At 34.8% G+C, this 230686-nt stretch carries 214 protein-coding genes, 1 rRNA gene, 1 other RNA gene, 6 pseudogenes and 1 other annotated feature (2 of these 223 only partly in view); of the genes and pseudogenes, 179 read left to right on the forward strand and 43 right to left on the reverse strand.

Translation table 11 applies throughout. The features are described from left to right. Positions 1–434: the 5' portion of a relaxase/mobilization nuclease domain-containing protein gene (locus BN3004_RS03935; protein WP_058259946.1), read on the reverse strand. Its footprint begins 937 nt before the window's first position; 434 of the gene's 1371 nt are visible here — the first part of the coding sequence; it begins with the start codon at positions 432–434; its stop codon lies beyond the left edge, outside the window. Further along, positions 434–802, reverse strand: a complete 369-nt coding sequence (locus BN3004_RS03940) for a plasmid mobilization protein (RefSeq protein ID WP_002838925.1) — start codon at positions 800–802, stop codon at positions 434–436. The genes BN3004_RS03935 and BN3004_RS03940 overlap by 1 nt, the downstream gene beginning before the upstream one ends. A gap of 799 nt (positions 803–1601) precedes the next feature. On the opposite strand from BN3004_RS03940, the gene BN3004_RS03945 reads away from it, so the two are divergent. From BN3004_RS03945 to BN3004_RS04065, 25 genes and pseudogenes are all read left to right on the forward strand, one after another. Beyond that, positions 1602–1973 carry a metal-dependent transcriptional regulator gene (locus BN3004_RS03945; protein ID WP_082244075.1) on the forward strand — a complete coding sequence of 124 codons (372 nt, stop codon included), beginning with the start codon at positions 1602–1604 and terminating at the stop codon, positions 1971–1973. Between the two features lie 162 nt (positions 1974–2135). Next, positions 2136–2888: a thioesterase II family protein gene (locus tag BN3004_RS03950; RefSeq protein ID WP_058259948.1), complete on the forward strand. Its 753-nt coding sequence runs from the start codon at positions 2136–2138 to the stop codon at positions 2886–2888. Then, positions 2878–3570, forward strand: coding sequence for a 4'-phosphopantetheinyl transferase family protein (locus tag BN3004_RS03955; protein WP_058259949.1), 693 nt, complete (start codon positions 2878–2880; stop codon positions 3568–3570). Before BN3004_RS03950 ends, BN3004_RS03955 begins: the two co-directional genes overlap by 11 nt. Then, positions 3570–5162 carry an AMP-binding protein gene (locus tag BN3004_RS03960; RefSeq protein WP_019117152.1) on the forward strand — a complete coding sequence of 531 codons (1593 nt, stop codon included), beginning with the start codon at positions 3570–3572 and terminating at the stop codon, positions 5160–5162. Before BN3004_RS03955 ends, BN3004_RS03960 begins: the two co-directional genes overlap by 1 nt. A gap of 23 nt (positions 5163–5185) precedes the next feature. After that, positions 5186–8626: a non-ribosomal peptide synthetase gene (locus tag BN3004_RS03965; protein ID WP_058259950.1), complete on the forward strand. Its 3441-nt coding sequence runs from the start codon at positions 5186–5188 to the stop codon at positions 8624–8626. A 19-nt stretch (positions 8627–8645) separates the two neighbouring features. Next, a complete protein-coding gene (locus tag BN3004_RS03970; protein ID WP_058259951.1) occupies positions 8646–14156 on the forward strand; it encodes a non-ribosomal peptide synthetase in 5511 nt (1836 codons plus the stop codon). 48 nt (positions 14157–14204) lie between these two features. Next, positions 14205–15284, forward strand: coding sequence for an NAD-dependent epimerase/dehydratase family protein (locus tag BN3004_RS03975; RefSeq protein ID WP_019117149.1), 1080 nt, complete (start codon positions 14205–14207; stop codon positions 15282–15284). Then, positions 15268–16029 carry an alpha/beta fold hydrolase gene (locus tag BN3004_RS03980; RefSeq protein ID WP_019117148.1) on the forward strand — a complete coding sequence of 254 codons (762 nt, stop codon included), beginning with the start codon at positions 15268–15270 and terminating at the stop codon, positions 16027–16029. Before BN3004_RS03975 ends, BN3004_RS03980 begins: the two co-directional genes overlap by 17 nt. Positions 16030–16043: 14 nt before the next feature. Further along, positions 16044–17030, forward strand: coding sequence for a helix-turn-helix domain-containing protein (locus BN3004_RS03985; protein WP_432416305.1), 987 nt, complete (start codon positions 16044–16046; stop codon positions 17028–17030). Between the two features lie 141 nt (positions 17031–17171). Further along, entirely contained in the window at positions 17172–17774 is a 603-nt protein-coding gene (locus BN3004_RS03990; RefSeq protein WP_058259952.1) for an MptD family putative ECF transporter S component, read from the forward strand. 17 nt (positions 17775–17791) lie between these two features. Further along, positions 17792–18466, forward strand: coding sequence for an energy-coupling factor transporter transmembrane component T family protein (locus tag BN3004_RS03995; RefSeq protein ID WP_000687642.1), 675 nt, complete (start codon positions 17792–17794; stop codon positions 18464–18466). Continuing rightward, positions 18463–19962, forward strand: a complete 1500-nt coding sequence (locus BN3004_RS04000; protein WP_432416306.1) for an ABC transporter ATP-binding protein — start codon at positions 18463–18465, stop codon at positions 19960–19962. Before BN3004_RS03995 ends, BN3004_RS04000 begins: the two co-directional genes overlap by 4 nt. A 15-nt stretch (positions 19963–19977) precedes the next feature. Continuing rightward, entirely contained in the window at positions 19978–21690 is a 1713-nt protein-coding gene (locus tag BN3004_RS04005) for an ABC transporter ATP-binding protein (RefSeq protein WP_019117373.1), read from the forward strand. Further along, positions 21691–23436: an ABC transporter ATP-binding protein gene (locus tag BN3004_RS04010; RefSeq protein WP_006701969.1), complete on the forward strand. Its 1746-nt coding sequence runs from the start codon at positions 21691–21693 to the stop codon at positions 23434–23436. Between the two features lie 21 nt (positions 23437–23457). Further along, a complete protein-coding gene (locus BN3004_RS04015; RefSeq protein WP_058259954.1) occupies positions 23458–24822 on the forward strand; it encodes an MATE family efflux transporter in 1365 nt (454 codons plus the stop codon). A 353-nt stretch (positions 24823–25175) separates the two neighbouring features. Continuing rightward, the gene (locus tag BN3004_RS04020; RefSeq protein WP_058259955.1) at positions 25176–26351 is read left to right on the forward strand and encodes an ISL3 family transposase; all 1176 of its coding nucleotides are present in this window, start codon (positions 25176–25178) and stop codon (positions 26349–26351) included. A 202-nt stretch (positions 26352–26553) separates the two neighbouring features. Next, positions 26554–26964: an RNA polymerase sigma factor gene (locus tag BN3004_RS04025; protein WP_005956601.1), complete on the forward strand. Its 411-nt coding sequence runs from the start codon at positions 26554–26556 to the stop codon at positions 26962–26964. 414 nt (positions 26965–27378) lie between these two features. Continuing rightward, positions 27379–27546 carry a hypothetical protein gene (locus tag BN3004_RS04030; protein ID WP_000332792.1) on the forward strand — a complete coding sequence of 56 codons (168 nt, stop codon included), beginning with the start codon at positions 27379–27381 and terminating at the stop codon, positions 27544–27546. Between the two features lie 98 nt (positions 27547–27644). Then, positions 27645–29363 carry a recombinase family protein gene (locus BN3004_RS04035; protein ID WP_058259956.1) on the forward strand — a complete coding sequence of 573 codons (1719 nt, stop codon included), beginning with the start codon at positions 27645–27647 and terminating at the stop codon, positions 29361–29363. Then, positions 29356–30858, forward strand: a complete 1503-nt coding sequence (locus BN3004_RS04040) for a recombinase family protein (RefSeq protein ID WP_196792479.1) — start codon at positions 29356–29358, stop codon at positions 30856–30858. Before BN3004_RS04035 ends, BN3004_RS04040 begins: the two co-directional genes overlap by 8 nt. A gap of 82 nt (positions 30859–30940) precedes the next feature. Further along, positions 30941–32020 carry an IS30 family transposase gene (locus tag BN3004_RS04045; protein WP_058259272.1) on the forward strand — a complete coding sequence of 360 codons (1080 nt, stop codon included), beginning with the start codon at positions 30941–30943 and terminating at the stop codon, positions 32018–32020. 348 nt (positions 32021–32368) lie between these two features. Beyond that, positions 32369–33889 (forward strand): recombinase family protein, encoded by a 1521-nt coding sequence (locus tag BN3004_RS04050; RefSeq protein ID WP_058259957.1) that lies wholly within the window; start codon positions 32369–32371, stop codon positions 33887–33889. 189 nt (positions 33890–34078) lie between these two features. Beyond that, positions 34079–34882, forward strand: coding sequence for a KilA-N domain-containing protein (locus tag BN3004_RS04055; protein WP_058259958.1), 804 nt, complete (start codon positions 34079–34081; stop codon positions 34880–34882). Positions 34883–34963: 81 nt separating this feature from the next. Beyond that, positions 34964–35473, forward strand: a pseudogene (locus tag BN3004_RS04060) (ATP-binding cassette domain-containing protein); the annotation flags it as partial. Between the two features lie 172 nt (positions 35474–35645). After that, the gene (locus BN3004_RS04065) at positions 35646–37418 is read left to right on the forward strand and encodes an ABC transporter ATP-binding protein (RefSeq protein ID WP_148344903.1); all 1773 of its coding nucleotides are present in this window, start codon (positions 35646–35648) and stop codon (positions 37416–37418) included. Between the two features lie 35 nt (positions 37419–37453). Here BN3004_RS04065 and BN3004_RS04070 read toward each other — a convergent pair whose 3' ends face one another. Further along, positions 37454–38923, reverse strand: coding sequence for an IS1182 family transposase (locus BN3004_RS04070; protein ID WP_058259270.1), 1470 nt, complete (start codon positions 38921–38923; stop codon positions 37454–37456). Between the two features lie 394 nt (positions 38924–39317). Between BN3004_RS04070 and BN3004_RS04075 the strand changes: the two genes are divergently transcribed. The 11 genes from BN3004_RS04075 (at position 39318) to BN3004_RS04120 (ending at position 49475) form a co-directional block, all read left to right on the forward strand. After that, positions 39318–40634: a radical SAM protein gene (locus BN3004_RS04075; protein WP_058259960.1), complete on the forward strand. Its 1317-nt coding sequence runs from the start codon at positions 39318–39320 to the stop codon at positions 40632–40634. Further along, positions 40606–42201 carry an ATP-binding cassette domain-containing protein gene (locus tag BN3004_RS04080; protein WP_058259961.1) on the forward strand — a complete coding sequence of 532 codons (1596 nt, stop codon included), beginning with the start codon at positions 40606–40608 and terminating at the stop codon, positions 42199–42201. Before BN3004_RS04075 ends, BN3004_RS04080 begins: the two co-directional genes overlap by 29 nt. A gap of 421 nt (positions 42202–42622) precedes the next feature. Then, on the forward strand, positions 42623–42937 hold the full coding sequence (locus BN3004_RS04085; protein WP_242854168.1) for a helix-turn-helix domain-containing protein: 315 nt from the start codon (positions 42623–42625) through the stop codon (positions 42935–42937). Between the two features lie 37 nt (positions 42938–42974). After that, on the forward strand, positions 42975–43172 hold the full coding sequence (locus tag BN3004_RS08525) for a hypothetical protein (RefSeq protein WP_242854169.1): 198 nt from the start codon (positions 42975–42977) through the stop codon (positions 43170–43172). Further along, entirely contained in the window at positions 43160–44011 is an 852-nt protein-coding gene (locus BN3004_RS04090) for an IS3 family transposase (protein ID WP_242854170.1), read from the forward strand. Before BN3004_RS08525 ends, BN3004_RS04090 begins: the two co-directional genes overlap by 13 nt. 157 nt (positions 44012–44168) lie before the next feature. Then, positions 44169–44624: an IS200/IS605 family transposase gene (tnpA, locus tag BN3004_RS04095; RefSeq protein ID WP_058259962.1), complete on the forward strand. Its 456-nt coding sequence runs from the start codon at positions 44169–44171 to the stop codon at positions 44622–44624. Positions 44625–44886: 262 nt separating this feature from the next. Continuing rightward, positions 44887–45168 (forward strand): ATP-binding cassette domain-containing protein, encoded by a 282-nt coding sequence (locus BN3004_RS08530; protein ID WP_058259963.1) that lies wholly within the window; start codon positions 44887–44889, stop codon positions 45166–45168. Between the two features lie 77 nt (positions 45169–45245). Further along, complete coding sequence (locus tag BN3004_RS04105) at positions 45246–46142, forward strand: DUF7916 family protein (protein ID WP_058259964.1); 897 nt, start codon at positions 45246–45248, stop codon at positions 46140–46142. Beyond that, positions 46142–47251 carry a M20 metallopeptidase family protein gene (locus tag BN3004_RS04110; protein ID WP_058259965.1) on the forward strand — a complete coding sequence of 370 codons (1110 nt, stop codon included), beginning with the start codon at positions 46142–46144 and terminating at the stop codon, positions 47249–47251. Before BN3004_RS04105 ends, BN3004_RS04110 begins: the two co-directional genes overlap by 1 nt. 10 nt (positions 47252–47261) lie before the next feature. Then, positions 47262–48065: an Mrp/NBP35 family ATP-binding protein gene (locus BN3004_RS04115; RefSeq protein WP_058259966.1), complete on the forward strand. Its 804-nt coding sequence runs from the start codon at positions 47262–47264 to the stop codon at positions 48063–48065. Between the two features lie 243 nt (positions 48066–48308). Further along, positions 48309–49475: a Fic family protein gene (locus tag BN3004_RS04120; RefSeq protein ID WP_148344905.1), complete on the forward strand. Its 1167-nt coding sequence runs from the start codon at positions 48309–48311 to the stop codon at positions 49473–49475. Between the two features lie 167 nt (positions 49476–49642). Here BN3004_RS04120 and BN3004_RS04125 read toward each other — a convergent pair whose 3' ends face one another. The 6 genes from BN3004_RS04125 to BN3004_RS04150 all read right to left on the reverse strand — a co-directional run bounded on the left by BN3004_RS04125 (position 49643) and on the right by BN3004_RS04150 (position 56970). Beyond that, positions 49643–50854, reverse strand: a complete 1212-nt coding sequence (locus BN3004_RS04125; protein ID WP_058259968.1) for a glycosyltransferase family 4 protein — start codon at positions 50852–50854, stop codon at positions 49643–49645. Next, positions 50817–51779, reverse strand: coding sequence for an ABC transporter ATP-binding protein (locus BN3004_RS04130; protein ID WP_058259969.1), 963 nt, complete (start codon positions 51777–51779; stop codon positions 50817–50819). The genes BN3004_RS04125 and BN3004_RS04130 overlap by 38 nt, the downstream gene beginning before the upstream one ends. Continuing rightward, a complete protein-coding gene (locus tag BN3004_RS04135; RefSeq protein WP_082244077.1) occupies positions 51780–53444 on the reverse strand; it encodes an ABC transporter permease in 1665 nt (554 codons plus the stop codon). A 95-nt stretch (positions 53445–53539) separates the two neighbouring features. Continuing rightward, entirely contained in the window at positions 53540–54655 is a 1116-nt protein-coding gene (locus BN3004_RS04140) for an ABC transporter substrate-binding protein (protein WP_058259970.1), read from the reverse strand. Between the two features lie 108 nt (positions 54656–54763). Further along, complete coding sequence (locus BN3004_RS04145) at positions 54764–55261, reverse strand: GAF domain-containing protein (RefSeq protein ID WP_058259971.1); 498 nt, start codon at positions 55259–55261, stop codon at positions 54764–54766. 131 nt (positions 55262–55392) lie between these two features. Next, on the reverse strand, positions 55393–56970 hold the full coding sequence (locus BN3004_RS04150) for an ATP-binding cassette domain-containing protein (RefSeq protein ID WP_058259972.1): 1578 nt from the start codon (positions 56968–56970) through the stop codon (positions 55393–55395). A gap of 115 nt (positions 56971–57085) precedes the next feature. On the opposite strand from BN3004_RS04150, the gene BN3004_RS04155 reads away from it, so the two are divergent. Together BN3004_RS04155 and BN3004_RS04160 are read left to right on the forward strand one after the other, a co-directional pair. Continuing rightward, positions 57086–57331: a GlsB/YeaQ/YmgE family stress response membrane protein gene (locus tag BN3004_RS04155; protein WP_082244078.1), complete on the forward strand. Its 246-nt coding sequence runs from the start codon at positions 57086–57088 to the stop codon at positions 57329–57331. Between the two features lie 188 nt (positions 57332–57519). Beyond that, complete coding sequence (locus BN3004_RS04160) at positions 57520–59079, forward strand: ABC transporter transmembrane domain-containing protein (protein WP_058259974.1); 1560 nt, start codon at positions 57520–57522, stop codon at positions 59077–59079. A 118-nt stretch (positions 59080–59197) separates the two neighbouring features. Here the strand turns inward: BN3004_RS04160 and BN3004_RS04165 are convergent, their stop codons facing one another. The 3 genes from BN3004_RS04165 to BN3004_RS04175 form a co-directional block, all read right to left on the reverse strand. Next, entirely contained in the window at positions 59198–59770 is a 573-nt protein-coding gene (locus BN3004_RS04165) for a YdcF family protein (protein WP_058259975.1), read from the reverse strand. Continuing rightward, positions 59767–60600 (reverse strand): G5 and 3D domain-containing protein, encoded by an 834-nt coding sequence (locus tag BN3004_RS08605; RefSeq protein WP_058259976.1) that lies wholly within the window; start codon positions 60598–60600, stop codon positions 59767–59769. The genes BN3004_RS04165 and BN3004_RS08605 overlap by 4 nt, the downstream gene beginning before the upstream one ends. Before the next feature lie 69 nt (positions 60601–60669). After that, a complete protein-coding gene (locus tag BN3004_RS04175) occupies positions 60670–61425 on the reverse strand; it encodes an exodeoxyribonuclease III (protein ID WP_058259977.1) in 756 nt (251 codons plus the stop codon). A gap of 96 nt (positions 61426–61521) precedes the next feature. On the opposite strand from BN3004_RS04175, the gene BN3004_RS04180 reads away from it, so the two are divergent. From BN3004_RS04180 to BN3004_RS04250, 16 genes are all read left to right on the forward strand, one after another. Next, positions 61522–63045: a S1C family serine protease gene (locus BN3004_RS04180; protein WP_058259978.1), complete on the forward strand. Its 1524-nt coding sequence runs from the start codon at positions 61522–61524 to the stop codon at positions 63043–63045. Between the two features lie 111 nt (positions 63046–63156). Next, complete coding sequence (locus tag BN3004_RS04185) at positions 63157–63387, forward strand: Veg family protein (RefSeq protein WP_058259979.1); 231 nt, start codon at positions 63157–63159, stop codon at positions 63385–63387. A 97-nt stretch (positions 63388–63484) separates the two neighbouring features. Further along, positions 63485–63610 carry a hypothetical protein gene (locus BN3004_RS08610; protein WP_278315522.1) on the forward strand — a complete coding sequence of 42 codons (126 nt, stop codon included), beginning with the start codon at positions 63485–63487 and terminating at the stop codon, positions 63608–63610. A 115-nt stretch (positions 63611–63725) separates the two neighbouring features. Further along, positions 63726–64535 carry a 4-(cytidine 5'-diphospho)-2-C-methyl-D-erythritol kinase gene (ispE, locus tag BN3004_RS04190; RefSeq protein ID WP_242854204.1) on the forward strand — a complete coding sequence of 270 codons (810 nt, stop codon included), beginning with the start codon at positions 63726–63728 and terminating at the stop codon, positions 64533–64535. 9 nt (positions 64536–64544) lie between these two features. After that, positions 64545–65222, forward strand: coding sequence for a hypothetical protein (locus BN3004_RS04195; protein WP_058259981.1), 678 nt, complete (start codon positions 64545–64547; stop codon positions 65220–65222). An 11-nt stretch (positions 65223–65233) separates the two neighbouring features. Next, entirely contained in the window at positions 65234–66646 is a 1413-nt protein-coding gene (locus BN3004_RS04200; RefSeq protein WP_058259982.1) for an aminotransferase class I/II-fold pyridoxal phosphate-dependent enzyme, read from the forward strand. Then, the gene (tmk, locus tag BN3004_RS04205) at positions 66646–67272 is read left to right on the forward strand and encodes a dTMP kinase (protein WP_058259983.1); all 627 of its coding nucleotides are present in this window, start codon (positions 66646–66648) and stop codon (positions 67270–67272) included. The genes BN3004_RS04200 and tmk overlap by 1 nt, the downstream gene beginning before the upstream one ends. A gap of 1 nt (position 67273) precedes the next feature. Further along, positions 67274–67600 (forward strand): cyclic di-AMP receptor DarA, encoded by a 327-nt coding sequence (gene darA, locus BN3004_RS04210; protein WP_058259984.1) that lies wholly within the window; start codon positions 67274–67276, stop codon positions 67598–67600. Between the two features lie 10 nt (positions 67601–67610). Further along, on the forward strand, positions 67611–68528 hold the full coding sequence (locus BN3004_RS04215; protein ID WP_058259985.1) for a hypothetical protein: 918 nt from the start codon (positions 67611–67613) through the stop codon (positions 68526–68528). Between the two features lie 4 nt (positions 68529–68532). Beyond that, positions 68533–69423 (forward strand): PSP1 domain-containing protein, encoded by an 891-nt coding sequence (locus BN3004_RS04220; RefSeq protein ID WP_058259986.1) that lies wholly within the window; start codon positions 68533–68535, stop codon positions 69421–69423. Then, positions 69424–70062 carry a class II aldolase/adducin family protein gene (locus BN3004_RS04225; protein WP_058259987.1) on the forward strand — a complete coding sequence of 213 codons (639 nt, stop codon included), beginning with the start codon at positions 69424–69426 and terminating at the stop codon, positions 70060–70062. Next, entirely contained in the window at positions 70052–71110 is a 1059-nt protein-coding gene (locus tag BN3004_RS04230; RefSeq protein ID WP_058259988.1) for an S-methyl-5-thioribose-1-phosphate isomerase, read from the forward strand. The genes BN3004_RS04225 and BN3004_RS04230 overlap by 11 nt, the downstream gene beginning before the upstream one ends. Further along, the gene (locus tag BN3004_RS04235; RefSeq protein ID WP_058259989.1) at positions 71079–72197 is read left to right on the forward strand and encodes a hypothetical protein; all 1119 of its coding nucleotides are present in this window, start codon (positions 71079–71081) and stop codon (positions 72195–72197) included. The genes BN3004_RS04230 and BN3004_RS04235 overlap by 32 nt, the downstream gene beginning before the upstream one ends. 83 nt (positions 72198–72280) lie before the next feature. Further along, complete coding sequence (gene yedF / locus BN3004_RS04240; protein ID WP_058259990.1) at positions 72281–72856, forward strand: sulfurtransferase-like selenium metabolism protein YedF; 576 nt, start codon at positions 72281–72283, stop codon at positions 72854–72856. Beyond that, complete coding sequence (locus tag BN3004_RS04245; RefSeq protein ID WP_058259991.1) at positions 72856–73071, forward strand: putative Se/S carrier protein; 216 nt, start codon at positions 72856–72858, stop codon at positions 73069–73071. Before yedF ends, BN3004_RS04245 begins: the two co-directional genes overlap by 1 nt. Then, the gene (locus BN3004_RS04250; protein WP_058259992.1) at positions 73071–73274 is read left to right on the forward strand and encodes a DUF951 domain-containing protein; all 204 of its coding nucleotides are present in this window, start codon (positions 73071–73073) and stop codon (positions 73272–73274) included. Before BN3004_RS04245 ends, BN3004_RS04250 begins: the two co-directional genes overlap by 1 nt. Before the next feature lie 271 nt (positions 73275–73545). On the opposite strand, the gene BN3004_RS04255 is transcribed toward BN3004_RS04250, so the two are convergent. Both BN3004_RS04255 and BN3004_RS04260 read right to left on the reverse strand, forming a co-directional pair. Continuing rightward, positions 73546–74721 carry an ISL3 family transposase gene (locus BN3004_RS04255; RefSeq protein WP_058259271.1) on the reverse strand — a complete coding sequence of 392 codons (1176 nt, stop codon included), beginning with the start codon at positions 74719–74721 and terminating at the stop codon, positions 73546–73548. 135 nt (positions 74722–74856) lie between these two features. Beyond that, complete coding sequence (locus BN3004_RS04260; protein WP_058259993.1) at positions 74857–76503, reverse strand: tryptophanase; 1647 nt, start codon at positions 76501–76503, stop codon at positions 74857–74859. Positions 76504–76684: 181 nt separating this feature from the next. Between BN3004_RS04260 and BN3004_RS04265 the strand changes: the two genes are divergently transcribed. From BN3004_RS04265 to BN3004_RS04310, 10 genes are all read left to right on the forward strand, one after another. After that, positions 76685–77968 (forward strand): L-cysteine desulfidase family protein, encoded by a 1284-nt coding sequence (locus BN3004_RS04265; protein WP_058259994.1) that lies wholly within the window; start codon positions 76685–76687, stop codon positions 77966–77968. Positions 77969–77987: 19 nt separating this feature from the next. Continuing rightward, on the forward strand, positions 77988–79133 hold the full coding sequence (locus BN3004_RS04270; protein WP_058259995.1) for a CD0519/CD1768 family membrane protein: 1146 nt from the start codon (positions 77988–77990) through the stop codon (positions 79131–79133). 12 nt (positions 79134–79145) lie between these two features. After that, the gene (locus BN3004_RS04275) at positions 79146–83312 is read left to right on the forward strand and encodes an AAA domain-containing protein (RefSeq protein WP_058259996.1); all 4167 of its coding nucleotides are present in this window, start codon (positions 79146–79148) and stop codon (positions 83310–83312) included. 11 nt (positions 83313–83323) lie between these two features. Then, positions 83324–84760, forward strand: a complete 1437-nt coding sequence (locus BN3004_RS04280) for a 4-alpha-glucanotransferase (RefSeq protein ID WP_058259997.1) — start codon at positions 83324–83326, stop codon at positions 84758–84760. Positions 84761–84930: 170 nt separating this feature from the next. Beyond that, entirely contained in the window at positions 84931–86730 is a 1800-nt protein-coding gene (locus BN3004_RS04285; protein ID WP_058259998.1) for a peptide ABC transporter substrate-binding protein, read from the forward strand. A gap of 79 nt (positions 86731–86809) precedes the next feature. Next, positions 86810–87739 (forward strand): ABC transporter permease, encoded by a 930-nt coding sequence (locus BN3004_RS04290; protein WP_058259999.1) that lies wholly within the window; start codon positions 86810–86812, stop codon positions 87737–87739. Between the two features lie 13 nt (positions 87740–87752). After that, positions 87753–88685: an ABC transporter permease gene (locus BN3004_RS04295; protein ID WP_058260000.1), complete on the forward strand. Its 933-nt coding sequence runs from the start codon at positions 87753–87755 to the stop codon at positions 88683–88685. 10 nt (positions 88686–88695) lie between these two features. Continuing rightward, a complete protein-coding gene (locus BN3004_RS04300) occupies positions 88696–89724 on the forward strand; it encodes an ABC transporter ATP-binding protein (protein ID WP_058260001.1) in 1029 nt (342 codons plus the stop codon). Beyond that, positions 89724–90743: an ABC transporter ATP-binding protein gene (locus BN3004_RS04305; protein WP_058260002.1), complete on the forward strand. Its 1020-nt coding sequence runs from the start codon at positions 89724–89726 to the stop codon at positions 90741–90743. Before BN3004_RS04300 ends, BN3004_RS04305 begins: the two co-directional genes overlap by 1 nt. Before the next feature lie 85 nt (positions 90744–90828). Beyond that, positions 90829–91275 carry a VanZ family protein gene (locus tag BN3004_RS04310; protein WP_058260003.1) on the forward strand — a complete coding sequence of 149 codons (447 nt, stop codon included), beginning with the start codon at positions 90829–90831 and terminating at the stop codon, positions 91273–91275. 42 nt (positions 91276–91317) lie between these two features. Here BN3004_RS04310 and BN3004_RS04315 read toward each other — a convergent pair whose 3' ends face one another. Genes BN3004_RS04315 through BN3004_RS04325 form a run of 3 tightly spaced genes read right to left on the reverse strand, consistent with a single transcriptional unit; the run spans position 91318 to position 94655 of the window. Continuing rightward, a complete protein-coding gene (locus BN3004_RS04315) occupies positions 91318–92514 on the reverse strand; it encodes a D-alanyl-D-alanine carboxypeptidase family protein (protein ID WP_058260004.1) in 1197 nt (398 codons plus the stop codon). Next, a complete protein-coding gene (locus tag BN3004_RS04320) occupies positions 92507–93946 on the reverse strand; it encodes a UDP-N-acetylmuramoyl-L-alanyl-D-glutamate--2,6-diaminopimelate ligase (RefSeq protein ID WP_058260005.1) in 1440 nt (479 codons plus the stop codon). Before BN3004_RS04320 ends, BN3004_RS04315 begins: the two co-directional genes overlap by 8 nt. 1 nt (position 93947) lies before the next feature. Beyond that, positions 93948–94655 carry an aspartate/glutamate racemase family protein gene (locus BN3004_RS04325; RefSeq protein WP_058260006.1) on the reverse strand — a complete coding sequence of 236 codons (708 nt, stop codon included), beginning with the start codon at positions 94653–94655 and terminating at the stop codon, positions 93948–93950. A gap of 130 nt (positions 94656–94785) precedes the next feature. Between BN3004_RS04325 and BN3004_RS04330 the strand changes: the two genes are divergently transcribed. From BN3004_RS04330 to BN3004_RS04375, 10 genes are read left to right on the forward strand one after another with little or no spacing between them, the layout of a single operon-like run. Continuing rightward, positions 94786–95982: an FprA family A-type flavoprotein gene (locus BN3004_RS04330; protein ID WP_058260007.1), complete on the forward strand. Its 1197-nt coding sequence runs from the start codon at positions 94786–94788 to the stop codon at positions 95980–95982. A 46-nt stretch (positions 95983–96028) separates the two neighbouring features. Further along, complete coding sequence (locus BN3004_RS04335) at positions 96029–96214, forward strand: DUF1858 domain-containing protein (RefSeq protein WP_058260008.1); 186 nt, start codon at positions 96029–96031, stop codon at positions 96212–96214. Positions 96215–96254: 40 nt separating this feature from the next. Continuing rightward, entirely contained in the window at positions 96255–96623 is a 369-nt protein-coding gene (locus BN3004_RS04340) for a hypothetical protein (RefSeq protein ID WP_058260009.1), read from the forward strand. Positions 96624–96662: 39 nt separating this feature from the next. Further along, positions 96663–96905, forward strand: coding sequence for an acyl-ACP thioesterase domain-containing protein (locus BN3004_RS04345; protein WP_278315532.1), 243 nt, complete (start codon positions 96663–96665; stop codon positions 96903–96905). Between the two features lie 9 nt (positions 96906–96914). Continuing rightward, entirely contained in the window at positions 96915–97796 is an 882-nt protein-coding gene (gene ftcD / locus BN3004_RS04350; protein WP_058260011.1) for a glutamate formimidoyltransferase, read from the forward strand. 34 nt (positions 97797–97830) lie between these two features. Then, positions 97831–99204: a magnesium transporter gene (gene mgtE, locus BN3004_RS04355; protein WP_058260012.1), complete on the forward strand. Its 1374-nt coding sequence runs from the start codon at positions 97831–97833 to the stop codon at positions 99202–99204. A 15-nt stretch (positions 99205–99219) separates the two neighbouring features. Further along, entirely contained in the window at positions 99220–100335 is a 1116-nt protein-coding gene (locus BN3004_RS04360; RefSeq protein WP_058260013.1) for an MGDG synthase family glycosyltransferase, read from the forward strand. After that, on the forward strand, positions 100325–101674 hold the full coding sequence (gene rlmD, locus BN3004_RS04365; protein WP_082244081.1) for a 23S rRNA (uracil(1939)-C(5))-methyltransferase RlmD: 1350 nt from the start codon (positions 100325–100327) through the stop codon (positions 101672–101674). The genes BN3004_RS04360 and rlmD overlap by 11 nt, the downstream gene beginning before the upstream one ends. Before the next feature lie 21 nt (positions 101675–101695). After that, positions 101696–102613 (forward strand): alpha/beta hydrolase, encoded by a 918-nt coding sequence (locus tag BN3004_RS04370; protein WP_058260014.1) that lies wholly within the window; start codon positions 101696–101698, stop codon positions 102611–102613. Positions 102614–102649: 36 nt separating this feature from the next. Continuing rightward, positions 102650–103414, forward strand: a complete 765-nt coding sequence (locus BN3004_RS04375) for an EFR1 family ferrodoxin (RefSeq protein WP_058260015.1) — start codon at positions 102650–102652, stop codon at positions 103412–103414. Between the two features lie 214 nt (positions 103415–103628). Here the strand turns inward: BN3004_RS04375 and BN3004_RS04380 are convergent, their stop codons facing one another. From BN3004_RS04380 to BN3004_RS04390, 3 genes are all read right to left on the reverse strand, one after another. Further along, positions 103629–104804, reverse strand: coding sequence for an ISL3 family transposase (locus tag BN3004_RS04380; RefSeq protein ID WP_058259271.1), 1176 nt, complete (start codon positions 104802–104804; stop codon positions 103629–103631). Between the two features lie 166 nt (positions 104805–104970). Further along, complete coding sequence (locus tag BN3004_RS04385) at positions 104971–106767, reverse strand: oleate hydratase (RefSeq protein WP_058260016.1); 1797 nt, start codon at positions 106765–106767, stop codon at positions 104971–104973. A 199-nt stretch (positions 106768–106966) separates the two neighbouring features. Further along, a complete protein-coding gene (locus BN3004_RS04390; RefSeq protein WP_058260017.1) occupies positions 106967–107539 on the reverse strand; it encodes a TetR/AcrR family transcriptional regulator in 573 nt (190 codons plus the stop codon). A gap of 169 nt (positions 107540–107708) precedes the next feature. Between BN3004_RS04390 and cysS the strand changes: the two genes are divergently transcribed. From cysS to BN3004_RS04450, 12 genes are all read left to right on the forward strand, one after another. Then, complete coding sequence (cysS, locus tag BN3004_RS04395) at positions 107709–109121, forward strand: cysteine--tRNA ligase (protein ID WP_489884270.1); 1413 nt, start codon at positions 107709–107711, stop codon at positions 109119–109121. Next, a complete protein-coding gene (locus BN3004_RS04400; RefSeq protein WP_058260018.1) occupies positions 109106–109522 on the forward strand; it encodes a Mini-ribonuclease 3 in 417 nt (138 codons plus the stop codon). The genes cysS and BN3004_RS04400 overlap by 16 nt, the downstream gene beginning before the upstream one ends. Before the next feature lies 1 nt (position 109523). Next, a complete protein-coding gene (gene rlmB / locus BN3004_RS04405) occupies positions 109524–110270 on the forward strand; it encodes a 23S rRNA (guanosine(2251)-2'-O)-methyltransferase RlmB (RefSeq protein WP_082244082.1) in 747 nt (248 codons plus the stop codon). Further along, positions 110251–110769: an NYN domain-containing protein gene (locus BN3004_RS04410; RefSeq protein ID WP_058260019.1), complete on the forward strand. Its 519-nt coding sequence runs from the start codon at positions 110251–110253 to the stop codon at positions 110767–110769. Before rlmB ends, BN3004_RS04410 begins: the two co-directional genes overlap by 20 nt. 179 nt (positions 110770–110948) lie before the next feature. Then, positions 110949–111098, forward strand: coding sequence for a 50S ribosomal protein L33 (gene rpmG / locus BN3004_RS04415; protein ID WP_019213927.1), 150 nt, complete (start codon positions 110949–110951; stop codon positions 111096–111098). A gap of 18 nt (positions 111099–111116) precedes the next feature. After that, the gene (gene secE, locus BN3004_RS04420) at positions 111117–111317 is read left to right on the forward strand and encodes a preprotein translocase subunit SecE (protein ID WP_058260020.1); all 201 of its coding nucleotides are present in this window, start codon (positions 111117–111119) and stop codon (positions 111315–111317) included. Between the two features lie 2 nt (positions 111318–111319). Further along, a complete protein-coding gene (gene nusG, locus BN3004_RS04425) occupies positions 111320–111916 on the forward strand; it encodes a transcription termination/antitermination protein NusG (RefSeq protein ID WP_242854189.1) in 597 nt (198 codons plus the stop codon). A 61-nt stretch (positions 111917–111977) separates the two neighbouring features. Further along, entirely contained in the window at positions 111978–112403 is a 426-nt protein-coding gene (rplK, locus tag BN3004_RS04430) for a 50S ribosomal protein L11 (RefSeq protein WP_019213924.1), read from the forward strand. A 52-nt stretch (positions 112404–112455) separates the two neighbouring features. Next, the gene (rplA, locus tag BN3004_RS04435) at positions 112456–113154 is read left to right on the forward strand and encodes a 50S ribosomal protein L1 (protein ID WP_058260021.1); all 699 of its coding nucleotides are present in this window, start codon (positions 112456–112458) and stop codon (positions 113152–113154) included. Between the two features lie 54 nt (positions 113155–113208). After that, positions 113209–113325: a sequence feature (ribosomal protein L10 leader region), on the forward strand. A gap of 58 nt (positions 113326–113383) precedes the next feature. Further along, on the forward strand, positions 113384–113917 hold the full coding sequence (gene rplJ, locus BN3004_RS04440) for a 50S ribosomal protein L10 (protein ID WP_058260022.1): 534 nt from the start codon (positions 113384–113386) through the stop codon (positions 113915–113917). 26 nt (positions 113918–113943) lie between these two features. Next, positions 113944–114324 (forward strand): 50S ribosomal protein L7/L12, encoded by a 381-nt coding sequence (gene rplL, locus BN3004_RS04445; RefSeq protein ID WP_082244083.1) that lies wholly within the window; start codon positions 113944–113946, stop codon positions 114322–114324. A gap of 62 nt (positions 114325–114386) precedes the next feature. Further along, positions 114387–114869 (forward strand): GNAT family N-acetyltransferase, encoded by a 483-nt coding sequence (locus BN3004_RS04450; protein WP_058260023.1) that lies wholly within the window; start codon positions 114387–114389, stop codon positions 114867–114869. 42 nt (positions 114870–114911) lie between these two features. Here BN3004_RS04450 and BN3004_RS04455 read toward each other — a convergent pair whose 3' ends face one another. The 5 genes from BN3004_RS04455 to BN3004_RS04475 all read right to left on the reverse strand — a co-directional run bounded on the left by BN3004_RS04455 (position 114912) and on the right by BN3004_RS04475 (position 120972). After that, positions 114912–115721 carry a C39 family peptidase gene (locus tag BN3004_RS04455; protein ID WP_058260024.1) on the reverse strand — a complete coding sequence of 270 codons (810 nt, stop codon included), beginning with the start codon at positions 115719–115721 and terminating at the stop codon, positions 114912–114914. A 144-nt stretch (positions 115722–115865) separates the two neighbouring features. Then, positions 115866–116753 carry a protease complex subunit PrcB family protein gene (locus BN3004_RS04460; RefSeq protein WP_058260025.1) on the reverse strand — a complete coding sequence of 296 codons (888 nt, stop codon included), beginning with the start codon at positions 116751–116753 and terminating at the stop codon, positions 115866–115868. A gap of 77 nt (positions 116754–116830) precedes the next feature. Next, on the reverse strand, positions 116831–118579 hold the full coding sequence (locus tag BN3004_RS04465; protein ID WP_058260026.1) for an ABC transporter ATP-binding protein: 1749 nt from the start codon (positions 118577–118579) through the stop codon (positions 116831–116833). Then, entirely contained in the window at positions 118569–120119 is a 1551-nt protein-coding gene (gene murJ, locus BN3004_RS04470; protein WP_058260027.1) for a murein biosynthesis integral membrane protein MurJ, read from the reverse strand. The genes BN3004_RS04465 and murJ overlap by 11 nt, the downstream gene beginning before the upstream one ends. 64 nt (positions 120120–120183) lie before the next feature. Then, a complete protein-coding gene (locus BN3004_RS04475) occupies positions 120184–120972 on the reverse strand; it encodes a Cof-type HAD-IIB family hydrolase (protein WP_058260028.1) in 789 nt (262 codons plus the stop codon). A gap of 217 nt (positions 120973–121189) precedes the next feature. On the opposite strand from BN3004_RS04475, the gene BN3004_RS04480 reads away from it, so the two are divergent. From BN3004_RS04480 to BN3004_RS04540, 13 genes are all read left to right on the forward strand, one after another. Continuing rightward, positions 121190–122644, forward strand: a complete 1455-nt coding sequence (locus BN3004_RS04480) for a YfcC family protein (protein ID WP_242854190.1) — start codon at positions 121190–121192, stop codon at positions 122642–122644. Positions 122645–122744: 100 nt separating this feature from the next. After that, the gene (gene murB / locus BN3004_RS04485; RefSeq protein ID WP_058260030.1) at positions 122745–123647 is read left to right on the forward strand and encodes a UDP-N-acetylmuramate dehydrogenase; all 903 of its coding nucleotides are present in this window, start codon (positions 122745–122747) and stop codon (positions 123645–123647) included. Then, the gene (locus tag BN3004_RS04490; RefSeq protein WP_058260031.1) at positions 123640–124416 is read left to right on the forward strand and encodes a PHP domain-containing protein; all 777 of its coding nucleotides are present in this window, start codon (positions 123640–123642) and stop codon (positions 124414–124416) included. The genes murB and BN3004_RS04490 overlap by 8 nt, the downstream gene beginning before the upstream one ends. A 9-nt stretch (positions 124417–124425) precedes the next feature. Further along, a complete protein-coding gene (rapZ, locus tag BN3004_RS04495) occupies positions 124426–125295 on the forward strand; it encodes an RNase adapter RapZ (protein ID WP_058260032.1) in 870 nt (289 codons plus the stop codon). Next, positions 125288–126295 (forward strand): gluconeogenesis factor YvcK family protein, encoded by a 1008-nt coding sequence (locus BN3004_RS04500; RefSeq protein ID WP_058260033.1) that lies wholly within the window; start codon positions 125288–125290, stop codon positions 126293–126295. The genes rapZ and BN3004_RS04500 overlap by 8 nt, the downstream gene beginning before the upstream one ends. Continuing rightward, positions 126285–127067, forward strand: a complete 783-nt coding sequence (locus BN3004_RS04505) for a shikimate dehydrogenase family protein (RefSeq protein WP_058260034.1) — start codon at positions 126285–126287, stop codon at positions 127065–127067. Before BN3004_RS04500 ends, BN3004_RS04505 begins: the two co-directional genes overlap by 11 nt. Continuing rightward, positions 127057–127875: a 3-deoxy-7-phosphoheptulonate synthase gene (gene aroF, locus BN3004_RS04510; protein WP_058260035.1), complete on the forward strand. Its 819-nt coding sequence runs from the start codon at positions 127057–127059 to the stop codon at positions 127873–127875. The genes BN3004_RS04505 and aroF overlap by 11 nt, the downstream gene beginning before the upstream one ends. Next, a complete protein-coding gene (locus BN3004_RS04515) occupies positions 127868–128875 on the forward strand; it encodes a 3-dehydroquinate synthase (protein ID WP_058260036.1) in 1008 nt (335 codons plus the stop codon). Before aroF ends, BN3004_RS04515 begins: the two co-directional genes overlap by 8 nt. Beyond that, positions 128847–130082 carry a 3-phosphoshikimate 1-carboxyvinyltransferase gene (locus BN3004_RS04520; RefSeq protein ID WP_058260037.1) on the forward strand — a complete coding sequence of 412 codons (1236 nt, stop codon included), beginning with the start codon at positions 128847–128849 and terminating at the stop codon, positions 130080–130082. Before BN3004_RS04515 ends, BN3004_RS04520 begins: the two co-directional genes overlap by 29 nt. Further along, positions 130060–131106 carry a chorismate synthase gene (aroC, locus tag BN3004_RS04525; protein WP_058260038.1) on the forward strand — a complete coding sequence of 349 codons (1047 nt, stop codon included), beginning with the start codon at positions 130060–130062 and terminating at the stop codon, positions 131104–131106. The genes BN3004_RS04520 and aroC overlap by 23 nt, the downstream gene beginning before the upstream one ends. Then, complete coding sequence (locus tag BN3004_RS04530; RefSeq protein WP_058260039.1) at positions 131103–131609, forward strand: shikimate kinase; 507 nt, start codon at positions 131103–131105, stop codon at positions 131607–131609. The genes aroC and BN3004_RS04530 overlap by 4 nt, the downstream gene beginning before the upstream one ends. Then, a complete protein-coding gene (gene aroQ, locus BN3004_RS04535; RefSeq protein WP_058260040.1) occupies positions 131606–132040 on the forward strand; it encodes a type II 3-dehydroquinate dehydratase in 435 nt (144 codons plus the stop codon). Before BN3004_RS04530 ends, aroQ begins: the two co-directional genes overlap by 4 nt. A 2-nt stretch (positions 132041–132042) precedes the next feature. Continuing rightward, positions 132043–133089 (forward strand): M42 family metallopeptidase, encoded by a 1047-nt coding sequence (locus BN3004_RS04540; protein WP_058260041.1) that lies wholly within the window; start codon positions 132043–132045, stop codon positions 133087–133089. 58 nt (positions 133090–133147) lie between these two features. Here the strand turns inward: BN3004_RS04540 and BN3004_RS04545 are convergent, their stop codons facing one another. Next, positions 133148–135208, reverse strand: a complete 2061-nt coding sequence (locus BN3004_RS04545) for a YcdB/YcdC domain-containing protein (protein ID WP_058260042.1) — start codon at positions 135206–135208, stop codon at positions 133148–133150. Between the two features lie 144 nt (positions 135209–135352). Between BN3004_RS04545 and guaA the strand changes: the two genes are divergently transcribed. The 8 genes and pseudogenes from guaA to BN3004_RS04585 all read left to right on the forward strand — a co-directional run bounded on the left by guaA (position 135353) and on the right by BN3004_RS04585 (position 143729). Beyond that, the gene (gene guaA, locus BN3004_RS04550) at positions 135353–136888 is read left to right on the forward strand and encodes a glutamine-hydrolyzing GMP synthase (RefSeq protein WP_058260043.1); all 1536 of its coding nucleotides are present in this window, start codon (positions 135353–135355) and stop codon (positions 136886–136888) included. A 792-nt stretch (positions 136889–137680) separates the two neighbouring features. Continuing rightward, on the forward strand, positions 137681–137893 hold the full coding sequence (locus BN3004_RS04555; protein ID WP_058260044.1) for a hypothetical protein: 213 nt from the start codon (positions 137681–137683) through the stop codon (positions 137891–137893). Continuing rightward, a complete protein-coding gene (locus tag BN3004_RS04560; RefSeq protein ID WP_058260045.1) occupies positions 137890–138870 on the forward strand; it encodes a HipA domain-containing protein in 981 nt (326 codons plus the stop codon). Before BN3004_RS04555 ends, BN3004_RS04560 begins: the two co-directional genes overlap by 4 nt. Before the next feature lie 643 nt (positions 138871–139513). Further along, entirely contained in the window at positions 139514–140041 is a 528-nt protein-coding gene (locus BN3004_RS08370) for a hypothetical protein (protein WP_196792480.1), read from the forward strand. 325 nt (positions 140042–140366) lie between these two features. Continuing rightward, a pseudogene (gene tnpA, locus BN3004_RS04570) lies at positions 140367–140725 on the forward strand (IS200/IS605 family transposase). Between the two features lie 297 nt (positions 140726–141022). Further along, complete coding sequence (locus tag BN3004_RS04575; RefSeq protein ID WP_058260047.1) at positions 141023–141238, forward strand: helix-turn-helix domain-containing protein; 216 nt, start codon at positions 141023–141025, stop codon at positions 141236–141238. 36 nt (positions 141239–141274) lie between these two features. Continuing rightward, the gene (locus tag BN3004_RS04580; RefSeq protein WP_082244085.1) at positions 141275–142834 is read left to right on the forward strand and encodes an AAA family ATPase; all 1560 of its coding nucleotides are present in this window, start codon (positions 141275–141277) and stop codon (positions 142832–142834) included. Further along, positions 142818–143729, forward strand: a complete 912-nt coding sequence (locus BN3004_RS04585; protein ID WP_058260048.1) for a DUF4435 domain-containing protein — start codon at positions 142818–142820, stop codon at positions 143727–143729. Before BN3004_RS04580 ends, BN3004_RS04585 begins: the two co-directional genes overlap by 17 nt. Before the next feature lie 143 nt (positions 143730–143872). On the opposite strand, the gene BN3004_RS04590 is transcribed toward BN3004_RS04585, so the two are convergent. From BN3004_RS04590 to BN3004_RS04605, 5 genes and pseudogenes are all read right to left on the reverse strand, one after another. Next, entirely contained in the window at positions 143873–144784 is a 912-nt protein-coding gene (locus BN3004_RS04590) for an IS3 family transposase (RefSeq protein WP_349267122.1), read from the reverse strand. Continuing rightward, positions 144712–144909 (reverse strand): hypothetical protein, encoded by a 198-nt coding sequence (locus BN3004_RS08545; protein ID WP_242854191.1) that lies wholly within the window; start codon positions 144907–144909, stop codon positions 144712–144714. Before BN3004_RS08545 ends, BN3004_RS04590 begins: the two co-directional genes overlap by 73 nt. 37 nt (positions 144910–144946) lie before the next feature. Next, complete coding sequence (locus tag BN3004_RS08550; protein ID WP_242854168.1) at positions 144947–145261, reverse strand: helix-turn-helix domain-containing protein; 315 nt, start codon at positions 145259–145261, stop codon at positions 144947–144949. A gap of 47 nt (positions 145262–145308) precedes the next feature. Further along, positions 145309–146547: pseudogene (locus BN3004_RS04600) on the reverse strand (relaxase/mobilization nuclease domain-containing protein); the annotation flags it as partial. 2 nt (positions 146548–146549) lie between these two features. After that, a pseudogene (locus tag BN3004_RS04605) lies at positions 146550–146912 on the reverse strand (plasmid mobilization protein); the annotation flags it as partial. 281 nt (positions 146913–147193) lie between these two features. On the opposite strand from BN3004_RS04605, the gene BN3004_RS04610 reads away from it, so the two are divergent. From BN3004_RS04610 to BN3004_RS04700, 23 genes and pseudogenes are all read left to right on the forward strand, one after another. Further along, positions 147194–147616, forward strand: coding sequence for a TetR/AcrR family transcriptional regulator (locus BN3004_RS04610; protein WP_058260051.1), 423 nt, complete (start codon positions 147194–147196; stop codon positions 147614–147616). Between the two features lie 9 nt (positions 147617–147625). Beyond that, entirely contained in the window at positions 147626–147979 is a 354-nt protein-coding gene (locus BN3004_RS08440) for a hypothetical protein (RefSeq protein ID WP_196792508.1), read from the forward strand. Beyond that, a pseudogene (locus tag BN3004_RS08255) lies at positions 147876–148103 on the forward strand (helix-turn-helix domain-containing protein); the annotation flags it as partial. The gene BN3004_RS08440 and the pseudogene BN3004_RS08255, both read left to right, overlap by 104 nt. A 121-nt stretch (positions 148104–148224) precedes the next feature. Beyond that, positions 148225–148677 (forward strand): SMI1/KNR4 family protein, encoded by a 453-nt coding sequence (locus tag BN3004_RS04620; protein ID WP_349267123.1) that lies wholly within the window; start codon positions 148225–148227, stop codon positions 148675–148677. Positions 148678–148704: 27 nt separating this feature from the next. Further along, a complete protein-coding gene (locus tag BN3004_RS04625; protein ID WP_058260052.1) occupies positions 148705–149148 on the forward strand; it encodes a hypothetical protein in 444 nt (147 codons plus the stop codon). 169 nt (positions 149149–149317) lie between these two features. Further along, positions 149318–149743 (forward strand): hypothetical protein, encoded by a 426-nt coding sequence (locus BN3004_RS04630; RefSeq protein ID WP_058260053.1) that lies wholly within the window; start codon positions 149318–149320, stop codon positions 149741–149743. Positions 149744–149768: 25 nt separating this feature from the next. Continuing rightward, positions 149769–150155, forward strand: a complete 387-nt coding sequence (locus tag BN3004_RS08375) for an alpha/beta hydrolase family protein (RefSeq protein WP_058260054.1) — start codon at positions 149769–149771, stop codon at positions 150153–150155. Between the two features lie 119 nt (positions 150156–150274). After that, complete coding sequence (locus BN3004_RS08445) at positions 150275–150457, forward strand: suppressor of fused domain protein (protein ID WP_196792481.1); 183 nt, start codon at positions 150275–150277, stop codon at positions 150455–150457. 122 nt (positions 150458–150579) lie between these two features. After that, complete coding sequence (locus tag BN3004_RS04640) at positions 150580–151086, forward strand: hypothetical protein (RefSeq protein ID WP_196792482.1); 507 nt, start codon at positions 150580–150582, stop codon at positions 151084–151086. 115 nt (positions 151087–151201) lie between these two features. Next, positions 151202–152038 (forward strand): DUF4261 domain-containing protein, encoded by an 837-nt coding sequence (locus BN3004_RS04645; protein ID WP_058260055.1) that lies wholly within the window; start codon positions 151202–151204, stop codon positions 152036–152038. Positions 152039–152047: 9 nt separating this feature from the next. Further along, positions 152048–152293: an immunity 17 family protein gene (locus BN3004_RS04650; RefSeq protein WP_058260056.1), complete on the forward strand. Its 246-nt coding sequence runs from the start codon at positions 152048–152050 to the stop codon at positions 152291–152293. 4 nt (positions 152294–152297) lie between these two features. Then, entirely contained in the window at positions 152298–152966 is a 669-nt protein-coding gene (locus BN3004_RS04655) for a DUF4304 domain-containing protein (RefSeq protein ID WP_242854193.1), read from the forward strand. Positions 152967–153104: 138 nt separating this feature from the next. Next, the gene (locus BN3004_RS04660; protein ID WP_058260057.1) at positions 153105–154343 is read left to right on the forward strand and encodes a DUF695 domain-containing protein; all 1239 of its coding nucleotides are present in this window, start codon (positions 153105–153107) and stop codon (positions 154341–154343) included. 28 nt (positions 154344–154371) lie between these two features. Next, the gene (locus tag BN3004_RS08385) at positions 154372–154539 is read left to right on the forward strand and encodes a hypothetical protein (RefSeq protein ID WP_155995277.1); all 168 of its coding nucleotides are present in this window, start codon (positions 154372–154374) and stop codon (positions 154537–154539) included. Positions 154540–154730: 191 nt separating this feature from the next. After that, the gene (locus BN3004_RS04665) at positions 154731–155006 is read left to right on the forward strand and encodes a DUF2695 domain-containing protein (protein WP_196792483.1); all 276 of its coding nucleotides are present in this window, start codon (positions 154731–154733) and stop codon (positions 155004–155006) included. Continuing rightward, entirely contained in the window at positions 154996–155529 is a 534-nt protein-coding gene (locus BN3004_RS04670) for an SMI1/KNR4 family protein (protein WP_242854194.1), read from the forward strand. The genes BN3004_RS04665 and BN3004_RS04670 overlap by 11 nt, the downstream gene beginning before the upstream one ends. Before the next feature lie 49 nt (positions 155530–155578). Further along, positions 155579–156010: an SMI1/KNR4 family protein gene (locus BN3004_RS04675; RefSeq protein ID WP_148344909.1), complete on the forward strand. Its 432-nt coding sequence runs from the start codon at positions 155579–155581 to the stop codon at positions 156008–156010. Positions 156011–156037: 27 nt separating this feature from the next. Further along, the gene (locus BN3004_RS08390) at positions 156038–156235 is read left to right on the forward strand and encodes a hypothetical protein (RefSeq protein WP_196792484.1); all 198 of its coding nucleotides are present in this window, start codon (positions 156038–156040) and stop codon (positions 156233–156235) included. Positions 156236–156356: 121 nt separating this feature from the next. Further along, a complete protein-coding gene (locus BN3004_RS04680; protein ID WP_242854195.1) occupies positions 156357–157082 on the forward strand; it encodes a hypothetical protein in 726 nt (241 codons plus the stop codon). Between the two features lie 232 nt (positions 157083–157314). Beyond that, positions 157315–157830 (forward strand): cation transporter dimerization domain-containing protein, encoded by a 516-nt coding sequence (locus BN3004_RS04685; protein WP_082244087.1) that lies wholly within the window; start codon positions 157315–157317, stop codon positions 157828–157830. Between the two features lie 267 nt (positions 157831–158097). Continuing rightward, positions 158098–158400 (forward strand): DUF3784 domain-containing protein, encoded by a 303-nt coding sequence (locus BN3004_RS04690; RefSeq protein ID WP_058260060.1) that lies wholly within the window; start codon positions 158098–158100, stop codon positions 158398–158400. 123 nt (positions 158401–158523) lie between these two features. Then, positions 158524–158958, forward strand: coding sequence for a GNAT family N-acetyltransferase (locus BN3004_RS04695; protein WP_058260061.1), 435 nt, complete (start codon positions 158524–158526; stop codon positions 158956–158958). A 260-nt stretch (positions 158959–159218) separates the two neighbouring features. Continuing rightward, the gene (locus BN3004_RS04700; RefSeq protein WP_058260062.1) at positions 159219–161750 is read left to right on the forward strand and encodes a stalk domain-containing protein; all 2532 of its coding nucleotides are present in this window, start codon (positions 159219–159221) and stop codon (positions 161748–161750) included. Between the two features lie 53 nt (positions 161751–161803). Here the strand turns inward: BN3004_RS04700 and BN3004_RS04705 are convergent, their stop codons facing one another. Next, a complete protein-coding gene (locus BN3004_RS04705) occupies positions 161804–163135 on the reverse strand; it encodes a DUF2254 domain-containing protein (protein ID WP_058260063.1) in 1332 nt (443 codons plus the stop codon). A 120-nt stretch (positions 163136–163255) separates the two neighbouring features. On the opposite strand from BN3004_RS04705, the gene BN3004_RS04710 reads away from it, so the two are divergent. The 5 genes from BN3004_RS04710 to BN3004_RS04730 all read left to right on the forward strand — a co-directional run bounded on the left by BN3004_RS04710 (position 163256) and on the right by BN3004_RS04730 (position 168639). After that, positions 163256–163753 carry a prolyl-tRNA synthetase associated domain-containing protein gene (locus BN3004_RS04710; protein WP_058260064.1) on the forward strand — a complete coding sequence of 166 codons (498 nt, stop codon included), beginning with the start codon at positions 163256–163258 and terminating at the stop codon, positions 163751–163753. Continuing rightward, positions 163753–164391 carry a hypothetical protein gene (locus BN3004_RS04715; RefSeq protein WP_058260065.1) on the forward strand — a complete coding sequence of 213 codons (639 nt, stop codon included), beginning with the start codon at positions 163753–163755 and terminating at the stop codon, positions 164389–164391. Before BN3004_RS04710 ends, BN3004_RS04715 begins: the two co-directional genes overlap by 1 nt. After that, entirely contained in the window at positions 164388–166592 is a 2205-nt protein-coding gene (locus tag BN3004_RS04720; RefSeq protein ID WP_058260066.1) for a DUF3160 domain-containing protein, read from the forward strand. The genes BN3004_RS04715 and BN3004_RS04720 overlap by 4 nt, the downstream gene beginning before the upstream one ends. 9 nt (positions 166593–166601) lie before the next feature. Further along, the gene (locus BN3004_RS04725) at positions 166602–167033 is read left to right on the forward strand and encodes a PPC domain-containing DNA-binding protein (RefSeq protein WP_058260067.1); all 432 of its coding nucleotides are present in this window, start codon (positions 166602–166604) and stop codon (positions 167031–167033) included. Positions 167034–167298: 265 nt separating this feature from the next. After that, on the forward strand, positions 167299–168639 hold the full coding sequence (locus BN3004_RS04730) for an MATE family efflux transporter (RefSeq protein ID WP_058260068.1): 1341 nt from the start codon (positions 167299–167301) through the stop codon (positions 168637–168639). Positions 168640–168799: 160 nt separating this feature from the next. On the opposite strand, the gene rbr is transcribed toward BN3004_RS04730, so the two are convergent. Next, positions 168800–169381, reverse strand: a complete 582-nt coding sequence (gene rbr, locus BN3004_RS04735) for a rubrerythrin (protein ID WP_058260069.1) — start codon at positions 169379–169381, stop codon at positions 168800–168802. Between the two features lie 217 nt (positions 169382–169598). Here rbr and BN3004_RS04740 point away from each other — a divergent pair, with 217 nt between their 5' ends. The 11 genes from BN3004_RS04740 to BN3004_RS04790 all read left to right on the forward strand — a co-directional run bounded on the left by BN3004_RS04740 (position 169599) and on the right by BN3004_RS04790 (position 180919). Next, entirely contained in the window at positions 169599–170492 is an 894-nt protein-coding gene (locus tag BN3004_RS04740; protein WP_082244089.1) for a YitT family protein, read from the forward strand. A 157-nt stretch (positions 170493–170649) separates the two neighbouring features. After that, entirely contained in the window at positions 170650–171174 is a 525-nt protein-coding gene (locus BN3004_RS04745) for a hypothetical protein (RefSeq protein ID WP_058260070.1), read from the forward strand. A 1-nt stretch (position 171175) separates the two neighbouring features. Beyond that, positions 171176–171736 carry a DUF5317 family protein gene (locus tag BN3004_RS04750; protein WP_058260071.1) on the forward strand — a complete coding sequence of 187 codons (561 nt, stop codon included), beginning with the start codon at positions 171176–171178 and terminating at the stop codon, positions 171734–171736. A gap of 1 nt (position 171737) precedes the next feature. Further along, the gene (locus tag BN3004_RS04755; RefSeq protein ID WP_058260072.1) at positions 171738–172931 is read left to right on the forward strand and encodes a CapA family protein; all 1194 of its coding nucleotides are present in this window, start codon (positions 171738–171740) and stop codon (positions 172929–172931) included. An 11-nt stretch (positions 172932–172942) separates the two neighbouring features. After that, complete coding sequence (locus BN3004_RS04760) at positions 172943–174010, forward strand: uroporphyrinogen decarboxylase family protein (protein WP_082244090.1); 1068 nt, start codon at positions 172943–172945, stop codon at positions 174008–174010. 167 nt (positions 174011–174177) lie between these two features. Continuing rightward, complete coding sequence (locus BN3004_RS04765; RefSeq protein WP_058260073.1) at positions 174178–174999, forward strand: hypothetical protein; 822 nt, start codon at positions 174178–174180, stop codon at positions 174997–174999. Then, on the forward strand, positions 174992–175993 hold the full coding sequence (locus BN3004_RS04770) for a uroporphyrinogen decarboxylase family protein (protein ID WP_058260074.1): 1002 nt from the start codon (positions 174992–174994) through the stop codon (positions 175991–175993). The genes BN3004_RS04765 and BN3004_RS04770 overlap by 8 nt, the downstream gene beginning before the upstream one ends. After that, positions 175986–177704: an ASKHA domain-containing protein gene (locus BN3004_RS04775; protein WP_058260075.1), complete on the forward strand. Its 1719-nt coding sequence runs from the start codon at positions 175986–175988 to the stop codon at positions 177702–177704. Before BN3004_RS04770 ends, BN3004_RS04775 begins: the two co-directional genes overlap by 8 nt. A gap of 9 nt (positions 177705–177713) precedes the next feature. Then, positions 177714–178361, forward strand: coding sequence for a corrinoid protein (locus tag BN3004_RS04780; RefSeq protein WP_058260076.1), 648 nt, complete (start codon positions 177714–177716; stop codon positions 178359–178361). 19 nt (positions 178362–178380) lie between these two features. Next, the gene (locus BN3004_RS04785) at positions 178381–179736 is read left to right on the forward strand and encodes a Na+/H+ antiporter NhaC family protein (protein ID WP_058260077.1); all 1356 of its coding nucleotides are present in this window, start codon (positions 178381–178383) and stop codon (positions 179734–179736) included. Between the two features lie 40 nt (positions 179737–179776). Continuing rightward, the gene (locus BN3004_RS04790; RefSeq protein WP_196792506.1) at positions 179777–180919 is read left to right on the forward strand and encodes a double-cubane-cluster-containing anaerobic reductase; all 1143 of its coding nucleotides are present in this window, start codon (positions 179777–179779) and stop codon (positions 180917–180919) included. A 108-nt stretch (positions 180920–181027) separates the two neighbouring features. Here BN3004_RS04790 and ssrS read toward each other — a convergent pair. Continuing rightward, positions 181028–181203: non-coding RNA, 6S RNA (gene ssrS, locus BN3004_RS08265), on the reverse strand. Positions 181204–181245: 42 nt separating this feature from the next. Next, the gene (locus BN3004_RS04795) at positions 181246–182142 is read right to left on the reverse strand and encodes an RluA family pseudouridine synthase (RefSeq protein WP_058260079.1); all 897 of its coding nucleotides are present in this window, start codon (positions 182140–182142) and stop codon (positions 181246–181248) included. A 114-nt stretch (positions 182143–182256) separates the two neighbouring features. Between BN3004_RS04795 and BN3004_RS04800 the strand changes: the two genes are divergently transcribed. From BN3004_RS04800 to BN3004_RS04835, 8 genes and pseudogenes are all read left to right on the forward strand, one after another. Further along, on the forward strand, positions 182257–183060 hold the full coding sequence (locus tag BN3004_RS04800; RefSeq protein ID WP_058260080.1) for an NAD(+)/NADH kinase: 804 nt from the start codon (positions 182257–182259) through the stop codon (positions 183058–183060). A gap of 9 nt (positions 183061–183069) precedes the next feature. Next, complete coding sequence (locus tag BN3004_RS04805; RefSeq protein WP_058260081.1) at positions 183070–183870, forward strand: histidinol-phosphatase HisJ family protein; 801 nt, start codon at positions 183070–183072, stop codon at positions 183868–183870. A 95-nt stretch (positions 183871–183965) separates the two neighbouring features. Next, the gene (locus BN3004_RS04810; RefSeq protein WP_058260082.1) at positions 183966–185726 is read left to right on the forward strand and encodes an ABC transporter ATP-binding protein; all 1761 of its coding nucleotides are present in this window, start codon (positions 183966–183968) and stop codon (positions 185724–185726) included. Further along, positions 185726–187750: an ABC transporter ATP-binding protein gene (locus BN3004_RS04815; protein WP_058260083.1), complete on the forward strand. Its 2025-nt coding sequence runs from the start codon at positions 185726–185728 to the stop codon at positions 187748–187750. The genes BN3004_RS04810 and BN3004_RS04815 overlap by 1 nt, the downstream gene beginning before the upstream one ends. Before the next feature lie 160 nt (positions 187751–187910). After that, positions 187911–189239 (forward strand): annotated as a pseudogene (locus BN3004_RS04820) (IS1182 family transposase); the annotation flags it as partial. A gap of 243 nt (positions 189240–189482) precedes the next feature. After that, on the forward strand, positions 189483–189932 hold the full coding sequence (locus BN3004_RS04825; protein WP_058260084.1) for a YtxH domain-containing protein: 450 nt from the start codon (positions 189483–189485) through the stop codon (positions 189930–189932). Positions 189933–189940: 8 nt separating this feature from the next. After that, on the forward strand, positions 189941–190159 hold the full coding sequence (locus BN3004_RS04830; protein WP_058260085.1) for a hypothetical protein: 219 nt from the start codon (positions 189941–189943) through the stop codon (positions 190157–190159). An 8-nt stretch (positions 190160–190167) separates the two neighbouring features. After that, positions 190168–190773, forward strand: coding sequence for a hypothetical protein (locus BN3004_RS04835; protein ID WP_058260086.1), 606 nt, complete (start codon positions 190168–190170; stop codon positions 190771–190773). Between the two features lie 189 nt (positions 190774–190962). Here BN3004_RS04835 and BN3004_RS04840 read toward each other — a convergent pair whose 3' ends face one another. Then, positions 190963–192138 carry an ISL3 family transposase gene (locus BN3004_RS04840; protein ID WP_058259271.1) on the reverse strand — a complete coding sequence of 392 codons (1176 nt, stop codon included), beginning with the start codon at positions 192136–192138 and terminating at the stop codon, positions 190963–190965. 323 nt (positions 192139–192461) lie between these two features. Between BN3004_RS04840 and BN3004_RS04845 the strand changes: the two genes are divergently transcribed. After that, complete coding sequence (locus BN3004_RS04845; protein WP_058260087.1) at positions 192462–193214, forward strand: YdjY domain-containing protein; 753 nt, start codon at positions 192462–192464, stop codon at positions 193212–193214. After that, positions 193215–193595: a hypothetical protein gene (locus tag BN3004_RS04850; protein WP_058260088.1), complete on the forward strand. Its 381-nt coding sequence runs from the start codon at positions 193215–193217 to the stop codon at positions 193593–193595. Between the two features lie 27 nt (positions 193596–193622). Here BN3004_RS04850 and yfcE read toward each other — a convergent pair whose 3' ends face one another. Together yfcE and BN3004_RS04860 are read right to left on the reverse strand one after the other, a co-directional pair. Then, positions 193623–194171 (reverse strand): phosphodiesterase, encoded by a 549-nt coding sequence (gene yfcE, locus BN3004_RS04855; RefSeq protein WP_058260089.1) that lies wholly within the window; start codon positions 194169–194171, stop codon positions 193623–193625. After that, positions 194171–194677, reverse strand: a complete 507-nt coding sequence (locus BN3004_RS04860) for a nitroreductase family protein (protein ID WP_058260090.1) — start codon at positions 194675–194677, stop codon at positions 194171–194173. Before BN3004_RS04860 ends, yfcE begins: the two co-directional genes overlap by 1 nt. 64 nt (positions 194678–194741) lie before the next feature. Here BN3004_RS04860 and BN3004_RS04865 point away from each other — a divergent pair, with 64 nt between their 5' ends. The 4 genes from BN3004_RS04865 to BN3004_RS04880 are packed head-to-tail and all read left to right on the forward strand — an operon-like array spanning position 194742 to position 199024. Continuing rightward, positions 194742–196889 carry a heavy metal translocating P-type ATPase gene (locus BN3004_RS04865; RefSeq protein ID WP_058260091.1) on the forward strand — a complete coding sequence of 716 codons (2148 nt, stop codon included), beginning with the start codon at positions 194742–194744 and terminating at the stop codon, positions 196887–196889. A 17-nt stretch (positions 196890–196906) separates the two neighbouring features. Then, the gene (locus BN3004_RS04870; RefSeq protein WP_058260092.1) at positions 196907–197794 is read left to right on the forward strand and encodes a fructose bisphosphate aldolase; all 888 of its coding nucleotides are present in this window, start codon (positions 196907–196909) and stop codon (positions 197792–197794) included. Next, a complete protein-coding gene (locus tag BN3004_RS04875) occupies positions 197794–198012 on the forward strand; it encodes a heavy-metal-associated domain-containing protein (protein ID WP_058260093.1) in 219 nt (72 codons plus the stop codon). The genes BN3004_RS04870 and BN3004_RS04875 overlap by 1 nt, the downstream gene beginning before the upstream one ends. Then, positions 197996–199024 carry a M42 family metallopeptidase gene (locus BN3004_RS04880; RefSeq protein WP_058260094.1) on the forward strand — a complete coding sequence of 343 codons (1029 nt, stop codon included), beginning with the start codon at positions 197996–197998 and terminating at the stop codon, positions 199022–199024. The genes BN3004_RS04875 and BN3004_RS04880 overlap by 17 nt, the downstream gene beginning before the upstream one ends. A 114-nt stretch (positions 199025–199138) precedes the next feature. Here BN3004_RS04880 and nagE read toward each other — a convergent pair whose 3' ends face one another. Next, entirely contained in the window at positions 199139–200614 is a 1476-nt protein-coding gene (gene nagE, locus BN3004_RS04885) for an N-acetylglucosamine-specific PTS transporter subunit IIBC (protein ID WP_058260095.1), read from the reverse strand. A 175-nt stretch (positions 200615–200789) separates the two neighbouring features. Here nagE and nagA point away from each other — a divergent pair, with 175 nt between their 5' ends. From nagA to BN3004_RS04905, 4 genes are read left to right on the forward strand one after another with little or no spacing between them, the layout of a single operon-like run. Continuing rightward, on the forward strand, positions 200790–201917 hold the full coding sequence (gene nagA, locus BN3004_RS04890) for an N-acetylglucosamine-6-phosphate deacetylase (RefSeq protein ID WP_058260096.1): 1128 nt from the start codon (positions 200790–200792) through the stop codon (positions 201915–201917). Next, entirely contained in the window at positions 201904–203526 is a 1623-nt protein-coding gene (ptsP, locus tag BN3004_RS04895) for a phosphoenolpyruvate--protein phosphotransferase (protein WP_058260097.1), read from the forward strand. The genes nagA and ptsP overlap by 14 nt, the downstream gene beginning before the upstream one ends. A 9-nt stretch (positions 203527–203535) precedes the next feature. Then, positions 203536–203793, forward strand: a complete 258-nt coding sequence (locus tag BN3004_RS04900) for an HPr family phosphocarrier protein (protein ID WP_058260098.1) — start codon at positions 203536–203538, stop codon at positions 203791–203793. Positions 203794–203844: 51 nt separating this feature from the next. Beyond that, positions 203845–204606, forward strand: a complete 762-nt coding sequence (locus BN3004_RS04905; RefSeq protein ID WP_058260099.1) for a formate/nitrite transporter family protein — start codon at positions 203845–203847, stop codon at positions 204604–204606. 107 nt (positions 204607–204713) lie between these two features. Here the strand turns inward: BN3004_RS04905 and BN3004_RS04910 are convergent, their stop codons facing one another. Beyond that, the gene (locus BN3004_RS04910; protein ID WP_058260100.1) at positions 204714–205316 is read right to left on the reverse strand and encodes an S-layer homology domain-containing protein; all 603 of its coding nucleotides are present in this window, start codon (positions 205314–205316) and stop codon (positions 204714–204716) included. A 203-nt stretch (positions 205317–205519) separates the two neighbouring features. On the opposite strand from BN3004_RS04910, the gene BN3004_RS04915 reads away from it, so the two are divergent. Together BN3004_RS04915 and BN3004_RS04920 are read left to right on the forward strand one after the other, a co-directional pair. After that, on the forward strand, positions 205520–207733 hold the full coding sequence (locus tag BN3004_RS04915) for an S-layer homology domain-containing protein (RefSeq protein WP_058260101.1): 2214 nt from the start codon (positions 205520–205522) through the stop codon (positions 207731–207733). A gap of 222 nt (positions 207734–207955) precedes the next feature. Further along, a complete protein-coding gene (locus tag BN3004_RS04920; protein WP_058260102.1) occupies positions 207956–209434 on the forward strand; it encodes a DUF1846 domain-containing protein in 1479 nt (492 codons plus the stop codon). A 36-nt stretch (positions 209435–209470) separates the two neighbouring features. Here the strand turns inward: BN3004_RS04920 and BN3004_RS04925 are convergent, their stop codons facing one another. Together BN3004_RS04925 and BN3004_RS04930 are read right to left on the reverse strand one after the other, a co-directional pair. Next, the gene (locus BN3004_RS04925; protein ID WP_058259270.1) at positions 209471–210940 is read right to left on the reverse strand and encodes an IS1182 family transposase; all 1470 of its coding nucleotides are present in this window, start codon (positions 210938–210940) and stop codon (positions 209471–209473) included. 189 nt (positions 210941–211129) lie between these two features. Then, the gene (locus tag BN3004_RS04930) at positions 211130–212002 is read right to left on the reverse strand and encodes a DegV family protein (protein ID WP_058260103.1); all 873 of its coding nucleotides are present in this window, start codon (positions 212000–212002) and stop codon (positions 211130–211132) included. Between the two features lie 162 nt (positions 212003–212164). On the opposite strand from BN3004_RS04930, the gene BN3004_RS04935 reads away from it, so the two are divergent. The 12 genes from BN3004_RS04935 (at position 212165) to tnpA (BN3004_RS04990) (ending at position 229047) form a co-directional block, all read left to right on the forward strand. Continuing rightward, the gene (locus tag BN3004_RS04935; protein ID WP_058260104.1) at positions 212165–213937 is read left to right on the forward strand and encodes an aminopeptidase P family protein; all 1773 of its coding nucleotides are present in this window, start codon (positions 212165–212167) and stop codon (positions 213935–213937) included. Next, positions 213937–215772 (forward strand): excinuclease ABC subunit UvrC, encoded by a 1836-nt coding sequence (gene uvrC, locus BN3004_RS04940; RefSeq protein WP_058260105.1) that lies wholly within the window; start codon positions 213937–213939, stop codon positions 215770–215772. The genes BN3004_RS04935 and uvrC overlap by 1 nt, the downstream gene beginning before the upstream one ends. A gap of 428 nt (positions 215773–216200) precedes the next feature. Next, positions 216201–219737, forward strand: coding sequence for a pyruvate:ferredoxin (flavodoxin) oxidoreductase (gene nifJ / locus BN3004_RS04945; RefSeq protein WP_058260106.1), 3537 nt, complete (start codon positions 216201–216203; stop codon positions 219735–219737). Positions 219738–219841: 104 nt separating this feature from the next. Continuing rightward, complete coding sequence (locus BN3004_RS04950; RefSeq protein ID WP_058260107.1) at positions 219842–220354, forward strand: GNAT family N-acetyltransferase; 513 nt, start codon at positions 219842–219844, stop codon at positions 220352–220354. Positions 220355–220385: 31 nt separating this feature from the next. Continuing rightward, positions 220386–220946 carry a hypothetical protein gene (locus tag BN3004_RS04955; RefSeq protein WP_058260108.1) on the forward strand — a complete coding sequence of 187 codons (561 nt, stop codon included), beginning with the start codon at positions 220386–220388 and terminating at the stop codon, positions 220944–220946. A 149-nt stretch (positions 220947–221095) separates the two neighbouring features. Then, complete coding sequence (gene greA, locus BN3004_RS04960; RefSeq protein WP_058260109.1) at positions 221096–221569, forward strand: transcription elongation factor GreA; 474 nt, start codon at positions 221096–221098, stop codon at positions 221567–221569. Positions 221570–221579: 10 nt separating this feature from the next. Continuing rightward, a complete protein-coding gene (gene lysS / locus BN3004_RS04965) occupies positions 221580–223478 on the forward strand; it encodes a lysine--tRNA ligase (protein WP_058260110.1) in 1899 nt (632 codons plus the stop codon). 228 nt (positions 223479–223706) lie between these two features. After that, the gene (locus tag BN3004_RS04970) at positions 223707–224357 is read left to right on the forward strand and encodes a response regulator transcription factor (protein WP_058260111.1); all 651 of its coding nucleotides are present in this window, start codon (positions 223707–223709) and stop codon (positions 224355–224357) included. Between the two features lies 1 nt (position 224358). Next, the gene (locus tag BN3004_RS04975; protein WP_058260112.1) at positions 224359–225219 is read left to right on the forward strand and encodes a sensor histidine kinase; all 861 of its coding nucleotides are present in this window, start codon (positions 224359–224361) and stop codon (positions 225217–225219) included. A gap of 46 nt (positions 225220–225265) precedes the next feature. Continuing rightward, positions 225266–225946 (forward strand): ABC transporter ATP-binding protein, encoded by a 681-nt coding sequence (locus BN3004_RS04980; RefSeq protein ID WP_058260113.1) that lies wholly within the window; start codon positions 225266–225268, stop codon positions 225944–225946. Beyond that, on the forward strand, positions 225939–228374 hold the full coding sequence (locus tag BN3004_RS04985) for an ABC transporter permease (protein ID WP_058260114.1): 2436 nt from the start codon (positions 225939–225941) through the stop codon (positions 228372–228374). Before BN3004_RS04980 ends, BN3004_RS04985 begins: the two co-directional genes overlap by 8 nt. Before the next feature lie 217 nt (positions 228375–228591). Further along, complete coding sequence (tnpA, locus tag BN3004_RS04990) at positions 228592–229047, forward strand: IS200/IS605 family transposase (RefSeq protein WP_058259962.1); 456 nt, start codon at positions 228592–228594, stop codon at positions 229045–229047. 128 nt (positions 229048–229175) lie between these two features. On the opposite strand, the gene BN3004_RS04995 is transcribed toward tnpA (BN3004_RS04990), so the two are convergent. Further along, the gene (locus tag BN3004_RS04995; RefSeq protein WP_058260115.1) at positions 229176–230039 is read right to left on the reverse strand and encodes a TrmH family RNA methyltransferase; all 864 of its coding nucleotides are present in this window, start codon (positions 230037–230039) and stop codon (positions 229176–229178) included. A gap of 342 nt (positions 230040–230381) precedes the next feature. Between BN3004_RS04995 and BN3004_RS05000 the strand changes: the two genes are divergently transcribed. After that, positions 230382–230686, forward strand: a 16S ribosomal RNA gene (locus BN3004_RS05000) (it continues 1231 nt past the right edge of the window).

The raw sequence follows: 230686 nt of genomic DNA on the forward strand, positions 1-230686 counted from the left end.
TACTTTCTACATAAATTATCACTATAATTTCTAATTTGGTGATAAGTTTTTTTGTTACTTTGATATGCTTTACCAGTCTCAAAAGAAACATTATTAAATAGTATATGGTTGTGAATATGTCCCTTATCTATATGGGTAGTAAGAACATATTCATACTTTCCTTTTAAGATTTTTTCGCATAGTTCTATTCCTATTTGATGAGCCTCTTCAGCAGTAGTTTCTCCGGGGAAAAAAGATTGAATTAAATGTCTTGCCAAAACTTTTGCTTTAGAATTACATTCTATTTTTGTTTGTTCAAATTCTAAATGAGCAGTTATAGGGTTACAGTTTAGGGAGGAAATTAGAATTTTTCCATCTGTTTTATCACTATTCATAATATAATCAAGTGCTATTTTTAAAGTGGATTTTATAGGATGAATTTTAGTAATTGCCATTATTTTTTCTCAGTATTTATGCTATTAGAATTAGTAAGAGAGTATATTTTTTTACGCATAGAGAAAATATCTTTCGCTTGATTTTCTAATAAGCTTTTTAAATCTTCTACATCATCTTTATATATAATTGATGTAGTATTTATCCTTTTAGCAATTTGATTTATATTATTTGAAGTACGACTTATATTTGTTGACATTTCACGAAAGACATCCATATCTAATACATAAATATCTTTTTCTAAAATACATTTCATAATAAATTGTCTAAGAGTTTTACACTTAGATGCTTTATATTTTTCATTTAGCAATTCTAACTCCTCATCAGATAACATTAAATAGATTCCGTTATTCCTAAATCTACTTGTCATAATTTAACCTCCTCGTATATTATAGTTGTAGTAATAAAATACTACATTTTGTTCTCAATCCCTCTTTCTTATGGGATAATAATTGTATATATAGAGCTCGTAGTAAACCTCATTGAAGTTCGTCTACCTAATAAATTTATTAATAGAAATAAAAAAGAAAAACCTGTAAATTCAAGTAGGATTACTTGACTTACAGGTTTAATTTATTCTATATATTTCGTCTGGAAATCTCCTGATTTAATTTTTATTGCTTATATTTTATCATTTTTTGAGACAATATTCAAGTTTACGTTGAAGCTATTATAAGCGTTTGTTGCTGAATTTAATTATTATAAATTTAGGGGTTTGGGGATATTCCCCAACAAGTAAAATGGAAAAAATAAGCGATATGATCGTAGTATTCTTATTTCATTTTTAGTAAGTGCATATGCACTTACTGTGCTTGCTCATATACTAATAGTATAAGAACAGCTTTAAGCATAGTTCTTAAAAATGAACCTAATCATCTATGATAAAATTATAGATATTAGGGATGAAATGGATTGTTTTATGTGCTTGGTCTATTAGAGTTATAAGCGTTAAGTGTTTATTAAATTTTATTAAGTTACCGCATATATTGAAGTTAATAAACAATATATGACAAATCTAGAGGAATATTCTAAAAATTACTTTTAAATAGGGATTTTTATAAGTATAATGAGATAGTATAAAAATTAAGGAAATCATTTTTTAAGTTCTTTAATTTCGTATTTACTAAATTTGGATGTAATTATTTTTATTTTTAAGGGAGGGGTAATCCATTCTACACAGAGAATTTGCAGAGGAAAATTATTTAGAAGCTATATATATTTTATCTTTGGGAAAAGATGAAGTAAGAAACATGGATCTTGCTAATTACTTAGAGTATAAAAGACCTACTGTTACAAGAATGTTAAAAAAACTTGAAAATAAAGGGCTGATTATTTATGGTGAAGATAAAATAATTCGTTTAACAGAGGAGTCAAAAACATTTTGCAAAAAAATGTATACAAGGCATAAATATTTGACGGATGTATTTATAAGACTTGGAATAGATGCAGAAAAAGCTGAAAATGAAGCTTGTCTTATAGAGCATGTTATTTCTGATGAAACTTTTGAAAAATTAAAAAAACATTTCGATTCCAATTTATAGTAAATAGCATAGATGGCTCGCATAATGAGATATCTATGCTATTTTTATCTTTAAAATTATTTTTTCAAAAGCATCTTAAAGCTATTGATAAAAGCTATCAAATAGTATATAATAATTTTGAGTTAGCCGATACTAACAGAAAACAAATAAAAAGGTGAATTTATGTCAAAAAACTTTGAAATACTAAATAAAGAAATTAATGAAAATAATATAATAGCAAATCTTTTTATATTTCCATTTGCAGGTGGTGGAGTGTCTGCCTTTAGAAAATGGAAAGATGAGTTTGAAGATATAAAATTATTTGTTGCCCAGTATCCAGGAAGAGAAAACAGGTTTTCTGAAAAGGCTATAAGTGACATTAACATCTTAGTGGATAGTTTATTTGAAGACATGAAAGAAAATTTTGATTTTAGAAAACCTTATCATTTATTTGGACACAGTATGGGAACAAAAATAGTCTATGAATTAGCATTAAGAATTAAAAATTCGGATTACATAAATCCAAGAGGAATAATTATATCAGGAGGGCGTGCTCCATTATATAAAGAACCTCATCCAATTTATCATCTTGACGATGACGGATTTATAGAAGGCTTAAGAAGATATGAAGGAACACCAAAAGAAATTTTAGACAATAAGGATTTAATTTCTATTTTCTTGCCAACACTTAGGGCAGATTTTGTAATAGATGAAGACTATCAAGACACAAAATTTGAGAAATTAGAATCACCTATACTAGGTCTTATGGGAGATAAAGATCAAGAAATGACTTTAGATGAACTTATAAAATGGCAAGATTATACCACAAAAGAATTCACTTATAGATATATCGATGGCAAGCATATGTTTGTCAATACATCTCCTGAAAGTGTCATTAAAGAGATAAAAGAGTTTATAAAAGTAAATGAAAATTGAAGAATATGAGATAAGAAATACTAAAGATTTTCTTACTTTAGAAAATTTAAAAGCTAAATTATCTAATAATGATTTAATACTAATTAAGGCTTATACAGACAAATTATTAGAAGAAAAATTACTTTCTTATTTAACTGAAGAGGAGATAATAAAATCAAAGGATTATAAATCAGAAATAGCAAAAATTAATTATCTAGTATCAAGGGCAATACTTAATTTATCCCTAAAAGGTTTACTAGAAAAAGGAATTAATGATTTAATAGTCAAACGAGATAAAAACAATAAGCCTTACCTAGAAAACACTATAGGATTAAAGTTTAACATCTCACACACTGAAGGATTAGTCTTGTTAGCTTTTTCTAAAAGAGAAGTAGGAATAGATGTTGAAAAAATAAATTTTAAATTTGAGTTTAAAGATATATTAGAAAACTGTTTTACTAGAGATGAAATTATAAATATAGATAACAATATAATAAGTTTCCATAGATATTGGACTGCAAAAGAAGCCTATCTTAAATGTGATGGTATTGGTCTTATAAGAAATTTAAAAGAGATTGAAATAATTTCTTTTGAAAATGAATTTATAAAAATTAATGATAGTAAAAGGAATACAATAAGCAGATTAAAGTCATTGAACCATGACGACAAATATGTCGGCGCAATATGCTTGGAGGAGAATTAATGAACATTGAATTAAAAGAAAAATTGGAAAAATTTTATGATGAACAAGTATGGCCGCATATGACTTTAGGAGAATTTATTGAAGATTGTGCTAAAAAATATAGGGATAAGATTGCCTTAGTAGATGGAGTCGTTGAACTTTCATATCAAGAATTAAATAGAAAAGCTTGCCATTATGCCAATGGTTTATTGAAAGCTGGATTTAAAAAGGGGGATAGAATCGTTCTTCAACTTCCTAATTGTCACGAATTTGTTATTATCCTTTTTGCCATGTTTAAGATTGGTGTGATTCCAGTATTATCACTTCCAGCTCATAGGAAAAATGAAATAAAGGGAATATTAGAAAAATCAGGGGCAAAAGCATATATAGCTAAGGATAAATATCTTGGCTTTTCATATGTTGATATGATAAGAGAAGTAAGAGAAGAATTAAATATAGATTTTGAAGTTTATATTCTTGGAGATAATCAAGGATATAAAAATTTTTACAAACTCAATGATAAAGATTATTCATCTCAGTATATAGATATTGATTATAAAGAGATGGCTCTACTCATGCTATCGAGTGGAACAACGGGAAGTCCTAAAATGATACCAATGAAACATTGCGAATTAATTTGTTCGGCTATAGCAATAGGAAGTGCCCTAAATTATTCAGATGCTACAATATACTTGATGGCATTATCTCTATCTCATAAATTTGTTTTATCTTATCCAGGGATAATAGGAGTATTTTATCATGGAGCTAAGTGTGTAATATCTATGACACCAAGTCCTGACGAAATAATTTACAATATAGAAGAGCATAATATTAGTACAATGGCTTTAGTTCCAGCTTTAGCAAGTTTATGTATGGATTTTTTAGAGTTCGAAAAAATTAATATTTCATCTTTAAAAATTATACAAGTAGGTGGATCAGTTTTAGAATATAACAAAGCATTTGAAATCGAAAAGAGTTTTGGGTGTATTATTTCACAATTATATGGAATGACTGAAGGACTAGTTATGTGTACGAGATTTGATGATAACATGGACACCAGGCTTAATACTCAGGGCAAACCTGTATCTATTGGTGATAGTGTAAAAATAGTAGATGAGTTTGGAGAAGAAGTAAATACTGGTGATTATGGTGAATTATTAATAAGGGGGCCGTATACAATGTATGAGTATTACGGTGGAATGAATGATGTTAATAACTCTATATTAGACAAAGAATTATACTTTAGAACTGGAGATAGAGCTAGAAAGTTATCAAACGAAAACTATCAAATAGCTGGTAGGGTTAAAGAAATGATAATTAAAGGCGGAGAAAAAATTATTCCTTCTGAATTAGAAAACCTATTGCTAAAGAATAAAAAGATATCAGAAGTTCAAGTAGTCGGAGTTCCTGATGAAATATTAGGAGAAAAAATTTGCGTATGTATACTAGAAAAAGACAAAAATTTGATGTTCTCTGAAATCATTCAAACACTTAAAGAAACTGGTATAGCAGAATTTAAGATTCCAGATTGTATGAAGATAATTGATAATTGGCCGCTAACTGCTACGGGAAAAATAGATAGAAAAAGGCTAATAGAGAATTATGGAAATTAGAATATTTGAGAGGAGAAGAAAGAATGCCTGATTTATACGATTTATTAAATGAAATTAAAATTCAAGTTAAAAGTTATATAAATAAAGATGATATAAAAAATCATGATAATTTAATAGAGTTGGGAATAACTTCAGTAAATGTTATGGGAATAATAAGTAAATTAAGAAGGCACAATATTAATGTATCGTTTTCTAAATTAATGGAAAAGCCATGTTTTGCTGAATGGGAAGTTGCAATAAAAAATGCTCGTAAATTAAATAATCCAAATAATTCTAATAAAAAAGTCATAGGAAACAAACTGTTTGAATTAACTGATATTCAGTATGCTTATCTTGTAGGTGGTCATGATAATCAAATACAAGGAGGAGTAGGTTGCCACGCCTATATTGAAATAGATGGAAAAGAAATAGATTGTAAAAGATTGAATGATGCATGGAATAAACTTCAATATAGACATCCAATGCTTAGAGCAAGGTTCACAGAGGATGGAAAACAAGAAATATTAGATAAACCTTTTGGCGAAGAAATTGAAGTTTTTGATTTATCTAATTTAGATGAAGAAGATACCAAAATTAGACTAGATGAAATACGAGAAAATTTATCTCATAGAAAACTCAGAGTAAAAATGGGAGAAGTCGCAGGATTAAAACTTGCAAATCTATCACAGAATAGAAATAAAATTTTCTTTGATTTAGATTTACTTGTTGCCGATGTCATGAGTATGAGTATTCTTTTGAAAGAATTAGGAGAATCGTATTTAGGAAAAGAATTAGACAATCTAAACAATTATACCTTTAAAGACTATATAAACAATCTTGAAGTAGACTCTGAAATCTATAAAAAAGACCAACAGTTTTGGAAAGAAAAAATAGACTCATTTGAGATAGAAAGACCTAATTTACCATTAAAGAAAGCTCCTGAACAAATTAAAGAAACGAGATTTACTAGAAGGAAACGAGTTATTGAAAAAGATAAATGGAGCAAAATAAAAGAGCTTGCAGCAAGCTATAAATCTACACCATCAATGGTTTTATTAACTGCGCATGCTTTAATTCTAGAAAGATGGACTAACCAAGATAAGTTTTTTATAAACTTACCATTATTTAATAGAGATCTTTCAAACGAAAACTTGAAAGATATGGTGGCAGACTTTACAAATATCTTATTAGTAGAGCATGAAAGAAAAAATGATGCTTCTTTCCTAGAAACTTTGAATAGAGTAAGCAAAACCTTTATAGACAATGTTAGTCATTCATCTTATAGTGGAGTACAAGTTCAAAGGGATATATCAAAATCACAGGGTACAAGCCTTAATGTAGCACCTGTAGTTTTTGCGTGCAACATAGACTATCCACTAGAAACTGAAATTTCAAGGAAAGCTTTGGGCAAAATTACATATATGGTATCACAAACTCCGGGAGTATGGTTAGATTTCCAATCATATATAAAAGATGGAGATTTAGTATTATGCTGGGATAGTGTAGATGAACTTTTCCCTGAAAAAATGTTAGATGATATGTTAAATTCTTTAGAAAAACAACTTTTAAGACTAGCAGAAAAAGAAAATTGGGAAAGCAAATTTGATGTGCTATCAGAAAATCAAAAACTAGCAAGAGAAAAAGAGCTTCAATCAATTCTTCCATTAAACTTTCCTGATGAGAGATTATATGATGGATTTTTAAAAAATGTAAAAGAAAATCCAGAAAAAATTGCAATTATAGATTCAGAAACTAAAGAAGAAATATCCTATATGGACTTATATGAAAAATCCTTAAATATAGCGGGATATTTAAAGGAAAATGGAATAAAAAAGGGAGAATATGTAGGCATTACTCTCCCGAGATCAAGCAAGCAAATTTATGCTATATTTGGAATACTCTTTGCTGGAGCAGCATATGTTGCTATTGGAATAAATCAACCTAGTGAAAGGCGAAGTAAAATATACGAACAAATAGGTATAAAGTTTGTAATCAGTGACAATAAAACAATAGAAGATTGCAAACTAGATACGAGAGAAGTTTCTTTAATTGATTTAGACAAGACTATAGATAAATTCTTAAGTCTTGATAAGCCTATAGAAGTAAGTTCTTTTGACTCAGCCTATATAATAATGACATCAGGTACTACAGGAGTGCCAAAGGGTGTTGAGATCATGCACACAAGTGCCATTAATACTATTAATGATTTAAATAAAAAATATTCTATTAATTCAAATGATACGTTACTTATGGTGTCAGCAATAGACTTTGACTTATCAGTATATGATATTTTTGGAATACTTGGCACAGGTGGAACTTTAATAACAACTAATGAAGATAATTATCGTAATCCTGATGAATGGATTAGAATTATTGAAAAATATAAGGTAAGTATATGGGACTCTGTACCTATACTTTTTGACATGCTCGTAACTATGGCAGAGGGTGAAAAGAAAAGCTTGCCACTTAGAATTGTTATGTTATCAGGAGATTGGATAGCAAAAGATCTACCAGGAAGATTTTACAAGTTAAGCGAAAAAGAAAATTCCATTGTTGTAGCTATGGGCGGGGCAACAGAAGCATCTATATGGTCAAATTATTTAAATGTGCCGAGACAAATACCTAAAGATTGGATTTCCATTCCTTATGGAAGACCACTTAAAAACCAAGTCTATAGAGTAGTAGATGAATTAGGTAGAATATGCCCTAATTATGTTAAGGGAGAACTTCTAATTGGTGGAGTTGGTGTTGCTAAATGCTACCATGGAGATGAAGAACTAACTAATAGAAAGTATTTTGAAGAAGATGGACTTAGATGGTATAGAACTGGAGATAATGGAAGATTTTGGAATGATGGTACTATTGAATTTCTTGGAAGAAAAGACACTCAAGTAAAAATTAAAGGACATAGAATTGAACTTGGTGAGGTTGAGTCTGTACTTAAAGGATTTCCTGATATCATTGATTGCTGTGCGAGCGTTATAAATTGTCATAATTCAATGAAAATTGGATTATATATTGTATGTAATAGCAATAACTTCAATATAAATAATTTAAAAGAAAGATTAGATAGAATTCTTCCAAGGTTTATGATTCCAGAGGAATATTATATTTGTAATAGCAGAAAAATTACAAAAAATGGCAAACTTGATCGAGAAGAGATTAAAAAAATAATAGTAAACGAATCGTTAAAAGTTGAAAAAGTTGTCCAAAACAACTTAAACCCCAAATTAACCGATACAGAAGTTTACTTAATAAATTTATTTAAAAATAAATTAAGTATAACAGATATAAGGGTAGAGGACAATTTTTTTAAATTGGGAGGGGATAGTTTAGCAGCAATATCTATTATTAGTGAAATAAATTCGGATTTTATGTTGAAGGAAAAGATTTCTATAAATAAGATTTTTAAATTTCCAACTATTAAACAATTATCAAAGGAAATTGACACCTTGATTCAAGATGTAGAAATCTACGAAATTTAATTATATATTGGAGGATAACATGAATATTGAAGAAAAACTGAAAAATTTAAAAATAAAAGGGATAACTGTGTGGAAAGATGGTGAAAAACTTAAGTTTAGTGCTCCTAAAGATAGTATGAATAACAAAATTTTATCTTGGCTTAAAAATAATAAGAAAGAAATTTTGGACTATTTAGACAATAAGGAAGTTTTATATTATGAAGATACAAAAAATAGATACGAAAGATTTGCATTGACAAATATACAATCATCTTATGTAATGGGTAGAAATGAGTACTTTGAGTTGGGTGGAATTGGTTGCCACGCATATATAGAAATAGAATATGATAGCATCTTAGATGTTGATAAAATAAACAAAGCATGGAATTTGGTAATAAAAAAACATGATATGCTTAGGGCTGTAGTTTTTGAAGATGGAACTCAAATTGTTCAGGAACATGTGCCAAATATTTTAGTTGAAAGTATAAAAATTGGTGATGGAGAGGTTAGTAAGTTTAGAAAAGACTTAGAATTTAAACAATATAAACTGGGGCAATGGCCGATGTGTGAAATTGCTATTACTCTAAAACCTAATGTATCAGTTATACATTTTTCATTGGATATGTTAATAGCAGATTATAATAGCATAAATATTATATTAAGTGATTTAGAATATTTTTATAAAAATCCTAACAGCTATGTCAATTTTCCAAGCAAGTATAGAGATGTATTTAAGTATCAAGAAAAAGCAATAACTAGTTCTAAAAATAAAAATCAAGATGAAGAATACTGGTCTAAAAAATTAGATGTTATTTATGAAGCTCCTAATTTACCCATACTTTCACAGAATAATGGTGTAAAAACTTTTAGCCAAAAATCAATACAACTAAATAATTTTGAATGGGATAAAATATGTGCAATTTCTAAGATAAATAATATTACCCCATCAGTTTTAATAATGTCAGTGCTAACTGAAACGATAGCATATTGGTCGACAAATAAAAAATTTAGTATAAATACTACTTTCTTTAACAGACCCCAAATAGTAGATGATATTGATTCTGTAGTAGGCGATTTTACGGATGTTAATATAACTTCTATAAATATGGATTATAGTAAGACATTTTTAGAAAGAACAAAGATTTTACAAGATGATTTATGGACTGATTTAGAACACAAAGAAGTTTCAGGTGTTGAAGTTTTGAGAAAATTGAGTAAAAAAAGAAAACAAAACATTATTATACCAGTAGTTTTTACTAGCACAATAGGGTTATCAAATAGCAACACAATACTTTCGAATAGAAAGATTATTTACAGAATAAGTCAAACTCCACAGGTATATTTAGATTGTCAAATTATGGAAGAAAATAATGGAGTTAAAATTAATTGGGATATTAGGGATGGTGTATTTAAAAAGAAAATTATTGATGATATGTTTGAATGCTTTACTAACATAATTGAAAATTTTAAATCAGATAAAAATATTTTAGATAACAAGATTGTTACTAAATTAAGTAAAAGCAGTTTAGATACAAGAAAAACAGTAAATGATACATTTGAAAGCTTTAATATAAAAAGATTAGAAGATTGTTATTTTGACTCATTGAAAGAGCATAAAAATAAAACGGCATTGATTTGCGACAACAAAGAATACACATACGAAGAGTTTAATAAATATGTATACTCAATTTTTAAAAATTTAGAAAAAAATGGAATAACTAAGGGAGATAGAGTCATTATTGATATCCCTAAAAGCGTTTGGCAAGTTGCATCTGTAATAGCAACTTTGGCTATTGGCGCTGTGTATATTCCTATTAACACTTCGCAACCAATAAAAAGAAAAGAAAGAATAATTGAAAATTCTGATGCTAAAATAATTTTATCGTTTAATAGCACAAATTTAAATGAATTTAATACAAAGATTATAGATTTGAGAGAATGCATAATTTATCAAAATGTAGAATATGAATATTGGAAAAACAAGAGAAAATCATATGATGATGAAGCTTATATAATTTTTACATCAGGGACAACTGGAGACCCAAAAGGAGTTGTGATTACACATAGAGCGGCTATTAACACTATAATTGATGTTAATAAAAAATATAAAATTAACGAAAATGATGTATTTTTAGGTCTAGCAAATCTTTCTTTTGATCTATCAGTATATGATATTTTTGGTTCATTTCTTGCGGGTGGGACTTTAGTATTACCAGACTCAAAAACATTAAAAGATCCAAATATTATATACAATCAAATGTTGTTATATAGAGTTAGCGTTTGGAATTCAGTACCAGCTCAAATGCAACTTATAACTAACTTCTTAGCTATGTCTAAGAATTTAAGGAGAAGTGAGTTTTTAAGAACTATAATACTATCAGGTGATTGGATTCCGATCGATCTTCCTGAAAAAATATATAGTGAGTTTCCTAATGCACAAGTAATAAGTATGGGAGGTGCTACTGAAGCTTCGATATGGTCTATCTATCATGTGGTTAGCAAACAAGAAACATTCCTAAATAGTGTTCCATATGGCACACCTTTAGCTAATCAAAAGTTTTATATATTAAACGAAGCAATGGAAGATTGTCCAGATTATGTTGTAGGAAGTTTGTATATATCAGGAACAGGGCTTTCTGTAGGTTACTTAAATGATGAGAAACTTAATGCTGAAAAATTCAAGACTTTAGGCAATGATGGAGAGCGAATTTATAGAACAGGAGACATTGGTTATTATTTGCCTAATGGTGACATTATTTTTTGTGGTAGAGAGGATGGAGATTCACAAATAAAAATACATGGTCATAGAATTGAGTTATCCGAAATTAAATCTGCTTTATTGGAAAACAAAGATATTGATTCAGCTGAAGTGTTTACAATTGATGTAGATAGTTTAGAAAAGAAAATTTGCGCAGCCATTTTACCAAAAAAGATAATAATCAATGATGATTTATTGGATAGAAATGAAGAGGTAAATAAATTAAAAGAGTTAGAAAATAGTATAAATGAAAATATTAAAGATGAACTTATTGAAAAATGGATTAAAGCATCTGAAAAAGTAGTTATAAGTGATATTTTGAATACATTTCAAAAATGTGGTTTCTTTATTAATAATGCAGAAAAGTACACTTTTGAAGAAATTATATATGGGATGGGAATACCTGAAAAACTACAAAAATTAACAAAAAGATGGCTTCAAGTATTAGAAAATGAAAAAATTATTAATAGAGAAAATGAACTTTATTATTTAGTAGGAGAAGTTAATTGTCTAAATTCAGACAAACAATGGGAAGAGTTCTATAAAATTGAAGAAGAATTTAATTATGGTAAAGATTTTGTTGACTATTTAAAGAAATCTAGCCAAAATTTGGTAGCGCTTATAAAAGGGGATGAAGATCCATTAAATTTATTATTTCCAAAAGGTGATATAAAGCCTGCACTAGCCTCATATAATACAAATAAAATAAATAAAATATGTAATTATTTTATAGCTAAAGAAATAGAATTTATTGTAAAAAGAAATAAAGATAAAAAAATCAAGATACTTGAAATCGGTGCGGGAGTTGGAGGGACAAGCTTAGAAGTAATACCTATACTAGATGGAGAACAAGTTGAATATTATTTTACAGACATATCTACGTTCTTTTTAAATAAAGCTAAAAGTAATTTTAAAGAATATAATTGGGTTAATTATGGTATTTTTGATATAAATCAAGTTTTTTACGAACAAAATTATGACATATCTTCATTTGACATAATATTGTGCGCTAATGTATTGCATAACTCAAAAAATATAGACTTTGTTATGAATAATATTAAAAATTTGTTAGCACCAAACGGTTCATTAATCATATTAGATGAAACTAGAATGAGTTATATGTTACTAACATCTATGGAATTTAAAGATGGATTGACAGGATTTTCGGATATTAGAAGTTTAAATGAACAAACTTTTTTTAATAGAAATCAATGGAAGGATAATTTTGAAAACCATAATGGTCAAATAATATATGAATTTCCTAAAGAAGATAGTCCACTAGATGATTTTGGACAAACTATATATGTAGTAAGATTTAAAGATTCATATAAACCAATAACAGAGAATGCAGTTATCAATGAACTTAAAAATAAATTGGTTTCTTATATGATACCTAATGATGTTAAAATAATATCTAAAATTCCTACAACAATTAATGGAAAAATTGATATTAAATCATTAAAAAAATTATTCGAAAATACCGTGAAAAATGAAAAACATGTTATAGAGGAGACAAAAACTGCAATTGAAGAAAAAATAGAAAAAATTTGGACAAGAGAACTTGGAATAACAAACTTAAGGCTAGATGATAACTTTTATTCTGTTGGTGGAGATTCTTTACTGATTGCACAAATAGTCACAAAGATATTAGAGGAAGTTCCAGAGGCTAAGGATTGGGAATGGAGTGCCTTGTTATCTGAAATGATGCAATTTCAAACGGTTAGAGAAATATCTAAAAGGATACAAGACAAGTTTGAAAAAGGGGAGGAATATCATGATTCATCACTGCTAACTATCAAGAAATCCACTATAGATAATAATAAATCGGTAGCTAAAGTTATTTTTCATGCTGGAACAGGAACTCTTTCTGCGTATACTGAAATAATTAATTATATAAAGGAAGATAGTAAAGCAAATGAAGCTGTGTTAGGATTTACTTTCGGTGATGAAGCCGAATATATTTCTATGAAAACAGAAGATACTTTTAAATTATTAGGATTAAAATACGGTAAAATCTTAAGAGATTTGAATTACTCAAAATATATATTAATAGGACATTGTGTTGGAGGTTTAATTGCATTAGAAACTGCTGAATTTTTAAATGCTAATAATAAAAAGGTTATTGATGTTACTTTGATAAGTACGACTATACCTAAAGCTCAGGAAAGAACACTATTTAGAGATATTTCACCAACAAAATATAAAAAAGCTTTGCACTCTAATTTAAAAAATGAAATTCTGTTAGAACGAACTTTTGCAAGACTAATAAATGCAGATATTTCTAACGCTGGGCATGAGATAAAGGATCATGAATTAAATGATTGCATTTATGATATGGTAATTAATGGTGATGGAGATTTGAATGTTAACTCCTTTATTCAATTGTCAAATGAATATAAATATATTGGACAACAGTTTAAAAAGTTAAAAGACACACCTTTATCTGAAAGGCTTAATAATTTATATTCAACAATAAAAAGGGAGTCTTTGAATCTTCAAGATTCAGAAATACGTATGCTTAATACGCTTTTTAACATATTCTCCCAAAATTTCGGTTGTATATCAACATATATACCTAAACAGTATTATGGAAATGTCAGAGTTTTTTATTGTGAGGAACAGGAAAAGAGTTTTTATGGAGAATTCTTTGCTGAGGATAGAGAAACTTGGGAAGAATATTTGAATGGAGAAATATTTTACGACGAAATAGTAGGGCAACATTTTGATTGCTTGAATGGAGAAAACTTAAAGAAAAACTTAAGCAGAATATTAGACTTTAATGCATATAAATAGTCTATTTAAATAATAATATAAAAATAAGCTTTAAGTTAGGAGGTTAAATTGGAAAAAATTATAGGTATTTTGGGTGGAAGTGGACAAATTGGTAAAAGATGCATTGATATATTGAAGCAAAAAAATTATTCAATTCTTGCCACCTATAATCAAAATTACGTCCCAGATGATAAAAATTGTAGATATATGAAATTAGAAGTTAGTGATATAGATGCTTTAAGGGAATTCATAAAAAAATGCGATATTATTTTAAATTGTGCGGGAGCTTCATTTATTAATGGAGAAAATATAGCAAGAATTGCTAGTGATTTTGGCGTTCCTTATATAGATCCATCAGGAGAATCTTTTTTAGAAGATAGACTGGAAGATATTAAAAATAAAAATCTATTTATTTTGTCTGCTGGGTATTTTCCTGGCTTAACGGGATTAATGTTAAAATATGTTGCAGAGCATTTCGAAGTTCCCTTAATGATTGAGGGATTTAATATAAGCAATGAAGTACCGAGTTATTCAGCGATTGAGGATTTCATATTAACTAATTTATCTGGTTTCGGAAAATCTTTAAGTAGTTATATTGATGGGGAAGTAATTAATAATAATTGTTATAAGATAGAAGAATATAAAAACAAAAAATATAAAATGTATAACTATTTAACCAATGAGATATTAAGAGTAGCTAAAAAATATAATTTAAAACAAGCTAATTGGTACAATTGTTCATTTTCAAGTGAAATTTTAAGTAAAATGCAAATGATTGTACAAAAAATGCAACAAAATATTTATATTGATAACAAGAAAGACATAGATGAAATTTTAAATTACTTTAAGAAAGAGGTCGGAATAGGTAAAACATACAGCTATTTAAATATTTGTGGAAGGGGGAGAATAAATGGGAGAACTTCATCAGTTGAAATAAGTATTGATAGCTCATCAAGTAGTGAAATGAGTGCTATTGTGTTGGGTTATACAGCAATGTCAATTTTAGAGAATACATTTAAAAACGGTATATATTATGCTATGGATATCATAAAAATTGATAGAATTATACAAGACATTGACAGTTTAAATATCAATTACAGTATAAATGAAAAATTTGAAGGGGAAAATTATTATGAAAGTGAATTATAATTTAAATATTGTTGGAGACAAAACAAACAAAAAGATTTTGCTTATTCATGGTGTGGGATTTAGTTATGCAAATTGTTTTAAGAGTATTATTGCTAAACTCAGTAAAACATATTGTATTATATCCCCAGAATTACCTGGACATGGAAACAATACACTTGGAAGGTTAAGTTCAGTAGAGGATGTTGCTGAAGATTTAGAAAAATCATTGATGCTTGAAGATATAGTAAATATAGAATGTGCATATGGGATTTCATTAGGAGCAAGTATTGCATTACAAATTTCTTTGAATAAGAAAATAAATGTTAATAACTTAATTATCGATGGTGGTCAGTATGAGAGCATGGGAGAAATGATTGAACCATTTTCAAAAGTTATGGCAGAACAATTTGATAATTTAAAAAACGGAATTCATTTAATAGAAGATGTGAGAAAAGGAATGGGTTATGGAGACAATGATGTTATAACTTTGAAACATATGATGTATCCTTTTATTACAAGAGATACATTATACCAAGCTTTTAAGATGGCATATAAATATGATATTAAAAATAAAGTTGAAAAGCTTACAATGCCTGTTTGTATAATGTTTGGCAAAAAAGAAACTTATGCAAGCAAATATGTCGATTTAATCAGGAGTAAATCCATAAGTGATGTAAGAGTTGTTAGTTTTGATAATGTAGGACATGCTGAAGTATTAGGATTAAATCCAGAGCTAATTATAAATGAAATTGAAAAAGTCTTATAGGATACATTAATATATTGGAGGGGATAATTCTGAGATTAAATAAAATTGATATAATAGAAAATGTCCTTGAAGGATATATGTTTTCTGAAAAAAAGGTTACTGATGAATGTAAAATTTATACAATTGAAAATTCTACTGGCTGTGGCGAAATGCGCTGCTACAATTTATTTGAAGGTATTCAATTATCTTATAATATCCTAAATATGGAGACAGCATATCAAAAAATAAATCCTAAAAGCGGGGTTTTAGAAATAGATCATTGTTTAGAGGGATGTTATGAGTTTAAACTTGAAAATAATGAACGCGCTCTGATAGGTAAAGGCGATCTAAGTGTAATCGAAATAGGTAAAGTTCCTTTTGAAGATTCATGCATACCAACAAAAAAATATGTGGGACTTTCAATATTTATTGATATTGAAAAGGCACAAAAATCTATTGATAAATACTTTCCGTACGCAAAAATTGATTTGTTAGAAATAAAAGACCGTTTATGTAAAAATGGTGCAGCTTTAATTATTCATTCACGTCATGAGATAGACCATGTTATTAGTGAACTTTATAGAGTAGATTCTAGAATAAGACTTTCTTATTCAATTATAAAAACAATAGAGTTGTTATTATTTTTAAATTTATTTGAAAGTTCAGATACATTTAAGTTAACGTCTTTTTCAGAACCAGTATATAAAGCAACTGTAGAATCATATAAGACGATTTTAAATAATCCTTTTGAAAGATATTCTATTTCTGATTTATCAAAAAAATATGCTATTTCAGAATCCAGTTTGAAGAGATGTTTTATATACATAACTGGAAGCTCAATAGGTAATTTTATTAGGGAAAATTGTTTAGAAGCCGCTGCTAAATTATTAATTCATAAACCCTTAATGTCGATAGGAGAGATTTCTGATTTGTCAGGATATTTGAATCCTAGTAAATTTTCTGAGTCATTCAAAAAACATTTTGGGCAAACTCCTCAAGAATATAGAAAAAAATCCATCTGACCTTTTTAGAGCAAATAAAGAGCTGTCAGGTTATAAAAAAAATATCCATCTTACTTTATAATAAAGTTGAGATGGATATTTTTTTGTAAATATTCTCTATACACATTCTATGTACATTTTATTAATTAACGGAGGTGTTTTATGAACAATAAAAAAATGACTACAAAAGATGTAGTAACAGTAGCTATTATGATTGCTTTATTTTATGCAATTTCTATTGTTATTGGAATGAGTATGGTTGCTGTTCCAGTTGTATATATTTATGGTACTGCTGGAATTGAAATGTTTATAGGAGCTATTTTCTACTTAGTAGCAGCTAACAGACTTAATAAACACGGGCTATTATTTATATGGATATTAATTTATGGTCTTATCACAGCAGCTATGGGTTATGTGTTTATGCTTCCATATTTTATTGGACTTGCTATTTTGTGTGAAATAGTAATGATAGGCAAAGATACTTATATAAATCCAATAAGAAATATGATTGGCTGGAGTGTTTATGGTGCTGGTATGTTCATGGGAATAGGAGTTCCATGTTGGATAGCTTGGGAATCTTATCAAAAGCAAGCTTTAGAGAGTGGGTTTGCAGATAAGACATTAACATTGCAATATAATTTGTTATCTTCACCAAAACTACTATTATTAGGTGTAACAATAACCGTTATATTATCTGCTTTAGGTGTTTTGTTTGCACAAAAAATTCTTAAAAAGCACTTTAAAAAGGCGGGTATTTTAGAGTAAATGGAGATATATGGGAAATGAAAATAGAAAAAATAAGTGGAATAACTTGTCTTTTTTTAACTATTATTTCCTGTATGGTGTCAATATTTACAAAAAGTTACTATATGCATGCTCTGTTTGTAGGATGGCTTTGTATGCTTTTAGCATATTTTGGTTTTATCAAACAGAGCATAATTTATTTTATGATATATAGTTTTACTACTTTTTGGTTATTAAAAATGATACCTAGTGGTGTAGTTATAATTTCACCAATGCTTTTGGGAATGTTGTATAAATTCATAGTTCCAATCATGGCAGGATTTTTAACTTTTAAGATACCATCAGGAAAATTAATTTCAATATTTCACAAATTAATGTTGCCACGAAATTTTGTACTTATATTAACGGTAATTATTCGATTTGTACCAACAATTGCTGGGGAATTTAGAACAATAAAAGAAGCTATGAAAGTAAGGGGATTTACAGGTAACTTTTTTCATATTTTATCAAATCCTTTGAGGACTCTTGAATATGCTATAGTTCCTTTAATTTTTCGTTCTATAAAAGTAGGAGATGAATTATCAGCAGCAGCGATTGTTAGAGGAATTGAAAACCCAATAAAAAGGGATTCATATTATAGTAACAAGTTGTGTAAATTAGACATAATTATAATAACTGCAAGCTTTGTTTTATTTATATTATGTCTTATATGAGAGGTGCATCATTGAATAATAAACTGGAAATTAGAAAATTATCTTTTTCATATAATAGCAATAAAGATGAACAGTTGAAAGATATAAATTTAGACATTAAAGATGGTGAATGTTGTGTAATTATAGGGGAGTCGGGGTGTGGCAAGTCTACTTTGACAAGGGCTATAAATGGATTAATTCCAAATTTTTACGAAGGAAATTTAGATGGAGAAGTATTTATTGATGGCAAATCTATCAGAAATTTAAAATCATGGGAGATAGCAAAGTTAGTCGGTAATGTATTTCAAGATCCTAGAAGCCAATTTTTTGCCAATGAAGTTAATGGAGAAATTGCATTTGGACCGGAAAATTTGGGATATAAGCGTGATGAAATAACAAGAAGAGTAAATGAATCAACTGAGAGAATGAATATTGATAAATTGCTAAATAATAGGATATACAATTTATCCTATGGAATTAGGCAAAAAGTAGCAATTTGTTCAGCAAGAGCCATTGAACCATCTATTTATGTATTTGATGAACCATCTGCAAATCTTGATTTACAATCAATATATAAATTTTCAAAACTTGTAATGGACTTAAAAAATGAAGGAAAAACTATAGTAATTGTTGAGCATAGGTTATTTTATTTAAAAGGAATAGCTGATAGGTATTTATTGATACAAAATGGATCTTTAATAAATAGTTATAAAGCAGAAGAATTTGAAAAAATTAGTTCAAAAGACTTAAATGCATTGGGCTTACGCTCAATAAATCTTAATGATATTGTTGTAGATGACCACAAAGTTAAAGAAAAAGAAATTAGTAGTGACAATTCTTTTGATTTTGAGGTGAAAAATATTAGTAAAAAATATAAAAATAATTTCGTACTAAAAGATGTGTCACTTAAATTTGATAGCAATGAGACTATTGCTTTAGTAGGAATAAATGGAACAGGTAAAAGTACACTCGGTAAAATTTATTCTGGGATTCAAAATCAGACTGATGGAGAAATAAAGATAAATGGACTCAAAGCTAATAAAAAGATGAGGTTAAGCAAAGTGTGGTATATTCCTCAAGATTTAGACTCTCAATTATTTGGGGAAGATTTGATGGATGAATTATTAACTGGGTTAAAAAATAGAGAAGATTATATCACGAAAGCAGAGGAACTTTTAAAAAAAGTTGGATTATTTGATATAAGAGATAAGCATCCAGCAACTTTATCAGGTGGTCAAAAACAGAGATTGGTTCTATGCGTAGCTATGTTGAGAGAAACACCTTTTATTATATTGGATGAGCCGACATCAGGGCTTGATTTCAGGAGTATGGATAAGGTGGGGAGATTAATCAAAGAGGAACAAAAAAAAGGAACAAAATTTTTGATAATTTCTCATGATATTGAATTTATAGCAAAGACGTGTGATAGACTTGTAAAACTAGAGAATGGGATAATAACAGAAGATTTTTATATTGATAATATAGGACAGCTGTTAAGAGCTATGGAGGCTAAATAATTTAGGAGGTGCGTAATGGAAGTTTTAAAAAAGCATATAGGACAAATTTTATCATCAGTTATTATTGCAGTAATTGGTGTTTTTTGTAGTGTTGTACCATATTTTGCTTTAGCTAAGATTACTCAAAATATAGCAATTAATAATACAGAATTAGAATTCTATATAAGACCAATTTTGCTTATTTTAGTTGGGTTAATAGGAAGTGTTATTTTTCATGAGATTTCAACTTTAATTTCTCACAACTTAGCATTTCGCATAATAGAGGATGAAAGAAAGAAACTTGTAAGAAAAATTAATAGATTATCAATGGGAGAAATTGAAAAACGATCTAGTGGAGAATGGACTCAGTTTATGGTAGAAACTTTGAATAAAATTGAGCAACCGATAGCTCATGTTATTCCTGAAGTAATAGCTAATCTTATCATTCCAATCGCTTTAGTAGTTATTATTTTTATAATGGATTGGAGGATTGGAATTGCAAATCTTATTACATTACCACTAGGGGTGTTATTTTCAATTCTAATGATGGGTGGATATGAAGAAAAATCACGAAATTATCAAGAAGCCGCAAAAAACATGAATACAACAGCTGTTGAATATATTAGAGGTATTCAAGTTATAAAGGCATTCAATAAATCTGCATCATCATATGGAAAATTTGTAGATGCTGTAAATAGTAATAGAGACAGTATGCTAAATTGGTATTTAAGTGTTTGCTTCTATATGACAGCAGCAATGGAAGTTTTACCATCAACTTTATTATTTGTTTTACCAACTTCTTTATACTTGTATATGAATGGAAGTATTGAAGTAGGCAATCTAATAATGTGTGTTTTATTATCTTATGCCTGCTACAAACCTTTGATTAAAGCTATGAGTCATATGGATACTATGGCGAATGTAAGAGTTGTAATAGATGAAATAAAAAATGTTATGGAGTTACCAGAGTTAGAACGAGGTAATGGAGAGGAAAAAATAAGATCATACGATATTAATTTTGAAAATGTATGTTTTGCCTATAATGATAAGAAAAAAGTTTTTGATAACTTATCCTTTAGTGCAAAAGAAAATAAACTTACAGCTATTGTTGGTTATTCTGGCGGTGGAAAATCCACTATTGCTAAGCTAATTGCGGGATATTGGAACATTAATAAAGGGAAAATATCCGTAGGAAATGTAAATCTTAAAGATGTTTCTCTTGAAAAGAACATGGAACTTGTAACCTATGTATCACAAGAAAATTATCTATTTAGAAAAAGTATTATAGATAATATGAGAATGGCAAATCAAAATGCTAGTATTGAAGAGATAAAAGACGCTTGTAAAAAAGCTTCTTGTCATGACTTTATTATGAGTCTTCCTAATGGATATGAAACCATAATTGGAGAATCTGGGAGCAACTTGTCTGGAGGAGAGAGACAAAGACTTACAATAGCAAGAGCTTTGCTTAAAGATAGCCCAATAGTTTTATTAGACGAAGCTACAGCATATTCTGATCCAGATAATGAAGCTGAAATTCAAAAATCTATAGATGCATTAGTTGAAAATAAAACGGTTATTATGATTGCTCATAGGCTTTCTACAATAATAGGAGCCGATAAGATCATAGTATTAAACAATGGGGAAATTGAAGCAGAAGGAACTCATAAAGAACTTCTTGGAAAAAGTGAAACATATGCAAAAATGTGGAAATCACACATAAGTTTATCAAACGATAGGGGTGAGTAAATGAAAGAATTAATTCACAAGTTATATTGGGTCGCTGGAAAAGAATCTTCCAAAATTAGCAAGATGTTTTTCTTTGAAGTATTAAAAAGTATATTTGAGGGAATATCCCTTGGAGCTACAATGTTGCTTTTACTTAAAATATTTCAAAATATATTTGAAGGAAGAAATATTACACAAGAAGACATCTATGTCGTATTTGCAATAGCTCTACTAAGTGTAGTAGGGAAAATATTATCTAGTTATATGGCTGATAGAAATAAATACATCGCAACTTACAATATGGGAGCAGAAAATAGGCTATATATAGGTGATCAGCTAAAAAAAGTGAATATGGGATATTTTAGCAGTAATCGCCTTGGAAACATTTCAGGCGGATTAACCACAGTTATAGGTGAACTTGAAACCGTAGGAGTTAATATAATAGAAACTTTATTTGTGGGAGTAATTCAAACTATAATAATGGCGATATTTATGATTCCGTTTGATATAGTTACAGGTTCTATAATTTTAGGAACTTTATTCTTAGGAATGTTATGCAATGTTATCTTTCAAAAGAAATCAGATGAGTTGACTAAAAAATTACAAGCGTTAAAAATAAATCTAAATGCATCTACTTTAGAGTATGTTAAAGGTATTAGCGTCATTAAGTCGTTTGGAAAAAGTGGTGAAATGACTAAAGAATTGGACAGAGAGATTTATAAAAATAGAAGAGGCTTTATAAATGTTGAAAAAACTGTAGCACCTGCTGCTTTGATATTTCTAATTATATTTAAATTAGGGATTTGTCTTATTATATTTTCAGCTATTTATAGATTTTGTATAGGAGAAATTGATCACTATAAAGCTGTAATGCTTGTAGTGTCAAGTTTTATTGTTTTTTCTGGTTTTGAAATGGCTGGAAGTATGCAAAACGTTAGAGGAATAGCTATACAAAACTTGGATTCAATTGCTAAACTTAGGAATTTACCAACAATTTCAGAAGGCACAAGAACAAGCTTTGAAAAAGGAGATATAAATCTAAAGGACGTTGACTTCTCATATGACGAACAGAACTTATTTAACCGTTTAAATTTAGATATTCCAAAAGGTAAGACTACAGCAATTGTAGGTGGTTCTGGAAGTGGAAAAACAACACTTTGCAATTTGATAGCTAGATTTTGGGATGTAGATTCTGGAGAAATATTGATTGATGATAATAACATAAAAGATTTTAGGTATGACAATCTGTTATCTAATTTCACTTTTGTTTTTCAAGACGTCTATTTATTTGATGACACTATAAAAAACAACATTAAGTTCGGAAATCCAGAAGCTAGTGATGAGGAAGTTATTAATGTTGCTAAGCAAGCACAGTGTCATGAATTTATTATGAAGTTGTCAGATGGTTATGACACAGTTTTACAAGAGGGTGGTTCAAATTTATCTGGAGGAGAGCGTCAGAGAATATCTATAGCAAGAGCTATGCTAAAACCAAGCAGAATTGTTATTCTTGACGAAGCTACTTCAAGTGTAGATCCAGAAAATGAACAACAACTTATAACTGCTTTAAACAATTTGTTAAAAGATAAAACTGTAATTGTGATTGCACATAAACTTGAAACTATTAAAAATGCTGATCAAATTGTTGTTATGGATAAAGGAAATATTGAAAGTATTGGTAAACATAAAGAGCTTATGGAAAAATCACACATATACAAGAGCTTTATTGAGAAAAGAGAAAAAGCTACTGGTTGGAAAATTGAATAAAATTTAATAGAGGATGATTTTATGAAACAAGATATGAAAGAACAATTATTAACAAAAAGACCTATAGATTTACTTTTTCAATTATCTATCCCTGCTGTAATAGGAATGATAGTAATAGGTCTTTATCCACTAATGGATGGAATTTTTGCAGGAAATATTATAGGACAAACTGCAATGACAGCTTGTGGTGTAGCTATGCCACTTACCTTTTTTAATAGTGGAGTATCTACACTCATAGGTGTAGGTTCAGCATCAGTTTTATCAAGAGCTATAGGAAAGGGTGACCAAAAAACAGTTGATAAAATTATGGGGAATTTAATCTTTTGGGTTATTCTATTCTCATCAATTATTACAATAGGCGGAATTTTACTTGCTCCACATTTTTTAGATATGGTTGGAGCAAGTGGAGAAATTAAAGAATATGGTATCAGATATTTACGAGTAATTTTCCTTGGTTCTTTATTTGTAAACTTTACTCAATCAGCAAACATGGTTATGCGTGGAGAAGGATTAATGAAAAAAGCAATGCTTATTATGGGGCTAGGGGCTTTTTTAAACATAATTCTTGATCCCATTCTAATGAAATTAATGGGAAAATATGCAATTGAAGGGGCTGCACTTGCAACTATTACAGCACAATTTGTTCAAGCGATTATAACACTCCATTACTTCAAATATAAAAGTAAAGCAGTAAAAATAAATAAAATCAAACCTGATCAGGAAATAAAAAAAGAAATGTTTGGCGTAGGTTCATCTGCTATGATGATGCAAATTTTATTTATGATTCAACAAACAATGCTATATAAAATGTCATTTAAATATGGCGGAGATACAAATGCTATCTTGATGGCAGCAACACTTAGAATATATGCCTTTTCATTCATTCCACTTTGGGGAATGAGTCAAGGTTTACAACCTGTAGTTGGTACAAATTTTGGAGCGAAAAAATATTACAGAGTAAAAGAAGCTATGAAAGTATTTTCTATCGGAGGATTAGTTCTTGCATCAATATTTTGGATACCAGCATTAGCATTTTCAAAGAATATACTTTCCTTATTTGGAGTAGAAGAAAGTATTATAACTCAAGGGATAGGGAACTTTAGATTATTTTATTCTATCTTTATCCTATATGGAGTAATGGTAATGACTATAACATTCTTCCAATCAATAGGAAGCGCTAAAAAAGCTGGCATAATAGTAATGCTAAGACAGTTATTTTTGTTCGTACCTGCCATGATTGTTTTACCAATGATATTTGGCGTTAAAGCAGTATGGTTTGCTGAACCCCTTGTAGATTTAATTATGATAATAGTTGGTGTAGTAATGATGTTTGGGGAACTAAATAGGATGGATAAAATTGGTTTGAAAAATTCAAGTAATGAATAATGAGTGGATTGATTTAAAAGAATGGAGGTAAAATATGCAAAAAAATATAATTAAAGTAAATTTACCTTTTTTCTTTGGTTTACGCTGTTTACAAGTTAGATAACTCAGTTAAAAAATTAAATACAATTACTATTAGAAAGAGTTTCTTTCATTCTAGAGGACTAACCATGCCCAAGAGCAGGAGTCCTCCTTTTTTTGTCTGAAAACATAAAGACAAAAAAAGGCTGTATAATATCTATTGGGGAGTAAAACCTCAATAGATATTTTTTTGATAAAATTACAAAAAAAAGTTGCACTTGCACACATTTTATCCTATACTTAAAATACCACTACAACATAGGAGGTGTGTACAAGTGCAAGAATATAATACCATAAATTTGTTAGCTTGTAAAGATGTTGTTGTTGATAAAATTAAAGACAGTGAAAGCTTAGTAGTCATAGAAGCAAGAACTAAAAGCTTAGAGAGCTGTCCATACTGTGGTTCTAAGCATATTTGTGTTCATGACCACAGGATTCAAAAGATAAAAGATACACAGATGCATGGTAAAAAATGCATAATTAAGCTAAGGAAAACTAGATACAACTGTAAGTGCTGCGGAAAGAGAATCAATAGCAAAACAGATCTTGTAGCAAAGAAAATGACAATGACAAAAAGACTAATAGCATCCATAACTAGAGAGTTTAAGGAGCTTTACTCAATAAAGTCAATATCAAGAAGATACTCAGTAAGCACATCAACAGTTACAAGAGTCCTATCTTACCTATCAGTAGAGAGAAAAAGTCTTCCAAAAGTACTTTTAATAGACGAGTTTAAAGGCGACAGCGGTTCATACAAGTATCAATGCTCACTTCTAGATGGCATAACACATGAAATCATAGACATAGTTAAAAGTAGGCAAGAAAATATTTTGTTTGAATACTTTAAAAACATACCAAAAGAAGAAAGAGAAAATGTAAAGATATTTGTTAGCGATATGTCAAAAACATTTAAAAACGTTAAAAACGCATACTTTAAAAACGCAGTACACATAGCAGACAAATATCACTTCGTAAGACAAGTCTCTTGGAGCTTAGAAAACGTAAGAAAGAGAATACAAAAAGATACATCAGCAGAAATGAGAATATACCTAAAAAGAAGTAAAAGCATACTTACAAAACCAATGCCAAAACTTAATGATGATCAAAAGCGAGAAGCAGCTCTAATGCTAGAGATAAGCGAAGAGCTAAGACTAGCATATGGCTTAAAAGAATCCTTCTATCAAGAAGTTCTAGTGCAGAAAAACAAAGAACAAGCACAATACAAGGTAAACGCATGGATAGACATATGTAAAAAATCAAAACTTAAAGAGTTTAAATCATGTATAACAGCCTTTACAAACTGGTCTGATGAAATTACAAACTCATTTGACTACAAACATTCAAATGGAGCACTAGAAGGAAAACATACAAAGATAAAGACACTAAAAAGAAACAGCTTTGGTATGAGAAACTTCGAGAGGTTCAGAAAAAGAATAATGCTTTTAGACTAAAATATATATATAAAACATCATAAAAACCTAATAAGCCTATATAGGTTTATTAGTCATGCAAAAATTACATAAATTTGTGTTATTTTAAGTATATAAATTAAAAACGTGCAAATGTTAGTTTTAACATAAAAAGAGAGACTTAAATCAATAAGTCTCCCCAATATTTGACATAGAGCCCAAAAAAAGAATGGAGGAAATATAAATGACAAAAGAATATTACCTTTATGTCGGTGGGCAAAAAATCAAAGTAAGTGAGCAGATATACAAAGTCTACTGGCAAGAAAGAGAACACGAAAAATATTTAGAGCAGGTGGACAAGAAAAACCACTTGCTATTTTTTTCGTCTCTAAATCACGATGGGAATTTTGAAGATAATCTAGAAGATAAAAATGTTGATGTTGAAAAAGTTGTAGCTACACAAATGATGATTGAAGCACTAAGAAATGCAATGTCAAAGTTAAATAAGGATGAACGGGAAATCATAGAAAGATTATATTTCAATGATGAAACACTTCGTGCAGTAGCAAAGACTAAAAATATCTCACATCCAACTTTAATTAAAAGACGAGATAAAATTTTAGAAAAACTAAAGAAATTTATAGAAGAACTATAAATTCTGGTTACCAAAGAGGGCAAATTTTCCTTTATAAAGTGAAGGGGAATTTTGTCCTCTTTTATATAAAAAAGAAATTGAAAGAATTTTGAACCTTGACAACTGAATAGACCAAGACAGGACATTAACCATTTGTGGAGCTTTATAATTTCTTCGCCATAACTTTTCTGCTGATAAGGATTTCGGTTTAAATAAATACTCTAGTTAAAAGAAGGATAAAAGAAAACGAGCGACAAAAAGAAATTATATATTCAGCCTAGGAAACTGATGCATTGAAGCAAATGGGGATAATGATACTTCTACAGTTGTTGCCGGCTCATCTTGAAAAGGGGCGGTGGTGAAATTCCAATGTCGTGACCTACACGCCTGTTAATGTCAAAAAACTTAAAAATTTAAATATAAGGAGAAGATATTATGTGTGATGAACATAATATAAACACTGAAATGAAAACAGATAAAAAAGATAAACAGATGATAAATCAAATTGATGGTTGGAACATAGAAGTTAAATTTAATGAAAATGGATTTAGCTTAGAAAATTTAGTAGAGGAATACATCAAAGAAAAATTTTCTGTCTATTAGGGGCTGACAAAAAATATAAGGAGCGTTATAATATTTTTGTGGAAGCCTAACCTTGGTTCGATTTATTGTATGTAAATTGAATTAAAGGAGGCTTTTTTATGTTTAAAAACAATTTAGCAAAAGAAAATTTGGCAGTTATGTATTTAAGATTATCAAAAGAAGATGGCGAAAAAACAGAAAGTAACTCTATATCCAATCAAAGAGAAATTATAAACTCTTATGCAAGAAAAAATCAAATTACAATTGTCAAAGAGTATGTGGATGATGGGTATTCAGGTGCAAATTTTGATCGTCCCAATTTTAAAGAAATGATAAAGGCTGCCTATGATAGAAAGTTCAATACAATTATTGTAAAGGACTTATCAAGATTCGGAAGAGATTATATAGAAGCTGGAAAATATATTCAAAGAATATTTCCGGAAAACGGTATAAGATTTATATCAGTAAATGACAATTACGATAGTAAAAGTGCAGATATAAACGATACACATCTTATACTTCCTATAAAAAACTTCATCAATGATAGTTATTGCCGAGATATTTCCAATAAGGTAAAAAGCTCTCAAAAGATAAAAAGAGAAAAAGGAGACTTTATCAGTGCTTTTGCACCTTATGGATATAAAAAGTCTGAGGAGAATAAGAACAAGTTAGTGATTGATAAAGAGATATCGGATATTGTCAAAAATATATTTGATATGAAACTCTTGGGATATTCCTCAAAGGCAATTGCAGATGAACTAAATCATTTAGGAGTTTTAACTCCAAGAAAATATAAAGAAAGTCAAGGATTTAAGTGCAATGGATTTCAAAATACAAAAGGTGGAAATTGGTCAGCAAAGACAGTAAATAGAATTATAGAAAATGAAGTATATATTGGAAATACCTTACAGGGGAAGAGTGTTACTTTAAGTTATAAAAATAAAAAGCAGATAGAAAAAGAGAAAGAAGAATGGATAAGAGTAGAAAATACCCATGAATCAATTATAAGTAAAGAAGTTTTTACTATTGCAAATACTATGTTAAAAAGAGATTTGAATAATTCTCGTGGAAAGGACAAAATTGATATTTTTACAGGAATGCTTTTTTGTAAAGAATGTGGAAGTTCTTTGATTAGAAGGACTGTAAAGTATAAAAAAAGAGAAGAGATATTCTATATCTGTTCAAAGTACAACAAGGAAAAATCTTGCACAAGACACAGCATAAAAGAAGAAACCTTGATAAAAGCAGTATCTAAAATAATGAAGTCCTACATTGAATTTAATGAAAATCTATATTCTAAAGTTCAGCGTATAGATATAAATAAAAATTTGAAAGACAATCAAATTCCTATACTAAAACGAGAAAAAGCGATGACAGAAGAACTCTTATCTTCTCTATACCTTGACCTAAAAGAGGATGTTATTAGTAAAGAAGAATATCAACTTTTTAGAAAAAACTATACAGAGAAATTGACTAAATTAGATGAAAGTATCGAGTATAGATTAAAAAAACAGGAAGATACTAAGGAGAAGATTGACAAAAATAAGAGTTGGATCATCGACATTAACAAGTATAAAAATTTATCGGAAATAGATAGATTGTCTGTTGTGATGCTCATTGATAAAATTTTTATTTCTGAAGATAAGACGATAGATGTTAGGTTTAATCATACTGAAGAATTGTCTTTACTTGAAGAAATGACAAAAATGGATAAGTCTGACATTAAAGCTAACACTATAAAAAAGAAAAGTATCGATAAAACCAGGAAGTCAAAAACTATACCCACTGTTATGAATAAAAGTCTTGTAAGTGCTGAAAGTGAGGTATGCTATGGCTAGAACAAAAAATAGGCATATATCACAATCAGAAACAGAAGTTGTAAAAGTGATTGAAAAAATATACATTGCCGGTATTTATGCTAGATTATCACAGGAAAGAAAGGAAGCTTACAGGGATAAAAGTAATTCACTAGAAATGCAGGAAGAACTTTGTATAAATGCTGCAAACGAAAAAGATATAAAGATTTTAAGAGTATACAAGGACTATGAGTATTCTGGAACAAATTTTAAAAGACCTGCATTTATTGAAATGATGGAAGATATTCGAACAGGCAGGATAAATTGTATCATAGTAAAAGATATGTCAAGGTTTGGTAGAGAGTATTTAGAAATCGCAAACTATATCGAAAAAGTATTTCCATTTTTGGGAGTTCGATTTATTTCCGTAAATGATAATCTTGATACTAAAGACGGTATAAAATCAGATCAGAGTTATGAAATAGCAATAAAAAATATCTTCAATGATTTATACGCAAAAGATATTTCAAAGAAAATAAAAGCATCTAAAGAAATAAAAATGAAACAAGGGTCTTTTATAGGAGCGATGGCTCCGTATGGCTATAAGGTTGATAAAATTGATGGAAAAAGAGTTCTGGTGATGGACGAAAAGGCAGCAGATGTAGTAAGACTTATCTTTTATATGGCAAGTCAAGGTAAATCCAATATGCAAATAGCAAGAGAATTGACTAAAACATATACGACACCTGATGAATATAAAAGAACAGGTAAAATTTTTAAGGATAAAGAAGATACAAAACAATGGGATATTTCTTATATATCAAAAATGCTTTCTGATGAAGTATATATTGGGAATTTGATTCAAAGAGTATACTCAAATAGACATGATCCAAGTAGGAAAAGTAAGTTTCGTGATAAAGAAGAGTGGATTATAACAGAGAACACCCACGAAGGTTTAATAGACAAAACTACATTTGAAAATATCAGAGAGATAAAGGAGAAAAAACAAAACTATCTACCTTACCATTCACTGAAAAACATAATAAAAGACGGAAAAGAAAATGTTGGAGTAAAAATTCAAAGAGATCATAAAAAAGAAGGAAAGTATGACGACCTCATACAGTGCAGTGTTTGTGGCAGATATTTGAAAAAACAATATGGACCACGAGGACTGAAATATCATGATGAGATTTGCTATTGTTATTATTGTAAAGGTGGAGATAGATTAAACTTAGAAAAATCTCATGTAAGAATATACGAAACAGACCTAGATAAAATTTTAGTAGATACCTTAAAAAGACTGGTTTCAAGCTTTTATAAAAAGGATAAAAGATTACGACTAAAAATATATTTAGAAAATATAAGTACTGAAAAGATAAATCAAGTTTCTCTAAAAACAGATGTAAATAATAAAAAGATTGCTTCTCTTAGGATCAATCTACAAGAACAATATGAAAACTATGTTAAAGGAGAGGTTCTTTTAAGTGATTTTAAAATAGAAAGTAAAAAAATAAATAATGGAAGATTGTATAATTAACTTAGCCACCAAATAAAAAAATCATGTGTACATATGGTATAGTATTAGTAACAAACAAAAAAACAACTATACGGAGGTACACATGACTCATATAAATTATACCATAGAATTTACAGAACGCAAGAAAAATTCACATCTATCACTACATGAAATGTCATTAATACAGGCATGGAAAATAGATGGACATAGCAACAGAGAGATAGCAAGAAGGCTAAATAGAGCCCCGCAGACAATAAACAACGCAATAAAGAAAGGCACAGTAAAGCAAAAGAGAATAATAAAAAGTAATAACAAAACATATACTTACTACGATGAAAAATACTTTGCCTTAACTAATTATGAGGTATATATAAACAATAGATCTTCTTGCGGAAGAAGACCAAAATATATAGATATAGTCGAATTTCTTAAATGGGCAGACAATAAAATGTTAAAAGATAAATGGTCTCCAGATGTATGTGTTGGATACGCAAAAGCAAATAGACTCTTTCCATCATCAGAAATACCATCAACAAAAAGCCTCTACAACTGGATAAATAAGTCACTAATGAAAACAAAAAATATAGATCTACTAGAAAAAGTAAAGAGAAAAAACAAAAATAGCACAAGAAGAACAAGACAAAACAAGAAAAAGCTTGGCATATCCATAGAAGAAAGACCAGATAAAATACAAACAAGAGAAGAATTCGGCCACTGGGAAATAGATACAGTTATAGGTAAAAAGAAAAAGACAGATCCAGTACTACTTACATTAGTAGAAAGAAAAACAAGATATGAAAAGCTGATAAAAATACATGGAAAAACACCCGATGCAGTAGACATTGGACTTAAATTCTTAAAAGATAATGCGCAGTTAAACAAAGAAATATTTAAAAGTATAACATCAGATAATGGTTCAGAATTTTCAAGCTTATCAGAATTAGCAGAATATGTAGATATATATTTTTGTCATCCATATACATCATGGGAAAGAGGAACTAGTGAATGTCAACATAAATTAATACGAAGATTTATACAAAAAGGCACATCAATAGAAGAAGTATCAAAAGAAAAAATATACAGAATAAACGAGTGGATGAATAATTTGCCAAGAAAAATCTTTAATTACAAAACTGCAAAAGAAGAGTTCATAAAGGAAATAAAACAGCTTAAAAGTATCTAGTTTAATAAAAATAAATACTTTTAAGCTATACTATACATTTAGTCTATATGATGTCTGGGTGGCTAACTTATTGTTGCAATTTATAAAAAATAAATAATCAAATAAAAACCTTAAAAAATGAATTAAAAGTTTTTGCTGAAAGAATAAGAAATATAAAAAAGAAAAAAAGAGAAATTATAGAATTTATAGATGTACTATTTTGCTGCTTGGATGCTAAAAGCATAGAAGTTGATAAAGAATTGGTCGATACATTAATTAGTCATATAGAAATATCAGAGTATAAGCAGGTTACCATATATTTTAAGTTTAAACTTGATAAAGATGTGGGAAAGCAGTTGGAGGTAGAGCATGAATAAGATAGCTATATATTTAAGACTTTCTGAAGAAGATTATCACAAAGTGGATGAAAGTGAAAGTATAGCAAATCAAAGAGATTATATAAAAAGCTACATTGAAAATGAAGCCTCTTTAAAAAGTTGTGAAATAGAAGAATATGTAGATGATGGATATTCTGCTACTAATACAAATAGACCTTCCTTTTTAAGGCTTATTGAGGATATAAAGAGTGGTAAAGTGGGAACTATAATTGTAAAAGATATGTCTAGGTTTTCAAGAGATTATATTTTGCTTGGGGATTACTTAAGCAATATATTACCATTTCTAAAAATACGATTTATTGCTATCAATGATTGTTATGATTCCATAAACGAAAATGGAAATGGATTAGATATGGATACACAATTTAAGACATTGTATTATGATTTATTCAGTAAGGAATTATCTGAAAAGGTAAGAAGTTCTATTAGGCAAATTAAATCGCAGGGGAAAAATATAAATTGGGCAGCACCTTTTGGATATATTAAAGATCCAAAAGATAAACATAGTATCATCATTGATGAAAAAACAGCTTTTATAGTTAAAGAAGCTTTTGATTTATTGCTAAAAGGATATTCGTGTATTCAAGTGGCTAATATATTTAATGAAAAAGGTTATATTACACGCTCTGAACGAAAAGAAGAACTGAAACTTTCTGATTATACTGGAAATTTAATTACTGGAAGTGAGGTAAAGAAAAGAGTTTGGACAAATGCAGCTATCTCACAGATTACAAGGAACGAACTATATACAGGAGATTATGTATATAATAAATTCAAAGAAACAAAAATAGGTGGAAGAAAAAGAATTTTACTTCCTGAAGAGGAGTGGAAAATACTTCCAAATACCCATGAATCGATTATTTCAAGAGAAGTGTTTGATAAGGTTAAGAAAATAAAAGAAAAACGAAGTTTTGGGGGATATACAGGAAACAAAAATCGTTCTATTTTTTCTGATAAGATTTTTTGTAAAGAATGTGGTAGACATATGAGTTTACGATGTGACAGTAGACAAAAGAAGAATTCAGATAAAATATACAAGTATAAAAGTTATTATTGTAATTTATGTAAAGCTGAGAAAACACCAAACAATATCAAAGAGAAAGATATTATTGAACTTATAAAACCAAAATTAAAAGATTTTAAGATTCAAAATACATTAAATGAAGAGAAAGTTATAGAACACAAAAATGTAAAAGAAGAGATTCTAAAGGAAATATCCATATTAAACAGCAATTTACAAATCATCTATGAAAACTATAAAAAGAAAAATATTTCAAAAGAGGAGTATCTAAAGGAAAAAACTTTTATCCAAGATAAAAAGATATTATTAGAGAGTAAATTGGAAGAATTGAAGTCAGAGAAGATTGATCCAAGGAAAGAAACGGATATTACAGTCTTAGACGAAGAAAGTTTATTGAAGGCTTATTTAGACAATAAAATTGATAAGATAATTGTATCAAGAAGTGGAGAAATAGAAATTGTAGAAATATAGATGGATAGTATTAAAAGTAACTCATAATCTCGCCAACTTTAATTTTAATACGCCAAAATGTAAATAATGGCGAGAAAATTTGCGGAAATAAATAGTACTGTTTACTATGAGTTGATAGGGTAAATATTTAGGAACAAACAAAAAAATGATATAATTATAGTTAAAATGAGATATTGTGAGGTGATTTTTGTGTCTAAAATAAATGTGGAAGGATCAGAAATTAGCATTATTGCCATAGATAATAGAGATTATATTTCTTTAACCGACATGGTTAGAAATGTTGAAAATGGTGTGGCACTGATAGAAAAATGGCTAAGGAATAAAAATACAATTGAATTTTTAGGAATATGGGAAGAAATGTATAATGCGAATTTTAATTCCACCGAATTCGAGGGAATTAAAAATGAAGCAGGTTTTAATCGTTTTATTTTATCGGTTAAACAATGGGTCAATAAGACGAATTCTATCGGAATTATTGCCAAAGCAGGAAGATATGGTGGAACATATGCACATAAAGACATAGCTTTTGAATTTGCGTCGTGGGTATCACCTTATTTTAAGCTCTATCTTATTAAAGAGTTTGAGCGCTTAAAAGAAGAAGAACAAAAACAATTAGGTTGGGATATCAAGAGGAATTTAGCTAAGATAAATTACAAAATTCATACAGATGCAATTAAGAATAATCTTGTCCCTGAAAAATTATCAAAGGAAAGAATAAACTATATCTATGCTAGTGAAGCAGATATATTAAATGTAGCTTTGTTTGGAATGACAGCAAAAGAATGGCGTGAAAATAATCCTGAGTTAAAAGGAAATATGAGAGACTATGCTGATATATCACAATTAGTGTGTTTATCAAATCTTGAGAACTTAAATGCTGTTTTTATAAATGAGGGAATGGATGCAACTGAAAGGATAGAAAAATTAAATGCAATTGCTATTGAACAAATGAGGATTCTAACAGAAAGTGAACGTATAAAAAAGTTAAAATAAAAGTTTTGTATATAAATTAGGCGATAGAAATATCGTCTAATTTTATGTAACAATTGCTTGACATTGTAGGGTAAATCAACATTTGCAAGACTATTAACAAAAGAGCTTGACGGATACAAAGGCGAAGTTACAGTCTACGGACAAGACTTAAACGAAATATCAGAAAAGTCCTTGTTTGAAAGCGTTGCAGTAGTGCCACAAGAAGCCATGATATTTAAAGATAGCTTATTTAACAATATCACAATGTATGACAGCTCTATAAAAGAAGAGAGCGAAGAATATAAAGAGATAATTAAGAAATTAAATCTCGAAGGCTTAGCAAAGAAAGAAAAAGAGGGTACACTTGATGTACTTCAAGCCTCTGGCGGAGAAAAAGAAAGAATATCCATAGCCAGAGCTATGATTAGAAAACCAAAGATACTTATACTGGACGAGCCAACAACAGGACTTGACCCAGACAATGCAAGAGAAGTCAAGAAGATAATCACAAACTTAGACGGCGTCTTAAGACTTGTCATAACACACGATTACGACGAAGAATATCTAAAGAAGTTCGATGGCGTAATATTTATGAATGAAGTTTGTGCTTAATAAATTGATTATAGGTGGAGAGAAATCTTCACCTATTTTATTGAATAAAACATTATTAAGTAGTATAATTAATATGTAAATAAAATTTTACAAATTTCACAGGAGGTATTACGATGAGGGTAATTTTACATGATGTAAGAAAATAATATAATTATATCATGAGGTGAAACAATTGAAAAAATATAATGTGAAAAATTACTTGAGTTTATACTTTAAAAGCTTCAAGTATCTTTGGCGTGCGTCTAAAAGCAATGTCTTCGTACTGCTTTTAGTGATTCCTTTACAAGCTTTGCTGCCATCGATAACTTTGTATATTGCAAATTATTTGATTGACAATGTCTACAGTTTAAGTAATAAAATTTTATACATCGTTCTTGCTGCATGGGGACTTAGTTTTCTTTTGAATAACGTTTTTGCTCCACTAGTAACATTGGTACAAGGCAAGCTAACAGATGATTTAACATTCAAGCTTAACTATGACATAATGAAAAAGTCAGAAGAGATAGAGACCATTGATTATTATGAAGATCATAATTTTTATAATGACATTGAAATTCTAAGCTCTGAATCGAGTTGGAGACCTGTAAATTTATTGGTTTTTGGAACGAGTATCATTTCTAATGCGATACTCTTTGTATCAATGTTATTTATATTCGCTAGCTTTCACGCGCTCATAGCTTTGGCTATGCTATTTGTATTAGTGCCACAAGCCATCATAGCATATTCATTACAAGCACAAGCCTTTGAAACGCTAGTTTCTAACAGTGAAGAGTCAAGAAAGCTAGAGTACTATAGTCAAACTTTGCTATCTTCAAAATCTATAAAAGAGGTTAGACTTTATAATCTATATAAATTTTTTATGGATAAATATACAGCTTCTTTTAATAAGATTAAGATGGGCGTTAACAAGGAAAGAAAGAAAAAATTTAGAAATTCTCTTTTCTTTTTGATAGTAACAGCTTTGATTAGCGTTGGAACATTTATCTATATAATCTACTCGATTAGAAAAGGTAGCCTTGGGCTTGGAGCCATAATGCTTTTTGCATCAAGTGTAGTTTATGCGATGAACAGTATGTCAAGGTTGATTGAAGATTCGTCACTTCTTTATGACACTTTGTTATATATGGAGAAGTTTTTTAAGTTTAATGAAATAAAAACTGATGTTGAGTGTGGCAATCTTGAAATGCCAGACGATATAGATAGCATTGAGTTTAAAAATATTAGCTTTACTTATCCCAATGGCGATAAAAAAGCACTTAATAACATTAGTTTTAGTATAAATAAAGGTGAAAAAATTGCCATAGTTGGTGAGAATGGTGCCGGTAAAACTACTTTGGTAAAATTATTATCAAGATTTTATAAACTTGATGATGGCGATATCTTAATCAATGGAGTGCCTATAAGTAATTATAGTTATGAAGCGTATAGAGAGAAGATAGCAGCCATATTTCAAGATTTTGCGAAATTTGATCTAAGTATAAGAGAAAATATTGTGATATCTGATCTAAATAAAAAAGAAAGTGATGATGAGATTGAGCTTGCTCTTAAGAAAAGTGGCTTTGATAAAGATTTTACAGCTAATTTAGATAGGGTGCTTGGACAAAGGTTTGAGGACAGCACAGACATATCTGGTGGACAGTGGCAAAGACTTGCTTTAGCAAGAGCTTTTTATTCAGGGGTGCCCATACTTATCTTAGATGAGCCGACATCTGCACTTGATGCAAGAATCGAGTACGAGATATTTCAAAAGTTTTTAGAGCTAACAGAAGGGAAAACTGTATTTTTTATTACACATAGACTAGCAAGTGTGAGACAAGCGGATAGAATACTTGTTTTGAAAGATGGACGAGTTGAAGCCTTTGATAACCATGAGACCTTGATGAAGAGTGACGCATATTACAGAGAGCTTTATGAGATGCAGTCATCTTTGTATTATAAAGAGTAATTAATTTAGCCTAAGGAAATATATTTCCTTAGGCTTCAGAGTGAAGACAAACCCAGGAATTTTTTCCTGGGTTTGCTTATTTTTATTAAATTTAGTAAAAAATCAAATTTTTTATGTATTTTTGCAAATAAACGAGTAAATACCTCCTTATTTGGATCCATCCTATACATCATTAGTGCTAGTTTTTTCATATTTAAGCATGCAAAAGTAAGCGCAGCTTTCATATCCATCTTAGCTTTGCCCTTCATGTTTGTATATCTAAAACTATGATACTCTTTTGCGCTTCCAAATTGTCTTTCTATTGTTTCTTTTCTTCTTGCGTATTCTTTCTTGCCTTGATTTGTATATCTATATTCTTCTGTTATGTCAAGGTAGTCTTGCCATATATGTCTTGTTATTACTTTTTGTTTGTTTTTACTATGTGTGCATCTATCTATGTTAGGACAGTTCTTGCAGTCGTTTATATCACTTTTATACTGTCTGTATCCTTCTCTATCTGTAGTTTTGTAATTTAAAAGTTTTCCTTGTGGACATATGTAGCAGTCATAATATTCGTCGTATATGTAGTCTCTTTTGTAGTATGGATTTTCTATTTGTAAGTTTCTCTTTTGTCTTGTATATGGAAATACTGGGAGTATTTTATCGTCTATTAATGTTTTTGCTATGGCTGGTATTTTGTAACCTGCATCCATAACTATCTTTTGGGGTTTCATCTTTTTTAGTTTTTCTTCATAGAATGGTAAAAATGTTGTGCTGTCATGTAAATTTCCTGGAAATGATTTGTATGCTAGTATCCAGCCGTTTTTATCGCATGATGTTTCTACGCAATAGGCGAATACTTCTTTATGTTCTCCTTTGTGAAAGAGGCCGCTTTCTGGATCTGTTGTTGACTGAACTATCGTTTGCCTCTCTTTATCTTCTTTCTCTTTTAAGGGCTTTTTTCCGTTTTCTTCTCTTTCTTGTGCTATTTCTTTGTCTAGCTGTGCTTGATATCTTCTTGCTTTTTTCTCTATTGTTACTTTTTTGTTTTTATGTCTGTTTGCATGTGCTTTAACATGTGTTGAGTCTACGAATTGAATCTTCTCATCCACAAAACCTTGTTCTAGTGCTTGGTTTAATATGTTTTGGAAGATGTTTTCAAATATGTCTGTATCTTTGAATCTTCTTCTATAGTTTTGGCTGAATGTTGTAAAGTGTGGAATCTTGTCGTAGAAGTCATATCCTAAAAACCATCTGTATGCAATGTTTACTTCTATCTCTTTTATTGTTTGCCTTATGCTTCTTATGTTGAATAGGTATTGTATGAATATTATCTTCATTAGCACTACTGGATCTATGCTTGGTCTTCCGTTATCTAATGAGTATTTATCTTCTACTAAATCATAGATAAAGTCAAAGTCTATATACTTATTGATCTTTCTTAGTATGTGTTCTTGTGGAACTAATTCTTCAACTGAAATTATTTGTGCTTGATCTGTTTTTGATTTACTATTTTTATGTAACATTTTATCACCTTCTATGTATTATATATACCCAATAGATGTGTATTTTAAGAGGTTTTCAAGTAAAAAAGTAGGCGTATTTTTATAAAAATACGCCTACTTTGTCAACAGTCTGTAGCCTAAGGAAATATATTTCCTTAGGCTTTTTTATCTTCGCTTTTGTGTTTTTATATTTAAGAAAACTATTTACTCAAAAACACTGCCTTTGTCCTGGGTATAATTTATATGAGTCATGTGTAGCTCCGTGTAGTTGTATTTTTGGTGCTAACTTTATTATACAATCTTCCTATTTTTATTACTATAATAAGATTAAAAACATTATAAAATGTATTGACACTTTTTATTTATAGTTATATAATGTAATCAAAGTTACTATTTATTGAATGGAGGGATTCCTATGAAATGGACTATTTTTAAAATTGAAGATTATAAATATAATTCTATATTACTTTTAAACACATTTAATGAGGCATTAATCGAACTTAGTGAAGAAGAAAAAGAAGATGTTGAAGAAAGTATTAAAAATAACACATCAAATGAAAATTTAAAAGTTTTAGTTAATGAAGGTTTTTTAGTAGATGACAATTTAGATGAAAAAGAGATATTTATTGATAATTTAAAAACTGAGATTAATAACGATTATAATTTTATTTTACATATTTTACCGACTACCGCATGTAATTTTAAATGTTCATATTGTTATCAAGATGGGATTGAAAGGCAACACTTTTTATCAGTAAATGACATAAAGATAATAGGTGAAGAAATAAATTTATACTTAAAGAAATATGTAAACATACGCAATTTAAAATTAATCATTCACGGCGGAGAGCCTACTATGAATTGGAAAATTGTTCCATTTATGATGAATTATTTACAACATATATGTAATAATAACAATGTAAAATTAATGACGTCTATTGTCAGCAATGGCTACGAGTTAACTTCAGAGAAAATAGAGTTTTTAAAATTCTTTGATTGGTACAGGTTTCAGGTAACATTGGACGGCATAAAAGAAGTACATGATTCAAGGCGAATGTTAAAAAATGGCGCTGGAACTTTTGATAGGATAATACAAAACATAGAGTATATTATGAAAAATGATATATTGGATAAAATTGATTTAAGAATTAATTATGATAAATCTAATTACGATCAAGTTCCTTTGTTTTTGAAATATTTATCAAATAAAGATTACAGAAAAAAATTAAATATTTCTTTAGGCTATATAACACAAACGGTTAATAGCAATGCTCACGAATACATGAAAAAAGAGCAATTCAATACAAAAGAACAGATTAATTGTCATTATGAATTGTATTCAATTGCGACGTCGCTTGGTTTAAATGTAAGTGATAAATTTGTTTATGGTTCGCTTTGCACAAGCAAGTTGAAACATAGTTATATTATATCGCCTGATGGATTTTTGCACAAGTGCCTGAGCATGGTAGGCAGGGACAAAGGAATTGTTGATAATTGGAGAAATAATAAAAATTGTTTTAATAATTATAGTATGCTTAAATATAAATTATATGATAAATGTTTTGAAAAAAATTGTCCACTTATACCTTATTGTCATACAGATTGTAGATTTGATAGTTTAATTAAATATAATGACGTTTATAAGGTTTTTTGTAGAAAAGATGAACTTTTGGAATTGAACAAAAGACTCATGAGGAAAAAATATGAAAACGAGTGTAGAAAATCAAAATAAACTTATTAAATATTTATATTACATATTTCAAAGCATAAATATGCTCATATCACTAGTGCTGCCAATATTTATAAAAAGGATAGTCGATGCAGTGAGCGATAAAAATTATGCTTTATTCAAACTTAATGCAATAATATTTGCAATTCTGATATTAGCTTTCATTTGCACACTAGCACTTTCGTATTACTTTATGATTTATTATGAAGAGAAGGAATTAAGATGGCTTAGGAGTAAATTTTATAAGTACCTTGGCTTTGAAAGTTTAAACAATTTAAAGAACAAATCTTTAGGATCTATTATACAGCTTTTCAATTCAGACCTTGAAGGCATCAGAAGCTTTATACTTGAAATACCATACAAGAGAATAGTTAAAGCGATATATTTAGTTTTAATTATAATACTTATGCTTAGAGAAAATATTTATCTGAGCGCATCTATACTTATAATACTACCAATATTTTACTTCATACAAAACAAGATGAGCGAGAAAGAAGCTGTAGTTAACAAGGGTATAGAAGAAGCAAATGAAAAGCTTAATAGTAATATCGAAGAGTTTTATAATTATAATTACACGATAAAAGCCTTTAATTCAAGTGAAGATACAATTATAAAAAATGAAGCGGGTTTGGATAAATATCTCGAAAAAGTTTTTGAAAGACTAAAGATTGATATAGTTTATGACTATTTTATGTCAAATGGCCTTTTAAATATACTTGACCTAATCATATACATCTTCGGTGGCTTTTTAGTTTTTAAAGGCTCAGTCAGCATAGGAACTTTGATCTTATTTAGTCAATACGTATCAAAGCTATGGAATCCAATTGAGTTTTACATGTCATATCCAAGAGAGAAGTCCTTATATGAAATGCACAAAGGAAGGTTAGAGAGCATTCTTAACTTTGAGAGTAAATTTATAGACGAGGATGCAAAAGATTTTGAAAGCCTAGAGCTAAAAGATTTATCCATCGAATACAATGAACTTATTTTAGATAAGATTAATTTAGAGATAAAAAAGGGTGAGAAGATACTGATAAAGGGAAGCAATGGTTCAGGTAAGACAAGCCTTCTAAGAACTATATCAGGCCTTGAGACTGATTATAGTGGAGAAATACTTTTAAATGGCAGCGAGGTAAATAAAGAATCAAATCTATTAAACAAGATGATAAGACTAGTACCAGACAAGGCAGATATATTCTACGGAACTATAGAAGAAAATATCAATATGTTTTCAAATAAAAGTATTGATAAAGATACAAAAATAATTAAAGCCTTAGGGAAAAATAATCTTAGCTTAGATACAGTTCTTGCATCAAGCATGAACAATCTATCTGGTGGAGAGAAGAAACTTATTGAGCTTGAAAGAGCATTTCAAAGCACAGGAGAAGTATTTATCTTTGATGAGCCGCTTAATTATATAGATAAAAATAATTCAGACTTAGTTATAGATTGCATCAAAGATTTTACAAAAGATAAAACAGTAATTTTAGTATCACACAATGAGAGCATAGAAAAAATTGCTGATAAAGTCTATGAGATAAAGAACAAAAAATTGATTAGAATTAAATAGATTAGTTAAGGAGGTGAATGCAATGAAAGTTATTAGACACGGAAACAAGAATGTAAGTATAATTATGAAAGGAGGTTCTACGAGCAAAGATTCTTGTTGTGGCGGCAGAGGTTAAATAATTTAATAAAATATACTATATAATGTATTAAATTAAAAAATTTAATGCATTATATAGTATTTTAGATTAGGCAAATAGTGCATGTCCCTTTAATAAATAAAATTTTAAAGAAGACACATTTTAAAAATTCTGTACCATATTATAAGACTTTATGTCAGACATTTGAAAGACTTATTATTAAAAGTCTCAGGCTGATGACAAAGCAGGCATATTTTAAAAAATATGCCTGTTTTTGTATTAGAAAACCCCCAGTTAGTGATATGTACCCTCTTTACTGGACAAACCAGTAAGGAGGGTATTTTTATGCGATATAGTTATGAATTCAAAAAAGAATGCGTAGAACTATACAAACAAGGAAAGTGGATGGAACCACCAGAAGGAGTTACACAAGAAGCTTTCAGGAAAAAAATTAGGTATTGGGTCAGACTTGTAGACTTTCATGGAGAAGAGATACTAAAACACAAAGAGCAGGATAAAAAGTGGACTGCAGAAGAAAAATTTAAATGGATATCAAAAGTATTAGTAGGAAATTCATATAAGTCTGTAGCTATAGAGGCTGGCATTTCAAGTGGTCAACTTTACAATTGGGTTAATAAATATAAAAAATTTTGGGTATAATTCTCTTGAAATTAAGAAGAGAGGAAGACCATCTAAAATGAATGATAAGGATGAAAACACTAATATAGAGCCAAAGCCACTTAACGAATCCGAACGAGAAGAACTTATTCGTTTAAGAGAAGAAGTCAGATATTTAAAAACAGAGCGAGCAGTCGAAAAAAAATTAGACGCCTTGAGAAGGGAAAAATATGCTGCATATCTCAAGGCGAAAAAGCAGCAGTCATCAGAGAATTAAGAAATGAAGGCCACATACTAAAAGACCTTTTAAGTGCTATGAACCTACCTAAATCAACATACTACTACGAATTAAGTAAAGTTGACCAAGTTGATCTAAGAAACAAAGAAATCAAAGAAAAGATACAAGAAATATTTACCTCAAACAAAGGTAGATACGGAGTAAGAAGAGTGCATCAAGCACTTTTAAGTAAAGGATATATAGTTAACCACAAAAGAGTTCAAAGACTTATGCACAATATGCAGCTTCTAGGTAAGAGACCAAAAGAAAAGTATCATTCATATATGGGTAAAGTTGGTAAAGTAGCTGATAACATCATAAACAGAGACTTCACATCAACAAAGCCATGTGCTAAGTGGACTACAGATGTATCTCAATTTAACTTCTCGTGGGGTAAATGCTACCTATCGCCAATATTAGATATGTACACAAACGAAATCATCTCATACGACTTATCTTTACACCCAAACCTAGAGCAAGTATCAAGAATGCTTAATAGAGCATTTGAAAAGTTTCCATGCGTAGAAGGCTTAATCATGCACTCAGACCAAGGCTGGCAATATCAAAACAGCTACTACATCAAAGAATTAGAAAAACATAAAATAACTCAGTCAATGTCAAGAAAAGGAAACTGCTACGATAACTGCATAATGGAAACATTCTTTGGAAGACTAAAAACAGAGATGTATTATGGATGTGAAAGAGAGTTTAAAACATTTGAAGAGTTTTCAAAAGCAATTGATGAATATATATACTACTATAATAACGAAAGGATTCAGAAGAAAACAAAATGGATGCCACCTACTTTGTATAGGTTAGCATCCATGAATGTAAACTAAATATTAATGTGTCCAGTTTTCTGGGTACACATCAGTTAGACTGGGGGTTCAGTTTAGCTTTAGCGGTGATAAACAAACAAAAAACCTCCCTGTTTGATATAATATAATTGTAATCTGTCAATTGCAATATAAAAATCAAAAAAGGGAGGAATTAAAAATGTCATTGAATGACACACATAGTTTATCACATACAAAATGGAATTGCAAATATTACATAGTGTTTGCTCCTAAATATAGAAGGAAAGAATTTTATGGCGGAAAAAGACTTGAAATAGGACAAATTTTAAGAGAATTGTGTAGTTGGAAAGAAGTAAACATAATAGAGGCAGAAGTTTGCCCGGATCATGTACACATGTTGGTAGAAATACCACCAAAATTAGCTATATCAAGTTTCATGGGATTTTTGAAAGGAAAAAGCAGTATAATGATTTATGAAAAATGGGGCAATTTAAAATATAAATACAGAGGACGTCAATTTTGGTGTCGAGGCTATTATGTAGATACAGCAGGAAAAAATACAAAAATCATACAAGAATATATACAAAATCAATTGAAACAAGACCAGCTTAGTGAACAGCTGACATTTGATACAATAGACCCTTTTAAAGGGTAGCTAGTATAATTTGCAAGTGACAGATTAACCAACGTCCTTGAGGCGCGGCTAGTAATACAGGCCCTTTGGGCCGCATGAGAAAAACCCCCGGCTAGGCCGGAGGATATTTATTATTATCAATTACTTGACATTTTAGGGCAAAACAACTATAGTCGAGGCAATACTTAATTATAATAAGAGATACAAAGGCAAGATATATATTAACGGTGAAGAACTAAAAGACCTTTCATACTCAGACATAGTTTATATACCAGCAGATTACTTGATATCAAAGTTTGGAGTGCTTGAGGACAAAGCTAAGATGTCGTCAGGACAAAGAAAGAAGGCTCAATTTGATCTATCACTGCTAACAGATAAGAGCGTGTATATAATCGACGAGCCAACAAATTTCTTAGACCTTGAGAATAAAGAAGCAATTGCAAGGCTTATATCTGATCTACATGATAAAGGAAAGATAATTATAATGATTACACATGATAAAGACATTATGAATAAATTAAATAATGTAGAGACTATATATTTAGAAAGAAAAGTTGTAGCTTAATAAATTAATTATAGGTGGAGAGAAATCTTCACCTATTTTTATATCTTAATGGGTACATATATAAAAGAGGTGATTATATGCTAAAGAGATTTTTTGATCTTAGTGGTGACGAGATCATTAATTTAAATAAAGATGAATTGAAACAGTCGATTAAGTCTTGTGAAGCAAGGATTGTTTTGTCGGAGAATGTTGTGGTTCAAGAGCCTGCAACTTATGGTGTGACATCGTCTGAGCTTGCTAAGGCTTTTGGCGCTGACTTAATTCTGCTTAACTTTTTTGATGTGAATGAAAAGAAAATCAAGGGCCTTGATTATAGTGGTGACGACATTATTAAAAAGCTAAAAAATCTTGTCAAGAGACCTATCGGTTTAAATCTGGAACCAGTTCAAGACAAGAATATGTTTAGTGAAAAGAAAGTGATTAGCGAGGGAAGAAAGGCGAGCGAAGAAAATATTAAAAAGCTTGACGAGATGGGCTTCGACTTCGTTATGTTTACTGGAAACCCTGGTACTGGCGTTGACAACGAAGGCATTAACGAGTCGATAAAGCTTGCGAAAAAATATTTCCACGGACTTATCTTTGCTGGCAAGATGCATTCATCGGGCGTTGACGAAAAAATAATAGATAAAGATGTATATGAAGGTTTCCTAGTTTCTGGTGCAGATGTTCTTTCTGTCCCAGCTGTTGGCACATGTCCAGGTGTTTTCGATGAAGATGTAAAAGCTATCGTAGAGCTTGCTCACAAAAACGGTGCTCTTGTGATGACTACCATCGGCACTTCGCAAGAAAGTTCGCCCAAGGAAGTCATTAGGGACATAGCGCTTAGAAATAAAATTTTAGGCGCTGACATTCAGCATATAGGCGACTCTGGTTATGGTGGCCTTGCCATTTGCGAGAATATTTTTGAACTTTCAAGAACTTTAAGAGGAGATAGACACACATTTAAGCTTATGGCTGCGTCTATAAATAGATAATGGATATAGAAAAGTTTATTCGTTTTAGAAAAGAGCTTCACAAGATGCCCGAGGAGGCTTTTAAAGAGGATAAGACTAGGGCTTTTATCAAAAATGTTTTGAATGGTGTTAATGGCCTTGAGCTTCTTGAGGACAAATCTTATTTACTATATAGATATTTTAAGGGCGAGGACAAAAAGTCAATAGTTTTGCGCTGTGACATGGATAGCATTGTAAATAGCAAAAAGACACGCTTTCACGGCTGCGGTCACGATGGGCACATGGCGATAATGCTTGGCACTATACTTTCAATGGATGCATCTAAGCTTGATAAGAACGTATATTTTTTATTTCAAGCGGCTGAAGAGACTGGTTACGGAGCGCTTGATGCTCTTGAAATTTTTGATAAATACAAAATTACTGAGGCTTACGGTCTTCATAATTACGCTGGAATCAAGACAGGAACTATATCTACAAAGAAGGGATTATTGTTTTTATCGTCATTTGGCTTAAAAGTAAATATAGTGGGAAGGCAGTCGCACGCGTCCATACCAGAAAATTCACTAAACCCGATATACGCTTGCAGCGAGATTATCAAAGATATAGAGCCATTTATTAAAAAAGACGCTTACAAAGATTTTACTCTTCAAGGCGAAAAATTTTCTGATAACATTTTCATTACTGTTGTTGGCGTAAAGCTTGGCGGAGAAAATTTTGGCGTGTCGCCAGCAAATTTGGAGTTGGATTTAACCTTGAGAGCATATAATGACGATGATTTGGCAAGACTTAAAAATATTTTTGAAAATAAATATAAAAAGGCTTTAGAAGAGATGGGTTTTGTGGTAGAATTAAATAGTACGGATGAATTTCTATCGGTCGTGAACGATGAAGAGTTTTATGATGCCTTTACGAAAGCCATAGCAATGGATGGACTTCCATTCGAAGAGAGAAAAGAGATAATCAGAAGCAGTGAGGACTTCGGCTACTACAGGCGCAAGGCGAGAGAATTATTCTTCCTACTTGGCGTGGGCGAGGATCACAAGGACATTCACGATGAAGCGTATGAATTTAATGATGAGTCTATAGAGAATGGCGTGAAGGCGTTTTTATCTATAGCATATAGACTTTAGGAGGGATTAGATGAGCTGTGACAACGATTGCAAGGCGTGCAAAGACAAGTGCGCGTTTGAAAAGCTACAAGCGAATGATAAATCAAAGATAAATAAGGTGATAGGCGTCGTGAGCGCGAAGGGCGGCGTTGGCAAAAGCTACGTAACAACGCTACTTGCAAACGCTTTGGCAAAAAAAGGCTACAAGGTCGGTATACTTGACGCGGACCTTACAGGACCGTCAATACCAGCATCTTACGGTCTTCATGGCATGATTACTTCAGAAGATGGCGTGAACATCGAGCCAGCTGAAGCGGCTAATGGCGTTAAAGTTGTTTCAATGAACTTACTTATGGAGCACGAAACAGATCCACTCGTTTGGAGGGGACCTATGCTAATGGGTGCCTTGAGACAATTCTATCAAAACGTTAACTGGGGCGAACTTGATTATCTTTTAGTTGATATGCCGCCAGGAACATCAGATATACAGCTAAGTATATATCAATTGTATCCATTAAACGGACTAGTCATAGTTACATCGAGCCAAGAGCTTGTTGATATGATAGTTCAAAAAGCCTTTAAGATGGCTGGGTTAATGCACATCAAGGTATATGGCCTAGTTGAGAACATGGCATACTTTATATGTGACGAGTGCAATAAGAAGCACTACATCTTTGGTGAGCCAAAGGCAGAGGCACTAGCTGAAAAATTTGGCGTGAAAGATTATGCGGCACTAGCATTAAAGCCAGAAAACACAAGACTAGTTGACTCAGGTCAAGCAGATTTGATAGAAGAAAAAGATTTGGACGGCATAGTAAAAGCGCTAGAAGAATAATTTATTCGAAAAAATATTTATATAAAAATTTATAAAGAAAGTTTTATTAAAACACATAGCAGAGTATGATTTTCGTACTCTGTTTTTATTTGAAATAAGAAAGCGGAAAATGAATTCTTATTTCAGAAACTATCGATTATTTGAAATAATGAAGCAAAAATATGATTCTTATTTCAGAAACTATTGACTTTTTGAAATAAGAAGTGTATAATGTAATCACTATTTCAAATTGGAGCTGATCATATGAGTAAAGAAAGAGCGGGTAAGTTAATAAAAAATCTTTCTGGAGCTAGTGAGTACTATTCATTCAGACCAAGTCCACTGCCACCAGAACCTGCTATTGCAATTGACAACGAGCTTAACAATTTAATAATAGATGCACACAAGATGCTTGCCATTTTGGATGATAGGGCAGAGAAAATCCCTGATATGAATTTATTTATATCTATGTATGTGAAGAAGGAAGCGCTTCTCTCATCGCAAATAGAAGGCACACAGGCAACGCTTGAGGACATCTTTGAAGTGAATCGCGATGAGAGCATAAACGAAGACGTCGAAGAGGTAGTTAACTATGTAAAGGCGGCGCACTATGCTATAGATAGATTAAATACTTTGCCGCTATGCAATAGACTGCTTTTGGAGACGCACGAAATTTTGCTTTCAGGCGTAAGAGGCAATGAGAAAAATTCGGGCGAGTTTAGACGCAGTCAAAATTGGATTGGCTCAAAGAACTCAAATATCACTACGGCGAGGTATATACCGCCAAATATTGATGATATGAAAGAGGCTCTATCAGATTTAGAAAAGTTTATTAATGACGATAGTCCATACGATGCGCTGATAAACGCGGCTCTTGTGCATTATCAGTTTGAGAGCATACATCCGTTTTTAGATGGCAATGGCAGGATAGGCAGGCTACTTATAGTTTTGTATCTACTATATAAAGACACTATCAAGACGCCAGCCTTGTATCTATCATATTATTTAAAGGAGCATAGAATTGAGTATTACGATAGAATGACGGCGGTTCGAGATAGCGGCAATTATGAGCAATGGATTAAATTCTTTGTGCGCGGTGTATATATCTCATCAAAATCAGCGATAGAGAGCGCCGACAAGCTTATTGAGCTTAAAAATTCTGATGAAGATAAAATAAATAGCCTAGATATAAGTGATAGAAGAAAGATAAATATAATGAAGCTATATAGACATCTCTTAGCAAAACCTATAATTGATATAAAAGGCGCAGCAGAAGAGCTTGAACTTGCATACAACACAGTAAAATCTGCAGTTGACGTGCTTATGGACCTAGATATACTTAAGCAAGATAATGATCAAGAAAGAAATAAAGTTTTTTCGTATGAAGCTTACTTAGCTGTATTAAGAGAAGGAACAGAGATAATTTTATAGATGAGAAAACGCCTCGATTGTGAGGCGTTTTTATCTGTGAGTAATTATTTAATTATACTTAGAATTCTGAATTCTGTAAGAATAATTGATGGATTAAGCGAAGCGTAGTAAACGAGCGAGTGAGTAGTACTAGAGTACTTCGCAATGAGTGAGTGAACATAGCAAGCTTAAGGCGCAATTATTCCAAGAATTCTTTTGCCAAGGTTTGCCCATGAATATTCTTCTAAATCCTTTGAAATTTCTTCTGTAAATAAATTCTCATCTAGTCTATTTATTTGCTTTTCTATATTTGCCACAAGTCTCTCGACATAGGCATGTATGTCCTCTGTATATGGCTTATCAACGTCGCGTATACGAGGAAGCTTTGTAAACTCTATTATTCCGCTATTTACAAGTTTTTCACCAAGCAATTGTCTTAACCCATCTATCTCCGAAGCGACTACTAATTTGTGGCAGGCAAGTGCCTCTATCGCAACTAAACCAAGGGCTTCGAAGTATGACGGCAAGATGAATATATCTGAGCGTCTTAGGTCTTCCGCCATAAGCATTTGGTTCTCGGCGTCTCGTATAAATAAATTTTTGGAGTAGTTCGCCTCCATCATCATCTTTTCTTTATCTTCATCTGATGCATTTCCTATGATGTGCAGCTCGACATTGGCGTGATTTTTCTCTAGATATGGCAAAGTCGCTGCTAGAGCAAAAATGCCTTTTGACTCAACTATCTTCCCAGCGTACATAAGTCTGATTTTGCCATCATCTTCATGATTTTCACTAGGGTAGAAGACTTTGTCGTTATAAGCGCCGCCAACCAAGTGAATTTTTTGCTTAGATATGCCAAGCAGCTCCATTATTTGCTCGTGCTCAGCTGGAGTTACAGTGAGTACTTGATCAAGGTCTTTAAGGTGAGTGAGCCTCTTTAGGAAGCGCTCGTGCTGCTTGATTTGCCTTATGTCAGTACCGTGGCTGATGCCAACGACTTTCACATCGTCAAAAATTTCACGAACAAGGTCCGTCAAAAACATTAGGTGATGAGCGATAACTAAGTCTGGTTTAAAATCATTTTTCACTTTAATAAGTCTCTTGCGAAAGGCGTCAAGCATTGTATCTATCATATCTTCACTCATTTCGCTATATATAGTCGACTCGTATGGCATGATGTCACTCATACCGCAGATGTGGAAAGGCACTTCATCCGTGTCATATAAAACTTCATATGCCTGATCCGCGTCTACATTTATCAAGTCTCTGTGTTTTTCTTCAGCGCCGTATATGGCAGCATTCTCTACGCCTGCCGCCTTGAAAGCAGATATTAAATTTGCAAAGTAAACGCCGCTACCAGTTTTAGCGGGAAGCTGTGTCAAGACGTGTAGTACTCTCATCTATGTCCTCCATTTCATATTTAACCTTAATTTTCTCGCCAATTTGATAATTGACGTCGTCGTTTAAAATTAGCATTTCTAGCTTATGCTCATCATTTTCTATATCCAGTTCAATGGTCTCGCCATTAAAAGTTATGTCCTTAATTACAAATTCTTCGCCATTTGCATCAGGGCGAATTTTTTCTGGCCTTACATATTTATCCTTGATAATGTTTTTATTGCCGATAAAGTCAAGAGTGAATTCATTTTTCGGATGATTGTAAATATCTTGCGGAGCGCCTTTGGCAACAAGTTCGCCGTGATTTATGATGATTATCTCATCCGCCATGACAAAGGCTTCCTTTTGATCGTGCGTTACGAATATGGTTGTTATGTTAAACTCTCTTTGTATCCTTCTTATCTCAAATTGCATCTCACTGCGAAGTTTTGCGTCAAGCGCGCTCAGTGGCTCATCCATAAGCAAGATCTTTGGCCTAACTACAAGGCTTCTTGCGAGAGCAACACGCTGCTTTTCGCCGCCTGATAGCTCCGATGGATACCTTTTTTCGTAGCCATTTAGTCCGACGATGCGTAAAACTTCTCTCGCCTCAGCTTCTTTTTCTTTCTTTGATTTATCTTTTTCCTTAAATTTAAGGCCATACATAACGTTTTTCAAAACATTCATGTGAGGGAAGAGGCCAAAGCTTTGAAAAACGGTCGAAACGTCCCTGTCTTCAGGTGAAAGATTCTTAATGCTTTTGCCGTCAAGGATTATCTCTCCCTCATGTTTGATAAAGCCCCCAATTGAGTGAAGTATAGTTGACTTACCCGAACCAGATGGTCCAAGTAGGCATAGGAACTTGCCTTTTTCCAAAGAGAAGCTCACGTCCTTTATCGCGTATTTGTCCTCATATTTTTTTGAAATATTTTTAACTTCTAAAAACATTTACTTCACATCCTTTCTTGCAAATATCTTTGTAAATTTATTTTTAATATTCTCTCTAAAATCTCTGCTCATCAAAAGCCTTAAAATGACGTTAAAAGCTAGGCAAATTAGTATGATGTAGAAGGCGATTACAGAGCCGACGCCATATTTCCCGCTTTGAATAACGTCAAACATAACGAGCGTCATCAGTTTCTTGCCAGGGTAGACAAGGAAAATGATTGTTCCGACAGTTGTCATCGTCGTTGTGAACGCATTTATCATCGAAATCATTATTGAATTTTTTGAAAGAGGCAAAACCCCGTCAGTAATTTCGTTTATAGATGAGCCGCCTAAGTCTCTGATCGAGTTAAGTGTATTCGTGTCAATGTCCATCATAGCTGCGCTCGATGCCCTCGTTGAGAATGGTAGCTGCTTAAATAAAACGTTTAAGACAACTATCGCCGCAGTTCCTGTTATTGCTATAGGAGGAGATCTAAAGAATAGCAAATAACCTAGTCCAAAGAAAGTTCCTGGTATGATGTATGGTAGATTTGCTATGGTGTCAATGACCTTCATATATTTATAGCGTTTAATTATTAAGTAATAGCCGATTAAAAGTCCGATGAAAGTGCCGCCAATGGCCGAGATTATACTATAAGCAATACTTCTAAGTGCGACGCCGCCTATAAAGAACTTGGTATTTTTAAAATTATCAAGAGTAAATACAAGTTCGCCGACACGCATCTTAGTAAAAGCATTTAAAATGATGGACGCATATAAAGATACTATCCAAAATATGAAAAATATTGCAAAAGCGCTGATTAAATAATACAAAATGCCATTTCTCTTAAGTGGGACTTCTTCCTTACTAGGTGAGCCGCTTGCTAGTGTACCTGATTTAACTGCCTTTGATGAGAATAAAAATATGATTAGTGTTGGTACTAGTATAAATACGTTCATGGCTGCCGCTCTGCCAAGATTACCGTTGGCAATGACTTGGAAATAACTTTCAAGAGCCAGCACTTCGTAGTTACCACCGATTATGGCTGGCGTACCGAAGTCTGAAACACTTCTAAAAAAGCTAAGCATCATGACAGCCTTGATACCATTTTTCATCGCTGGAACAATTATATCGATGATTATGTCATTAGTGCTCGCGCCCAAGCTTCTTGCCGAGTTAATTATGCTCTTGTCAAGACTTTGAAGAAAGCCTATGAGCAAAAGACTGTTTAGCGATAAATCCGATAGAGCCTGCATAAAGACTATGCCCCACATGCCATAAGGGTTCATGTTTAGGCCTAAGAGTTTGTATGTTATTATCCCGCGTCTGCCAAAGAGCGTGATATAGCTAAGCGATGAGACGAAAGGCGGGCTTATTAGTGTGATCGAAAGTATAAGTATAATGAGCGTCTTTACTTTTTTCCTCGATAGATAATAAAATATAGCTACGAAAGATGAGGAAAATGTTGCGACTAGTGTAGTAAGCACACCCATCTTAAATGTATTTGTAATGAGCTTTTTATTAGAGAGAATTTTTTGGTAATGCTCTAAAGAAAAAGCACCATCTACAAAGAAACTCTCTTTAAAAACTGTTAAGAATGGAATGAGTATGAAGATTACGACTAGTGCAGAGAGCACAGCCGCAATTGTGTAGTCTATTAACTTAGATGATTTAATCTTTTTCATATAAACTCCTATATCTGATATGTTTTAGGCCATATGCCTAATATGTAAAAAAATAGTGTGACAGTAAAAACTATCACACTATAGATTATTTAAACTTATTTGTCTTCAGTTTTACCTTTTGAAATTTCGTTAAACTTGTCTAAGATTCTTTCTCTGTCTGAACCAAATGTTGATAGGTCTTCCTTAACTAGTCTGTCCTTTGGTAAACCTAGGTCAAAGCCTTCAATACCAGGAACGATAAGTTGGTTAGAGTCCTTTCCGTCGATTTCAGCAATCATCTTTTGAGCGTCTACACTTAACATGAAGTCGATGAAAGCTTTTGCAACGTCAACGTTTTCGCTACCTTTGAATATAGCAACTCCTTCTGGTACCCAGCATACGCCGTCTTCTGGATAGATAACTGTTAAGTTATTGTCCTTAGCTGCGTCAAATGCTTTCTTGTCAGCAGGAATTATACCGATGGCGAATTCGCCTTGAACAGTTTTTTCTTGTGGGTCTTTACCTCTCTTTGAGTAGAAGTCAATGTTATTGTTGATGCCTTCAAATATTTTCCAGCCTTCTTCTTCTCCGTAGATGTCTAGTAAGCCCTTAAGAGCTGCATAGTTAGTACCTGATATAGCAGGGTTACTCATGATAACTAAGTGTTCGTACTTAGGATCAGCAAGGTCCTTCCAAGTCTTAGGTGCTTCTAAGCCTTTTTCTTCTAGAATTGCATCGTTAACGATGAAGCCAACAACAGTGATACCCTTAGAGATGTACGCGCCGTCTTTGTCCTTGTATTCTTCAGGAACTGTAGCAGTTACATCAGATGTGTAGTTTTCTAGAAGACCGTCATCTCTAGCAGCCATGAAAGCGTCAAGTCCGCCTCCGAACCAAAGATCAGCCATTGGCTTGCCTTCAGCCTTAGTTCTTGAGATAACTTCACCACTTGACATAGATAAGAATTCTACCTTAGCGCCAGTTTTTTCAGTGAACTTATCAAATAAAGGTACATAAGAATCACTTGTAGCAACTACGTTTAAAGTTTTGCCTTCAAAGTTTTGTGTATATTTATTTTCTTCTTCTTTGTTTTCTTCGTTGTTTTCAGCTGTTTCGGTTTGAGTGTTTTCTTCAGCTGGTTTTGCATCATTGTCATCTTTTTTACCGCAGCCAACTATTACTAGTGAAGCCATGATTAAAACTGATAACAATACTAAAAATTTTCTTTTCATAGTTTTATCCCTCCAGACGATATTGTAACAGAAACTTTACAAATAATCAAGATATATTGATTTATTAAATATTGAGTGCTATTGCTATAGAAAATATTTATACTGCTTTTACCTAAGTGACGTGTCACTATGTTTTACGATATAGTCAACAATTTTTTCTAAATATTCCTTGTCAATGGCATCAAAATTACTATATTCATAAGAGTCGATATCCAATACACCAACGCCGCGCGTCATATTATATATAGGAACGACAATTTCACTTTTGCTCATAGCGTCACAAGCGATGTGGCTAGCAAAACTATTAACATCGTCGACAACAATAGTCTTTTTGCTTGAGTAAGCAGTGCCGCAGACGCCTTTGCCAAGCATTATCCTATTGCAAGCGGGTTTGCCTTGGAAGGGACCAAGCACAAGATTAGTTCCGTCATATAGGTAAAAGCCCGACCATGATACGCCATCAATCAAGTGATATATGATGGCAGCGGTATTCGCAAGGTTTGCTATAAAATTCGTCTCCTCTTGAAATTGACGCCTAATCATCTCGATGGCAAGCTTGTATTTATCCTCTTTACTTAAATTATTTGCTCTACTTATGTCAATCATTTAATCACCTCATAAAAATATTATCATATATATAGTATTTTGTAAATTAAATTTTACATTAAAATACCCTCTTATCGCCATATTTGAATTAAGGGGGTACTTACATTTACTTTTTACTAATATATGATGATTTACAATCTAATAACTTCGTCAAATTTATTTAGTGTTTCCTCATCACTTGTATGAGTTATAACTATTACTATCTTGCCACTTATTTTGAATATTAATTCGAAAATGATTTTGCTTGTTTCTCTGTCTAAGTTTGATGTTGGTTCATCAAAAATAAGGACATCATAATCTTTTACTAGAAATCTAAGTATATCTATCCTTTGCTTTTCACCAGTTGAAACTAAATTTCTGCTGCCATCTTCAATATTTTTATTTAGAAAGTCTCCAGTAAATTTTAGTTGATCATATAAGCCTTGTTGAACTTTTAAGTTTCTATACAGTTCAATATTATCTTTTATAGTTCCATCCACATAGAAATCATTTCTTTGTATATAAGCAATTTTATTGAATAGACTTTCTGTATCAATCTTATTAATGTTTGTTTCGTTTATTAAAACTTCTCCACTGTATGAACTGGATGGGTAATACTTCATAATTAGTTTTACTAGTGTTGACTTACCTCTACCAGATTCGCCAACTATAGCATACTTTTTATTGCTTTCAAAATTAACATTATAATTGTCAAATATATGCTTATCTTTAAAATCCATGCTTAAGTTTTTAATGGCTATGCTATTAACATTATCGTTTAGCTTTATGTCAAGGCTTTCTTCATTATCTGTAGCCATTATATCTTCAAAGTTTTTAACGATATCTTTAACTGTACCCATTAGATTTTTGTTTTGAGCAAATTCTTGAACTGGACTAAAAACTCCATTCAATAAGTTTATAGAAGATATTAAGAGACCTACTGTTAAATTTCCTTGTAAAACAAACCAGATGCCTATAGACATACAGGCAAGTTGAGCAAAGAAGCTGAAAAATATTCCCAAAGTATTTGCAAAACGAGAGGCAAACATGTACTCTAGTCTTACGTTTTCAAAATCATTATCTTTTTTCTTGAAGATATTTTGAAAAATATTAAATAGATTAAGTAGCTTTATTTGCTCAAATCCTGATAAATTATTATTTATAAGCTTTAGATTATCTGCATTTCTTTCTGAAAACTTAACAGTTTTCTTTGCCATAATTACACCAGGTAGCTGTGATAAAATAATTGTTACTAAAGTAACTGCTAAAAAAGAAAGACCAAGTTTCCAATTAATAAAAAATATAGTACCTACACTTACAATTGCACTTATAATGTTTGAAACAATATCGCACTTTGGTCCTAAGTAGTTATCATTATAAAAATCAATGTTTTTAGTTAGATTATTCAAATAATACTCATTGGATACACTCATATAGTCTGATATTTCCTTCTTTCCTATTGAGTTGTATAGATGCATTTTTAGATCTTTTATTACATCAGATGCGTATTTACTTTTAACATAACTAAAGATACTAGAAAGAACAAACCATAGAAAAATAATAAGAATACAAGATAAAATTTTATCTTTAAGTGAGCTATTTTTATTAACAACTACGTCAATAACTTTGCCGAGTCTTATGGCAAACACAGAAAATAAAAACGATGTTAAAATACTTAATATTATTGTTAGTAAATATTTAAAACTATGTTTTTTTAGAATTTGATTCATAGATATCACTCCTTTGTTATATTATATCATTTTATGGGGGGGGGTTGCAATATAATTTTTATATTATTTTAATATTTTTTTATTTTGGGTAATAATATAAAAAGGGGGAGATATTATGTACTCAATTATAGTTGGAGCCTTATCTGGTTGGATAGCTTCATTAATTATGAAAACAGATGCACAAATGGGTTGGATCAAGAACATTCTTGCTGGTATCGTAGGCGGCGGCATAGGCAAATGGATTGCGAAGCTTGCTGGCTTCGAAGCAAAGGGCGGCATGATCAACGACATCATAGTTGGTATTGTCGGCGCAGTTGTACTGATCTGGTTAGTTAATATGATTTTTGGAAGAAAAAGATAAATATTTAATTAGATGAAGAAACTCTTGGGCAATGGCTCAAGAGTTTTTTTGTATGCTATATTATGCTGAGTGTCATTTAATAAATATAAAAAGCAAGTAGATATATTGTTTTTGAAAAAAAATGTGCTATAATGTATTTATCATAATGTGTATTAATATGCAAAAGAATATATATATAGGAGGCAAATATGATAAGAGATAAATACAAAAAGAATTTTTTTAAGATTTTATTACTATTTTTAACAGGAATAATCGTAGGTAGTTTAAGTATATTTCCTATGGTATTCATTCAAAAGGTGATAGACTACTTAACATTGGGTGTGCAAAGTGAATTTATAAAATATATAATACTTTATTCGCTAGTATATATTTTTGTAAATATGTTTAAGATAGCCCTAGTCAATTTTGGTTCAAAATTTGAATTGAATTTGAATAGAGACATAAAGGATGAAATTGTAGAAAGTATACTTAGTACAAAGATTGATCAGCTTGAACAAGCTGGACGCAGTAATGTCTTTAATGTTATTATCGACGATTTAAAAGCGCTTGACGATAAACTTATACCGCTAATATTTGACCTAGGCTTTTCAATATCAAGCTTTATAATTGGGTCTATCATAATTATTAAGTACGACTACATCATGCTATTTGCGATGATTATCATATCTGCCATATCAACACTAGTGATTCAAAAAATCTTGGCAAGTTCAGAGACAGCATCTGAAAAGAGCCAAATACAAAGGCTTAATGTAATTAATAAATTTTTCGACATCATTGTTGGCGCGAGAGACATAAAGCTATTTAATAAAGAGAAAGTATTTACAAGCGAGTTTCACGAAGAGAATCATGAATTAACTAAGCTTGATAAAAAAATTGTAAATATCAAAAATGTTTCTCAAGCACTTGTAAGTTTATTGTTCAACCTGATTATGGCGACTCTAATTTTTATTGGGGGTATGCGTGTTAGTCAAGGCAGTCTCTCTGTCGGAGCACTAATCGCCATCATATTATATGCATCGATGATTACCGATCCAATTTTTAATATCATAGAAAATCAAAAAGAAATATCTGCTTTTAAAAACTCAGTTAAGAGAATAGACGAGACTTTCAAAAATATAGAGAGAGAAAATATCGATTTAATCGAAGACTTTAAGAAAATCGAATTTAAGAACGTTTCACTAAAATATGGAGATAATCAGATCTTGAAGGATTTTAATTTGCTCATAAATAAAAATGATAAATTAAAGATTAACGGCAGAACTGGTTCGGGTAAGTCGACCATTGCAAAGCTAATTACTAATATGTATAAGCCGACTTCTGGTCATGTTTGTGTCGATGGCAAAGAAAATCAAATGATATCTTTATCAGCAGTTTTTCAAGAGAATAAATTATTTAACATGTCAATCATTGATAATATCACATTCAAGTCCAAAGTAGATGATGACAAGCTTAATAAAATCATTAAGATATGTAGACTAGATGAAGTTATTGAAAAATATGGCTTAAACAATATTGGTTTTGATAGCAGCACTCTATCTGGCGGCGAAAAGACGAGAGTACTATTAGCAAGAGCCTTATACAAGGACTGCGAACTATATATCTTTGACGAGATAAGCACGGGACTTGACGAGACGCTCTTTTATGAGATATTTGATGACACTATGAAATATTTAGCAGCTAAAACAATCATCACTATCGACCATAAATACATTGACGAAAAGTATTTTACAAAGAGCATTGCTATATAAATGTTTTTTACGAGTAATAATATACGAGAATTAATAAATGGATAGGAATTAACTTTCCTATCCATTTTATTTGCATAAAGAAAGGCAGAAGCGAATCGTTCTGCCTAATATAATCTTATTAAACTTTTCCTGTCACTATCTTAAATGCTAAATAAAATATCGATGCGACTTCTTGTAAATAGTTTTTGACTAGTATATCCTGTGGCGTTTTGGCTGAGTATAGCTCATGCTTGATGCCAAGGTACTTACTTATTAAATCGATTCTAAACATATGAAAGCCGTTTGACACGATTAAGTACTCTTTGTCTTTGCCGGCTATGTCGCTTGCGTACTCAAGATTCTCTATAGTATTAGTAGAGTGCTCTTCAGTGATTACGTCAGCTTCATCAACGCCAAGCGATACAAGATAGTTCTTCGCAGCCATCGCTTCGCTTATAGTTTCGCCTTGACTCTCAGCGCCTGTAGTGATTATCTTGACAGCTCCATGTATAGTGTAGTACTCATACGCTGCGTCGAGCCTATACTTAAGTGCGAGCATCGGCTCATTGTTCTTGCATCTCGCTCCTGGTACTATGATGTACTCGGGTGAGCCAGATGGTCTCTTGCTATTGTTAAAAATAACTAAGAGCTCCAAGACTATTGCCAAAGCTAAAAATATTTTAATCAATAGCTTAATTATTTTCTTTATCATTGTAAGATGTAGACCATAACTGGTCTTCTACCAAATTGTAAGCACTCCCAAACTGTGTCCATGAATAGGTCAATCTTGTTACCTTTGATAGCGCCGCCAGTATCTTGAGCGATGGCAAAGCCATAATCAGGAACGCCTGGTGTAAGGCTCTTTACATATAGCTTAGTGCCAAGAGGAATTACGCGTGGATCGACTGCAACAGTGCCTCTCTTGGCTCTTGCGCCTGAAGCAGTGATGCCGTAGCCTTTGTCGCCAGGCCTTTTACCAGTTGATCTTGGACCTGCTTCATATGCAGTTGCCACCATCTTGATGGCTTTTCTTGCGGTGAAGTCGCCTCTGTCGTTAGTAAAAACGTCTTTTGTTCCTTCTTCAAAAACTTGGTCAATAGGCTTAACTATAGTCTCAACGTGAATTACTTCTTCTTTAATAAGCTTGTCACCTGCATAATACTCTTTGCATTTGACTTTGTTCTTGCCGTTCACACCTTGAATTAAAATTTTGCTTTGCTTATGAGTTAGCTCTTTGTTTTTCTTCTTAATAGTTTTAAAAGGCGCTTCGACTTCTTTTTCGATGACTTTAACGTCTACCTTTATTATACTAATCTTTCCTTCGCTCTTAAGCTCTGTATCTAAGTCTGGTATGACGATGTCGTCATCATCAACTTTAATCTTTAGATCGCTTAATAGTTCTTTAACTGTTTTACACGATGTTTTATATGTCTTAACGACTCCATTGTTATCAATCTCATATACGTGAGTTTTTGCATCTTTAGCAAAAGAAAGACTTGATACTATTAATAAGAATAGTATAAAATTAATTATTTTTTTCATAGTCTTCTCCTTTCGAATTTGTCATATATGATATTATAACAAAATTAAATCGCATTTGTCAAATCGAGGCTAAAACTCTATATCAAGTGAGACAGGACAATGGTCTGAACCTAAGACGTCATCAAGGATTGCTGCGTCCTTAATATTGTGTTCCAGCTCCTTCGATACCAAGAAGTAATCGATTCTCCAGCCAGCGTTTCTCGATCTTGCTCTAGTTCTGTATGACCACCAAGAGTATTTATCTTCAAGATCAGGGTAGAAGTACCTGAATGTATCGATGAAGCCCGAGTCAAGTAGCATATTGAACTTTTCTCTCTCTTCATCAGAGAAGCCTGCTTTGCCAACGTTTGCCTTTGGATTTTTTAGGTCAATCTCGTTATGAGCCACATTTAAGTCGCCGCACACAACAACGCCCTTAGTCTTTCTTAAGCCATTTAAGTAGTCTCTAAACGCGTCTTCCCAATCCTGTCTATACTTTATCCTCTTAAGGCCGTCTTGCGCATTAGGCGTGTAGACATTGACAAAGAAGAAGTCCTCGTACTCAAGAGTTATGACTCTTCCTTCAGTATCGTGCTCAGCGATGCCAAGACCATATGTCACGTTTATGGGCTCAGTCTTAGTAAGTATCATAGTGCCCGAGTAGCCTTTCTTCTCAGCGTAGTTCCAGTACTCGTGGTAGCCTTCACGCTCCATCATCAGTATTCCTTCTGAGATCTTAGTCTCTTGAAATGCGTATATATCAGCCATAGTGTCATCCAAAAACTCATTAAAGTTCTTTTTAAGGACGGCCCTTATACCATTAACATTCCACGAAATAAATTTCATTTAATCACCTCTTTTAAAAATTTTCACATCCTTATCACTATTCTATCACAAAAGACCTTTATAATAAAGTTAGAAAATCAAAAGGAGGACAAGATTATGAAATTCGATGAATATGGTAATGAAATCATTGACGATGATGATATCATTGAAAATCCAGAAGTAGAAGAGCTTCATGATGATGAAAGTACTTTTACTCAAACAGATGAAGACGTTTATGAGAGAAGGACATATAGAAGGGCCAATGGTCCTGAAAGAAATGATTACGACAGGCCAAGTGCAAGAAAAGCAAAGTTCTCATATAACGAAGTTAATAAAAAAGAAAAGAAGCGTTATGGCAAGGGCATACTTGTATGGTCAATTATATTTTCCATCTTCTTTGGTGCGCTAACAGGTTTCGGCGGCGCTTACATCTTTAACAGAGCAAACAATGCATATAATTATGTACACAGCGAGGCTAAAAACGATACACAAAAGATTACTATCGATCAACCGACTGAAATAGTCGAAGCGGCCACTAAGAAGGCTATACCATCTGTTGTAGGTATTACTACTCAGGTTATTTCGAGAGACTTCTTTGGTAGACAAGCCCTTGGCAAAGGCACTGGCTCAGGCGTTATCGTTAGCCCTGACGGCTACATCATTACAAACGCCCACGTGGTTAAATCAGAAGTGCAAAACACAAACGAAGGCTTCGACGATTTTCCATTTGGAGATGATTTTCCGTTTGGCGGAGGCAGCTCAGGCAATAAGCAAGGCAAGACTAGTGATGATGAAGATGATGACGATGATATTGATATAGATGAAGACAATAATAAAGCTTATGATTATAGCAGCAAAGATAAAGACAATACTAAGCAAAACAAAGGCGGTAAGATAAGCGTTTTACTTGATGATGGCTCAACACACAAGGCAAAGATAGTGTGGATGGACGAGGACATGGACCTTGCCATAATCAAAATAAATGCAAAGAATTTACCAGTTGCCGAACTAGGCGACTCAGACAAAGTGCAAATCGGTCAGATAGCTATCGCCATAGGTAATCCACTAGGACTTGATTTTAATAGAACTGTTACTTCAGGCGTTATCTCTGGTAAAGACAGAACCATAAGAGTAGATAAACAAGTTATAAATAACCTGATTCAAACAGACGCATCCATCAACCCAGGTAACTCAGGTGGACCATTGCTAAACTCAAAAGGTGAAGTCATCGGCATCAACACAGTTAAGCTTACAAATGCAGAAGGTCTTGGCTTTAGCATACCTATCAATATGATTAAGGGCGTTTTGAACTCAATCTTAAAGACAGGCAAGGCGCAAACAGCTCAACTAGGCGTATCCATCTACAATGCAAAGGACTACGAAGCTGCTCTTAGAGTCAAACTAAACACAAATAAAGGCGTTATCGTTCTAAGCGTTGCTAGAGGAACTGCAGCAGACAAAGCCGGTATCATGGCAGGCGACATACTACTAAAGGTAGATGATAAAGAAGTGACTGATGTCAATACACTTAAGTCGATAATGTTTGGCTACAATATTGGCGACGAAGCGACTCTTAAGATAAATAGGAATGGCAAGGAAATGGACGTCAAAGTCAAGTTCACAAGCATGAATAAAAACTAAGACTTTAGTACAATTATAAAATAAATTTATATAAATGATTGACAAATCTTATTAAGTATGCTATACTATATATAGATGTAGATCAAGTATATGAAGGGTGGGATTCATCTTATGAACGAAATTAAGAGAATTAGAAAGAGTGTTGAGAGTATTTTAGGTAAAAAAGTGCATCTAACGACAAACGTTGGTCGAAATACCTTTGTCGAGGCACAAGGAGTGATTACCTCAGCATATCCAAATCTATTCACAGTTACGCTAGAAGATGGACAAAATAACGATCAGGTTATATCGTATACTTATTCAGATGTATTAACATCGACGGTAGTAGTAAAAATAATCTAAAAAATTTTCCTCACAGTGATGTGAGGACTTTTTTTGCCTTTTTTCATTTTTTTCTTTAGTGGGGATGATGGCAGGGCCACTTCGTTAGAAAAAGTTATTGAATCATGACGAGCGAATGATGTATGACGGGCGTATGGCATGTGACGAGTGGATGGCATATGACGAGCGGATGATATATGACGAGTGGATGGCAAGTGACGAGCGGATGATATGTGACGAGTGAATGATATATGACGTGCGCTTATATTGCCACGCGCAAATCATATAAAAAATAAAACTATACATTGAATTTAAAATGTGTTATAATTAAATTAACAGTGGAGGAGTATGTGAAGGTCATGATAAAAACAAAATCTTATGCGAAAATCAATTTGCATCTAGAAGTCATCTCTAAAAGGGACGATGGCTTTCACGACATCATCACTCTTATGTCTAAAATCAATCTTTATGATGAGCTAGTCTTTAATAAGGCGAGTGGCTTCACCATTAGCGCGGATATTGATATAAAAGATAATATCATGAAGAAGGCATATGATTTAGTAAAAGAGATAAGAGATATACAGGGACTAAGTATAGAGCTTAAGAAGAACATACCTATGGGCGCTGGCCTTGCTGGTGGCAGCTCAAACGCTTACGAAACACTTAAGGCGCTTGATGAGCTTTATGATTTGTCCTTGACAAAGGAAGAATATTTTGATATCCTTTTAAAACTTGGTAGTGACTGTAACTTTTTTGCTTCGAAGTCGGCTGCCATATGCACAGCTAGAGGCGAAAATATTAAAGAAGTAGAAGGGCTTAAGAAGCATCACGTGCTCTTAGTTAATCCCGGAATCAACATTAGCTCAAAAGAAGTTTATGAGGGCATGGATTTTAGCGGTGAGCACCTAAGTACTAAAGAGATTGAAGAGCTTATAAAGAAGGATGACTTTACAAAGTTTAGAAACAATATGCAAGACTTTGTCTTTGCTAATTACATAGCTGTTAAAGAGCTCTACGACGAGATGAGCGCTTTAGGCGGCTTCAAGACTATGATGAGCGGCTCCGGCTCGAGCATCTTTAGTCTATATGACGACGAGGAAAAGCTTGATAAGGCTTATAAGCATATGAAAAACCGCTACCAATTTGTGATCAAAACTCAATTGATATGAGGTGATTTTTTGTTACAAAAGATATTAGAACCAATATTTACATTTTTATATATATTAATAATCATCGTTATGGATAATTTTATCAACAAGTATAATTATGCTGATAAGGATTTTAAGCTGCAAAGTATATTTACAAAGACTTATGTGGTCTTCGTCACCGCCTTCTTAGGCATCAGGACTTATGCTTTGTTCTTAAACGATGACGAAAAGATAATAAGGCTTACAAACATCTCTTTGTTTATAAGTTCACTTATGGTGCCAATACTACTGATAATATTTTATTATCTAGCGGCTAAATCGCTTCGCAAGAGAAGAATGCCTGAGGCGTCGAGCATAATATATTTACTTGTGGCGATACTATTAATATTAACACTACTACCACAAAATGGCTGGTTCCAAGACAGAATCAGTAGATTTATGGAAGTCTTTAGGACCATAGTCACGCTCGTACTAACGGTACTAATCTTTATGAGTGTATTTAGGAATGCCGTCAGACGAAGAAACGTCTCTATACAGAGGGCGTCCTTAATATTCTTTTTAGCGGGACTATTCTACAGTCTAGCTAATCTTCTAAAGGCTGTTAGGGTAAAGAACATATTTTATGTATTAAGTTTAGTACTTATACTAATTATGATATATTCGTGGTACAGAACCATTCGCAAAAAAACTGAAATATATAGAGTATAAAGGAGTTTTTAATGAAAAGACCTGTTTTTGAAGCACTATCAAAATTAAAAGACGAAAATTCTGTATCTTTCCACATGCCTGGTCATAAGGGAAAGAACACGCTTTTCAACTGGGGCGACTACATCCCAGCTATTGACACGACAGAAACTTATGGTATGGATAACCTACTTGAACCAAGAGGGGTTATTCTTGAGAGCGAGAAGGAAGCTGCTAAAGTATTTGGCGCAATGAACACTTTTTACGCTGTTAATGGCTCTACTGGAAGTATATACATCGCTATAGCGACTATAACTAAGCCGGGTGATACTGTTATTGTTCAAAGAAACTGCCATAAATCAGTATATAATGCTTTGATACTAAATAGACTAAATCCTGTTTATGTATATCCAAAGTATAACGACGACTATCACGTATTAACTGGAGTTGACCCAGATGAAATCGAGGACTTAATCCTTGACAATCCTGAGGTAAAGGCTGTTATAGTAACTCACACTAACTACTACGGCATCGCTTCAGACCTTGAAAGGATAGCTGAGATCTGCCATAACTACGGTAAGATACTTATGGTTGACGAGGCTCACGGACCTCATATGAAGTTCGATGACAGACTACCTAAGTCAGCTCTTGAATGCGGCGCGGACATCGTTATTCACTCAACTCATAAGACGCTAACTGGATTTACACAAACATCGATGATACATGTTGGCTCTGAAAGGATAGACATCAATAAGCTAAAAGATAGATTCCAACTATATACAACTACATCACCATCGTATTTATTTACGCTATCGAACGAAACAGCTTGTGCGTATATGGACGGCGAAGGCAAAGAAAAGCTTCATCACAATGTAACTAAGTGCTTGGAATTTATTGAAGAGCTTAAAAAGATTGACAGAGTTGAAGTTTTTGAAGGCGATGACTTTGACAAAACTATCAAATCAAAGGATAACACTAAGATACTATTCAAGCTTGAAGGGGTTAAGGGCTCAAGACTTAGAAAAGAGCTTTATGAAAGACACAATATTAGGCTTGAGATGAGTGACTACTACTACGCTCTAATATTTGCAACGCTAATGAATGAGGATGAAGACTACGAAAAACTTCTTGAAGCGATCAAAGACTTATCAAAGAACTTATCTTACGAAGAGGTTAAACATATAAAGGTTAATATGCCTGATCCGAAGATCATAATCAGACCAGCGGATGCATATTACTCATCAAAGAAGATAATTAGCCTAAAGGACTCACTTGGAGAGATAGTTACTTCACCAATAATTCCTTATCCACCTGGAGTGCCACTACTAGTGCCAGGCGAAGAAATTACTGAAGAGATACTTGATCACATACAATTCCTTAAGGAGTCAGACCTAAACATAGTTGGCTTACTTGGAGACGATCAAGACTCATTGGTTGTAGTTGACTAATGAAGGGACTAGTTATCGCTCTTGAGGGTCAAGACGGAACCGGCAAGAGCACTGTAATAGATGCAATCACAGGCTACTTCGATGAGATGGGCCTTGATTATATAAACGCGAGAGAGCCGGGATCGACTGATATTGGCGAGAAGATAAGAGATATCTTAGCTGACAAAGCTAATAAGGATATGGATTATCACACAGAGGCACTTCTCTTCGCAGCATCAAGATCCGAGCTATACGACAAGGTGATTAAGCCAAATGTAAGCAAGGGCACCTCTGTCATATTAGATAGATTCTTACTATCGTCACTTGCTTATCAAGGCGTAGTGAGAGGACTTGGCGTAGATGAGGTCATGAAGATAAATGATTTTTTCTTAGATGGCTTTAGACCCGACCTTACTATACTTATGGATTTGGATGCGAAAGAATCTTATGAAAGACTTAAAAAGCTTGGTGAGCTTGACAGGATAGAGTCTTTAGGAGAGGACTTTCAAGAGAGGGTTCACATAGCATACTTAAAGCTTTATGAAGAAAATCACATGAAGCTAATTAAATTGGATGGTACTAAGGACAGAGAGAGCCTTGCTCACGAAGCCTTAGAGGAAGTAAAAAAATTAATGAAGGAGTGTTAGTATGAAACTAATTGTAGCAATCGTTCAAGATCAAGATGTTAATGCACTAATGGATGCTCTTACAGAAAAAAAGTATAGAGTAACAAAGCTTTCTTCAACAGGCGGCTTTTTAAAATCTGGCAACACTACATTACTTATAGGTGTTGAAGATGACAAAGTAAATGAAGTTAAGGAACTTGTTGATCATAATTGCAAGACAAGAGAGATAACTACATCTTTACTTACTGTAACTATGCCTGGAGATACTTTTGTTCCATATCCACTTGAAGTAAAAGTTGGTGGAGCGACATTATTTGTATTAAACGTAGAAGAATTTTTAAGAGTTTAGGAGTAAATTTGTGTTTGAGAAAATATTTGGGAATGATGAAGTAAAAAAAATACTTTATAACGATATCAATAATAATAAAATTGTATCGTCCTATATTTTTGAAGGCAAAGACAGTGATTATCTAGAAAGCCTTGCGATGGAATTTGCAGGGCTTCTTCTTAAGTCAAAAATTCCTGAGAAAAAAGCAGACTTTGCTTTGTTTGGTAAGAGTGATAAGATCAAGAAAGAAGACGCTCAAACGATAGCAAAGGATGTTTACATAAGGCCCTTCGAGCTAGATCGAAAGGTCTATATGCTTCTGGGCGCAGAAGACATTCAAGTCGAGAGCCAAAATGTTTTATTAAAAACGCTTGAGGAGGCGCCAAGCTATGTTGTAGTCATCTTAGTTACTAAGAGCCTTAACATGATACTTGACACTATCATCTCAAGAAGCAAAGTTATTAGAGTAATGCCTCTTAGTAAAAATGAGCTTATGGATTATATTAATGAAAATTATCCGAAGCTTGATAATAAAGAGCTCTACGCATCCATTGCCATGGGCGATATAAGTGCGCTTAAATCCTTTATTGAAGATGAAAACCAGATGCAGCTCAGAAAGAGGGGCATAGCGGCAGCCATAAACGTATTAAAGGCAAAGCGTTATGAGAGCATTAAGGACCTTGCGTTTTTAGAAGAAAATAAAGATAATATTGAAAAAATACTTACATACTTTGAAATTTTTATCAAGGATATAGCCTCGAGCGAAGAAAGGATAATTAATCTTGACTACAAAGACGAGATTAAAAGCCTTAAATGGCTCGCTCTATATGACTTGGTTGACAGCATTGACATGATAGAAGAGACTAAAAGATACTTGGGTAACAGCGGCAATTTTAGACTGCATCTCGAGACTTTAGTTTTAAATATGATAGAAAAATTTGATAGGTGATTAAATGAATAAAAAAATAATAGGCGTAAGATTTAAGCCCATAGGAAAGATATTTTACTTCGACCCTATGGAGCAAGAATTTACTACTGATGACAAGGTCGTAGTTGAGACTGTTAGAGGTCTTGAGCTAGGTGATGTTGTCATCGCAAACAAGGAGATAGACCTTGATGAATTTGGCATACCTCTTAAGCCAATCATCAGAAAGGCGACTGAGAGGGACATTGCTCAAAAGCTTGACAATGACAAGAGAAAGGATGAAGCGAGAGAGATATTTGTTCAAAAGAATGAAGAATATGGTCTTGGAATGAACTTACTTGACGTTGACTTCACTCTTGATTTAAACAAAGTCATCTTTTTCTTTACAGCTGAGGACCGTGTTGACTTTAGAGAGCTAGTTAAGGATCTTGCAAGAATATTTAGAATGCGTATCGAGCTTAGACAAGTTGGCGTCAGAGACGAAGCAAAGTGCATACCGTCAGTTGGTAAGTGTGGCAGAAAGACTTGTTGCTCGTCATTCTTGGGTGACTTCTCCCCTATAAGCATAAGTCTTGCGAAGAACCAAGACTTAACGCTTAACGGAAGCAAGCTATCTGGCCTTTGCGGTAGACTTATGTGCTGCTTAAACTATGAGGCGGATCAATATAACGAGCTCGTTGGCAAGATGCCTAAGATAGGCGCGATAGTTATTACTGATAAGGGTAAGGGCGTTGTTATTGACAGATACATTCTTAAGCAATCCTTAAAGGTCGAGCTTAAGGAAGGCGACAACGTAGGTAAGCTAGTGCTTACATTTGCTGATGAGGTTAAAGACACGGGCAAAATCGATAAAAACTACATTCAAGAATCATATACAGATGATGATAATGAAGATATTAAGAATATAGAAGGTGACTAGATGTTTATACAAGATAAAAAATTACTTATTGAATACGCTAAAAAGATGATTATAGATGAGCTAAGCGTTGGCACAGCTGGCAATCTAAGTATATACGACCCAGATGAAAAGGCGATGGTTATCACGCCATCGGGCATTCCATACGATCACATGAACTTTGATGACCTTGTTGTTATGGACCTAGATCTAAATATACTTGAGGGAAAGAACAAGCCATCGACAGAATCATTTTTACACGCACTTGTTTATAAGAACAGACCTGAGATAAGAAGCATTGTTCATACACACTCGATATATGCAACTAGCTACAGCACACTACGCAAGCCGCTTGGAGCGTTTCACTACATCATGGCGGACCTTGGTGGTGAAGACATAAAGTGCGCTGAGTACGCTACATTCGGCACACAAGAGCTAGCTGAGGCGGCTCTTAAAGCACTTGCCGATAGAAAGGGCTGTTTACTTGCTAATCACGGCGTCTTAGCACTAGGCAAGGAACTTAGAGAAGCTTACTCCAATGCTAGAACCATAGAATACATCGCGAAGATGTATCACATAGTGCGCTTCGAAGACGATGTTCACGTATTAAGCAAAAAAGATATAGATGCAGTTATTGAAAGGATGAAGTCCTATGGACAATAAAGATAGGATGGACAAGGACCTTGGCTTTATGCTAAAGTACGAGAATGTTGCTTGGTTTGAAGACGGCAAGGTTAAGATACTTGATAGAAGAGTCTACCCGATTGAAACGCGCTACGAAATTTGCTCGAACTATAAAGAAGTGAGAGACGCGATTAAGAACATGGTTACTCAAAGCGCTGGTCCATATACAGCCGCTTTTATGGGCATGGCACTCGCCGCATACGAAGCAAAAGACTTTACTGAAGGTAAATTCATTAAGCATATGAACGAAGCAAAGCTAGCCCTTGCCAATGCTAGAGAAACAACATCTTTTAGAATGATGCAAGTAACTCAAAGAGCCTATGATATTGCCAAGGATGCGATAGAGAAGGACCTAGTTCCATACGAAGAGATATTCAAAGGAGCAGTCGAATCACTAGAGAGAAGGTACTCAGCCATAAACGAGGTGGCAAAGAACTTAGCAAAGCTAATGCCTGATGAAGGCGCCATCATGACGCAATGCTTTGGCGAGACCATAGTCGGCTATATGATGCTTAGAGCGAAGGAGCTTGGCAAAAAGATCAAAGTTTATTGCCCAGAGACAAGACCATTCTTACAAGGGGCGAGACTAACAGCCTCAGTACTAAGGAGTCAAGGCGAGGACGTGACAGTCATCACTGACAATATGGGCGCGTGGACGATGAAGGAGAAAAACATTAGTTTATTCACTTCAGCAGCTGACAGTATCACTAAGGAAGGCTACGTTGTTAACAAGGTAGGCACTTTGCAGCTCGCAATTTGTGCGAAATACATGGGTATACCGTACTTTGTAACAGGCATACCTGACCTAGGTAAATCGATTGACGATATAAGTATAGAAAAGAGAGACCCTCATGAAGCGACATCCTTTATGGGCAAGAGCCATGTAATGAAGGGTGTTAAGGGATTTTATCCAGCCTTCGACGTGACACCGCCAGAACTAGTTTCGGCAGTCGTTACTGATAGAGGCGTCTTTGCACCATATGATTTAGCTTCATATGGCAATATGGGAGAAGTGGATTATTATTAAAATGTTTAAGGAAATGAATATTTACAAACAAATACTCATCACTATAGCTGTGGTTTTAATCTTATTTCTTGCAGCGACTTTTGCTTTTCCTGATAAGGTAGTCGGCTTTTTGACTAAGCTTCATCTTAAGAGCGAGAAGACCCTTAGTCTTGATAAAGTTTATTCAAGGAATTTGACTTCAGATATGAGAGTTTGCTTTAGAGATGGCCACATCTATTATCATAAAGATGGTACTCTCGTTATGACTGGGATGAGCGACGAAGAACTTATGAGAAGGGACTTTGAAGCGAAGACTGCGAACGTGCTCTTTAAGGACAAGTACATCTACTCGACTGATGCGCCAAATGGTATTGTTAATATTTTGAGCTACGATGACCTAAAGGACGTGAAGGATTTTAACTATGACGAAGCAATCTCATTTATAGATGAAAAGGGTGGCAGATACACTGCTTGGCTAAGCGACAACTTCAATGAAACGCTACGTGCTTATGACGACGACTTTACTGAGCGCTTTAGATACAAGGCACTAAACCCGATACTCACATACAATGTCGACAAGGACTTTAAGACTATGCAGATAGCATCCTTCGACCCGTATTCAAGTGAGATCAAGGCCTCTTTGTACAAGGAGATCAATAGAAAGGGCGAGAACAAACTTTATTACAAGTTTAACGACGAAGTCATTGCCTTTATCGCGGATCTTAAGGACATGAAGCTCGTTGCGACAAACAAGGCGCTATACTATATGCAAGAGGATGCTATTGTATTCAAAAAAGAGTACACAACTCTTAAGGACATAGCTGTCGATGGATCAAAAGTCTATTTGCTAGCAGACGATAAGCTTATGACGCTTAATAATAAAGCTGAAGTTCTTGACGAACACACATTTAATCAAAATGTCAAGAGCATGCTTAAGTATAATAACGACTACATCGTTTACTCAGAAAGAGAAATCTATATACCATATAAGGCTAAGTACTATATGAAGGATATGCAAGAGGATATAAGAAATATTTATGTGAGCGGAGGCTTTATCGCTGTAGTCTCTGATGAGAACATAACAATTTATTCAATAAAGATAGGCTAAAGTATAAGAATTATTTATAATAGTATAAAATATCTTGACAGAAATCTATTTTAAGTATAAATTATAAGTAGGAGGCGGTATTTATGAAGGAAATAGATGCAAGAAAATTGGCATGTCCAAAGCCAGTTATATTAACAAAGAAAGAATTGGACGCAATGGAAACAGGTGTAGTATGCACACTTGTAGATAACAAGGTTGCTACTGAAAACTTATCAAGACTAGCTGAGTCAATGGGACTTAAGGCTACAGTTGAAGAAGTGGGCGAAGACTACAAAGTAACTATCAATAAAAATCACGCAGTTGAAGTAAAAGCTGATGACGAAACATTTGTTATAGGTGTAGGCACTAACGTTATGGGTCACGGCGACGAAAAGCTTGGCGCAATACTTATCAAGAGCTTCATGTACACTGTTTCACAAACAGCTCCACTACCAAAGACTATAGTTTTCTTCAATGGCGGAGTTAAATTAACTTGTGAAGGCAGCGAAGTACTTGAAGACATTAAGAACATGGCTGACAATGGCGTTAAGATCATTTCATGCGGCACTTGTCTAGACTTCTACGGCTTAAAAGAAAAGCTTCAAGTTGGCGAAATCTCTAATATGTACACTATCTATGAAACATTAGAAAAGGCAGATAGAAACATAGTTTTATCATAATGAAGAGATACGTTTTAAGCTTCAACTCAACTCACCACGCAATACTTGCTGAAGGTGTGTTTAAGAGTGAAGCAATCGAGTACAAGATGATACCAACACCAAGACACGTTAGCTTGTCTTGCGGCTTATCAATAGTCTTTAACAAGGACGATCTTGATAGAGTTAATAAACTTATCGAGGACAAGAAAATCGAAGGCGAGGTCTTTGATTACTAATGCTTCTATATAAGTTAAATGACCTTGTTAAGATGAAGAAGGCCCACCCATGTGGCAGTGATGAATTTAAAATCATCGCAATGGATGGAGCCGTCACTCTTAAGTGTAGTAAATGTGATAGAGTAATCGAGTTTACTAAAGAGGACTTTGAAAAGTACGTGAGAAAAATCTATAGAGACGGAAAATTTATTAGCATAAGATGATGGAGATGCGATTATGATTTCGCATCTCTATTTTTTTGCGCGCAAATCAAAAATGGCGGCACTTTAAGTGCCGCCATCAGCGTATATAAATTATGGCTCTATGTCAAATATTGGGGAGACTTATTGATTTAAGTCTCTCTTTTTATGTTAAAACTAACATTTGCACGTTTTTAATTTATATACTTAAAATAACACAAATTTATGTAATTTTTGCATGACTAATAAACCTATATAGGCTTATTAGGTTTTTATGATGTTTTATATATATATTTTAGTCTAAAAGCATTATTCTTTTTCTGAACCTCTCGAAGTTTCTCATACCAAAGCTGTTTCTTTTTAGTGTCTTTATCTTTGTATGTTTTCCTTCTAGTGCTCCATTTGAATGTTTGTAGTCAAATGAGTTTGTAATTTCATCAGACCAGTTTGTAAAGGCTGTTATACATGATTTAAACTCTTTAAGTTTTGATTTTTTACATATGTCTATCCATGCGTTTACCTTGTATTGTGCTTGTTCTTTGTTTTTCTGCACTAGAACTTCTTGATAGAAGGATTCTTTTAAGCCATATGCTAGTCTTAGCTCTTCGCTTATCTCTAGCATTAGAGCTGCTTCTCGCTTTTGATCATCATTAAGTTTTGGCATTGGTTTTGTAAGTATGCTTTTACTTCTTTTTAGGTATATTCTCATTTCTGCTGATGTATCTTTTTGTATTCTCTTTCTTACGTTTTCTAAGCTCCAAGAGACTTGTCTTACGAAGTGATATTTGTCTGCTATGTGTACTGCGTTTTTAAAGTATGCGTTTTTAACGTTTTTAAATGTTTTTGACATATCGCTAACAAATATCTTTACATTTTCTCTTTCTTCTTTTGGTATGTTTTTAAAGTATTCAAACAAAATATTTTCTTGCCTACTTTTAACTATGTCTATGATTTCATGTGTTATGCCATCTAGAAGTGAGCATTGATACTTGTATGAACCGCTGTCGCCTTTAAACTCGTCTATTAAAAGTACTTTTGGAAGACTTTTTCTCTCTACTGATAGGTAAGATAGGACTCTTGTAACTGTTGATGTGCTTACTGAGTATCTTCTTGATATTGACTTTATTGAGTAAAGTTCTCTAAACTCTCTAGCTATGGATGCTACTAGTCTTTTTGTCATGGTCATTTTCTTTGCTACTAGTTCTGTTTTGCTATCAATTCTTTTCCCGCAGCACTTACAGTTGTACCTAGTTTTTCTTAGGTTTATTATGCATTTTTTACCATGCATCTGTGTATCTTTTATCTTTTGAGTTCTGTGATCATGAACCCAGATATGTTTAGAACCACAGTATGGGCAGCTTTTTAACTTTTTTGTCTGTGCTTCTATAACTACTACATTTTCACCTTCTTTAAAATTGTTAACAACTACATCTTTACAAGCTAGCAAATTTATGGTATTATATTCTTGCACTTGTACACACCTCCTATGTTGTAGTGGTATTTTAAGTATAGGATAAAATGTGTGCAAGTGCAACTTTTTTTTGTAATTTTATCAAAAAAATATCTATTGAGGTTTTACTCCCCAATAGATATTATACAGCCTAAATTATTTTTCTTCGTGCTTATACGGTTCCAAAAATGCGTGGAAGTGTCTCATAGGTAGGTTCTTGCCCCAAAGTATTCTCATATTTGGAATGCTTTCTCTATCTTCATAAAGTGCTTTGACAGCTGCTATAACATAATCAAGGTGCTCTTGAGTAAGTCTGCTTCTATCTATAGCGAAGCGCACAACGTTTGCTAGCTCAGCTTGTTGTTCTGGCGTCTTAAGGTCATACTCCATAGAGAAGTCGCCAAGCTCAGCAACTCTTATGCCGTAGCGCCTAATAAGTTCAAGTGAAAAACCTTGGCCAGCGAAAGTATCGTGACCGCGCTTGCCGTCGAAGAACTCATCCATGTTGATGTAAACTGCATGTCCACCAGCAGGTAGGACAACGCCCTTAACGCCTGCCTTGTAGAAGCCTTGTGCAAGATACTCAACTTGCTTAACACGGCTGTCCATGTAATTAAAGTCGCAGCTCTCATATAGACCAACAGCTAGAGCCATGATGTCGTGGCCGCTCATGCCGCCGTAGGAGTCGTTGCCGTAGCAAGAGATTTGCTTAACTTTAAGTCTTACGCCGACATCCATCTTCATAGAGCCGTCTTCATTAAAGTCAGAGAACTTTTGCCAGAACAGACCCTTGTCTCTAAACGCTAGCATACCACCCATATTAGCGTGACCATCCTTTTTAGCTGACATACAGAAGCCGTCGCAGTATGAGAACATCTCAGTTGCTATCTCGGCGATGGACTTGTCTTCGTAGCCTTCTTCATTCATTTTGATAAAGTATGAGTTTTCTGCCCAACGAGCCACGTCGAAAATAAGTGGTATATCGTATTTGTGAGCGATTTTATTTACTTCTCTGATGTTCGCCATGGAAACGGGTTGACCACAGACAGTGTTATTTGTTATGCACATAAATATCAGTGGAACGTTTTGGACGCCAACGCCATTTATAAGCTCTTCTAATTTTTCAAGATCCATATTGCCTTTGAACGGATTCTTGTCATATTTGCCGCCTTCAGGTATTTCATATAAAAGTTCTTTATTGTATAAGTTTCTTGGGATAGAGCCCATTTGCTTGATATTGCCTTCAGTAGTATCGAAGTGACCGTTCGATGGTATAGTGAAGACCTTGCCTGGATGACGCTCAGTCAATATATTTCTAACTATCTCCATAAGAACCGATTCAGCAGCACGTCCTTGTTGAATGATAAAGGAGTTAGGTCTTTCCATTTGCGCTGCGCCGCCATTAAATAGCCCGCCTTCGTACTCGCATAGATAAACTTCGTCCATCATCTTTTTAACGTCTCTGCAATCAGTTCTAACAAGATCTAGAGTTTTCTTCCAGTTCTTTTCGCCGCCGCGTTCAAAGATGTCTCTAAAAGTATCAAGAAGAACGTAGTAGCCAGTGTTTCTGCCATAGGCCTCGTCACCTAAGAACATCGATGACCACTGAGTGTTAGTCATGGCAGTAGTACCCGAGTCAGATAACATGTCAATAGTTAAGAGCCCCGATGGAAATGCAAACTCATTGTAGTGAGTTGCCTTAAGTGCCTTTTCACGCTCTTCTACTGTCACCTTTGGAAGGTCTTTCACCACATATGTAAAGTGTGTTGGCGTAGGAACATTTAATGGATATTTTTCACTCATAATATACCTCCTTTGAATTTTATGTGAGCCTAGTCCACTAATTCTAGTATAAGCTTTTAGCATGTGAAAGTCAAGAGAAGAAATATTTTATAAAAAACCATTCTCTCCTTTTTAAAATCATTGAAGTAAAGACTTTTTTGTGTTATAATCATCTTGGAGATTATTTTTTAGGAGTGATACTATGACTAATGAAGAAAAGGAGCTTCTTGATATCATCAAAGAAGATACCATGCCTGCCCTTGGATGCACCGAGCCTATCGCCGTGTGTTACCTTGGAGCGTTTTTGAAAAAGTACATAAAAGATGACATTGCTAAGGCTAATGAGATTGATGTAGTTGTTAGCAAGAACATCTATAAGAATGGTAAGAGCGTTACTATACCAAATACTGGCACTTGCGGTCTTGACCTTGCAGCTATCTTGGGTCTAAGTGGAGGCAATAAGGACGACGGCCTTCTTGTTCTAACTAAATTTACTGACGAGATGATAGCTAGAGCGAAGGAGCTTAGAGAGACTTTAAATATCAAGCTAAGCTACGATGAAGATACGCCTGACATATACGTTAAGATGAGTGTAAAATTTGATGACATGACAGTAGAGGGCCTTTTACAAAAGGGACATACTAATGTTGAATACATAAAAGTGGATGAGGAAGTTCTTTACGAGAATAAGCTAGATGAAGCAAAGGACGATGTGAAGGAATTTATGTCAAAGCTTACTTTAAAAAAGATTAAAGAGCTTGTCTTATCTACGCCAATGGAGGAGCTTGGCTTTATTGAAGATGGCGTTGAGATGAATATGCGCGCTGCAAATGAAGGACTTAAGCTTAAAAACTCGAAGCTTTTAGGACAAAGCCTAGAAGAGATACAAAATAAAAAGATATTGTGTAACGATGCCTATACAAGAACTAGAATATTAACTGCAGCAGCTGCTGATATGAGGATGTCGGGCGGTAACTGCATGGTTATGACAAGCGGAGGCAGCGGCAACCAAGGCATCAACGTTATCATACCTATATACTTGATATATGAAGAATTCGACCTAGATAAAGAAGACATGATTAGAGCAATATACTTCGGTCACGCCATCAATCGTTTTGTCAAGACTTTCTCAGGAAAGTTATCTGGCATGTGCGGCTGTGCTATAGCAGCTGGTCTTGGCGCTGCAGCAGGCATCACCATGATGATGGGTGGAACAGACGAACAAATAGAAGGTGCTTGCTCAAACATGTTCGCAAACCTTACTGGACTTATCTGCGACGGGGCAAAAAATACTTGCTCCTTAAAGCTATCGACATGTGCAGGCGAAGCAGTACTTAGCGCATTTTTAGCACTTAACGGCTGCACTCCTAAGGAAAATGTCGGAGTTGTTTCGGGCACTATTGAAGACACTATCAAAAACGTTGGACTTCTTTGCAGAAGCGCGTTTAACAGAGTTGACGACGTGATGCTTGAGATTATAAAATAAATTTTAACAGGAAAAAATTATGGAAAGAAAATTTAAAAAAGCCATCAGCTTAGAAACTTTTATCTTTTTGGCAGTACTATTTGCCTTTTTCTACTATCTTTCATCTAAGATGGGAGCCATTAACTTAATCAATACCTTTATGAATACAGCTTATGCCTTGCTTATGGAAGTCTGCTTCTATATCATGGCCATAGCCGTTGTGGCAGGAGGACTATCAGCCATACTAAGTGAGTTTGGTGTTATATCCTTAATAAATAAGCTCTTGTCAAAGCTAATGAAGCCGATATACGATTTGCCGGGAGCGGCATCTGTTGGCGTTTTGACATGCTACTTATCAGATAACCCATCAATACTTGCTCTAGCCAAGGATAAAAACTTTTTAAGGTATTTCAAAAAGTATCAAGTGCCAGTTTTGACAAACATAGGCACAGCCTTTGGTATGGGCTTTATCACGACTACTACTATGATGGGCCTAAAGATAGACGGCAGTATAAAGGCAGCGCTTATAGGTAATTTAGGAGCAATCATCGGTTCAATCGTAAGTGTTAGAATTATGATGATATTTACTAAGAAGAAATTTGGCACTGAGGCGATGGCTGTCGGCGATGCAGACGCATCTAAGGCAACTATGGACCTAAGACCAGTTAGAGAAGGATCGATTTTCAATAGATTCATAGACGCCTTACTAGATGGAGGTAAGATAGGTGTAGACATGGGCTTATCAATAGTTCCGGGCGTTATACTTATCTGTACTGTGGTACTTATACTAACTAATGGACCAGGACCAGATGGGCTTTACACAGGCGCAGCAAAGGAAGGAGTTAAGCTCTTACCAATGATTGCGGACAAACTAAGCTTTATAATCAAGCCGCTTTTTGGTTTTACTTCAGGTAAGTGCATAGCCGTTCCAATCACAGCACTTGGCTCAGCAGGAGCTGCTATAGGCCTAGTACCTGAACTTATTAATACAGGCGCAGCAAATGCTTCAGACATAGCTGTCTTCACAGCTATCTGCATGTGCTGGTCAGGCTATCTTTCTACACATATTGCGATGATGGATGCCCTTGGCTATAACGACCTAGCAGGCAAATCAATATTCGCACACACTATAGGCGGCTTAGCAGCTGGCTTTTCAGCACACATACTATTTACACTATTAGCATAGATAGGAGAAGAAATGGACGAGAGACAAAGAGTAATTTCATTATTTAAATACATTAGGCAAACTATTGATGACAAGTACAAACCTATATTAAACGTTAAGGACGAGCTTTGGAACAAGTATTTGGACGAGATTAACCTTAATAATAAATTTCTCTACTTTTCTTGCGGAAGCGATTCGACGAGCGACGTGATACTTAGAATCACTAGACCTTATTCGCAAAAAACGCAAGAAGATATTAGAGTGCAAAATTTATTCAAGGAGTTCAGAGAGCTATATTACAAGCTTGAGAACGAATCGCACCTATATGAATTAGTCTTTGCCAATGGCATTTTAATATCTAAATACGATGCCAATATCTATCATCCTATATTAATAAAGAGGGCGGCAATTGATTTTGACTCAAGGAAGGATAGTATAGCAATACGCGATACAAACAGAGACATGACTCTTGACATCAAGCTAATATCAATGATTGACAGTATTAATCACTTGGAGCTAAAGAATATCATGGAGCACATCTCCATGAACTACTACCACCCATTTGACACAGCGTCAATGGCTGAGCTAATGAAGTCTATGGCGAAGAGGCTGCATACGGATTCATCTTATGAAGAAGGAAATTTGAGTGAAACAGATAAGGCCTTTACCATAATCAATAGACCACTATTATTCTTAAGAAATAAAGAGACTGATTTTATACAAAATCTTGACGAGATGATTGAGTCCATAGAAAAGGGTTCGGAAGTGAACAAGAGCTTACTTAATCTATGCGGCGTCAACATCAAGGAAAAGGAAACAGAAGAGAGAGCGGAAACGCTTGAGGACAAGATCAGAAACATCGAGGGCATCTCGCAAAGCGTTTTATTCACTAAGGAAGCGAACAAGGAGCAGCTTGAAGTAGCCGAGAGAATTGCTAACTACGATACTGTCTTGGTGCAAGGGCCGCCGGGCACAGGTAAAACGCATACCATAGCGAACCTTTTGGGCGACATTTTGGCAAGAGGCAAAACTGTTTTAGTTGCTTCACAAACGAAGAAGGCACTATCGGTACTAAAGAGCATGACTCAAGAAGAGATTAGGGCCCTTTGCGTATCGACTATTGACGACAACAACGAGGACATGGAGAAGTCCATTGACTCGATCACTGATTATATAAGCAATCACTCCATAGAAGAGCTTAAAGAAAAGATACAAAAGCTCAATATGGATAGAAACATTCTTATAGAGAGACTTAATGAAACAAGAAAGAAAATCTTTAGCATCAAATCATCTGAGCTAAAGAGTATTAATATAGGTGAAGAAGTCTTCAGCCCAATAGACGCGGCAAGATTTTTGCATGATCACGACGGTCTAAACAAGATACCGGGAGAGGTAAAGCTATATGAGGCGCTACCGATATCAAAGGGAGACATAGACTTTTTGTACTACTCAAACGAGGCACTTACGAGAGAGGACGAAAAGGAATTAAACATAGGCTTACCAGATCCAAACACTATACTTAATCCAGAAGACCTTGAAAAGACTATAGATGCGATGGATGCAGCACTTCTTAGAGCGAAGACACTTAAGGAAGAGATTAGAAGAAATATCACTTTAAAGGAAAGAGTCTACCTTGATCAAAATGCACTTTACCATGGCAAGGCTGATGAAGATTTTAGCGATATCTACGAGAAGATTGATTATATCAATAGTCTTGACGAGCTAGAAGATTGGCAAATAAAAGTCATTGTTAGCGCTAAGGCAGGAAATGCTGATAAGAAGAGCTACATTAGGCTAACAGAGCTAATCACAGAGCTTGATGACTACTACGATAGAAACGTTGAGCACCTAAGAGGCAAGAGACTTATCTACCCAGCTGATATGAATCAAAAAGAGCTAAGACAGTCACTTGAAGAGATGAGATCAAGACTTGTTGATGGCAAAAAAATCAAGGGTATATCCGCTATGTTTAAAAACTCGTGGAAGAAAGTACTTACAAGCGTTAGCATCAACGGTCAAGGTCTAGTAACTGTTGAGGATATGGACGACGCCATAGTCAATATTAATCTCGATATCAAGATATCCGAGCTAAAAGCGCTATTCGACGAGCTTATATATAAGACAAATGATGATTTTGATAGAGAAAAGCTTATCGAAAATAAAGAATTGCTTAGTTATTTACCACTAATCACGAAGTACATGAAGTTCTACGATGAAAACGTTCAGTCCTTATTTAAACTAATGCAAGACAAGGGCATAAACGTGAACAGCATTTTTGTAAACAACAAAGTTCTTTCGCCGCACGATTCATTTATCAAAGAGATGAAGCTGATTAAAAACGACTTAAGAAAGTACATTGAACTTGCTGATGAGTATGATTTAAAATACATTCCTGCAAAGGCGAAGCTTGATGATACACTTGATAAATTAAAAGTAGATGAAGATAATAAATCTGATTTACTCTTACTTATGAATACTGCAATTGAGACTAAGTATTACGACAGCTATAGAGATAGTTTTGAAAATCTTAAAAAGACTTATGAAAAGATTAAGATACTTAAGAAGAGAAATGAGCTTCTTGACCAATTAGCTGCTGTTGCACATACTTGGAAAGAGTTTATATATAACCGCTTTGATATACATGGACTTAAAGACGCGCCTGAAAATATAGAAGAAAATTGGTATTACAAACAGTTTGATGGTATTATCTCAAAGATAAATAGAACGCCTTATGAAAAGTATCAAAAGATGATGACTTGGTACAAGAAGCAGCTTTATGACATAACAAAAGAGCTTGCGTCGAACATGGCATGGCACTCATTTATGCTTAAGATTAAGGATGATATAGAGAAAAAGCAAGCACTACAAGGCTGGCAGCTAACTATGAAGAAGATTGGTAAAGGCACTGGAAAGCAAGCGATTGGCCTAAAGAAAGAGGCTAAAGAACTTATGAAGAAGTGCCAAAGAGCCGTTCCTGCTTGGATCATGACTATTGACAAGGCGCTTGAAAGTCTTGACTATAATCAAAAATTTGATTATCTAATCATAGACGAAGCATCTCAAGCGGACATTTCGGCTATACCTATACTTCAATTAGCAAAAAAGGCTATCATAGTCGGCGATGATGAACAAGTAAGTCCACAAGCGGTCGGCATAGACCAAGACAAGCAAAGAAATCTTATAGATATGTATATTAAAGACAAGGTGGCAAACAGCCATTTATATGATTTAAATTCATCTTTGTATGACATACTTAAGACAAGCTTCCCAGTCTTAACGCTTAAGGAGCACTTTAGAAGCGTTCCAATGATAGCTGCTTACTCAAATTTCATTTCTTACGATGGCATAATAAAGCCACTAAGAGAGTCATCATCGACAAAGGTTCAGCCTGCGCTTAAATTAGTTAAGCTGGGTGGCATAAGAGATGAAGATAGAGTTAACGAGGCAGAGGCGAATTACATTGCAGATGAAATCCTAAGGATAAAGGATGAGCCTGAATATGAGGGCAAGACTATCGGCGTAATATCGCTTGCGAGCGAGGATCAAGCCAAGTTTATAGATAAGCTTCTTATAGAAAAGCTAAGCCTACAAGATTATGACAGACTAAACATCTTATGCGGCAGACCAGCGGCCTTCCAAGGCGATGAAAGAGACATCATCTTCTTAACAACTGTCGATTCGAACGACAAGGACGAAGCGATGAAGGTCTTAAACGAAGGTGCCTACGATGTGAACAAGAAAAAATACAACGTAGCCGTATCAAGAGCCAAGGACCAAGTAGTTTTAGTCACTTCGCTTGACTACAAGAAGGACCTAAAGCTAGGCGATATTAGAAGAACTTTAATCGAGTTCTTTATAAATCCTGAGGACAAGATGGTCTTTGACAAGAGAAATAGATATGAGCTATCGTCATTTGAAGAAGACATTAAGAAAGAGCTTGAAGCAAGGGGAGTCGAAGTAAAAACGAATGTCGAAGCAGGTCTATATAACATAGCCTTACTCGCAATTAAAGACGATAAGAAATTTATAGTAGAAGCAGAAGGATCAGAATTTGATATAGATGACGAAACAATCATCGACCAAATGGAAAAGAGAGATATTTTGGAAAGAGTTGGCTGGAACTTTGTCAGCATCAGAAGCACAAAGTATTACTACGATCCATCAAAGGCGATAGATGATTTACTTAACGATATGAAGTAGAAGGTGATTTTTTGGATACACTTAGAGAAGCAGGCATACTTTTACCTATAAGTATATTAAAGAGCAAATATAAGCACGGCACATTCAAAGACGCCATGAAGGCGGTTGATTTTTTAAACAAAGCAGGTCAAAAGATTTGGCATATCGAGCCAATCATGTATATGGACGGAGATTTAAGAAGCGAAAAAAACATTTCTCAGTTCGCCCTTGACCCAATATACGCGGATTTGGATGAGTTCATCAACATGGGTCTACTTAGCACGGCAGAGATATTTAAGCTAGATGAAGAGGCAGAGAAAAAATTCGAAGCGCGCGACAAAGAGCTAATCAAGGCTGAAAAGATAAAAGCGCTGCGCCTTGTATATAAAAGAGCTTACCAAGACTTCACGAAAGAGGCCATTTACCAGGACTTCATCAATGAAAATCAATATTGGCTAAAAGATTACGCTTTATTCATGACTATATATAATAAGAAGAAAGTTTTTGAAGAATTTTCCGATGAAGAGATAGATATCGCCATTTACAAGGATAATATTGATGAAGAAATCGAAGAAGAAGCGAAATTCCAAGAGTTCGTTCAGTTCTTATTATATAGACAGTATCTTAAGTTAAAAAATTATGCCAATGGCTTAGGCGTAAAAATTTTGTGCGACGTTCCTTTTTATGCTAATGAAATATCTTCAGAGGCGTGGGCTATGAAGGACTACTTCGAAGTCGACAAAAAGCTAAGACCGCTTAACTACGCTATAAAAGCGTATGAACAAGATAAGGACTTAAATCAAATTGATAAACGACTGGTTTATAGTTTTGATTTCATCGCCTTCGACGGCTATGAGTATATAAAGGAAAAGTATTCTTATTATGCAAAGCTTTTTGATTATATTAGATTAATCGATATTGAAGACTACGAGACAACAATCAAAGTCGATGCGAAGACCATGGATCTAGATACTATAAGCGCGGATAAAAATCCGATAGAAGAAATTTTTTCTGTATTGAAAGATATCGATGTAGTAAATAAAGTATTTACTGATTATATTAGATGCAATTCGAAAATCATTAGAAAGATAATGAAAGACGATAGGATAATCGAGTCAAGGACTATACAAGACGCCTTTGATGTAAATGCTGATGAGAAGAACTTGCCGCTTAATGTTGACAAAACTTGCTTATACTACAGCTCGGACTTTGATATGAAAGAGCTAAGTAAGTACTTAAACTCATCGAGCGATATGAAGCTAAGGATAGAGGACTACACGATGAAGAAGGACTTCAATAACTACGACATCATCGAAAGGATGTACAGCTCCAACGCTTCTAAAGTAATTATTGCTCTTTGGGATTTAAGGGACGAGCTAACAAAGAAGACTAAGGAAGTCGATATTAATGAAATAAGCCTTAAGCTTGAAACGATTTTGAAGCAATACATGATACAATTCTCACGATAGACGAAATAAAATATAAGCACATAGACGACCACATGGCTCCGATATATGAATTTATAAGTTCAATATTGGAGCTTTATTATTGATTATTGTTCAAAAAACTTGACTTTTTTGATAAGAAAGTTTATAATAGTCATTGTAGATACTAATTTTATTTTAAGGAGGAAATTAAAATGAAAAGCAAAAAGTTTTTAGCTTTACTACTAGTTTTAGTAATGGCTATAAGCGTACTAGCAAGTTGTAAACCAGCTGACGAGCCAACAGATGCTGATAAGCCAGCTGAAAATACAACAGATGAAGGAAAAGACGAAGGTAAAGATGATACTGATTTAGCTACAGCAAACGGATCAGTTGACCAAATGCCAACTGATGGTGAACCTGATGCGGATCAATACATGAACACTTTTGACTCTGCACAACCAAACACATTAGACCCTGCAAAGGGAGACGATATGTATGGTAACACTATTTTACTTAATATCCTTGAACCTCTTGTAAGAATCAAAGACGTTGAAGGACAAATGGGTTCTATTGAATATTTTCCAGCAGGAGCTGAAAGCTGGGACGTATCTGAAGATGGACTTACTTACACATTCCATGTAAGAGAAGGAAATATGTGGAACGATGGCACTCCAGTAACTGCAAAAGATTATGAATATGGTATTCTTAGAGGTGTTGACCCAAGAACTGCTTGCCCATTCGCTAACATATTATACTACATCAAGGGAGCTCAAGAAGTTAACACTACTAAATTAGCTGATGGTGAAGAACCTGACTTCTCAAAAGTTGCTGTTAAAGCTACAGATGATAAGACTCTAGAAATAACTCTAGCAGAACCTACACCTTATTTCATCGACTTAGTTGTTACAAGAGTTTTCTTCCCACAAAAGAAAGATTGGGTAGAAAAATATGGTGACACTTATTCAACTAGTCCAGAAACTGCTCCACAATGTGGACCATTCATTCTAAATGACTGGGTTATCAACTCAGAACAAAACTATGTAAAGAATGAAAATTACTGGGATAAAGATAACGTAAAATTAAGCAAATATAAAGTATCTATAATCAAAGACTCAAACACTATCTACAACGCACTTAAAGCTGGTCAAATCGACTACGCAGGTGTAGGCGATCCTAAGTGGAAAGGCCAATTCTTAGACAATCCTGATTACTATAACACTGTAAGAGCAAACCCTGATACAACATACTTCATGTTTAACTGCAACGAAGGTGCAAACACTGTAAACGCTAAGATTAGAAAAGCTATATCTATATCTTTAGATAGACAAGGTCTAATCGACGCTTGCTACAATGGTGTTCCAACAGCTGCATTTGACTTTGTTCCACCAGCTGTAACATGCCAAGGTCTTGAATTTAACAAACTTGGAGAAGGTTGGATATCTAAGTTAATGGAAGACAATCCAGATCCAAAGGCTTTATTTGCAGAAGGAGCTAAAGAAGCAGGTTTAGGAGATCCATCAGGCATTACTATCAAGCTTATGGGTTCAGATACATCTCAAGAAGGAAGAACTTCTGGAGAATTTGTACAACAATGCTTAGAAGAAGCTTTAGGATGTAAAGTTGAAGTAGATAACCAAGACTGGTCACAATTCATCAACATCGTTCAAACTGGCGAAGGTTGGGATATAGCGTGGTTAGCTTGGGGTGCAGATTTTAACGACCCATCTAACTTCCTAGAAACAATGCATTCAAAGACAGCTGCATATCCAACAGGATATAAGAATGAAGAATTTGATAAGTTATTAGACGAAGCTAAGACTGAACAAGATCCAAAAAAACGTTGTCAACTACTTCATGACGCAGAAAAGATTGCTCTTTATGATGATGCTGCTATTACTCCAGTAATTCACAGAATTGCTCAAGTATTCAGAAGATCATATGTTAGAAATGCAAACTATAGTTACTTCTCAACTATGGGTATGTCAAGAATATTCACAAGTGGAAGAAAATAGTTAGAAATAACAATTTATAAACAAGAAAAGGGGGTTTTTCCCCTTTTCTTAGCTTATAAACAGAAATTAGGAGGATAATATGATAAAGTATATCGTAAAAAGAGTTATTTATTTATTCATTACTCTTTTTATAATCACTACTGCAACATTTTATCTAATGCATACTATCCCTGGAGACCCTTTGACAGCAAGAGTTCAAAAGAATCTACCAGAACAAATCAGAATTAACTTTGAAAGAAAGTATGGCTTGGATAAACCGTTGTACGAACAATATGGATTGTTTTTAAAAAACATGTCTCAAGGAGACTTCGGCGAATCAATTACATATCCAGGTGTAAAAATTGCGGATAGAATTTTCTCAACAGCGCCTATCTCTGGTGCTTTAGGAGGAACAGCTTTAGTTGTAGGTTTTACATTAGGTATGGTACTAGGTATCATAGCTGCATTAAATAGAGGTAAGTGGCCTGACTACTTAGTTATGTTCCTTGCAATTATCGGTATAGTACTACCATCATTCGTATTAGCAACATTACTTCAATATGTATTTGCTAATAAATTAGGATGGTTACCAGTTATGGGTTGGGGTACAGTTAAGAATGCAGTTCTTCCTGTTATAGCTCTAAGCTTTGGAACTATAGCAACTTACGCAAGATATATGAGATCTTCAGTACTTGAAGTTATTAATTCAGACTATATCTTAACTGCAAGAGCAAAGGGCGTAAGTGAATTTAACATAATTAGAAAACATGTGTTTAAAAACGCATTTATTCCATCACTAACTATTCTTGGACCACAAATCGGTGGTATATTCGCTGGTTCATTTGTTATTGAAAAGATATTCTCTATACCAGGTTTAGGTTTCTTCCTAGTAACATCTATTCAAGATAGAGACTATCCGATGATAATTTCATCTACAATATTCTTTGCATTCTTATTTATAGTTGCTACATTGGTTGTAGACGTTCTATATGTAATAATTGACCCAAGAATTAAGTTATCAGAAGATTAATCAGGAGGTAAACATGGAAGAAAAAGATTTAAAACTTACTCCTGAGATGTTCAAAAGGATACCAAAAGACAATGAAGAGGCAGAACTTATTGCTAGACCGTCAATATCTTTTTGGCAAGACGCATGGAGAAGATTAAAAGAAAATAAAGTAGCTATGCTAGCACTTGTTTTGCTTGGCTTACTTGTATTTTTAATTATATTTGGACCATATTTTAATAGCTACAGTCCTACAAAAATTCAAGCAAAGACAAAAGACATTACACCTAATGCACAATTTTGGTTCGGTACTGATAATGCCGGACGTGATATATTTACAAGAGTTTTCTACGCTGGTAGAACATCTCTAATCATTGGTCTTGCAGGCGCGCTTATATCAACAGTTGTAGGCCTTTTATACGGTGCTATCTCAGGCTATGTTGGTGGAGCAGTTGATATCGTAATGATGAGAATTCTAGAAATTCTAGCTTCACTACCATATCTACTAGTGGTAATCGTACTACAAATAAGACTAGAAACAAGAAACATATGGACACTGTTACTAGCACTAACCATAACAGGATGGACAGGCACAGCTCGTATAGTGCGTGCTGAAGTGCTAAGAATAAAAGCACAAGAATACGTTCTTGCAGCAAAAACACTTGGTGTAAGCTCTTGGAAGATAATTACTAAGCACTTAATACCAAACGCAATGCCTATACTTATAGTAGGTATTACATTTGACGTTCCAGGATTTATATTCTCAGAAGCCTTCCTATCATACTTAGGTATAGGTCTTCAATCACCTGCAACATCTTGGGGTATTATGTGTTCTGAAGCGACAAGTACTTTCATGTACTTGCCACATCAAATGTTCTTCCCATCACTAATGATAGCTATAACAATGTTATGCTTCACACTATTAGGTGATGGACTTAGAGACGCACTTGATCCAAAACTAAGAAAGTAGGAGGCTAATGATGGAAAACAATAGAGAAAAACTATTAGAGGTTAAAAATCTTAATGTTTCTTTCCATACTTACGCTGGAGAAGTAAAGGCAGTTAGAGGTTTAGACTTCCACCTTTATCCAGGTGAAACATTGGCTTTCGTAGGTGAAAGTGGATGCGGAAAGAGCGTTACAGCAAAATCACTAATGAGACTACTTCCAAAGGACAGTAGTGAAATAAAGAAAGAATCACAAATTACATTTAACGGTAAGGATGTCTTAGCTATGAACTCCAAGGAATTAACAGACCTTAGAGGTAATGATATATCTATGATATTCCAAGACCCAATGACTTCATTGAACCCAACTATGCGTATAGGGGACCAAATCAAAGAAGCATTAAAGATACACAGACAATTAAGCGGCGCTGAAGCTGACAAGGTTGCTGTTGACTTACTAGAACTAGTTCAAATACCAGAAGCAAAGAACAGACTTAAATCATATCCACACGAACTATCAGGTGGTATGAGACAAAGGGTTATGATTGCGATTGCACTTTCATGTAATCCAAAGCTTCTTTTAGCTGACGAGCCAACAACAGCACTTGACGTAACCATTCAAGCACAAATACTTGACTTATTACAAGACCTTAAGAACAGATTAAACACAGCCATCATACTTGTAACTCATGACCTTGGCGTTGTAGCTAACTTTGCTGAGAGAATTCAAGTTATGTATGCAGGTGATATTGTTGAAGAAGGAACTACAGATGAAATCTTCTACAATGCAAGACACCCATACACATGGGCTCTACTTAACTCTATTCCAAAGGTTCACGCAAAAGACGTTGAGCTTAGAGCTTTAGGCGGTACACCACCAGACCTATTATTACCATTACCAGGATGCCCATTTGCAGCTAGATGCTCTAGAGCGATGGAAATCTGTAAAAAGGTACACCCTCCTAAGACTGAACTATCTCCTACACACCACAACTGGTGCTGGCTAGAACATGAATTAGCTGGAGATATTGACTGGGATGCAATGAGAGGAGGAGCATATTAATGGCTAAATTTACTGAAAAACTTATAGAAGTTAAAAACTTAAGTAAACACTTCAATGTTGGCAAGGGTAAAACTCTTAAAGCTGTTGATAATGTTAGCTTTGATATCTACAAGGGCGAAACATTTGGCGTTGTAGGTGAATCTGGTTGCGGCAAGACAACTTGTGGTAGAACAGTTCTTGGTATGTACAGAGCTACTAAGGGTGAAGCTTTATTTAACGGTAAAGACATTCACTCACTTAGAGGTAAGGAAGCTATTGACTTCAAGAAAAATGCTCAATACATCTTCCAAGACCCATATGCATCACTTGACCCAAGAATCACTGTTGGTGACATCATTGCTGAAGGTATGGATGTTCACTTCAACTATAGTCATGAAGAAAGACAAGCTAAGATAAATGAATTACTTGACAAGGTAGGTCTAAACAAGGAACATGCTCTTAGATACCCGCATGAGCTTTCAGGTGGACAAAGACAAAGAGTTGGTATAGCAAGATCACTTGCTGTAGAACCATCATTTATTGTCTGCGACGAACCTATCTCAGCTCTAGACGTATCTATACAAGCGCAAATCGTTAACCTACTAAACAAGCTACAAGACGAACTTGGCTTAACATACATGTTCATCTCACACGACTTGTCCATGGTTAAGCACATTTCTGACAGAATCGCAGTAATGTATCTTGGATCAATCGTTGAACTTGCAGAAAGCTCACAAATTTATGAAGCATCACTTCATCCATATACACAAGCTTTGATGAGTGCTATACCAGTACCAGACCCACATGCAGGATCAGCAAAGAACAGAATCAAGCTTGAAGGAGAAGTGCCTTCACCAATCAACACTCCACCAGGATGTAAATTTGTTAACAGATGTAGATATGCTATGGACATCTGCCACAAAGTTGAACCTGAACTTAAGGAGTTAAAACCTGAACACTTCTGCGCATGCCACTTGTATGACAACGGCTTGATAGACTTAAAAGATGCAAAGGTAACACAAGATTTAGGAAATAAATAATTCAATAAAGAATATGATTAAAGGGGGAAGAGATTTTCTTTCCCCTTTAAAATATTAGGAGTTTAAAATATTAGGAGCCTAAGAAATGAAAAATAAAAAATTAATAAAAATATTATTTTATATCTATATTGCTTTTTTGATTCTCTTTGTCGTTTTAAAATTCGATGGTAGTTTTGAAAGAATCATATCCTTACATAATAGCATAATAGAAAATGAAAAAGATGGTTTAAGAAATATAAATATAATTCCATTTAGAAGCATATCTCCATACCTAAGTAATATTACAGAGCCTTATGCTTTTAAAAACATTCTAGCTAACATTCTAGTCTTTATACCCTTAGGATTTTTTGTTACGAATAAGAACAGTAAAAATGTATTTAAGACTTTAGCAATTTGCTTATCTGTAATACTTTCAATTGAGTGCATACAATTATTATTCAAAATTGGATTTTTCGATGTAGACGATATAATATTAAATTTTATAGGATCATTAATTGGTCTAATTATAAATCTATTGGCGCAAAAAAGGTAGTTAGCAATTTGCTAACTACCTTAATTTATCTTTATACAAATATTATTCAGCTGTATTTAGCTTTTCAAAGCTCCATACATTCATAAAGAATTCATATATTCTATCGAAGATGGTCTTCTTTGTTAAGCTGTTCATGGCGATGGCATCTGTTTTGAAGACTTCTTCACTATCGATGTAGACTTTATATTCGCCAATCACGTCGCCTTCTTTAACGTGGCTATAGTCAAGGTCTGCGTCCATAATAAATTTTGTCTCGGTGTTAATGCCATTATTAAGTGAGCGAACGAAGTCCTCTTTTGGTTCTATCTCAAGCATTTCTTCCTTGTAATCATCAAGGCCATATTTAGCGATTTTACTAGCCTTTTTCGAAAGAAGTATCTTTTTCGAATAATTATCTAAGGCATATTCATATACATAAGCAGAATTTTCTACGCGAAGCTCTTTAGTTTTGGCTCCAAGCATTACAAAGATAAATTCGTTGTCTTCAGTTTTAACGCCGTCACCTATACTATGGAAAGTCGCTACAAAGCAGTTGCCTGCGGCTCTTGTTGTTCCTGTCTTAAGTCCGGTAACGCCATCGCGACCAAAAATCGGATTAGTGTTTTCTTCGTGATAATCCTTCTCAGGGTAATCAATCGCTACTGTTATCGTGTAGTCAATATAGTTTGGATGTTCTTTGATTATCCTCTTCGACAAATCTAAAACGTCCTTCGCGCACATCGAGTTTTGCTTAAGATCAGGTAGGCGAGGTAGGCCGTGGGCATTATAAAATACTGCGCCGTTGTAGCCAAGCTCCTTTGCCTTTTCATTCATCATAGTTACAAAAGCTGCTTCGCTTCCAGCGATGTGTCTTGCGATGGCTGCAGTGACATCATTACACGAGTTTGTCATCATTATTTCAAGCATTCTTTTAAGCGTATATCTTTCACCGGGCTTGATACCCAATCTGTTTCCAGTAGGGTAGCAGTCTTCGCTTTTTATCTCAATTTCATCGCTCTCATGAATATCACCGCTTTTTAATTTATTTAAAGCTATGTAAAAAGTCATTAGCTTTGATACAGAGGCTATGGGTACTACTTCATTAATGTTTGCAGAGCTTGCTATGATGGAGTCAGTTTCAACGTTGTAGAGTATATATGCTCTCGTATCTTTTACTTCTAAATCTTTTGCAAAGCTTAGATTTGTGCTTAGCATTAAAACTATTAGCAAAAATATTATGCTTCGTTTAAACTTATGCATCATGCGCCTCCTTTATTTTCAAAATGCACTCCTTGTCAGAGTAGTGGACCTTTTCGCCCTTAATTAGCTGATAAGTTTCGTGCCCCTTGCCAGCAACGACAATGATGTCGCCTATCTCAGAAATTTCGTAACTCAAGTCAATCGCCTTAGCTCTATCAGGCTCAGTATAGTGAACTCCTTTGATAAAGGAAGCGATTTCATTACAGATTTTCATCGGTTCTTCAAAGTTTGGATTATCGGATGTAACTATGCTTATGTCAGCGAGCGCGTCACTTACTTCAGCAAGCTCCTCACGCCTTTTTTCGCTCCTTCCGCCGACAGAGCCAAACACAGTTATGACTCTATTCTTCTTAAATTTATTCACAGTCTCAAGTATTGACTTTAAAGAGATGTAATTGTGAGCGTAATCAATGATGTAGAGCCTATCATGGACATTGATCTCTTCAAAGCGGCCGCGTATAGATATATTTTTAACCGCGCTAATGATTTCGTCCCAGCCATAGCCAAGCTCCTTCATCACGCTGATGGCAGCTAGATAATTATAAATATCATAGTAAGAAATGCTCTTTACCTCAAAACTTTTGCCATTTATATCAAAGTCACTTTGTATTTTAAATATATCATCAGAAACGATTATATTTTCAGTTTTATAATCACTCGCTTCGTCAATAGAGAAGCTAAGCGCATTGCTTATGGCCTCTTTAAGCTTTTCATCGTCTTTATTATATATAAACTTTTTCGAAACGTTCTTTAGTAGCATCTTGCTCCTAAAATAATCATCAAAGTCTGGGTGCTCGATGCCGCCTATGTGGTCGTGCGAAATATTTGTAAAGACGCCGATGTCAAAATTAATGCCATAGAGCCTTTTCATCTTAAGACCGATGGACGAAGCTTCTAAAACGCAGTGAGTGATCTTCGCCTCACGCATATTATTCAGTATTCTGTATACTTCGTAGCTCTCAGGCGTAGTATTATCAACAGCTTCCTCTTTGCCTGCGTAAAAAACACCATTGGTGCCGATGATGCCAGGCCTTGCGCCCATCTTTTTAAGCGCTTCGTATATGATGTTTGCTGTAGTAGTTTTGCCTTTAGTTCCAGTGATTGCAATCATCTTTATATCTTCATCAGGCTTATTAAAAAAGTTTTTTGATATGATGGCAAGTGCCTTTCTTGTGTCAAGAACCTTTATAAAAGCAGCATCACCATAAGCGTTGGCCATGCTATAGTCCTCTACGATAAAAACGCGAACGCCCTTATCATATGCGTCTCTAATGTATTTGTGGCCATCGCTAAGAGCGCCTCTAAGTGCAACGAAGACAGTGCCTTTGCGTGCATACTTACTATTGTAGACGATGTCATCAATCTCTACGCCCTCTATATCATGATTTTCATTAATAATTTCAAGTCCATTTATAATATCTTTTACTAACATATTAGTATCCTTCTTTTATTTCTTTTCCGCATAGTTCAAGGCATTTTTTTGCAAGAGCAGTCGATGAGTCTATGAAGAAGTCTTTGTCGAAGCCCTTGTCTATATATATGGTTGAAAGCTCTGTGCAGCCAAGCAGAACGCAGTCACAGCCGCATCTTTTGTATTCGTCAATGATTGAGTGGAAGAGATCCATGTTACATTCTTTGCCAGCTTTTATCTCGCCATATATTATTTCCATAATCTTTTCTTGCCAAGCATCGTCTAAGACAACATAGTCTATGCCATGCTTTTCACAAGTTTTGGGATAGAGCTCAGTCTTCATAGTGCCGGTTGTAGTCATAAGGCCAATGCACTTTTTGCCCTTACTTATGGCAAGCTTCACTGACTCTTCTAGCATATTAACAAAGTGCGCATCAACAGATGAAGCGACTTCATCGAAGAAGTAGTGACTTGTGTTGCACACCATGCAAATGACATTTGCGCCGGCAGCTTGAAGCTTTTTTGCGTCCTCAATTAAGTAAGGTAGAGGACTCTCATCGCTCTTGCCTGTAAGGAAAAGCGTTCTATCCGGAGTTGATGCTCTGCTCGTTACGATGTAGTCTAAGTGATCTTGATCTAAATCGGCTTTAGTCATATTGACAAGAAGATTTTGAAAGTAAACCGAAGCAGCTGGACCAAGCCCACCTATGATACCTAATACTTTATTCATTTAATCACAACATTTCTTTTAAAATTCATATCAATATTATATAACGAAGCCATAGTTTTTTCAAGTATATTGACTATAAAGTGCTTGAAATATTCTTTCCTTTATTATATAATGAATTGGGGTGATATTAATGAACACGTTATCAGTAAAGATAAATGATTTTTTGTATTACATCGGAGTTAATGATAGACAAACTCAACTATTTGAGAATCAATGGCCACTTGAAAGAGGCGTTTCATACAACTCATATGTAATCAAGTCAACAAAGACTGCCTTACTTGACACAGTAAAGATAACAAAGGTGGATGACTTTGTGACTAAGTTAAAAGAAGTACTTGAAGGAAGAGACCTTGACTACTTAGTTATACATCACATGGAGCCAGACCACTCTGGTGCGATTGAAACGATTATCGATCTATATCCAAATGTTAAACTAGTAGGTAACAAGAAAACATTTGAGCTTCTTGAAAACTTCTACGATGTTAAGGACAATCTAGTCCTTGTTGATGACTTCGATACTCTTGACTTGGGCGAAGTATCACTTAAATTTGTCAAGACACCTATGGTGCATTGGCCAGAATCAATGGTTAGCTACGAAGAAAAGTCCGGCATACTATTCTCGCAAGACGCATTCGGCGGCTTTGGCGCACTTGATGGAACTATCTTTGACGACGAAATAAACTGGGATTTATACAAGTCTGAGACAAGACGCTACTATTCAAACATAGTAGGAAAGTTCTCAAAACAAGTCCAAGCTGCACTTAAGAAGCTTGAAGGCTTTAAGATAAACATGGTTTGTCCTGTTCATGGACCAGTTTGGAGAGAAAATCCAGATAAGATTATAGAATGCTATGATAAGTGGTCTAAGCAAGAGACACAGGACGGTGCAGTTATTGTTTATGGAACAATGTATGGCAACACTGAGATGATGGCTGAGGCTATAGCAAGAAGACTTGCTGAAAGAGGCGTTAAGAACATAAAGATGTTTGACGTGTCAAAGACACACAAGTCCTACATCCTAAATGAAATCTGGGAATACAAAGCTCTTATACTTGGCTCATGCACATACAATAACGACTTATTCCCACTTATGAGTGACCTTGTCAATGTTCTTAAGATGAACAAATTACAAAACAGAGTAGTGGCTGTCTTTGGCTCATACAGCTGGTCAGGCGGCGCACTTAAGGCACTTAAGGAGTTTAGAGACGCATCAGCTATGGATATAGTTGAGACTACAGTTGAAACAAAGAGTGCTCCAAGCAAAGATGATTACATGGTGCTTCGTAAAATAGCAGATGAAGTTGCTGATAAATTAGAAAATAAATAATAAATAATTTAAACCGATTTGGGTATATAAAAAGAGAGGTGATATTATGGAAATAACAAAAGATATGTTAATAGGTGAACTATTAAGAGAAAAGCCAGAAGCAGCATATATCCTTATGGAACACGGTATGGGATGCGTTGGTTGCCCTTCTAGCCAAATGGAATCAATTGAAGAAGCATGCCAAGTACACGGCCTAGACCTAGAACACTTGATGGCAGCTTTAAATGCGTAATTAAGAGCCCTTTTATAAGGGCTTTACATAAGGAGATAATATGGAAATATATAGAAAAGATGCTTCCTTCAAAGAAAAAGATATAAGAAAACTATTTCTCTTGATGGGGGACTCATGTTTTGAGCAGCTATATAAACATGGCTACAGCGATGATAAAGTCGCTTGGATGATATATAGGTGGAATATGCATTTTACAGATGCTTTCTATGATGCCGATTATGAAAATATTTCTATATATACAACGCCTACTAAGGTAGATAGATTTTTTTCTTATAGACAATTCATTGTTAAAGCAAATGATTTGATGCTATTCAAGGGGACTGTTGAGGTCATCTATGTTGACAAAAAAACCTTAAGACCTGTTAGGGCAGACGATTTCGGAGAGGATTTAATTAAGATCTTTGATTAAGAAGATATTGGCGACGCTTATTACGACGGCAGTGACAATATCACTGACTTTGTGATTAAAGAGGCTTACATTGACGGCTACAAGCATGTCAACAACGGGGTCTATGTTGAAGAAGTATCAAAACTATGTGATAAGAGAATTAAGGATTTAAAGATAAAGTATCAAAAGCAGTGCTTGCTAGGTGAAGACGTAAAGATTGCATACAGACTAAATGAAGACGGCGCAGACTTTAGGTTTTTCACTGATAGCGAGATAAAAGTATACGCAAATGTTTTGTATTAGGAGGTAAATATGAAGACTATTATGGCAGAAATCAATGTTTCTGAAGGTAGAAATATTGATACAATTGAAGAAATTAAGGCGGCAGTTCTTAAGGACAACAAGGTTACTATGGTTGACCTTAACTATGATGCTGACCACAACAGAAGTGTATTCACATTCAAAGGTAGTGTTGAAGACACTTTAGAAGCAGCTAAGAGACTTGTTGACGTTGCATTTGAAAGAATCGACATGACTACTCAACACGGCTCACACCCTAGACAAGGTGCTGTTGACGTTGCAGCTTGGGTACCTGTTAAGGACATGAGTACTGATGAAATGAACGAAGTAGTTCATGCATTTGGTAAATATGTTGGCTCAAAGGGCGTTCCAGTATTTTACTATGAAGACTCAGCTACTAGAGAAGACAGAAAATCACTAGTTAAGCTAAGAAAAGGCGAATACGAAAGCCTTGAAGAAAGACTTAAAGATGCTGAAAACTGGACTCCAGACGAAGGCGAAAGAAAATTCAACGCAAAGCTTGGAGCAACAGTTACAGGAACTAGATTCCCACTAATCGCTTTTAACGTTTATCTAAATACTGAAGATATGGATATCGCTAAAGCTGTTATGAGATCAGTTAGAGCAAAGACTGGTGGATACACAGCTGTAAGAGCAATCGCTCTACCTATCGAAGATCAAAAATGCACTCAAGTATCTATGAACTTAGTTAATTATGAATTGACACCTATCCATAGAGTTTTTGAAACTATCAAGAGCGAAGCAGAAAGCTATGGCGTTACAGTTAAGTCATCAGAACTAGTTGGACCAGTTCCAGCATATGCACTAGAAGAATTATTAAGATTCTACATTAGATTAGGAAACGGCTTTACAGCTGATCAAATCTACAACTAATATTTATAAAATACTATAAAAGGAGGTATTCATTATGGACAATGACAGAAGAGAAGCAGAGCTTGAACAAGACAAAATTGAAATATTAGACTTATACAAAGGAAAGAAGCCGAAAGCCCTGATTGAAAAGCTCTCGAATATGAATGCCGCCGATGTAGCAGAAATTTTGGACGAGTTGGAGGTAACTGATGCGACAGTTATCTTCAGACTCCTTCCTAAAGATAAAGCAGTAGATGTATTTACATACTTCGATAGCGAGCAGCAACAAGACATCATAGCGACAAGTACTGACGCGGACGTAGAGTACATCCTTAAAGAGATCTTCTTCGATGATAAGATTGACATGCTTGAAGAGATGCCAGCTAACATCGTTGACAAGATACTTGAAAAGTCCAGTCCGAGTGAAAGAAAATTAATAAATCAGTTCTTAAACTATCCAGAGGATTCAGCTGGAAGCATAATGACCATCGAGTACTGTTCGGTTAAGAAGACATTAATAGTTAAAGAGGCCATGGAAAGGCTTAAAAAAGTCGGCCTACAAAGAGAGACGATCTATACTATATATGTAGTAGATGACAATAGAAAGCTAGAAGGAATTGTATCACTAAGAGAGTTAGTAATTGCGGATGACAATACAGTAATCGGAGATATAATGAACAAAGATGTTGTTTATGTCAATGTTTACGAAGACCAAGAAGTAGTCGCAGGAGTAATACAAAAGTATGACTTTGTTGCCGTACCCGTTGTTGATAACGAAGAAAGAATCGTCGGTATCATCACAGTTGACGACGTTATCGACATCATTGAACAAGAAGCAACAGAAGACTTCCAAAAGATGGCTGCCTTAAGTCCATCCGAAGAAGAGTACTTAGATACACCAGCCATTACACTAGCAAAACACAGGATAGCGTGGCTACTGTTCTTAATGGTGTCAGCGACATTAACAGGTTCAATTTTACAACGCTTTGAAGATTACATAGCGGCGATACCAGCCCTACTAATCTTCATTCCGATGCTTATGGACACAGGCGGAAACGCAGGTAGCCAAAGTGCCACACTAGTAATTCGTGGACTTGCAGTTGGCGAGATAGAGCCAAAAGACGCATTTAAAGTTTTATGGAAAGAATTTCAAGTATCAATCATGGTTGGCGTAGTTTTAGCGATAGTTAACTTTGGACGTATAAGACTACTTCATCCAGAGCAAGATCCAAAGATAGCCGTAACTGTATCCATCTCAGTTATGTTTACAGTTATGCTAGCTAAAATAGTCGGCGGACTTCTTCCAATTGGCGCGAAGAAAGTTAAACTTGACCCAGCCATCATGGCGTCGCCAATAATCACGACTATAGTAGACGCAACATCACTTCTTGTTTACTTTGCCGTAGCAAGATTGATGTTAGGTATATAGATTAAGGAGAATGATTTGAAAACTATTATATTGACAGCTACTGCAGGTGAAGGACACAATTCAGTAGCAAGAAGTTTAGATAATGAGTTTAAAAGCCGCGGCATAGAAAGCCATATCGTAGACATTTGCCAGATCAATGGCGATTGGCTTAAAGACTTTGCCAATGGTTTTTACAATATGAGCATAAACTATTTCCCAAGTCTTTATGGAGCAAGCTATGATTCAGCAGATAAAAAGATACAAGAATCAAACGGTGCTCAGCCACGTAAGATAGCACAAAAGATGCTAGCGGTAGAGATAAAGAAATTCATAGACGAGTTTCAGCCTGACGCCATCATAGCTACACACGTTTTTGCAGGTAACCTTTTAAGCGACATCGTTGAAGATGGTTTTTATGATGGACTGACTGTTGGGATAATTACTGATTTTACTGTACATCCATTCTGGGAGGACAGTACTGGACTTGATTACTTAGTTACGCCTCATGAAGACCTTGAGATACAAATGCAAAGAAAAGAGATACCACTAAGAAAGGCTCTTCACTTTGGCATACCTATACACAAGAAGTTTTTCGAGCATCTTGATAAAAAAGAGATGAGAAGGAAACTTGGACTTGATGAAAACAAAGAAACAGTCTTACTAATGAGCGGCTCGATGAGTCACGTTAGAGTTGACAAGGCACTTAAGAGGATAGATAAGCTGCCAAACGATTTTCAAGTAGTAGTCTTTTTAGGAAAGAGAAAGACGCTTCTAAAGAAGATTGAGAAGATGTCTTTAAAGCACCATATAAAGATAGTGGGCTTCGTATCAAATATTGAAGAGTACTATAGTGCAGCAGACATCATAGTTACAAAGCCAGGCGGACTTACTACAAGTGAGTGCATCGCAAAAGGCTTACCGATGATAGTTGTCGATCCGATTCAAGGACAAGAGGCAAGAAACGTTGAATTTTTGACAAATCATCAGCTTATACTTGCTTCATCAAAGACTTATCGCGAGGTCGAAGCGCTTAACACTTTTATGAACAACGAAGCTGTTAGGGGCAATATCCTTAGAAGCTTGGAACAAAATTATAAGGACGACCCAGCAAAGAAACTTATAGATTTTATGGTGAAAGAACTTGAGAAATAAAAGAGAAGAATTAGATTTAATTATGCAAGAGCAAGAGTATCCAAACCTTGCTTTTGCTTTTTATGAAGATAAAAAATATGTAGTGAAAAACGAGATAAAGGGACGCAAGCTTCGTATAAGAACGAAGAGAAAGAAAAATGGCGTTTATTATTGTGACGTTATAAAAAGGCTTGAAGATAGTCCACTTGAGAACGGCTCTCCATGCGCTCATTATAAGGACTGTGGCGGCTGTCTTTATCAAACACTTCTTTACGAGGATGAGACTAAGATAAAAAAGGATATGCTTGCAAAATTATATAGTGAAGTATTTGATGGGGAAATGATTTTTCATCCATCACTAGAAATAGACGGCTATAGAAATAAAATGGAGTATACTTTTTCCGATAGAGGCGACGAGTGGAGGACCTTAAGTCTTGGTCTACACAAGAAGAAACGCTTCTACGAAGTAGTCGAAACAGACGATTGCAATATAGTCCATAATGATTTTACAAAGTTAAGAGTAGCGGTACTTGAGTACTTCAAGTCAAAAGGCATAACTTATTATCATAAGAAGCTACACGAGGGCACTCTAAGGCACCTAGTAATTAGAAAAGCCTACTTCACTAAAGAGATTTTAATCAACTTAGTAACGACATCAGACTATGAAGTGCAAGATGACTTTGTTAAAATGCTTCTTGAGCTAAATTTGGATGGTGAAGTAAAATCCATTTACCATACAAAAAATGACGGTGTATCAGACGTGGTTCAAGCAGATGAATTAATTCTTGTTTATGGCAAGGAAGATATAGACGAAGAGCTTCTTGGACTAAAGTTCAAGATAGGACCATTTTCATTCTTCCAAACTAATTCAAGAGCAGTTGAGAGAATGTATAGCCGTATTCAAGAGTTACTAGCAGAGGAGAGCATGGACGTGCTATTTGATTTATATTCAGGCACAGGAACCATAGCACAGATACTTGCGAAGAAGGCGAAAAAAGTTTATTCGATAGAAATAGTTGAAGAAGCATCTAAAAAGGCGCGTCTAACATGCAAATTAAATGCAATAGCTAATGTAGAAGTAATTAATGGAGATGTTTTGAAAGTTATAGATGAGGTAGAGGAAAGACCAGACGCCATCGTTATAGATCCACCGCGCGAGGGAGTTCATCCAAAAGCCTTAAAGAAGCTAATTGATTATAAGGCGGAAAAGATAATTTACGTCTCATGTAACCCAAAAACGCATGTAAACGACTTGAAAGAATTTATAGAGGCAGGCTACAAGATAAAGCTAGTGGAAGTATTTGATAACTTTCCTAAGACAAGCCATGCCGAAGCCCTAGCCTTATTAGCAAGAGAATAAAATGTATTGTAGGTGATATTTATGATAATTGAGAAACTTAAATCAAAACGAGATGGCTTAGAGCTTGAGCTAGCAATAGGCGAGCCAAAAGGAGAGCCTATTGGCATTGTTCAGCTAGTTCATGGAATGTCGGAGCATAAAGAAAGATACTACGATTTTATGAATTACTTAGCTCAAAATGGCTACATCTGCGCAATTCATGACCATAGAGGCCATGGAGCGAGCGTGAAGGATCCGTCTCACTTAGGGTATTTTTACACAGATGATAGCTCTGTTATTGTTGATGATGTTTTTCAAATTACAGAGCATTTAGAAAATAAATATCCTTCACTAAAAAAATCTATATTTAGTCACAGCATGGGGACGCTTGTTTCGAGAAATTATTTAAAAGAGTATGAAGATCATATTGACCGCATAGTGCTTTGTGGGCCGCCGACAGAAAATAAATTTGCAGGCTTTGCTATATTCTTAGCAAAAATTTCTAGCATTTTTCATGGCAAATATAAGCCGAATAGATTTTTGAATGCTTTGTCTCTTGGTACTTACAGTAAAGGCTTTGATGGAGCAGCAGATTGGGTTTGCGCTAATCCAGACACAATAGAGGCATATAAGCAAGATCCGCTTTGCGGCTTTACTTTTACTACGAATGGTTTTTTGAATCTATTTAAACTCTTAAAAACAGCCTATGAGCCTAGAGATTGGCAGCCAAAGAATAAAAATCTCCCTATCTTTTTAATAGCAGGCGAGGATGATCCTGTTATTCAAGGCAAAGAAAAGTTTAAGGGTTTAGAAAGATTTTTAAATAGTCTTGGATATAATAACATTAAAAGCAAACTTTATAAGGGCATGAGACATGAAATACTTAATGAAAAAGATAAAGAAATAATCTATGAAGATGTTTTAAACTTTTTACAAGCTGATAATATTAGTCAAAATTAATCGCAAGGATAAATAAGTTAAAAGATAGGAGCAGATATGATACTATATTTTTCAGGAACAGGTAATAGTGAATACATAGCGAAAAAATTGTCAGAAGCATTGGACGACGAAGCGCTAAATCTATTCACATATATAAAGAATGGCAAGGCTGAGACTTTTCACTCAGAAAAGCCCTTCGTCTTAGTCGCGCCAACATATAGCTGGCGCGTGCCAAGATTTTTGTCGGAGTATTTATTAGGCTGCACTTTTACTGGATCGAAAGAGATCTACGTAATCTTAAACTATGGTGACTCATGTGGCAATGCAGAAAAATACATTAGAGAAAATACTAAAAAGCTTGGACTAAAGTTCAAGGGTCTTTATGGCATAAAAATGCCAGAAAATTATTTGATGCTCTTTAATTTAGATTCTGATGTGCATAATAGAAAGCTTATCGATGAAGCAAATGATAAAATTACTAAAGCGGCTGCCATTATCAAAGAGAGAAAAGCGTTTTCTGAAGTGAAGTGTGGCTTTGCTGGAAAAGTTCAGTCGAGTCTTGTTAATAAGTTTTTCTTTAAGTTCATAGTGAGCGACAAGAAATTTTATTATACTGATAAGTGTATTAACTGCGGTCTTTGTGCTAAGAATTGCGTTTTAAATAACATTACTTACAAAGACGGTTACCCAGTTTGGAACGGAAGCTGCACTCACTGCGCATCATGCATCGCGAAGTGCCCGACAGGCGCGATTGAGTATGGCAAGAAGACCATTGGCAAGGAGAGATACTTATTAAGCAAAGTGTATAGAGAGAAAAAATAAAATAACAACGCATAAGAAGAAGAGCTGCGAAATATTTGGCTCTATGTCAAATATTGGGGAGACTTATTGATTTAAGTCTCTCTTTTTATGTTAAAACTAACATTTGCACGTTTTTAATTTATATACTTAAAATAACACAAATTTATGTAATTTTTGCATGACTAATAAACCTATATAGGCTTATTAGGTTTTTATGATGTTTTATATATATATTTTAGTCTAAAAGCATTATTCTTTTTCTGAACCTCTCGAAGTTTCTCATACCAAAGCTGTTTCTTTTTAGTGTCTTTATCTTTGTATGTTTTCCTTCTAGTGCTCCATTTGAATGTTTGTAGTCAAATGAGTTTGTAATTTCATCAGACCAGTTTGTAAAGGCTGTTATACATGATTTAAACTCTTTAAGTTTTGATTTTTTACATATGTCTATCCATGCGTTTACCTTGTATTGTGCTTGTTCTTTGTTTTTCTGCACTAGAACTTCTTGATAGAAGGATTCTTTTAAGCCATATGCTAGTCTTAGCTCTTCGCTTATCTCTAGCATTAGAGCTGCTTCTCGCTTTTGATCATCATTAAGTTTTGGCATTGGTTTTGTAAGTATGCTTTTACTTCTTTTTAGGTATATTCTCATTTCTGCTGATGTATCTTTTTGTATTCTCTTTCTTACGTTTTCTAAGCTCCAAGAGACTTGTCTTACGAAGTGATATTTGTCTGCTATGTGTACTGCGTTTTTAAAGTATGCGTTTTTAACGTTTTTAAATGTTTTTGACATATCGCTAACAAATATCTTTACATTTTCTCTTTCTTCTTTTGGTATGTTTTTAAAGTATTCAAACAAAATATTTTCTTGCCTACTTTTAACTATGTCTATGATTTCATGTGTTATGCCATCTAGAAGTGAGCATTGATACTTGTATGAACCGCTGTCGCCTTTAAACTCGTCTATTAAAAGTACTTTTGGAAGACTTTTTCTCTCTACTGATAGGTAAGATAGGACTCTTGTAACTGTTGATGTGCTTACTGAGTATCTTCTTGATATTGACTTTATTGAGTAAAGTTCTCTAAACTCTCTAGCTATGGATGCTACTAGTCTTTTTGTCATGGTCATTTTCTTTGCTACTAGTTCTGTTTTGCTATCAATTCTTTTCCCGCAGCACTTACAGTTGTACCTAGTTTTTCTTAGGTTTATTATGCATTTTTTACCATGCATCTGTGTATCTTTTATCTTTTGAGTTCTGTGATCATGAACCCAGATATGTTTAGAACCACAGTATGGGCAGCTTTTTAACTTTTTTGTCTGTGCTTCTATAACTACTACATTTTCACCTTCTTTAAAATTGTTAACAACTACATCTTTACAAGCTAGCAAATTTATGGTATTATATTCTTGCACTTGTACACACCTCCTATGTTGTAGTGGTATTTTAAGTATAGGATAAAATGTGTGCAAGTGCAACTTTTTTTTGTAATTTTATCAAAAAAATATCTATTGAGGTTTTACTCCCCAATAGATATTATACAGCCAAATATTTCGCAGCTCTTCTTCTTATGAGCGCAGTCTATATAAGATTGTATTCTTTAAGCATTTCCTCTACTTCGGTGCCATTGATAAGCTTCTTAGCTAGCATTTTCTTAGTAAATGGCACATCAATATCTGGTTTTTCTCCATCGTTTAGTGCGCTTACAGCGGCAAGCATATATCTTACGTCATATCTTGAAGCGAACACTTCGGGAACTTTCTTTTCAACGCCTGTTAGTACATAAACAGCTTCCATAGCGCATCTACCTGAGTATTCAGTAGTAAATACTGTGTCACGACCAGGATTGTCAAGTGTTTCCACGAATTGACCAAGGAAGGCAAAGTTAACTGCGTTCTTTGGAACTACATAAGGTCTGTCGCCAAAGCTTCTTGGCATGAATTGTGCTGTGATATATGGCATAAATACTGGGATGGTTTTTGTTTCTTTAGCAAGTCTATCAATATCACTAACAGGAACGCCTATGTGGTATAACCACTCTTTAGCTATTTCTTCACCAGTGCATTCGTGCATAGTCTTTTTGATGTAGTCGCCTTCTTTGTCAGTAAATAACGAGTAAACCCAAACTGCAATTTCATCTTCGGGTTGACCGATGTATTGGCCTTGCCTGTTGATAGTCCAGCTCATTAGCCAGCTTGAGTCAAGACAAGTAACGATACCGCCAGTAACAACTTTACCTGTATATGGGCTTCTCTTAGTGATATTTTCAATGTATTTTGCTATCTCTTTACTCTTAACAGTTACAGTTGCTGATTCCCAGTTAGTTTTGTCAACATCTGAAGCAAATACTTCTGGCTTACCAAAGTCATCTGACTTTTTAGCAATATTTTTCCATAGTCTAAAGCTTTCTTCTGTATTTTCTTCTTTTATAGCAGGTGTATCGTTGCTACCATAAACAGATGCTTCAACTATAGATCCAGTTGTGATGAATAGTAAATCGTCTTCATTAAGGTTTATAGATTTGTCTTCGCCAGTTTTAGTGTCAACTGCAACTATCTTCTTAGCCACTTTCTTTGTATCACTAATTTCAAAGTCTACATCGATAACGTTATAGTTGTATTCTGTTTTAACTCCTTTATCTTTAAGCCACTTCATTAGAGGGACAACTAGCGATTCATATTGGTCATATCTTGTGAATTGTAGTGCAGATAAATCAGGAAGTCCTCCTACGTGATGTATAAATCTGTTCACATATAATTTTAATTCTAGTACTGAATGCCAATTTTCGAAAGCAAACATTGTTCTATAGTAAGTCCAGAAATCGCTTTCTAAGAATTCTTCGGAGAAAACTTCTTCAACAGAAACTCCTTCTAGCTCCTTATCTGGTGTTGCAACTAAATGTAGTATCTCTTTTATAACGTCTTTTGATAAATTAAATTTAGCGTTATCATATCTTTCACCTTGATTTTTTGTAATTCTGCAGTTACTGTAGTTAGGGTCATCAAGGTTTGTGTAGTATAAGTCGTCAAGTACGGACATATTTGGATCTTCTCTTGAAGGAACTACACTAAATAAGTCCCACAAGCACTCGAAGTGATGACCAGTTTCACGTCCGCCTCTTGCTACATAACCAAGCTCATTAATTACTTTACCATCAAGAGCACCGCCTGCGATGTCATCCTTTTCTAAGAAAGTAATCTTAGATGGATCCATCTTAGCATCTTTAATTAAAAATCCAGCAGCACTTAGTCCTGCGATTCCTGTGCCTACAATATAAGCCCTCTTGTTTTCAATTCCCTTTGGTTTTCTTGAGTTGACTAGTCTGTCGTAGTCACCGTTACCAAGTTTAAGTCTTTCGTCAAAAGTTTTAATTTCCATAATTTTACCTCCATTTAATACTTTTATTTTTCTTGTATTAATATCATACCCTGTATAAATGTGTAAATCACTGGTTAAACGGCATTTGATGACTAAGCTTTGACCTATTGATTGCTTTTGACTAAGGTTTATATAAAATAAAAAAATGTGTAAATTTTGTATTTTAATATATCTTTACACATTTTTTAAACAATTTATTTTATTTGTCTAGTTTTTCACTTATTCTTAAAGACCTTTCTATGTTGCCATCAAAAAGAGAACCTATCCTAGTGATAATGTATTCAGGTGACTCTTTCATCCCGTCTTGTATCCACTTATCGAGTAGACCAACTAGAGCTGCTCTATAAAAGTTTATTATGAGCTCTTTATCTGCATCCTTAGCATTAATGTTTTTAGTCTTTACTTCATTCTCTACATATTTACTCATTACCGATTCACAAACTTTGAATAGGTAATTATCAAGCTCAGCTTTGTCAATGGACTTAAATATATTTAGCGTTGCCTTTTTATTATTTAATATAAAGCCAACTGCTTGCAAAAGGCTATTCTCCCATGAGTTTGTGTAGTTGAACTCTTCATCAACCTTAGCGAGTTCATCGTTAAGTATCTCTTTTATGAGCATGTATATGTCTTCATAATGGTAGTAGAAAGTGTTTCTGTTGATTTCACATCTATCAGCGAGTTCAGCTATAGTTATATTTTTTAAGCTTTTCTCTTCTGCTAATAGTAAAAACTCTCTTTTAATTAAATTTTTTGTATATTGCTTAGCCAAGTATAACACCCCCTTATATATCTATAATAATTTTTACCCAAAGTATATTATTTTATATCGCAAAGACCATAAACATAGTGTAAGCTACTCACTCTTAATGCTACCGAAGTCATTGACTTAAAGCCGTATTTATGATAAAATAATTATATTATTATATAAGGAGGCAATTATGATTAGATTACACAACACACTAAGTGGATTAGTAGAAGATTTCAAACCTATAAACGATACTAAGGTGAACTTTTATTGTTGTGGTCCTACTGTTTATAACGACATACATGTAGGCAATGCCAGACCTTTAGTTGTATTTGATACAGTTAGAAGATTTTTGATATTCATGGGCTACGACGTAAAGTATGTTTTTAACTTCACTGACGTAGACGATAAGATAATTAATAAAGCGAACGAAAGCGGTATCACTTCGAACGAAGTGGCTGAAAAGTACATCGAGCGCTTCAAAGATGTTGCGGGTAGGCTTGGTATTTATGACTATGATAATATAAATCCAAGAGCGACTGAACATATGGACGAGATCATAGACTTTGTCAAGGCGCTTGTTGATAAGGGCGCTGCATACGAGTCAGATGGCGATGTTTACTTTGACACTACTAAGGCGAAGGACTACGGAAAACTTTCTAAGAAGAATATCGACGACCTTATCTCAGGTTTAAGAGTTGATATAAATGAAAAGAAGAAAAACCCTTTGGACTTTGCTCTATGGAAGAAAGCTAAGCCAAATGAACCGCACTGGGCATCACCATGGTCCGAAGGTAGACCTGGCTGGCACATTGAGTGCTCGGCTATGAGTAGGGCAATCTTAGGAGATACGCTTGATATACATGCAGGCGGCAGCGACCTAGAGTTTCCTCATCATGAGAATGAAATTCAACAAAGTGAGGCTCTAACAGGAAAGCCATTCGCAAAGTATTGGCTACACAATGGCATGGTTAATGTTGATGGCAAAAAGATGAGTAAATCACTAGGTAATTTCATTTTGCTTAAGGATTTGCTTGACGATTATGACAAGGATACGGTAAGATTTTTTATCTTGTCAACTCATTATAGAAAGCCAATGAACTTTACTAAAGAAGGCATGGACGGAGCAAAAAACTCGGTTAAGAGGATACACAACGCTCTTAAGAGACTTGAAGCGATTAAAGATACAGGCAAAAAAGCTTCAGATGAGATCGTCAAAGACGTTGACAATGAAGTAGCTGGTTTTATAGACGCTATGAGTGATGATTTTAATACAGCTGACGCACTTACATGCATTTTCAATATTGTTAAGATAATTAATAAGCTTGAAGACGATGATTATGAAAGCGCAAAATATATCGAAGATAAATTAAATGATTTACTAAAAGTTCTTGGCCTTGATGATAGTGAAGCAGTGATGAAAGCTGGCGATGAAGAAGAATCACTTGGCGAAGACGAAGAAAAGATTAAAAAGATGATAGACGAGAGAAATGAAGCAAGAGCAAATAAAGATTATGCCAAGGCTGACAAGATTAGGGACGATTTACTAGCCATGGGCATAAAGATTATAGATAGCAAAGACGGACAAAGATGGGAAAGGATCTAGATATAACCGAGCTTTTCGGTATTAACTACAGTGATGCTGAAATTAATGAGATGAGCCCAATAAGGCTTGCCTACATTGGCGACGCTGTCTACGAGCTCTTCGTTAGATACTACATCGCGAAAGAGCCGCTAAAGGCGCATGAGCTGCAAAAGCTATCGACAAAGTATGTAAGCGCTTATGCACAAAGAGATGCTTTTGAGAAAATCAAGGACCATCTTACCGAGGACGAACTTTATGTCTTTAAAAGAGCCAGAAACCATAAGTCACATAAGGCACCAAAGAATACAGACAACAGTGCATACAAGGTGTCAACAGGCTTTGAAGCTCTCATTGCATATCTATTTTTGAAGAAAGAATACACTAGACTACTGGATCTAGTTAAACTATGTTTGGAGGATTAAATTGGAAGAACAATATATATACGGAAGAAATCCCGTTATGGAACTTTTGAAGAATGGTAGGGCCATCGACAAATTGTATGTGCAAAAAGGAGAGCTAAAGGGCTCAATCGGCAGAATTTTAAGCCTTGCAAGTGAAAATGGCATCGTCGTACAAAGAGTTGAGAGAGAAAAGCTTGACTCACTAGCAAAGGGCGAAGTGCATCAAGGTGTTGTCGCATTTACAGCAGGTTTTGAATATAAAACGCTTGAAGATGGCTTTAAGCTTGCCGAAGAAAAAGGCGAGGACCCTTTCTTTGTAATTTTAGATGGCATTGAAGATACTCACAACTTAGGCGCAATCATCAGAACAGCTGAGTGCGCTGGCGTTCACGCGGTTATCATACCAAAGAGAAGATCTGCTATGGTTAACGAAACAGTTTATAAAGCTTCAGCAGGAGCAGTTGATAACATGATAGTTGTCAGCGTTACTAATCTTAATCAAACGATTAAAGAGCTTAAAGAGAGAAACGTATGGATATACGGACTTGATATGGATGGCCAAAAATACACAAAGGCAAATCTATTAGGCCCGGTTGCACTTGTAGTTGGATCAGAAGGCAAAGGACTATCAGATCTTGTTAAAAAGAACTGCGACGCTATAATTAGCCTACCAATGTTTGGCAAGACAAACTCATTAAACGCATCAAATGCGGCAGCCATTGCCATGTATGAAATTTTAAGACAGAAGGATGAAAAAGAAAAAGCTTAGGCAAATACTCTACGTTGACGGCTACAACGTCATCAACTCATGGGAGCATTTGAGAGATAGAAAGGAAGAGTCGCTAGAGGCCGCTCGTGATGAGCTAGAGAACATCCTAGAAGAGTACATGCGCTACAATAAAGAGCGCATCATACTTGTCTACGATGGCCACCTGATTAAAGGTAATCAGGGCGAAAAGAAAATAGTAAAGGGCCTTGAGATAGTTTTTACTAAAGAAAATATCACGGCCGACTCATATATTGAAAGAGAAGTAGCTAATATGCCTTATGGCTATAGGATAAGAGTCGCGACAAGTGACCTTGCCGAGCAAAGCCTTATCTTTCAAAGAGGCGCCTCGAGACTTAGCTCAAGGGAGCTCGCTATAGAGATAGAAAATTCGAAACGAACACAAAAAAGAATTTCTAAGAAAATCAATATGATTAATAACATGAAAATATCCGGCATCGATGAAGCAGAACTAGATAAATTGAAGGATTTAGATTTATAAAAAAATAAAACAACTAAAAATAATTATATATAATATAATTATATATAATAAGGAAATAATATAAAAAATATATCAAAATAATTTAAAAAAAGCTTGACAAATTGACGAAACTACGATAATATATATAGGTAGTTGTATAATACTTTTTAGAGTATTATATGAGTAGGAGGTGTTTATAAATGAGAGAAAAGGTCGTATTAGCTTGCACAGAATGCAATCAAAGAAATTACACAACTAAGAAGAATAAGAAGAACACTACTGAAAGAATTGAACTTCAAAAGTACTGTAAGTTCTGCAAGAAGCACACAGCACATAAAGAAACAAAATAATTTTTAGGAGTTGATAACATGGCAGAAGTAGAAAAGAAAGGTAAAACAGGTAATTTCTTAAAAGGCGTTAAAGCTGAAATGAGAAAAGTTATTTGGCCTAGCAAGAAAGATTTAGTTAATTACACATTAGTTGTAATTGGAATTAGTGTGGCTGTAGCTATACTAGTATACCTTATCGACTTGGGAATTGGCGCTATATTTAAACAAATTATTAAATAGTAATGAGCGATTTAGATTTAAATGAAAACAAGGCTAATTCTATCGATTTATCAGATAGAGAAGCCGATGCCAAATGGTATGTAATCCATACGTATTCAGGATATGAAAATAAGGTAAAAGCTACAATTGAAAAGATGATAGTTAATCGTGGCACAGCTGACGGTATTTTTAAAGTTGAAGTGCCTACAGAAGAATACGTAGAAAAAAAGGATGGCGTCAAAAAAATCAAATCCAGAAAGATATTCCCCAGCTACGTGCTAGTCAAGATGATTATCAACGATAAATCATGGTATTTAGTTAGAAATACCAGAGGAGTAACAGGTTTTGTTGGACCACAATCAAAACCTATACCATTGACAGAGAAAGAGCTTTATAACTTAGGCGTTCACACTAAGTCCATCATAGACGATACTAAGAAGGACGTTAACTACAAACACGGAGATCACCTAGCCGTTACAGACGGACCATTTAAGGGCTTCGAAGCGATAGTTGACACAGTTAATGAAGATGCTGGCACTATAAAGTGCTCTGTTAATATGTTTGGTAGGGACACACTTGTAGAGTTTGAATACTATCAAGTAAGCCCTATCACAAAATAGCTATTATCATAAAGATAATATATAAAAGTGCGTAAAGCACAAAAATCGAGGAGGTGCGAATATGGCAAAAAAAGTTAGCGCAATTGTCAAACTTCAAATACCGGCTGGAAAAGCTACACCTGCACCACCGGTAGGAACTGCACTTGGACCACACGGCGTAAATATTATGCAATTTACAAAGGAGTTCAATGCTAAGACTCAAGATAAAGTAGGTCTAATCATACCAGTTGTTTTAACTGTATATCAAGACAGATCATTTACTTTTATCACAAAGACACCACCAGCTCCAGTATTGATCAAGAAAGCTCTTAACATTCAAAGCGGTTCAGGCGAACCAAACAAGAAGAAAGTAGCTAAGCTTACAAAAGATCAAGTTAAGGAGATTGCAGAAATGAAGATGCCAGACTTAAATGCAGCAAGTGTAGAAGCAGCTATGAGCATGGTTGCTGGAACTGCAAGAAGTATGGGCGTTGAAGTAGAAGAATAATTCTACTTATTAGGTGGGAGAAAATTCGTTATTACCACAAGGAGGTTAGAAAATGGCAAAAAGAGGTAAAAAATACCAAGACAGTTTAAAAGAATTCGATAAAAATGAATACTTCGAATCAGATGAAGCCATAGGCGTTGTTATTAAGACAGCTAAGGCGAAATTTGATGAAACTGTTGAACTACACTGCAGATTAGGTGTTGACTCAAGATATGCTGACCAACAAGTTAGAGGCGCAGTAGTTCTACCACACGGTACAGGTAAAACTAAAAAAGTTTTAGTTATCGCTAAGGCAGACAAACAAGAAGAAGCTAGAGAAGCAGGCGCAGACTATGTTGGAGCAGAAGACATGGTTGAAAAGATCCAAAAAGAAAACTGGTTTGATTTCGACGTAATCGTTGCTACACCAGATACTATGGGTCTTATCGGTAGACTAGGTAAGGTTCTAGGTCCTAAGGGCTTAATGCCAAACCCTAAGTCAGGAACAGTTACATTTGAACTAGAAAAGGCTATCAAAGATATTAAAGCAGGTAAAGTTGAATATCGTTTGGACAAAGCAAACATCATTCACTGCCCAATAGGTAAAGTATCATTTGGTCCAGAAAAGCTTCAAGAAAACTTTAATGCTATCATGTCAGCTATAATCAAAGCAAAACCAGCTGCAGCAAAAGGAAAGTATTTAAGATCTGTTACACTTACTTCGACTATGGGTCCTGGAGTAAAAGTAAATAGCTCAAAAATTACTGAATAAAGTATTGACTTTTCAGAAAACTTTTGATATAATAAACTAGTTAACAGAGTTAATTTAATAGGAATATATAAACCGTAGACAGTAGGTGCGTAAAGCTTAATTACCTACCGAGGATATGATAAGCCAGTATCAACCCCCTTATGTCTATAAGAGGGCTTTTTATTGACATAGATTATAAACGGGATTAGCAATAAGCTAAGGTTCCTATTTTTCCAGTGGAGGTGAAATAGTGAAAGAACATGTTTTAGAACAAAAGAAACAAGTTGTTCAAGAAATTAAAGAAAAACTTGAAAAATCAGAATCTATAGTTCTTATGGACTATAAAGGATTAAACGTTGCAGATGTTACTGATTTAAGAAAGCAATGCAGAGAAAGCAATGTTGAGTATAAAGTTTACAAAAACACTATGCTTAGATTTGCTCTACACGAATTTGGCGTTGAAGGCTTAGATGAGTACTTGGAAGGAACAAATGCTGTTGCATTTGCATACGACGATCCAAGTTCAGCTGCAAAAGTAGCTTACAAGTTTGCTAAAGAAAATGACAAACTTGAAATCAAAATCGGTTTAGTTGATAAAGACATATTTGATGTAAATCAATTAAAACAATTATCAGAACTACCATCGAAGGAAGTTCTTATCGCAAAAGTACTTGGCGGCTTAAATGGACCAATCCAAGGTTTTGCAAATGTATTAAATGGAACTATGAAGGGCTTAGTTGTAGCTCTTAACCAAATTGCTGAAAAGAAAGCAGCAGAAGCATAAATAAAAATTTTTTGGAGGTATTTATAATGTCAGAAAAAGTTACAAATTTAATTGAAGAAGTAAAATCACTTACAGTTTTAGAATTATCAGAACTAGTTAAAGCACTAGAAGAAGAATTCGGAGTATCAGCAGCAGCTCCAGTAGCAGTTGCAGCAGCTCCAGCAGCAGGCGGAGCAGCTCCAGCAGCAGAAGAAAAATCAGATTTCGATGTAGTTCTTGAAGAAGCTGGCGCTGAAAAGATCAAAGTTATCAAAGTAGTTAGAGAAATCACTGGCTTAGGCTTAAAGGACGCTAAGGACTTAGTTGACGGAGCTCCTAAGACAATCAAAGAAGCTGCACCAAAGGCAGAAGCTGACGAAATGAAGAAGAAACTTGAAGAAGTTGGAGCAAAAGTTACATTAAAGTAATTTAGATAAACTTATTAAAAGCAGCCGTTTGGCTGCTTTTTTACTTACATAGAGGTGGTCTAATGATTAGAAGAGCAAATAAAAATGATCTTATTAGCATCATGCCGATATATGATGCAGCTAAGGCTAAGATGCGTGCGGATGGCAATATCGATCAGTGGAGTGACAAGTACCCAGACGAAGAAACACTTTTAGATGATATTAATAGGGGCGAGCTATATGTAGCGTGCGCCGATGAGATATATGGGGTCTTTATGCTTAGCTTTTCTGGTGAAGAGACTTATAAAGAAATTCAAGGCGCGTGGCTTAACGATGAGCCCTACGCTGTCATTCATAGAATTGCTAGCCTTGGCAAGGGAAGAAACTTACTTAAGGATGCTATAGATTTTGCTTTTGCTAGTACAGACAACATCCGCATCGATACTCACGAAGATAACAATATTATGCGAAGTCTTCTTAATAAATTAGGCTTTACTTATACGGGCATAATTCATCTAAAAAGTGGTGACGAGAGACGGGCGTATCAATTAATTAAAAGTAAATAAACTATAAAAAACACCTTATCGCGCTTGATAAGGTGTTTTCTATTAGTATGATGTGATATACATAACTTTGGCTAAGTATGGACTTATCTCGTCAAAATCGTACCAACCAGAGCTTCTGTAATTATTCTCTTCGCCATTAGGGTTTGAGATATAGACCTTGCCGTCATCTGTCGCAGCAAGTAGAACCATGTAATGTGACTTGCTCGTAAAGCGATTTTCCTCTGGTTTATTCCATATACATACGATGATGGGCCTATTCGTTTTAAGATGACTGGTTATACTTTCCTTTGATAAAGATTTTGCGTCGAAATAAAAGTCTGTATTGTCTACGCCGTAGCTCTTTAGCTCTTTCGAAAGTTTTGTGTAGTCGAGGCGAGGGTAGTACTTTTCACGGAGATCTTCTGGCGTAAGATTTTGACCGTAGCCCGACAAAACTATGGACATGGCGGTGATGCCACAGCCGTAGTCTTCCATATTGCCGTTCCAATACTCATTGTCTTTCCACGGCTCGATATTTTGTTTATACTCAGTATAAGTCTTTTTATTCGCATCCACTGTTGTGAACTTTGTGAAATAGCCTTCGCCACTTCTCTTTTCTTGACCCACGCCGTTATAATTTTCGTTCGTATCCATCTTAATATCTTTATACGGACTACTTATGCCAGTCTTTTCTAAGTAATAGTTAAGCGTGTTATTGGCGCTTTCAATTATATTGCTTCTAAGTCTAGCTCTTTTAATTAATGTGAAAGATATAATTAATAATATTAAAGCGAAGAAAAATATTCTTCTTCTCTTTCTTTTTCTTTTTAGCTTTCTCTTTTTATTTATATATGCTCTGGATTTATTATCCATAAAATCATCCCTTCTTAAGACTATTATAATATATAAATCTTAATTTTTTCTTAAATATGTCATAAAAATTTTATAAATTTAAAAAATCGCATGAAAAAGCACCTCATCTACTAAAGATGAAGTGCTTATATCTCTAAATTTTAATTATCTTGTGTTAATCTCGATATTGTTATTTTCATTACCAATAACTTTTATATCGAATGGTCCGTCGCCTGTTTCTTCTGCATTTAGCGCAAGCGTTACTGTCTTGTAGGCTATAACTTGTAGGGTTATAGTTGTTGGGCCTGGCGCTATGACTTGCGGATAGATTGTTATCTTATTATCCTTAAGTAGTACTTTTTCTACGCCAACTGTGTATCCTGGGTTAGGGAATTTCATTGTAAATGTGATTAGGATTTGATCACCGACCTTTTTATAGAAGATGGATTCACCGTTGTTACTTAAACCCTCTGAGATGTTTTGTACATCAAAGGATAGATTTTTGGCGTTCTTTTCGCCTTCATTATCCTTAAAAATCTTGTGTATTCTTTGCACGATTAAAACTCCTTCTACTTGTGATAGCTTTTTTTCTGGCGCATATTTTTTATCGCCATTGCCATATACTATGCCTTTATTTACAAGGTATTTTAACTTTTCTTTTTTAATCTTGTTCATCTTTTCAATGTCAGTGAAGTCTATGTCTTTTTCTTCGCTACGAGCGAATTTTATGTTCTTCACACCGTCAAAGATGTAGTCAATCATCGATTCTCTTGTAAGATAGTTGGAGTCACCATATATACTGACTTTGAAGTCGCCGTATTCGTTCGATAGCTTTTCCAGTGCACTTGCAAATTGCTTTGCTTCTAGCGGAGCGTTTGGTACGAACTTTGCATAATTATCTTTAGCAAGCTCTGTAAAGTACTTCTTCATAAATTCATCTTCAATCTTTTTCTCTGCCCAGTGACCTTTTAATTTATCTACACCCATTGCCATGGCTGTGCTTGAAAGCAAAATGCATATCAATAACAGTGCACTTATCATTCTTTTCTTCATATGTTTTCCTCCTTTACTATGATTCTACCTTCATTATATCATAAAGCTAGTTTATTAGAGGTTACAAATGTATTAAATTATTTTAAATCAAGAAGTGAGCCTGTATAAAGCTCGTAGTAAAGTCCTTTCTTAGACATAAGCTCATCGTGCGTACCAGTTTCTTTTATGCCGTCATCTGTAAGAACGATGATTGTTTTAGCGTTTTTAATAGTTGAGAGCCTATGGGCAATAGTAAGTGTCGTTCTACCCTCCGATAGCTTTTCGAGTGACTCTTGTATAAGTCTTTCGCTAGTGTTGTCAAGAGCCGATGTTGCCTCATCAAGTATAAGCACTTTTGGATTCTTCAAGAATACTCTTGCTATAGCTATCCTTTGCTTTTGACCGCCTGATAGCTTTACGCCACGTTCGCCAACATAGGTATTGAAGCCATCTTTAAGCTCCATAATAAAGTCATAAGCGCCAGCAAGTTTAGCTGCCTCAATGATTTCATCCTTACTTGCATCAATCTTACCATATTTGATATTCTCAAGTATAGTGCCACTAAATAGGTAGACTTCTTGTTGAACCGAGCCAATATTTTGTCTTAATGACTTAAGTGTGAAGTCTTTAATATTTCTGCCGTCTATCAAAATCTCTCCGCTTGTAACATCGTAGAAGCGAGGAATCAAGTTAACTAGAGTCGTTTTACCTGAACCAGATGGTCCAACTATGGCGATGGAAGCCCCATCATTAACCACTAGATTGACATTAGAAAGAACTTTGTTTTTGTCATCAGGGTAAGTGAAGCTAACGTCTTTAAACTCGATTTTGCCCTTGACATCTTTTAGTTCGATGGCGTCTTTCTTGTCAAAGATATCGACATCTGTATCCATAATCTCGATGAAACGCTCAATACCAGTCATGCCGGCGTTGAAGTTTTCCATGAAATCAACTATTCTTTTTATAGTTGTTAATAAACTTGTCGCGAATAATACATAGGCAATCATGTCACCAGCTGATATTTTCCCAGCTTGCATTAAAAAGCCGCCCAAAGTAATTATCATAGTGTACATGATGGCATCGAAGATTCTGTTTACAGTGCCAAAGCCAGCCATATATGTGTATCTCTTCTTTTTAATCTCAAGGAATTTATCGTTATCTTTTTCAAATTTTTCGACTTCGACATCTTCATTTGCAAAGGATTTAACTACTTTTGAGCCAAGTAGCGAGTCCTCAAGACCTGAGTTTAAGTCGCCTATGTGATCTCTTTGCTCCTTGAAGGCGCGGCGCATCTTGCGGTTGTATGAGCTTGATGCATATATCATTATAGGTATCATGATAAACATTAGCACTGTTAATAAAACATTGATCTTTATTAAAATTGCAAATGAAATAATTATTTTAAATGTAGCAATTAAAAATTCTTCAGGACAATGATGAGCAAACTCAGTTACGTCGAAGAGGTCATGAGTGATTCTGGCCATGATTTGACCGACCTTAGTATTGTTGTAGTAGCTGTCTGATAGGTGCTGCAAATGGGCAAAGGCATCGCTACGCATGTCTTTTTCGATGTAGGCGCCCATGATGTGGCCGACCTTAGTCATGTAGAATTGAGCAACTATCTCAACTACGCGCAGTGCGAAGTAAATCCCAGCCACTTTTAAAATGTACTCATTTGTTAAAAGCAAAATGTCTTGTGCAGCCGTATTAGTTATGCTTCTGAGTAATAAAGGAAAGACTAGTTCACACACTGTAGTTAATACAGCGCAGAACAAGTCTATGAAGAGAATTTTTCTATATTTTTTAAAGTAGGGTAAAAAGCGTTTTAGTAGTTCTTTATTTTTCATTATTCCTCCTTTTATAGTTTAGTACAGCGTCTAAAGCATGAACCTTTAGTGCTTTTAGTGATATTACGTAGATGACTAAGGCAATGACACCTGATATAGCCATCATTAAAAATTTGATTATTTTCTTTTCTCCCAAAACTTTTACGCCGAGAGTAAATAGTAAATACATTGCTAGTGCCATGATGATGGAGGCTGCTAGTATCTTTATAAGTGAAATTAGATTGTCTTTGATCTCAATATCTGGATAAACTTTCTTAAGCGAGATATATAGTGTGATTGCTGAAACTAACGATGAGATCGATGTAGCTAGGGCAAGGCCTTTGTGCTGCATAAACTTAACTAGTATTATGTCAAAGGCGATGTTTACTGCGACAGCTATAAGTCCATTGATCATCGGCACTTTGGTCTTTTGCATCGAGTAAAATACTTTTTCAAATATCATTCTTAATGAGGCAAAGAAAAGTCCTAAGATGTAGAATGTTAGTGCACCTGAGGTCATCAGCGTGGCTGTTTCGTTAAACATATTTCTTTGGAAAAGTATCTCAACTATCGGATAGCTTAAAAATACTATTGCAAAAGTTGCTGGAAGCGTGATAAGTGCAACGATATCGACACTTTCGCTGATTATGCTTCTGATCTCTTGACTTTCGTTTCTAATCATTGATGACGATAGTTTTGGGAAGATTACAGTTGTTAGTGCCATGACAAAGACAGATATAATCATAAGATATATCTTGGATGAATAGTTTAGTACCGAGATTGATCCGCTAACTAGTTCTGAAGCTAGTGTTTTGTCTACAACTAAGTTGATTTGATATGCACTCGAGCCTATAAGTATAGGCACGATAAGCTTAAACATCTTCGCTACATAAGGGTCTTTGAAGTCAAAATCGGGCGTGAATCTATATCTCTTGTGCTTAACGGCAGGCAGTTGTATAAGGAACTGCAAAGATGCCGCTATAACGCTAACGAACATCAATAGATCGATATTGCCTCTTCTTGCAAAAAAGATTAAAAAGATGATAAATACTAGGTTGTATGGTATGCCCATAATGGCATAGGGACCAAAAACGTTTTCTGATTGCAAAAAGCTTGAGAAAATGTATGTGATTGACAAAAATAATATGATAGGCACACCAATTCTCATTAGGTAGGCAGTGTAGACAAGTGTCTCGCCAGTAAAGCCTTTCGCTATAAGCTTAGTGATTTGCGGAGCAAAGATGTATGACACAGCGCAAAGGATTATGGCGATGAGGCCGATGATGTTCATGATTTTGTTCATGAATTTTAATTTGCCTCTTTTGCCTTCTTTCTCTTCTACCTCTGAAAATATTGGCACAAGCGTAGTGTTTAAGCCGCTACCAAGTGCTCCTATCAAAAAGATAACTGCGGTAGTCGCAGCAGTATACATATCTGTCTCGAGATTGGCACCGTACTTCGATGCGATCATTGTCTCTCTGAAGAAGCCCATAATCTTGCTGATTAGCGTGAAGACGGATATCATCGCAAGTGATTTTATAACAGTTTTTTTATTTGACATATATAAACCTCTTTTGTTTTAAATTCTTCTTGAATTTTATCACAAAGTATATAAAAAATCAAGTTTATAAGAGGTAATTTTCAATAAAGTGAGCCGCTCCCGACTCGTCGCAATCCTTGGTGATGTAAGTCGCTGCCTCTTTGATTATAGGCATGGCATTAGCCATAGCAACTGAGGCGCCAGTACCCTTAATCATCTCAAGATCATTTTCACTGTCGTCAAAGCTTATGGTGTCATTAATATCAATACCAAGCTTATGGATTATTTCATTTATACCGACTAGCTTTGACGTCTTTACGCTATTGATATCAGCAAAGTCATCGTTCCATCTCTTAAAGACAGAGTTCTTCATATATGGTATTAGATGCTCTTCATCAAAGGCCTTAGTCGTATATGAATTCATTTGATATATTTTGCTTAAATCAATATCAGAGAATGAAGCGAGCCTTGGTATAGGTACTTCGACGTGGTCATGAACCGCGTGAACCTTATCATCCACTTTATTAAGTACAACGCCTTCACGAGTAAAGAGCGATAGGGCAAAGCCAAGCCTATGTGATGCGTCTACTATGAAGCGAACGTCTTCTTCCTCCATGAAGTGCTCTGAAACAATTTCATCGCCTATTACATTTAAGTTACCGTTCATGCCAACAAAGCCATCGACCTCAAGAGTATTATCAAGAACCTTCAATATATTTTTCTTGTCACGGCCAGATGAGATGAAGACCAAGATCCCTTTTTCTCTTAGCTTATTTATAGCGGCTATGTCTCTTTTGCTTATCTTATGAGAAGTGAAGCTCACTATAGTCCCGTCCATATCAAAGAAGGCCGCCTTTATATTATTTAATTTCATATTCATACCTCCAAACAATTATTATTACCCAATTAAAGTCATTATTATTTTTACTAAATAGATATCAAGGAGATATTCATAGAATTTATAATAAAGCTCATTTAAATCAATTTACATAATAATAAAGTTAGCACTATAGGCGAAAAAAGTGTTGCATAAGTAGCAGATTTGTAGTATAATTATAGTATCAATAGTAAACAATCATTAAGGAGGTAAAATGATGGAAAAACAAAAAAAGAAACGTTCATTGAGTGCTTATAGTATTCTTATTCTAATTATACTATTTGTTGCAATCTTATCATGGATTTTTAATGGAGCACAATTTGCCCCTGTAGTTCCTAAGGGAGCTGAAGAAGCTGTTACTGAAGTAGCAGGAGCTAGACTTCCAGACATAACAATGAGTTTCTACAACGGCTTTGTTGACGCTATAGATATCGCCATCTTCGTTATGGTTATCGGTGGTTTCCTAGCAGTTGTTAACAAGACAGGAGCTCTTGAAGCTGGTATTCACAGACTAGTTAAGAACATGAAGGGTAGAGAAATGGCTCTTATCGCTGTACTTATGATTCTTTTCTCAATAGGTGGATCAACTTACGGTATGGCAGAAGAAACTGTAGCCCTATATCCTCTAATCATTACTGCGATGGTAGCTGCAGGCTTTGATACTATGGTTGCTGTAGCAACTGTTCTTCTTGGAGCAGGTGCCGGCGTACTTGGTTCAACAGTTAACCCATTTGCTACTGGTGTAGCTATGGACGCACTTAACGGTGCAGGCGTTGAATGTAACAAAGGTACTGTAATTCTACTAGGCGCAATACTTTGGGCAGTTGCTCTAGGTACTGCTATGTACTTCGTATTAAAATACGCTAGCAAAGTACACAAAGACAAAGGCTCAACAATATTATCTCTTCAAGAAAGAGAAGTAATGGACAAAGAATTTAAGACAACTAAGACTGAAGAAGAACTTGTTTACACAGGTAGACATAAATTCATTTTAGTTATATTCGCAATTACTTTTATAGTTATGATTATATCATTAATTCCTTGGCCAGATTTTGGTGTAACAGCATTTGAAGGCTGGTCAGCATTCTTGACAGACACAGCACTTGGTGAATGGTACTTCCCAGAAATTTCAGTATTATTCTTCCTAATGTCTATAGTTATAGGCTGGATCGGAAGACTATCTGAAAAGGAATTGGTTAACGCATTCATTGACGGAGCAAAAGACATCTTATCAGTTGTATTAGTAATCGTAGTAGCAAGAGCTGCATCAGTACTTATGGCTCAAACACACATCGACGCACTTATACTAGATAGATCAGCAACAGCTCTAGCAGGCTTACCAGTTTACTTATTCGTACCATTTGCATACATCGTATACATCGCACTATCATTCTTCATCCCATCAACATCAGGCCTTGCAACACTATCTATCCCAGTTATGGGTGGATTAGCTGCTAGACTTGGTTACTCACCAGAAGTTATGATACTAATATTCTGCGCTGCAGAAGGCGTTGTAAACTATGTAACACCAACATCAGGTGTTGTTATGGGCGCAATACAAATTTCTAAGATGGAATTAGGTACTTGGTATAAATGGGTTAAGAAACCTCTTATATTCACAGTAATATTCTCAATAATTGTATTAACTGTAGCAATGATGATATTCTAAAATTGTTTACTATCGGAGAAGTCCCTTATGGGGCTTCTTTTTTTGTACATAGATATAGAAAATAATCTTCATTTATGATATAATTACATTGGAGGAATGTATGAAGAAAATAATTGAAGAAATAAAAAGATTAAATATAGAAACGATTAAAGAGGACGAAAGCTTATCGAATTACACTACTTTTAAGATAGGTGGGCCAGCGCGCGTCTTAATCGAAGCAAAGAGCGATGAAGAAGTTCTAAAACTTGTGAGGCTCTTTGACGAGATGAAAGAAGATTACCTTATCATTGGCAATGGCAGTAACCTTCTTATCAGCGATGCTGGTATTGAAAGACCTGTCATAGTCTTAGATAAAAACTTTTCAAATATCACTATGATAGATGAAGTGACTTTATATGCAGAGGCAGGCGCCTCACTTAAGAGCCTTGCCAACAAGGCGCTTGAGCTAGGTCTAGGTGGTCTTGAAGCCATATCAGGTATACCTGGAACAGTTGGCGGAGCTGTATATATGAACGCCGGTGCCTATGGTAGCGAGATTAAAGATGTGGTGACTAAGATAAGATATATTAAAGACGATAGTATAGCCGAGCTTGATGCAAGCAAAGCAAATTTTGCTCACAGAAGAAGCATTTTTCAAGATAAGGGCTACATCATATTAGGCACCTACTTTAAATTAGAGAAGAAAGATAAGAAAGATATAGAAGAAGAGCAAAGAGATTACACTCAAAGAAGAAAGGACAAGCAGCCACTTGAGTATCCATCGGCTGGCTCAGTATTTAAGAGACCCGAAGGCTACTACGCATCTAAACTGATTGAAGATGCTGGACTAAAGGGACTCTCCGTTGGCGGCGCCATGGTTAGTAAAAAGCACTCAGGCTTTATAATTAACACAGGGAGCGCTAGTTTTGACGACGTAGTCAAACTTATTGAAAAAGTTAAAGCCATCGTCTTAGACAAGTTCGCTGTAAGTCTTGAAGAGGAGATAAGGATTATAAATGAATAAAATTAGATTATATGGCGACTACCATACACATACGATATTCTCGTCAGGAACTAAGGGCAACCTTGGTAGGCACGCTTCGCAAACACCCGAAGAGAGCGCAAAGAAAGCCTTTGTAATGGGTCTAAAAGAGCTAGCAATCACAGATCACGGCCTAGCTCATTATATGTTCGGCATAAAGAGAAGTAATTTGCCTGTTCTTAGAGAGAGGATTGACAAGCTAAACGAAGAGTATAATGACAAGGGACTTAAGATACTTATGGGTGTCGAAGCGAATTTACTTGACTTTGACGGAACTGTTGATCTTGACAATGAGCTTATGAAATACCTTGACATAGTGCTTATGGGTTTTCATTATGGCATAAAGACGAAGAACTTCAAGGAGCAAATGAAGTTATCGATACTGCCGCAGATATCAAAGCCATTTAAAAAATGGCATGCGAAGGTGACTGAGAGGGTTACGGACTCATACATCAAGGCGATAGAGAAGTACCCGATAAAGATAATTACGCATCCGGGCGACAAGATAGACGTAAACATTGTTAGACTTGCCAAAGCATGCAAGGAGCATGGCGTGGCACTAGAAATAAATTCATCGCACAAGAATCTTTCAGTTGAGGACCTAATCAAGATCAAGGACATAGACGTAGACTTATACGTGGGATCAGACGCACACAAATTAGAGCGTGTAGGCGATGTAAAAGAAGCATTAAGAAGAGCTGACGAAGCTCAAATTGATATCAATAGAATTAAAAATATTTATATAGAGTAGGAGGATATTATGGACATATATGTAGTAACAGGCATGAGTGGTGCCGGAAAGAGTTCTTTATTGAATTTCATGGAAGATAACGGATTTTACTGCATTGACAATATGCCTCCTGTTTTATTGCCAAAATTCTTCGAGCTAATTGATAGTGAGAATGAAAACATTAACAAAGTAGCCTTTGGTATGGACATAAGGGGCAAGGAGTTTTTCAATGACATGCTCACTGTGATAGATGGGCTTGAAGAAAAGAATTTAGATTTTAAGCTAATATTTTTAGACGCAAGAGACAGCGAGCTCATAAAGCGTTTCAATGAAAGAAGAAGGCCGCATCCACTCAGCAAAGACGGCTCACTTAAAGATGGTATACAAAAGGAAAGAGAGATACTTAAGGAGCTTAAGGACAAATCAGACTACATCATAGATACAAGCTCAATGAAGAGCAGCGACCTAAAGGACAAGCTATACGAGATACTTTCAAACACTATTACGAGAAAGAAACTTACCATAGTCGTGGAAAGCTTTGGCTTTAAGTACGGCATCTTGGAAGAGGCAGACCTTGTTTTTGATGTACGCTTCCTACCTAATCCATATTACCTTGACGATCTAAGGCCACTATCAGGACTTGACGCAGAGATAAAAGAATTTTTAGAGAAATTTGATGCTACTGAAGAATTTTTCCAAAAACTTGTTGATATGCTTGACTTTTTACTACCAAATTATATAAAGGAAGGCAAAAATCAACTAACTATAGGCATGGGATGCACAGGCGGTAGACACAGAAGCGTTTACATGGCTGAAAGGCTATATGAATATTTAAAAGAAAAGAAGAATTTAACTGTTTTGAAGAATAGAGATATGTATAAAGAGGCTCGTAATGTATAATAAGTACAGGAGCCTAAATCCTAAGATACTTGCAATAGGCGGAGGAACGGGTTTATCGACTCTACTAAAGGGTATTAAAAACTACTCATCAGATATAACGGCGATAGTGACCATGGCTGACGATGGCGGCGGAAGTGGCATTTTAAGAAGAAGCTTTGGAATGCTGCCACCAGGCGATGTGCGTAACTGCCTTTTAGCGCTTTCTGACATAGAGCCAGAGATGAATACACTTTTATCACATCGCTTTGAGAAGGGCGAATTAAAAGGCCAATCCTTCGGCAATCTATTTTTGCTTGCGATGAATGAGATATACGGCTCCTTTGAAGAGGCGGTCAAGATGGCATCGAGCATATTAAGGGTCAAGGGAACTGTTATGCCCATCACCGTGAACGATGTCAATATCGAGGCGACTTACGATGACAAGAGCAAGGCCTTTGGCGAGAGCATTTTGCCAGCTGAGGCTATTAAAGACAATAAAAAGATAAAGAGGGTTGAACTTTGTCCAAAAGACGTTGAGCCACTTGATGGCGTTATCACAGCCATAAACAAAGCAGACATCATACTTATAGGCCCGGGCAGCCTATATACATCAATCATACCGAATCTGCTTGTAAAAGGTGTGACGGAAGCAATCATTTCTTCACCAGCGAAAAAGATTTACGTGCAAAACGTTATGACGCAGCATGGCGAAACCGACGATATGTCTGTAAAAGATCACGTGGGAGCAATTTTCGAGCACTCGGAAAAAATTTTTGACTCAATCATCATAAATAATAAGGTCTTAAGCGAGGATCTTAAGAAAAAATATCAAGAAGAGTATCAAGAACAAATATTTTTGACTGATGACGACAAGAAATTTTTAGAAGAAGAAGCGATTGATTATATCGAAGGCGACTGCTTGGATAGTGGCGACTACGCTAGACATGACAGCGAGAAGCTTTCGAACATGATTATCGATTATTATATAAGGACTAGAAGGGTAAAGACTTATGAGAAATAAATTATTCGTGATAGGTAGCCCGATTGAGCAGTCAAAGTCACCAGAAGTGATGACGGACTTTATCAATAGAGATGGGCTTGACTTAAGTTACGAAAAAAGAGAAGTGAATAAAGACAGTCTTGAAAGCTTTGTAAATGAAGCGCAGAATGGCGAAGTGCTTGGCTTTAACATCACTACGCCACTTAAGGAAGAAATACTTAAATACGCAGACGATATGAGTGAAGCGGTTAAGGTACTTGAAGCAGCCAATACGGCGAGCTTTGCCAGTGGCAAGATGAGTCTACACAATACTGACTACATCGGCTTTATGAAAGACATCACTAGCCTAATACCAAAGTATGAGAGATACTCCTATGCTGTTTTAGGTACTGGCGGAGCGGCTCGCAGCATTATATATGCTCTGCTTAATTTAGATATCTTTCAAATAACTGTTTACACGCGCGACGAGGTCGAAGCGCATTACAAGCTAAAGAACTTCGAAGACGATATCGAGATATATCCTTACGGCTACGGCATGGATCAAGACGTCATCATAAACGCGACTGGCCTTGGCATGGCAGGAAGGCTTGACGAGAGCCCATTATCAAAGGAAGACTTCGAGATGAGCAGAGCTGGCTTTGCCTATGACCTAACATATAACCCTGAAGAGACAAAGTTCTTGAAACTTGCTAAAGAAGCAGGTCTCATCACTATGAATGGCTGGGGCATGTTCATGGGTCAAGCCGAAGAAGCGTTTAAAATTTGGACTGGAGCTGATAGAAATGAACTTTGAACAAGAAAAATCATCAAAGACATATAAAGAAAAGACAATTATTAATATAGGCGGCGAAAAAATTGGCGATGGCTTTGCAGTGATCGCTGGTCCTTGCGCGTGTGAATCATATGACTCACTTCTTGATGAGGTAAAATTTTTATCATCTCGCGGAATAAAGTTTATTAGAGCAGGCGCCTTCAAGCCAAGGACATCGCCATATAGCTTCCAAGGCTTAGGACGCGAGGCACTTGACTACTTTAAAGAGATAAAAAAGGCTTATGACGTGAAATTTGTTTCCGAGCTAATGGATTTGCGTGAGCTTGATTATTTCATGGATGCAGTCGACATAATTCAAGTTGGCGCTAGAAATATGCAAAACTTTTCCTTATTAACTGAGCTTGGCAAGATAAATAAACCAGTTCTATTAAAAAGAGGTTTTGCAAATAAGATAAAAGAATTTATTGCAGCAGCTGAATATATTTTAAAGGGCGGCAACGAAGATGTCATTTTATGCGAAAGAGGCATCAGGACTTTCGAGACAGCTACGAGAAACACGCTAGACATCTCAAGTGTGCCTATAATTAAGAAATATACAAATCTACCCATCATAGTTGATCCATCACATGCAGGCGGCCTTGACTACCTAGTGAAGCCACTAAGTCTAGCTAGTGCGGCAGTTGGAGCTGACGGCATCATCATTGAAGTGAATGATAAAAAGACAGAGGCACTTTCAGATGGCGAGCAAGCCATCAACTATGCTGAGTTTGATGATCTTTTACAAGATTTAAAGAAGATACTTAAGGCGATGGACAAAACTTATGAATAAAGATGGACTTTCTTATGAAATAAAAATCATTCACAAGGCGAGTGAAATTGTTTTAGAAGAAAAATTTACTAAGTATCTTGTATTAACGGATAGAAATGTCTATAGAGAGCAAAAAGATTTCGTAGAAGAAATAGTAAAGAAATATGATGCTTATCTATATGTGATAGATGCTGGTGAAGAGGCAAAGAGCCTCGGCGTTTTAGAAAATCTACTTGAGTACGCAGCTGATAAGCTCGATAGGCACTCACTTATAATCAACGTGGGTGGCGGTGTTGTAACGGACATAGGCGGCTTTGCGGCGTCGATTCTATTTCGCGGCATAAAGCACGTAAATATTGCAACAAGCTTACTAGCTATGACTGACGCGGCCATCGGGTCCAAGACTGGCATCGATTTTTGCGATAAGAAAAACATCTTAGGCACTTTCTATGATCCGTACAAAGTCTTCATTGCTATAGATGCACTTGAAACGCTTCCTAAGGATGAGTATATATCAGGGCTTGCTGAAGTGATTAAGCACGCACTTATTTATGACAATGGCTTATATGACTTAATAAAAAACGATGCAGCGATTGAAGAAGTACTTGAAAAATCAATTGAAACAAAAATTCATTTTGTCTGTGAAGATAAAAATGAAAAAGGCGCTCGCATGGCGCTAAACTTTGGTCATACATTTGGCCACGTGATTGAAGCTGCTAGTCATTACACTTTCTCACATGGCTATAGCGTTGCCATTGGCATGAAGATTGCCCTTGAGCTTGGCAAAATTTTAAATATAACAGACGAAGAAACTTACGAGAGAAGTTTTGAACTAATACACAAATATTATCCACTTGAAGAAATAAATTACGAGATAAAGTCACTTAAGAGTGATAAGAAGATGATGGGGGACGAGATTAACTTTGTTTTTCTTGCAAATAGATGCGCCATCATTAAAACTATGGATGAGAGAAAGGTAGTAGAGCTTTATAATGAGCATATTAAGAATAAAAAACTCTAAATTAAAGGGTGAAGTTTTTGTAAACCACTCAAAAAGCTACTTGCACAGATATATCTTTGCAAGTTCTTTTGCTGCCGAAAACACCATAATCAAAGGCTTTGACCTATCTGAAGATATCAAAGACACTATGCTTAGCCTAATAAGCTTTGCGGATTTTGATCTTTTGGATAATGGTGACGTCCTTGTTAAGCCGCGCGAAAATAAGAAAAGTCTAGATAGAGTGCGCATCGAAGCCTCGGGCACAACACTTCGCTTCATGCTATTTAATATACTTGATGGCAATTTGCACGAGATATACATGGGCGATAAGCTATTCGAAAGGCCAAATGATCCCGCGTTTAAAATTTTTGACGCAAATGGCATTAAGTACCGCATCAACGATAAGAACAAGTCCATCAGCATAAAGGGCGACTTAGTTAAGGATGAATACATAATCACGGAAGACATATCGAGTCAATTCGTTTCATCACTCTTATTTAAGCTCGCACGCATGGCCTTTGACTCGCGTATTGTTCTTGACTGCGATCTATCTTCGCGCTCATACATAGACATGACTATCAAGTGCCTTAATGACTTTGGCGTCGAGATCGATGCGAGCGAAAATGAATTTAAGATAAAAGGCGGACAAGAATTTAAATCCACTGGCGAATATATTATCGAAAGAGATTACTCAAACGCGGCTAATTACTATGCAGCAAACTACTTAGGCTCAGATATTGACATCATGGATATGGCCGAGACGAGCATACAAGCTGACAAGATGGTTAAGGACACTTTATTAAGATACGATCAAACTCAGAACCTCACTATCGATATGAAGAATAGTCCAGACGCAGTGCCAATACTTGTGATGGCTGCGCTATTTAGAAAGCATAAAACTACTTTCACTTCAGTAAAGAGACTGATGTATAAGGAGTCAAATAGGGTTCAGGCCATAATCAATGAGCTAAAAAAGATAGGCGCGAAGATTACATTTACTGATGATAGCCTAATCGTGAATCCGCTTGAGGACATCATCATGTATACGAACAAGTTTGACGCATATAACGACCACAGGATAGCTATGATGATAGCGATACTTGCGACAAGGCTTGATCAAGACATCTTCCTAAGTGGCTACGAGTGTGTAAATAAGTCATATCCGAAGTTTTTTGAAGACTATATAAGTTTAGGAGGCGAGGTCAATGTCATCGACAATTGGAAATAGAATTATACTCACTCTTTCAGGCGAATCGCATGGGCTATACATGACAGCGACGCTTGATGGTTTAGCTAGCGGCATAGAAGTCGATAGAGACTACATTGATAAAATTCTCGCAGAAAGAAGACCAAATACGATAGGCTCGAGCGCTAGAAGAGAGAAGGATGATTACGAAATCATCTCTGGCGTCTTTAATGGCTTCACTACAGGAGCCGCGCTTACCATACTTATGAAAAATGCTGACGTAGACAGCTCTTCTTATGAAGCTACAAAGGATTTAGCAAGGCCGTCACAGGCTGATTATCCTGCCTTTATTAAGTACAAGGGCTTTAATGACTATAGCGGCTCAGGTATATTCTCAGCTCGCTTAACAGCGCCCGTATGTGCAGCCGCTGCGATAATTTTAAAAGAGCTAGAAAAGGAAGGAATCACTTTTGAAACGCATCTAAAACGTTTAGGCGCTATGCTTGATGAAGAGGGTGGCGAAGAATTTTTATCAAAGAAATATCATATGTATAAGTACAGTGACGACGAGATCGAAAAGTACTTAGATGAAATAAAAAATGAAAACGACAGCCTTGGAGCAGAGGTCGAACTGATTATAAAGGGTGTCAAGGCAGGTCTTGGCGAGCCGCCATTTGCCCCGCTTGATGGGGAGCTAGCGAGGTATATGTACTTGATACCATCTGTCAAATCAGTTTCCTTTGGTCATGGATTTGATTTTGCTCAAAGCCTTGGCAGCGAAGTAGCTGACGAGCTGAGAGCCATTGATGGCAAAGTAAAATTTTTAGAAAATAATAATGGCGGCATCATTGGTGGCATATCAAATGGCGCTGATATAGTTCTAAGCTGTGTGTTTAAGCCAATCGCATCAATCGCTCGCGAGTTCAAGACCATAAACATGAAGACTATGGAAAATGCTGAGATAATGATAAATGGCAGGCATGACGCTTCAGTCGTCCCACGTGTCTATACAATTATGAAGTGCTACGCGGCTCTTGCCATCTACGATATGCTGGTGAGCGCATGAACATCATTATCATAGGCATGCCAAACAGTGGCAAGACGACCATAGCCTACGAGCTAGCCCGTAAGATTGGCTACAAAGCCATTGACACGGACAGGTTGATTGAAAAAGAAGAGGGCATGAGCATAAATGAAATTTTTCGAAAATATGGCGAGGAAGAGTTTAGATTAAGAGAAACAAAGGTTTGCGAAAGAGTAAGTAAACTAGATAAAAGGATTATAGCGACTGGTGGCGGAACGGTTATGCGCGAAGAAAACATGGCGCATTTAAAAAGCAATGGCTATGTCATTTATCTAAAAAGGCCACTTGAGTTTTTGAAGACAAATCTCGATACATCTAGACGGCCCTTACTAAGAGCTGAGGGCGACCCGATGAAAAAGCTATATGAAGAGAGGGCGCCGTTATTTGAAAAGTACGCGGACATGACGATGAAGGCGGACCAATCAGTCTTTTTGATGTGCAAGGAGCTCAAAAGGCGTTTAAAGGTACAAGGAGTGATTAAATGAAGAAGATACTTGTGGTTAACGGACCGAATATCAATATACTTGGCAAGAGAGAGCTTGAAATTTATGGCGAATTATCATATAATAATTTAGTGGATGAATTAAAGTCTTATGCGAAGAAGAAAGACGTTTGCTTAGATGAGTTTCAGTCAAATAGCGAAGGTGCCATCATTGACAAGCTTCAAGAGCTAATTGGCGGAGCTTATGATGCGCTTATCATCAACCCAGCTGCTTACTCGCACTACAGCTACGCCATATACGATGCGCTAAAGGCCATAAAGATAAAAAAAGTCGAAGTGCACCTAACAAATATATTTGCACGCGACGAGTTTAGAAAAAATACTGTCACAGCAGCAGCTTGTGATGGCGTTATCTCGGGCTTTGGCTTTGATTCATACAAATTAGCAATAGATTATTTATTAAGGGAGGAATAAAAATGGACGTAAAACACGATTTAGACTACATGGTAGAGTTTATGGTGAAGCTATTAAAGACACCATCACCAACAGGGGACACTATTAAGGCGCTTAACTTAGTTGAAGAAGAGTTCGCTAAGTACGGCTTAAAGGCTCATAAAAATGCAAAGAACGGTTTCTATGTAACAGTAGAGGGCGAAGATGACGAAGAGCAAGTGACTTTATCAGCTCACGTTGATACACTTGGCTGCATGGTTAAGGACATCACAGCTGGTGGCAGACTTAAGCTTACTAAATTAGGCGGCTACCCATGGAACGTTATCGAAGGATGTGAATGCGTTATCTCAACTATTGATGACGGCGAATACACAGGAACTATACTTACAAATGTTTCTTCAACTCACGTTTATGGCGCAAAAGCTGACGAAACAAAGAGAGACGAAGACTCAATGGAGATTAGAATCGACGAAAAAGTTTCATCAAGAGAAGATGTTGAAAAGCTTGGCATCAATGTTGGTGACTATGTTTATCTATATCCAGGCACATGGGTTACACCATCTGGCTTTATTAAGTCAAGACACCTTGACGACAAGGCATGCGTTGCAGTTCTTGTTGGACTAGTAAAATATTTAAAAGAAAACAATATAAAACCAAAACATACAACAAACTTCTTCATCTCAAACTATGAAGAGCTTGGACACGGATCAACAGCTGGACTACCTGAAAAGACAGTTGAATTTATCTCTGTAGATATGGCAGCGCCAGGCACTGGACAAACATCATCAGAATTCAAATGCACAGTTTGTGTAAAGGACTCTTCAGGACCATATGACAAGATGATGAGTGAAAAATTCATCAAACTTGCTAGAAAAAACGATATACCATACGCTATAGACATCTATCCATACTACGGTTCAGACGCATCAGCAGTTTTAAGAGCAGGCTGGAATGTTAGAGCCGCACTTATAGGACCAGGCGTTGACGCATCACACAGCTTTGAAAGAACACATAAGGAAGCAGTTGACGCAACATTCAAACTAGCACTAGCTTATCTACTAGAAGATTAATAGCTTATATATAAAAAATGCTTACAGCGATCGCTGTAAGCATTTTCTTTTTGTATCTTTACTTAAAAATGTAATTATAAATTATATTTATGAACTCATCTCTATTGATTTTTGCATTCTTATCAATGGCCTTGATATTAATATATCCTAGTGCCTTGGCGATGGCAAGATATGAATTTTCTTCGCTTGTAAGCTTAGCCTTTGCATTCACTGGCTTAAATATGTCCTTGCCAACAAGCTCTTCCATGCCTTTTAGTCTTACAATGAATTTTGCTAGGTCAATCGTAGTGACTTCTTTTTCTTTATTCACTTCATTTTCTTTTATGATTCCATTTCTTATAGCTCTTTGATAAGCATAGTCTATGGCCTCATCAATGTCATTTCTTGAGCTAGATCCATAAACAAAAGTCATAAAGTCTTTTTGCTTTAAGTTTTTCTCTGGCATTATCTCGTCTTCGAGATAAGCGTAGCCCATTTGCTTAAGTAGAGTCGCCTTGTCTTTGTATTTTGATTTATCAATGTCAGAGTAATTTCTAAATTCATCTGTATTACTTGTTAGTTTACCAGTTATGGCATCAATCTCAATCCTAGTAGTCTTTGGCATGCAAGTTAAAACTACCTTTGACTTAGCTGGATCAGATTTATCTCTTATATATTTATAAGCTTCTTCGTATTGAATTTCTTTTTTAACTATATTATAAGCTTCATCTGCTGATATCTTTGCTTTTTCATAGCTAATAGGCTTTCTGTACCAAGCTCTTGAAAAGTCATTTACTTCTTTTGTATCCATTGAAACGCCTATGCTTATCGAGTTTTCTGGAACGTAGTAGCCGTCCATCACTCTTACAAAGTATATAGAATTATTTTCAGCACTTATTAATTTTACTTCCTTTTCATCAATATCTGAAGCATTCTTCTTGATATAGTCCATAGCTATCTTTTTTAATTCTTCAGAGCTTAAATCTTTTTTGTCAGTATCACTATTATCATAATTATTGTATTTGCTATATCTTAAAAGTGTTAGGTCCTTCGCATCGAATGAGATATTATAGTAAGTCTTTTTATCGTCTTTGCCACTTTCCAAATTGATGTGGTAGATGTAGTCCTTAGTGATGTAGTCTTGATTTAGACTAGATAAAGTCACCTTAGTCTTGCTAGCATCTTTAACATAAGTTTTTGCTTTTTTGACAGCCTCATCCTTAGCCTTTATGCCCTTAATCTTGTCAATGCCTTTAACTTCGTACTCACTTAGACCATCCATAGCCTCTTCGGTAGCAGCGTCCTTAGTCATGTAATTATTTAAAAAGACAGGGTAGTCGTAGCGCTCATATTTTTTACTAGTAGAATTAACAAAGTAATTTGCATTTAATTCGTTACTATATATAGTTTTAAATGTAAGCCTTGGCTCCTTCTTTTCATTGATCACAAACTTAATCATAGGCTTTAGATATTCATTGTCCTTGTAAATATTTATAGCTTCGTCCATAGTCAAATTGCTCTTAAGTGCATCAAACTCAGCAGTTTTTGAAAAATCAAAGCCTTTGTTGTAGTTAAGTGAGTACATTTGAACGCTCTTGTCAACATAGCCTATTGTGATGCTTGCGCCGTCACCTATAACGCATCTGCCATTTACATATCTATCAAAGTTAAAAGTATAAGCGTTGTCACTACCAAAGTTTTGATAAGTGTTTTCATTTAGTTTAAGGCTCTTAGCATTTACAGGGTCAATCTTTTTAATCATATCACTAGCATATTTTTTCAAAGCATCATATGAGTACTTTGGTTTAAGTGTTTCGTACTTTTTATTCTCATATTTATTATAGTTAGTGATGTGCATGTCCTTTGATATGCTGACACTTACTCCACTTGAGTTGTCTTTTTTTGACCATGATAAGTTGTATATAGTGCCGTATTGATCGTCACTCGAGCTGTTAACCTCGAAATTATCATAAACATCTTTGATATTAAAAACATCTTTTGCTTTTAAAACTAATTTTTCCATCGTTTTGTCGTCCACCTTGTTTACGTTTTTTGTTTCTGCAAATGAATTTACTGGCAATGCGCACAAAACCATAACGATGGCTAGCATTGCAGCGATTACGTTCATCTTTTTAAGCATAATATCATCTCCTTTGTTTATATTATACCACTTTATTATAAGTGCATAACGATTTTAACAAAATTGTAATAATTTTGATAAAGTCTGTGGAATTTATAGCTTTAAAAATAAACTTGTGATATAATTATTACAAGAGGTGATTAAATGAAACACGATTTAGTCTTAGTAATAGATTTCGGCGGACAGTATAAGCAATTGATCGCAAGACGTGTAAGAGAAAATAATATTTACTCGGAAATAATTCCTTATACTAAAAGCATCGAAGAAATAAAAGCAAAAGACCCTAAGGCAATAATCTTTACAGGCGGACCAAACTCAGCCTATCTTGATGATTCACCATCGATATCGAAGGAGATATTCGAGCTAGGCATACCTATACTGGGTATTTGTTATGGAGCTCAGCTAACAGCTCATCTGTTAGGCGGTGAAGTAAAGAAAGGTTCTGAGAAGAACAGAGAGTATGGTAAGACTATCTGCCATTATGAGGAATCAAAATTATTCAAAGGTGTAGAAAGTGGACAAGTTTGGATGAGTCACACTGACTACATATCCAAGCTGCCAGAAGGCTTTAAGTGCATCGCATCGACAGATAACTGTCCTATCGCAGCGATGGAAAATGAAGAAAAAAAGATTTACGCAGTACAATTCCACCCAGAAGTAAAACACTCAATCGACGGCGACAAGATGATTAGAAACTTCCTTTATGATATAGCAGGTCTTAAGGGCGATTGGACGAGCGAAAATTTTATTGAAAATAAAGTTAAAGAGATAAGAGAAAAAGTTGGGGACAAAAAAGCTTTACTAGCACTATCAGGCGGCGTCGACTCATCAGTTGCTGCAGCCCTTATGCACAAGGCAATAGGCGACAATCTAACTTGCATCTTCGTTGACCATGGTCTACTTAGAAAAGATGAAGGCGATCAAGTCGAAGAGATATTTAAGAATAGATTTAAGATGAATTTCATTAGAGTTAACGCTCAAAAGAGATACATGGATAAGCTTAATGGAGTATCAGAGCCAGAAAAGAAAAGAAAGATCATCGGCGAAGAATTTATCAGAGTCTTTGAAGAAGAAGCAAAGAAGCTTGGCAAGATTGAATACCTTGTTCAAGGAACCATATATCCAGACGTAGTTGAGTCAGGAACAAACGGTTCAGCAGTTATCAAGAGTCACCACAACGTAGGCGGCTTACCAGATGACATAGGCTTCGAAGGACTGATAGAACCACTAAGAGAGTTATTCAAAGACGAAGTAAGAGCCATAGGACTTGAGCTTGGCCTAGATGAAGACCTTATCTATAGACATCCATTTCCAGGACCAGGCCTTGCCATCAGAGTCATAGGCGAAATCACAGAACAAAAACTAGAAATACTTCGTGAAGCAGACGCCATCTATATAGACGAGCTAAAGAAAAACGGTCTATATAGAAAGATTTGGCAAGCCTTCGCCGCGCTACCAGATATAAAAACAGTTGGTGTTATGGGCGACGAAAGAACATATGACTACGTATGCGCATTAAGAGCAGTAACAAGCACAGATGGCATGACAGCAGAGTTCTATCCGATAGATATGGATATACTTGCGAAAATTTCGAATAGAATCATAAATGAAGTAAAAGGAATTAATAGAGTGGTGTATGATATTACATCTAAACCACCAGGAACAATCGAGTGGGAGTAGTAGCAAAATTCTATAAAATGGCTTAATTACAAGTTATATGGAGAATAAAAAATAGCTACTGGTACTCAAATGGTACTGGAAGCTAAAAAGAATAAACTAAATAATAGTTCCAAGTGGTTTATATTTGGACAAAAAATTAGACCGTAGTTTAAAACTGCGGTCTTATTAAGCATATGTTAAGGGTAGTAAGGTTTTTAGAAGCCTAGCAACTTAATAGGCTAAAAGCATAAATGAGCTATGAGACTATTAAGCGGTTTAAAATTGAAATTAGTAAAAAGGAGATTTATTATGGCTAAATTACAGAAAATTTTTGATAAAATTGAAAAAGAAAGTTATAAAAAAAGAGTCTGCTGAAAAATTAATTAGCTTAAACTCTAAGCTAAAGAACTTGAAAAAGAATTTGAAAGTTTAAGCTTAATGTGCTATAATATATTTACAATTAACAGAGGATTGGAGGTTAATGTTTATCCTTTAGCTTAACCGGGAGCGTCGGAAATACCCGAGATAGCTAAAAACATCACCGTTACAATTTATCGGTGGACTCAAGGGCTAGTGAGGTTGTATTGCTAAAAAGCCACTAAAATTGACTAAGGAGTGATCGATTAGTATTACTCCTTATTTTTTTGAAATATTATAAAGGAAGTGTTTAGTTTGAATAGTATACAAAATATACTTAACTGATATAACAATTTTAATAATAAAACTATAAACATTATTGGACTTGAAAAAGAGTATGAAAGATAGTGTAATGAGCTGCGACTTATGATATAATATAACAAAGAGGTGATAAGTATGGATATAGAAATAAAAACTTTACCTATGCACTTGCAAGTATCGATTAATGGCTTTTTAAAAGCTAAAGAAGATAAAGATGATATATTAGAAGCAATGTATTGGGGAGAAATTTATGGGTCAATAAATTCTGCAGAAGTGGATAGAGAAATATCCAGCGAATTTGCTTGGGAGTTAAGAAGAAAATACTTAGGAATGGTGAAAGAACAATGATTGACTTTAGTAACTGTGATATAGATTTGTCGGTAAACTATAACGGAGCTAATGGCAAAAAGGCTTGTATCATTTATAATAATGAAAGATATATGATAAAAACGGCAGGATTAGCCAAAGATAATCCTAATATAAGATATTCAAATAGTTGTATAAGTGAATATCTTAGCTGCAACATAATTAATAAGCTTGGATATGAAGTTCAAAAAACTATATTGGGCGAATTTAATGACAAAATAGTCGTAGCTTGTAAAGACTTTAGAGAAAACGGTAAATATACATTCTATGATTTTGCTTCCTTAAAAAATAATATTGTGTTTAGTTCAACAAACGGAACAGATGCAGAGTTATCAGAAGTTCTAACAACTATTGAAGAACAAAACTTAATAGAAGTAGAAAAACTTAAAACATTTTTCTGGGATCAGTTTATCATAGATGCTTTTCTCGGAAACTTTGATAGGCATAACGGTAACTGGGGCTATCTCTATAATAATGAAACAGGACTGTGCAAATCAGCGCCTATATTTGATTGCGGTTCTTGTTTATATCCACAATTAGCAGAAGATCAAATGAAGATTGTATTAGAAGATGAAAAACAGATAGACGAAAGAGTATATGTCTTTCCTAACTCTGCATTAAAAATAGGCGGAGCTAAATTAAACTATTATAATTATTTAAAAAATACAGACAATGTAGATTGTCATAATGCTTTAAAAAAGTTTGTAGAAAGATATGACAAAGATAAGATATTGCAAGTGATTAATGATGCACCTATAATATCTGATATTCACAAAGAGTTTATATATACAATGCTGAATAATAGGCTAGAAAAGATAATTGTGTATTCCTTAGAAAATAATATTAATATCAGTAAGGATAAAGGTAGCTTATCAATACTAAAACAAATAGAATGGTATAAGAAAGATGTAAATGTTGCCAAGAATGTCAAAAAACATAATAATGACTTAGAATTATAGAGTGAGTTTTATACTCACTCTATTTTAATGCATATTTTAAGCGTAGCACGGCTTTCAAAAGCTTGTCCATATACTTAATAGGCTTAAGATATAAAATCGAGCTATGAGCCTATTAAGTAGCTTAAAATTGAAATGAGTAAAATGGAGGTATAAAATGAATAAATTAGAGAGAATTCTTGATAAAATTGAGAAAGAAAACAAGAAAAAAGAAGATTCGGCTGAAAAAATTAAAGAACTTAAATTACAAGCTAAAGAATTTGAAAGATTAAGCTAAATGTGCTATAATATATTCACAATTAACAGAGGATTGGGGGTTAATGTTTATCCTTTAGCTTAACCGGGAGCGTCGGAAATACCTGAGATAGCGAAAAACATTACAGTTTAGATTTATCTGTAGACCGTAGCGTGGGAGATGGAGGTATCTTCGGAAACACGTTAAAAATCATATAGAGGAGCTATAATTATTTATAGTTCCTTTTTTATTTTGCTTAATAAGAAAATAACAAAAGGCTCGACAAATAATAATGATATATTGTACAATAGCACTAAAGTAAAAGGAAGAGATATAGGAGGTATAGAAAATGGACTTCGAGGAGAGTTTGAAAAGGTACGAGGAGATGGGTATAGAGAGTCCGTTCGATCAGTGCGAGGACACAGAGGAGATAGCTTACAAGATGAACGAGATAGCGGAGGACGAGCTACTAGTGGACGAGGAATTCCAAAAGAATCATGGAGTGAGTTGGGCGATAATGAGGCTGGATTATCTATCGATAGAACACACGGAAGAGAATTGGATGAAGCTTCAAGAACTATATTGGGACAAGACCTTGATAGACCACTTGAAAGAGACGCAAGTGAGAGCCGAGAACTTCATCAAGATGGAAGAACCGAGAATGATGAAAGCGTGGAAGATAGAGAGCGAGGACAGTCCACAATATCCAGTGATGATGTCAGCATTGAGAGAGATATTAATCAAGGAGATAATAGAAGCTTAAAAGAAAATCAAGATTTGGAAAAAGAAGCTAAAAAGGCTTCTTTTTTTGTTGATCCAAACTTAAAGAACTTTCAAATTACAAATGAAATTCTAGTTGAAAAACTAACTCCATCAGAAAGGCTTAAGAATAATATAGAGGCTATATCGACATTAAAGAGAATAAAATACTATCTGTGATATAGCAATTATCAAGAAGTGTAAAAAATACATTTCTTGATGTGTACATCATATATTTACAGAAGTTTACAAATTAAGTTTAAGGATAATGATAAGTGTATAGAAAATATAAATATAAATGTGATATAATTAAATAAATATATTTAGAATAGTACTATAAAAAATCAATTTTAAATTATAGTTTGATTTATTTGTGGGTTGACCACAATAACCCCCCCTGCTATGCTCGGAGAATCATTAGCTTTAGCTTCAAGAAAAAACCCCTTTCATGATATAAAAAATAGTCTACCAAACTACAATAAATATCAGAAAGGAGTTAATCCAATTGGATAAGAACATTTTATCACATACAACTTGGGATTGTAAATACCATATCGTATTTGCACCCAAATATAGAAGACAAATAATATACGGAAGAATAAAAGAAGATATAGGAGACCTTATGTCAAGAAAAGGAATAGAAATAATAGAGGCAGAATTATGTCCAGACCACATTCATATGTTAGTAAAAATACTACCAAAGTTTAGTGTTTCAGAAATAATGGGATATTAAAAGGGAAAAGTAGCTTGATGATATTCGATAGACATGTGAGTCTGAAGTATGTAGATACAGCAGGAAAAAATGCTAAAAAGATACAAGAGTATATACGCAATCAACTTAAAGAAGATTTTACAAAAGATTAAATAAGTCTTAAAGAATATATAGATCCATTCACTGGAGAAAAGACAAATAAGTAAAAAGAAGTAAAGAGGCACTTTAGCGTCAGTTGAGAAAGTAGTGCAAGTGGTAGACTTTCAACGTGCACAAGGTGCACAGCAGGTAAAAGCCCCTTGCAGGGGCAGAGCAAACCACCGGCTACGCCAGTGGTTATGATTTTATACAAATGACGTATGTTTGCGTAAAAGGAAGTTTGTGGTGAAAAAAGTGAATAAATATGATATAATGATAAAAACGAAATCAGATGCATGAGGAGGACAATTGTGTCAAAAATAAGTTATAAAAAGCTATTTAAAAAAGTGATAGATTTAGACATGAAAAACTCTGAGCTAATGGAAAAAGCGGAAGTCAGTCGAAGTACTTTTTATAAAATGAAGAATAGTGAGAATATCACTACTGATGTGATTGTCAGAATATGTGATAGTTTGAACTGTGGTATAAATGAAATCATGGAGTTGGTGAATAATGAAAATAATTGATTATGTAATAGAATCTATAAAGTAAAGGGGTAAAAAATGAAATTTGAAAAATACATTAAGATAGATGATTTATCTAGACAATTTGCTTTGACAAATGAACAATTGCTGGAGTATTTATTTTTAAATGATATTGAAATATTTAATGAAAACGATGATATAGATTTATCGGATAAAAAAATAAAAGAACTTCTTGAAAGACTTAATGCTACAAAGAAAAAAAATCACAACAACAAATCTGGACTTAAATATATAAAAATAGAAGGGTTATTTGGAAAATATGACTATAGTCTTGATTTTAGAAATGATATAGCAATATGGATTTCTGAAAATGGAGTTGGTAAAACAACAATATTAACTATAATAGTTGCTATTTTAACAGGAGATGCAAGAACCTTATATGATATTAATTTTAAAAAAATTTCAGTTAACATATCAAATAAGAATTATATTATTGATAAACAAAAGCCCACTTCATCATTCAAAGATAAAGATAACATTGAATATATAAATCGACATATGATGTATCTATTAGAGGATTTGGAGAGATATCTTCCTAGAAATTTTTCTCTAAAAATTAGAAATGAAATAATACATAAGGGGTATATTGACCCATCTATGTTGGATGAAATAATCTATAGGCTGCCATATGATGAAAGATTTAATAATGATAGGTTAGAACAAATCATACATAAGATTAAGGATTTACAATATAGTGATTTGTATGATGAGATTTATAGAATTAAAGATAGATTAAGGGAAGAAATTGTTTTTTATCCTACATATAGGCGAGTAGAAGTTGGCTTTGAAAGAGTATTTTCTACTAATCCAAAAAAATATGTAAACAGAGAGTTAACTACTAAATACATGGGATTTGGTATGAGTGATGTGAAAAATAGGATAGGAAATCTGTTGGAGAAATTTCGTAAAGATGCGAATGCAGCATATATAGAGATGAATGCAAATATTATTAGTGAATTGTTAGCAGATCGCATAGGCAATTATATAGATGATTTTGGCAATATTGATATGCACAAAGTAGATGTAGTTATTAAAAGGATAGGTGAGGATAGGATAGACAATATTGATAAGCTCAGACCATTTTTAACATCTAAAGAATTTAATGAAAATAATTCTAACATAGAATTTTTAATTTATTATTTACAAAAGCTAGTGAATATATATAATTCACAGGAGGCTATTGATAAAAAATTAAGTAAATTTGCTCAAGTTTGTTCTAAATATCTTTCTGGGAAAAAAATAGAGTATGATGAAACAATGCTGACTATGAATGTGTTTGATAATGACGGATTAAAAATTGATTTTGAAGATCTTTCATCCGGAGAAAAGCAAATAGTTTCTATATTTTCTAAGGTTTATTTAGATGTTACATCTCCATGTATTTTTATAATTGATGAACCGGAAATTTCATTATCTATAGAATGGCAAAAAGAATTTTTAAGAGATATATACGACTCAGAAAAAGTGGCATTGCTTATAGCGACAACACATTCTCCGTTTATATTTAAAAACGAATATGTAGATTACGTTAAAGAATTAGAAATGTATAAGGAGAAAAGAGATGTCGCGAAAAGATAAAATGAGTGAGGAGGCAGAATGTGTAGAAGCTATTTTTCTGAGCTACATACAGACTAAGTCATCACAAAAAATATTTTTATTTTTTGAGGGGATAGATGATTTTAAGTATTATTGTCCAAGAATATCTTTTGTATGTAACAAAAAATACAAAAAGTATGATTGTAACTGTAAAAAAAATGTACTCAGAATACATAGTATGATCATTAATCAAGCTGTCACAGATAATGAAATTATAACAATGTTTTTTGTTGATAAGGATTTTGATGATAATTCAAATATTGATAATGATATTTATATTACTCCAACTTACTCAATCGAAAATTTATATTTTACTGATTTGGCAATCGAAAATATGATACGAGCAGAAATGGGTTTATCAGAGCATTCTAAAGATGACGAGAATGATTTCAAAGCTGCATACAATTATGTGATAAATTTTAGAGACAATATAATTAAGGATATTCTTTATGGAAATGCTTGTTATTCATTACAAATAAAAAAATCGCACGAAATGGGTGGTGCCAAGCCAAACTTATCAGCAATAAAGAGATATGATGATATAGCAAATATTTCGAAATTTGAAGATATTAGGGAAAAAATCAAAAATTATATTGAGTTATCAGATGATGAGATTGAAGAAGAATATGAAAGATTAAAATCAGATGCTATAAGATATATACGTGGGAAATATATGTTAGAAAAAATGCCAAAATGTATACAAAAAATAGAGGAAGAGTCTAACAAAGGAGCAAATCATGAAGGGCATTGGTTTTCTAAAAAAAGGCGTATGCGTTTAAATACATCAGAATCAACATTAATTTCAGATTTATCAAATTATGCAGAAACTCCCAGATGTCTAATTAATTATATAAAGGAAAGATGCTCTGTTATATAGAGGAGATGGAAGCTATCTCTCCATCTCCTTACCCATATAAATTCCGTAATTTTATCGTATCTTATAAAGCTCGTCCATAGTGGATTTTGAGGAAGAATACTCTTGCATATGATGTGTACCCAGAAAACTGGACACATTAATATTTAGTTTACATTCATGGATGCTAACCTATACAAAGTAGGTGGCATCCATTTTGTTTTCTTTTGAATTCTTTCGTTATTATAGTAGTATATATATTCATCAATTGCTTTTGAAAACTCTTCAAATGTTTTAAAGTCTCTCTCACATCCATAATACATCTCGGTTTTTAGTCTGCCAAAGAATGTTTCCATGATGCAGTTATCGTAGCAGTTTCCTTTTCTTGACATTGACTGCATTATTTGATGTTTTTCTAGTTCTTTGATGTAGTAGCTGTTTTGATATTGCCAGCCTTGGTCTGAGTGCATGATTAAGCCTTCTACGCATGGAAATTTTTCAAATGCTCTGTTAAGCATTCTCGATACTTGTTCTAGGTTTGGGTGTAATGATAAGTCGTATGAGATGATTTCGTTTGTATACATATCTAATATTGGTGAGAGATAGCATTTACCCCACGAGAAGTTAAATTGAGATACATCTGTAGTCCACTTAGCACATGGCTTTGTTGCTGTGAAGTCTTTGTTTATGATGTTACCAGCAACTTTACCAACGTTACCCATATATGAATGATACTTTTCTTTTGGTCTCTTACCTAAAAGATGCATCTTGTGCATAAGTCTTTGAACTCTTTTGTGGTTTACTATATATCCTTTACTTAGAAGTGCTTGATGCACTCTTCTTACTCCGTATCTACCTTTGTTTGAAGTAAATATTTCTTCTATCTTTTCTTTGATTTCTTTGTTTCTTAGATCAACTTTATCAGCTTTACTTAATTCGTAGTAGTATGTAGATTTAGGCATGTTCATAGCTTTTAAAAAATCTTTTAGTGTGTGGTCTTCACTTCTTAGTTCTCTGATGACTGCTGCTTTTTCGCCTTGAGATATGCAGCATATTTTTCCTTTCTCAAGGCGTCTAATTTTTTTTCGACTGCTCGTTCTGTTTTTAAATATCTAACTTCTTCTCTTAAACGAATAAGTTCTTCTCGTTCGGATTCGTTAAGTGGCTTTGGCTCTATATTAGTGTTTTCATCCTTATCATTCATTTTAGATGGTCTTCCTCTCTTCTTAATTTCAAGAGAATTATACCCAAAATTTTTTATATTTATTAACCCAATTGTAAAGTTGACCACTTGAAATGCCAGCCTCTATAGCTACAGACTTATATGAATTTCCTACTAATACTTTTGATATCCATTTAAATTTTTCTTCTGCAGTCCACTTTTTATCCTGCTCTTTGTGTTTTAGTATCTCTTCTCCATGAAAGTCTACAAGTCTGACCCAATACCTAATTTTTTTCCTGAAAGCTTCTTGTGTAACTCCTTCTGGTGGTTCCATCCACTTTCCTTGTTTGTATAGTTCTACGCATTCTTTTTTGAATTCATAACTATATCGCATAAAAATACCCTCCTTACTGGTTTGTCCAGTAAAGAGGGTACATATCACATAAGGGTGTTCTTTTTTTCTTGTAATTTATCAAGCTCAGCTAAAATATCCTTTGAATTTGGGAGCTTGGAATAGGATTTTTTAAGCTCTGAGAGAGCATTTTCATATAGGGTAATCTGAGCTTTGTACTCTTCAAAAAATGCCTTGTCAGACGGATTAGCAGTATATTCCTTGTAGCACGCTCTGTATTTTTTAACGGTATGAACTTGCTCCATAGTGGTGGAAAGCTTCTGCATTTCCTTATCAATAGCTTTGATTTTCTCTTGTATATTTTGCCTTTCATCGGCTGCTTTTTGAATATACTCGTCAAGCTGTTTAACGGATTTAATGCCATATTCTCTGATATAAATAACAGACTCAGCCATTGTATTAAGGTTATGTTTGGTTGCCCAATATTCGTAGCCTTTGCTTTCTTTTACTTTAACATTTGTGTTTATGTCAATAACATTGCCGATGCGTTTTTTGACGGCAGGAGTCTTGATAAACTCTCTTTCTGCAATTCGTTCTTTTAATCTTTCTTCGGTATAATCTTCTCCGATTGTTTTAGTCCTTGTAAATCTCGCCTTATCTTTTGGCTTAAAAGCAATGTGCTTACCGTATTTGATTTCATAGCCAAGATCAGCCATCTTCTTTAAAAATTCGTCCCAGTCCTTTGACTGTTTTATCATTCTGTCAATGTCAAATTGAAGCCTGCTTTTCCAAGAAGTTCCATGTTTTGCCTGTTCGTTTTCATACCAAGATTTACCTTTAATCTTATATTTTTTCTTATAGCTTTCGTAGAACTCGTCAATGACAGATAGGCTATTTTCTTTGCAGAGTTTATCACTCTGATAACGGATTTGGTGGTAGCTTTTCTTGTTAGACTGGTAGCACCTACCTGTTACCAAATTTACATTATTGAAGATGATGTGATTGTGGATATGCCCCTTATCTACGTGAGTAGATAAGACAAATTCGTACTCATCTTTGAGTATCTTTTTACACAGCTCCATACCAATCTGGTGAGCCAATTCAGGACTTGTTTCTCCCGGTAAAAATGATTGAATGAGATGTCTTGCAAGAACGGTTCCTTTTGTTCCTGCGTCATTTCGTGTCCTTAAAAACTGAGTATGAGCAGTTGATTCGTGGCATTTATGAGTGCTTACTAAAAGCTGCTCGTCTGTTTTATCTCCATTTACAATGTAGTCGATAGCAAGATTAAGAGTCGATTTTATTGGGTGTATTTTTGTAATAGCCATTATTATTCACCTTCCGTTTCAGATGTTCTTTTCAGAAGTAGTGAATGAATTTGCCACAGCTCTTTTGAGAAATGTTCAATCTCTTTTTTTATATCACTGATGTCCTCTTTGTAGATTACGCCTGTCGAATTTACTCGCTTTGCAATCTGATTGATGTTGTTTGTTGCATTAGAAAGTAAGCCTTGTAAGTCTCTGAAAGGCTCTAAATCCACTTGATAAATTTCCTTTTCCAAAACGCATTTGCGGATGAAATGGCTCATGTTTCTACACTTCGCAAGTCTTTTTTTCTCTTCAAAAAGAGCCTTTTCTTCTTCAGTTAGTTTAATTTCAAGTCTTTCGTTTCTTGTTCTATTTGCCATAGTTGTTCCTCCTTTGAATGTATTTCGGGGTCTTAGGGTCTCCCTAACAAGCTAAAAATTGATAAAAAAAGAAGCAGATCCCCAAGGGCTGCTTCGTCAATTTTCCGTAAGTGTCCGTACACTTACTGTGCTTGCTACAAAAGAATTCAAGCATTAAGCATATATTAAAATCATTGGTAATTATATCATACTTAAGTATGATTTTCTACTAAATTCTTTACAAAACGATTATATGAGACTAATATATAACTATACAGAACGAGTGTCGGCCAATAGGTGGTGAGGTTTTGACAAAGAGAAATGTAGAAGATCCAGAAGAAAGAAAACAGGAGCTTATAAACATAGCATCCAGACTTTTTGAAAGGTATGGGCATGAGAAAGTTCCTGTTAGAGATATTCTTGCAGAAGTTAACGGGTCGCCAGGAATGTTTTATTATTATTTCAAATCTAAAGAGGATATATTTTTAGCTTGTATGGAGTGCCATTTTTCAGAAAATCTGAAAATAAAATTTGATATATTAAGAAATAAGGAAATAGATTACGAAGAAAGAATAAAAATTTTAAGAGAACTTATAGTAAAAGATATCGGTCAGTTTACGACAAGATATAATTTTTCAAAAGAGAATTTAATTACAGATAACTCTTACAGGCTATGGGAATTGCTTTATTACATTGGAAAATTTATAGATGTATATTCAGAGTTTATCTGAAGGTTATGAATGGATTACAAGGAAATATACGCTTCACAAATTGATCTTTTGTGGGAACTTAAAAAGCAATATAAAGCAGAAATAGGAGAGGATATACCGAATGATATATCCAAGAAACGTCTGAAAGTTGCAATCAGCAAAGGGGAAATATTATTTTTCGGAGCATGGGAAGGTGATGCATTGGTAGCCTGCTGTTCAATAACAGTTGGTTTTTCAACTTTTGACTATATGCCAAGTGGAACATTTGAAGATTTTTTCATATGTCCTGGAGGACAACCCGCTGGAAGATTTCTTGCAGACCGCCGAGGAAACTGCCAGTCCAGACAGCGACCCGGAGCAAGCGGCTTTGGCGTTTATCTGTAAGCGGCTCAAATTGAACTTGAAGAAACTGTCCGAGGAAGAAAAGAAGTGGCTGAAAAAGATTGCACAGAAATCGGACTTGTTGAAAAATCCAAACCCGCAGCGGGGACGAAGTAAGAAAATATAAAATCGGATTTTGTAGGAGGTATATTATGCCATTGGAAAAAGTTTATGATTATTTCCATAATTATGATAAGCAGACTTATCAGGTTGTAGCTTGTATGGGAAGTGAGCCATCGGAGTAGGATATAAAGGATTTTGAAAATCAGTATGGGATAAATCTTCCTGCTGATTTTAGAGAGTTCACTATGTCTCCATTAGGTGGGCTTTATATAGAGGTTCGAGAAGAAAAATGGCCACAAGCGAAACAATATGACATAGGCCCATTTTGGTCGTTCTGTCGAGGAATTATAGTCTATGGAATTGCCAATGGAATACCCGATTTTTTGGATATTCGTGAAAAAACGAAAGAGCTACACGATGAAGGTTTTACTGATTTTATCCCATTCTTGTCCATTATAGGGAATGGTGATGAAATATTTTGTTTTGACAAGAATAATAACATAGTCCTTCTTGACTACTACACAACAGGAGACGCTACACCGATTGAGGGGACTTTTTCAGATTGCTTGATGAACCAAATTGCGGAGTTAGAAGAACGGAAAAACAAGAAAATCCGGGAAGAGGATAAAATCAACTAATTCTGATTTGAGGGGAGAATTGTGACTATGATAGAGTTGAATACATTCAAAAAAATATTGGAAGAAAATAGAGAACGCTTGCCATTACTAACGCTTGATGAATTTTTCGATGGAAACACAGAGGAGGATTCCATTGCTCCGAACCAATGGGAATTTGGCCGTCCAACGCTTTCTGAAATACAAAATATGCTACAAAAGATTGAGTTAATGCCTGACATAGCATGGGTGCGTATTGCTCTCCACGATGATACAGAAATCGTAGAAAACAATGGGAAAGAAGAATTAGTTCTTGCAGGAGATACAATCGTGATTTGCACAACCATTTTGCCTGCGGAATTAGAAAAATTAGTAAATTGCGAATGGCTATGCTCTGATGGAGTAATTACAATAGAGGCATTTGAATTAAATACTTATTCGTGCGTACCACCAATTCCAGATAACTTCGATTGTTTGGAAATCGTGTGGGACTAATCTAAAACTTTCAGTTTCTGTGGTGGATAATCAAGAGGAAGAAAGAAAAAGTGTGTATTTCCAATGCAGAAAATATTTAAAAAGTATGCTGATTTTTATTGTGGTGGATATATGGACCTGTTATATATGGGTATGAAGAAAGCGACAAATTAGAATTTGTGAGGTTGGTATGAGCAAGGAATTAATAAGAAATAGGGGAAGCAATATTGCCCTAAGTTTACATGATAGCCGTATTATAAATATTGAATATCAAGAGGCTTTATTGAGATTAAAGTTAGACAAGATATTCCAATACACAGAAGAACGGGAAATTATTTATACTGGCGAAATTGATTTTACAGAAATTGATATTGACGATTGCAACATATTAATTTTTGATAAAACAGTTTATGAAGGTGATTTTTCAGGAAAAGCTATAAGTTTAACTGAGTATGTAGAACAGTACTCAAACGCTGAATTTGAAATTCTAACTGAAGGGTATAACGGATATTGTACGATATATTCCGGATGGATTTGGCAAGAAGGCAAAGAGCCTGTCAGTGGAATAATCAACATATATAATATAGGAGAAATAATTTATAGAATTGATTCATAAATTAGAAGTTGTAGAGGTAATTTGAATGAAAAATGCTGTTATATATGTTCACGGCAAAGGTGGTAATGCAGAAGAAGCCGATCACTATAAACAATTTTTTGATGATAGCTTTGAAATCATTGGATTTGATTACAAATCATTAAACCCGTGGGATGCTAAAATTGAGTTTAGAAATTATTTCCACTCCATTATTTCTAAATATAATAAAATTTATTTAATTGCCAACAGCATAGGAGCATACTTTTCACTAATATTTTTATTCGATATGCCTATCGAAAAAGCAATGTTAATTTCGCCTATTGTTGATATGGAAAGCATAATTTTGAATATGATGAAATGTGAGAATGTAACGGAAGATGAACTTATGTTAGAGAAAGAAATAGAAACCTCTTTTGGAGAATCTTTATCTTAAGAATATTTGAGTTATGTTAGAAAGAATACTATACATTGGGATATACCAACAAATATTCTCTTTGCTGATGGGCAATCAAGGCGGGAAAGCCCTAAAACGGCTTCCCGCTCATTTCAATTTTGAGAAATGCTTATGAATATTTATATACAGGTCAAACACAAGGGATAGATGTAGAAATGAAATCTAATATTACAGGATTTATTACTATTCCGGATAATGAATTAAATCCAATAAATTCTCCAAACGGAAAAGTAACTTTCGTAGAATTTATTGGAGCAACAGATTCAGAACTTATTGCTTAAAAAAACAAAGAGTTAGATGTTAAAAGTTTATATGAAAAAATTGGATCGGATATAACCAATTATAGTAGAAAATCGGTTATCTAAATCCCAAGTTGTTGAACTGGAATAATGAAATGTAAAAAATGATAGAAAAAGATGATACTACAATAAGAGACTTTCAAGTGGAAGATATTTTAGATAAATTTTATGTAGCGGTGGAGGTGGAAGTTTTGAATAGCGATAGCATAGGAAAATTTTGTGGAAGCGTTCTGCTAAAAAAAGACTTTATTTTAAATAAAACTATTTATTCTTCAGAATATGAATATGAAAACGAAGATTTTAAGATAAGTATTAGTGAAGAAGATTTTACAGATGAAGAACTCAAGTTTTCTACTAAATTAGTTAGTACATATTCTAAAAACTTAATCAAAATAGCAAAAGCTTGTAAAGAGTCGGAGACTTTTAAATATTGTTATCCGGAAGAAAATATAGAGAGTATTATTCATAAATTAGGTAAACCGATATTTCAAAGAAGAGGGATAACAACCCTTTTAACATACGCAGAGCACACACTTGATGCAGATCATTTGTTGGATATTGAGTTTGAAGGTTTATATGATGATATTTTTGATATAGGAATTGATGGGTAAAATATTCCCAAAAAGAAAAATGTGAATTGACCGAGCTCTTTGAGTGAGGGCTGCATTGACCTTTAGGTCAATAAGATGGGAAGAAATGAGAAAAGATAAATCATAAATTTGTAGAGTGGAAGATATTTTAGATAAATTTTATGTAGCGGTGGAGGTGGAAGTTTTGAATAGCGATAGCATAGGAAAATTTTGTGGAAGCGTTCTGCTTTCAGAGGATTGTTGGGATAAGAATAAACTGATAAAAGATCTTAGAGATGAGTGGAACATTGAAATTCCAAGTGAAGATTTAACAGATGAAGCTGACGATACAATTGTTACAGATATCAATGGATATCGGGTGGTTATCAGTAAATTCCAGGCTCCCGTGCCAAACGAAGAGGCGGAAATCAATGCTTCCAATAATTATATGTGGAGGGAAGCGGTAGAGGTTACCAAAAGCCATAAGGCACATATTGTCGTTGCTGTTTTAGGTGATGGAGAAGATATAAAAGAAAGAGGACTTATTTATACTGAGATTGTGTCAGCTTGCAGCATGCAGGAAAATGCCATAGGCGTATTTACAAGCGGAGTGGTCTTTGAACCAAATTATTATATCGACTCCGCTCAAATGATTAAAGAACAGGCATTGCCTATTTTTAACTGGATATGGTTCGGTCTTTATCAAACTGACAAGGGAATATCCGCATACACTTATGGAATGGACGTGTTTGGAAAGTATGAACTTGAGATAATAGATGCAGATGAAATTCCGGGGAAGCTAATGGAGTTTATATCTTCAATCGTATCATACATACTCCTTACGGATGCAGACCTACAGGATGGTGAGACCATAGGGCTTTCAAAAAAAGACAAGCATAAAATCACATTAAGCAGAGGCATTGCTCTTCCGGAGCAAGACACATTGAAAATTACCTATGAAGCAGAAACAAAGAAATCTTGGTGGAGGAAATAGAGAAACAATATGGACGGAGTATTTGAATTTTTAAAAGCACATTATCAATATGTGTTGATAGCAGGCGGACTATTATTTTTAATAGGTGCGATAAGAGACTGGAAATGGGTGTATCAAGCAACAGGAGGGGACAAGGCACGCCATGCCTTTATCTTTGAAGTGTGGGGCGAGAAAGGTTACAGAGTTTTCATAGGTATATGTGGGCTTATACTTGCGATTTGCGGTGTTGTGCTTTTAATGTTAGATAAAAGATAAATGAGTGAAAGGCAATAATAAAGAAATGGAACCCAGAAAATTATGTGAAGAAGCATGGCAAGAAATAGCAAGTAAATTCCCTGATTTTAAGGTGCTTGCTAAAGGCCAAAAATTAAAGAGAGTTGCTAAAAATAAAGATATTATTTTTGAAATATACTTTCAGGCAAGCAGGTACAATTGCGAATATAGCGTAAAATTTATTCCGCATATTGGTATTTACTCCAAATCCATAAAAAAGGTTGGTATCAATCATGGACTTATATATGGCGGGGATTTAGGCTCGTTAAGTTCAGGAAAACCGCATGAGTGGTGGCAACTTGCAGGTGCAAGCTATAAATGTACTGTGGAAGAAGTAAGCAAGCTTATTAAAATACATATTATTCCAATTTTTGATTATTTTGAGAACACTCAAGCCAATATTGATAGAATTTTAGAAGGAAGTTGTACATCAGCTAGTTTGTTATACTATATGTACTATTTTGCTGGGAAAAATAAAGCACAGCAGTATTTCAATAAATTTCTCAAGGAAAATAAAATGAAAAGTAGGTATATCAGCTTTTATGAATCATTAAAAAGTATACCTACAGAAAATATTAGTTTGAGTTATTCCGAATTTTCTGGAGCAATTATGATTAAATTCGCATATCTGAATGGTATTGAAATAGAAAAATAAAATTTATTAATGGGAAAAGGATAAAAACGATGGAAAAAGTATAATAACAAAACATACAACTTTCATCTTACAAATGAAATTATAGATGGATTTTTCGGAAAAGAAAATAGATTAAAAATGAGATAATAAGGAGTAATTATGAAATATCAAAAAGAAAACAGGAAAGAATTTTTTGCGTATATAGACAAGCTTACAGACGAAGATAAGTATACGGAATGTATAGATGCATTGAAAAGTATTTCAATCGGAGAAAGAGATTATAAGGTATGTTATCAGCTTGCTCGTGCATATCAAAACTTCGCTGTTATCGGTGACGATGATAAAGGAACTCCTAATTTCATTGGTGATAAGATGTTGTTAAAATCCATAGACACTTTAAATTCAGTTAGAGCAGAGGGTAAAGACAAAGCAGAATGGAATATGCGTATGACATATGGGTATCAGTATTTAGCAGATGAGGAAGAAAAAGCTATTCCCTATGCAATGCGCTGGGCGGAGCTTGATCCTGAGGATGAGGATGCTTTGGCAGTCGTAAAAGAATGTAAAGAAGAAGCGGAAAAAAGAAAGCAAAGCGTAAATGCGGCTACTGAGAGGGTTATAACTCAAGAAACTGCCGAAATTGATGAAGATTGGGGCATTTATTTATGCAGAGCATTTGCCTGCGATTTGCCAGCTGTGATTAGGCTCAATTTAGCTCTTATGAACTTCGAGTCAACTTCTAACTACCCTAAAAGACTACGATTACAAATATTATATAAGAATGCTGATGACTACGGATTTCCTACAAGAGAAGAAGGGGAATATTTATATCCGGTAGAAGACGCCGTGTTAGAGATTATTGAAAAACATGGAGATATTTTGGCAGGCGTAGTGAAATGCGACGAGCGTGTACATATCTTTGCCTATGCTAAGAATGAGTCGGGTTATGCAGATGAAATATCTGAGATGATATCAGAAAACTTCCCTGATTATGTATACACATTGGCAGCAGTTGAAGATAAGGACTGGGAAATGTATTTTAAAGGACTTTATCCTGACAACTATGAATACCAAAGTATTATGAATATGAGGCTCATCGAGGCAATAAAAGATGATGGCGACAGCTTGGTACCAAGAATTCTTGAGCATTGTCTGTACTTTAAGACCGAAGAACAAAGAAAAGCATTTCTAACGAAAGTGATAGAAAAAGGGTTTCAAAAACTTGAATCGGAAAGTAATGATGACAGCGAAGCTTATGATACGGAATATCCATATCAACTTGTGGTCGGAAGAGAAGATGATTTTGAGAATATCGATGAAATTGTCTGGTATCTCATGGATTTGGCAGAAGAATATGACGGGGTCTATGATGGTTGGGGTTGTATTGCTGTGAAGTAGCTTAGGCATTTATAGTAAAGGGTAAAGTATGGAGTACGCAATAAATATATTAGAAAAAGAGAGAGAATTAGTTATAGTTTCCCTAAAAAATGAGGAAAAAGAACGCTTAACTAATCTAAAACAGTTGGATAAGGCGTTAGATTGGCTACGCTTGCTAAAAGAACAACAAATTGGCATGGTAAAAAGTATCAACTAGAGCGTATGCCTCCTATTGATGGGCGAGGCGGATTTTCTTCATATCGTATAGTTATTGATAATGAAACGGATGATATTAAGTTCTGGGAAGAATATAAGAAGGATGATGGTTCATCTGTATGGTTATATTCAGGAGATTATATTCTCAGAGAAAAATACTGATAAAATATTTGTTTGAATAAGGTGGAACGAATGAAGAATAAAAAACTTATAGATGAATATAAAAAAGCTCAGGAAAAAGAATTTGAAGATAGCTTGCCCATGGAGAGACCGCTATTTTATGAATTATTTGATTACCTCGATGATAAATCAGAAACAATAGAATGTAAGCACGATTTTTCTTTAACAAATGAGTTCCTGAAAGCTAAAAATATAGAAAGTGAAAAGGTAATAGAATTTTTGGAAGAAAATGGTGCCGGCTGCGATTGCGAAGTGATTTTTAATGTGGAGGAAAAGTTTGAAGAATAAAAAAGAAATAAATTTAGAAAATTTTTGGCATCAACATGAATATTTTACTGAAAACTATGTCGAAAAAACTTTGACAGACGAAATGGTTTCTACGACCGAAAGTAAGCTCGGATATAGGCTGCCGGAATCGTATATTGAACTGATGAAAATTCAAAATGGTGGGAAACCGATAAAAAACTATTGGATAAACGAATACGCCAAAGGAAATGAAGTAGAAGAAATTGGTATTACAGGTTTCTTTGGTATAGGAAGCAAAAAAAGCCATTCCATATTTGGGGAATATGGCAATGAATTCTGGTTTACAGAATGGGAATATCCACGGGATATAGGAATTATTATTGCAGATACAGAATCCGGTGGACATGATATGATTTATTTAGATTATAGAGACTGTGGCAACGAGGGGGAACCAAAAGTATCAGTATGCTTTCAAGAATATGATTATGAGATTCAAGTTCTTGCTAATAGCTTTGAGGAGTTTATTACTATGCTTGTATCTGAAGGAAAATTGTGTTCAAGGTAAGTCTTGAATCTAAAAAAACCGGTTTTATGAAGGGAAAAGGATTTGTGCCATGAAAGAGAAAATATTGGAGAGACTCACCTGCTTTAAAGATAGAGTCGATGAATTAGGCGGATATACGAGCAAAATTATCTGTAAGGAAGTTGCAACAGAAAAAGAGATTTCAAACATTGAAAAAGAATTAGGCTATGAGCTGCCGGAGGATTTTCGCTGGGCACTTATGAATATATCTTCTCACATAGAGTTTTTCTGGAGTCTTTACAGTGAAGATAAAGAACTTTTAGCCTTGCCGGATGAGTTAGCGGGAATATTTGCGGGTTCTTTACACTTCGGTATTGACCTCATTGCTATTTGGGAAGAAAGCAGAAAAGATTGGATTGATGTTTGTTATCCTGACTATAACAACCCATATGACAAGATTTTTCACAACAAATTGGCATTTCAGGATGTAGAAAATGGTGATTTATTGGCTATTGATTTATAAGAAGAGACCTATGGAAAAATCGTATATTTGAGCCATGATGGAAGCGATTTACATGGTTATGTTATGGCAAATTCGTTTGTAGAATTTTTGGAAGAGTACACAAAAATAGGCTGTGTAGGTGGTGAGGACTGGCAGTGGGAAGCTTTTACAAACAATCATACAACGCCCATAGACGGCAATTCTGAAAATGCAAAAAAATGGCTTGAAACAATGTTTGGTAGATAAATTATAAATTGGAATGAAAGTGAGTGTATTTCTATGGCAATAGACGGTGTAAAGATAATAGACAGTGATGACGGATATGATATTTACAACTATGTTGTAGAAAACTATAAGGACGGAGTAAGTGCAGAAAAAAATTATAGCGGAAATGCTGGTAGACGAAAAAATTTATTGCTCTAATGATTTTTACGTAGAGATTTACTGGACTTCCCTTGCCTATTCTTTATGGAAAATAGGACATTTGCCCGATGAGATAAAAAACAGAGCTTTAGAAGTGATTGAAAAAGGTGCTAACGAATTTTGGCGTGAAATCGACAGCAAAGCATTGAAACAAAGACAAAAGGTTTTAGATAAATTAGCAATTCAATTACAGCGTGAAAATCTCAAACCCGTAAAAGTGCCAAAAGGTAAGATAAAACGAGTGCCGTACTTTAATACGGGAGATGTTGTTGTAATAAAGTTTGATAATGAATATGGAGTTTGTTTCGTTTCATCAGTAGATGAAAGACCGAGAAAGTTAGAATACAATTTAGCTTGTACCCGTTTATTAAAAAAAGAGAAACCCGATATGGACGATTTCTTAAACAGTCAAATTGCGTGTACTAAACAGAACACATCATATTGTCTTAGTACAGATTGTTGGTTCAATCATAAAGATTTGGGAGTTCTATTAGATAAAATAGAAAAAATAGGGCAAGTTGAATTAGAAGTTTATATTTTAGGAACACTATCACCGGCGTCTACACTTGAAGATATTTATGATGAAATTACAAGAGATAGAAAGATTTGGGGTCTGAGATTTAAGGATACTTATCATTTGATAAAGAATTTTCAAGTTTGTAGAGATTGAAGAGCAATGAGGAATAAGCTTGAAGAGGGGATTCTTATGAATAAGACAGATAAGGAAAAGCTTATGAAAGCATATAAAAAAATTCAGGAAGAAAAATTTGAATTCATGAGGTTACTATGAGCAAGGAATTAATAAGAAATAGAGAAAGCAATATTCCTCTAAGTTTACATGATAGCCGTATTATAAATATTGAATACCAAGAGAGGTTACTGAGATTAAAGCTGGAATAGAAATGATTCTTTCTACTATTGATGATTTAATTGGTCATAGATCCAATCCAGAAATGGTGAAAAAGATTAAAGACTTAGTAAAAGAAGAAGACCCTGTAATTGGAGTATATGACATTGCACTTTTTAATTATGGTCCTAACAAATATTACTGCTCTCTTCATGTTGAGCTTCCAGACTATATGGATGTTGATGAAGTAGATAAACTTACAAGAAAAATACAATACAAAATCTATAAAAAAACTGGTATTATCGTGATCGCTCTAGGTGTTTATTCCTACAACACAAGGGACAAGGAAGCTGGAGAAATTAGAAGGACAATTGAGAGAAAGATTATGAATCACGATTGGGCCCTCCAAATTCATGGATTTTATGTAGACAAAATTGATAAAAGTATTAGATTTGATGTTATATTGAGTTTTGATGTGGAGAGAGATGAAGCATTAAAAGTTATTGAAGAAGAAATTTCTAAACTTTATCCTGATTACAAAATTCAAATTGTTCCAGATATTGATTTATAAGAGTCTGAATTTATAATTGGGGACAAAAGATATAGAACAAATTTTAACATTGATTGTGAGCCTTTCTATTTATTCCCTATTTATGATTGGATTATAAATAGTAATGAATATAAAGATTCACATATAGTAAAACTGCAAATAGTTAGGCAAGTAATAGTAAATAAAAGAACTTTAGAAAATACTCATAAATATTAGAAGATTGCAAATTTATAAATTATTAACAAGAAAAATCTTAAATAATTTTTACAATAGATTTGGAGTTTTATTATGGCTTATGCATCGTTAATAGCTGGGCTTACACTTGTAATTCTTGGCTCAATGCTATGGAAGTTTAAGTTGGTAGAGCTATTAGCAGGGCACAAAGAAAATTCAAATGTTTATAAAGATAATTTAGCTAAAGTGACTGGACTATCATTACTATTACTAGGCTTTTTACTATTAGCTGAATCGATATTGATATTCAAAGAGATTATCAAAGAAGGTGCAGCTATATTGCTTGTATTGTTAAGCATTATCCTAGGCACTATAGTAACAGCTTTGCTTAGTTCACACTATTCAAAAAATAAATAACGCGAATAGATTTAGATTTTTACTCGCACGAGATGACGAATACAATTTACTTTATTAGACTCACAGGCTGTGCTTCTTAGTTTAAGTGCTTGTGGGCTATTAATATATTTAAAGGAGGGAAGGATGTTAAAACTTGAATTAATTAACGAAGACAATTTTTCTTCTTGTGTACAAATAAAATCTTCTGTTGAAAACAATGATTATGTTGATGATGTTGTCTACTCAATTGCTGAAGCCTATTTATATAAAGATGAGAGCGAATGCTTTGCCATAAATAGGGATGGACAAGTGATTGGCTTTATTTCGATTTATTACGGCGAAGACAATTATCAAATAATAAATTTTGTAATTGATGAGGCGCATAGAGGCAGAGGCTATGGAAGTGAGGCAGCAAGCTTATGTCTTGATTATTTTAAGCGCGAGTTTAATGCGAAGAGAGTGTCATTGCCTGTGCACGTAAATAATAAACGAGCACAAAAATTTTGGACGAAACTTGGCTTTAAAATGTCGGATACTGTCGAAAATGATTATGTTTTTATGAGAATATATTATGAGTGATATTTATATGGATAAAATAAATTTATCTAATTTAGCGAAAAGATATTGACATAAAGAGCTATATGTTATATTATTAAAGTATAGAATATAGTTGACGAGAGGCTTTAATATGTTATTAGACAGAGCTCAATTCAATAAGGATGCAATCCACTCAAAGGTGGGTTTATTTTAGTGCTATTGCGAAGCTTGCAAGTAGCACTTTTTTTAATGCTTATGGTTTTGATTGCCAAAGGCATAGTAATTTTATGGAGGGGGATATAATGAAGGAGCTTAGAAGAATTATTTCGATGCTAATGATTTTAGTTTTATTTATAGGTATTTTGCCTATGAATTTAGGAGTAGTTAAAGCAGAAGCAGAGCTTGAAACAAATAAAATAAAAGATATACGTGCTAGGGTGTATGACGGTAATAAATGGGAAGAGGTTAGACTTACTGCAGTTGTATATATCGAGGGAGAAGGGCAAAAGGAATTTATCACTGAATTTAATTCTGACATAAAAAATTATAAATTATCTTTGGATCCTAAATATGAAAAGATTCAATTCAGTATAAAAAAGAATTCAGATGAACAAGAATTAAAAGCAATATGCAATGGAGATATATATAATATTGACGCTAATGATAACGGAGATATTGTAACAATCCTACCAGGAACATCAGTACTATCTGTTACAGTTAACAAAGATGTTTACTCTGAATATAGAGTCAGTATAAATAAACCTGGTGTTGGAAATATTCATAAGTTAAGTGTAACTAGTGGTTCAGCGGAGTTTTACGAAGCGTATGAAGGCGACATGGTAACTATTACTGCAATTAAAAGTTTTTTGCGCGGCAAGGTGTTTGATAAATGGGTCAAAGTTGAAGACGACAAAATTATAGAATTAGAACAAGGTAACGATATTATAAAGGAGCCAAATAAAACGCCTACTGAATTAAGGATGGCAAATCATAATCTCACAGTTAAGCCAATTTTTAAAGATAGCGAAGTTAGTGATAGTAATCTTAGAAATATAATACTATATGGCTTAGAAGATGAGGTTTGGAAAAATCAAAAATCAAAACTAGTATTTAATAAGGAGCAAAAAACTTATTCGGTAGATTTAAGTGATGATTATAGTGAGGCATATGTATACTTCCAATTTGGTGAAAGCAAGCAAACTATATCTGCTACATTAAATGATAAGGCTATTGTTTTAGTTGAAGAAAGTAATGGATATAAAACAGAAAAGCTTGAATTAAATGATGGGGAAAATATTTTTAAAATTACAGTAACTTCAGAAGATGAAAAGAATACAAGTGAATATACTTTAATAGTCAATAGAGAAAAAGTAAAGTACGAAGTAAGCTTTGATGCAGGTGAAGGTAAAGGCACAATGGAAGCAGAAGAGTTTGTTAAAGGCTCGACATATAATTTACCTAAATGTACATTTGAGGCGCCAGCTAATAAAGAATTTAAAGCTTGGAGCGTTAATGGTAAAGAAAAAGCTGTCGGTGAAGAAATTACTATTGACGCTGACACAGAAATAACAGCTCTATGGAAAGATATTATGGTAAGTGTAAGCTTTGATTCAGGTGAAGGTAAAGGCTCGATGAATCAAATAGATTTTGTTAAAGGCTCGACATACAAACTACCTGAATGTATATTTGAAGCACCAGAAAATAAAGAGTTTAAAGCTTGGAACGTTAATGGTAAAGAAAAAGCTGTCGGTGATGTAATAACAATTAATGAAGATACAGAAATAACAGCAACTTGGCGAGATAAGCCTATTGAAACTATCAAAGTGACTTTAGTAGCAAACAATGGTACAAATGAGACTAAAGAAGAAAGTGTAGAAAAAGGAACAGAATATGTTCTTCCTACTTGTGATTTTACTGCACCTGATGAACAAGTGTTTAAGGCATGGCAAATAGATAACAAAGAATATAAGCCACAAGAATCAATTAAAATAGATGAAGCAACTATTATAAAAGCCATTTGGCAAGACAAACCAAATCCAGATAAACCAAATCAAAAACACACTATAAACATCACTCCATCACCATATGGAGAGGTGATTATTGATCCAAGTGAAGCAAAAGCGGGCGACAAAGTTACTGTTCGTGCCATAGCAAATTACGGATATGAACTTGTGAGCCTTAGTGTTAGCGATGCAAGTGGCAAATTGCTTCCTATTACTAAGGGCCAATTCATTATGCCGGATGGCGAGGTAAGCATTTTCCCTATATTTAGAGAAATTGCTCCATATATCGAGCCTGAAATATATGATAAAGCTGAAAGAGAAGATCAAAAGAGAAGACATAGAAGAGACTATTATCATGAAGAAGAAAATAATGAAGATGAGGTCAAAACTATTGACAAGGATAAAGAAGAAAAGCAAAAAGAGTCAAAAGTTTTGATCACTATAGGCTCTGAAATGCTTGACAAAGTGAATAATGGCGTTCGCACTCTTAAAGCAATGGACACAAAGCCATATATCAAGGGCGGCAGAACAATGCTTCCACTAAGATACGTAGCTGAAGCTTTGGGCTACAAAGTAGCTTGGCTAAGTGAGACGAGAACGGCTGTCATCATGGACATTGGTCTAAGAGTAGAAATACCTGTCGATAGCAATTTTATCATTGTCAATGGCATTAAATACACAAGCGATGTTAAGCCTGAGATGCGTAAGAACAGAATCATGCTTCCTATAGCGAACATCGTAAGGGCACTTGGCCTTAAGGACCGCAAAGACATTCTTTGGGACGAGGTCAATAGGCGAGTGACTATAATTAGAAATTTTAATACGAAGTAATAAGTAAGAGGCTAGTCATAATTTTGACTAGCCTCATGTATTGATTATATTCACTATTTATCTTCTATGAGCTCTTGTAGCTCTTTTTCTTTTTCTTCTTTCTCTATTTCTTTTTCTTCCTTTGATTCAGTCATTATCTCTTGATAAACTTCCATGAAGAGACTTAAATCACTTTCTCTTTTGAAATTATCGACTGCTGATTGATATAGGTCCTCGGCTAAATCCATAACGACCTTTTTATTCTTATCGCTAGCAGCTACTTTGATGACAAGTAAGCCTTTGAATATGGCTCTTAAAACGCTCGCATCACTATCGCCATAAGTGAACAAGGGATGAGTATGCTCGATAAGTAGCTCCTTGAAGGATTTACTTGTGTAGTATATCCTTGCCTTGCCATCGGTTTTGATGTAGTGGTGGTTCGAGTTGACTTTAGCAAGATGAGATAAAAGTATCGACAGCTTTCTTATGCAGTGTATAGCTGTGTTTGGATCGTTTGTACCAGGTGATAGAGCACGCGTTGCTATCTCTACTATCTTTCTAATGCCTTCCTTATAATCTTCTTCGGCGATTCTTCTTTCGCTAAAAATAAATTGCTTTTGAATTTTTTCTAGAGTTTTATCATCCAAGCTATCATGACTAAAGTAGCCAAGCGTTTCGTTTTGAGCAACGAAATCGCCTTTTGATGCTTCTATAGTGAAGACTATGTCCTCGTCTTCAATTAGTTTTTTAATCTTATCTATGTCAATAATTTCTAGGTAGCCTGATTTGTGAGCGGCAAGCCTTTTATCCTTCATAGTCCACTCTTCTTTATCAAGCAGTTCAAAATCACGATCTTCAAGCTCTTTCTCAATAAGTTTATCAGTTTTATCTGCGATATCTTCAAGTAGATTGGCATAGTTAACGCCTGATAAAACGTTTTGCACGAAGATAACGAAGTAGATCGCACCCCATATAGCGTAGATGACGCCTATGGTACCGGCAATAACAAGTCTTTGATCTTGACCGGCCTTCATAAAGTTAAGGCTCACAAGGCAGTAGACGAAGCCGCCTATGAATATACCTAAGACCTTCATTGTGATTTTCTTATCTAAAAAGTTTTCAACGCTCCTCGGTGTGAAAGAGTTATGATATAGAGTGAAAACTGCTAGTATGGTCGAGAATGTAAAAGTAGTTATTGTTAACAGAGCAGAAACAAGTGATGAAAGCACTGTCTTTGCAAGCTCGACGCTCGATAGCATCACGCGTGGTATGTGTTGTGTAAGGCCTGAGTAGCTGCTGTCTATGTAAGTTACTATCGCAAGCAGAATTATTGAATAAAATATATATTCAAGACAGTATATCCACCGTCTGTTGTTATAGAAAAATAATTTAATTTTGTTCTTCATCTTGTCACCATCCTTTCATATATTATAGCACATATCAAGACTAAATTTAAAGACTTAAACTTTGTTAATTGATTTTTGCGCTTGATTGTGATAAAATGTAAGTATAATGGAGGGGATGATATGAAGAACAAATACGAAGACGCAATTAAGCTTCTTGAGGACAATGGCGTTGTTTATGAGATTGTTAAGCATCCACCAGCAGTAACGACTGAAGACGCTGACAAGTTTATTGAGGGCAAAATTGGATGCAGGACTAAAACTATGTTTATGACGGATCAAAAGAAGAGACGCTTCTACATGCTTGTCATGGACGACAAGGACAGACTTGACATGAAGGAATTTGCGGAGCTTGTCGGTGAAAAAAGAGTAAAGATGGCGTCGGAAGAGACTTTATTTAATAAGCTTGGCAATGAAGCGGGGGTTGTCTCGCCATTTGGCCTAGTTAACGACGAGGAAAAAGAAGTTCAATTCTACTTTGACAACGCTATATTAAAAGAAGAGATAATGACTTTTCACCCAAATATTAATACACAGACGCTTTTCTTCAAGACTGAAGATTTGTTTAAGATGTTAAAAAATATGGGCTACGAAGTTCATTTTGTAGACCTAAATAAATAATGAAGAAGAAATCACTTGCGCTAGCGATTGTACTATTGCTAGTGTTTCTAGCCATATCACGCATAGAGACAACTCATAGCTACACTGTTATAGACGAGGAGCTTGGCGAAGTAGAGATGACTTTATCTAAGCCAATATTTGCAAGGTTTTATAATAAAGTCACTTTTACTAAAGATGGCAGATCTAAGACGAAGACTTTTGAGGGCAAGTACAAGCTAAACATCTATAAGGTGGACCTAGGCAGAGTCAACGACGAGAACAATTTTGACATCGCCTTTGGCGTTTACTCGATAGCCCCGTGGCACAGGACGCCGTCGAAGCGCGTGTTTTTATACAAAGTAGTTGACTTGGATTTGAAGCCAAAGTTTCGCTGCTCGAGGCTCATTAATCCTATGTATGATTTTATTCTTTTTGATATTGATGGCGATGGTTTTGATGAAGTCGTTTCGATTGAGAAATATAAAGGGGTTTACTCAATCGGTGTCTATAAGCAGTATGATATGCTTATTGAGCGTATCGCGACTAGAAAAATAGATTTTCGCCCGACAAAATTATTGAAGGACAAAAAACTATATATAGAGGGTATAAATATAATGAAGGAAATTAATTTTTCAAAGGAGGGTATTGATCTAAAATGAAAAAGAGATTATTAGCAATAATTTTAGTGTTGGTGATGAGCTTAAGCGCATGCTCTTTGCCATTTAATAAGATGGGCGGAGACGATAATAAAAAAGAAGAAGGTAAAGAGACTAGTAAAGAAGAAAAAAATGAAGTAGGCGAAGCGGGCTTAAATGCTTTGCTTGGCTATGATGCGGAAAAGCTATTGGATGTTGAAGAAGTAAAGGACTTTGAAGACATTGAGATTGAAGCAAATGTTAAACCTTACGATGTAAAGGACTCTAGCGAGGTATATGGCTTTGACCCCTACGATGATCCTGAAAGCATTGAAAAAACAGTTCAAGAGATTAAGAACTCTGGTTATTTCAAAGTTGACTACAGTGTTATGAAGCAGCCGTTCGGAATATATGAAAACAATCAATACCTTGGAAGGAACTCATTCGTTACTACTGATTCGGTTGTGCACCTATACCACATCATCTACCTTGGTATGATGGAGGAAATGGAACAAAATTCATTGAAGCAAAAGCTTATGGCTCTATCAAAGAATTGCTTGGACAACGCTCTTCTTGATTACAAAGAAGCAAAGGGCGATGAAAAAGACGTCCTTATGAGAAATGCAGCGCTATTCTTATGTGCGGTTGACTTGCTTGAAGCAAACTACGATGGAGAAGTGCCTAGTGAAGTAAGGGCCTTAGCTGATGATGAGCTTAAGAATATCAAATCAGAAGGAAATGCTGTATCGAACATAACAGGCAATGACATTGATTACTCACAATTTAAGGTGCGTGGCAATTACACTAAGAACGAAAACTTAAAGAAGTACTTCAAAGTAAATATGCTTTATTCACAAGAGCTAGTTCGCTTAGAAAATTCAGATAGATCAATAAATCTAGATGCTCTTAAGCAAGCGATACTTGTCTCAAGACATATGCTTAAGGACGAGACAAGTTTTAAATTATGGCAAGACATATATAAGCCAATTAGCTTCTTAGTTGAAAACACTGAAGACATCACTCCTATTGACCTATACAAGAGCATTAGTGAAGCGACTAAGGAAAATACAGTTGAAGCCATACTTGATGAAAAGGTCATAAATCACGTTGCGGACATGATTAGTCAAAAAGAAGGACCTAAGATTAAGCCAGACTCAGGAAAAGTTTTTGCTTTCTTGCCACAAAGAGCTGTTGTTGATAATACATGGCTACAAAACTTAGTCGACACTGATCGTATGAGCAAGAGACCAGTTGCTTCAGGTGTTGACCTTATGGCACTTCTTGGCAATAGCCTTGCTGAGAGACTTACTCTTACTAATGAAGACAATTTGAAATGGGATAAGTTTGAAGAAAAGTACGAAGAAACAAAGGCAATGGTTGACGCAAGAACAGATGAAGAAGAAAAGGCAAACATCTATAGAACATGGCTGTGGGTTCTAAAGGCCTTTAATGAGGAATATGGCGAAGGTTACCCTGACTTTATGAGAAGTGAGAAGTGGAAGTACAAGGACTTAAACACTGCGCTTGCATCGTGGGCACAATTAAAGCACGACACAATTTTATACGCAAAGCAATATGGCGCGGAAATGGGTGGCAGCGAGCCTAGTATCATAAAGCACTACGTTGAACCGAATGTTAACTTATATAGAAGAGTTAAGTACTTAGTAGAAAAGACAATGGATGCAGATGAAAAGTACTCCTTACTTAACAATGATCAAAAGGCTAGGCTAAAGGACTTCGATGATATGCTTGACTTCTTTATAGAGGTAAGCATTAAGGAGCTTAGAGATGAAACAACATCTGACGAAGACAATGACAGACTTAGTGTTATCGGTGGAGAGATGGAAAACATCTTCATAGCATTCAATAAAGATGAAGTCAACAATGAATATGAGATATCAGCATCAGATAGAGACACAGCAAACATTGCTGACATACAAAGGATTGGATCAAACACTGTGGGTAAACCAGAAGGCTCATTCTTAGAAGTAGGTTCAGGTAGCTTCTCATTCATGAAAGCTATATATAGACTGGATGGTAAATATTTTGTGGGAACTGGACCAGTTATGAACTACTACGAATTCTATTCTGAAGACAGACTTACAAATGATGATTTCAAGGAAATGTTGTCAAACTTCTACATGCCGGCAGACGAGAAGAAAGGCAAAGAAGTATATCCATTCTTTGAAAAACAATTATATAGTGAAATAAAAAGCTACTATTAGGAGGAATTTATGAGATACATCAAAGACGGCGCATCATATATCGTTAGAATCGATAGAGGCGAAGAAGTTTTAGATAAGCTAAATGAGTTTATCAAAGATACTGATATAAAGGCGGGAACTATAACAGGTATAGGCGCCTCATCAGAAGTAGAGCTTGGTGTTTATAGCGTTAAGAATAGAGAGTATATCAAAAATAAATACGAAGGCGAATTTGAAATTCTTTCTTTAATTGGCAATATCACTCAAGACGCGGGCGATGCGTATATACACCTTCACATAATGATTTCAGATGGTCTAGCACAAGGCGCTGGCATAACTGTCGGTGGTCATCTAAATAAGTGCATCATAAGCGGCACATGCGAGCTACGCATCGATGAGTGCGAAAACGCTTATCAAAGAAAAATCGATGATGAGACAGGCATTAAGATTATCGATATATAAAATCAATATACAGTATAAGAAAATTATATAAGGCAAGTCCATTAGCTTGGGCTTGCTTTTTATTTGTGATGAAAGTGATATACAAAGTAAAAGTAAATTACAAGTGACAAGCCGTGTAGCTCTTTTAGCAAGCTGCACGAGAGCAATCTTTCGCTTATCTAAATAAATATTCCCATTGCCTTGAATGAGTGTAAAAAATGTGTTATAATAGTTTAAAATGTTTTTACAAGAGATATAGATATGAAAGAGATATGGAAGTGATTAATTGCAAGATAAAGAATTTTTGAAAAGAGTTTTTAAAGTCGCGTGGCCATCGGTACTTGAGAGTGTATTCATAGCCCTAGCGGGCATCATCGATACTTACATGGTATCAAACCTAGGTACTTATGCGATCTCGGCTGTTGGCTTAACGACGCAGCCTAAGTTTATAGGCCTCGCTATATTCTTCTCGATAAGTATAGCTGTCTCAGCCCTTGTCGCGAGGAGAAAAGGCGAGGAGGACAGACGTTCAGCGAACGAAGTCTTAGTGACTGCCTTTGTCGTTGCCATAATTTTATGTGTAATAATATCGACAGTGATGGTGACATTTTCAGAGCAAATACTTAAGCTAGCTGGAAGTAAGTCAGATACACATGATTATGCTATAGAGTACTTCAACATCATCATGGGATTTTGCATTTTTAACATCATAAGCATAGTTATAAACGCGGCTCAAAGAGGTAGCGGTAACACCAAGATTGCCTTCACAACAAATTTAGTATCAAGTATAGTAAATATTTGCTTTAACTACATACTTATTAATGGTAAACTTGGTTTTCCAGCTATGGGCGTAAGAGGAGCGGCGATAGCGACTGTGCTTGGCACCTTTGTTGCGAGCGTTATGAGTATTAGGTCTTTATTCAAGGCGGATTCATATGTAAGAATACCTTTCATAATTAAATATAAAATCAAACCAAGCTTAGATTCCTTTGAAAGCATAATGAAGCTTGGACTAAATATGTTTGTTGAGAACCTTGCAATGAGAATTGGATTCTTAACTACAGCGCTTATGGCGGCGTCATTAGGAACTGATCAGTTCGCGGCACATAATGTCGGTATGAATGTACTAAGCATAGGCTTTGCCTTTGCTGATGGTATGCAGGTCGCAGCCGTTGCATTATCAGGCGAGGCACTTGGCGCGAAGAAGTATGACGACGCTGTGACTTACGGCAAGACTTGTCAAAAGGTTGGCTTCGTTATATCATTAGTTTTATCCGCGATATTGTTGTTCTTCGGCAAATACATTTTTGGCGCCTTCTTCCAAGACGAAGCAGTTATTAATTACGGCGTAATGATTGGTCGCTTCATAACAGTCATAGTCATTTGCCAAATCTCGCAAATCATTTATGGCGGCTGCTTAAGAGCGGCGGGCGATGTGAAGTACACACTTATCGCATCCATAGTAAGTGTTAGTATCATACGTACATTAGTTACTTATGTCTTAGTTAATGTATTTCACCTTGGCCTTGTGGGTATATGGCTGGGCGTTTTCTCAGACCAATTCTCAAGATTAATCTTTATGAGTATAAGATTTAAGCAAGGCAAATGGGTTGAAAAGAAAATTTAGAACAGAATAAAATTGCAAATAGAAAATCGGATCGAAGCAAAAATATTAGCACGATTAAAAAATTAGAGCAAATCAAAAAAATTAATGCAAATAAATACTTAACGCATAAAAAATATGATGTAGACCAAGTAGATCTACATCATATTTTTTTAAGTAAATTTTAATAATTTTCTACGAAGATTTCGAAGAAGTCCATTGGGTGATCACATGCAGGACATTTCTTTGGTGGTGTTTTGCCTTCATGCAGGTAACCGCAGTTTAAACATTTCCAAATATAAACTTCATCTCTCTTAAATACTTTACCTGCTTCAATATTTTCAACAAGTTTTTTGTATCTATTGTGATGAGCCATTTCAACTTCTGATATTTCTTGGAAAACTTTAGCTATTTCCTTAAAACCTTCTTTTTCTGCTTCTTTAGAAAAGTCTGGGTAAAGTTTTGTCGCTTCATAGTTTTCATCTTCTGCAGCTGCCTTTAAGTTTTCTAATGTTTTATCAAAAACTACAGGGTATGTATTAGTGATTTTGATTTCTTCACCTTGCATTTCATCCCTTAAGAATTTGTAGAATCTCTTAGCATGCTCAGCCTCATTTTGAGATGTTTCTTCGAAGATTTTTTGTATTTGAACATATCCATCTTCTTTGGCTTGTTTAGCATAGTAAGAGTACCTCATTGATGCTTGGCATTCATTGATGAAAGCCTTCATAAGATTGTTAGATGTTCTTGCGTCTTTTAATTTCATAATACCTCTCCTTTCAATATAATTAATTTAAGAACTTTATGTAAATATATTATATATCAAATATATTTTTTTGTAAAGAAAAGCTTATGGGTGAATCCATATAAATATTATAGTAAATAGACGTAAAAATGCTTGAACCAAAGCGATTCTTGTGGTATAATTAATTTCATATTTTGTAAATTTATTATAGAAAATATTTATAGAAAAGGGGTAAACTATGAACATAACTAATGAAGTACAAAATTTAAATAAGGATAAGATAAAACATAAGTACAATTGGAAGGAGATAGCGCTCATCATCATCGGCATAACACTTGTTGCCAGTGCTATACATTTCTTCTTGGTTCCATCCAATTTAACATCAGGAGGCGCCTCAGGTATAGCCATCGTCCTAAGTCACTACATACCACTAGGCGTTGGACCACTATTTATCTTAGTAAACATCATTCTATTTATTATGGGCTTTATATTTATAGGTAAGGACTTTGGTACTAGGACTATAGTCGTGACACTTGCTTTATCAGGTTTAGTATGGCTATTTGAAATAATATTTCCAAATCCAAAGCCATTATCAGATGACTTGTTCTTAATAATCACTCTAGGCATGATTATTCAAGGCATAGGCGTTGGTATGGTGCTTAATCAATATACATCGACAGGCGGAACAGATATCATCGCCAAGATTATGCAAAAGTACTTGGGTCTTGATTTAGGTATAGGCTGTGTTATTGCAGACCTTGTTGTTAGTATATTTGCTGGATCTGCTTTTGGTATGAATATATTTTTATATTCAGTTATGGGCGTTATAATCAATGGCGCTGTTGTAAGCATCACTATAAGCGGTCTTAACACAAGTAAGCTTTGCTACATCAATACTAAAGAGGTCGACCTTGTATCAAAGTTTATCATAGAAGACCTTGATAGATCCGCAAACCTTATTCCGTATAAGGGCGCTTACTCAAAGAAGGATAATGTTTTGATTCAAACAGCAGTTTCGACTCGTGAGTACATTAGACTAAAGGAGTTCGTTAACGACGCAGATCCAACAGCCTTTGTAGTAACAAGCAGCGCGAACGAAATACTTGGTGAAAAGTGGAGAAGATTTATATAAGTAAATATCATATTAAGACTGAGCTAGTAGATAGTTCAGTTTTTTTATGCTATAATATAAATAATGTCAATAGTAAAGGGTCTTAGTATAGACTAATCTTTAATAGTAAAGGCTCAATTATATGATATAATAATAATGATATTGTGAGGAGATAAATATGCAGACAAAAGATTGCATTGAAAAATATAAAAAAGAATTTGAAGAAGAAATAAGAACTTTGTTTTGGAAAAGCGATGGTTCTTTGAAGACAAAGATATATGGCAAGGTCAAAGAAGAGGCACTTGATGAGATAGTGAACGACGTCTTCGTATATGATGACGACTTGCTTAAGTCACTAAACCTAAGTACGGCTAAGATAAGTGTCTACTTAGAGACAAAGTACAAAGCAGTTGATTTTAGAAGCTTTGTCGCACCGCTATCGAGGATACTTTTGCCTGTGGCGATATCGTTCGTGACCTTCTTTTTAAGTGCGAAGTCCTTAAAGTACTTTGACATAGAAAAGATATTTGGCGTTACACTAAAAACTTTTTTCGCCTTCGCTTTAAGTGCTGTGGTCATAGCTATGCTATTTAGCATTTACTACACAAAAGTAAACGAGAAGAAGCTCTATGCTATATACATAAGAGATAGACTTAATTTTGAAATCAATAGGCTCATTGCCCAAGAGAAAGCTGAGGCATAATATGGCTTTATTTGTAATTATATTTGCCATCATAATCTCATTAATCAATGGCGGACGAATCAAAAATTTATTTAAGATGAACTTAAGATATACATGGTTCTTAGTAATAACAGCGCTATTAAATATAGCTGTACTTGTCTACATCACAAGATTTAATCTTGCTCACAGACGAGAGCTGATGATGGTTTACCCATATCTTAATCTATTTACATTTTTTGTGATGATATTCTTTTCTATTGCAAATAATAAGTACTTTGCCTTTAACATCATTGCCTTGGGCCTAGCTTTAAACCTAATGGCGATGATTAATTACGCTGGCTTTATGCCAGTTGTGAAGGAAGCACTTGTATATAACGGCTCAGTTCATGAGCTGGCCGCTTTAGAGAACTCACTTTCGATGACACATACACTTGCCATCAGCGGGAAGACTTTTAATGTATTGGCGGACACTATTCCTATAGGCAAGTTCACTAGTTTTAACACTGTTATTAGCATAGGCGATATATTTTTATCACTTGGGTTATTCATGCTTGTGGAAGATGTAATGAAGAGGAGGTCGTGATATGATATTTAAAAATATAGTACTAGGTCTTTTTTGTATTGCAAATTTATTATTCGGTCCAACAAAGGACATAGATGTAAATAATATATTAAAGGAAAGTATCAATACTTTTACTTATAAAATAGAGCTAGAAGCAAGAGAGGACGCGCTCGAAAAGTATAGAGCCGAGCTTGAAAAGCTTAGAAAAAGCAGAGTAAGGATATTCGCTGCAGGCGACTTTATGACGCATGGACCGCAATTAAAAGGAGCAAAGTACAACGACGGATACAAATTTGACGAATATTTTAAATATTTGCCGTTTTTTAAAGAAGCAGATCTTGCTATGATTAATTACGAAACAACTGTTTCATGCAACGGTCAATACACTGGCTATCCAACGTTTTCTTCGCCCGAATCGTCTGTTGAAGCTATTAAAAACAGCGGCTTCGACGTGATTGCGACTGCGAATAACCACGCCTTTGATAAGGGCTTCAAGGGTATAGACAAGACCATAGACACAATTAAGAGCTATGGCATGGACAATGTCGGCACATATAAAGACGCAAATAACATGCCGCTTATTAAGGAAGTCAATGGTATTAAGTTTGGCATATCGGCCTACACTTACTCCATCAACGGTTTTGATAGCCACGTGAAGGGTACTGACAAAGCTTATGCGGTAAACTTCATCGATATGGACAAGATTAAAAAAGATGTCGAGTATATGGATGCCAATGATGTAGATGTAAAGCTTGTCTACATGCACTGGGGCGTTGAGTACCAGCTAAAGCCAAACAAGGCGCAAGAAAATACTGCGAAGAAGCTTAACGAGCTAGGCGTAGACATAATCTTCGGCTCGCATCCACACGTTATACAAAAGTGCGATGTGATTGAGTCGGGCGGCAAGAAGACTTATGTTTGCTACTCTATGGCCAATTTTGTCTCAAATCAAAGACGTGAGTTTATGCCGAATCGCTATAGCGAGAACGAATTAATGATGGAAGTCATCTTACAAAAGACGCCAAATGGCGTAGTTGTAGAGAAATTCGAAGCGCATCCACTTTGGGTTGACAAATACAGGACTAACGGCAGGGACCACTACAACGTAATTCCTGTTAGAGAAGCTCTTGATGGAAGCATTAAAGTTGAGAGAATCAATCAGATTAAAAATAAATTATTACAAAGCTTAGAAGATTTTAACAGTATATACAAATAGGAGATGGTTAAATGTATTTTGAAGACGAAATGACACCAAAAGAAAGGATGACTGCCTTTTCAAAGGGCGAGCCTATTGACAGATTACCTGTAGTGCCAGATATGGGGGTAACTATGGCATGGTATATAGGTAAAAAGACAAACGATTATTACACATCATCTGATGTAATTACAGAGACTGAAATCGCTCTATTCAATCGCTTTCACCATGACAATATCTGTGTGTCAACAACATTAAGAGGTATGGCTGAGGCCATGGGCTCAGTAATGAACTACCCTGATGACAATATCTCAAACTTAAGAGAGCCGGTTGTTAAGACAGAAGAAGATATCGATAAGCTTGAGCTTGTTGATCCATGGAAGGATGGTCATCTACACGTACTTCTTGAAGCGCTTGAAAAGATTAGAGACGAACTAGGCGATGTAGCAGACATAGGTGCATCGATGACTGCACCATTTACAGTAGCTGCATCAGTACTAGGCACTGAGAACATGCTTAGATGGATAGTTAAGAAGAAAGATGCTTTCCACAGACTTATGGATATAATCACAAGAAATAATACTGAGTACATCAAAGCACTTGGTAAGATTGGTTTTGGAACAGGTTTCTGCGACCCAGTATCATCGACATCCATGATTAGACCTGCTCAATACAGAGAGTTTTCTCTACCATACTTCAAGAGAAACGTTGAAGACGTGAAAAAATATTGCGGCGGAGCTCCAACTATACACATATGCGGCAAGAGCAAGGACATCTGGGAAGATGTTGTTAGTGCAGGTGTAGGCAACTTCTCTATAGATAACTGCGAAGACCTCGCTGAAGCAAAAGAAATCATGGGCGACAAGGTAGTTATCACAGGTAACGTGCCACCGGTTGATGCGATTTACTTAGGTAACGACGATATCATCAAAGAAGAAGTAAAGAAATGCGTATCAAAGGCGTGGGATTCACCAAGCGGCTTCATCCTATGCACTGGCTGTCAAATTCCAAAGAACAGCCCAATCGAAAACATCGATTCATTCATGAAGTGGGGCAGATACTACGGCAAGATGCCTATAGATACATCGAAGTTCAATTAGTATAATATTTTTTTATAAACTTACGAAAATAGTAATAAATTTTTTAATTAATGTGCGTGTAGCTAAGCTATATGCACATTTTTTATCTATAAATTCTATGAATACCCCATAGCCATGGCTATTTGCTTAAGTCTTACAAGTATTATATAATGAATGATGGTGAGAGCGTGAAAAAGATAGGAGACTTAAGAGTATACTCATGCACTGCGAGTAATGAAAAAGAGTATACAGATTTAAATTTGAATATTAATGAAGAAGACTTATTTACTGACGCTGATCTATATAGAGAAGTGGCTCAAAGAATGAGCCTTGGTTTTTATACAGTTTTTTATCCAATCGTAGGCACTATGGAAGGCGAATTAGCTGGCATGATGCTTGACAAAAACGCTAATCTTAGAAGATTCATCGAGCTAGACAGCATCGATGAACTATACAATTTAAAAGATTTTGATTTTAATTTGGAGCACTTTATTTGCCTTGAAAAAGCTATTGCAGGTGAGGAGGCTCCTATTTGTTTTAAATTAAACGGTCTTTTGTCATTTGTTTCACAAGTTATTGACATATCAAAGTTTTTATTAGCCTTTAGAAAGAAGCTTAATAAAGAAAAAATATATGTTTACTACAGAAGAAACGTTTTAGATCTATTACTAAAGCTTGATGAAGATAAGGTCAAGCTCATTAGTCTAGCCGATCCCATTTTAAGCGTTGAGACAGTTGGACCGAAGCTTGTTAAGGAAGTAGTTAATGATTTTTACTTCCCACTTATCAATGATATATTAGAGTTTACAAATTTTAAAGTGCATTTATGTCCGAAATTAGGCTTTGCCTTGTCGGACCTAGGACTATTTAATGAAATCAAAGTAGAGACAGATGAGATGAGCTATCAAGAAGCGCTGATAAATTCATCTTACAGACTCTTTACGAATAGATGTTTTATGATTCAAGGCAATGTGAAATTTATCACAGTATTAGGGGGGAACTATGAATAAGAAAGAAAGACTATTAAAGATACTTAATGGCGAAAAGGCTGATAGACCAGCTGTTATTTGCCCAGGCGGTATGATGAATCCATGTGTTACTGAACTTATAGAGAAGCATGGAATTGATTTTGCAAAAGCAAATTCAGAAGCAGAAGAGATGGCAAAGCTATCAAAACTTGTTGTTGAAGAGAATCTCTTTGAGAACTATGCTGTGCCATTCTGTATGAGTGTTGAATCAGAAATGCTTGGCGCTAAATGCGTCTACGGCACTAATGAAGAGGAAGCACACATCGTTGAGTACGCCATGGATAAGATCGATATAGATAAATTAAAAAGCGTTAAAGTTAAGTTTGATAGGGAAGAGGCTTTACTTGGCGCGATAAAATTACTTAAGAACGATGAGATACCTGTTATAGGCAACATCACAGGACCATTCTCAGTTGCGACAAGCGTTGTCGATGCAAAGGAAGTATACGTTGGTCTTAAGAAGAACAAAGAAGCTTTTGAAGCTTTTATGGATTATATTTCTGATCTGATAGCCGAGCTTGCGATAAAAGAAGTAGATGCAGGCGCTGACCTTATCGCTATTGCTGACCCAAGCGGTACGGCTGAGATACTTGGACCAAAGTACTTTGAAGAGTATCTAATTCATTATGTTAACTACATCATTGACAAGATTAAGGCACATAAGGACGTGCCTATCATCATACACATCTGCGGTGATATGAAGAGCGTTATAGATGTCGTTGAAAAAATACATGCAGATGCTTATTCATTTGATGCGATAGTTAACTTAAAGAACGCTAAAAAACACATACACAAACCTGTCATGGGCAATGTGTCAACTTATCTAATAGAAAATCAAAGACCAGAACAAATTTCAAAGGTCGCTAAAAATAGAGTCAAAGACGGCGTAGACATCATAGCTCCAGCTTGTGGGCTAGGCATGGGCTCACCACTTGACAATGTAAAAGCAATACTAAAGGGAGTAGAAGATGCCTAAGATTCACATATTAAGTGATGACAATATAATTACAGCGAATGAGGGGAAGATCCTTTTAGATGTATTAAGGGAGAACGGCTACTTTATTGAAGCGCCGTGCAATGGCATGGGCACTTGTAAAAAGTGTAAAGTTAAAATCATGGACGGAGCAAGTGAAGAGACGGTTCTTTCATGTGAGCACAAGATTATTTCTGATATAAGCGTTGAATTCTTCGACGAGGGCAAGGCAGAAAACCTTCTTACATCAGATATAGATACTTTTGATGCGAGTGATTCGGTGCTTACTATGAAGACTCATGTCTTTGAAGATAGTAGAGACACCGACACTTCATGGGAAGACGAGTACGAGAAAGTCTTTGGACAGATTTTCTTCAATGTTTTGAAAAATACAAATTTTTCAAAGGGCGAGAAGCATGCGATATATTTAAACGATGAAGTGATTGCTATACGCGACAAAGATGATGACAAGATATATGCCGCAGCTGTTGATATAGGCACTACAAGCGTTGCTATATCAGTTCTTGATATTACTCATGGCAAAGTCATTGAAAGAGCATCCTTTGTCAATCCACAAATAAGCTTCGGCCTTGACGTTTTATCAAGGATGAGTGCCGCCATCGACCTAAAGGAAAACCTTTATAAGATGCAAGAGCAAATCACAAAGGCCATAGAAGAAAACATATTAAAAATATTTAAAAAGTACAAGCTTGATATAGACAGCTTATATGAAATCGTCTTCTCAGCTAATTCAGTTATGATGCATATACTTATGGGAGTCGACCCGACCAGTCTTGGCATAGCACCATACAAGATAGTCAGCTACTTTAACTTTGAGATAGATGCAAAAGAGATAGGTACGAAGCTTGGTAAATACACTAAAGCCTTTACTATACCATCGATCTCATCATATGTTGGCGCTGACATACTTAGCGGCGTTAATCATATCGATATAGAGAAGATTGATAAAAACATCATGTTTATAGACATAGGCACAAACACAGAGCTAGTGCTTAAGTATAAAGATAAGTACTACGCTAGTAGCTGCGCCGCTGGACCAGCGCTTGAAGGCATGAACATAGAGTTCGGTTCAAGAGCTGAGCTTGGCGCGATTGAAAATGTTTTCTTTGATCTTGATAGTGGGACTAAAAACATCGTCGTAATTGGTAAAGAAAAGGCAAAATCCATTTGCGGCTCGGGCGTTTTGGCCGTCATTCGTGAAGCCTTAAAGATAGGCCTCATCGACTACAGAGGTAGGCTTGTTAAATTAGAAGACCTTGCTGAAGATGACAAGCGAAGACCATTTTTAAAGGATATTGATGGCAAGACCGTTATCGATTTAGGCGAAGTATATATCACTAAAAAGGATATAAGAAACATTCAGCTATCGAAGAGCGCAATCATGTCAGGGATAGTTTTACTATTTAACAAGCTTGGCATGACGGCCGAGGAAGTGGATGATTTATACATCGCGGGTCAATTTGGCTATCACTTATCAAAGGACATGTTAGTAGATACGTATTTTATACCAAATATAGCGGAAGAAAAGATTTCTTATCTTAAAAATACATCGCTTGATGGCGCGATCAGCGTAGTATTATCAAAGAAGAAGAGGGAAAATCTTTTAAGTTTAAGCAAGAAGATAAAGTTTTTGGAGCTAAGTTATGATGAAAACTACCAAAAAGTCTTTATCGACTGCTCATATTTTAAATAGGAGGCAAATATGACAAGAGAAGAGTATTACAAAATTCTAGACGATTATGTCTATGAGTATGAAGATGAAAAAATTGCAAAGGTCGCTCAAGACTACCTTGATGAAGGTTATGATGCGCTTGATGCTATTGTTAATGGTTTAGTTCCCGGAATGAAAAGGGCGGGGGACGCTTTTCAAGAAGAGGAATATTTCGTAACAGACCTATTACTTTGTTCTGATGCGATGAACAATGCACTTGATGTATTAAGACCACACCTTGAAAGAAACGAGCTAGAACACAATCACACTATAGTCATAGGTGTTGTTGAAGGGGATACACACGACATTGGCAAAAACTTAGTTAAGACAATGTTCCAAACACAAGGTTTTGAAGTTATAGACTTAGGTAGAGACGTTGAAGTTAATAAATTTGTTGACGCAGCCGAAGAACATGGCGCAGAAATCATCTGCATGTCAACACTTATGACGACAACTATGAGAAATATGAGAAGGGTTGTTGAGATACTTGAAGACAGGGGCCTAAGAGATAAGTATAAAGTCATGATAGGCGGAGGACCTATCTCTCAATCGTTCGCGGACAAGATTGGCGCCGACAAATACACTATAGACGCTATCGAAGCCGTTAAAGCTGCTAAGGAGTTATTAAATATAAATTAAAAAGTAGGAGGAATTTTTGATGGACGAACAATCATCAATCAAACCTAATGGATGGGCACTGATACCCTTCATAGTATTTATAGGTTTTTTCTTATTATCAGGAATCATTTTAGACAAGATGGGTGTAGAAATGGCATTCTATCAAATACCATCACCTATCGCCGTACTTATTGGTACTATCGTTGCCTTTATAATGTTTAAGGGTTCGATAGACTCGAAATTTGATGTATTCGTTAAGGGCTGTGGCGATGACAACATCATCATCATGTGCTTAATCTACATCTTAGCTGGTGCATTCGCAACACTATCTAAAGCATCTGGCGCTGTTGACTCAGTTGTAAACTTAGGTCTAAGCATAATACCAGTTCAATTCATAACAGCAGGTTTATTCATAATCGCTTGCTTCTTAGCAATTGCAACAGGTACTTCAGTTGGAACTATAGTTACAGTTGGTCCTATCGCTGTAGGTATCGCTCAAAAAGCAGGCCTACCAGTAGCTTTAGTTTTAGGTGCACTAGTAGGTGGATCTATGTTTGGTGATAACTTATCTATTATTTCTGATACAACTATCGCCGCAACTAGAACACAAAACGTTAACATGAAAGATAAGTTTAGAGCAAACTTCAAAGTAGCATTACCAGCTGCAATCGTTACAATTATTATTTTATTAATAGTTGGTAAAACAAGTGGACCAGTTCATTTTGATGACTTAAGCTACAATTTTGTACTAATCTTACCTTATCTATTCGTTTTAATAGCTGCTCTATGTGGCGTTAACGTATTCGTTGTATTAACACTAGGTATCGTTTTTGCAGGTGGCGTTGGTATGGCGACTGGTTCATACAATGGACTTGAACTTTGCCAAAACATTTTTGCGGGCTTCTCAGGACAATTTGAAATTTTCTTACTTTCAATGTTAACTGGTGGTCTTGCTGCCATGGTTAGAGCAAACGGCGGTATTGAATGGCTAGTACTTAGAATATCTAGAATGGCTAAGGGTAAAAACTCAGCAGAACTATCTACTGCATTATTAACAATGATCTCAAACGCTGCTCTTGCTAACAATACTGTATCGATTATCATCTGCGGTCCTATCGCTAAGAGAATTTCTAATAAATTCAAAGTTGACCCTAGAAGAACAGCATCACTTCTTGATATGTTCAGCTGTATAACTCAAGGTCTTATCCCTTATGGCGCACAAATACTTATCGCTTCAGGCTTTACTGAAGGAGCAGTATCACCAGTTGAGTTAGTTCCATACATCTGGTACCCAATGATACTATTAGTATTCGCAGTACTTTCAATCTTTGTTAGATACGCTGACCTTAAGACTGGATGGAACTTCGAACTTGACAAGCCAGAAGAAGCAAAGTAAAATATAGACATAATAACCTAAAGAGAGGAAGAATATCGTGATAAACATTAGAAAAGAATTACCTGAAATTTTTGATGAATTTAAAGATAAGAGAAGAGAATCATTTTTAAAAGTTAAAGAGATTAAGGATAAAAACATACCAGTCATAGGCATATTCTGCACATTTTTCCCGCAAGAGATTGCTCTTGCAGCAGGTGCGACATCTGTATCACTTTGTTCGACATCTGATGAAACTATCAAAGATGCTGAAAAAGATCTACCGACAAACCTTTGCCCACTTATCAAGGCAAGCTATGGCTTTGCTATTACAGATAAGTGTCCCTTCTTCTATTTCTCAGACCTTATAGTTGGAGAAACGACTTGCGATGGCAAGAAGAAGATGTATGAGTACTTAGGCGAGTTTAAAAACGTTTATGTAATGGAGCTACCACAAAAGAGATCCGAAGAGAGCCTTAAGTTGTGGACGGCTGAAATAAAAAAACTTGCTGACTACGTATCAAAAGAGTTTGGTGTAGAGATAACAGAAGAAAAACTTAGAGAAGCAACTGTAATCAAAAATGCTGAGAGAAGTGCTGTTAAAGACTTTTATGGCATAATGAAAGCCGATGAACTTCCTATCATGGGTTTAGACTTGTGGCACGTCTTAAATGGAGTGCAATTTGAATTCGACAAGAAGGCAGTGGCTGATGAACTAAAAAAGCTTAAGGAAAAAGTCCTAAGTGAGAACAAGCGCATCACTGGCAAAAAGAGGATACTTATAACAGGCTGCCCAATAGGTGGAGCGACTGAAAAAGTTATCGAAGCTGTTGAAAATAACGGTGGAATTGTAGTTGCTTATGAAAATTGTGGGGGAGCTAAGGCGATAGATGAAAACGTTGACTTAGAGAACCCAGACATATATGATGCACTTGCTAAGAAGTATCTAAATATTGGCTGCGCATGCATTAGCCCTAACACACCAAGACTAAATCTATTATCAAGAATGATAGAGGACTACAAAGTAGATGGTGTAGTGGATATGCAGCTTCAAGCGTGTACGCCATTCCAAGTAGAAACAAAGACCATAAGAGACTTTGTCACAAAAGAAAAGAAAACTCCTTATATCCAAGTAGAAACTGATTATTCAAAATCAGACTTGGGCCAATTAAACACAAGAATCGAAGCGTTCTTAGAAATGCTATAGATAAAAGATAAGGCTCTCATTATGAGGGCCTTTCGCTTATACATAAGAGCCATCGATAAGGCTCTATACAAAGAAAGAGTCGAGCAATATCGCTTGACTCTTTTGATATGTAATCCCATTATGTGCCGTTTTTCATAAGTAATTTATCCCCGCATATACGAGGTGGGTCCGTTGTCTACAATATCTAATGTCCACTTAAGGCATATTATCAGTTGTAAAACGTCACAGTCCCATATTATTATTGTCGGTTAAATTAATATGAAAAGCGGTCACTACAGGATATCTTAACTATATTATATAGCAAACGCATTTAAAATGCAAGGAAATTAGATAATTTTTTTAGAAAAATTTATTATATCAGCGTGGTCACTCACTTCATAATGCCTTTCCTCATTAGTCCTCGGGTCATTAAAGCTTATTTTAAAGGAGTGAAGCAATTGTCTATCTACATCGTCATAAGTCTTGTCATTATATAGCGTGTCGCCAACTATAGGAAAGCCTAAGTAAGCTAGGTGCAGCCTTATCTGATGTGTCCTACCAGTAATGAGCTCCGCTTCGGCTATGGAGTATTTTTCGCTGCTTATAACTTTCTTGAATATGGTTTTAGCGTAATCACCATCGCCATCGTCACAGATCATCTTCTTAATGTGATCATTCTCATCGGTCTTGATATTTTTCTCAACAACTATCTCATCATAAGGAAAAGATCCATCAACTACCGCGTGATACTTCTTTCTGAAGCTGCCATCTTCCATCTGCTGCATTAGACTATAATGGGCAAATGGATTTTTAGCGACCACCATCAGTCCCGTCGTGTTCATGTCAAGCCTATTAACAAGGCGGACGCGCCTCTTAAGACCACGCGACTGAAATAAATTGATCAGGGCATTGTAAAGGGTACTCCCTTGATTGTTCTTCGTCTCATGAACGAGGATGTTTTTTTCTTTGTTGATGACAATGTAGTCAATGGTCTCGTCAACTATATCGATATCGCTGCTAAAGTCATCAGCTTGAGTCTCTTCTTCGGGCATATGTATCCTTAAGACCTCGCCCTTAATGATCGGCAGGTCCTTGCGACGAAATTCTTCATTTACATATATATCTTTATTTAAGTAGCTTCGTCTAAAAAGTCTTTTTGATATTTTGAATTCATCTATCATTTCACTCATCTTATCATAAGATCTCTTAGCGACAAAGCTTACATTGTATTCATCGTTAATCACTTTATCACCTAAATAAATTATAATATATTTTTCTAGCTTTTACAAGTAGATGGCTTAAGTCATTGAAAAATTACTCTATTTGTTGTATAATTAATAATTATAAGAGGTGAAGAAATGAGTGAGAGAATTATAAATATACTCGCAAAGGATGACGAGCTTAGCAAAAAGATCTTGCTAGAGCTTGAAGAAAAGCTTGATGCACGCGGCTTTCTTACTACGAGAGACTTTAGTAATGAGGCTGAACTTTCCATCGTTATAGGCGGAGACGGATCCTTCTTAAGAAGCGTTCACGAAAATGATTTTCCCGAAGTGCCTTTTGTTGGCTTCAATACAGGTCACTTAGGTTTCTTTCAAGAGCTTTCTATTGATGACGTCGATAAATTTGTCGAAAATTATATAAAGAGTGAGTTTAAACAAGAGTCACTACACTTAATCGAGACAAGCGTTCACTACGAAGGCGGCGAGTCAAAACTATATTCAGTTAATGAGATGGTTGTTAAAGCAAACAAATCAAAGGCCGTTGAACTCGATGTATTTATTAATTCTGATTACTTGGAAAGATTTTTTGGCGACGGGCTTATAGTCTCAACACCAGCTGGCAGCACTGCATATAACTACTCAGTTAGAGGTAGCGTAGTGCATCCAAAGCTTGAGTGCATACAAATGACTCCGCTCGCACCCATTAACTCAAAAGCTTTTAGGTCCTTACAAAACTCAATCATCGTTCCACCAAACTTTATTATAAGATTTGAGCCAAAGAAGAGATATGAAGGAGAGATCATACTTCTTAACGATGGCGAAGAACGTATCTTCAAAAACGTCACTAGCGTAGAGATAAACCTAAGCTACAAGAAGATATATAGGATAGTATTTTCGAAGAATATTTACTGGAACAATCTAAAAGATAAATTTTTATAGGAGGCATAGATGTACGATTTTCATTTGCATTCAAATTTTTCAGTTGACTGCAAGGTCCCGCCGGAGGACATGGTCAAAGAGGCTATAAAGATGGGTTTGAAAGCTATATGCTTTACTGATCACATAGACCTTTCACTTGACCAAGACAAAAGTAAAAACGTCCTTTTTAATATTGAGGACTATATAAAAGAGATAAACAAATTAAAATACACATATATTAATGAGATAGAAGTCTTAAAAGGAGCTGAGTTTGGTCTTCAACTTGGTTTAATTGATGAATATGATGAGCTAAGCAAAAACCCTTTTGATTTCATATTATGCTCAATTCACAGCATCGATGGCGAAAGGATTTTCTCTAGAGAGAAGAGCTTTGAAAGTGATTACGAAAGAGGTCAAGTGCGCTACTATACAGAGCTATTAGAAGTAGTGAAACGCTTTGACAGCTTCGACTCAGTCGCACACATAGACTTTATCGACAGATATTACAAATTCAAAGACATCGACTATGAATTTTCTGATGCGGCTAAGGAGCTTGTTTATGAGATACTAAAAGTCCTAGTAGATAAGGGCAAGGCGCTTGAGATAAATACAGCTGCACTTCGCTATGATATGAAGAGCTTTCATCCGCAAGACGAGATACTTGATATGTATAAGTCCTTAGGAGGCGAGCTAGTCACAGTTGGTTCAGACGCTCACTACGCTGAAGACCTTGCTTATGGCATAAAGGACGCAGAAAAGTATCTTAAGGAAAAAGGCTTTAAGTACTTGTATATTTATAAGAAGAGAAGGCCATATCCAATACATTTGTAATAATTAATAAAAAACATTTAATCACTCCTTGATTATTTTGTCAAGGAGTGATACAATATTTAGGAACACGAAAGATTTACAAAGGAGGGGGCACTATGTTTAAATCTTTAAAACCTCTTTTAAAATATTTCAGAAAGTACAAAGTGCAGTATATCTTAGGTATATTTTTCCTGCTGTTCATAGACGTTGTTCAGCTATATATACCACAAATACTTAAGTACTTCGCAAACGACTATCAAAGGGGAGTTCTAACTATGGCTTCGGCGACTAAGTATGCTATACTAACCATAGTAACTGGACTGATGGTTGCTGTTGCGAGATATTTTTGGAGAAACTTTATTATTGGTAACTCGATGAGAGTTGATTATGATTTGAGAAAGGATTTCTTTTGGAAATTGACAAGTCTTTCTCAAAATTTTTTTAATACGCACAAAACAGGTGACTTAATGAGTCTTGCAACTAACGACATCAACGCTGTTAGGATGACTCTGGGTCAAGGCATCATCATGTTCATTGACTCAACATTCTTACTTATACTAAACCTTGTTATGATGATAAAAACAACAAATGTTTTGTTTGCATCAAAAGTTTTATTCACTATACCACTAATTATACTCATAGTAATGAGGTTTGGTGGTGTTATTCATTCACGCTTCAAAGCTGTTCAAGCACAATATGGTACTATCACTGACAGAGCTCAAGAAAACTTCTCAGGGATCAGAATCATAAAAGCCTTTGGACAAGAGGAAGAGAATGCAAAATTATTCAGAGAAGAAAATCAAAATTATTATGATAAAAATATTGAATTAGCAAAATTACAAAGCTTTTTCAATCCATTCATTCATGTACTAAGCAATATTAGTTATATGCTACTTTTATTCTTCGGAGCAAAAGAAGTTATGGCGGGCACTATGCTTCTAGGTGACTTTATTGCATTCAATGCTTACTTAGGACTTATGATGTGGCCAGCAAGAGCACTTGGCATGGTTATAGTCTTCATGCAAAGAGGTGCTGCGTCCATGGATAGGCTGACAAATATATTCAGGACAGAGCCAGAAATTGTCGACAGAGAAGGAGCTATCGAGCTAGACGAAATAAAAGGCAATATTGAATTTAAAAACGTTTCATTTAAATATGCACCTGAGCTGCCATATGCACTTAAAGACATAAGCTTTAAGATAGAGCCAGGTAAGACACTTGCCATACTAGGCAGAACTGGTAGCGGCAAGTCGAGTATAGTTAATGTACTTCTTAGACTTTATGATATAAATGAGGGCGAGATACTTGTTGATGGTCATGACGTTAAGGACGTAACACTTAATTCTTTAAGAGAAAATATCTCTTATGTGCCGCAAGATGACTTTTTATTCTCAAAAACTGTTAAGGAAAATATTGAGTTTCACTACGAGCATAAGCTTGATGACGAGATGATAGAAAAGTACGCGAAGATAGCTGGAGTCTACGACGACATTATAGAGTTTAAAGATGGTTTTGACACTATATTAGGCGAAAGAGGCGTAACGCTATCTGGCGGACAAAAGCAAAGAGTATCGATTGCGAGAGCCTTGGCAAAGGAAAAGAACGTTTTAATCATGGACGACTCTCTATCTGCTGTAGATACACAAACTGAAGAAGAGATACTAAAAAATCTTAACACAGACGAAGCGGATGTTTCAAAAATCATTATTTCACATAGAGTTTCGACTATAAAAGATGCTGATGAAATACTATTTATTGAGGACGGAGCCATAGTTGAGAGAGGCACACACGATGAGCTTGTTTCACTTGGCGGCAGATACAATAAATTATATGAAGATCAATTACTAGAGCAAAAGATAAATAGAGGTGATGAGTAATGGAAAGAAACATAGACGATATTAATTATCAAGGCAAAAACTCTAAAAACACCTTTAGAAGGATGCTCTCATATGCAAGGCCATATACATTCCAGCTTATATTAACCTTCCTAATGATAGTCGCGTTAACAGGATTAGCGCTTGTAAGCCCTTATCTAATCAAGGTTGCCATAGATGAGCACATACAAGTCGAAAACATCAAGATGTATGAGTACCCAGCGGCTAATGAACACACTTTGAGTATCAAATATACTAAGGATAATATGAAAGATGGCATAGACTACTTCATTAGAGAAACTGATCTTAGTAAGGAAGAAAAAGCTCAATACGAAGACAAAGGAGCCTATCACCTAAAAGAAGAAGATGGCAGAGCTTACCTTTATAAATCAGGTGACGAGACAAAGAGCCCTGTCTATGAAGTGCCAATGTCTGAGTATAAGGCATATAGAGACAAAGACTTTAAAGCCATAAACAAATTAAGCTTATACTTTTTACTAACAATAATATTAACTTTTGTTCTTGACTATTTACAAACGATGTCCATCACTATAGCATCGCAAAAGATGATTTATAGCATGAGAACTGAAGTTTATGACCATATCATATCAAGGTCTCTAAGCTTTTTCGATAGAAATGCAATAGGCAGACTAACCACAAGGCTAACTAATGATATTGAAGCAATCAGCGAAATGTATTCAGACGTTATGATAACACTGTTTAAAGACATCTTCATGCTTGCGGGCATCATGATTTTTATGCTGTCTATGGACTTAAAGCTAAGCTTACTAAGCTTTATTACGCTGCCATTTATATTTGCGATTTCAATATTCTTTAGAGGCAAGATTAGAAAGATACTTGCACTATCGAGAAAGAAATTATCGCTAATAAACTCAAAACTTAGTGAAAACATCTCTGGCATGAGGCTAATCCATATCTTTGGTAAAGAAAATAAAATTAATAGAGAGTTTGATGAAGCAAATGCTGACTATAGAAACACTATGCTTAGAAGGGTAAAGATATTCTCAATATATAGACCATCGATAGACATCATTAGAAACGTAGCCATTGCGAGCCTTATCTACTTCGGCGCGAAAGAAGTTTTGAATGAGACCATGTATTTTGGTATGCTATACCTTTTCATTGATTATTTAAAGAAATTCTTTATGCCAATCATGGACCTTACTGAAAAGTATAACATCACTCAGTCGGCTATGGTTTCAGCTGAGAGGGTCTTTGCGATACTTGATGATGATAGCGAAATTAAAAATCCTGAAAATCCACTTCCATTTGATGACATTCAAGGTGAAATCGAGTTTAGAAACGTTAGCTTCAGCTATATTGAAGGCGAGCCAGTTCTTAAAAACATCTCATTTAAGATTAAGAAAGGCGAATCGGTTGCCCTTGTTGGACCAACTGGTTCGGGTAAGACGTCTATCATATCACTATTAACAAGATTCTATGAGATAGATGAAGGTGAGATACTAATCGACGGCATAAACATAAACGATGTTAGAAAAGAAGATCTAAGGAAGAACATTGGAGTCGTTCTTCAAGACGTATTTTTATTCTCGGGAACTATAAGAGACAATATCAAGCTGAATAAAGATATATCTGACGAAGAGATTATTAAAATATCGAAGTATGTAAACGCTGATTCATTTATACAAAAACTACCAAGCAAATACGATGAACCCGTTATGGAGAGGGCATCGACACTATCATCAGGCCAAAGGCAGCTATTAAGTTTTGCAAGAACACTTGTTTATGAACCGAAGATACTTGTACTTGACGAGGCAACAGCAAACATTGATACAGAGACGGAGCTATTAATTCAAGACGCAGTGAAGAAACTTATCAAGGGAAGAACGTCTATCGCCATAGCGCATAGGCTGTCAACTATACAACACGTTGATAAGATACTAGTTATTAAGAACGGTACAATCAGAGAGGAGGGTACACATCAAGAGCTTCTTGATAAGAAGGGTCTTTACTACGACTTATATAGACTTCAATATGACAAATAATATATAAGGATATATATAGAAGAAAAACTAATTTATTGAGATTAGTTTCAGACTGTTGACAAAGTAGGCGTATTTTTATAAAAATACGCCTACTTTTTTACTTGAAAACCTCTTAAAATACACATCTATTGGGTATATATAATACATAGAAGGTGATAAAATGTTACATAAAAATAGTAAATCAAAAACAGATCAAGCACAAATAATTTCAGTTGAAGAATTAGTTCCACAAGAACACATACTAAGAAAGATCAATAAGTATATAGACTTTGACTTTATCTATGATTTAGTAGAAGATAAATACTCATTAGATAACGGAAGACCAAGCATAGATCCAGTAGTGCTAATGAAGATAATATTCATACAATACCTATTCAACATAAGAAGCATAAGGCAAACAATAAAAGAGATAGAAGTAAACATTGCATACAGATGGTTTTTAGGATATGACTTCTACGACAAGATTCCACACTTTACAACATTCAGCCAAAACTATAGAAGAAGATTCAAAGATACAGACATATTTGAAAACATCTTCCAAAACATATTAAACCAAGCACTAGAACAAGGTTTTGTGGATGAGAAGATTCAATTCGTAGACTCAACACATGTTAAAGCACATGCAAACAGACATAAAAACAAAAAAGTAACAATAGAGAAAAAAGCAAGAAGATATCAAGCACAGCTAGACAAAGAAATAGCACAAGAAAGAGAAGAAAACGGAAAAAAGCCCTTAAAAGAGAAAGAAGATAAAGAGAGGCAAACGATAGTTCAGTCAACAACAGATCCAGAAAGCGGCCTCTTTCACAAAGGAGAACATAAAGAAGTATTCGCCTATTGCGTAGAAACATCATGCGATAAAAACGGCTGGATACTAGCATACAAATCATTTCCAGGAAATTTACATGACAGCACAACATTTTTACCATTCTATGAAGAAAAACTAAAAAAGATGAAACCCCAAAAGATAGTTATGGATGCAGGTTACAAAATACCAGCCATAGCAAAAACATTAATAGACGATAAAATACTCCCAGTATTTCCATATACAAGACAAAAGAGAAACTTACAAATAGAAAATCCATACTACAAAAGAGACTACATATACGACGAATATTATGACTGCTACATATGTCCACAAGGAAAACTTTTAAATTACAAAACTACAGATAGAGAAGGATACAGACAGTATAAAAGTGATATAAACGACTGCAAGAACTGTCCTAACATAGATAGATGCACACATAGTAAAAACAAACAAAAAGTAATAACAAGACATATATGGCAAGACTACCTTGACATAACAGAAGAATATAGATATACAAATCAAGGCAAGAAAGAATACGCAAGAAGAAAAGAAACAATAGAAAGACAATTTGGAAGCGCAAAAGAGTATCATAGTTTTAGATATACAAACATGAAGGGCAAAGCTAAGATGGATATGAAAGCTGCGCTTACTTTTGCATGCTTAAATATGAAAAAACTAGCACTAATGATGTATAGGATGGATCCAAATAAGGAGGTATTTACTCGTTTATTTGCAAAAATACATAAAAAATTTGATTTTTTACTAAATTTAATAAAAATAAGCAAACCCAGGAAAAAATTCCTGGGTTTGTCTTCACTCTGAAACTAATTTATTGAGATTAGTTTTTCTTTTTTTATATTTATGTTTTATTACTTCACTTAGTGGGTATATAATTAATAGCAAAATAAAAAAAGGAGTGATATTATGGGATTATTTGATTTCATATCAGCAAAAGCTAGAGAAGAAGAAAGAAAAGAAAGAATGAAGAACGCTGGCAACATTGCCATGGGTACTTTATTAGGATTAGCAGCAGGTGCTGCAGCAAGCTATCTATTCGCACCAAGAAGCGGTGAAGAAACTAGAGAAATGATAGCTAAGAAGAGCAAAGAAACTTATAACGACATGAAAGACGGAATAGCAACTGCAACTCAAAGAGCTAAAGAATTAGGACAAAGTGCTATGGAAAAGGCTAAAGAATTTAAGGATGAAGCAGCACAAAGAGCTGAAGAACTTAAAGAAGAAGCAGAGGACAAAGCAAAAGAACTAAAAGACAAGGCTGAAGATAAAGCTATCGATGCTAAAAAAGAAGTAGAAAAGAAAGCTAATGACGTTAAAAAGGATGTAGAAAAAGAAGTAGAAAAGGCTAAGAAATAGGTGATAAGATGGGCATAGATTTTGATAAAATCAAAGACGAAGCAGCTAAAAAAGCTAACGAACTAAAAGAAGAAGCAGCTAAAAAAGCTGATGAATTAGAACGCGAAGCAAACAAAAAGATTGACGAAGCAAAAGACGCTGCTGAAAAGACAAAAGACGAAGCAGTTAAAAAGGCTAATGAAATTAAAGAGGACGTAGAAAACGCAGTTAAGAATATCGGAAAATAGGTGATTTAATGGACGCAAAATATATTTTACAATGTGTGCTTATAGTATTTGGTATCGCAGCACTAGGTTCATTAGCTTATCTATTCATTAAGATCGCTTCAACTATTAGCACTATGAAGAGCATGATGGAAGAAAACAGACTTAACATCGGCCAAACAGTAGCTAAATTACCTGAAGTGATGAACAATGTCAATGGTATTACAAATAATGTAAACGGACTAGTTGATGACATTAGACCAGATATCAAAGAGATGACAGTCGAAGCCAAAGGCCTAGTTAGAGACCTTGGTCCAAACATTAAGAGCGTTACAGATGATGTAAGCACTTTAGTTACAGAATTAAGACCTAATATATCAGGCATAATGAGTAACATAAACGGTGTTACATCAGATGTTTCTAAACTTACTAATACAGCTATGGGTATTACCAATAGCGCGGTAAACACTGTTAACAAAATCACATCACAAGTTTCAAGTACAGCAAACAATGCCTACTCAGCTGTCAATGGCATTATAGGCAATGTAAAAGATTCCATCTACGAAAAGAAGATGAAATCTAAAAGTGTAGCTGAAAATATTATTTCCAAAGTAGTGGACATATTTAAAAGAAGCTAATATATTTATAAAGGCTCTATGTCAAATATTGGGGAGACTTATTGATTTAAGTCTCTCTTTTTATGTTAAAACTAACATTTGCACGTTTTTAATTTATATACTTAAAATAACACAAATTTATGTAATTTTTGCATGACTAATAAACCTATATAGGCTTATTAGGTTTTTATGATGTTTTATATATATATTTTAGTCTAAAAGCATTATTCTTTTTCTGAACCTCTCGAAGTTTCTCATACCAAAGCTGTTTCTTTTTAGTGTCTTTATCTTTGTATGTTTTCCTTCTAGTGCTCCATTTGAATGTTTGTAGTCAAATGAGTTTGTAATTTCATCAGACCAGTTTGTAAAGGCTGTTATACATGATTTAAACTCTTTAAGTTTTGATTTTTTACATATGTCTATCCATGCGTTTACCTTGTATTGTGCTTGTTCTTTGTTTTTCTGCACTAGAACTTCTTGATAGAAGGATTCTTTTAAGCCATATGCTAGTCTTAGCTCTTCGCTTATCTCTAGCATTAGAGCTGCTTCTCGCTTTTGATCATCATTAAGTTTTGGCATTGGTTTTGTAAGTATGCTTTTACTTCTTTTTAGGTATATTCTCATTTCTGCTGATGTATCTTTTTGTATTCTCTTTCTTACGTTTTCTAAGCTCCAAGAGACTTGTCTTACGAAGTGATATTTGTCTGCTATGTGTACTGCGTTTTTAAAGTATGCGTTTTTAACGTTTTTAAATGTTTTTGACATATCGCTAACAAATATCTTTACATTTTCTCTTTCTTCTTTTGGTATGTTTTTAAAGTATTCAAACAAAATATTTTCTTGCCTACTTTTAACTATGTCTATGATTTCATGTGTTATGCCATCTAGAAGTGAGCATTGATACTTGTATGAACCGCTGTCGCCTTTAAACTCGTCTATTAAAAGTACTTTTGGAAGACTTTTTCTCTCTACTGATAGGTAAGATAGGACTCTTGTAACTGTTGATGTGCTTACTGAGTATCTTCTTGATATTGACTTTATTGAGTAAAGTTCTCTAAACTCTCTAGCTATGGATGCTACTAGTCTTTTTGTCATGGTCATTTTCTTTGCTACTAGTTCTGTTTTGCTATCAATTCTTTTCCCGCAGCACTTACAGTTGTACCTAGTTTTTCTTAGGTTTATTATGCATTTTTTACCATGCATCTGTGTATCTTTTATCTTTTGAGTTCTGTGATCATGAACCCAGATATGTTTAGAACCACAGTATGGGCAGCTTTTTAACTTTTTTGTCTGTGCTTCTATAACTACTACATTTTCACCTTCTTTAAAATTGTTAACAACTACATCTTTACAAGCTAGCAAATTTATGGTATTATATTCTTGCACTTGTACACACCTCCTATGTTGTAGTGGTATTTTAAGTATAGGATAAAATGTGTGCAAGTGCAACTTTTTTTTGTAATTTTATCAAAAAAATATCTATTGAGGTTTTACTCCCCAATAGATATTATACAGCCTTTATAAAAAGGGACTCATAAGGGTCCTTTTTTCATGCGCGAAATATTAGCAAGAACTAATTTAATATTGAAAATTATATAAAAAAGAATAAAAAAGTATAAAATATTTCAATGACAAATTATGAAAATAAGTGTTATAATAGTAAATGTGTTAATTTTAGAAAAGCTATATAAAAGGAGAGAAAAAAGCAAATGAAAAAAATTATATTTTTAGCAATGCTATTGATGGTTTCATTATTATTAGTAGCTTGCGGACCAAAAACAGACAAAACAACAGATAAGACAGAAGACACAAAGACAGCTGAATCAACTGAAACAGCTGATACAACTGATACAGAAAAAACTGATGATGAAAATACTGAAACTGCAGATGCAGAAGGCACTATAGCTGGCGTTTCAGAAGAAAACCCTATCAAGATAGACAAGGACGCTAAGAGCGTAACAATCTACACTAAGTACAACGGAAAATTTGAAACAGAAGCTACAAGACACTTAGTTATCTGCAAAGATGGTAAATTAAGCGACAAATCAATCTTCTCATCATACGTATCACCAACAGATTTTTACAACGCTTTAGTAGAAGTTGGTGCAGAAGCAGGTAATAACATGAACGCTGATAATGCTGCTACAACTAAGTCTGAAGGATCTAAGCTTGAATTAACTTTATGCTGGGCTGGACAAGAAGGTTCAGTAGCTATTGATGATGTAGTTAAAGATTCTAACGGAAAAGCTATTGACATGAGATTCTCAGGAAACATTGATCCATCAAAAGAATACAACACTGGCTGTATCTCTTGTCTTGACTCTTGCTTCGTTGGTATCACTAGTAACGGTGAATACCCACTAGGCGCTATTGAAGAAACAAAAGAAGTTGAATTCTCAGTAGATGCTGACAAAGCACCAGAAGATGGAGCTCCAGTAGCAATAACATATACAGTAAAATAGTTGAAAAGAGTCTTTAATTTACTTTTAGCCATAGCTGGAGCTATCTTAGCTGCGGCCTTCATATCGAGCCTAGTTAGTTTAAGCCTTTGGCTTGATATGAGGGTGCACTCGAGATATATATACTACGCGTGCCTTGCGATTGCTATCGTAGCTTCATTATTAGGCAAAGTAAATGAAAAAACATTTTTAATTATTGAGCTTATATCCATAGCAGGAATACTTTTACTTGGCAAATTCACGAGAACTATCTATGAGCTGAGAGAAGCGCTGCATATAGATATGGGCATAGATTTACTTAAGCGAATATCAATAATTGCTTTAATAGCAATTAATTTAATGCTTTTTCTAAAATTTTTAATAAAGAAAAAGAAGTCTGCGTAATTTAATCGCAGACTTCTTTTTTGTAATCTAGTATTTTATTTCTTTTAATATTTCCCCAGTATATATGTCAATGAGCATAATCTTTTCATCATCCATCTTGGCAACGGATGCTTTGCCATCTTTGGGTATAGTTGTTGATCCAGGGTTTACTAAGATGATGCCGTCCTTTTCATCTAAGACCTTTATATGTGTGTGACCAGTAACTATCATCTTGATGCCGGAGTCTTTTGCGTACTGCATCCTTGCAAATTCTGTCTCTTCGTAGCCATGTATCAGTAGGGTCTTAAGTCCATTGATATCGACTACACGAGCCTTTTGAGTAAAGTCCTTCTCTATAACCATCTGATCAACATCGCTATCACAATTGCCACGAATGTAGATAATATTGTCACGCTCCTTTAAATACGAGGCTAAATCCTTTGGATTATAATCGTTTGGAAGAGCGTTTCGAGGGCCGTGATACAAAACATCGCCAAGGTGATAGATGATGTCGCAGTCCTTAAGCACATCAAGCGCCCTAAGCGTTTCGTCTATGCCGCCATGTGTGTCGCTAATAAAGCCTATAGTCTTTCTCATTATAGATAAACTACCTTTTCTGTTCTTTCTTTTGCCTTAGGAACTTCATCAGCGTAGCCCAAAGCCATCATGCCATATGAAATGTGATTAGCTGGCACTTTGAATGATGTCAATACTTCTCTAACGCCATCGTCCTTATTGCCTCTTAGTTGATTGATCCATACTGAGCCAAGTCCAAGCGCGTGAGATGCTAAGTAAATATTTTCCATAGCAGTTGATGTGTCTGCGTCGCCTAATTTTAAATCTTCTGGCACAGTCACTATGATTAAGGCCTTCGCATTATATATATAGTAGTCATCTCTATCAAGTGATTTTGCGATGGCAGCAGCTAGTCTTTGTATATCCTCTTCTTTAGTCACAACAGTAAAAAGTCTTTCTTGTTTATTCATTCCTGTTGGTGAAGCCTTTGCGCACTCAATTATCTTTTCAAGTGTTTCACGAGGCACTTCATCAGTTTTAAATTTTCTTATACTTCTTCTTGTCAATAGATTTTCTATTGCGTCCATAAAATCACAACCTTTCTTATAAATATTATACCACAAAATTGGGTATAATAATTATGGTGATATTATGAAAGACAATTTTTTAATACAAGGAATGAGCTGCGCTTCTTGTTCAGCAAGGCTTGAAAAAGTTTTATCAAGACAAGATGGTGTATCAAAAGCCAATGTAAATTTATCGTCGAATAGAGCGAGGGTCATTTATGACGAAAATGTCATATCTCGTGACGATATTTTGGCAGTCATCTCAAGAGCGGGTTTCACTGGCTATTATCAAGAGAGCCGCGATATAGAAAAGGAAAGAGAGCTTAGAGAAAAAGAGATAAAAAGTCTTAAGCGTGACTTTATCATCTCATTAATATTTGCTTTGCCACTTTTTTCAGTAATGTTTTTTCATATGGCAGGCATACACGTGTTTTATGCGGATGCCAGATGGCAATTTGCTTTTGCAACGCTTGTGCAAATATTTGGCGGACACAGATTTTATAAAGGAGCCATAAGCTCTTTAAGAAGCAAAACCTTTAATATGGATGTGCTTGTATCCATGGGTACGACTGCGGCGTATCTATATAGTATTTACAATATGTCCATAGCTAATCCGCATCTATATTTTGAGTCATCGGCTGTTATTATCACATTAGTTTTATTAGGTAAGCTTATGGAGGCAAAGGCAAAAGCCAAAACTAATGAAGCTGTCGATAAATTACAAAGCTTAAAAGTTGATGAAGTAACTGTAATTAGGGACGGTGAGGAAAAAACCATAAGCATAGACGAGCTTGATATAGATGATATCGTTTTAGTTAGACCGGGCGAAAGACTTGCCTCAGATGGCGTAATCATTGAGGGCGAAGCATCAATTAACGAAGCGATGATAACAGGCGAGAGCCTTCCTGTGAATAAAACTGTGGGTGACGCAGTTATCGGATCAACTGTTAATGGACCAAGCACTTTTAAATTTAAAGTTACTAAGGTCGGCGATGATACTACACTTGCCAATATCATAAGGATGGTTGACGACGCGGCGAGCTCGAAGGCGCCAGTACAAAGATTAGCAGATAAGATTGCCAACATCTTTGTTCCGGCAGTAATGGTTATTGCATTTTTAACATTTTTGATTTATACTATATTTAAGGATGCAAATACAGGTATCATTAACGCGATAAGCGTTTTGGTTATCGCTTGCCCATGCAGTTTGGGTCTTGCAACGCCTACAGCCATCATGGTTGCGACAGGCAGAGCAGCTCAAGGAGGTATACTTATTAAGTCTGGCGAAGTTTTGGAGGCAAATGCCAAAGTCGATGCTGTTTGCTTTGACAAAACAGGTACCTTAACTGAAGGCAAATTAGCACTTACAAAATTTATCAATACTTCACCCCTTAGCGATAGAGAAATTTTAAGATACGCTTACAGCGCTGAGAATCAATCGGAACACTTGATAAGCGAGGCGATATCCTCATACGCAAGAGATAAGAGCATTGAATATGCTGAAGCTGATGAATTTGAAGCGATTCACTCAAAGGGTGTTCGCGCAAAACTTGATAATAAAGAAATAATTTTATCGAACGAAAGATATTTTGATGAGCTAGGAATTAATTATGACAAAGCTCTGATGAAAGAACTTTTGGATGAGGGCGCTACTGTCATAGTCATGGCAATAGATAGAAAAGCCGTTAGCTACTTTGCTATAGAAGACAGCTTAAGAAGTGATAGTAAAGAAGCCATTGCTAAGATCAAGGCTATGGGCATAAAGACTTATATGCTTACTGGGGACAATAGTACTGTCGCCAAAAACGTTGCTCAAAAGCTTGGTATAGACGAGTTTAGAGCAGAACTTCTTCCAGAAGATAAATTAAAAGCAATAGAAGAGATTAAAAAATCTTGTGCAAAGCTTGCCATGGTTGGCGACGGCGTCAATGATGCGCCGAGCTTAGCAAGTTCAGACGTTGGTTATTCAGTCGCTTCAGGTACTGATGTTGCTTTAGAGGCGAGCGACATAAGTCTTTTGAATAACTCCATCGGCGGAGTGGCAAGAGCACTAGAGCTTTCACGAGCAGCCATGAAAATTATTAAAGAAAATTTATTCTGGGCCTTCTTTTATAATGTGGTCGGAATACCGTTTGCCATACTAGGCCTATTAACACCGATGCTTGCGGGAACTGCGATGGCGTTCTCATCGGTATGTGTAGTAACAAACTCACTAAGATTAAGATATAAATAGAATTGAGGAGGGAATTTATGGATAGCAAAAAACTAGACATCGCTAGAAACAGAAAGGGTTTCATAGCTGCCTTAGACCAAAGCGGTGGATCAACCCCAAAAGCTTTGAAGCTATATGGCATTGATGAGGACAAGTATTCATCAGATGATGAGATGTTTAAGCTTGTTCATGAAATGAGAACTAGAATCATCAAAGCACCAAGCTTTAATAAGGAGCATATACTTGGAGCGATACTTTTCGAACAAACTATCGATAGAGAGATTGATGGCATGAAGACAGCTGATTACCTATGGAATAAGCTTGAGATACTACCATTCGTTAAGGTTGACCAAGGTCTTGCAGATGTGGAAAATGGCGTACAAGTTATGAAGGAGATGACTAAGCTTGACTCGCTTCTTGATAGAGCGAAGGAAAGAGGAATCTTCGGAACTAAGATGAGATCTGTAATAAAAGAATTTAACTGCGAAGGTATCAAAGAAGTGGTTAAGCAACAATTTGATTACGCAAAGAGAATTATCGCAAAAGGCTTTGTACCTATTATAGAACCAGAAGTTGATATACACGCTGAAAACAAGGCTGAGATAGAAAAAGAATTATTTAAAGAATTAAAAGAAAATATAGAAAAATTAGCTAAAGATGACTTCATCATGTTAAAGCTAACACTACCTGAAGAAGATAATCTATATCTACCACTATACGATTATGAAAATGTCTTAAGGATAGTTGCGCTTTCAGGCGGCTACACTAGAGAAGAGTCTAACGAAAGACTTGGCAGAAACCATAAAGTCGTTGCATCATTCTCAAGAGCACTTACTGAAGGAGCAAAGGCTAGTATGACAGATGAAGAATTCAATAAACATATGGAGCAATCCATAAATTCAATTTATAAGGAGTCGATTAAGTAATGAAAAGAATTTTAAAAGTTCAAGGAATGAAATGTGAAGGATGCAGCGAAGCTATAGAAAAGGCATTAGAAAAATTTGATGAAATTGACGTTGTAACTGCTGATTTCGCATCAGGCCACGTTAATATTGAAAGCAAGGAAGAATTCGATCTAGAAAAAGCTAAAAAAGCTATCGAAGACCTTGGCTATGAAGTAGAAGACTATGAAGGAGTCGAATAAAAGAATCCTCGATATAGCAGAAAATTTACTCAAAATAGATTCACCATCGGGCATGTGCCAGATGGTGAATACTTATATCGAGGAGCATTTCAAAGGCGAGCTTAGCTTTGAAAAGACTAATAAAAACGCTCTTTATGCTATATTGAAGGGAAAAGATTCATCTAAGCTAAGGATAGTAACTGCTCACGTCGATACACTTGGCGGAATTGTTTCAAGAGTCAAGGACAATGGCAGATGTGAATTTGAAAACATAGGCGGCTTTATGTATGCTTCGCTTGAAGGCGAGCTTGTAAGGGTCTATACGAAGAAGGGCGTCATTAGCGGAACAGTTTTACCAAATAAGGCGAGCGTCCACACTATGGAGGACGAAAGAGAAAAAACGCTTCCAAGAGAAAGGCACTCGACTGAAATAAGGCTTGACATAGAAAGTTCTTCTAAAGAAGAAACTTTAGCAAGTGGCGTTAATGTCGGAGACTTCGTTGCTTTTGAGCCGCACACAAGAATTACAGATGGCTTCCTTGTATCACGCTTCATTGATAACAAGATTCATGCAGCCATCATGATTTATGTGATGGAAGAAGTTCTTAAGAAGAATATCGAGCTAGCATGCGACACAATGTTTTACTTCACAAACTTTGAAGAGCTTGGTCACGGCATTAGCTATGTGCCAGATAATGCATACGAAGTACTTGCTCTTGACATAGGTATAGTTAGCTACGAAAATAATTCAGCTGAAGACAAAGTAACAATAGTCGCAAAAGATTCAAGAACACCATATCCAATTGACCTTAGAGACAGGCTTGAAGATTTAGCAATCAAAAACGATATTGATTACGTAATCGATGTTCATCAAAGATATGGCTCAGATGGCTCACTAGGTGCAGTCGCTGGACTTAATCTAAACTTTGCTTGCATCGGCTGCGGCACAGATGCCTCACATCATATTGAAAGAACAAATATAAAGGCGATTGAGAGCACTGAAAAATTATTAAGAGCCTACTTAGAAAATTAAATTAAGCGATAAACGTAAAAGACGAGCAGAGATGCCCGTCTTTTTTATGTGCTCGATGAGTTATATCACAAAAAAGACTCCGAACTTAATCGGAGTCCATATAGTAATTATTAACTATTTACCAATATTTTCGTGAATCTTATCATAAACGAATTGAACTTGTGGTCCAATAATGATTTGGATTGAATCCTTATCAGGTTTGATAAGTCCTAAAATTTTTGCTTCTTTAATCTTTGCTTCATTAACTTTTGCTCCATTAACAAGGCTAGTTCTTAGTCTAGTTGAGCAGTAGTCAATGTCTTCGATATTTTCTTTTCCGCCAAGACCTTCGATGATGATGGCAGCCACTTCGTCAAAGTTATCATGCTTAGAAATAGTTTCTGCGTTTACTTCAACGTCGTCATCTTCTCTACCAGGAGTCTTTAAATTAAACTTTCTGATACAGAATCTGAATACGAAGTAATAAATAACGAAGAATATTAATCCAAGAGGTATTAGCATCCAAGGATTGTTAGCTACTGGGTTTCTTAGTGATAAGAAGTAGTCAACAAAACCTGCTGAGAAGCCAAAGCCTGCTGTCCAGTGGAAAGCTGCTGCGATGGCAACTGATATACCTGTTAATAATGCGTGAACTACATATAGAGCTGGAGCTAAGAACATGAATGCAAATTCAAGTGGTTCAGTAACGCCTGTGAAGAATGATGCGAAGGCTGCTGCTACTAATAAAGATTTAGCAACATTTTTCTTTTCAGGTTTTGCTTCTTGATACATAGCAAGAGCTGCGCCTGGAAGACCAAACATCATTACAGGGAAGAAACCTGCTTGATACATACCTGTTACACCTTTGATGGCTTTACCTGCTTCAAGAGAAGCTGCTCCGCCTAAGAAGTTAGGGATATCATTGATGCCAGCGATATCTAACCAGAATACTGAGTTTAATGCGTGGTGAAGTCCAGTTGGTATTAAAAGTCTATTGAAGAATGCATAAATACCTGCACCAACAGCTCCTAAGCTTTGGATACCAGTACCGAAACTTACAAGTGCACTAAATAGTATTGGCCATACATAGTAAAGAATTGCTGATACTATAATCATGAAAAGTGATGTCATGATAGGAGTAAGTCTTCTACCACTGAAGAATGCAAATGCATCTGGTAGTTTTACTTGGTAGAACTTGTTGTATGCAAATGAAGCAACAAGACCTGCGATGATGCCGACGAATACGTTTCCGTTGTTCATCTTACTCCAGCCTTCAGCTAAAGATAATTCAGCTGGGTCAACGCCTCTGAATATTGCTACTGTTCCTTCTGAAAGAAGTGTAGTTGCGATTAAGAATGCTACTAGGCCTGATAGACCTGCTGCACCATTCCTGTCCTTGGATAGGCCATAAGCAACACCTACTGCGAATATAATTCCTAAGTTATCAAGGATAGCGCCACCAGTCTTGATTAAGAATGCTGCAACGATGTTGTTAGCACCCCAGCCTGTTGGGTCAATCCAATAACCAATACCCATTAGTAGAGCTGCAACTGGAAGTATAGCTACTGGTTGCATCAAAGCCTTACCTAGGTTTTGAAGTTTTTTCATCATAATAATGACCTCCTTAATAAAAATTTTAATAATAATTACTATTATTATATATATTATACCACATTTATCTAGTTAAAGCTCTAATAATCAAAAATTTGTTTGCAAAATTTGCATATTTATTGTAAAATGAATATAAGCATACTAAATTAAGTAGAAAATATCAGGGGGTGTTACTATGCTTATACAAGGAGCTAACGTTTACTGCGACGGTAAATTTATTCGAAGAGACATTGCTGTGAGTGGAGAGATCTTCACTGTATATAGTAATGACGATGTCGTTAAAGATTATTCAGATGCTTACATCATTCCAGGACTTACTGACATACATTTCCATGGAGCAGTGGGTAAGGATCTTTGCGATGGGACTAAAGAGTCTATAGAAGCAATATGCGAGTACGAAGCACAAAATGGCGTGACACAAGTCATACCAGCGACTATGACATTGGCAGATGATGAGCTTGAAAGGATATTCAAAGCAATCGGCGAATACGATGGAACTAATGGCGCTGAGTTTATTGGCGTGCACATGGAAGGACCATATATATCCAAGGACAAGATTGGCGCGCAAAACCCTAAGTACTTAGCTATGCCGAGCCTTGAAAATTTTGACAAGTATCAAAAGCTTTCTAATAATAGAATTAAGAAGGTGACTATAGCGCCTGAAGTCGATGGAGCGAAGGACTTTATCAAAGAAAGAGCTGACGAGGTCGTTATATCTATAGGTCACACTGACTGTGATTATGATACGGCACTTGAAGCCTTTGATTTAGGAGCAAAATCAGTAACACATTTATTCAATGCACTTAATGACATCAAACATAGAAGCCCTGGTGTGTGCGGAGCAGCCTTTGACAGCCCTGAGGTCATGGTTGAGCTCATAACAGATGGCGTTCATATACATCCATCAGTAATAAGGATGATATATGCAATGTTTGGTGACGACAGAGTTATCTTAGTATCCGACTCGATGATGGCGACAGGCCTATCAGATGGTAAGTACAGCCTAGGCGGTCAAGACGTTTACGTAAAGGGCAAGAAGGCTACACTTGAGTCAGGAACTATAGCTGGCAGCGCAAGTAACTTATTTGACTGCATCAGATATGCTTACTCAATCGGCATTCCATTCGAGTCCCTTGTTAGATCTGCGGCTGTTAACTCAGCTAAAGAAGCTGGTATCTACGATAAGTATGGCAGCATAAGAGTAGGTAAATATGCTAACTTTGTTGTAGTTGATAAAGATTTAAATATAATCGATGTATATATAAGAGGCAAAAAAATAGGTGAACTTAATGAAAACAATTAAAGGGACTATAGCAAATAAAGGTCTTGTCTTAGGCAAGATAAAAGTTTTTGCTGATGAAAAGATAAATATTTGCAAGGATAAAATTATTGATACAGCTAGTGAAATAGCAAAATTAGATGCGGCAGTAAAAAAATCAATTGATGAGCTTGATAAATTATTTGAAAAAGCAAAGATGGATGCGGGCGAAGAAGAGGCACAAATCTTCGAAGTACACAAGATGATGCTTGATGATATCGAGTACCAAGATGAAATTAGAAGAAACATTAATGAAGAAAAAGATAATGCCGCTTACGCCGTTAGCCTTGCTGAAGAAAAATTCTACATGATTTTTAATAGCATGGACGATGAATACTTCAGTCAAAGAGCAAAGGACATCAAAGACATTTCTCAAAGACTTATCAAAAACATCTTAGGTATTAAAAATGCTTTCGATGACGATTTTGATGAAAAAGTAATTTTATATGCAGAAGATCTTTTGCCAAGTCAAACGCTTAACATTGACAAGGATAAGCTACTTGCCATAGTCACAGTGAAAGGCTCGACGCAATCACATACAGCGATACTTGCTAAGTCCATGAACATAGCGTCGCTTGTGAACCTTGATAGCGCTTTTGATAAAGATATCGATGGCAAAACTGCCATACTCGATGCATATGAAGGTGAATTAATTATTGATCCAGATGAAAAATTACTAAAAGATGTTAAGGAAAGAATAGAAAAAGAAGAAAAAAGAAAATTAGAGCTTGAAAAATTAAAGACAGCCAAAGCCATTAGCAAGGACGGAACGCATATAAGTGTTTACGCAAACATCGGTAATTCAAAGGACTTGCCGCTTGCTTTAAAGAATGGTGCAGAGGGCATAGGCCTATTTAGAACTGAATTTTTATACCTTGGCAGAGACTCGCTTCCTACTGAAGAAGAGCAATTTAAAGAGTATAAATATGTGGCTGAGGCGATGGAAGGCAAAGAAGTCATAGTAAGGACCTTTGATATAGGTGCGGATAAAAAGGTTGATTACCTAAATCTACCTGAAGAAGAAAATCCGGCCCTTGGTTATAGAGCGATAAGGATATGTCTTGACGACGAAGAATTATTTAAGTCGCAGCTCAGAGCCATAATCAGAGCGTCTCATTACGGCAATATCAAAATTATGCTTCCTATGATAAATGATATTTGGGAAGTGAAAAAAGCAAAAGAGCTTATCAAAGAAATATTTGAGGAGCTAAGAGAAAAAGATATTCCATTCAACGAAGAGATCGAGATTGGTATAATGATTGAGACACCGGCAGCAGCTATAATCAGTGATGATCTTGCAAAGGAAGTAAGATTCTTTAGTATAGGTACAAACGATTTGACGCAATACACACTTGCTGTTGATAGACAAAATGAAAAGATAGCAAGACACAGAGACATTCATCACAAGGCGATACTTAGACTTATGGAGCTGACTTGTGAAAACGCAAAGAAAAATGGTGTGAAGATCAGTGTCTGCGGTGAGCTTGGCAGCGACCCAGACTTGACTGGGTTTTATATAAAGAATAAATTTGACAAGCTGTCTGTCAATCCAGGACAGATACTTGAACTAAAAGACAGAATAATAAATTCATAGGAGGTTATCATGAAAGAGTTTGAATACACAATCACAGACCCTATAGGCATACACGCGAGACCAGCTGGTCTACTTGTTAAACTACTTGCAGCCATCAAGAGCGATGTAAAAGTAGCAAAGGGCGACAAATGCTTTAACGCTAAATCGATTTTAGGACTTATGGGCCTACAAGCAAAGCAAGGCGAGGCAATTAAGTTCATCATCGAAGGTGAAGACGAAGACGACGCAGTGAAAAAGATTGAAGACTTCTTAAAAGAAAATTTATAATCTTGACTATAAACCTCTTAGTTTGTATAATATAAGCTAGGGGGTTTTATTATGGAAAAAGAAAATTTCAGCCCGAAAGAGATATTGTCCATGACCTTGGCGAGTGGGGTCAATAAGACTAAGCTTAAGACTAGAACACAGTTCTTCTTAGGCGTTCTAGCGGGCATGTATATAGCGATGGGCGGAGCGGCATCGACTATTGTCAATAGTCTTGGTAAAGGCTTTAATCCGCAAATAACGAGAGTACTAGTTGGCCTGACATTCACCATCGGCATAGTGGCCGTAGTAGTTGGCGGAGCAGAGCTTTTCACAGGCAATATACTTATGTTTGGCGCGAGACTTGATAAAAAAATTAAGCCAGGTTCACTCATAATTAATTGGGCAAAAGTTTATTTATATAATTTTATAGGTGCACTGCTATTTGCCTGTGTAGTTTATTATTCAAACATCTTATCCGATGGCACTAAGGAGCTCTTAGTAAACATCTTTAACGCGAAGACTTCACAAGGATTTTTCGAGCTCTTTGTAAAAGGCATTGGATGTAACCTACTTGTATGCTTGTCAGTTTGGCTTGCAACTGCAAGTAAGGAGATAACAGCAAAAGTCTTTGCATCGGCATTTCCAGTAGCAATCTTTGTTATATGTGGCTTCGAGCACTGCGTTGCCAATATGTTTTACTTGCCTATAGCTATGATGATTAGCGGCACATTTGATCTGGCAGCAATGTTTCACAATTTACTTACAGTTACACTTGGCAATATCGCAGGCGGCATGATGCTAATCACTATGTATTACTACGCTTATAAAGATTAATTAAATATATAGCATTAGAACAAGTACTTATACGAGCACTTGTTCTTTTTTACGCATCAAAAAAAGGCCAAGCTATATGCTTGACCATGTAAATAGTTTTTATTATATTATTTTTTTAAGTTTAATACCTTTAATAGGCTGAGTGTCGAGCCCTTCTTTGGAGTCTTAAGTGCGTTAGTCGTCATTAAAGCCATCTCGCCACGATTAAGAAAGTCATCAGGCTTTAGATTAAGACCATCCATAAGTCCATAAGTAACTGCGTAGTCAGAGACCATGTCCCACTTTTTCGCCTCGGATGAATAATCAAGTATCCTCAAGAGTATCGCTTGATACTGCCTAACAGTTACATAGTCACCGTAGCCAAACTTGTCCTTCGTTACACCATGTATATAGCCGTTCGAAACAGCCCAGTTGATGTAAGGCAAGTAGACTTTACTTGCATTCTTAAGATCAGTGAACTTTGTCTCGGAGCTATACTTTTTTGCTCTTTCTTCATCATTCATAAGCCTCGATAGTATAACTATGAGGTCCTCTCTCTTAAGATTCTTATCAAGCATCAAGTCGCCCGATGAGTCACCTTGTATTATATTGTATGACTTAAGCTCTTCGGCACTCTTCTTGTACTTAGTCGCTACACTCGTTGCGAGTAGCTTTGTGCTAGCAAATAAAACTAAGACAAGGCAGAGGCAGAGCATAAATTTCTTCTTCATGCATACCACTCCACTTATATTATACTACATATATAAGGCTTAATATGTTAAGTTCGTGTTACAAAACGCGTTTTTTGATTGATAATTACTTAATAAAGGCAGATTTTTAACTAGATTGTAATAATTTATTCATATTTTATATGTTATAATGAGTTCATAAGAAGTAGTAATTACTTATGATTAGTTATGAAAGGAGCAAAAACATGAAAAATAACTTAAAAAGAGTATTTAGTTTAGTACTTGCTATTATGCTATGTATTACATTTATACCTATGACTACAGCAAGTGCAAAAACTTTTAAAGACGTGCCTACATCACATTGGGCATACACTTACATCAACGAGATGAGTAATCAAGGATATATATCAGGTTATCCTAATGGAACATTTAAACCAAGAAAGAATATCACATTCTTAGAAGCAATGAGGTTTGCAGCTATACTTACACAATACGATGATCAAGCTTTAGTAGCTGCAAGACAAGTTTGGCAAAGCAAAGTTGTTGCACTAGGCGTTCCTAAGTGGGCACAAGACAATGTTGTTAAGTGCTTAGCAAAAGGCGTAGTTGATATGAAGACACTTGAAGCAGCTAAGAAAAACAAGATGTTCACAACAGACAAAGCAGTAAGCAGAGTTAATCTAGCAGAATACTTTGCAAAGGCTATGGGAGTTAAATCAACTGATCCAGTTATTGCACTTCCATTTAAGGACGTTAAAGATATTCCTGAACACTTAAGAGCTCATGTAGCTGGCCTTATAGATGCAGGAGTTATATCTCCACAAGGCGCTGGAAAAGGATATTTCTATCCAAGACAAGCAGTTAAGAGAGAACAAGTTGCTAGGATGGTTTACGCAGCACTTCAATATCAAGCAAAAAATACAAACCCAGTAAACCCAGTAAATCCTGTGAACCCAGTTAACCCAGTTAACCCAGTAAATCCAACGCCAACAGTAGTTACAGGTACAATCAAGGAAATATCTGTAACAGGCATCACAGCTATAATGCTAGTAAACGACAACACTGTTAATGGCAAGGTATTCTCTGTAGATGCATCAACAGTTATTACAGTTGACGGTAGCATTGGCAATATCTCAAGCTTATTAGTTGGACAAGACGTTACAGTTACAGCAAATTCAGCATTAGGAGTAATGCAAGCTAAGTCAATCAACGCTAAGGGAGTAGAATTCAGCCTTGAAGGTGAAGTAACAAACGTTGACAACTCAAATAAAGAAATAAAGATTTCTTATACAGACAATAATAAGAACAAAGTTTCAAGAGTATTTAAAGTAGATTCAAGTTCATCAATCACTATGAACAACAGAACTAGAGATTTAGTAGATATTAAGAATGGCGCTCAAGTTAAGGCAACTATCCGCAACAATATTGTTAAAACACTTGAAGTAACTTCATCATCAGATGATTATAAGGGTTATATAAAGAAATTAACTTATAGAGACATCACTATAGTTTCATTAAATGGTAGAGAAAACACTTATAGAATACCAAGCAGAGATACTGACTATGAAATTTATGACAGTAGATATAATTCTGGAAGATATTCTAGAGATCGCAAATTAACTTTCACTGAATTAAGTAATTTAGGTTCAGTATATGTTGAAATCGAAACAGACGCTAGATATGATAGTGAAGTTTCTTACATCGAAGTACGTGATGGTTTTGATAATGAATACATTGTATATAGAAATAACGATAGAGGAAGAAGCCGTGACCAATGGCAAATAGAATTATATCCAAAGGATTCAACAAATAGCTATAGAGACAGGGAAACTTACTACTACGATTATGATTTAAGAGCAGATAACTTTGATTCAAGAAATGGCGTAAGAGTAAGAGATATAGGTGAAGGATCAAGAGTAGTTATTCTTGAAAAGGATAAAGACGTTATTAAGAAGATCATGGTTATTGATTCAAGATATAACAATGGATATAGTTATAATGATAACTATATTTATGGTAAAGTAACAAGAAAAGGAGGTACTTATTTAGAAGTATCAGATAATTACTCTAGTAAAGAATATATTATTGATTCTAGTATTTCACTGGCAGGCATAACAGAAGGCTACTCTTACTATTTCAAAGTTAGTGATAAAAATGGTAGACCAAAACTTATAAATTGGTATGATAAAGAACCAAGCGACTTTAGAAATAATAGTAGATATGGATATGACAAAAGTATAACTATCAAATATATTTGGTCAAAAAATAGTAGCAATTCAATTGATTTAACAGATAGTAATGGTAACGACTATTATATTGATAGAAAAACTGATGTATCTGGATATTATAGGGATTTCTACGAATTGAGAGATGCAGACAGCAGATATGTTGAAGGTTTAAAAGCTGATATAACATCAAGCAGTGGCGGATATATTAGCAGAATATATATTTACAAATAAATCAATTAAATAAACCATAGAAAAAATCTTAGGGCGTTTGTCCTAAGATTTTTTTGCGTTAGCATTTTAAAACATATTTTATGGTGGCAAATCCATTTACATAAGAGTATCAAATCAATTTACATAGTAGTGGCAAATCCATTCTCAAAAATCTTAAGCCATTCGCAAAAAAATAATTGTAATAATTTTACTCATGTGTTATAATCAAAACGAGGTGAAAAGATGAAACTAGGTTTTTCGAATGAACTATATATAAAGGAACAAAGTGACTATATTTTAAAAAGGGTCGGAAAGTTTGAGAAGCTTTATATGGAGTTTGGCGGCAAGCTCATAGGCGACAAGCACGCGCAAAGAGTTTTGCCTGGCTACGACGAAGACGTCAAGACTGTTTTACTTGAGAAGTTAAAGGACAGGATGGAGGTCATCATTACTATACACGCTCAAGACATCATATCAAACAAGCTAAACAACAACACTGGGCTAACATACGAGAGAGAAGCAATCAGACTTATCGAGAGACTTAAGGCAAAGGGCATTAAGATCAACAGCGTTGTTATCAACCGTTACAAAAAGGATGAAAATGTTGACAAATTTAAGGAATATATGGAAGCAAGAGGCATGAGGGTTTATCTTCATGACAAGACTGAGGGCTTCCCAAATGATGTTGACAAGATACTTTCTGAAGATGGTTTTGGCAAGCATCCATATATTGAGACAACTATGCCAATTATCGTGGTGACTGGTCCAGGACCTGGTAGCGGCAAGATGACTACATGTCTTTCTCAGCTATATCATGAGTACAAACGCGGTGTCAAGGCGGGCTATGCGAAGTTTGAGACTTTCCCTGTTTGGAACCTTCCATTAAAGCATGAGCTAAATCTTGCTTATGAGGCGGCAACTGCTGACCTTAGCGACGTTAATCAAATCGACCCATATCATTTGCAAGCTTATGGCGAGATCTCTGTAAATTACAACAGAGACGTACAAGCATTTCCTATATTAAAGAAGATACTTGATAGAATCATGGGCGAGGAGTTCTACAAATCACCAACTGACATGGGCGTAAACAGAATTAAGTCGGGTATCATAGATGAAGAAGTAGTTAAAGAAGCATCGAGACAAGAAATTATCAGAAGATACTTAAAGGCACTACTTACTTACAAGATGACTAATCAAAAGAAGGACGAAGCTCAAAGAATCAAAACGCTTATGGAAGAGCTTAACCTTACTGTTGAGGATAGAAAATCTTTAGTCGCTGCAAGAAATAAAAAGGCTGAACTAATCAAGATGGGTATCACTAACTCAAATGTCACTGCTATCGAATATGAAGACAGTATCATAACTGGTAGAGATGGCGAGCTTATGGACTCAGCCGCAGCTGCTGTACTTAATCTGCTTAAGTATATATCGAATATACCAGATGATTTGCACTTGATAGACAAGGCTATACTTGAACCAATAAAGGAAGTCAAAGGCATAATCGAAAAGAAAGAAAGTCCTTTATTAAATGTCGAAGAGGTTTTAATTTGCTTAGCGACATCAAAGATGTTTAATCCGAGCGCCAAGCTATGTATAGACAATCTATCTAAGATAAGAAACTTAAGAGCACACTCGACAGCTATGCTTAATCTAACAGACATAGAACTATTTAGAAAGTTAAATATAGACCTAACAAGCGATTACGTCGATACAAAATTTTAGCTAATACAAAAAAACTCCTGATCAAATGATCAGGAGTCAGAGTGAAGACAAACCCAGGAATTTTTTCCTGGGTTTGCTTATTTTTATTAAATTTAGTAAAAAATCAAATTTTTTATGTATTTTTGCAAATAAACGAGTAAATACCTCCTTATTTGGATCCATCCTATACATCATTAGTGCTAGTTTTTTCATATTTAAGCATGCAAAAGTAAGCGCAGCTTTCATATCCATCTTAGCTTTGCCCTTCATGTTTGTATATCTAAAACTATGATACTCTTTTGCGCTTCCAAATTGTCTTTCTATTGTTTCTTTTCTTCTTGCGTATTCTTTCTTGCCTTGATTTGTATATCTATATTCTTCTGTTATGTCAAGGTAGTCTTGCCATATATGTCTTGTTATTACTTTTTGTTTGTTTTTACTATGTGTGCATCTATCTATGTTAGGACAGTTCTTGCAGTCGTTTATATCACTTTTATACTGTCTGTATCCTTCTCTATCTGTAGTTTTGTAATTTAAAAGTTTTCCTTGTGGACATATGTAGCAGTCATAATATTCGTCGTATATGTAGTCTCTTTTGTAGTATGGATTTTCTATTTGTAAGTTTCTCTTTTGTCTTGTATATGGAAATACTGGGAGTATTTTATCGTCTATTAATGTTTTTGCTATGGCTGGTATTTTGTAACCTGCATCCATAACTATCTTTTGGGGTTTCATCTTTTTTAGTTTTTCTTCATAGAATGGTAAAAATGTTGTGCTGTCATGTAAATTTCCTGGAAATGATTTGTATGCTAGTATCCAGCCGTTTTTATCGCATGATGTTTCTACGCAATAGGCGAATACTTCTTTATGTTCTCCTTTGTGAAAGAGGCCGCTTTCTGGATCTGTTGTTGACTGAACTATCGTTTGCCTCTCTTTATCTTCTTTCTCTTTTAAGGGCTTTTTTCCGTTTTCTTCTCTTTCTTGTGCTATTTCTTTGTCTAGCTGTGCTTGATATCTTCTTGCTTTTTTCTCTATTGTTACTTTTTTGTTTTTATGTCTGTTTGCATGTGCTTTAACATGTGTTGAGTCTACGAATTGAATCTTCTCATCCACAAAACCTTGTTCTAGTGCTTGGTTTAATATGTTTTGGAAGATGTTTTCAAATATGTCTGTATCTTTGAATCTTCTTCTATAGTTTTGGCTGAATGTTGTAAAGTGTGGAATCTTGTCGTAGAAGTCATATCCTAAAAACCATCTGTATGCAATGTTTACTTCTATCTCTTTTATTGTTTGCCTTATGCTTCTTATGTTGAATAGGTATTGTATGAATATTATCTTCATTAGCACTACTGGATCTATGCTTGGTCTTCCGTTATCTAATGAGTATTTATCTTCTACTAAATCATAGATAAAGTCAAAGTCTATATACTTATTGATCTTTCTTAGTATGTGTTCTTGTGGAACTAATTCTTCAACTGAAATTATTTGTGCTTGATCTGTTTTTGATTTACTATTTTTATGTAACATTTTATCACCTTCTATGTATTATATATACCCAATAGATGTGTATTTTAAGAGGTTTTCAAGTAAAAAAGTAGGCGTATTTTTATAAAAATACGCCTACTTTGTCAACAGTCTGACTCCTGATCAAATGATCAGGAGTTTTTCTTTGCATAAAAATGGTCAAGCTCTTAATGAGTTTGACCAAATATAAATTTATCTTGTTTCGTCTAAGTAAGCGATGGCAACAGCACCAGGTCCCAAGTGGGCACCTATAGCTGGGCCTATCTCTCTAATGATGACATCCTTAGTATCGACTTCAGCTGATATCATTTCAAAAAGCTTTTGAGCGCCTTCAATATTGTCAGTGTGACCAACTATTGCGTGCTTCAATACATCAGGATTCTTCTTAGCATCTTCTATGAAAGTATTGCTTAGCTTTTTATATATCTTTGCCTCGCCGCGCACCTTATCCTTAAGAGCTAAAGCACCATCGTCGTCATCACCAAGCAGCGGCTTGATGTTTAAGACTTGGCCAACATTCTTCACGGTCTTAGAAATTCTTCCACCCATGAATAAGTAGTTTAAGTCATCAACAGTGAAGAGATGAACTACCTTGCCACTAATCTCATTAGCTCTTTTTTCAAGCTCGTCAAGTGAGTAGCCCTTGTTTTTCTTTTCAATTATATCTCTAACTATGATTTGCTCACCTATAGTCATGGACTTTGAGTTGATTGAGACCATGCGTCTTTGGGGATACTTTTCTTCAAGCATCTTAATCGCCATGCGCGATGTATCCCAAGCCGTAGTAAGTCCATAGGAAAGGCAGATGTAGATAAAGTCTTCGTCTTCTTTACAAACTTTTTCAAAACCTTCTAGGTACTGGTTAAGATTGATCTGACTAGTCTTAAAAATCTTACCCTTTCTCATAGCTTTATATATATCAGAGCGCTTTATATCAAGTCCGTCACGTAGGATAGTCTCCACATCATCTGTGTCAAAAACACTGACGTACAATGCTTCGAGATCAAATTCTTTTATTTCTTCTTGCGTGAAATCACTCGCACTATCAATTATAATTCTTGTCATTTTTTACCTCTCTCATACGATTAATTATAACATATAAATTTATTAAAGACAAGATAAATGTTATGCACATTTAAAGCAATTTGTACAAATAATATATTTTCAAGTCCATATATTAAAAAATCACCTTATGTGGTATAATACATATATAAGGGAGGTTTTATAATGTCAATTGACGATAGAGTTAAAAGTTTAAGAGAATTAATGAAGAAAAACGGTATCACTATGTATATAGTTGCCACAGCGGACCCACATATGAACGAGTATCTTTCTGATCACTACAAGGATAGAGTCTTCATATCAGGCTTTACTGGCTCACAAGGCAATGTCATCATCACTATGGATAAGGCAATGCTATGGGCAGACGGAAGATATCACGTTCAAGCAGAAAATCAATTAAAGGGCACTTCATATGAGCTATATAAATGGGGTAAGCCAGGCGTTCCAACATTTATGGAATACTTAAGAGATAGCGTAGCCAAGGGCGAAGTCATTGGCTTTAATGGCAAGACTTTCTCTGAAGCGATGTTTGAAAGGATAGAGGACCTTGTTGATGGTAGGGACGTTAAATTTGTTGACGACGTCGACCTTATTTCAGAGATTTGGACTGATAGACCTGCTCTTAAGAAGGATAAAGCCTTTATACTATCAGACGAAGAAGCAGGTGAAAGCACTAGAGATAAATTAAAGAGATTTAGAGAAGCGCTTAAAGAAGAAGGCGCCGACCTAAGCATAATCGCTTCACTTGACGACATCTGCTGGCTATATAATATCAGAGCAAACGATATACAAGACTCACCAGTACTAATTTCTTACGCTTACATCGATTTTGATAAGGCAGCCATCTACACAGATCTTGATAAGCTTGATGATGCCATAATCAAGTCGCTTAACGCACAAGGCGTTGAAGTTAAGGCGTATGAAGACTTTGAAGATGACTTAAGAAAGATCAAAGACAAGACCATTTACCTAGACGAAAACAAAATCAATAGATACATGTTTAAGCTAATCGAAGACGACAACTACGTTATAGACGACATAAACATCACTACAAAGTTTAAAGCGGTTAAAAATGATACTGAAATCAAAAATATAAAGAAGGCGCACATAACTGATGGCGTTGCTATAGCGAGATTCATGAAGTGGCTTAAGGAGTCTGATAAGACTGAGCTTGACGAGCTTACAGTTCAAGACAAACTTCATGAGTTTAGAGCTATGTCAGAAGATTTCTTAGAAGAAAGCTTCGATACTATCTGCGGTTACGCTGACAATGGCGCAATCGTTCACTATATGTCAAGTGAAGAGACTAATAAAAAACTTGAAGCAAAGGGACTTTTACTTGTTGATAGCGGCGGACAATATAAGTTTGGCACAACAGACATCACTAGAACTATGGCGATGGGCGATTTGAGTGATGAAGAAAGAACTGGATTTACTCTAGTTTTAAAGGGTTTCATCAGACTTATGAGCGTTGTATTCAAGAAGGGTACTAAGGGATCTTCACTAGATTTACTAGCAAGACTAGACCTTTACAAGCATCAAATGGATTACCTTCACGGCACTGGTCACGGCGTTGGCTATTTACTAAATGTTCATGAAGGACCACACAATATTTCTTCTAGATATAATGACGTAGACCTAGTTAAGAACATGATTTTCAGTGTTGAACCAGGCGTTTATGAAGACGGTAAATATGGTGTTAGAACTGAAAACCTTGTTTATGTTGAAGACGCAGGCACAAGTAAATACGGTGACTTCTTTAGACTTGAGCCACTAACATATGCGCCTATCGATAAGGACGCTATAGATAAAGATATGCTTACAGCTGAAGAAATATCGTGGCTAAACGATTACCATAAAGCCGTTTATGAAAAAGTAAGTCCATTATTAAATGAAGACGAAAAAGCTTGGTTAAAAAAGGTAACAAGTGAAATTTAATGTTTAACTTTGAAGACGAGATAAAGAAGCTGCCTAAAAACCCTGGCATTTACATTATGAAGAATGACAAGGGCGAGATAATTTATGTAGGCAAGGCAAAAAATTTATCTAACAGAGTGAGGAGCTACTTTAGGAGTTCTGCTAATCACTCTGAAAAAGTTAAGGCGATGGTAAAAAACATTGCCGAGTTTGAATATATAATTGTTGATAATGAGGTTGAGGCTCTGATTCTAGAGTCCAACCTTATTAAGCGTTACGTTCCTAAGTACAATATAGTCCTTCGTGACGACAAAAGCTACCCTTACATCAAGGTGACGACTAACGAAAAGTTTCCGCGCATATTAAAAACGCGTTTACTTAGAAAAGACGGAGCAAAGTACTTTGGCCAGTACCCAAACGCAGCTAGCGTCAACATTGCGATCGATATTATCAATAGAGAGCTAAAGCTTAGGGACTGTAATTTAAATATCGAGAAGGTCAAGGGCAAGATTAGGCCTTGCCTTAACTACTTCATCGGCAAGTGCATAGCGCCTTGCAGAGCCGAGGTCACTGAAGAAGAGTACGCCGAGCTCGTTGATAGAGCGATGAAGATACTTCAAAATAAAGATAAATCACTTTTGGAGAAATATAAATCTAAGCTCGACGATGCGGTTAAGAATCTTGAGTTCGAGAAAGCAGCCGAATACTTAAACGTGGTCAATGCTTTTAACGACATACACAAGGAGCAAAAAATTACTTCGCCCGACGCCATCAATAGAGATGTCCTTGCTTATGCAGAAGGCATCTCAGACGTTATACTCGAATTATTTATCATTCGTGACGGGAAAATCGTTGAAAGGAACTATTATCTATTCGAAAATGAAAAGAAGACCGAGATCAAAGACATATTCAAAGCCTTTATCTCGCAGCATTACTCAGCCAACATCGATATGCCAAACGAAATCATTTCAGAAATCGATTTTCCTGATAGAGAGGAAATGATAACGGCGCTCTCAAAGATAGCAAATCACAAAGTTGATATACACGTGCCGCAAAGAGGCGAGAAGAGATCCTTGGTGCTTATGGCGAAGAAAAATGCCATCGACATGGTTGAGAAACATGCCGATAGATATATAAGGAAGAAAGCCTTAAAGGATATGGCGATGCAGCGCTTTAAGGATCTACTTTGGCTTGAAGACGTGCCAAATAGGCTTGAGTGCTATGATATATCCAATACCATGGGTCAAAATTCAGTCGCGTCAATGGTTGTCTACGAGAACGGCGATATGCAAAGAAATGAGTACAGGCGCTTTAGGATCAAGACCATAGTTGGGCCAGACGACTACGGCTCACTAAGAGAAGTCTTAGAGAGACGCTTTATGAGAAGTATGAAGGATAAGGAAGGTTCATTCGCAGCGCTGCCAGACGTTATACTTATAGACGGCGGCCTTGGTCAAGCATCGAGCGCGCAGATGGTTTTAGATAGCCTCGGTATAGAGATACCAGTCGTCGGACTAAAGAAGGATGAGCATCACAGAACCGATTCGCTCGCTTATATGGGCGAGATTATAAAACTTGATAAAAGCTCGGAGCTATTCAAGATACTAACAAGGATACAAGACGAGGCACATAGATTTGCCATCACATATCACAGGTCCTTAAGAGAGAAAAATATCAATCAGTCGATACTCGATGAGATAGTTGGCATAGGTCCTAAAAAGAAAAAGATATTATACGAAGCTTTTGATGATATCGACGCAATCAGAAGGGCGAGCCTTGAAAAGCTCGAGTCAATCAAGGGCATATCAAAGACAAACGCAAAAGATATATATGAATTTTTTAGAAAAGATACTTAAACTGTTCTAGGTATCTTTTTTCTTATGTCATAGTACGTGCAAATCGAAATTGCTGTTTTAATAAACGCTTTTAATAACACAAGCAAAATTACTAGCCGAATGACGTGCGATTAACATAGCAAAAACATTAAGCATATGACGCACGTTTATCATATCAAATCCATTTGCCAGGTGACGAGCGTTTATAGTGGCAAAGCTATTAGCTAAATGATTCGCACTTAAGCAAGTGATTTTACTTATCTAGTGCTCTGCGATCATCGTGGCAAGGCCATAAGCATGGCTATAAGTAAAAGCTATATGAAAGTGTTTAAGTATAAGTAAATCTTATAGGTGATTTAAATCACATTTATAAATTACCCTTGCAAATATTTGGCCTTTGTTATATAATTACATTTGTGAAAGATAATAATTTTATAGGAGGAATAAAAATGGCAAAACAATTTAAAACCATGGATGGTAACACAGCTGCTGCATATGTATCATACGCATTTACAGAAGTTGCTGCCATCTACCCAATAACTCCTTCTTCAAATATGGCTGAAGCTGTTGACAGCTGGTCTGCTCACGGCAAGACTAACATATTTGGAGAAAGAGTATTAGTTCAAGAAATGCAATCTGAAGCTGGCGCAGCTGGTGCTGTACACGGATCATTACAAGCAGGTGCATTAACTACTACATATACAGCTTCACAAGGTCTTCTACTTATGATTCCTAATATGTATAAGATCGCTGGTGAATTACTACCAGGTGTATTCCACGTATCAGCAAGAGCTCTTGCTTCTCACGCTCTAAGCATCTTTGGTGACCACCAAGACGTTATGGCATGCCGTCAAACTGGATTTGCTATGTTAGCATCTGGCTCGGTTCAAGAAGTTATGGACCTTGCAAGTGTTGCTCACCTTTCAGCTATTAAGGGCAGAGTACCATTCTTACACTTCTTCGATGGTTTCAGAACTTCTCACGAAATTCAAAAGATCGAAGTTATTGACTATGAAGATCTAAAGAAACTTCTTGACAAGGACGCTCTAAGAAAGTTCAGAGAAAACGCTTTGAACCCAGAACATCCAGTAACTAGAGGTACTGCTCAAAACCCTGATATCTATTTCCAAGCTGCTGAAGCATCTAACAAACACTATGAAGATATCGTTGAGATAGCTGCTGACTACATGAAGGAACTTTCAAAGATCACTGGAAGAGAGTACAAACCATTCAACTACTACGGAGCTGAAGACGCTGAAGACATCATCGTTGCTATGGGTTCTGTAACTGATACTGTTGAAGAAACTGTTGACTACTTAAACAGCAATGGCAAGAAGGTTGGTCTTATCAAGGTTAGACTATATAGACCATTTTCTAAGAAATACTTCTTCGATGTATATCCAAAGACTGTTAAGAGAATAGCTGTTTTAGATAGAACTAAGGAAAAGGGCGCTCTAGGCGAACCACTATACCTTGACGTTAAGTCAATGTTCTACGATGCAGATACTAAGCCACTTATCGTTGGTGGTAGATACGGTTTAGGTTCAAAGGATACTACTCCTTCACAAATCTTATCTGTATATGAAAACTTAGCATCAGAAAATCCTATCAATGGCTTCACTATTGGTATCAATGATGATGTTACTCATAAATCACTAGAAATTAAGAAAATTATAAATACTGAACCAGAAGGAACTATCAAGTGTAAATTCTGGGGCTTCGGATCAGACGGTACAGTAGGTGCTAACAAGTCAGCTATCAAGATTATCGGTGATAACACTGATTTATACGCACAAGGCTACTTTGCTTATGACTCTAAGAAGTCAGGTGGTGTAACTGTTTCTCACTTAAGATTCGGTAAATCACCTATAAAATCAACATACCTAATCAGTCACGCAGACTTCATAAGCTGTTCAAAACAATCTTATATCAATCTATATGATTTACTAGATGGACTTAAAGATGGCGGAACATTCTTATTAAACTGCATCTGGGACGAAAAGGAACTAGAAGAAAACTTACCTAATAAGTTAAAACGCGCTATTGCTGAACATCATGCTAAATTCTACACTATAAACGCAACTAGAATCGCTGAAGAAATCGGTCTAGGCGGAAGAACTAACATGATTATGCAAGCTGCATTCTTCAAGTTATCTGAAGTACTTCCTCTTGACGAAGCTGTTACTCACTTAAAGGACTCTATAGTTAAATCTTATGGTCACAAGGGTGAAAAGATAGTTAACATGAACTATCAAGCAGTTGACAAGGGTATTGAAGAATTAAAAGAAATTAAATATCCAGAAAGCTGGAAAGACTTAAAGGACGAAAAAGAAGAAAAGAAAGAAACTACTAAGTTCTTCGAAGAAATTGCTGAAGTAATGAACGCTCAAAAGGGTGCCACTCTTCCAGTATCTAAGTTTGTAGGTATTGAAGACGGTACTTTTGAAAATGGTACAGCTAAGTTCGAAAAGAGAGCTATTGCTGTTAACCTACCTAAGTGGCACAAAGAAAATTGTATCCAATGTAACCAATGTTCATACATCTGCCCTCACGCTGTTATTAGACCAATACTTCTAAATGATGAAGAAGCTGCTAAGGCTCCTGAAACATTTGAAACAATTGAAGCTAAGGGTAAAGGCTTAGAAGGATTACAATACAGAATGCAAGTTTCATCACTTGACTGTACAGGTTGCGGTAACTGCGCTGACATCTGTCCAGCTAAGGAAAAAGCATTAGAAATGGTTCACTTCGAAGACATTGCTGAAGTAGAAAGTGAAAACTGGGATTTCGCTATGGACGAAGTTGAAGTAAAAGACGACATTATGGATAAATTTAGCGTTAAGGGATCTCAATTCCAACAACCACTTCTTGAATTCTCAGGCGCTTGCGCTGGTTGCGGTGAAACTGCTTATGCTAAATTAATCACTCAATTATATGGTGACAGAATGATCGTTGCAAACGCAACTGGATGTTCATCAATTTGGGGTGGTTCAGCTCCATCAACTCCATACTGCGTAAACAAATGCGGTAAGGGACCTGCATGGGCTAACTCATTATTCGAAGATAACGCTGAATATGGTTATGGTTTCGTTCTAGCTGATGAAGTTAACAGAAAGAGAATTAAAGCTCTTATGGAAAGCTACATCGAACTAGACAAGAAGGATGCTGATCTTGAAGAAGCATTCAAACTATGGCTTTCAGATATAAGAGATGCTAGAGTAAGTAAAGAAGCTTACGCTAAGATGGCTGATAAATTAGCTAAGAAGACTGGCGATGCAGCTCAAGACGAAATACTAGAACAACTTGATGAACTAAGAGATTACATGATTAGAAAGTCTGTTTGGGTATTCGGTGGAGACGGCTGGGCTTACGATATAGGCTTTGGCGGACTTGACCACGTACTAGCAGCTGGTAAAGACATCAACATCTTCGTATTTGATACAGAAGTTTACTCAAATACAGGTGGACAATCATCAAAGGCTACTCCAACAGCAGCTGTTGCAAAATTCGCAGCTTCTGGTAAGAAGATCAGAAAGAAAGACCTTGGCCTAATGATGACAAGCTATGGCTACGTATACGTTGCTCAAATCGCTCTAGGTGCTAACATGAACCAAGCACTTAAAGCAATTAAAGAAGCAGAAGAATACGATGGACCATCAATCATCATCGCTTACGCTCCATGTATCAACCACGGATTAAAATGCGGTATGGGCAAGAGCGTTAACAGAGAAAAACAAGCTGTTGCAGCTGGTTACTGGCACCTATACAGATTCGACCCAAGACTTGAAAAAGAAGGCAAGAATCCATTTGTACTAGACTCAAAAGACCCAACAGAATCATTCCAAGACTTCATAGGCTCTGAAGTAAGATACACATCACTTCAAAAGGACTTCCCTGAAGAAGCAGAAATCTTATTCAAGGCAGCTGAAGAATCTGCTAAAGACAGACTTGCAAGCTACAAGAGAATGGCTGGCTTAGATAAATAATTTAAGTAAATATATTTAATTAGATGCGAGGAGAAATCTTCGCATCTTTTTTTGCTTGCAATTCACCCCTCAATAAATTATAATATATAAAAGGAAGTGAAGAGATGAAACTAATTAAAGCAAATAAAAAACATAAAGATATAGTTTTAGAATTTAAAGAGAAAATAATAGAAGCAGGAGAAAGATTTTGTGGGGTTAGTGGACTTGAAAGACTTGATTTTGATGAGTGGCTTGAAAGGAATAAGTCAATAGAAAATAAAAGCACCTGTCCAGAGGGAATAGTCCCTGCTTTTCAATACATTTATGTTGATGATGATGAAAGCAAAGTTATTGGCATGATAAATTTAAGGCTTGAACTGAATGACTTTTTACTTAAATTTGGTGGACATATAGGCTACTCAATTGTCCCAGATGAAAGACGCAAAGGATACGCAAAAGCTATGCTTAAAGAAGGACTTAAGTTTTATAAAAATCACGGCTATGAAAAAGTGCTTATTACATGCGACATTAATAATATAGCGTCAGCAAAGACCATAGAAGCGTGTGGCGGCGAGCTCGAGAATATTATAAAAGAAGATGACCTTCATTCAACAAAAAGATACTGGATTAAATTATAATTGGGTATATATATTTTAAGGAGTTGATTATATGTATTTACTAAGACTATGCAGAGACTTTGATCTTGTCTACTCGATAGGCATGTTCAAAGAAGAAAAAGATTACAAAGAGTTTTTAAAAGGCATTCCAAGCTGCAGGCCCGAAGAGGACGGATACAACTACAGAATTTATCTAGATGGTTTTCCAGCACTACTTAAGTTAAAATTTAATGACGCCGATTTTATATTATCAAGAGACATATTCCTAAACAGAGAATACTTGTATGTAGACGTCGAAGAGTACCCGTTACTTAATGAGTACAAGGGTATGTACGATAAGTACCAAGTGATTGGCGCTTATGCCATTGGCACAGATGAGCTTGAAGACTATGTGACAAGACGTAACAAGAAGCTCGATCTTGTATTTAAGATACTTGATGATATGGGAGTCGAAGCATTTAGAGATTATTCAGACTCTGAAGATGGCGAGTGCATCATTCTTAAGAAGGACTCAAGTATATTATTCGTGCTTGACCCATCATTCAATGAAGACCTTCCAGATGATGAAGCTGGACTAAGAAAAGCAATCGAAGAAGAGCTAGAAAACAAGTAAATAGTTTTGTAAAGATCTAAGTTAGTCTTAGATCTTTTTTAGTCCATATACATGTGATAACGTGATAACAATTGTGATTAAAATGCTTGACAATTACGAGTAAATCTAATATAATAACAATGTTAATATATATGTAAGGGGAGAGATGTATGGCCAAAGAACAATACTTAACAGAAGAGGGTTTAAAACAAAAGGAAGAAGAGCTCGAATATCTTAAGACGGTTGCAAGAAAAGAAGTTGCAGAAAAGATCAAGATAGCTCTTGGATACGGAGACTTAAGTGAAAACGCTGAATATGATCAAGCGAAAAACGATCAAGCAGCACTTGAAGAAAAGATAGCTAAACTTGAAAATATACTAAGAAATGCAGTACTTATAGACGAGGCAGGAGATACTGATAACAAATCGGTAAAGGTTGGCTCGAATGTTAGATTTAAGGACATGGACACAGACGAGTTTTTAGAATATCAAATCGTTGGTGTAGTAGAAGCGGATCCATTTAACGGCAAGATTTCAAACGAAAGCCCTGTTGGCAGAGCTATGATAGGCAGAAAAAGAAATCAAGTTGTTGAAGTAGAAGCACCATCAGGTATTAAGAAATATAAAATAACAAAGATATCATAGGAGTTGAAAGATGCAAAACACAGATTTAAATGAAATGCTTCAAATTCGTAGACAAAAGTTAAAAGAACTACAAGATCAAGGCAAGAACCCATTCTTAATTGAAAAGTTCAATCCTGATCATCACACTACAGACATTACTGATAACTACGATGAATTTGAAGGCAAGGAAGTTACCGTAGCTGGTAGAGTTATGTCAAAGAGAGGACACGGCAAAATCTCTTTTATGGACATACAAGATATGAAGGGAAGAATACAAATCCTTTCAAAAATTGACGAATTAGGCGAGGAAGCCTACAAGATCATCTCATACTTAGATATGGGGGACATCATAGGTGTAGAAGGCGAAGTCTTTAAAACACAATCAGGCGAAATCAGTATTAAAGCTAAAAAGCTTACATTACTTTCCAAATCCTTACAAATACTACCTGAAAAGTGGCACGGATTAAAAGACCCAGACCTTAGATACAGACAAAGATACGTTGACCTAATCGTTAACCCTGAAGTAAAAGAAACATTCTTATTAAGAAATAAAATTATAAGAAAGATTAGAGAGTACCTAGACAACTTAGGCTACTTAGAAGTAGAAACTCCAATCCTTGGCAATATCGCTGGTGGTGCAAACGCAAGACCATTCTTAACACATCATAACGCACTAAACATCGATATGTCATTAAGAATAGCGAACGAACTTTACCTAAAGAGACTTATAGTCGGCGGTTTCGACAAAGTTTATGAAATGGGTAAGATGTTCAGAAATGAAGGTATGGACACAAGACACAATCCAGAGTTTACTAATATCGAGCTATACGAAGCATACGCTGACTATAACGATATGATGGAAATTACTGAAAATCTTGTTGCTTACGTAGCTAAAGAAGTTTTAGGAACTACAAAAGTTGAATATCAAGGCAAAACTATTGACTTTACTCCACCTTGGAGAAGAATCAAGATGCAAGATGCTGTTAAAGAGCACACAGGCGTTGACTTTGACAAGATAAATACAGATGAAGAAGCTCTTGAAGTAGCTAAAGAACATAAACTTGAGATAAAACCTGGCATGACTAGAGGCCACGTAATAAGTGAAATGTTCGAAGAATTCTGCGAACAATATATGGATCAGCCAACATTTATCATTGGCCATCCAGTAGAAATTTCACCATTAGCAAAGAGAAATCCGGACGATCCAAGAATTACTAACAGATTCGAAGCCTTTGCCAATTGCTGGGAAATAGCAAATGCATTCTCAGAATTAAACGACCCAATCGATCAAAGAGAAAGATTCGAAGAGCAATTAAGACAAAAAGAATACGGCGATGACGAAGCTCATCCTATGGACGAAGACTTCTTAAACGCGATAGAAGTTGGTCTTCCACCAACAGGCGGACTTGGTATAGGTGTTGACAGACTTATCATACTACTTACAAATCAAGCATCCATCAGAGACGTAATCTTCTTCCCAACAATGAAGCCAATTGGAGCTGACCCTAATGCAGAAGCAGCACCAAAGGCAAGCGTTAAAGCAGATGAAAAGATTGACTTCTCAAAAGTTGAGATAGAGCCACTATTCAAAGACATGGTAGACTTCGAAACATTCTCAAAGTCAGATTTTAGAGCAGTTAAGGTTAAAGACTGCGTGGCAGTACCTAAGTCAAAGAAATTACTTCAATTCACACTTGATGATGGTACAGGCGAGGACAGAACAATACTAAGCGGTATACATGCATACTACGAGCCAGAAGAGTTAATCGGCAAGACACTTATCGCTATAGTTAACCTACCACCAAGAGCCATGATGGGCATAGACTCATGCGGCATGCTTTTATCAGCAGTACACGAAGAAGAAGGCGAAGAAAAGCTACACTTACTAATGGTAGATGATTATATACCAGCAGGAGCAAAATTATATTAAAGAACACGCTAATTATGAAACTGGGGTTTGTTATGAATCCCAGTTTAATTTTTATAATGAAGATTGAAAATTGATAAAAAACATTAGTGACTCTACATTGAAATAAATTAGCTGGTCTAAGCAGGGCAGGTTTTTATGTTGCGGTCATAAGTACTGACATAGTATAGCTATTGTGTATGAAAAAAATTTTTTAATAGATTTCAAAGGTTAATGTATGAGAGGGTTAGAATGAAGAGTGTTTTGATTATAGAGGATAACAAAGAAATTGCTTTACAAATAGAAAAGTATTTGCTTAATAATGGTTATGAAGTAGAGATTGCATCATCTTTTTACGAAGCAAGCTATAAGATGAATGTATATATGGATGTGGCACTATTGGACATAAATCTACCAGATAAAGATGGTCAACATCTGATAGAGAGATTAAAGGATAAGGACATAAGAGTTATTGTAACAACAGTAAAAAATGATGAAGATTTTATAATTGCCGCCCTAGATCAAGGAGCAGACGACTATTTAACAAAGCCATTTTCCCTTGCCATATTAAGGGCAAGAATTGATGCGGTTTTAAGGACAATACCTATATCACAGGATAAGAGTATATCTTATAAGGATATAAAAATAGATTTAAATCAGTCAAAAGTTTATTTTAAGGGAAATCTGGTGGATTTAACTTCGCTAGAATATGAAATCCTGGTCTTATTTATTAAAAATCCTCACAGAGTTTATACCAGAAGTCAGCTGCTTGAAATGTTCTGGGAAGATAGGGATAAGTTTGTAAATGACAATACTCTCACATCAACTATTAAGAGAATCAGAGAGAAACTTGATAAAGAAGTAATTTCTACTGTTAGAGGAATTGGTTATAGGATGGATTGAGATGATATATGTATTTTGGATAATAAGCCTGGGACTTCTTTATTATTTTTTAGAATCAAGAAAGAAAAATAGAATAAATGAGCTTATAAATCTGATAGAAAATATGAAAAATCAAAATTATAAAATTCCCATGAAGCAAGACGATTTTTCGATTTTAGAAGATAAGATTTACAAGCTATTTATAGAAATAGTCGAAGCAAAAGAGACAAGTACTAGAAATAGTGAAAAGCAAATAGAATACCTAGAAGACATCGCCCATCAAATCAAAACTCCCATCACATCTATGCTTTTTTCCATAGAAAATTTGGAGATGGACTTTTCAGATAATGATGATATAGGAATTTTAAAAAGACAACTCTTAAGATTAAACTCTTTATCAGATATTTTACTCAAACTATCAAGCCTAGATGCAAACAAAGATTTAATGAAAAAAGATGAAATTCGTTTAGATGAATTAATAGATTATGCTCTAGATAGTTTGAATTTAAAGAAATCTATGAAGGTAGAAAAGAGAACGGATTTAAAAGAAAATAGCATCAATGGAGATTTTTATTGGCTAGCAGAAGCTTTTATCAATATTATCAAGAATGCTGATAATAGACCGACTTGTGACAAAATTGTGGTCTCATCATATAAAAATCCCCTCTATACTAGCTTAATCATTGAAGACAATGGCGGAGGAATAGAAAAAGAAAATATCAAAAAAATCTTTAAACGCTTTTATAAAACGCCCGACTCAAATGGTTTTGGAATAGGCCTTGCTATGGCGAAGACAATTGTCGAAAAAAACAACGGAGAAATTTCTGTTTCCAATAATGATGCTGGAGCAAGATTTGAAATAAAATTCTACAATGTCACCTAAAAATCACTTTACTTTTATATACTTACCTTAAATTAAGGAGGAAAGTATGGAAATATTAAAAGTAGAAAATTTAAGAAAAGAATACGGCGAGGGTAATTCTAAGGTTATTGCCTTAGACGGTGTCAACCTTGAAATTGAAAGAGGAGAATTTGTCGCTATTGTTGGACCAAGTGGATCTGGAAAATCTACACTTTTGCACATTGTAGGAGGAGTAGATAGTCCAGATGATGGAAAGGTTTATATAGATGGCAACGACATCTCAAAGTATTCCTCAAAAGAATTAGCCTACTTTAGAAGAAGAAAAGTCGGACTAATTTATCAGTTTTATAATTTGATTCCCAACTTAACGGTTCGTCACAGCATAGAACTTCCATTAAAACTTGATAAAAGGAAAATCAATGAGGAAGAATTACTTGATACAGTTAGGAAACTTGGTATAGAAAGTAAACTCGACTCTTTTCCAAGTGAGCTTTCAGGAGGTCAGCAGCAAAGAGTTGCCATAGCGAGAAGTCTTATCTATAATCCATCTATAATATTAGCGGATGAACCAACAGGTAATTTGGACAGGAAAAATTCTAAGGAAATTATAGAAATTTTTAAATATTTCAATAAGACTTTAAAACAAACGATTATCCTAATCACTCATGACGAAGAAATAGCCTTACAAGCAAATCGTATTATTACCATAGTCGATGGAAAAATTGTAGGAGATGAAAGAAATGAATAAGAAGAATTTTCCTATTTTTATTTCCTTATTTATTGTAAGTTTGTTTTTTACTGTGGTTTTTTATTATGGTTATACAAATAGACAAGCCAACTATGGATATGCCATGTCAAATAATTTTTATCATGCTGAGATTAAGGATGAGTTATCAAATGAAGAAGTAGAAAAACTAAGGTCTATTGAAGATATCGAATTAATTGGGAAAATGTCACTTAATCCAGATAATGCTAAATATAATAATGATTTACTTGTCATTAATTATCAGGATGAAGCAATAAATAAAATGAGAGAGTATTCAAGACTTCAAAAAGGTAGATTTGCAGAAAATGAAAATGAAATTGTTCTATCAGAAAGCTTCATAAATGAAAATAGCATTAATTTAGGTGATGAAATAAAACTTGAAATAGGTAAAAGGTTTATAGATGGGGAAGAAATAGAACCTACTAGTGCAAATACTGATAAGGAAAAATTTAAAAAAGTTTCCACTAAATCTTTTACTGTAGTAGGAGTTTACGGAGACGTTTATAACAAATATAGTAAATTAAATTTTGCTTTAGGATTACAAGAAAAGATGTCATCCTTTAAAACATATGTGAAGTATGATTCATTTGAAAAATCTTATAAAAATAAAGAAAATATTCAGGAAGATATAAATAATAAACTTGGTAGGGATGTAGAACTAAAATTTTCTGATGGATTGATATATTATTACGGTATCGAAAGAGATGCTTTACAAAACATTATGAGTAAAGCGGTTATCGTATTATCTATCTTCGGATGTATAGCCGTCTTTGTATTTTTTATAAAAAATATCTTTTGGGTTTGGGGTCTTCGAAAAATTAAAGAGCTGTCTATATATAAATCTATAGGGTCAACTAATGGTCAAATTTATTTGATGCTTTTAAAAGAAGGTTTAATTATATCAGCCATTCCAATACTTTTAGGTCACATAGCAGGTTATTCCTTTATATATTATTTGTATAGTAATATACAAAAAGGTGATGGAGTAAGTGCCTTTGAAGTAGTAAGATTTAATCCATTATTAAGTTTAGCCATACTATTTGTTTCTTTTATAATTGTTTCCTTGGCTATAAAATCTCCTTCAAAAAAGATTTCTAAAATCAACATTATAGATGGGATTAGAGGAAATATAGATTTTTCCAAGTATAAGAAAAAGAAGAAACAGAACTTATGGCAAGAACTAAGAATTAACAACTTAGCTTCAATAAAATCACAAAGATTTATTTCAGCTATTGGAATTCTAATCATTTCAGTATTTGTAATTGTAATAGGAATTTCAAATTATCTTAGAGACTATTCGTATTATGATAATGGATATAACTTTTCTGTAGATTATTATAGCGATAATGATGAAGTGCCATCGGTACTAAAAGAGATTGATGAAAAAATTTCTAATGAAAAATCCTATATTTCTAAACAAAAATATGTAATAGTTGAAAATAATAAAGATTTTTCAAAAGAAGCTAGGAATGCAAGCCTAGATAAAGAGGCTGAAAAAAATATTGAAAAATATAATGCAAAGGGAATGGATGGATTTTTAATAGCCTTAGAAGAAGAAGACTTAAAAGAGCTTGGAGGAAATAAGGGAGAATTTCTACTTTATAATATGATCCAAGAAGATTCTTCCATACCTATATCTAAAGCAAAGAAAATTCCATATTTTGATAATCCAACAAGTCTTGATATAAGTATTGGAGATGATTACCAAACAAGTGTTAAGATTTCAAAGTCAATAAATGATTTGGGGAAAATTAAGTCTAGAACCATGCCCTTTGATGTGAAAATTTACACCGACTTCGATACATTTTTCAATCTAATGGAAGAAACTGACGATGAAAAATATAAAAACTATCCTTATACTTTGAATATGAAAGTAAATGACTCCGATGCAAAAGATGCACAAGATTATGCGGAAACATTAATTAGGGAACAAATTTCACCTGAAGATAGATTTGATATTACTGCAGGGGAAGAGCTAGAAAAGAAAGAATTTGAGAATCTACAAGACCTAATGAAAATTGTATTAGGTATAGGATTAATAATATTAGTTTTAAATATTACAAATGGATATTCATCTATAAATCTAAGTTTGTTGAGTAGAAAAAAAGAAATAGGAAGCTTTTATTCTTGTGGAATGGATTTAGATGAACTCAAAAGGGTTTATGGAAAAGAATATTTAAATGAACAGATAAAATCATTGCTTATAGTTATATTAACTAGTATAGGTGTAATGTTTATAATTTCTATATTCTCATCAAGATTGACTTTTTTAAATATCCTAAGATACTATGACTATAAATTATTTATAGCATTTTCTTTAGTAGTCTACGGAATAAATGTGCTAATTTATCATTTATCTTTAAAAAGAATTTTAGACAGACCAACTATTGATTTAATTCGAACAATATAATTTCGAAAAAAGTGGAGTATATGAATAAAAAGATTGAGTCAAATTTCTTAAAGTGCCTATGATTTTAGGCACTTTTTTGTATTAGAAAACCCCTAGTTAGACTGGGGTTCAGTTTAGCTTTAGCGGTGATAAACAAACAAAAAACCTCCCTGTTTGATATAATATAATTGTAATCTGTCAATTGCAATATAAAAATCAAAAAAGGGAGGAATTAAAAATGTCATTGAATGACACACATAGTTTATCACATACAAAATGGAATTGCAAATATTACATAGTGTTTGCTCCTAAATATAGAAGGAAAGAATTTTATGGCGGAAAAAGACTTGAAATAGGACAAATTTTAAGAGAATTGTGTAGTTGGAAAGAAGTAAACATAATAGAGGCAGAAGTTTGCCCGGATCATGTACACATGTTGGTAGAAATACCACCAAAATTAGCTATATCAAGTTTCATGGGATTTTTGAAAGGAAAAAGCAGTATAATGATTTATGAAAAATGGGGCAATTTAAAATATAAATACAGAGGACGTCAATTTTGGTGTCGAGGCTATTATGTAGATACAGCAGGAAAAAATACAAAAATCATACAAGAATATATACAAAATCAATTGAAACAAGACCAGCTTAGTGAACAGCTGACATTTGATACAATAGACCCTTTTAAAGGGTAGCTAGTATAATTTGCAAGTGACAGATTAACCAACGTCCTTGAGGCGCGGCTAGTAATACAGGCCCTTTGGGCCGCATGAGAAAAACCCCGGCTAGGCCGGGGGATATTTATTGTTGAGAGCAGCTTTAATTATCTTTTATAACGCATCATATAATCATAAAGAATGATTGACGTCGCAATCGAAACATTTAAGCTGTCACAGTCACCATTCATCGGTATCTTAATCATCTCATATTGCTTTTCATACCATGGAAGCGAAATGCCATATTTCTCGCTGCCAATCACAAAACAAGCCTTGTCATTATATTCAATATCCATGTATATGGCCTTGGCATCAGTGTCAGTTAAATATATGGTGTAGCCATTTTCCTGAAGATATTTATAAAGCTCATCAAAGCTTGTATCGATAATATTCATATTAAGGAAACTGCCAAGGGACGAACGAACAAGCTTCGGATGGTTGATCCTGACCTTCCTATTAATAAAGACGACGTCGTAAATGGCAAGCGCATCAAGTGTCCTAAGTATAGTGCCGATATTGCCATGAATCTCAAGACCGTCAAGGACAACAAGAGGCTTAGCTGGGTCAATGTCATCATAGCTGCCTTCATTCATATAGAAGACGGTGATGACGCCTTGAGGGTTCTTCTCCTCACTTAAGTAGTCGAAAGTCTTCTTCGAGACAAAGTAGAGCTTGGCGCCACGCGTGTAAGATGCATCGATAAGGCTTTGTGCTTCAGCGGTTTTTATGTAATCAGGGCAGACCACCAAGTAATTAAGCTTTTTATTGTACTTCAAAATTAAATTCAGCCCCCAAACACCTTCAAGAGCAATCTCATTTAATGGATTGGGGCGCGAGTTGTTATTAAGTTTGATGAGACTTTGAATATCGTGATGCTTTTTCGACGCCTCAGTATATTTATTAGAAAAGACTTCCTTTATATAAGGGATTCTTTCTTCATCACTCATAGAGTTTAAATCAATAAATTTCATATAATCACCAAGAAAATTATAGCATATGGGGAGAGAAAATGCAATTGAAGTGCATGGATGAATAAAATATTTGTGTAAATACATTCGATTGACAACTACATAGAGTGGAGTGTAAAGCGAAAGTAAAAATATTTTAAAAAAACTTTAAAAAAAGTGGAAAAACTTTAAAAAAACCCTTGACAAGTAAGAAAATAAATGGTAGAATGGATAAGTCATCTGGAAAAACCATATGACAAGCAAAACTGAATAAAAGTGAAAAGAACGATTTAAACCAATCAATTTTTTTATTGATAAATAATTTCGAATTTAAGAGCCAAGGATAACTTGGGATTAAATAACCATTTAATCGAGAGTTTGATCCTGGCTCAGGACGAACGCTGGCGGCGTGCTTAACACATGCAAGTCGAACGATGAAAGTCGTTTTGATATCTTCGGATTGATAAACTTCTGGATTAGTGGCGGACGGGTGAGTAACGCGTGAGCAATCTGCCTTACACAAAGGGATAGCCTCGGGAAACCGGGATTAATACCATATGATATCTCAACTTCGCATGAAGAAGTGATTAAAGAATTTCGGTGTAAGATGAGCTCGCGTCCCATTAATTAGTTGGTGAGGGTAACGGCCCACCAAGATAGCGATGGGTAGC

The organism is Fenollaria timonensis, from assembly GCF_001457835.1.
In the GTDB taxonomy this organism is placed as follows: domain Bacteria; phylum Bacillota; class Clostridia; order Tissierellales; family Peptoniphilaceae; genus Fenollaria; species Fenollaria timonensis.

What these genes read in the sequence shown, in the direction of transcription:
- BN3004_RS04540 (WP_058260041.1), top strand. Translation starts at nt 132,043, where the DNA reads ATGGACGTAAAACACGATTTAGACTACATGGTAGAGTTTATGGTGAAG.
- rplK (WP_019213924.1), top strand. Translation starts at nt 111,978, where the DNA reads ATGGCAAAAAAAGTTAGCGCAATTGTCAAACTTCAAATACCGGCTGGA.
- BN3004_RS04870 (WP_058260092.1), top strand. Translation starts at nt 196,907, where the DNA reads ATGGATAGCAAAAAACTAGACATCGCTAGAAACAGAAAGGGTTTCATA.
- BN3004_RS04920 (WP_058260102.1), top strand. Translation starts at nt 207,956, where the DNA reads ATGAAACTAGGTTTTTCGAATGAACTATATATAAAGGAACAAAGTGAC.
- aroQ (WP_058260040.1), top strand. Translation starts at nt 131,606, where the DNA reads ATGAAGAAGATACTTGTGGTTAACGGACCGAATATCAATATACTTGGC.
- ispE (WP_242854204.1), top strand. Translation starts at nt 63,726, where the DNA reads ATGATAAAAACAAAATCTTATGCGAAAATCAATTTGCATCTAGAAGTC.
- BN3004_RS08525 (WP_242854169.1), top strand. Translation starts at nt 42,975, where the DNA reads ATGAATGATAAGGATGAAAACACTAATATAGAGCCAAAGCCACTTAAC.
- BN3004_RS04745 (WP_058260070.1), top strand. Translation starts at nt 170,650, where the DNA reads ATGCAGACAAAAGATTGCATTGAAAAATATAAAAAAGAATTTGAAGAA.
- BN3004_RS04555 (WP_058260044.1), top strand. Translation starts at nt 137,681, where the DNA reads ATGGATATAGAAATAAAAACTTTACCTATGCACTTGCAAGTATCGATT.
- BN3004_RS08440 (WP_196792508.1), top strand. Translation starts at nt 147,626, where the DNA reads ATGGATTACAAGGAAATATACGCTTCACAAATTGATCTTTTGTGGGAA.
- BN3004_RS04050 (WP_058259957.1), top strand. Translation starts at nt 32,369, where the DNA reads ATGAATAAGATAGCTATATATTTAAGACTTTCTGAAGAAGATTATCAC.
- BN3004_RS04290 (WP_058259999.1), top strand. Translation starts at nt 86,810, where the DNA reads ATGATAAAGTATATCGTAAAAAGAGTTATTTATTTATTCATTACTCTT.
- BN3004_RS04080 (WP_058259961.1), top strand. Translation starts at nt 40,606, where the DNA reads ATGAAAACGAGTGTAGAAAATCAAAATAAACTTATTAAATATTTATAT.
- BN3004_RS04935 (WP_058260104.1), top strand. Translation starts at nt 212,165, where the DNA reads ATGTCAATTGACGATAGAGTTAAAAGTTTAAGAGAATTAATGAAGAAA.
- BN3004_RS04225 (WP_058259987.1), top strand. Translation starts at nt 69,424, where the DNA reads ATGTTTATACAAGATAAAAAATTACTTATTGAATACGCTAAAAAGATG.
- BN3004_RS04340 (WP_058260009.1), top strand. Translation starts at nt 96,255, where the DNA reads ATGGAAATATATAGAAAAGATGCTTCCTTCAAAGAAAAAGATATAAGA.
- BN3004_RS04695 (WP_058260061.1), top strand. Translation starts at nt 158,524, where the DNA reads ATGTTAAAACTTGAATTAATTAACGAAGACAATTTTTCTTCTTGTGTA.
- BN3004_RS04385 (WP_058260016.1), bottom strand. Translation starts at nt 106,767, where the DNA reads ATGGAAATTAAAACTTTTGACGAAAGACTTAAACTTGGTAACGGTGAC.
- BN3004_RS04185 (WP_058259979.1), top strand. Translation starts at nt 63,157, where the DNA reads ATGAACGAAATTAAGAGAATTAGAAAGAGTGTTGAGAGTATTTTAGGT.
- BN3004_RS04845 (WP_058260087.1), top strand. Translation starts at nt 192,462, where the DNA reads ATGAAAAAAATTATATTTTTAGCAATGCTATTGATGGTTTCATTATTA.
- BN3004_RS04460 (WP_058260025.1), bottom strand. Translation starts at nt 116,753, where the DNA reads ATGAAGAAAAGAATGATAAGTGCACTGTTATTGATATGCATTTTGCTT.
- murJ (WP_058260027.1), bottom strand. Translation starts at nt 120,119, where the DNA reads ATGTCAAATAAAAAAACTGTTATAAAATCACTTGCGATGATATCCGTC.
- BN3004_RS04180 (WP_058259978.1), top strand. Translation starts at nt 61,522, where the DNA reads ATGAAATTCGATGAATATGGTAATGAAATCATTGACGATGATGATATC.
- BN3004_RS04515 (WP_058260036.1), top strand. Translation starts at nt 127,868, where the DNA reads ATGAATAAAGATGGACTTTCTTATGAAATAAAAATCATTCACAAGGCG.
- BN3004_RS04220 (WP_058259986.1), top strand. Translation starts at nt 68,533, where the DNA reads ATGAATAAAAAAATAATAGGCGTAAGATTTAAGCCCATAGGAAAGATA.
- rpmG (WP_019213927.1), top strand. Translation starts at nt 110,949, where the DNA reads ATGAGAGAAAAGGTCGTATTAGCTTGCACAGAATGCAATCAAAGAAAT.
- BN3004_RS04045 (WP_058259272.1), top strand. Translation starts at nt 30,941, where the DNA reads ATGACTCATATAAATTATACCATAGAATTTACAGAACGCAAGAAAAAT.
- BN3004_RS04075 (WP_058259960.1), top strand. Translation starts at nt 39,318, where the DNA reads ATGAAATGGACTATTTTTAAAATTGAAGATTATAAATATAATTCTATA.
- BN3004_RS04465 (WP_058260026.1), bottom strand. Translation starts at nt 118,579, where the DNA reads ATGAAAAATAAAGAACTACTAAAACGCTTTTTACCCTACTTTAAAAAA.
- BN3004_RS04330 (WP_058260007.1), top strand. Translation starts at nt 94,786, where the DNA reads ATGAACACGTTATCAGTAAAGATAAATGATTTTTTGTATTACATCGGA.
- nifJ (WP_058260106.1), top strand. Translation starts at nt 216,201, where the DNA reads ATGGCAAAACAATTTAAAACCATGGATGGTAACACAGCTGCTGCATAT.
- BN3004_RS04800 (WP_058260080.1), top strand. Translation starts at nt 182,257, where the DNA reads ATGAGTGAGAGAATTATAAATATACTCGCAAAGGATGACGAGCTTAGC.
- BN3004_RS04915 (WP_058260101.1), top strand. Translation starts at nt 205,520, where the DNA reads ATGAAAAATAACTTAAAAAGAGTATTTAGTTTAGTACTTGCTATTATG.
- BN3004_RS04785 (WP_058260077.1), top strand. Translation starts at nt 178,381, where the DNA reads ATGGACGAACAATCATCAATCAAACCTAATGGATGGGCACTGATACCC.
- BN3004_RS04585 (WP_058260048.1), top strand. Translation starts at nt 142,818, where the DNA reads ATGTCGCGAAAAGATAAAATGAGTGAGGAGGCAGAATGTGTAGAAGCT.
- greA (WP_058260109.1), top strand. Translation starts at nt 221,096, where the DNA reads ATGGCCAAAGAACAATACTTAACAGAAGAGGGTTTAAAACAAAAGGAA.
- BN3004_RS04980 (WP_058260113.1), top strand. Translation starts at nt 225,266, where the DNA reads ATGGAAATATTAAAAGTAGAAAATTTAAGAAAAGAATACGGCGAGGGT.
- BN3004_RS04260 (WP_058259993.1), bottom strand. Translation starts at nt 76,503, where the DNA reads ATGAGTGAAAAATATCCATTAAATGTTCCTACGCCAACACACTTTACA.
- BN3004_RS04230 (WP_058259988.1), top strand. Translation starts at nt 70,052, where the DNA reads ATGGACAATAAAGATAGGATGGACAAGGACCTTGGCTTTATGCTAAAG.
- BN3004_RS04370 (WP_058260014.1), top strand. Translation starts at nt 101,696, where the DNA reads ATGATAATTGAGAAACTTAAATCAAAACGAGATGGCTTAGAGCTTGAG.
- BN3004_RS04200 (WP_058259982.1), top strand. Translation starts at nt 65,234, where the DNA reads ATGAAAAGACCTGTTTTTGAAGCACTATCAAAATTAAAAGACGAAAAT.
- BN3004_RS04480 (WP_242854190.1), top strand. Translation starts at nt 121,190, where the DNA reads ATGATGGAAAAACAAAAAAAGAAACGTTCATTGAGTGCTTATAGTATT.
- BN3004_RS04690 (WP_058260060.1), top strand. Translation starts at nt 158,098, where the DNA reads ATGGCTTATGCATCGTTAATAGCTGGGCTTACACTTGTAATTCTTGGC.
- BN3004_RS04400 (WP_058260018.1), top strand. Translation starts at nt 109,106, where the DNA reads ATGGGAAAGGATCTAGATATAACCGAGCTTTTCGGTATTAACTACAGT.
- cysS (WP_489884270.1), top strand. Translation starts at nt 107,709, where the DNA reads ATGATTAGATTACACAACACACTAAGTGGATTAGTAGAAGATTTCAAA.
- BN3004_RS04315 (WP_058260004.1), bottom strand. Translation starts at nt 92,514, where the DNA reads ATGCATAAGTTTAAACGAAGCATAATATTTTTGCTAATAGTTTTAATG.
- BN3004_RS08545 (WP_242854191.1), bottom strand. Translation starts at nt 144,909, where the DNA reads ATGAATGATAAGGATGAAAACACTAATATAGAGCCAAAGCCACTTAAC.
- nusG (WP_242854189.1), top strand. Translation starts at nt 111,320, where the DNA reads ATGAGCGATTTAGATTTAAATGAAAACAAGGCTAATTCTATCGATTTA.
- BN3004_RS04650 (WP_058260056.1), top strand. Translation starts at nt 152,048, where the DNA reads ATGGACGGAGTATTTGAATTTTTAAAAGCACATTATCAATATGTGTTG.
- BN3004_RS04000 (WP_432416306.1), top strand. Translation starts at nt 18,463, where the DNA reads ATGAGAGGTGCATCATTGAATAATAAACTGGAAATTAGAAAATTATCT.
- BN3004_RS04715 (WP_058260065.1), top strand. Translation starts at nt 163,753, where the DNA reads ATGAAGAAGAAATCACTTGCGCTAGCGATTGTACTATTGCTAGTGTTT.
- lysS (WP_058260110.1), top strand. Translation starts at nt 221,580, where the DNA reads ATGCAAAACACAGATTTAAATGAAATGCTTCAAATTCGTAGACAAAAG.
- BN3004_RS04675 (WP_148344909.1), top strand. Translation starts at nt 155,579, where the DNA reads ATGAAAGAGAAAATATTGGAGAGACTCACCTGCTTTAAAGATAGAGTC.
- BN3004_RS04165 (WP_058259975.1), bottom strand. Translation starts at nt 59,770, where the DNA reads ATGATAAAGAAAATAATTAAGCTATTGATTAAAATATTTTTAGCTTTG.
- guaA (WP_058260043.1), top strand. Translation starts at nt 135,353, where the DNA reads ATGAAACACGATTTAGTCTTAGTAATAGATTTCGGCGGACAGTATAAG.
- rplA (WP_058260021.1), top strand. Translation starts at nt 112,456, where the DNA reads ATGGCAAAAAGAGGTAAAAAATACCAAGACAGTTTAAAAGAATTCGAT.
- BN3004_RS04300 (WP_058260001.1), top strand. Translation starts at nt 88,696, where the DNA reads ATGGAAAACAATAGAGAAAAACTATTAGAGGTTAAAAATCTTAATGTT.
- BN3004_RS03980 (WP_019117148.1), top strand. Translation starts at nt 15,268, where the DNA reads ATGAAAGTGAATTATAATTTAAATATTGTTGGAGACAAAACAAACAAA.
- nagA (WP_058260096.1), top strand. Translation starts at nt 200,790, where the DNA reads ATGCTTATACAAGGAGCTAACGTTTACTGCGACGGTAAATTTATTCGA.
- BN3004_RS04825 (WP_058260084.1), top strand. Translation starts at nt 189,483, where the DNA reads ATGGGATTATTTGATTTCATATCAGCAAAAGCTAGAGAAGAAGAAAGA.
- darA (WP_058259984.1), top strand. Translation starts at nt 67,274, where the DNA reads ATGAAACTAATTGTAGCAATCGTTCAAGATCAAGATGTTAATGCACTA.
- BN3004_RS04995 (WP_058260115.1), bottom strand. Translation starts at nt 230,039, where the DNA reads ATGAAATTTATTGATTTAAACTCTATGAGTGATGAAGAAAGAATCCCT.
- BN3004_RS04475 (WP_058260028.1), bottom strand. Translation starts at nt 120,972, where the DNA reads ATGAAATTAAATAATATAAAGGCGGCCTTCTTTGATATGGACGGGACT.
- BN3004_RS04375 (WP_058260015.1), top strand. Translation starts at nt 102,650, where the DNA reads ATGATACTATATTTTTCAGGAACAGGTAATAGTGAATACATAGCGAAA.
- secE (WP_058260020.1), top strand. Translation starts at nt 111,117, where the DNA reads ATGGCAGAAGTAGAAAAGAAAGGTAAAACAGGTAATTTCTTAAAAGGC.
- tmk (WP_058259983.1), top strand. Translation starts at nt 66,646, where the DNA reads ATGAAGGGACTAGTTATCGCTCTTGAGGGTCAAGACGGAACCGGCAAG.
- BN3004_RS04105 (WP_058259964.1), top strand. Translation starts at nt 45,246, where the DNA reads ATGCTAAAGAGATTTTTTGATCTTAGTGGTGACGAGATCATTAATTTA.
- BN3004_RS04250 (WP_058259992.1), top strand. Translation starts at nt 73,071, where the DNA reads ATGCTTCTATATAAGTTAAATGACCTTGTTAAGATGAAGAAGGCCCAC.
- ptsP (WP_058260097.1), top strand. Translation starts at nt 201,904, where the DNA reads ATGAAAACAATTAAAGGGACTATAGCAAATAAAGGTCTTGTCTTAGGC.
- murB (WP_058260030.1), top strand. Translation starts at nt 122,745, where the DNA reads ATGAAGAAAATAATTGAAGAAATAAAAAGATTAAATATAGAAACGATT.
- BN3004_RS04860 (WP_058260090.1), bottom strand. Translation starts at nt 194,677, where the DNA reads ATGGACGCAATAGAAAATCTATTGACAAGAAGAAGTATAAGAAAATTT.
- BN3004_RS04875 (WP_058260093.1), top strand. Translation starts at nt 197,794, where the DNA reads ATGAAAAGAATTTTAAAAGTTCAAGGAATGAAATGTGAAGGATGCAGC.
- BN3004_RS04275 (WP_058259996.1), top strand. Translation starts at nt 79,146, where the DNA reads ATGGACGAGAGACAAAGAGTAATTTCATTATTTAAATACATTAGGCAA.
- BN3004_RS04140 (WP_058259970.1), bottom strand. Translation starts at nt 54,655, where the DNA reads ATGAAAAGAAAATTTTTAGTATTGTTATCAGTTTTAATCATGGCTTCA.
- aroF (WP_058260035.1), top strand. Translation starts at nt 127,057, where the DNA reads ATGAACTTTGAACAAGAAAAATCATCAAAGACATATAAAGAAAAGACA.
- BN3004_RS04625 (WP_058260052.1), top strand. Translation starts at nt 148,705, where the DNA reads ATGATAGAGTTGAATACATTCAAAAAAATATTGGAAGAAAATAGAGAA.
- BN3004_RS04040 (WP_196792479.1), top strand. Translation starts at nt 29,356, where the DNA reads ATGGCTAGAACAAAAAATAGGCATATATCACAATCAGAAACAGAAGTT.
- BN3004_RS04720 (WP_058260066.1), top strand. Translation starts at nt 164,388, where the DNA reads ATGAAAAAGAGATTATTAGCAATAATTTTAGTGTTGGTGATGAGCTTA.
- BN3004_RS04335 (WP_058260008.1), top strand. Translation starts at nt 96,029, where the DNA reads ATGGAAATAACAAAAGATATGTTAATAGGTGAACTATTAAGAGAAAAG.
- aroC (WP_058260038.1), top strand. Translation starts at nt 130,060, where the DNA reads ATGTCATCGACAATTGGAAATAGAATTATACTCACTCTTTCAGGCGAA.
- BN3004_RS04815 (WP_058260083.1), top strand. Translation starts at nt 185,726, where the DNA reads ATGGAAAGAAACATAGACGATATTAATTATCAAGGCAAAAACTCTAAA.
- BN3004_RS04325 (WP_058260006.1), bottom strand. Translation starts at nt 94,655, where the DNA reads ATGAATAAAGTATTAGGTATCATAGGTGGGCTTGGTCCAGCTGCTTCG.
- BN3004_RS04030 (WP_000332792.1), top strand. Translation starts at nt 27,379, where the DNA reads ATGTGTGATGAACATAATATAAACACTGAAATGAAAACAGATAAAAAA.
- BN3004_RS03960 (WP_019117152.1), top strand. Translation starts at nt 3,570, where the DNA reads ATGAACATTGAATTAAAAGAAAAATTGGAAAAATTTTATGATGAACAA.
- BN3004_RS04120 (WP_148344905.1), top strand. Translation starts at nt 48,309, where the DNA reads ATGAGTAAAGAAAGAGCGGGTAAGTTAATAAAAAATCTTTCTGGAGCT.
- BN3004_RS04750 (WP_058260071.1), top strand. Translation starts at nt 171,176, where the DNA reads ATGGCTTTATTTGTAATTATATTTGCCATCATAATCTCATTAATCAAT.
- BN3004_RS04970 (WP_058260111.1), top strand. Translation starts at nt 223,707, where the DNA reads ATGAAGAGTGTTTTGATTATAGAGGATAACAAAGAAATTGCTTTACAA.
- BN3004_RS04450 (WP_058260023.1), top strand. Translation starts at nt 114,387, where the DNA reads ATGATTAGAAGAGCAAATAAAAATGATCTTATTAGCATCATGCCGATA.
- BN3004_RS03965 (WP_058259950.1), top strand. Translation starts at nt 5,186, where the DNA reads ATGCCTGATTTATACGATTTATTAAATGAAATTAAAATTCAAGTTAAA.
- BN3004_RS04630 (WP_058260053.1), top strand. Translation starts at nt 149,318, where the DNA reads ATGAGCAAGGAATTAATAAGAAATAGGGGAAGCAATATTGCCCTAAGT.
- BN3004_RS04865 (WP_058260091.1), top strand. Translation starts at nt 194,742, where the DNA reads ATGAAAGACAATTTTTTAATACAAGGAATGAGCTGCGCTTCTTGTTCA.
- BN3004_RS04770 (WP_058260074.1), top strand. Translation starts at nt 174,992, where the DNA reads ATGAATAAGAAAGAAAGACTATTAAAGATACTTAATGGCGAAAAGGCT.
- BN3004_RS04530 (WP_058260039.1), top strand. Translation starts at nt 131,103, where the DNA reads ATGAACATCATTATCATAGGCATGCCAAACAGTGGCAAGACGACCATA.
- BN3004_RS04455 (WP_058260024.1), bottom strand. Translation starts at nt 115,721, where the DNA reads ATGGATAATAAATCCAGAGCATATATAAATAAAAAGAGAAAGCTAAAA.
- BN3004_RS04115 (WP_058259966.1), top strand. Translation starts at nt 47,262, where the DNA reads ATGAGCTGTGACAACGATTGCAAGGCGTGCAAAGACAAGTGCGCGTTT.
- BN3004_RS04015 (WP_058259954.1), top strand. Translation starts at nt 23,458, where the DNA reads ATGAAACAAGATATGAAAGAACAATTATTAACAAAAAGACCTATAGAT.
- BN3004_RS03950 (WP_058259948.1), top strand. Translation starts at nt 2,136, where the DNA reads ATGTCAAAAAACTTTGAAATACTAAATAAAGAAATTAATGAAAATAAT.
- tnpA (WP_058259962.1), top strand. Translation starts at nt 228,592, where the DNA reads ATGTCATTGAATGACACACATAGTTTATCACATACAAAATGGAATTGC.
- BN3004_RS04580 (WP_082244085.1), top strand. Translation starts at nt 141,275, where the DNA reads ATGAAATTTGAAAAATACATTAAGATAGATGATTTATCTAGACAATTT.
- BN3004_RS04245 (WP_058259991.1), top strand. Translation starts at nt 72,856, where the DNA reads ATGAAGAGATACGTTTTAAGCTTCAACTCAACTCACCACGCAATACTT.
- BN3004_RS04125 (WP_058259968.1), bottom strand. Translation starts at nt 50,854, where the DNA reads ATGAGAGTACTACACGTCTTGACACAGCTTCCCGCTAAAACTGGTAGC.
- BN3004_RS04910 (WP_058260100.1), bottom strand. Translation starts at nt 205,316, where the DNA reads ATGAAGAAGAAATTTATGCTCTGCCTCTGCCTTGTCTTAGTTTTATTT.
- rplL (WP_082244083.1), top strand. Translation starts at nt 113,944, where the DNA reads ATGTCAGAAAAAGTTACAAATTTAATTGAAGAAGTAAAATCACTTACA.
- BN3004_RS04160 (WP_058259974.1), top strand. Translation starts at nt 57,520, where the DNA reads ATGATAAGAGATAAATACAAAAAGAATTTTTTTAAGATTTTATTACTA.
- BN3004_RS04130 (WP_058259969.1), bottom strand. Translation starts at nt 51,779, where the DNA reads ATGTTTTTAGAAGTTAAAAATATTTCAAAAAAATATGAGGACAAATAC.
- BN3004_RS04955 (WP_058260108.1), top strand. Translation starts at nt 220,386, where the DNA reads ATGTATTTACTAAGACTATGCAGAGACTTTGATCTTGTCTACTCGATA.
- BN3004_RS04760 (WP_082244090.1), top strand. Translation starts at nt 172,943, where the DNA reads ATGTATTTTGAAGACGAAATGACACCAAAAGAAAGGATGACTGCCTTT.
- BN3004_RS08385 (WP_155995277.1), top strand. Translation starts at nt 154,372, where the DNA reads ATGGAGTACGCAATAAATATATTAGAAAAAGAGAGAGAATTAGTTATA.
- BN3004_RS04755 (WP_058260072.1), top strand. Translation starts at nt 171,738, where the DNA reads ATGATATTTAAAAATATAGTACTAGGTCTTTTTTGTATTGCAAATTTA.
- BN3004_RS04035 (WP_058259956.1), top strand. Translation starts at nt 27,645, where the DNA reads ATGTTTAAAAACAATTTAGCAAAAGAAAATTTGGCAGTTATGTATTTA.
- BN3004_RS04410 (WP_058260019.1), top strand. Translation starts at nt 110,251, where the DNA reads ATGAAAAAGAAAAAGCTTAGGCAAATACTCTACGTTGACGGCTACAAC.
- BN3004_RS03970 (WP_058259951.1), top strand. Translation starts at nt 8,646, where the DNA reads ATGAATATTGAAGAAAAACTGAAAAATTTAAAAATAAAAGGGATAACT.
- BN3004_RS04005 (WP_019117373.1), top strand. Translation starts at nt 19,978, where the DNA reads ATGGAAGTTTTAAAAAAGCATATAGGACAAATTTTATCATCAGTTATT.
- BN3004_RS04145 (WP_058259971.1), bottom strand. Translation starts at nt 55,261, where the DNA reads ATGATTGACATAAGTAGAGCAAATAATTTAAGTAAAGAGGATAAATAC.
- BN3004_RS04725 (WP_058260067.1), top strand. Translation starts at nt 166,602, where the DNA reads ATGAGATACATCAAAGACGGCGCATCATATATCGTTAGAATCGATAGA.
- mgtE (WP_058260012.1), top strand. Translation starts at nt 97,831, where the DNA reads ATGGACAATGACAGAAGAGAAGCAGAGCTTGAACAAGACAAAATTGAA.
- BN3004_RS03990 (WP_058259952.1), top strand. Translation starts at nt 17,172, where the DNA reads ATGAACAATAAAAAAATGACTACAAAAGATGTAGTAACAGTAGCTATT.
- yfcE (WP_058260089.1), bottom strand. Translation starts at nt 194,171, where the DNA reads ATGAGAAAGACTATAGGCTTTATTAGCGACACACATGGCGGCATAGAC.
- BN3004_RS04880 (WP_058260094.1), top strand. Translation starts at nt 197,996, where the DNA reads ATGAAGGAGTCGAATAAAAGAATCCTCGATATAGCAGAAAATTTACTC.
- BN3004_RS04775 (WP_058260075.1), top strand. Translation starts at nt 175,986, where the DNA reads ATGCCTAAGATTCACATATTAAGTGATGACAATATAATTACAGCGAAT.
- BN3004_RS04070 (WP_058259270.1), bottom strand. Translation starts at nt 38,923, where the DNA reads ATGTTACATAAAAATAGTAAATCAAAAACAGATCAAGCACAAATAATT.
- BN3004_RS04135 (WP_082244077.1), bottom strand. Translation starts at nt 53,444, where the DNA reads ATGAAAAAGATTAAATCATCTAAGTTAATAGACTACACAATTGCGGCT.
- BN3004_RS04685 (WP_082244087.1), top strand. Translation starts at nt 157,315, where the DNA reads ATGATTCTTTCTACTATTGATGATTTAATTGGTCATAGATCCAATCCA.
- tnpA (WP_058259962.1), top strand. Translation starts at nt 44,169, where the DNA reads ATGTCATTGAATGACACACATAGTTTATCACATACAAAATGGAATTGC.
- BN3004_RS04150 (WP_058259972.1), bottom strand. Translation starts at nt 56,970, where the DNA reads ATGAATCAAATTCTAAAAAAACATAGTTTTAAATATTTACTAACAATA.
- BN3004_RS04520 (WP_058260037.1), top strand. Translation starts at nt 128,847, where the DNA reads ATGAGCATATTAAGAATAAAAAACTCTAAATTAAAGGGTGAAGTTTTT.
- BN3004_RS08605 (WP_058259976.1), bottom strand. Translation starts at nt 60,600, where the DNA reads ATGAAAAAAATAATTAATTTTATACTATTCTTATTAATAGTATCAAGT.
- BN3004_RS03940 (WP_002838925.1), bottom strand. Translation starts at nt 802, where the DNA reads ATGACAAGTAGATTTAGGAATAACGGAATCTATTTAATGTTATCTGAT.
- BN3004_RS04710 (WP_058260064.1), top strand. Translation starts at nt 163,256, where the DNA reads ATGAAGAACAAATACGAAGACGCAATTAAGCTTCTTGAGGACAATGGC.
- BN3004_RS04025 (WP_005956601.1), top strand. Translation starts at nt 26,554, where the DNA reads ATGACAAAAGAATATTACCTTTATGTCGGTGGGCAAAAAATCAAAGTA.
- BN3004_RS04110 (WP_058259965.1), top strand. Translation starts at nt 46,142, where the DNA reads ATGGATATAGAAAAGTTTATTCGTTTTAGAAAAGAGCTTCACAAGATG.
- rapZ (WP_058260032.1), top strand. Translation starts at nt 124,426, where the DNA reads ATGGACATATATGTAGTAACAGGCATGAGTGGTGCCGGAAAGAGTTCT.
- BN3004_RS04705 (WP_058260063.1), bottom strand. Translation starts at nt 163,135, where the DNA reads ATGAAGAACAAAATTAAATTATTTTTCTATAACAACAGACGGTGGATA.
- BN3004_RS04950 (WP_058260107.1), top strand. Translation starts at nt 219,842, where the DNA reads ATGAAACTAATTAAAGCAAATAAAAAACATAAAGATATAGTTTTAGAA.
- BN3004_RS04235 (WP_058259989.1), top strand. Translation starts at nt 71,079, where the DNA reads ATGGCAATATGGGAGAAGTGGATTATTATTAAAATGTTTAAGGAAATG.
- BN3004_RS04700 (WP_058260062.1), top strand. Translation starts at nt 159,219, where the DNA reads ATGAAGGAGCTTAGAAGAATTATTTCGATGCTAATGATTTTAGTTTTA.
- nagE (WP_058260095.1), bottom strand. Translation starts at nt 200,614, where the DNA reads ATGATGAAAAAACTTCAAAACCTAGGTAAGGCTTTGATGCAACCAGTA.
- BN3004_RS04490 (WP_058260031.1), top strand. Translation starts at nt 123,640, where the DNA reads ATGAATAAAATTAGATTATATGGCGACTACCATACACATACGATATTC.
- rbr (WP_058260069.1), bottom strand. Translation starts at nt 169,381, where the DNA reads ATGAAATTAAAAGACGCAAGAACATCTAACAATCTTATGAAGGCTTTC.
- BN3004_RS04660 (WP_058260057.1), top strand. Translation starts at nt 153,105, where the DNA reads ATGAAATATCAAAAAGAAAACAGGAAAGAATTTTTTGCGTATATAGAC.
- BN3004_RS04270 (WP_058259995.1), top strand. Translation starts at nt 77,988, where the DNA reads ATGGAAAGAAAATTTAAAAAAGCCATCAGCTTAGAAACTTTTATCTTT.
- BN3004_RS04805 (WP_058260081.1), top strand. Translation starts at nt 183,070, where the DNA reads ATGTACGATTTTCATTTGCATTCAAATTTTTCAGTTGACTGCAAGGTC.
- yedF (WP_058259990.1), top strand. Translation starts at nt 72,281, where the DNA reads ATGAAGGAAATAGATGCAAGAAAATTGGCATGTCCAAAGCCAGTTATA.
- BN3004_RS04155 (WP_082244078.1), top strand. Translation starts at nt 57,086, where the DNA reads ATGTACTCAATTATAGTTGGAGCCTTATCTGGTTGGATAGCTTCATTA.
- BN3004_RS04010 (WP_006701969.1), top strand. Translation starts at nt 21,691, where the DNA reads ATGAAAGAATTAATTCACAAGTTATATTGGGTCGCTGGAAAAGAATCT.
- BN3004_RS04545 (WP_058260042.1), bottom strand. Translation starts at nt 135,208, where the DNA reads ATGCTTAAAAAGATGAACGTAATCGCTGCAATGCTAGCCATCGTTATG.
- BN3004_RS04925 (WP_058259270.1), bottom strand. Translation starts at nt 210,940, where the DNA reads ATGTTACATAAAAATAGTAAATCAAAAACAGATCAAGCACAAATAATT.
- BN3004_RS04085 (WP_242854168.1), top strand. Translation starts at nt 42,623, where the DNA reads ATGCGATATAGTTATGAATTCAAAAAAGAATGCGTAGAACTATACAAA.
- BN3004_RS04310 (WP_058260003.1), top strand. Translation starts at nt 90,829, where the DNA reads ATGAAAAATAAAAAATTAATAAAAATATTATTTTATATCTATATTGCT.
- BN3004_RS04740 (WP_082244089.1), top strand. Translation starts at nt 169,599, where the DNA reads ATGAACATAACTAATGAAGTACAAAATTTAAATAAGGATAAGATAAAA.
- BN3004_RS04905 (WP_058260099.1), top strand. Translation starts at nt 203,845, where the DNA reads ATGGAAAAAGAAAATTTCAGCCCGAAAGAGATATTGTCCATGACCTTG.
- BN3004_RS04780 (WP_058260076.1), top strand. Translation starts at nt 177,714, where the DNA reads ATGACAAGAGAAGAGTATTACAAAATTCTAGACGATTATGTCTATGAG.
- BN3004_RS04930 (WP_058260103.1), bottom strand. Translation starts at nt 212,002, where the DNA reads ATGACAAGAATTATAATTGATAGTGCGAGTGATTTCACGCAAGAAGAA.
- BN3004_RS04835 (WP_058260086.1), top strand. Translation starts at nt 190,168, where the DNA reads ATGGACGCAAAATATATTTTACAATGTGTGCTTATAGTATTTGGTATC.
- BN3004_RS04305 (WP_058260002.1), top strand. Translation starts at nt 89,724, where the DNA reads ATGGCTAAATTTACTGAAAAACTTATAGAAGTTAAAAACTTAAGTAAA.
- BN3004_RS04985 (WP_058260114.1), top strand. Translation starts at nt 225,939, where the DNA reads ATGAATAAGAAGAATTTTCCTATTTTTATTTCCTTATTTATTGTAAGT.
- uvrC (WP_058260105.1), top strand. Translation starts at nt 213,937, where the DNA reads ATGTTTAACTTTGAAGACGAGATAAAGAAGCTGCCTAAAAACCCTGGC.
- ftcD (WP_058260011.1), top strand. Translation starts at nt 96,915, where the DNA reads ATGAAGACTATTATGGCAGAAATCAATGTTTCTGAAGGTAGAAATATT.
- BN3004_RS04640 (WP_196792482.1), top strand. Translation starts at nt 150,580, where the DNA reads ATGATAGAAAAAGATGATACTACAATAAGAGACTTTCAAGTGGAAGAT.
- BN3004_RS04295 (WP_058260000.1), top strand. Translation starts at nt 87,753, where the DNA reads ATGGAAGAAAAAGATTTAAAACTTACTCCTGAGATGTTCAAAAGGATA.
- BN3004_RS04505 (WP_058260034.1), top strand. Translation starts at nt 126,285, where the DNA reads ATGAGAAATAAATTATTCGTGATAGGTAGCCCGATTGAGCAGTCAAAG.
- BN3004_RS04810 (WP_058260082.1), top strand. Translation starts at nt 183,966, where the DNA reads ATGTTTAAATCTTTAAAACCTCTTTTAAAATATTTCAGAAAGTACAAA.
- BN3004_RS04665 (WP_196792483.1), top strand. Translation starts at nt 154,731, where the DNA reads ATGAAGAATAAAAAACTTATAGATGAATATAAAAAAGCTCAGGAAAAA.
- BN3004_RS04975 (WP_058260112.1), top strand. Translation starts at nt 224,359, where the DNA reads ATGATATATGTATTTTGGATAATAAGCCTGGGACTTCTTTATTATTTT.
- BN3004_RS04285 (WP_058259998.1), top strand. Translation starts at nt 84,931, where the DNA reads ATGAAAAGCAAAAAGTTTTTAGCTTTACTACTAGTTTTAGTAATGGCT.
- BN3004_RS08375 (WP_058260054.1), top strand. Translation starts at nt 149,769, where the DNA reads ATGAAAAATGCTGTTATATATGTTCACGGCAAAGGTGGTAATGCAGAA.
- BN3004_RS04265 (WP_058259994.1), top strand. Translation starts at nt 76,685, where the DNA reads ATGACTAATGAAGAAAAGGAGCTTCTTGATATCATCAAAGAAGATACC.
- BN3004_RS04560 (WP_058260045.1), top strand. Translation starts at nt 137,890, where the DNA reads ATGATTGACTTTAGTAACTGTGATATAGATTTGTCGGTAAACTATAAC.
- BN3004_RS03995 (WP_000687642.1), top strand. Translation starts at nt 17,792, where the DNA reads ATGAAAATAGAAAAAATAAGTGGAATAACTTGTCTTTTTTTAACTATT.
- BN3004_RS08550 (WP_242854168.1), bottom strand. Translation starts at nt 145,261, where the DNA reads ATGCGATATAGTTATGAATTCAAAAAAGAATGCGTAGAACTATACAAA.
- BN3004_RS04175 (WP_058259977.1), bottom strand. Translation starts at nt 61,425, where the DNA reads ATGAAATTTATTTCGTGGAATGTTAATGGTATAAGGGCCGTCCTTAAA.
- BN3004_RS04830 (WP_058260085.1), top strand. Translation starts at nt 189,941, where the DNA reads ATGGGCATAGATTTTGATAAAATCAAAGACGAAGCAGCTAAAAAAGCT.
- BN3004_RS03955 (WP_058259949.1), top strand. Translation starts at nt 2,878, where the DNA reads ATGAAAATTGAAGAATATGAGATAAGAAATACTAAAGATTTTCTTACT.
- BN3004_RS04500 (WP_058260033.1), top strand. Translation starts at nt 125,288, where the DNA reads ATGTATAATAAGTACAGGAGCCTAAATCCTAAGATACTTGCAATAGGC.
- BN3004_RS04320 (WP_058260005.1), bottom strand. Translation starts at nt 93,946, where the DNA reads ATGTTAGTAAAAGATATTATAAATGGACTTGAAATTATTAATGAAAAT.
- BN3004_RS04900 (WP_058260098.1), top strand. Translation starts at nt 203,536, where the DNA reads ATGAAAGAGTTTGAATACACAATCACAGACCCTATAGGCATACACGCG.